Below are 224,802 nucleotides of genomic sequence, written 5' to 3'. Positions count from 1 at the left end.
GTATCTATTTGGTGCTGCATTAATAATTGGAGCTCCTACTGTTTTCTTACTACTTGCCTTCGTAAGCGCTTTAATGAAAACAAATGGGAAAATGGGTGGATATAGAGAATATGAAACTTATGGTGAATCATCTTTAAATGATGCCCCTCCTTTCTTATTACCAGATCCAACAAATCCTAAATTAAGCAAATAATTAAGTTTATCGAAAAATAAATTGAACTTTGACAATAGTAATTTTAAACCTTTTTCTTACACAATTTTTATCAAATAATAATGAGAGGTACAGGTCAAAGTGAAAAAAAATTATCAGATTCGATGACTTTTAGTGATCATTTAGAGGAACTTCGTCAAAGAATACTCAACTCAATTTACTCAATACTTATTTCAATATTCTTTAGTTTTCTCATCATTAAGCCATTAATATCTTTTTTAGAAATTCCAGCTGGTGATATTCATTTACTACAACTTGCTCCAGGAGAGTTTTTATTTGTCGCTATTAAAGTTGCAGGTTACAGCGGATTGATAGTTTCTATGCCTTATATTTTTTATCAAGTAATATTATTCATTTCTCCTGGTTTAACAAAACAAGAAAAAAGCCTTATATTGCCTGCAGTTTTTGGTTCAGGTCTTCTATTTTTTTTAGGATTAATTTTTTCATGGTGGATATTAGTCCCTGCAGCAATAAATTTCTTCATTAGTTTCGGTGCTGATATTGTTGAACCAACTTGGTCTATAGAAAGATATTTTGATTTTGTTCTCTTATTAATGTCTAGCACTGCAATAGCTTTTCAATTGCCAGTATTACAATTTATTCTTGGTTCTCTTGGAATAATCACAACAGAGAAAATGATTTCAAATTGGAAGATAGTTGTAATTTCCTCTGCAATATTATCTGCAGTGATTACCCCTTCAACTGACCCATTGACTATGTCATTGCTATCTATATCGATTGTGTTTTTATTTTTTGTGGGTACTGGATTAACTTACTTATCAGAAAATCTTAAGTCAAAAACTCTTTCATCTTCTCATTAAGATCTAATTGCAAGCTAACAGCTCTACCTAACCTTGGCTTAGCATTGACTTGCTTTAGCCATTGCCTTACTTCTTCTGAATATCCACATCTATTTAAAATCTCGATTTTATCAGCTATCGATTTTTTATATTCATCTTCACTTAAAGGGAATGATTCCTGTCCAAGAAATCCCCACATCATTTGAAAATACACGAATTTTCCTCTTCTAAAGAGTCTAAAGTCATATTTTTTTCCCCAGCGATGAATCAAATAATGTATAACTTCATCAACTAGCAATGGGTTCATTTAAATCAATTAATTAAGACTTCCTAAACTTTTACTTTAAATTATTAAAAGTCCTATCTATTTGCAACAGAAATTGAACAATCTGTTCCATAATAACTAATAAATAACAGAACCAAGTAGCGAATGACTCAATTAAGTTCCAATGATGTCCCTTCTATGGGTCGAAGGCAATTTATGAATCTTCTTACATTTGGTACTGCAACTGGTGTAGCTTTAGGAGCCCTTTACCCTGTAGCGAATTATTTCATGCCTCTAAGAGCAGGCGGTGGTGGAGGTGGAACTTCTGCTAAAGATGAATTAGGGAATCCAATAACTAAGACAGGTTGGTTAGCTACCCATCAAGCAGGAGACAGAAGTCTAGTTCAGGGTCTAAAGGGAGATCCAACTTATTTAATAGTTAATGAGGGTGGGGAGATAGGAGAATTTGGTTTAAATGCAATTTGTACTCATTTAGGTTGTGTTGTCCCATGGGACAGTGGTGCTAATAAATTTATATGTCCTTGTCATGGCAGTCAGTACGATACTAACGGGAAGGTAGTAAGAGGGCCTGCGCCTTTATCTTTAGCTCTAGCTCATGTCGATATTGAAGATGATGCTGTACTCGTTAAACAATGGTCAGAAACTGACTTTAGAACCAATGAAAATCCATGGTGGGCATAAAAACAATGAAAGGTCTTAAAAATCAAATCATGAAAAAAACAAGTTTATTTATCTGTACTCTGCTTTTCATTTCAAGCATTGTATTTTATCCAAAGATCAGTTTTGCTTATCCATTTTGGGCTCAGCAAAACTACGAATCCCCAAGAGAAGCCACAGGTAAGATAGTCTGTGCAAATTGTCATCTAGCTCAGATGCCCACAATTGCAGAGGTTCCACAATCTGTTGGAGCAGACAGTGTTTTCAAAGCTGTAGTCAAAATACCCTACAAAAATGATTTAAAAGAGATAGGGGCTGATGGTTCGGAAGTCCCATTACAAGTTGGTGCTGTTGTAATGCTGCCTGATGGATTTAAACTTGCTCCACAAGAAAGATGGACCGAAGAAATAAAGGAGGAGACAGAAGGGGTTTATTTCACAAATTACAGTGAAGAGCAAGATAATATCATTATTGTCGGACCTTTACCTGGCGATACCAATAAAGAAATAGTTTTCCCTGTACTTTCCCCTGACCCATCCACTAATAAAGAATATCACTATGGGAAATACTCGTTACATATTGGAGGCAATAGAGGTAGAGGTCAGGTATATCCAACTGGAGATAAGAGCAATAATGTAGTATTCACCTCTTCCACCGCAGGAACTATAAATTCAATAGAAACAATTGAAGATGGTAGCTATCAAGTCAATATAGAAAACGATAATGGTGAAATAACTACTGAAGCAGTCCCTGTTGGTCCTCAACTTATCGTAAAAGCGCAAGACAAAATTAATGTAGGTGACCCTCTTACTAATGATCCCAACGTTGGTGGCTTTGGGCAATTGGATGCTGAGGTTGTACTTCAGAGCCCTTATAGAGTTATTGGATTGATTGCATTCTTCATTGGTGTAGGGTTAACACAAATACTTTTAGTATTAAAGAAAAAACAAGTAGAAAAAGTGCAAGCAGCAGAGGGTATCTAACTTTCTCTAAATGCTCATACTTCAGGCTTTTATACAATCTCCAGGAGAAACTTTTTTAAATTTAGGATATATAACTATTAGATGGTACGGACTTCTTATTTCGGTTTCAGTTTTAATAGGCCTATTTGTCTCTAAAAAACTTGCAAAGGCAAGAAATATTAACCCAGAGTACATTAGTGAAATACTTCCATCATTAATAATCTCTTCAATAATTGGAGCTAGAGCTTATTACGTAATTTTTGAGTGGAGGCTATATAGCGGAGAGAACTTTTTTACTTCTTTTGAACTATTCAATAACATAATTCAAATACCCTCTTTTCTTGCAGTTTGGGAAGGAGGCATAGCAATCCATGGAGGTCTAATTGGAGGATTAATATCTATTATCTATTTCTGTAAGTCGAAAAAAATTAATTTAAAAACTTTTATAGATATATTAATACCCTCGATTATTCTTGGACAATCAATAGGAAGGTGGGGAAATTTTTTCAATAATGAAGCCTTTGGAGTGCCTACAAATTTGCCTTGGAAATTATTTATTCCTATCCAAAATAGGCCTTTAGAATTTATTAATTATGAATTTTTTCATCCTACATTTCTCTATGAGTCATTGTGGAATCTTTTAATTTTCATCGTCCTTATTATTACCTTTAATAAACAAAATAAAAAAGATTTTTTCAGGCCTGGCTTTATTAGCTGTCTTTATTTAATAAGTTATAGCTTTGGAAGATTCTGGATTGAAGGTTTAAGAACTGACCCACTATGCATTGGTGGACTTCCACCCTTCTGTGATGGCGGTATAAGAATGGCTCAATTTATAAGTATTTTTCTATTTTCTTCTGGTTTAATTGGAATATTTTTTTTAAGATTGAGAACATATATTGGGAAAAATAGAAAGAATGGATAACAAAATATCCTTTATTGGTGTTGGTCCAGGCGATCCAGAATTATTAACTTTAAAAGCATTAAAAAAGATAAAAATTGCAGATGTCATTATTTGGACTGATTCTCTAATTCCTGAAAAGATTTTAGATTCTGCTAAAGAAGGTTCTGAAAAAATAAAAACGAGTTCACTTAACTTAGAGCAAATCACCTCAATTATGATAAAAAAATTTCAGGCAGGGAAAACTGTTGTAAGGTTGCATGATGGAGACCCTTGCCTTTTTGGAGCAATTAGAGAACAAATCGAAATTTTAAAAAACGAAAAAATTGAAATCGAGGTTGTTCCTGGAGTAAGTGCTTTTCAAGTTGCTGCAGCATATCATGAAGCTGAGTTAACCATCCCTGAAGTAACGCAAACAATAATTTTAACTAGAGCAGGAGGGCGAACAGGGATGCCCGAAAAAGAATCTCTGAAAGATCTTGCGAAACACAATTCCTCTATATGTCTATATCTAAGTGCTAGGCATGTGAAAAGGTCTCAAGAAACATTACTAGAGTTTTACCCTCCTGAGACTAAAGTGATTGTTGGATTTAGAGTATCTTGGGATGACGGTTGGACATCATTAATAGAATTAAAAGATATGGAAAAATTTTCTATTGAGAAAAAACTAATTAGAACAACCATTTACATAATTAGCCCAGCAATTAGTAATTCTCAAAAAAGATCTAATCTTTATAATCCATCTTATAAGCATCTCTTTAGGAATAAATAATCTTAAAGTTGATAGAAAAATATTAATTACTATAATTAGTAAAAATTAATTTGCTTTGAAAGAAATAAAATCTGTTTCGGGAATCAACAATAAAGGAGGAGATTCCTCTTTAAAGAGAATCGGAAATTTCATAAAAGAGGCTAGGTTAAGTAAAAATCAATCAATTGAAGAACTGGCTTCAGATTTAAAAATTGGAGCTCATCAACTTGAAGCCATAGAGGAAGGTAATGAAGAAAAACTACCTGAAAAAGTATTTATCAAAGCAATGATTAGACGGATTTCACAGAAGCTAAAACTTGATACAGAATTTTTAATGGATGAATTCAAGACAGAGAGGAAAGAAGTGAAAATTGAAGAAATAGTTGAAGAAGTTTCCAAAAAAAATTATAAATCTAAGCAATCTAAGAATTTTAATCCACTAGGATTCCTAATATTTATTTTAATTTCAGGCTTTCTCGGACTAATCGCCTCGTCCTTAATTTTCAATTTATTTTCAGATTCTTCTCAGAATCAAACTCCAAAACAAGAACTTATTAAAAAAAACTAAATAACTTTTAATTCCAAATTCTTTAGTTCTTTTATTACATTACGGCATAATCCTAAGTTCCATTTTTCAAGAAGAAGATCATGGTTTCTATCTAAAGGTAAAAGTTGAAATGTAAGATTATTTTCCTGCAATTTTATTTGAACTGAGGAGATCACCTTGTCAGGTCTTTGATCAAGAGCTGCCGCTAGTCTCAGGATTAATGACATTTCAAGAACTAATGTTTTATCTTCTTTGGAAATTAAATTTTGCCAAGACTCATGTCTTTTCTTGGGTAGAGTCTTTCTATGGTACCTAGCAATTGAAGCAATAATATTGGTTTCTGCTTCAGAATATCCCAACAACTCACAATTTTTTATTAGGTACCAAGAGTGTTTGTGATATGAACCAACATTCACATATTTCCCACAACTATAAAGATTAGAAGCTGCCCAAAGAAGTTCTTTAGCTTTGGGGTCATTATCGCTATAAAAGATATTTTTAGTCTGATCATAGATTTGAAAGGCAATATCAATAACTTTCTCAGCTCTTGTATCATCTACTCCAAACTTTCTCGCCTGATGAACTATAGTTGTTCTTCTAATATTGCCTTGAATATTTAACTCATTTTTAATTATCCCTTTACGAAGCATCCAATCTACAACCAAACCTTCTCGAAGCGCCCTCTCACTTATTATTAATTCATCAAAGTTCAACATCTCCATTGCTGTGTTTAATATCAATGCTCCTGGAATAATTATTTCTGCTCTTCTCTCACTTAATGACGGTATTTTCTTGATTTCAGAAACCGGCAATTTAAGTAGTTTTTCCAATACATTTTGTAAATTTTCCCTTTTAAATTTATAACCATGCAACTTTTGTTTAGATTCTCCCAAATCATCTGAAATCAAATTTCCTAGTGAGGTTGCAGTGCCACTGGTTGCAATCAAAGATAAAGGCTTATCTCCCTTAGATCTACTCTTTATTTTTCGAACAGAGGGTTCTAAAGATCCTTTAATAAAAGTTGTTAGAAAACTCGATCTTTCTGAATTTATAGACTCTTTATTTAAAAAATCATTTTTAAGTCTTACAGCACCAATTCTAGAACTGGTTAGAGCTATAGCATCTTTTTTATCTGCAAGTATTAATTCTGTAGATCCACCTCCAATATCTATTATGACAAAAGACTGATCTTTAAAAGCCATACCAGAGAGAACACCAAGGTAAATTAACCTAGCTTCCTCAGAACCACTTATCATTTCTATTTGAATATCAGTTTCATCAAGAACTCTTCTAATAAAATCTTGACCATTTGGAGCTTCCCTAACTGCACTTGTTGCTCCTGTTACTATTTGTTTTACTCCATTACTTTTACAATATTCTTTAAATCGCTTAAGAGTAACTAATGCTCTTTGGATTGATTCTTCAGTAAGATTTCCCTCCTCATCTCTTTCTCCAAGACGAGTGGTTGATTTATCAGTGAATTTTATTGAAAATGATTTTAATTCTAGATTAATTTCTGCTACCAAGAGATGTGTAGAGTTAGTTCCAATATCTATAGAAGCTACTAAAATTTGCTTTTCTTGAAAATATCTTAAATCTTGTTTCTGTATCATTTCTTTTTATAAGATGCAGATATATTTAATCCATTAATAAATATACCCAAGATTGATTATTAAATAATAGAAATCATTTAATCCTAGTAAGATTATTTAAAGTTATGAAATATACAATAGGGTTTATGCAGAATAAAAATCGACAAATTAGATTAAATACTTTTTTTGAATTATTAAGGTGGAATAAGCCGACTGGAAGAATGATCTTACTTATACCAGCTGGGTGGAGTTTATATTTAACTCCTGGTGCTAATCCAACATTTTTAATGTTGTTAAGAATAATCCTTGGAGGGCTATTAGTAAGTGGATTAGGCTGCGTAGTTAATGATATTTGGGATAAAAAAATTGATCAAAAAGTTATTAGGACAAAAAATAGACCTCTAGCTGCAAATAAAATCAGTCTTAAAACGGCTTATTCAATTCTTTTCTTTTTAATTTTATGCAGTTTCTTTTTAACTTTGTCACTACCTCAACCTGGCAGGATCCTTTCGATTTCACTCGCTTTTCTATCTTTGCCTATTATCTTAATTTATCCTTCTGCTAAAAGATGGTTTAAATATCCTCAATTAATCTTATCCATATGCTGGGGTTTTGCTGTCTTAATACCCTGGGCCGCAAATGAAGGCAATTTGAATAGTATTGTTTTATTGTTTTGCTGGCTAGCTACTATTTTTTGGACTTTTGGCTTCGACACGATTTATGCCTTAGCGGATAAAAAATATGATATCAAAATTGGAATAAATAGTTCCGCTGTTAACCTCCAGAACTATACAAAAGTAACTATTCAAATTTGTTATTTTTTAACTTCTATTTTTCTCGCATTTTGCGGATTTATTAATCAAATGGATTTTATTTTCTGGCCAATTTGGCTTACGACGGCAATCTTAATGCAGCGAGATATACTAAAAGTATTTCCTGAGGAAAAGCAATCAATAAAAAATATTGGGAATCACTTCAAAAATCAATCAATTTATGGTGGAGTCCTACTATTAGGAATTATTATTGCCACATAAATTCTAAATATGGTTTCCAGATTACAAAAAGGTGATCTAATAGATATTTTAGCTCCAGGCTCTTTTATTGATGAAGAGGAAAATTTTCAAAAAGGCATAGAAATCTTAAAAAACTGGGGGTTGGAAATTAATGAAAATAATTCCCTGTCAAAAAAATTTGGTTATTTTGCAGGTGATGATTCTACTAGATTTGAAGAACTGGAAAAAGCACAAAATAGTAAGCTAATCATTTTTGCAAAAGGAGGTTGGGGTTCAGCAAGAGTATTAGAAAAAGAACCTTCTTGGCAGAATGGTTTAATGCTTGGATTCTCAGATACATGTTCTTTATTACTATCTAAATATTCTCAAGGATTTTTAGGTTCTATTCATGGGCCTATGGTTACTGGCCTTTTTAAAGAGCCAGAGTGGAGTCTTGAGAGATTAAGAAATTTACTTTTTGAGGGATATGTTGAGGACATAAGAGGAATACCTTTAAGAGGTGGGAAAGCTAAAGGAGAAATTATCGTTTCTAACTTAACTATTGCCACTTTTTTAATTGGTACTCCTCACTTTCCAGATTGCAAAGGGAAAATAATAATTTTTGAAGATATTAATGAAGATATTTATAAAATAGATCGCATGTTGACTTACCTCAGGATGACTAAAACACTTACTGAAATTGCGGGTATTGGGTTCGGAAGTTTTTCTAATGTTTCCTACGACCTTGAATGGAAAGATTTACTAAAAAACTGCATTATTGAAAGACTCAAAGAATTTGATTTTCCTATTCTTTTTGACCTCCCAATAGGTCACATATCGGGAAATGCTTGCATTCCTTTAGGATACGAAGCCACTTTAAATGGTGATGATGGCATTCTTAGTATCTATACATCTTTTTAACTAGGGGTTCTTCACAAAAAGTTTTGCTATTTTCAAATCTATAGGGGATGTAATTTTTATATTTGAATAAGTTCCTTCAATAATCTTCACTTTCCAATTAAGTATTTCGAATAGTGAGGCATCATCTGTGACTTTCCATTTTTTATCAATTGCCATCTTATGAGCTTTTTTTAATCTATCTACTAAAAAGCCCTGAGGAGTTTGCGCTGCCCATAAATAATTTCTATCTGGTGTTTCTTTAATAAAACCTTCTTTATCAACAATCTTTATTGTGTCAGTTACCTTAGTAGCCAAAATTACAGCTTCATTTTCATCTAATTGCTTGGCACAAAGGTCTATCAATTCAGGATTAATTAGACATCTAGCACCATCATGTATTAAAACTTTTTTAGCATCTTTTGGTAACGCTTCTAAACCATTAAAAACTGACTGTTGTCTGGTGTCACCACCATTAATCCAATGAACTTTTTGGGCAAAATCCTTTGCTGAATTTAATAATAAATTTTTATCTTTCGGTTGCCCAATTATTCCAACCCAGTTTGTTGAGTTTGCAGAAAGTACGGATTTAAGCGTCCAATAAATCAAAGACTCTCCCTCTAAATCAATAAGTAATTTATTTTTTCCAGCTTTCATTCTGCTACCACTCCCTGCAGCTGGTATTAAAAAGTGCACAATAGAAGGATTTATATTTTCTAGACAATTATAAATAAAAGCAATATCTTTACACAAATAGTACTACGATTGAAAATTATTAAATTTCATAATGTCCAATACAGATTCATTATCAGGCAAAGTTGCTTTAATCACTGGAGCTAGCAGAGGAATTGGTAAAGAAATTGCTTTAGAACTAAGCCGCTTAGGAGCAGAAGTTTTTATTAATTACTCTTCTTCTGATGAAAAAGCTGAAGAAGTTGTAAATTCAATAAAAAATTCGGGAGGTAAAGCTCATAAATTAAAATTTGATGTATCAAGAGAGGATTCTGTAAGTTCAGCCTTTGAAGAAATCATAAAAATCAATGGCTCCATTGATATTCTTATTAACAATGCTGGTATTACTAGAGATGGACTGTTGATGAGAATGAAATCAGAACAATGGGATGATGTATTAAATACAAACTTAAAAGGAGTTTTTCTTTGTACAAAATATGCTTCAAAATTTATGATGAAAAAAAGAAGTGGTAGTATCGTTAATATTTCATCTGTTGTTGGAATAATTGGTAATCCCGGTCAAGCAAATTATTCTGCAGCTAAAGCTGGAGTTATTGGATTCACCAAAACTTGTGCTAAAGAATTTGCTTCAAGAGGTATAAACGTAAATGCAATAGCTCCAGGCTTTATAGAAACAGAAATGACTGAAAAACTTAATACTGAAGAGATACTTAAAGTTATCCCTTTAGGGAAATTAGGAAGTTGTACTCAAATTGCAAACTTAGTGTCATTCTTAGTTTCAAGTAATGCTGGAAGTTACATTACAGGGCAAACAATAAGTATAGACGGAGGTATGAGTATTTAATTATGTACTTTCGTAAGGTTGTCCCAATTCATCTCTTAACTTTCTAATTTTCTGTAAAAGTTTAAGTCTTCGACTTCTAGCAGTTAATGTCAAGAAAAATCTTAAAGGAAAGTATATTAATGTCATAGCAATCGCGAGGATTGCGGTAAGAGTAAAAATAAGATTATTTGTTTCTTCCATAACTTAAAGATACTCTTATTTGAGTTAATTTGTATGTCTCATGAAAAGAAATTCGGCTTTCCCCACTTAATTAAATATCCCTTAAAAATGATTCTATGGGAGATTAGAATAAGACTAAAGATTGAGTAAACATGGCTAAACAGTTAAATTTTTCTAATGAATCAAGAGAAGCGCTAGAAAAAGGTGTGAATTTTGTAGCTAATGCAGTAAAGGTTACTATTGGGCCAAAAGCAAAAAACGTTGTAATAGAAAAGAAATTTGGTTCGCCGGATATAGTAAGAGATGGATCTACAGTTGCTAAAGAGATCGAGATTGAAAACCCTATTGCTAATTTAGGTGCGAAATTAATAGAACAAGTCGCATCCAAGACAAAAGAGAGTGCTGGTGATGGGACAACAACAGCAACCATTTTGACTCAGAAGATGGTTCAGGAGGGATTAAAAAATATTGCTTCTGGTGCCAACCCTATGGAGTTAAAAAAAGGTATGGAAGCAGGCCTAGCTTTTGTCTTAGAAAAATTAAGTTCCAAAAGTATTTCATTAAGTGGTTCTGACATCCAAAAAGTTGCAACAGTTAGTGCTGGAGGTGATGAAGAAATTGGATCTATAATTTCGAAAGCAATGGATATTGTTACTTCAGATGGTGTAATAACTGTTGAAGAATCTCAATCATTAGAAACAGAATTAGATATAACTGAAGGAATGTCTTTTGATAGAGGTTATAGTTCTCCATATTTCGTAACAGACCAAGAAAGACAAGTTTGTGAACTTGAAAACCCTAAAATATTAATAACTGATCAAAAAATCTCAACTTTAGTTGATCTAGTTCCAATACTTGAAGAAATTCAAAAGGCGGGCTCACCTTTTCTAATTCTTGCTGAAGATATTGAAGGAGAGGCTTTAACTACTCTGGTTTTGAATAAGAATAGTGGGGTTTTAAATGTAGCTTCCGTGAGAGCTCCTTTATTTGGTGAGAGAAGAAAAGCTGCCCTTGAAGATATTGCAATTCTTACAGGGGCTAAGTTAATTAGCGAAGATAAATCGATGACACTTGATAAAGTATCTATTAATGATTTAGGCAAAGCAAAAAAAATAACTATCACAAAGGATAAAACTACAATTGTTGCCTTCGAAGACACTAAAGATTTAGTTGAAGCGCGAGTAGAGAAATTAAAGAGAGAAGTTAACATAACTGAATCTGAGTATGATCAGGACAAAATCAATGAAAGGATAGCCAAACTAGCCGGAGGAGTAGCTCTTATCAAAGTAGGAGCTGCTACAGAAACAGAGATGAAATATAAAAAGTTGAGAATTGAAGATTCCCTTAATGCTACGAAAGCTGCTATTGAAGAGGGTGTTGTTTCTGGAGGAGGACAAACTTTAATTGAAATATCAGATGACCTTTTAAATTTAAGTGAAACATCTTCAGATGATTTAAGAACAGGGATAAATATAGTTAAAGAAGCCCTTTTGGAACCTACCAAACAAATAGCAAAAAATGCTGGTTTTAATGGTGATGTAGTTGTCGCTGAAATTCAAAGGCTTAACAAAGGCTTTAATGCTAATTCAGGACAATATGAGGATTTAAAAGATTCAGGAATATTAGATCCAACCAAAGTAATAAGATTAGCTCTTCAAGATTCAGTATCTATTGCAGCTATGCTCCTCACAACAGAAGTTGCGATGGCAGACATTCCAGAGCCTGAAGCCGCGGCCCCTGGAGGACCAGGTGGAGATCCAATGGGAGGAATGGGTGGCATGGGAATGCCAGGAATGGGTGGCATGGGAATGCCGGGTATGGGTGGCATGGGAATGCCGGGTATGGGTGGCATGGGAATGCCAGGAATGGGTGGCATGGGAATGCCGGGTATGATGTAATAGCTAACTAGCTTTTTTATCGTTGTTAATCCACTTTCTTAAATTTTTAATATAAGGTAGGGGTAATTCTGGGGTTTCAGTAAATTGTTTTATTTTATTAGAATTTTGATTTTTGCAAGATATTTCATTGATGCTAGAAGTTCCCAGGCCATTTGACTCCCACTTTGTTTCTTCAATACTTTCAAAAGTTTTTGATAATTCAAGCTTAATTTGTTCTTGATTTTCTTCATGCACTTCATCAATTAAAGAGATCTGTTCTTGATTTTCTTCATGAACTTCATCAATTAAAGAGATCTGTTCTTGATTTTCTTCATGCACTTCATCAATTAAAGAGATCTGTTCTTGATTTTCTTCTTCACGTTGAGTTTCTTTTTGTAGTGAACTATGGATTAATAAATCATTTAAAGAATCAATTCCGAATCTGTGGACCCACTTAAAAACAATATTTTCTTTAAGCAAAATATTATTTTCTAAAGAGGCTTTTTTAAAAACTTCTATTAGATGATTTTTTAAAAGCATAAATTTATTAATTTAACTTTCTGTTTAACAGAGGCCTTATGATAATCAAGGAAAAAACTGTTAAAGAAAATAAAATTGATATACAACTCTTACAAGTTAAATCACCATATGGGGCATGTAAAGCCACTAATTCTAAATTCATAGTTTCTGTGTAAGCAGTCCTAATAGGTTCAATCGCAAAAGTTAATGGATTTAGTGATGCTAACCACCCAAGCCAATTTGGCATGAATGAGATTGGAGCTAAAGCAGTGCTCGCGAAAAGAAGAGGTAAGTTTATCACAAATATAAGTGCGATTAATTCAATATGTCCAGGCAAAACAAATGCTAAACATAAACTTATTGATGTCACAAAAAGAACTAATAGAATAAGTGTTGTAAAAACAATTCCTAGACCATATAAGTTGGGCCATCCATAACCCAAAATGTATGAAACAACCATTATTACAATACTCTGAACAAAGCTCAGGATTGTTATGTAAAAAAAAGAAGATAAAACTATGGATAATCTACTGGTCAAAGGAGCTACGAGTAATCTATTAAGAAATCCAAACTCTCTATCAAACATTAAAGGAAGGCCAGAGTTTAGGGCTCCGCTAAAAGCAGTAAAAACAATAAGTCCCGCTCCTAAAAAATTCCCATAAGAATCAACTCCTGGTAAAAAACCCTCAGGAGCTTTAGAGAATAATGCCCCAAATAAAAAAAGCCAAATTATGGGTTGTAATATTCCAGCTAAAAGAGTTGAAGGTCTTCTTTTTAATTGGATAAATAATCTTTTTGTTAAAGCAAATGTTTCTTGATATAAAAAAAATAAATTATATTCTTTTAATTCCATAATTAGCAGTAATTAATTTTCATTATAGTTATTTAACCAAAAGTTTTTTATCGCATTGATTGCTTTGATTCTTTTTTAAGGTCTCTTTTCCCTGCCATAGAAATTTCTGCATCCAACAATGTTTTCCCGGTTGCCTGCAGATACACATCATCCAAGCTTGGCTGACTTTGGGTAAGAGAAAAAATTTCAAACTTTGAAAAGGCCAATTCCACTTTTAGCTTCGTAAGTAAATCTTTTCCCTTTTCTGCTATAAAATTTACCGAGAAACCTTGAGCTTCGTTTATGATAATCTGACTAATTCCATCTATTGAAGATAAAATTTGACATATATTTTTTGCTTCTTCCTGATTACTAAATTCTCTTACTTTCAAAGTTACTCTATCTCCTCCTAATTTATTTTTGAGCTCTGCAGGAGTCCCTTTTGCTATTACTCTTCCATCATCAATTATCACTAATCTGTCTGCCAATTTATCTATTTCATCAAGATAATGACTACTTAAAATAATAGTCATTCCATTATTTCTCAAATCTTTCAAAAGTTGCCATATAATATTTCTACTTTCAATATCTAAACCAACTGTAGGTTCATCCAAAATTAATACTTGGGGCAAATGTAAAAGTCCAGCTGCCAGATCTATTCTTCTTTTCATTCCCCCTGAATAAGTTCCGCACTTACGATCAATCCAATCATTCATTTCTAATTGATCTATTAATTTATTTATCCTTTCAAATTTTTTATTTTTGTTGATGTGATATAAATCTGATTGAAAATCCAAAAGCTCTCGTCCGGTTAATATTTTATCAAGTGCAATGTCTTGGGCAACATAACCAATTAATTCTCTAATTTTCCTTGAATTTCTTATCAGATTAATATTATTTATAAAAACTTCTCCACTATCAGGCTCTATTAAAGTAGCGAGTATTTTTATTAGCGTTGATTTGCCAGCACCATTTGGACCTAGTATTCCGAATAACGTGCCAGCTTCAATTTCTATTGATAAATTTTTTAATGCATTGATATCTGAATAAGATTTTGAGAGCCCTTTAACTTTTATATAATTCATCAAACTTACTATTTACTTAAAATACATTTTACATCTAATTTAATTACTAAGCAGGGATACAATAGATAAAAATATTTGCATAGATTGCTGCTCAAATTCTACGGATAGTTGGGTTCTGGAAATTAATAACAAAAGACAAATGCCAAACATGTAGAGAATAGACCACCTAAAAAGAGACTTTGCTCTAGAAAGATCATCAGGAGATTTCTTTAATTCATTTATTAATTGCAAAAGTCTTCCATTAAATGGCAATAACATAATTCCGTATAAAAGACCCCCTTCAGGTAGAGCAAAGACTCCCATAATACTCATTAAAACTGTTGCCCATCCGTAACGGGAAATCGCTTTAGCAGTAAAAACAGATCCTTTAACAGAAGGGAGCATAGGAATACCAACAGATGCGTAATCATCCTTCAACAAAATTGCAAGTGCCCAAAAATGAGCTGGGGTCCATAACATTACTAAACCAAACAACCACCAACCACTAAGACCTACATGCCCTGTGGCAGCAGACGCTCCAACTAAGGGTGGTATCGCACCAGCAACTCCTCCGAAAACAATGTTTTTTGTTGTACGAGGTTTCAAAATAACTGTATATAAAATTACGTAGCTAAATAAACCAAGAAGAGTTAAACCCGCAGCCAAATAATTTACACCACTTACTAAAAGCATCGAAGCTGCCAAAGTACATGAAACGGCGGCTAAAAATACAGTCTCAGATGACAACTTTCCAGCTGGCAAGGCCCTTTTGCTTGTTCTTGTCATCCTTTTATCTAATTCCATTTCCCACAAGCAATTAAGAGCTCCTGCTGCTGCTGCTGCCAAAGCGCCTCCTCCTAGAGTGCAGATAAGTTTCGGGGAAGACAAAGGCCATTCTTCTGTTAAAGCCATTCCTCCTAAAGTTGTGGCCAGTAAAAGTGGTATTAATCTAGGTTTTGCTACTTCAAGCCAAGGCGGCAAAGTTAATTTTTTTCTTGAAGGTACAACTTCATCCCTAATTGAAGATTTATAGTTCAAGTTTTCTAAGTTACTACTGTTCATGAGTTGATACCGACCGTTTGGGGATTAAGGGAGTGGTTTAGACCTTTTTTGGTAAAAGGATTTCTAAAAATTAATGTTGTTAATATCGCAATAAATAATGAGGCATTAAGTTGGTGACCGATAATAAAAATAGGTTCATTCAAATTTGTTTTAAGACTTAAAACACCCAAAGTAATTTGGGAAAATAAGAGAAAAATAAGTGTTGTGAGATATTTCCAATTTTTATTAAGCAAACTTCTCTTATAAATTGCAATAGCAATAATCAATAAAATTGAGAAAGCAATTGGAAAAGCAAATAATTTATGAGTATCTAGAATTAAACATTGTTTATTAAAAGATAAGCAAATATGTGCTGACCAGGTTGATGAAAGCCTTACGCCTATAAAAGATTGAATCAGAGTAAGTAAAAGAGGAACAAAAAATAATAATCTCCACCAAATTAATGGCTCTTCAATGTCGTCATTTTCTAAATTTTGATTTATTGAAATTGTTGTAATGAGAAGTAGAAAAGCTATTAAAAGATGGCCAGTAACAGTATATGAATCAAGCAGGTTTATTACTGTTAAAGCACCAAAGGATCCTTGGACAATAACGAGAAAAAGTAATAATGAATAAGTTTTAGGTAACCAATTTGGAATTTCATTTTTCCAAATAATTGAAAGAGCAAATTTAAAAAAAATTAATATTCCAACCAGAAAAGCATCTAGACGATGAAACCACTCTAGAAATACTCTTAGGTTCATATGTTTAAAAGGCAAAAAAGATCCATAACATAATGGCCAATCTGGACAGGCAAGTCCTGCCTCCATAACTCTCGTAGCGCCTCCAATTACGATTAGTGCGATAAGTGCAAATACACTATGACTTCCCAACCTTTTAAAAATTGTCAGATATTTTGATTTATATAATTGGTTATTAATCAAATGGATAAAACCTATTATTTTGCATAATAAATTAGATTCAAAAACCAAACATTAATTAAAAATTAATATGTTTAATTTAAAAAATAATTTACTAATTTAATCTTTTTTCCCTGACAATTAACTCTAAAAAGTTATTAATAATACGCCTTTTATTTCATAAATCTTAAGAAGTTGTGAATTTAAATGTTTTTCTTTTAACAAAGAGTGCAGGATTAAAAAAATTGAATATCTTGAGAATATAAATCCAACTTTTTAGAGATCAATTGTTAAATAAAAACATTTATTTAATACTAATTATTTCATTCGTTTTTGCTATATCTTTTTGGATTGGTTTTAATGTAAATTTGCTTCCAGCTGAAGCAAGTATTAATGCACCAATTTACGATGAACTTTTTAAAATTCTTTTCATTATTGGATTAATTATTTTTATAGGTATGACTATAGCTGTTATTTATAGCTTATTTAAGTTCAGAAAAAGAAATAATCAGATAGGAGATGGTATAGCTTTAGAGGGGAATTTAAGCTTAGAAATTGTATGGACAATAATTCCTTCAATAATTGTTTTGTTAATAGGTCTATATAGCTACAACATCTACGATCGAATGGGAGGGATGAAAGAACTAAATCATAACCACGATATGATGAGTTCTAATTCTGAAAAAATATGGGCTGGAATAAGTCAAACTTCTGATAATGAAATAGCAATAAATAATTTATCAATTGAAGTTTCAGCTATGCAATTTGCATTTCTATTCAATTATCCCAAGGGCAATTTCATATCAGGAGAACTACACGTTCCTGTTGATCAAAAAGTATCAATGAAAATGGAATCCAAAGACGTCATTCATGCTTTTTGGGTGCCAGAGTTCAGAATTAAACAGGATATTATTCCTGGTCAGCCTACTATTCTAAATTTCACTCCTACAAAAGTAGGAAAATATCCGATAATTTGCGCAGAATTATGTGGCCCATATCATGGAGGGATGAGAGCCTCAATAATTGTTGAAGAAGAATCTGATTACAACGAATGGTTTAACAAAAATAAAAAACCAGAGGTAAATTTATGACAATATCAATTGATCCACAAAAAACTAATAATGAAAGCCTTCAACCTAAAGGCTGGCTTAGATACTTTAGTTTTAGCCTTGATCATAAAGTAATTGGGATACAATACTTGGTTTGTGGTTTTCTCTTCTACTTAATAGGAGGAACCTTAGCGAGCGCTATAAGAATTGAACTAGCTAGTCCAATGTCTGATTTCATGCCAAGAGATGTTTATAACCAAGTTTTAACTTTACACGGAACAATAATGATATTCCTGTGGATAGTTCCTGTAGTCAACGGGGCTTTTGGAAATTATTTGATTCCATTTTATGTAGGTGCGAGAGATATGGCATTCCCAAGATTAAATGCAGTAGCTTTTTGGTTAATTCCTCCTTCAGGTTTGATGCTGGTAGCAAGCTATTTTGTTGAGGGTGCTGCTCAGGCTGGATGGACGGCTTATCCTCCTTTGAGCATAACTACGCCTCAATCGGGACAAATTATTTGGATTCTTAGCGTTCTATTACTTGGAGGCAGCTCTATATTTGGTGGAATAAACTTTATAGCGACCATTATCAAATTAAGAAGACCAGGATTAAAACTTATGCAATTGCCAATGTATTGTTGGGCAATGCTTGGAACAAGTCTATTAGTTGTTTTGTCAACTCCTGTTTTAGCAGGCACTTTAATTCTACTTAGCTTCGATATCATTGCTAATACAGGTTTTTTCAATCCTGTTTTAGGTGGCAATGTCGTAGTTTATCAGCATTTATTTTGGTTTTATTCTCATCCAGCTGTGTACATAATGGTCCTTCCTGCCTTTGGATTAGTTAGTGAAATACTTCCTGTACATGCTAGAAAACCACTTTTTGGATATACAACAATGGTTTTTTCAATAATGGGGATAGTAGTTTTAGGTTTAGTTGTTTGGGCGCATCACATGTTTACCAGTGGAACGCCCCCTTGGATGAGATTATTCTTTACTATCGCAACAGCATTTATTGCTGTTCCAACAGGTATAAAATTTTTCAACTGGGTTGCAACATTATGGGGAGGTAAAATTTCCATCAATAGTGCAATACTATTCTCTTGCGGATTTATTATAAATTTTGTTTTTGGAGGTATTACAGGAGTTGCTTTGGCACAGGTACCTTTCGATATTCACGTACATGATACCTATTTCGTTGTAGCCCATTTTCATTACATAGTTTATGGAGGGACTGTTTTTATTATTTTCTCTTCAATTTATCATTGGTTCCCCAAAGTAACTGGAAAAATGCTCAATGAAAAATTAGGAATTTTACATTTTATCATTACCTTTATTGGATTTAACTTGTGCTTTGCTCCTCAACATTGGCTTGGTTTAAATGGAATGCCAAGAAGAGTTGCAGAATATGATCCTCAATTCCAGTTTGTAAATCAAATTAGTAGCCTTGGGGCTCTTTTGATGGCTATAAGTACAATTCCTTTTTTAATAAATGTAATCATTAGCGTGAGGAATGGGAAAGATGCTGGAGATAACCCTTGGAACGCTCTTACACCTGAATGGTTAACATCTTCTCCACCTCCAGTGGAAAATTGGGAAGGAGAAGCTCCATTAGTTGAAGAACCTTATGGTTATGGTAAAGAAATTTATGAACAAAAATAAATGACAACTCTAGATAGCTCAAAAGAAATTCAAAAAAATAATTCTGAAGTTAATGAAACACATGAAGACTTCAGAATGTTTGGTCTTGTAACTTTCCTAATTGCGGACGGAATGACTTTTGCTGGATTCTTTGCTGCTTATCTAACTTATAAAGCAGTAAATCCATTACCTGATGGTGCTATTTATGAATTAGAACTACCAATACCTACACTAAATACGATTTTGTTACTTGTTAGTAGTGCAACTTTCCATAAAGCAGGCAAAGCACTTTTAAAAGATAAAAACTCTGATTCCCAAAAATGGTTATTTATTACTGCTTCTCTTGGCATTATATTTTTAATATGTCAATTATTTGAATATTTTCATTTACCTTTTGGATTAACCGATAATTTATTTGCAAGTACTTTTTATGCTCTTACTGGTTTTCATGGATTACATGTCACTTTAGGAACTTTAATGATTTTAATTATTGCTTGGCAATCGAGAATCAATGGCGGAAGATTAACTAGTCAAAATATGTTCCCCTTAGAAGCTGTTGAATTGTACTGGCATTTTGTAGATGGAATATGGGTTATTTTATTTATTATCTTGTATCTTTTATAAAAACTAAATTTAAAAAATTAAATATATTTTTTATTAATTTATATTGCCACAATTCTCCTTTTTAGTAAGAATATATAATTAGAAATTTTTCAGATAATGCTAGAAGGAAAAGAACTTCTTGAAAAAGCAAAATTATTAAGTAAAAAATCTGAAGATGAGATAGCAAGAGGTTGTGGGTATATAGGTCCTAGTGGAAGAATCTTAAGAAAAAGTTTTTATAGGGCGCTTATTGAAGCTAAGGGTTACAAAATAGGAAATGGTCGTCAGGGGAAAAATGGTACTAGAGCTTCAAGAGGTAGACAGACAGAATTCAAAACTAAAGTTCATGGCAATGGGAACCTATTAATTGGTCATGCCTACACCAAAAAATTAGGTCTACAACCTGGTCAGGAATTTAAAATCGATCTTAAAAAAGAATCAAAAACAATTTATCTGATTCCACTAAATTAAAAGATATATTTTACCAACCGTTTTCTTTAAGCCACTCGGAAGAAATATTTTTTGAAGATAAATCTTGATTACTATTTTTATTAAATAAAAGTAATTTCTCTACATATTTAATTAGTGCATCTGCCTCAAGGTTAACACTGTCACCGATATTTAATTTATTCAGATTTGTGTTATGCCAAGTATGAGGAATTATCGCAATAGTAAATATTTCTCCTTCCTGCTCATATTTTGCAATCGTAAGACTAATACCATTTACACAAATACTTCCTTTATTAACTACATATTTTGAAAAATTTTTATTTTTCCACTTTATTGATAAGAGCCAAGATTTCTCTAATTTTTCTATATTTTCAACTGTTCCAAGGCCATCAACATGTCCGCTAACTATATGCCCTCCTAGACGGTCAGACACCCTAAGAGCGGGCTCCAAATTAACAATCTGATTCAGGTTCAACTTTACTCCTAAAGTTGTTTTTTTTAATGTCTCCTCACTAACATCAACAGTAAATTTATTTTGAAAAATCTCTTTAACTGTCAAACAAATTCCATCAACAGCTATGCTGTCACCGATTGCAATATCAAATAAATTATCTATAATTTCAATTTCTACAATATTTTTTTCTTGTCTTAGTTTTCCTACTGACTGAATTATTCCTGTAAACATAGATTTAAGAAAAATATTTTTGCAAAATTTTGTATTTACTTTAATTTACTTTAAATGATTTTCAACTATAAATAAATTAAAGAGTAAATAAAAAAGAAATTAATCATATTTAGATGATTATTAATTCACAAAAAAGATCATTTGGGAAAGGGGCGAAAGTGAGCCTATTCACTTTAGGGACAATGCGAGGAACTGAAAGTCTTGAAAAAATGTATAGCATAATAAAAAATGCATATTATGTAGGAATTAATCACATAGAAACAGCACCCTCTTATGGTGATGCTGAATCACTTATTGGAAATTCAATAAAAAAATTAGCAATAGAAGAGAATATAAAAGAAAAAAATTGGGTAATTACTTCCAAAGTTTTACCAAAGGGTGATTTTGACTTTTTAAAAAATAATTTTAAAAAGTCTCTTAAAAATTTAAATCGCGAGAAAATTAATAATCTTGCAATTCACGGACTCAACTTAAAACAACATCTAGATTGGGCTCTTGTTGGAGAGGGTAAGAAATTCATATCTTGGATACTTGAAAAGGAACTAGTTGATCAAGTTGGTTTTAGTTCTCACGGAAGTTATTCACTAATTAAAGATGCAATTAACTGTGAAGTTTTTAATTTTTGTAGTCTTCACTTACATTATTTAGATCAATCTAAGATTTCTTTAGCGGAGGAAGCTATAAAAAAAGGTATGGGAGTTTTAGCAATATCACCTGCTGATAAAGGTGGTAAATTGTATTCTCCAAGTGATATTTTAATAGAGGCCTCTAAGCCTTTTCATCCATTAGAATTAGCGTATCGATTTCTGCTCGCAAAAGGCGTTACAACTTTATCCTTGGGGGCGGCAAACAAAAAAGATTTTGAATTTGCATATAAACTTAGAAATTCATTCGATAAGCTTACAAAACTTGAAAAAAGCGCCCTTAATAAAATTGAGGAAGTTTCTAATGAAAGATTAAACTCAACCAAATGTGAACAATGTAGATCTTGTCTTCCATGTCCAAATGAAGTGCCTATTCCAGAAATACTTCGTTTAAGAAATATATCTATTGGTTATGGCCAAATAGAATTTTCAAAAGAAAGATACAATTTAATAGGAAAAGCTGGCCACTGGTGGGAAGAAAAAAATTCCTCATTTTGTCAAGAATGTAATGAATGTGTTCCTAAATGTCCTAGTAAATTAGACATACCAAATTTATTAACGGAAGCCCATAACTTATTAACTGAAAATCCTACAAAAAGATTATGGGGATAAGGACTCATTCCAGATATTTTTAAGATTAATTTTTTGTTCATTTGTTAAAAGAGGGAAAGACCAACTATTTTCCCAACATTTCTCAGAAGGTCCTGAGATGGGGAACATTTCAGATTTATATTTACTTTGTAAATACTCACTATTGAATGGAAGATACCAGCCTTGGCTTACTAATTTATCTACTATTGATTTATTTTCTAAAGATTTAATCCATTTAATTAATATTGCATTATTAACATTTAATCGACTTAGTATAAAATGCCACATCAAAGGTACGCCTTGGCTTGGGAAAACTAAAGAAAGCCTTGGATCCATTTTTAAATATTTTGAACAAAGACTATAAGGAACTATTGCGACAATAGCATCAGAATTAATCAACCAATTGAGCATATTTTTATCATCAAATAACATTGCTTGGCTTTTGAGTTTTTTTAAAGTATTAGATGAATTAATTTTTTGAGCAATTGACAATATTATTCTGGGGCTTTGTGGAAAAATAATTTTTCCAGTTAATTTTTTAGAAAGAAGAAAATCCCAAGAAGTTCTTGCTGAATTTATTAATTCTTTATCATTTTTTATGATAATTGCATAGGGTACTACGCCAATAGGAAATAGTTTACCCCTCTGATTTTGATTAAAACTTCCCAAAAAATCCATCGATCTCTTATCCAAATTTTCGAACAATGCATATTCATTTATTTTTTCAAATTCTGAAAAATCTATATTAGAAATCCATCCATCATTTATTAAAGTAAAGTCCGAATTGACAATTGTGTTTCTATTTTCTTGTAGCCGATTATTTTCAAAATTAATTTTTTCCTGCTTCCAATCTTTTGGAATCGTATCTTTAAAAGATTCTGGATAAAAAGAATTTTGTAATGCAATTTTTACTTTATTAGGTAGATTACTGCAAGAGTTTAAGAAAAATAAAAGCGAAAGCTTACCACAATTTAAAAATTCTCTTCTGGTTGCAAATTTTGAAAACATTCAGCAATCCTTCTCTAAAGAAATTTGACCTAGGTCCTTCATCATTTCCAGATTTAGTTGACACAATGAAACTATTTCTTCATTTTTAAATCCATCTAAGAAAGCAAGCAATGATATTCCACCAGCACCTACACCTTCTTTTACATGACCTAATTCATAATCCCTCAATTCTTTGTATTTTGAAGATTTGAAATTTAAAGGACTGGCTAAACCTAATAATTTGACATCATATTTTTCATTAATTAGATTTACTAAATCATTTAGAGAATTATCTTTCACAAGCCACCCAGTTGTCGCAATAAAAACATCTTCAATAAATTCATCTTTGTGTTTTTCATCTAAAAATTCTAAGACAAGCAAAATGATCGCTAACATCTGACTTCCTCCAGACAATATTACAGGTTGTTTTGCTAACCTGGCACCAATTAATAGACCCATTGAGAAAGCTTGGAAAGGATCACCTACAGCCGCGACAACATCAAAAGAGTCAAAATTAGCCTTGAAATTTGCATTGAAAAGTCCTCTTTTAACTACTTTTCTTCTTAATTCTCTTGGAGCTTTAAATAAACTACTCCCTACTAAATTAGATACCTGTAAACCAAAAGCTTCCATTACTGCCTGAGCAGTTGTGGTGCCCCCCGGAACAGATTCAGAAATTAAAACTGGTTGTTGTAAGGATTTTCCTATGGCAAGACCTTTTTCATAGAGATTTAAAACTCTCTCTTTAGTCATCGATTTACCAGTAGTAAGACAATTTGATGGGCCCAAATTTCTATCTTCTACATCCAAATGATTAAAATAAGGCTTTGCTCCTATTCCCAAAGGGACAATAACTGGATAAATATTTATAAGCTTTGAACAAACATGACTGATTAGGGCCGGAGTTACTCCTGCATTGAGAAGAGGCAATTTATATTTATGATCTTTTGAAGCACCCTCAAGCAAAAATTCGGCATCTGCGAGCGCAGTTTTTCTCCTTGATTTTGCATTAATACCTGCTGCGGAAATTCCTGGAATTTGAGATGTATTAGTGCCAGCAATTATAAGAAATATTTTTAAATTTTTAATATTCTTTTTCAGTATTTCTATCTTATTAAGTTGTCTTTTTTTATTGGATTCATTACCAAAAAAATTTATCCCTAATTCTTTACTGTACATTCTTACTTTTTTTTAATTATTAAAATCAACTAAGCTATTTAATAATCTTGGAGGATCTGGGATGGTTAATTTAAATCTAGGAAAAAGACAATAGGCAACTACATGTACCGTTAAGACATAAACTATTTCTTGAAAAATTATTAATAAAATTGCACCAAATTGTATACTCAAAATTGAGGGATATAAAGGTAAATTAAATAATCCAATGAACTTTTCTATTAGACCATAACTCGCTCGAGTAATTAGGACCCAAAGATTATCTCCTACCAACGTAGATAATGCTATTACTCTTAGTAAGAAGCCAAGGGTTCCAATAACAACTCCCCCAGTTAAACTAAGTTTCCAACTCTTTTCTTTAAACCAACACCAACCTAACCAAAAAGCCAAGATACCATAAGGAAATAAAAATAAAGTTCCTCTAACAGGACCCATAATTATGAATAAAAGTAGAAATTGTATTAAAAGTCCTTCCAATGCAATTTTAGATCCTCTTCTCAAGTGCAACAAGATCATTGGGAGAGGCAAAATCAACCTTAATAAAGCTCCCCCAATTGGCAGATAATATAATGCAACCCATAATAAAGACGAAAGAGATGCTAAATAAGAGGTTTCGACAATATTTAATGCTTCAGTTTTTGATGTTATTTTCATTTTTTGTTGAATATTTTTAATTAATTTTTATTCATACTTTTATTTTTTGAATCTAAGATACGTTCAATCTTTTCTATTTCAAAATTTACCTCAGAATTACTCAATATGGAACTTAACTCTTCAGTTGGATCTTTTGGATCTACATCTTTTAAAATGAATATTATTTTGTAAGATTGAAGCTCAATTTTTCTTTTTTTTGAAAGATTCTTTATTTTTTTATTTTTTTTATCATCAAATTTTTTGTTTTCTTTTTCTAAATTTATATCATTTTTATTTTCTGGAACATTTTTTGGCTTTTCAACTTTTTTAATTTTTTTATTTTTTTTATCATCAAATTTTTTGTTTTCTTTTTCTAAATTTATATCATTTTTATTTTCTGGAACATTTTTTGGCTTTTCAACTTTTTTAATTTTTTTATTTTTTTTATCATCAAATTTTTTGTTTTCTTTTTCTAAATTTGTATCATTTTTATTTAATAATTTATTTTGTAAATCTTCATTTTTGCTTGTTTTTTCTAAATCATTAAAACTACTTTCAAGAAAATTTCCAATCCTCCCTCCAGAGCATGATTGCAAGAAAATTAAAAAAATTAATAAAAAAAGTTCTTTTTTTTTTAAAATCATATTTTTTCTAACTTTTCTTTTTCCTTGAAGTTTTTTTATTACTAATCTTTGTTTTCTTTAAAATTGCACCTTTTTTATCTTTTAGTTTTTCTTCTAAAAGAGATACTGCTTCATCTATGGTAAATTTTTCTATGTCAGTATCTTTGGCAATCGATACATTAGTTTTGCCACATTTTAAATAGACGCCATATCTTCCATTTAATATTTGAATTTTTTCTTTAAATTCTTTTGGTTTTCCAAAGTCTTTAAGTACCTCTTGACCACCTCTACCCATTTTTGGCATCGCAAGAATTTCTAATGCTCGTTTTATATCAACTCTAAAAACATCATCCTCTTTCTTTAAGGATCTGTTTTCAGATTCATTTTCATTTTTAATCCATTTGATATACGGGCCAAATCTTCCTCTATCAGCCTCAACAACTCCTCCTTCAGGATGAGCTCCTAACAATCTAGGCAAACTTAAAAGTACAAGAGCCTCATCTAGAGTTAGGTCATCAGTTTTCAACTCTTTGGGTAATGAGGCTCTCCTTGGTTTAGCTTTATCTTGATCATTATTTCCTAATTGAACGTAAGGTCCATAAGGACCAAATCTTAAAAAGACTTTTTCCCCGGTTTTTGGATCAGTTCCAAGATCCGATGGGCCACTTAAGATTTGATCAACTTGTTTAATGTCTAAATCACCAGGAGTAATATCCATTGGAAGATTACCTTTAGCCTGAATTTCATTTCCAGATTCATCAATTTTTGTACCCTCTAACCAAGGTCCGTTTGAGCCTATTCTGACTACGCAAGGAAGGTCTTCGAAATCAACTTGTCTATAAGCTTTACCATCAATATTACCCTCTGTTTTCTGAACCTTTATCTCCAAACCATTTTTACCTTTATAGAAAGTTTCGAGGTATGGTAGCCACTCAAGATTGCCTGAAGATATTTCATCCAATGAAGATTCCATTTTTGCAGTAAAAGTAGTATCAACCAGATCAGGAAAATGTTCTTCTAATAGAGCAGTAACAGCAAAAGCTGTAAACGTTGGAGCCAAAGTATTGGAAGATATATTCGCATAACCTCTATCAACTATGGTCCCAATAATGCTGGCATAGGTAGAGGGTCTTCCAATCCCTTCTTTTTCAAGAACTTTAACTAATGCAGCCTCTGTATATCTTGCAGGAGGCTTAGTTTCATGAAAAGTAGATTCCTTACTAGTAACTTCAAGACATGTTCCAGTTGTTAAGTTTGGGAGAATAATTTCTTGTTGTTCAAGGGATGAACTTGGATCATCACTTCCCTCGACATAAGCTCTGAAGAATCCTGGGAAATCAATACTTTTCCCGCTCGATTTAAATAATCCATACCCTACGCTAATTTCAGCATTAATCATTGTTAACCTAGCTTCCGCCATTTGACTAGCTACAGTTCTTTTCCAAATTAAATCGTAAAGTGATAAGTCTCTACCAGTTAAATTAGTTTCCTTTGGTGTTTTAAATACCTCACCTGCAGGCCTAATAGCTTCGTGTGCTTCTTGAGCATTTCTTGCAGTTGAATTAAATTGTCTTGGTGAGTTAGATAAATATTCTTTCCCATACATAGAACTGACACATTCTCTAGCAGCTCTTGTGGCTTGTTCGGAGAGATGAACTGAATCAGTTCTCATATATGTTATGAAACCTCTCTCATATAGCCCTTGTGCACATCTCATAGTTTCTCTTGAAGACAAACGAAGCTTCCTATTTGCTTCTTGTTGTAATGTGCTTGTTGTAAATGGAGGAACTGGCTTACGAGTGGATGGCTTTTTTTCGATTTTTGAGACTAACCAATCCTCAGAGGAAAAAGTATTCAATAAATCATTTACTTGTTCTTCTCCAATTATTAAAGATTTGTTTCCTTCTTTTAATTTACCGGTTTGTTCGTCGAAATCGGAACCGTTACAAATTCTTTGACCTTTTAAACTGAATAATTTAGTTTCGAAAGTAATATTATCTTTTACTAAGGAAGCTTTAATCCCCCAGTAACTAGCTTTTTTAAAGGATCTTCTTTCTCTCTCTCTCCTAACAAGAAGTCTTACAGAAACAGATTGAACACGACCAGCAGATAGTCGGGGGGCTACCTTCTTCCAAAGTAAAGGAGATAATTCATATCCAAAAAGCCTGTCTAGGATTCTTCTTGTTTCTTGAGCCTGAACAAGTTCCATATCAATTTCTCTTGTTTGATCTAAAGCTTTATTAATTGCCTTTTTTGTGATTTCATGAAAAACCATTCTCTTAGTTGGTATTTTAGGCTTAAGAATTTGCAGGAGATGCCAGCTAATACTCTCTCCCTCTCTATCTTCATCAGTTGCAAGTAATAGCTGGGTCGCACCTTTCAATGCATCTTTTAACTCTTTAACAACCTTTTTCTTATCTTTTGGAACTATATAAAGTGGTTCAAAATCTTCTGTTGTATTAACTCCTATCCTTGACCATTTTTCCTTTTTAACCGAAGCAGGTATTTCAGCAGCTCCTTTTGGAAGATCTCTTACATGTCCCATTGAAGCGAGAACTTCATAATTAGATGGCAAAAACTTTCTTATAGTTTTTGCTTTGGTGGGACTTTCAACAATAACAAGTGTGTGATCCAAGGTTTATTTTAAAAATTGGTGTTTTTGTTCAGTTAGGGCATATTATGATTATTTGAAGCTTTTTCAAGTAATTTCTTCTGAAAATTTCAAAAATCATACCCACAAATTATAATCAAGTTAAGATTAACTCCTAGACTCTTACAATCAAACTTCTAATTTAATCCAATTTAATAAAGTGCCCAACGAAATCTTTACAATTAATTTAAATGCTCAAGCCATTATTCCAGAGGCTTTTATTTTACTAGGTATTGTTGGAACACTTCTTGTAGATTTAGCTGGAGAAAAAACTGCATCGAAGTGGGCACCAATAATTTGCTATTTGTCAATCGGAAGCTCTCTTGTTAGCTTGGCATTGCAGTGGAGTAATCCGGTAGAAAACGCATTCCTTGGATCCTTTAATTCAGATAATTTGGCAATCGCATTTAGAGCAATAATTTCTTTATCAACCTTGATTTCTTTACTTATAAGTTGGCGGTATACAGAACAAAGTGGAAGCCCAATTGGAGAGTTTGCTGCGATAGTTCTTTCAGCCACACTTGGAGCAATGCTTTTATGTGGATCTACTGACCTTATTAGTGTATTTATTTCTCTTGAAACTTTATCTGTAGCAAGCTACTTACTTTCTGGCTACCTCAAGAGAGATCCAAGAAGTTCAGAAGCGGCCTTAAAATACCTCCTTGTCGGATCAGCTGCTGCTGCTGTCTATTTGTATGGATCCTCTTTTCTTTATGGATTAAGTGGTTCAACAAACTTAGCGACAATAGGTTTAGAGATTATCAATAAGCCATCCTTCATAACTTCACTAGCACTTGTATTTGTCTTATCAACAGTTGCATTTAAAATTGCTGCTGTTCCCTTTCATCAATGGACTCCTGACGTATATGAGGGTTCACCTACTCCTGTAGTAGCTTTTTTATCTGTTGGTTCAAAAACAGCGGGCTTTGCATTTGCGATAAGAATATTAAGCACAACTTTCTCTTCTTTTGACGAAGAATGGAAACTTTTATTTACCATTTTGGCAATATTGAGCATGGCTCTAGGAAATGTTGTAGCTCTAGCTCAAACCTCAATGAAAAGGATGCTAGCTTACAGTTCTATTGGACAAGCAGGATTTGTAATGATTGGAATAGTATCTGGCACACAAGATGGTTTATCAGCTGCTGTTTTATATTTGGCTGCATATTTATTTATGAATTTGGGTGCATTTTCTTGTGTAATACTTTTCTCACTAAGAACTGGTTCTGACAGAATTCTTGATTACTCAGGACTTTACCAAAAAGATCCTCTCATTACATTAGGCTTAAGCCTTTGTCTTCTATCACTTGGAGGTTTACCTCCAATGTTGGGATTTTTTGGAAAAATATACTTGTTCTTTGCAGGTTGGGCCAATCATCAATATCTACTAGTTATTGTTGGATTAGTAACTTCAGTTATATCTATTTATTACTACATTTCAGTGATAAAAATGATGGTAGTTAAAGAACCACAGGAAGCTTCTGAAATAGTCAAATCATATCCTGAAATTAATTGGGGAATTGAAGGATTACCTCCCTTGAGAATTGCACTTTACACTTGCGTAGCGGTAACTGCTCTTGGAGGAATCCTATCTAATCCTCTTTTTAAATTAGCCAATACAGCAGTTTCAGAAACTCCTTTTTTACAAGATATTATTGCTATAGCAAACAATATTTCCTAGAAAAATTCTTCAATAAATGTCTAAGAAAGTCGCTAGTTTAGAAAATATATCTAAAACATATGGTAAAGAGGATCTAACTGTCAAAGCCTTAGACAGCATAAATTTAGAAATTTATAAAGGTGATTATCTAGCGGTAATGGGAGCAAGTGGCTCAGGCAAAAGTACAGCTATGAATATTATTGGATGTCTAGATAGACCATCTGAAGGTATTTATAAATTAAATGGTTTTCCTGTTGAGAATTTATCTGATGATGAGCTCGCGGAAATACGTAACCAAAAATTAGGCTTCGTTTTTCAACAATTTCATCTTCTTTCAGACGCAACTGCGCTTGAAAACGTAATTTTGCCCATGATTTATGCTGGCATTGAGCCTGAGCAAAGATTAGTGCGAGGTAAGAATGCCCTAAAAAAAGTTGGCCTTTCAGAAAGAATGAATAATCGCCCAAACCAATTATCCGGAGGTCAACAACAACGAGTTGCTATTGCGAGGGCTATTATCAATAACCCAGCAATTTTGTTAGCAGACGAACCTACTGGAGCACTTGATTCAAAAACCACTGAAGATGTGTTAGATCTTTTTGACAAACTGCATGAATCTGGAATAACTATAGTTTTGGTTACGCATGAAGATGAAGTTGCAAATCGCGCAAAAAAAATAGCCAAATTTAAGGATGGAAGAATAGTCGAATTAAAAGTTAATTAAATTCAAAACCTTCTAATTACCTTCAGTTGAGTTTCATTTTCAATTCTTAAATTTCCATTCGAATCAATATCTTTAATTTTCCATGAATCAGGACAATAACCACTAGGTAAAAAACTTTTAGTAAGAAACTTATTTGCAGATTTAATCACATATTCTTTTTTCTTATTACATTCAATTGAGTCATAAAAGGCTTTAAGAACTTTGGCTGTCCAATAATATTGATTAATATTCTTAGTTTGAAGTACTTTTGATAATGAAATACCTTCTGATGGGGTGTAATTTAAAACATTCATGCCAAGTCCTAATCTTACATAGATAATTTTTTTGCCTCTTGTTATCACCCTTGGTAAAAATCCAATCAACTTTTTTGAACCAAAAAAAATATCATTTGGCCATTTCAAACAAACATTTATATTCTCTTGTCTAAGCATTTCACATAGCTTAATACCTAATGACAAATTAAATATTTGATATTCAAATTCTTTTAAAAATATTGGGTAAGCTGCACTTAACCAAATCCCGCCTTTTGGAGAAACCCAAGTTTTTGAATTTTGGCCAACTCCTGAGAATTGTTCTCTTGCGATTATCGCTACTGGGTGGTTTTTCTTGATTTCAGAATATTCAAGCAAGTTTGTTAGCTCATTTTCGGTACTTTTACATTTTATTTTGTAATGAAGTGTCCAGGTTGGATATTGACCCTGAATTTTTTTTAAATAAAAAACTGTTTTAGCTGCAGGTCCAATAACTTTCACAAATTCTTTATTAAAACAACGAGCATCTTTTTAAAGATTAGATTAACTTTAGTCTTAATAAGTAAATTTTACAAATTGGACAAAAAGTATTTGCCAATAGTGAATAGAAGGAATCCACATCCATTAAAAAATTGTCTTGATAATTTCAAAAAATCCTGCGGAGACTTAGATCAACTCACTAAAATCAATAAAAACTGGAAGAACTTAATCGGCTTAGAACTATTTCAAGAATGTAAACCATTAAATATTGAAAAAAAAATACTTACTATCGCAGTAAATCATCCACAGTGGCGCCAAGCTTTAATCTATTACAAGCATAAATTGAAAGAGAGAATAGAGAAAATTGGAATAACTTTGAATGAAATAAAAATAATACAAAATTATGAAATTAAAAATAAAAACATCAAAGCTACTAATGCAAAGATAGTCTGGGCAAAGCATCCAAGCAGAATCAATCAAAATAATATGTGCATTTGTCCTCTTTGTAATTCACCTACTCCTGACGGCGAAATCAAAAGATGGGGAAAGTGTTCTTTTTGTTGGAGAAAAATAAAAAACTAAATTCTTTATTTAGTTAAAATTAATATTCCCATTTGCCCTCCCAAAATAGTCCTATATTCAGCTTTTTTAAATCCAACTTCCTTAGCAATATTTATAAGTTCATTTTTCTTTGGAAAATTACTAATACTTTTTTCAATATATGCGTATTCTGGACCTAAATTAAAAAGCCGCGAAATGGTTACTACGATTAATCTCAAATAAATTTTCTGAAAAATATTGGATAAAGAATTTCTTGTTGAGTGATTAAAATCCAAAAATCCTGCTCTTCCCTTATCCTTCAAAAGATCAAAAACTTTTTTTATTCCTTCTTCAACATTATTCAAGTTTCTTAGTCCATATGACATACAAATCCCATCAAAATTTTTTGAATAATCATTAATTTCTAATACATCTTTAATTTCCCACTTAATAAATTTATTTTTTTTAAGCTCTGATTTTTTCTTCGCAATATTTAAAATATCTTCTGCACTGTCAATCCCAGTAATTGAACCACTTGGACTAACCCTCTCAGAAATTAAGAATGCTAAATCGCCAGTTCCACAGCATAAATCAGCCCAATTTTCACCATTTAAAGGTTCCAATAAATTAACCAATTTCCTTTTCCATAATCTGTGCAGCCCAAAACTTAATAGATTATTTAAAAAGTCATATTTATAGGAAATTTTATTAAATATATTTTTGACTTCGATAGTTTTTGTAAATTTCATTTTTAAATTTTTAACTTATTTTTTTGGGATTTAATTAAAATTTTTATTCATATGGTCTAATTGAGAGTTTTTTTTCGAGGAGGAAAGTTTTTATTTCTTTTAAAGTAAGTTTCTTATCATGAAGTAATGATGCTAAAAGTGCTGCTGATGCCCTGCCTTCTTTGAAAACATCAAAGATATCTTCTAGAGAGCCTGCTCCTCCAGAAGCAATTACTGGGATATCAACAATATTTGCAACAGATTCGGTCAGATTCAAATCATATCCATTCTGTGTTCCATCACCATCCATTGAAGTAAGCAATATTTCCCCCGCGCCTAACTCCTCAACTTTCTTTGCCCAACTTAATACATCTATACCAGTATTTTCTCGCCCTCCTTTTACATATACCTCCCACTCACCAAACTTATTAACTTTTCTTCGAGCATCAATTGCTATCACAATACATTGATTGCCAAATTCTCTAGAACTTTTAGAAATTAAATCTGGATTTCTAACTGCAGAAGAATTCAAACTTACTTTATCCGCTCCAGCTCTTAAAAGATCATTAATTGAAGAAACAGAATCTATTCCTCCACCTACTGTAAATGGGATTTTTACTGATTTTGCGGTCCTAGAGACAAGGTCAACTAATGTATTTCTATTTTCTACACTAGCTCTAATATCTAAGAATACTAATTCATCTGCTCCCTCATCAGAATACCTACAAGCCAATTCAACAGGATCGCCTGAGTCTCTCAAATTAACAAAATTTACACCTTTAACCACTCTGCCATGGGCGACATCTAAACAAGGAATTAAACGAAGAGCTACCATTTTAGTAAAAATTGTCCAAATGCTGTTAATCTTGCATAATAGCTTCCATTTTACCTCTTATGGCTGAAACAAAATTATTACCCAAAATCGGTAGTAAAATCAAAATTAACATTAACAAAGTAAAAGATAGACTACCAGCTAAATTAATCGATCAAATATCCTCGAGTCCTAAAGCCGTAATAACTGGCTATAAAATGACAGACGGCAGAAGTATTGGAATCACCGCAAAATTTCAGAATGGTGAGCAAAATTGGTTTTTCCCAGAAGAAATTGAGAAAGGTTAAAGAATAAAGTGAATGATCCAAAACAACTATTAGGAATTAAGGGTGCCTCTGAAACATCAAGTATATGGAAACTCCGTATACAGTTAATGAAACCCATAACGTGGATCCCTTTGATATGGGGAGTTATTTGTGGAGCAGCTGCAAGTGGGAATTTTGAATGGACATTTAGTAATGTACTAGCTTCATTAGCATGTATGTTGATGAGTGGACCGCTTCTGGCTGGTTATACCCAAACTATAAATGATTTTTTTGATAAAGAAATTGATGCAATTAATGAACCAAATAGACCAATTCCTTCTGGGAAAATATCAATTAAAGATGTAAAAATACAAATCTGGGTATTACTTATAGCGGGTTTAATAGTTGCTTTTCTATTAGATTTATATGCTAAGCACAGCTTCCCTTCCGTCTTACTTTTAGCATTAGGAGGTTCCTTTGTTAGTTATATATATTCTGCTCCACCACTCAAATTAAAACAGAATGGTTGGCTTGGAAATTATGCATTAGGAGCATCTTATATAGCTTTACCTTGGTGGGCAGGACAAGCCTTGTTTGGGAAATTAACAATCGTGACGGCGATACTAACACTTGCTTATAGCCTCTCAGGACTTGGAATTGCTGTTATTAATGATTTCAAAAGTGTTGAAGGAGACTCAAAGCTAGGCTTAAATTCTCTACCAGTAGTATTTGGAATTAAAAATGCAAGTAGAATAAGTGCAGGACTGATTGATATTTTTCAATTAGCAATGGTTGTAGTATTAGTCATTATTGGTCAACATTTAGCCTCTGTAATTTTGGTTTTATTGGTAATTCCACAAATTACATTTCAAGATATGTGGTTACTGAGAGATCCTCTAAAGTTTGATGTCAAATATCAAGCAAGTGCCCAACCGTTCCTTATAACTGGGATGTTAGTTACAGCTTTAGCGATAGGACATAGTTTTTTAGTTGCTTAAGGTGCAAAAGATTAAATTCAAATCTTTTGTTTTAATAATTCCAATATTAATTTTTTCTGGAATATCTTTTTATTTTTTTAGTCTAATATTTAATATCTTAAAATTTGACGTTTCTAAAAATAAAAAGTCTCAGGAAACCAAATATTCTTACGTAATATCATCTTCTGATAATAAGATACTAAGTAAATTAAGCCGCAAATTTGAAATAGATAATAGTTATGATAAAATTCCATTTTTTCTTAAACATTCTTTTATATCTTCCGAGGATAAAAGATTTTATAAACATAATGGAATAGATTTAAAAAGTATTTCACGTGCCCTTATTCAAAATTTTAGAAGTGGTTATGTTAAAGAGGGAGGAAGTACGATTACACAACAAGTTTCTAGATTACTTTTTCTAAATAATGATTTAAGTTTTCAAAGAAAAATCAAAGAAATATTGATATCACTCATACTTGAATTTAGATATAACAAAAATCAAATTTTAAAATTATATTTAAACAATATTTATCTAGGATCAGGAGCATACGGGGTAAACGAGGCTGCCCAAGTTTATTTTGGAAAATTTGTAGAAGAATTGACATTATCAGAGATCGCATTAATTGCAGGATTAGCTCCAGCTCCATCAATTTATTCACCTTATCAAAATTTAGAACTAGCTATTAAAAATAGAAATAAAGTTCTTGAATCAATGTATGTTGATGGATATATTTCTCTTGCAAATAAGGATAAGGCTATTAAAGAAAAAATAGATTTAAATTATCAAAAAGCTGATAATTTTTTAGATGATAAATTACTAATAAAATTTATTCTTCAGGAAACAGATAAAAAAATTGGAAGTAAAAATGATTATAAGTTTTTAAGAATTAAATCTTCTATCAACAAAGATTGGCAAGAAAAAGGTCAAAAAATATCAACATACGCAGGGCCTAAAGAACTTGAATTTGGTCTGTTATCTATCGAATCAAACACAGGACTAATCAGGACAATGATAACCAGCAAAAATCCATCAATTAATGAATACAATAGAGTGATTTCATCTGTAAGACCTTTAGGTTCTACTTTTAAAATAATCCCTTATGCTGCTGCATTAATAGAAGGAACAAAATTAAGCGATAAATTTGAAGACTTACCAATATGCTGGGAAAGTTATTGCCCAAAAAATTTTTCAGAAGACTATAGAGGTTCAATATCTTTGATTGAATCATTTAAAAGTTCATCAAATATCGTTCCAATATCAATAACAAAAACAATCGGCTTAAAAAATATAATTAATTTAGCGAATTCATTTGGACTTGGTTACGAGCAAGAGTTTGAGGAATTCCCATCATTAGCTATTGGCGCCTACGGAGATAATCTTTTAAACATCACAAATGCATATTCTGCAATAAACAATAATGGGAAAATTCAAAGCACTGAAATCATAGAAAAAATAGAATCATTTAAAAAACAACCTATTTGGGAAAATAAATCTATTTCCAAGAAAATATTAGATTTAAAAATAAACAAGAAAATAAATAAACTTCTTGAAAAATCTGTAAAAGAAGGCACTTCAAAAGCAGCCTCTATAAAAGGAAATAAAATTTATGGGAAAACAGGAACATCTGATGGGAATAAAGATCTCTGGTTTATTGGTTCCATTGATAACCTTACAACAGGGATCTGGATAGGTTATGACGATAACAAGGAAACTGAATTATCTAGTGGGAATGCAGCTTATTTATGGAAGAAGTTCATATCTGAAATTTATAAAATTCAAATTAAAAAATAAATTATATTTTTAAGATTTATAAGAAATTATTGCAGAATAAAATCCATCACCAGGATAATCCAAGCTAGGTAAAATTTGCTTTTGGCTAACCAATTTTAAAGTTTTGTTTTTTTCAATAAATCGTTCAATTAATAGATTATTTTCATCGGGACAAATAGTACAAGTTGAATAAACTAAAGTGCCATCTTTTTTCAAAAGAGGTAAAATACTCTCCAAAAGTTTTCCCTGTAATAAAGTTAAAGATTTTATTTTTTCTTTACTTAAAGACCATCTAGAATCTGGATTCCTGGAAAGAGTTCCAATGCCTGAACATGGAGCATCTAATAAAATCTTATCAAAATAAGAAATAAACTTAGGATTTAATTCAATCAACCTCGTAGCATCAGCCTTAAGGGTATTAACAGATTTCAAATTTAACCTTTCTAAATTTGATTGCAGTATTTTTAATCTTTTTGCTGATCTATCTACGGCAATTATTTCAGCACTATCATTTGTTAATTCTGCAAGGTGGGTAGACTTACTTCCTGGAGCTGCACAAGCATCTAAAATCTTTTCACCTTCTTTTGGATTTAAGAGAGGTGCTATCCATTGAGAAGATCTATCTTGAATTGTCCAAAGCCCATCACTATATCCTGGTAAATTTTTTATAGATCTTGGATTAGATTTTAAAGTAATTCCATTATTTAAATCATTAATAATTTCAGCATCAATTTTATTTTCATGAAGTACTTTCAAAAAGTTATCTAAATTAGTTTTTAATTGGTTAATTCTCAAATCAATTGATGGTTTTTTATTAAATGCCCTAATGATATTTTCACCCTCACTATTACCGACCCATTTATAAAGATCCTTCACAAGCCATAATGGGAATGATTCAAGATATGAAATTCTTTCTTTTCTATCAGATGATAATTCCGGAAATATTTTTTGTTCTAATTTTCTTGATGCATTTCTCAATATCGCATTTACAGTTCCCGCTAAACCATTTAAATCTGTTTTTTTAGCTACTTCTACAGTCGTAGTAATAGCAGCAGGAAATGGAATTTTATCCATTTTCAATAGTTGATATAAACCTATATGTAGAAGCCATCTTAACTTTGGAGGCTGCTTTTTATGAGTAATTTTTGATGTATGATCCGTCCAAAGATCAAGAAATTTTCTATACCTTATGCATCCAAAAGATAATTCCGTAATAAAAGCTATATCAAGAGGATTAAATTGATAATTTTTTAAAACCTTTTCAAGAGCATGATCAGAAAAATCACCCGAACTAACTTTTAATAAAATTTCCCAAGCTGCCTTTCTTTGTAAATATCCTATGCTCAAAATGTAATTAATTTTTTAAAGATAACTTTAATATACAAAAAATTCAAAAATTTAAACTACTTTTTCAATTGCAGAATTAAACCAAATAAAACCTAAGATAGAAATAAGTGAAAGATTAAATCCTAAAAAAAGAAAGATATTTAAAGAATGGATTCTTTCCCGAAAAAATATTTTTTTCTCTTTTTGAGACTTCATTATTAAAATAAAAACTTATTCAGGATTTCAAACGGCAACCAATATTGATACATCCTGCATCAAGCATTCTGCCTAATTTAATTGCTACGGATTCCTCCAACCTAGTGAAATTAGATTGATGGGTAGTTATCCAATCTAATTCAGAAAAAGTAATAATTCCAGTCGAATTACTTTTTAAAAAAAGTGTTCCAATTTCCATTAGATAAATCTAATTTTTTCTAAGTTAACATCCGTACTTAATATTTATTCATAACATAATATTCTTTTAATTTTTCAAAGACAACTGTAGATTATTACTCTTAATTTATTGAATATCTCTTAAAAATTTATCGGCCTTTTTTAAGTGATTATTTAATTTTTCCGCTGACATTTTATCGAGATTTCTCGTTAACATTGCCAGACGATATTGCTTTCTAAAAAAGCTTTCATTATCTTTAATAAATTTCCAAAATAAGCCATCCCATATTTCGCACCATAGACCACTTTTAAAATTAGACATTTTTTTTACATAATTAGAGCTTGATATATATGGCTTTGTTGAAAAGATACCACCATCACTAAACTGACTCATTCCGTAAACATTTGGGACCATAACCCAATCATAGGAATCAATAAACATTTCCATAAACCATTTATAAACTTGGTTGGGGTGAATTCTACATAGAAGCATAAAGTTGCCAACAATCATTAGCCGCTCAATATGATGACAATAACCAAATTTAATAATATTTTTTATAACAACGTCTACTGGTTCAATTCCTGTATTTCCTTGATAAAAAGATTTTGGAATTGGCTTATCTTCAAAATTCCAAAAATTACTATTTCGCATCTTTGTTCCGTACTTTTTATAGACGAGGCAAATAAATTCTCTCCATCCAATAATTTGACGAATAAAACCCTCTAAAGAGTTAATAGGAACATTATTATTTTTTGCAAAAAGTAATGCTTTATTTACTACTACATCTGGGGTTAATAAGCCGCTATTTAAAAGAGGAGAAAGTAAACTGTGCCATAAAAAAGAATTTTCTTTAGAAATAGCATCCTCATAATCTCCAAATAAGAAAAATTTATGTTTAAAAAAATCATTTAACCATTCATCTGCCTCTTCAAAATTAGTTGGATATAAAAAGTTATTACTTTCTCCAATAAACTCAATATCAAAATTAGCTAATGACCTTTCTGCATTAACTACAAATTTATTTTTTTGTAATTTTGGTGTGTCGGGTATATTTATTTTTTTTGGTAATTTTTTTCTGTTCATTTCATCAAAACTCCATTTACCACCTTCAGGTGTATCATCAGAATTAACTAATATCTTTTGGCTCTTTCTTTGATTCTCATAAAATCTCCCCATAAGAGGTTTTTTTGCATTTGATACAAATAAATTTTTTAAATCTTCACTGCTCATAAACATAGGAGAAGGCAAAATATTTAAAGTTAAATTATTACTTTCAACAAAATTATTAATCCTCTTCATTATTAAAAAATCATGAGGGTCAATGAGATTTATTTTCTGATATTTATTTTTAATAAATTCCGATAAGTAATCAACTGTAGAAACATTATTCTTGTTTTCGATATACAAAACTTTAAAGCCAGATATTTCTAAATAATTTTTATAAGCGAGCATAGATGCTCTATGAAAAACTAACTTATTTTTATGGTTAATTAATTTATGAAATTTATCATTTCCAAAAAATAATGAGTCTTCCAAAATCAAAACTTCACAATTTATTTTTAAGATTGGGCTTTCTCTAAAAAGTTGATTCGGGAAAATAATTGATACTTGTTTCATCTTTGCGACTTCCTGTTACTGCATCTTTTTGAACAGTAGATAACTTCATCCCAACAGTTTTTCCATTTTTTACGCCACTCAAATGGCCTATTGCAAACAGGACAAGTTTTAGTAGAAAGATTTTTCAAAATTTATAATTTTCTTTTATGAGTAGATTTAAATCTAGTTGAATCTTTAAGGGCCATATGTTTTGTATTTCTCCCTGAAACTCTCTTTCTCCAGACTTTGAAAGATTTGGGTTTAAGATTTCGCCGCATAATTTTTATCGCATCTTCCTCTTTTAAACCAAATTGATACTCGATAGCTTCAAAGGGTGTTCTATCTTCCCAACACATTTCTATTATTCTGTCTATGTCGATACTTTCCATATTTATTGTTCACATTGTGAGGTACAAAGTTTTTCAATATCGGATCTACCTGTAATTTGAAGTCTATATTTTGCCCAATATCTGTAAACCAATCTCAATAATGGAGATAAGAGCTTAATCTTCAAAGGATAATAAACCCAACCTAAACCAACTAATTCATAAGAATATGCAAGTACATCTAGTCCCTTAATAGTTTCACCATTTTCAATAATCCCATGCAGGTTTGACATGGCTTCTGAATATGAGATGTCATTAAAAAGTCTTTGATCATAATCCTTACTATTAATATCTATAAATACAATTTTATTTAAGGTATCTCTTTTTTTAAGAAAATTTGTTTCTCTCAAACAAAGTGGACAACCACCATCGAATAAAAATGTTAATTTATTTTTCATATTTTTATTCAAATATAGAAATTAAATAACTTTTTTGTGGAATAAAAATTTTTTTTTAGACTACAAACTTTATAAAGCCTTAATAATTGCCAGTTCTAATTAAGTGAAATTATATTATCTTATTAATTAATAAGCCATTGATTAAGGGATACATCAATGGTTTAAAACTTTATGATCAGTCATCTAGAAGATGAACTCCTTCTCCTACGTCAGGAGTAAATTTACAATATTTTTCAAAAATAAGTCCAACACCTCTCATTTTTTCTCCTAATTCATCGTTAAATTTATTCCATTCTTCCGATTCACGATCAGGTAAATCCCACCCTTGTTTTTCTACCATACTTGTTATTACTGTATAGTCCCATTCTATGTATGCCATTGAGTTAATTTAAACTACCAAAATATTATAAACCAAGAGATTTAATAGGTAATCAATATTTTTTGAATATACTTTAAAAGTGTGAAAAAATTATAAATGTCAATTTTGCCAAGAAGATTTGAACGAATCAAAAGTGTTTTAGATTGCAGAATGAAAAACTTGACTGTTTTAGTTGAGGATGTCAATAAACCACATAATTTATCTGCGATATTAAGGACATGTGATGCAGCAGGAGTTTTCGAAGCAAATTTTATTAGCAAAACGAATGCCGTTAAGACTTTTAATAGTACTGCGCAAGGAAGTCAAAAATGGGTAAAACTGAATAATCATGAAAACACTATCACAGCAATATCTGATTTAAAGAATAAGGGTTTTAAATTATATGGAACGACTCTTAATAGTGAATCAGTAGATTATAGAAATTTTGATTATTCTCAAAATACATGTTTTGTTCTAGGAGCAGAAAAATGGGGACTAAGTAATGAACTTATATCAATGGTTGATCAATCAATTTTTATACCTATGAGAGGTATGGTTCAATCTCTGAATGTTTCAGTTGCTGCTTCTATATTATTATTTGAAGCTGTTCGCCAAAGAAAAAATAAAGGTATATTGCCCGCTAATGGAGAAGGGTTAAATATGGATGAATATCAAAAAACACTTTTTGAATGGTGTTACCCAGAATTAGCTGAGGTGTATAAAAAATCAGCTATAGAATATCCAAAGTTGAATGATCAAGGAGAACTTGATCCTATTACAGATAACTAAATTTATACAGAATTTTGACTATCAAAAATTTCTTCAAGGTCCTCTCCTATAAAAGAAAGACCTAAAACTAAAAAAAACATTGCCAAACCTGGGAACAAAGCCGTCCACCATATACCTGTAGGTAAAGCGGCAAGAGCCAGATTTAAATCACTTCCCCACTCTGGGACATCTGCAGGAACGCCAAGGCCTAAAAATCCTAAACTTCCTAATACCAAAACTGCATCTGCAGCATTTAGGGTAAGCAGAATAGGCAATGGTGTTATTACATTTGGAAGAATATATTTAAAAATAATTTTTTTAACATCAGCTCCTGCAACTTGAGCGGCCTCCACATAAGTTTCGGATTTAACCAATATTGTCTGATTTCTGATTAATCTAAAATATTGAGGAGAGTAAACAATACACAATGCCAAAGCAGCGTTAAGGATACCCTTACCCAATACAAAAGCCACAACAACTGAAAGCAAAATTACAGGTATTGAAAAAATGGTATCCATTATTAGTGATAAGCATTTATCAAAAAAACCACCAAAATATCCACTTAATAATCCCAATGGCAAACCCAAAATTAATGAAAAAAGAATAGCTAAGAATACAACTTCTATCGCTAATGATGATCCTTGCAAAGTTCTTAAGCAAACATCTCTTCCTAATCTATCTGTACCACAAAAATGATTAAGAGAAGGAGGGGCAAAGATATCATTGCTTAACGTTGAAAATGAATAGCCAAAAAAATTATTGGCCTCTAAAAATTTCATTATTAAAACAACAAGAAGATAAAAAAGTACAATTAAAAACCCAGCTTTTCTGATATTTGCGCCGACACGATTAAATGAGTTAATATTCAAAATCTTTTTTTACAGATATAAATGAAATATACCCAATTCTTTTAAAAATAAATAGCTGTAAATTTTAAATTAAAAGATATTACTGGTTTAATTTCAAGACTGCCATAAAAGCTTCTTGAGGGACTTCAACTTTACCCATTGCCTTCATCCTCTTTTTACCTTTGGCTTGTTTCTTTAAAAGTTTCTTTTTCCTAGAAATATCCCCTCCATAACATTTAGATAAAACATCTTTTCGTAAAGCACTTATGCTTTCACTTGCAATAATCCTGCTACCTATTGATGCTTGAATAGGTATTTTAAATTGTTGTTTTGGAATAAGTTCTTTTAATTTCTCAACTAAACTTCTGCCAATTCCATAAGCCTTATCTTTATGAACAATAGAAGTTAATGGATCGGCTCTTTCTGAATTTATTAGAACATCTAATCTAACAAGGTCATTTTTTCTATAGCCAATCAAATGATATTCCATTGATGCATAACCTTGGGTTCTACTTTTCATTTGATCAAAGAAATCTGTAACAACTTCTGCTAATGGAATTTCATAAATCAAGGTAACTCGATCTGTTGTTATGTATTTCATATCTATAAATACACCCCTTCTTTCCTGACATAAACCCATTAATGTTCCATTAAATTCATTGGGAGCATAAATTTCCATTTTCACATAAGGCTCTTCTATTGATTCCCTAAGTTGTGGATCAGGAATTGTAGAAGGATTATCAATAAAGATATGTTCCTGCTGATTTAAATTAACTTTATAAATAACTGATGGTGCCGTTACGATTAAATCCAAGTCATATTCTCTTTCTAATCTTTCTTGAACAATCTCCATATGAAGAAGTCCTAGGAATCCGCACCTAAATCCGAAGCCCATTGCGCTACTGGTTTCGGGCTCATATTTTAAAGCTGCATCAGATAATTGTAATTTTTCGAGTGATACTCTTAAATCTGGGAATTGATCAGCATCTGTCGGGAATAAGCCACAAAAAACCATAGGATTTGCTGTCTTATATCCAGGCAAAGGATCATTGGCAGGTGAATTTAAAAGAGTAATCGTATCTCCCACTCTCGCATCAGCAACTGATTTTATAGAAGCAGCTAAATAACCAACTTCTCCTGCATGTAATTCATCAACTTGCTGCTGATCAGGCGCCATTATTCCTATTTCATCTAGTTCATAATTTTTCTTACTTGCCATTAATAATATTTTTTCTCTCTTATTTAAAGACCCAGATATCACTCTGAAATAAACAATAACTCCCCTGTACGGATCATAATAAGAATCGAAAATGAGTGCCTTTGTAGGTAGTTTAATTTCATCTTGAGGAGGAGGTACTCTTCTTACGATTGCTTCCAAAATATCTTTAATACCAACTCCAGTTTTTGCTGAACAATTTATTGCATTAGATGTATCAAGTCCAATAATTTCCTCTATTTCTTGTTTTATTTTTTCAGCATCAGCACCTGGCAAATCAACTTTATTTAAGACCGGAATAATTTCAAGATTATTTTCTAAGGCAAGATAAACATTAGCTAAGGTTTGAGCTTCTACTCCTTGACTTGCATCAACAACGAGTAAAGCGCCTTCACAAGCTTGAAGAGATCTACTAACCTCATAAGAGAAATCAACATGCCCTGGAGTATCTATTAAGTTCAAAACATATTCTTGGGAATCGTCAGCTTTATATTTCATCCTAGCGGCCTGTAACTTGATAGTAATTCCTCTCTCTCTTTCAAGATCCATACTGTCCAAAAATTGTTCTTGCATATCCCTTTGCTGCACAGTACCAGTATCTTGAAGCAACCTATCTGCAAGGGTAGATTTACCATGGTCAATATGAGCGATTATGCAGAAATTTCTAATTTTTGAAACCGATATATCAGTCATATAGAAAGAAAAATTCTCCTCTTATTACATCTTGATTAATACTAGCTAATTAGAATTATGGATGGAAACCAAAAATGGAATTATTTCTTTTTTTAATTTCTTTTATGAAGGTACTGTAATTTTCAGAGACTGATAGTTCTGGATAAATTAAGTCATTTATTTTTTTCTGAAGATTATGCTTATCGTTTAAAAATAAAACAGATTTTTCTAAAACCTCAACCATAATTGAAACCGCAGTACTTGCTCCCGGAGAGGCTCCCAACAAAGCAGATAATGATCCATCAGAAGAATTTACAATCTCAGTTCCAAATTTCAAAGAACCGCCACCTTCAGTTTTTTTAATTATTTGGACTCTTTGACCAGCATTCTTTAAATACCAATCAGAAGGATTAGCTGATGGCATCATATTCTTTAAATTCTCAACTCTTGAGTTATGGTTCTTTAATGATTGTGATATTAGGTAATTAATTAAATCGTTGTTCTTGAAACCAACGTCTAACATAGAAAAAATATTATTCTTTTTAATTGAACTAAATAAGTCAAAGTATGAACTTTGTTTTAGAAATTTCGTTGTAAATCCAGCAAAAGGTCCATATAAAAGAAGTTTTTTATTATCAATCCATCTGGTGTCTAAATGAGGCACAGACATTGGTGGCGATCCAATATCAGCTTTACCATAAACTTTTGAGTTATGTTTTTCTGTTAGATCTTTTTTCTCGCAAATAAGCCATTTCCCACTAACAGGAAATCCACCATAACTTTTTGCTTCTGGAATTTTTGATTTTTGTAAATAATTAATTGTTTTTCCACCAGCACCAAGAAACACGTAGCCAGATCTAATTGAAGTTTTTCTACCTTCAGAACTGATTTCTAGTTCCCATTGTTTTTTATCAATTTTCTTTAAATCTACTAATTCTGTTTTGTATCTAATTTCAACATTTTTGTTTAAGGAAACTAATGACAAATACTCTTTAGTTAAAGCCTCAAAATTAATATCAGTTCCTCTATCTATTCTGGTAGCGGCAATTTGAGTAGATGGATTTCTATCTTTTGTTATTAGAGGAGCCCATGATGAAATTTCATCAAAAGATGTAGAAAATTCCATATCGATAAATTCAGGATTTTCGGTCATTTTCTGAAATCTTTTTTTTAAAAAAGAAATATTATCCTGACCAGAAACAAAGCTAATATGAGGAATAAATTTTAGAAACTTCTTAATATCAATTTTTCCAGCTTCATACAATGAGGCCCATAAAGACATGGATGTTTCAAAAGAACGATTTATTGAGAGCGCTTTATCTATTATTAGATTTCCTTTTTCATCTAAAGGGGTATAGTTTAATTCGCAATTAGCGGCATGTCCTGTACCTGCATTATTAAAAGCGCCAGTACTTTCACTTCCTGGAGCATTTAATTTTTCTAAAATAAGAAATTTTATATCTGGTAAAACTTCTGAAATTAGGAGGGCTAAAGTACTACTCATTATCCCTGCTCCTACTAAGACTGCATCAAAGTAGCTATTGTCATTAGTGGGATTTTTAGATGAAGTCACAACAGAAAATTATCTTTTTTGCAATTAATCAGATTTCTTTCTAGGCTTATTATAAAGTTAATCCAAAATTATGAGTACTGAAACACTCTCGCTGACAAACGAAAATGTAGAAAAAGTCCTTGACGAGCTAAGACCTTTTTTAATTTCTGATGGAGGTAATGTAGAGATTGCAGAAATAGATGGTCCAATTGTCAAAGTCAGACTTCAAGGAGCATGTGGTAGTTGCCCAAGTAGCACTATGACTCTCAAAATGGGTATTGAAAGAAAGTTAAAAGAAATGATTCCTGAAATAAGCGAAGTTGTCCAAGTTTTATAAAAATTTTTAACTGAAATATATATTATTTAGTTTTTAATTCCTTCAACAAAGATGATTCCATATCAAGGCAATCAATTGGAAGTCCTTGACCAATAGCGATTAAAAGGGGTGCAAGAATTCCTAAAGTAAAAACTAAATTTGATTGACTTACATCATATTTACTCAAAGTAAAAGTTATCAAATAAATAATTGAAAAATAAGCATGTAGTGAAAAAAATTCTTTTGGCTTTAACACTGGCCACCTTAAAGTATTTCCCAAGAAATATAAAAAACCTGTCATAAATAAATAGTTACATGAAGATTAAACCAAATATAAACATAAACCTTTTTAGAGACTATTTATAAAAAAATTTACCTAAGATAATAATTAAAAAAACATTAAATCTTCGTTTCTATTTGTAAAAGCTAGACACGCAGTCAAAAATACGCTTATAATTATTTGGTAGCATTTGCTACTTTTTCGTTCACCCTCATTTGGAGGGCGCAGTTCGAGTCATACCATGGAACGGGGGATGGCCGTGTTGTCACATCGAAACATGACTACTTTAACTTACAGAGGTAAAAACTACGTTCAAAACAAAGAAGCTGCTAAAAAGCAACTTGTTGAACTTACCTACAGAAGAAACGTATACACCAACAGAATGGATGACGCTTCTTCAAGTAATGAAAAAGCAGAATTAAATTACAGAGGTGTTAATTACACTAAATAATTTAATTAAACAAATTAAAAGCCCCTTTTTCAGGGGCTTTTTTTTTGGCTATATTTATCAAGAGTACTTTAAAAAATATGTCTGAAAGTTGCTGTAATACAAACACATCGAATAAAGCACCTAATCAATTCGATCATAAAGATGCGATTCAAGAAAGATATGGCTCAGCCGCACAAGAAAAAGAAAGTTGTCTTTGTACACCAGTTGGGTTTGATCCCGTTTTACTAGAAGTAATTCCTCAAGAGGTGATAGAAAGAGACTATGGGTGTGGTGATCCAACAAAATATGTTCAAAAAAATGATATAGTCTTAGATCTTGGAAGTGGTAGCGGCAAAAATGCTTTCATTTGTGCCCAAATTGTTGGGAAAGAAGGGAAAGTTATTGGAGTTGATCAGAATCCTGACATGCTTTCTTTATCAAGATCAGCATCTAAAGAAGTTACAAAAAATATAGGTTTCAACAATACAGAATTTCTAGAAGGTTCGATTGAAAAACTTGATGAATTAGATAAAGATTTAAATCCATTAATCGCAGATAAATCAGTTGATATTATTTTAAGTAATTGCGTTTTAAACTTGGTAAGTCCAGAATCTAGAAATAACCTTCTAAATAACATAAAAAGAGTTTTAAACGATAATGGAAGAATTGCAATTAGCGATATCGTCTCTAACAAAAAAGTTCCTTTAAGATTGCAAAATGATCATGATTTATGGACAGGATGTATTAGTGGAGCATGGTATGAGCCAGAGTTTATAAGTGATTTTAAAGAACTAGGATTTAAAAATTTAAAATTTGTAGAAAGGAGTGCTGAACCTTGGAAAGTAATAGAGGATATTGAATTTAGAACAGTAACTTTAGTGGGCAATATTTAAAAAAATTCAAGAGTTGAAAATATAATATAAATTTCTATGAGAAATAATCTAAGAGATCAAATACCCGCATTAAAAAATAAGTATTATTTCAACTATGGCGGTCAAGGACCATTACCAAAATCTTCTCTAGAAGCAATAGTTAAAACTTGGGAGATTATCCAAGATTTAGGACCATTTACCAATGATATGTGGCCTTTTATTTACAAAGAAATATTGACCACAAAAAGAATCATTGCGCAAAAATTAGGTGTCAATTCAAAGAATGTAGCTTTTACCGAAAATATCTCTTCCGGTATGATTTTGCCCTTTTGGGGAATAAAAGTAAAAGAGGGAGAAGAGTTGTTAATAAGTGACTGTGAACATCCTGGAGTAGTGGCTGCAAGTCGAGAATTTTGCAGAAGAAATAAATTAATATTCAAAATTTTGCCAATCCAAAAAATTAAAAATCTAAACGACGAAAATATAATTTTAGAGATTTTGAAAAATCTAAATAGTAAGACTAAGATCCTAATTATTTCTCATATCTTATGGAACTTTGGATATAAAATTCCTTTAAAAGAAATTTCTATCGAATTAAAAAATAATCGAGAAAACTCTTATTTACTTGTTGATGGTGCTCAAACCTTTGGGCATATAAATATTGAAAAAGAAGTTTTTTATTCTGATTTATATTCAATAACTTCTCACAAATGGGCATGTGGACCAGAAGGACTTGGAGCCATTTATGTCTCAGATAGATTTATTCGTGAAACAGATCCAACAATAATTGGTTGGAAATCATTAAAAAAAGAACAAGGCATTTATGAGCCTTCAGATAATCTTTTTCATGATGATGCAAGGAAATTTGAAATAGCTACCTCTTGTATTCCTTTACTTGCTGGGCTACGGAATTCTTTAGATCTTTTGGATAAAGACTGCCATGAAAAAGAAAAAAACAAAAATATCAAAAAATTAAGTGGAAAACTTTGGGATGAATTAAATCAATCAAAGGGTGTTGAATTAGTTTTAGAAAAAAAATATTTAAATGGGATTGTTAGTTTTAATATCGAAAATATTAAAGATAAGGATAAATATGTAAAGAAACTTGGAGAAAAGAAAATTTGGATTAGAGTTTTAGAAGATCCAAAATGGTTTAGAGCATGCGTACATCAAATGACTACAGAAGCTGAGATTGATTTACTTGCTAGAGAAATAAAAAAAATATTGACTTAAAGATCTATTGATACAAAAAAATTTAGTTTACCAAGGTATCTCCGAGTTGTCCCATGCAATAAATTTTCCTGTAGATTCTGGTGATTGATTTTTAATAATATTGATCAAGAATTGGGAGGATTTTTCTTTACTAAATAATTTATGTTCTGGAACAAATTTATGAAAAGGTCTAGATAAATCAGTATCTACTGTTCCTGGATGAAGCAATGTGATAGCAGCCTTTGGGAAACGTCTAGCCCATTCAATACTTAAAGATTTAAAAAACTGATTTTGCGCAGATTTTGCAGCTCTATATGAATACCAACCTCCAGTTTGATTATCTCCAATGCTACCAACTCTTGCACTTATACTTGCAAAATTAAAATCAAAATCTTTTGGTATAAATTCTTCAATCGCTTTAGCTAATAAAATAGGAGAAAAGGCATTTATTGAAAAACTTTCAATCATATTTTTTTTATCAAGATGTTGTAATCTTTTTTCTGGTTGAAGAGAATCACTATGAAGTCTACCCGTAGCATTAACAACTAGCCTTAATTTTGAAGGATGATTTGATATTTTATTTTTCAACTGCAAAAGGGATTGAGAATCCTCTATATCTAATTCCCAAAAAGGGTTAAATTCACTTTTTCTTCCACACAAAACAACATCTAAATCTTTTTCACTTTCATTCAGATCTTTAGCTAGTTGTGTTCCAATTCCACCTGCGCCTACAACTAAGGCTAAGCCTTTCATTTTATTAAAAATAACTACATTGATTCTAAGAAACTTTTCTTGTGATTTGCGTAAAAATCTTTCTTATTTAATTAGTAAATTTTATTGAGATTTATTTTTTTCTTTTAATAATTTATAAGCTATTTTTCTATCATCAAAATTAATAACTTTATCATTGAGAATTTGGTAGTCTTCATGTCCTTTGCCTGCAATTAAAACAATATCTTTTTTATTGGCAAATTGAATAGATTCATTTATTGCTTTAAATCTATCAATTTCAATTATTATTTTTTCTCTTTTTTTTATACCCATCAAAATATCATTTACTATCTTTTGGGGTTCTTCTGTTCTTGGATTATCTGAGGTTATAAAAAGTTGATCAGACAACTCTTCAGCTATTGATCCCATCAAAGGCCTTTTACTACGATCACGATCTCCGCCACAGCCAAAAACAGTTATTAGTTTCCCTTCACAAAGTTTTTTAATTGATTGCAAAACTTTTTTTAATCCATCAGGAGTGTGGGCATAATCAACAATTACTGTTGGAAGAGATCTTGAAACGTCATTATCATCAATTTGTATTTTCTCCATTCTCCCAGGAGCACCAGGGAAAGATTGTATTATCTTTGATAAATCTTTTAAAGAAAAATTCAGTTTATACAAAATTGTTATTGCTTGAATCGTATTCATTAAATTAAATTCACCAACAAGTGGAACAAAAAGTTGAATTTTTTCCCTAGGGGTATGAAAAATACAAGTGGAACCACTTTCAGTAAATTTTTTATCTGTTACGAAAAAAAAATCATCATTTTCAAATTCACTTTCAGTAATCTTTGTAGAGACTAATAAAGATCTTTTTTTAAGATCAGATGATAATTTAGATATCCAATGGTCATCATGATTTAATACACAAATCCCATCTTTTTCTTTTAAGTAAGGTGGGAAAAATAATTTTCTTTTTGTTTGAAAATATGATTCCATATCTGGGTGATAATCAAGATGATCTTGAGTTAAATTAGTAAAAATAGCCGCCTCAAATTCGCATCCTGATATCCTGTTTTGAGCAATAGAATGAGAACTTACCTCTAATATCGCGAATTCAGATTCTGCCTCAAGAGCAGCATTTAATTTATTTTGAAGTTTATCAGCGAAATCAGTTGTATGAGAAGCTACTTCAGAGAAACCGGGCCATCTATTGAATAAAGTCCCAAACAATGCAGTTTTTTTTCCTAATTTTTTTAAAAGATATTCCAATAAAAAAGTAATCGTCGTTTTTCCATTTGTACCAGTAACACCAATAAGTTTAAGTTTTCTTGAAGGCCTATTCCAAAACTCAGCGACTATTTGACCAAAAATATAATCTAAATTATCCTCTATAACCAAAATCCTTTTTCGATCAATAGATCCAATTTTCTGTTTTGCAGCAGGGCCAATAATGGCGGCCTCTGCGCCATTTTCAATTGCCTCAATACAAAATTTTCCTCCATCAACATTTAAACCAGGCATTCCTAAAAATAAAGTTCCTTTTTGTACTTCTTTAGAGTTAAAAGAAATATTATTGATTTCTTGATCGATAAGATTTGATGAAGGAATAATTCCTACCAAATCTAAAAGTTTATGTAATTTTATAGATCTCATATAAAAAAATTATTTCTCCAGAATGGTACTAATATTTTTTTGAAACCAATTCTTTAATTGATCATCTTTTAATCTTGGAGAAATGCGAGGCAATTCTATAATCTCCTCGGACCTAATTCTTTCAACAGCAATAACAGGTACTTCATAATCATATTTTTTATATTTATCTTTATATAAATCGACCCTATCAATATCAATTTCTTTAAGCTCCTCTAGATTAGGGAATAACTCATTAAGATTTATTTTTGCCAGTTTGTTTTTTAATGAATCACAAAGGCAACATCCCTGCCTAACAAAAATAAATATTTTCATTCATTTAGTCAGGCACAGGGTCACATCCACAGGGAGTTAAAGGATGACATCTACTTAATCTTTTTAAAGTTAACCACCCTCCCTTCCAAGGACCATGTCTAGTAATTGCCTCATATCCATAAGAGCTGCAACTTGGAATAAATCTGCATCTTGGTCCAAAAAAAGGAGAAAACCACTTTTGATAAAACGAAATCATAAAAAGAAGTATAGAAGTAATTGATTTATTAATAGTTTTCAACACTTTAATGATGTAAAATAATATTTCCAGTAGTAATTAGTTTAATTGAATTTAATCAATTATCCAATTTATTGCAATTTTCTATTTAATTTAAAATTATGTCAAGATACCGCGGCCCCAGATTAAGGGTTACGCGTCGCTTGGGAGAACTACCAGGTCTCACCAGGAAAGCTTCAAAGAAGTCTAATCCTCCAGGTCAGCACGGCCAAGCCCGTCGCAAGCGATCAGAATATGCAATTCGTCTAGAAGAAAAGCAGAAACTTAGGTTTAATTATGGAGTTTCTGAAAAACAACTAGTACGTTATGTGAAAAAAGCTAGAGCTCAAGAAGGATCTACAGGTACTAACCTACTAAGACTTTTAGAAAACAGACTTGATAATGTTTGTTTTAGATTGGGTTTTGGAGGTACCATTCCAGGCTCAAGACAATTAGTAAATCATGGCCATGTAACCGTTAATGGAAAGGTTCTTGATATTGCTGGTTATCAATGCAAATCAGGCGATGTAATCGGAATTAAAGAAAACAAAGCAAGCAAAAAACTTGTAGAAGGTAATATAGAATTCCCTGGCTTAGCAAATGTCCCACCTCATCTTGATTTAGACAAGCCTAAATTAACGGGAAAAATAAATGGGAAATGCGATAGAGAGTGGGTGGCTCTTGAAATAAACGAACTACTAGTTGTTGAATATTATTCAAGAAAAGTTTAATACTACTTTTCTTTGGATTATTAAATCTCTCATTTTTTAAAAGAGAGATTTAATTTAATTCTTATTTTTAAAAATAATGGGAAATAAGGAAAATAATATAAAAAAGCCAGGTTTTAAGACCTTATCTATTCACCATGGGGAAACATTTGCTGAAGAAACTGGATGCGTTATGCCTCCTATTTTTTCTACATCTACTTTCAAACATGGAAATAAAGATAATTTCGACTACACCAGATCAGGCAATCCAAACTTTAAAATTCTAGAAAACATCCTTAAATCAATAGAAGATTCTAAATACTGTACAGTTTTTGGATCTGGAATTAGCGCGGTAACTGCAATTTCATCAACACTGAAATCAGGTGACAAGATACTCTGCGAGTCAAATCTCTATGGTTGTACAGTGAGGATGTTCGAAAAAGTTTTCAAGAAATTTGGACTAGAAATTTTATACACAGATTTTACAAACGAAAATAATGTCAAAAAGATTTCAAACTTCGAGCCAACCTTGATATGGCTAGAAAGTCCAACTAATCCACTTTTAAAGGTACTCGATATTAAGGCGATTTGTGATGAAGCGAATAAACTAGAAATACCAGTAGTTGTAGACAACACATTTTCTACAGCGCTTATTCAAAAACCATTGGACCTTGGTGCAACACTATCGGTTGTAAGCACCACAAAATTCATTAATGGACATAGTGACGCACTTGGCGGAGCAGTACTTACAAATAATGAAGAATGGAATAGTAAGATGCTTTTCTCTCAAAAAGCTCTCGGGCTTCAACCATCTCCTTTTGATAGTTGGCTCATTACGAGAGGAGTAAAAACTCTTCCTTTAAGAATCGAACAACAAACTAAAAGTGCAGAATTTATTTCTGAAGAATTAGGTAATCATAAAATTATTAGTAAATTAATTTACCCTTTTAATCAAGAACATCCGCAATTTAATTTAGCAAAATCGCAAATGAAATCTGGAGGTTCAATGATCAGCCTAAAATTAAATTTAAATAAAGAGGATACTTTTAAATTTTGCAAATCTCTCAAATATTTCTCTCTAGCAGAAAGTCTTGGAGGAGTTGAAAGTTTAATTTGTCACCCTGCAACGATGACTCATGCTTCTGTTGATGACAAAACAAAAAATCTACTAGGGATAGATGATGCTCTTGTCAGATTATCAATTGGATGTGAAGATACAAACGATTTAATCTCGGACATTTTATTTGCTTTAAATAAATTCTAAAAATTGAGAGATTTACTTAAAAAACCTATATGGAAAAATTTAGAGTTGGGATATGCAATTCCTGATAGTATTCATGCTGTTTCTGTAGCATTACCAACTTGGAATGATGTAATAAATTACGAGGAAAAAGATCAAGAATGCATGAATTTATTGAAGTCCATTTACCCACGATTCGGGCTAAACCCCATAGTGAAAAGATTATGCGAAAAAGTAAAAAAACAAAATTACTACAACAATAAAAGTATCTGGCCATATCCGAATGAAAGAATAGCTTTTAAAGCTAAAAAATACATTGATAGAAATACTTCTGAACAATTCTCGTTAATAGAAAAAAGAAATAATTTAGCTTTCTTAATAACTGAAAAAGAAGGAAGTATTTATGCAAAATATTTTTGGCAACATACTGGTCTTGGTCTATCTTCAAGAGCTGCCGCTATAGAACTAGGTCTTGAAGATTGCCCTCCAAAATCTTACGTAAATGAATGTTCTCAAAGAATAAAAAATAGAATTTCTAAATCTACAAAAATTGACTCTAATGATATTCACTTAACTTCATCTGGAATGTCTGCATTGCATACATCATTAGAAATCATATATAAATTATTTCCAGCTAAACCAACACTCCAAGTTGGTTTTCCATATGTAGATGTACTTAAATTACCAATGAAAATCTTTCACGGAGCAAAGTTAATTACAGAAGAAAATTGCGCGGATATTGAATTAGAAATCAAAAGAATAAATCCATCAGCATTAATTATTGAACTTCCAAGTAATCCAATGCTCAAATGTGTAAACATTAAAAAAATTTCAAAAATTGCAAAAAAGCTAAATATTCCCTTAATTGTTGACGATACAATTGGTTCTAATTTAAATATAAATTCCATAGAACATGCAGATATAGTTTTTACTTCACTTACAAAAATTTTTTCAGGTAGTGGTGATATTCTTGCCGGATCATTAATACTAAATCCAAAAAGCAAATGGATTGATCAGTTAAGAAATGCATTGAACGAGATTAATATTCCAATACTTTCCGATGGAGATATAGTTTATCTTGAGAAAGTTAGTAGAGATGTAAAACAAAGAGTTTTTGAACAAAATAAAGCATGTTTAGAATTAAAAAAAAGATTAGAGACTCATAGCGAGATTAAAAATATTTTCCATCCTGAAAATTGTCCAAATTTTAATTCTTTACTTACTTCTAATGGGGGATACGGCTGCTTATTATCGTTTGAATTAAATGGAGGATTGAACAAAGCTAAAAAATTTTATGATTCTCTAAAAGTATCTAAAGGACCTAGTTTAGGTACAAAATTTACTCTAGTTTGTCCTTATGTTTTACTAGCTCATTATGACGAGTTGGATTGGGCTGAAAGTTTTGGTATACCCTCGCACCTTATTAGAGTATCAGTTGGATTAGAAGACCAAGATCAATTATGGAAAACCTTTTCTGAAGCACTAAATAATTTCTAAATTCCTAGTATTTACCGTATAGAAACTTATATACTCTTTTTCTGAATAATAGTTAGTATTAATATATATTTTCTCAATATATAAATGGCAAAAATTTATGAGGACAACAGTTTTGCTATTGGAAACACTCCATTAGTAAAATTAAAATCAGTTACTAAAAACGCGAAAGCTACAGTACTTGCAAAAATTGAAGGTAGAAACCCCGCTTATAGTGTCAAATGTAGGATCGGCGCAAACATGATCTGGGATGCCGAGAAAAGCGGGAAACTTACAAAAGACAAAACTATTGTTGAGCCAACTTCTGGAAATACAGGAATTGCTCTAGCTTTTACTGCTTCAGCAAGAGGCTATAAGCTGATCCTTACAATGCCAGAATCCATGTCAATTGAAAGAAGAAGGGTTATGGCAGTGTTGGGTGCTGAAATTGTTTTAACAGAGGCATCTAAAGGTATGCCTGGAGCAATAGCTAAGGCTAAAGAAATTGCAGAAAGTAATCCTTCTCAATATTTCATGCCAGGTCAATTTGATAATCCAGCAAACCCTGAAATTCATTTCAAAACTACTGGACCAGAAATCTGGGATGATTGCGATGGTGAAATTGATGTTTTAGTTGCAGGTGTTGGAACTGGCGGCACAATTACAGGAGTTTCAAGATACATTAAGCAAGAGAAGGGAAAGAATATTACTTCTGTCGCTGTAGAACCATCACATAGTCCTGTTATTACACAGACGATGAATGGTGAAGAGGTTAAATCTGGACCTCATAAAATTCAAGGAATTGGAGCAGGATTTATTCCTAAGAACCTTGACTTATCAATTGTTGATAAGGTTGAACAAGTAACAAATGAAGAGTCAATCGAGATGGCTCTTAGATTAGCAAAAGAAGAAGGTCTATTAGTGGGAATATCTTGTGGAGCTGCTGCTGCTGCTGCTGTTAGATTAGCTGAACAAGATGAATATGCTGGGAAGACAATTGTAGTTGTTCTTCCTGATTTGGCAGAGAGGTATTTATCATCAATTATGTTTACTGAAGTTCCAAGCGGAATCATTCAAGAACCAGTCAAAGCCTAAATCTATTTTTTCTCCAGTAGTGAATCTGGTGAAATATACATCGCATCGCCATAAGAGAAGAATCTAAATTTTTCTTTTATGGCTTTCTTATACAATTCTAATAATCTTTCTCTACCAATCATTGCACTTACTAAAAGTAATAATGAACTTTTAGGGAGATGAAAATTAGTTAATAATCCATCAACTACCTTAAATTTATAACCTGGCTTAATTACTAAATTTACATATTTAGCTATTGGAATAAAGTCATTTATTTCGTGAGAATAACAACTTTCAAGAGCTCTTACGCTAGTTGTGCCAATAGCAATTATTTTTCTATCTGTTTTCTTTATTCTTTTTATTTCATTCACTACTTCCTTATTAACACTTACCCATTCTTTATGAAGTTTTAAGTTACTTAAATCTTCTTGATCAATTGGTTTGAATGTTCCATAACCCACGTGCAAAGTTATCGGTAAGATTATTACTCCTTTTTTTTTTAGATTGGAAATAAGACTTTTGCTTAAGTGTAAACCAGCTGTTGGTGCAGCAACTGCCCCAGGATTAGTTGCATACTCAGTTTGATAACTTTTCTCATGAAAAGAATCTTCTTCGGAATTTTTTATATAAGGAGGGAGAGGAATTTCCCCGTATTTATCGAGAAGTTCATTCATTGAATTGAGACAAGTAATATTTTCCGGAAATTTAATAAATCTCCCTCCAGTTTCTTCATCAACTCCATCAACAATCAAATTAATCTCTTGTTCTAAAGGAGATTTTAATTTTAATTTTCTATTTATTTTTAACTTTTTCGCTGGCTTTGCCAAACATAACCAAACACATTCATGGGATCTTTCTAAAACTAATAATTCGACTAATTTCTTATTTTCTAATTCAACTTTTAACCTAGCTTTCATAACTTTAGTATTATTTACAACTACAAGATCCCCTTCTCTAAATTCATCTAAAAGATTATTGGTAAATTTATTAGTTAAGCAGTCTTCTTCTAAAAAACTATTTCTCACTATCATCAATCTTGATGCATGCCTAATTGCAGAAGGTTTACTAGCAATTAATGATGGATCAAGTAAATAATCATAAGCTTCAAGCTTATAATCTCTTTCTTCATTATTAATTTGAGAAATCAATTAAATTTAGGAGACAAGAGTCTCTGGCTCATCTTGAATTAGGGAAGCCAAGTCTTTTAAGAATGAAGCTCCATCAGCTCCATAGATCACTCTATGATCAGCCGTTAGATTTACTTGCATTATTTTTTTAACAGATATTGAACCATCACTATTAGCAACAACGGTTGGTTTCGATGATGCTATGGCTAAAATAGCACCGGTACCTGGAGGAAGAATTGCGTCAAATCTATCAACTCCAAACATCCCAAGGTTAGATAAAGTGAAGGTTCCCGTTGAGTATTCATCGGGTTCTAATTGTTTTGATCTTGATCTTTTTACGAGATCTTTCCATTCCCTAGACAATTCAAATAAATCAGTATTGCATGGTTCTTTTAAAACTGGAGTTATTAGTCCACCATCTTCCATCGCTACAGCAACAGCAATATTTATATTTTCTGGATAAGAAATTCCATTTTCTGAAAAACTTGAGTTAACTTGAGGGTGTTTCTTTAGTGTCTTAGCAACTGCTTTAACTAGTAAAGCAGTCATAGTCACTCCATTCTGTTTTACTTTTTTATAAAAATTATCTAATTTATCTGTGTTGATGGAGTAACCCACTCTAAAACATGGCACATCTAAACTAGATTCCATATTTTTATTTACCGCTTTTTGAAGAGTATTAAATTGAACTGTTTCTCCGGGATTACCAAAACTATTTCCTGAAGCTTCTGGTTTACTTTCAACCCCCAAATTTACACCAGGGATACTTGCAGGAGAACCACCTTCGCCTATCCATGGTATAGAGACTGGTTGGCCATTAGCTTTTAAAATATCATCGGCTTGAATCCTTCCATGAGGTCCTGATCCATGAACCTTTGCTAAATCAACACCCATTTGAGAGGCAAGTTTTTTAGCTCTTGGAGATGCAATCACCCTCGAAGAAACATTACTCGTAGCAGCATTTATTTGATCACTATTAGAAGATGGGGCTGCCTTTTCACTCATTAATACAACTTCTTTTTCTTGTTTTTCAACAATTTCAGTTTGAACCAAAGGTTTTTCTTCAGTTTTATTGCTTACCAATTCAAGTTGATCCGAACTAGAAACTTCGGGTTGATTTCCTTTATTTTGTTCTTGAACAGAAGCTATCTCATCCTCATTTTCTACAATTAAACCGATAGTCTCTCCTACTGGTGCAGTGCTGCCAGCAGGCATTAAAACAGCTGCAAGGTATCCATCTTGAAAAGATTCAACATCCATATCTGCCTTGTCAGATTCAACAACCAAGACAGATTCACCTCTTGCAACTTTATCTCCTGGATTTTTCAACCATTCCACAATCTTGCCCTCCGTCATGGTAGAACTCAAGGCAGGCATGAATATTTCGTGAGACATAAGAAAATTGTTATTGCATAAGTTTCAAGGGATTTCTAACAAACTTCCTAAAGTTTTTATGATTAAGAACCCTTTAAACTCTTGTTTTAATTATACGAAATCATGTTCACAGTGGGAACTCTTAAAACTTAAGAAAGTAATAATTTAGATCGATTAGAATTTAAAACTTTTCGAAATTAAGATTTACTTACGTTTATCAAAAATACTAAATCTTCTCTTTAATTATTATCTATAGATTGAATAACTCCATCTTTAACCGTAATCGAGACTTGCATTTTTTGAATAAGATTGTCTCCCACAGTGACATCACAGAAACTATCCACTTGCCCTTGATCAACAATTTCGTCCATTTTTAATTCGCGAACTTGACTCTGTTGTTGAAGTAGATTTCTTTTTTGTTCTTCAATTTCATTTCGTTTTGCTGCGACTTGTTGTTGCACCTGACTAACCTGTTCTTGAACCCTTGGATCAAGAGGATTAACCGATTGGGATCTAATATTATTTACTATTTGCTGCCCCTCCTGCTCAAGTTGCGATAATTGCTGATCAATGTTTGAAATTGCCTTACTTAATTCTTTTTCAGCATCTTCCTTCCAAGTTGGTGTAACTACAGCTTTAATAGCTATTGAGCGCTTTATAGATATTGAGTTTTTTGTTTCCATAAAAAATTAAATTACCTTTTTAATATAGATATAACAAATCAAATTTTCTTACTAAATTTGTTTTCATACATATTTTCTATTTGTAATGAATACTTTTTTTCTATTTCTTTTCTTTTTTGTTTAAGAGTTTGTGTTAACAACCCATTTTCTAAAGTAAAGGCATCAACAAAATAACAATCTAATATTTGTTCTTCTGATCTTGCTCCTAATCTACTTTTAAGCAAATTATTAATTTGTGATTTAAAAAATGTACCAATATTCTTATTCAGGTTTAATTTTGAAATGTCTTCCTCCAAAAACTTGCTTTTAACCAATTCGACATTAGGAACTACAAGGGCTGTTAAACATTTCTTATCTTGTCCTACTAGTTGAATCTGATTAATAAATTCAGAACTAAGGATTTCAGTCTCTAAGGGATTCGGTTCTATATTTTCACCACTTGATAGCACTATTGTATCCTTGGCTCTTCCTGTTATAAAGAGAGAACCATTTGGTATTAGAAAACCTAAATCACCAGTATCAAACCAACCATCCTTGGATAAAACTTCATTTGTAGCTATTTCATTATTAAGATAACCTTTCATTACTTGCGGCCCCCTAACAAGAATTTTCCCGACTTCTCTGAACTTCAGAATATTTTTTTTATCATCATTCACTATTTTGATTTCAGTAAATGCTAGAGGCTGACCAGATGATCCTCTAACATTTAATTCTCTTCTTCTACAAGTTAATACTGGACTAGTTTCTGTGAGTCCATATCCCACCAAAACATCTACTCCTAAAGATTCAAAAAAAAGATCCACATGTTCTGGCAATGCACCTCCGCCGTTAATGGGAAATTTTAGTTTTTCTCCGCATAGTTGTCTAAGAATATTCGGCCATAAAAAAATTGTCGACAATTTATGTAAAGGATATCTGCTAATCACAGAACCCAGTAAGGGGATTTTTGATTTAAAAGTTATTTTATTGATATCAAAATTTCTTATCTTTCTTAAACTTCTTTTAAAAACTGAACTATTACTTATCAAAAACTTAATAAGTTTTTGCTTCTTGGAAGGCATTTTTTTCAACGCCTGAAAAAAACCATCATGTATTGCCTCCCAAAGTCTTGGTACAGTAGCCATTACAACAGGTTTTATTTGTGTAATATCATCTTTCAGAAATTTTGGAATTGTATAGTACTGAGAACAACCACATGAAAAAAAGAAGTATTCAGCACTCCTCTCATAAGAATGCCAGATAGGTAATACGCTTAATACACAGGTCCCTGGTTCTGGATCAGCGATATAGGCTAAATTGATTATTTGATGTAAAAAATTTGCATGTGTCAAGGGAACACCTTTAGGTTTACCTGTTGTCCCAGAAGTGTAAAGTATAGTAGCTACGTCATCAATTTCTGGATTAAATTTTTCAAGATTATTATTTTGCGAATTTTCTTTTTCTACTGAACTTATAAATTTACTCCAACTTATTAAACTTTCAAATTGTTCATCTTCTAAATTGATTATAAATTTAAGTCTTTTTTTTAATTCTTCTTTGTTGTTTAACTTTAGCCAAATCTCCTTAGACTGAACTATTAGACCTACTGAATTAGAATGCTTAATAATATAGTCTAATTCTACTGAAGGAGAATTAATACCTCTCACTGCATTTATAGCTCCCAAACGCATTAAGCCTTGATCTACTGCTAGCCATCTTGGAGAATTTTCAGATATTACAGTAACTACATCCCCCTTTTTTAAACCATATTTTTCGAAAGAAAAAGAGACTTTTGTTATTAAATCAGCCAGCTCAGAATAAGAAAATTTTTCTTTGTATTTTCCTCTTAAATCGCAAACAGCTAAAGTATCACCACATTTAAATTTTAATTCTTCCCAAATTTGATCTATATGATCAAGGTTCTTAATAAAATCTCTTTTTTTGGCAAATTTATCTTTTTTGGAAAGAGGCTTGGCTGAAGGCCAGTATGCTAAATCACCCATATTAAATTGATTTTGAAATTTTAATTTCTATTGTGATATAAAATCAAAATTAAATTCTTCCTGAATTATTTTTTTAACAATTCTCTTGACTTCTTGAATATTTAAATTTTTATTGTAATCAATCATATTTGCCATAAGACAATTTTCTATTCCGCAAGGAACAATCTTATTAAAGTTTTCTAATTCGCAGTCAATATTGATTGAAAATCCATTTATCGTAATCCATCTTTTACAACCAATTCCAATTGATGCGATTTTCTTATTTCCTATCCAAACACCAGTAAACCCTTCTCTAGAATGACAATTTATATTAAAAGCTCCAAGGATTTTTATAATAATTTCTTCAATTTTTCTTAAGTACCAATTTAAATCTTTATTAAAATTTTTCAAATCTAAAACCAAATACGTTACTAATTGTCCTGGCATATGACAAGTTACCTCACCACCTCTATCAATCTTAAAAACATCATATTTAGCATCATTCAGAGAAAATAGTAAATTATCATAATTAGATCCTCTCCCCAATGTATAACAGAGTTGATGCTCCCCTATCCAAATAAAATCAGGGTTAGAGTTATCTAAAATCAATGCGTCTTGATATTCTTTTTGTAATTTATAAACATCATTAAAAAAAGAAATATTATCAGGTTGTTTAATTATTGCTGTTCTATTATCCATATTTAAGTAGATTTAGAAAGTAAGTAAATATTTTTAGATTTGTTATGAAAATTTTAATCCATGGAAAGAATCTTGAGCTCACTGGAGCATTAAAAGAATATACTGAGGCAAAGATAGAAAAAGCAACACATCACTATAAGGATATCGTTAAAGAAGCTGACATACACCTTTCAATCGAAAAGAATCCAAGAGTCTCGTTCCAAACAGCAGAAGTTACTATTTTTGCGAATGGTACCGTAATTAGAGCTGAAGAAAAAACTGAGAATCTATACTCAAGCATTGATTTAGTTTCAAATAAACTTTGTAGAAAATTACGCAAATATAAAGAAAGAAACAATAAAACAATTCATAATAAACAATTTAAAAATAAAGATTCTTTACCAATTGAAAGTATGGAATCAAATTTTTTAGATAAAGCTTTATTTAAAGAAGGAACTGAAGCAAGTCTGCCTGAGCCATCTATAAAAAATAAATACTTTGAAATGACTCCAATTTCATCAGACGAAGCAAGAAAACAATTAGATCTAATTGATCATGATTTTTATGTTTTTCGAAACAAGAAAAATAATGAACTTCAAGTTATATATAAAAGGAATCATGGAGGTTATGGACTGATTCAATCTAAATAAGTTTTAAATGCCCAATATTGAATATGAATTAAACGAGAAAATTCATGCGATTATTATTAACCCTTATTTATCATGGGAAGATTTCTGTGTGAATTGCGATTTAATAAGAAAATACAATATCAAAAATATTTCTACTTCACTAAATTATTTAACTGACCTTAAAAACTGTTTGGGTAATTACAGTGCGGACATAAACGCACTTATTTCTTACCCTTTAGCAGATTTACCAGTTTCATTTATTGAAGAATTAGTTTGTTTTGCTAAAGATAAGGGGGCAAAAGGAATTGAATATATCCCAAACTTTATCAATTTATCCAAAAGAAATTTAGAAACTTTCGCTGCTGAAATTGAGCAAGTTAAATTATCTGGATTACCAGTTTCAATAATCATAAATAAATCAAAACTACAAGAAGAAGTTTTAATTAACGCGATAGAAATATGTTTAGAATTAGGTATTAAAAATTTTCAATTCGGGGACGGGTTTGGATCTCCTCTTACATTTAATGATGTCGCCGAAATACTAAAAATAACAGGCTCTCAAAATCAAATCAAAGTTGTAGGTGGCATAAAAAAACTGAAGCAAGTAATTGATTTGTTTGATATTGGAATTAATTGCGTGGGAACTTCCAATTTTTGTGAAATTTTTGAAGAAGTTAACGTAATTTAAATGTCTGGTTCTGGTGAGTGCAGACTAAAAGGTCTCTGTATTAAAGCTTCTCCATTAGGCGAGAATGATAGATTAATAACTATCCTTACCGATGAGCAAGGGATTGTTAGATTAGCGGTACCTGGTGCTAGGCGTCCTAAAAGTAGTCTTGCCGCAGCTACTCCTTTAACATATTTAAGTCTGCAAATTTTTGGGAAAAGAAATCTTAAATCTGTACGTCAAATTAAAATATTAAAAAGCTATTCTGGCCTAGGTAAAAATATTGAATGTCTTGCAGCCGCGCAAGCAATAACTGAATTAACATTTTTATTAGTAGGTAATAATGACAAGCAACATGACTATTTATCTTGCGTTCTTGCACATCTTGATAGGATTTATTTATTTAAAGAGTCTCAAGAAGAAGATATTAAAATGCTCTCAATGAGTCTTCAATCTTTAATCCATCTATTAGCCATCGGGGGTATTAATTTACCAATTCATCATTGTTGTAAAACTGGAGAACCTATTGTTCCACCTATAGGAAATTGGGAATGGAGTTGTTATTTTTTACCAAGTGAAGGGTTTTCATCCATAGAAGATCCTCAAAGTAATCTAAAAATAAATGCATCTGAAGTTGCTCTATTACAGAGACTTCTTTTCCCAGAATTACCAATAAAATCTAATGGAGAGTTGTTGGGTCCCAAAAAAGTCTGGCTTAAAATATTGTTCATTATTGAGACATGGATCTCTACTCAATTAGAGAAGGAGCTATCTTCACTAAAAATGTTGAGAGAAATATATAGTTAGCATTTTCATGAAGCATTAAAAAATTTAAAAAATATGATCATGGCGCCTTTGCCTGTTAACTTAATAAATAGTTAATTCAATTAATTTGGTTCATATTGCCTGGTTGGGAAAAAAATCCCCTTTTTGTGGAAATGTAACTTACGGTAATTCAACTACTCAGGAATTAAAGGCCAGAGGGCATAAAATTAGTTTTATTCATTTCGATAATCCCTCTACTTCAAATTCATCAAAACCATTATTTCTTGCGAATGATCCTGATGTAAGTCTCCCATATTTAATTAAATCTCAAGTTTATACAATACCCTCGCCAAGGGCAGAAAAAGAGCTAAGGCTATCATTGGAAAGACTAAAGCCTGACATAGTACACGCAAGCCTAACTTTGTCTCCTTTAGACTTTAGACTGCCAGAGCTTTGTACTAAAATTAATGTTCCCCTTATAGGAACATTTCATCCACCATTTGATGCAAAAAATAGAAATCTAACTGCAAGCACGCAACAATTAACGTATCAACTTTATGCTCCATCCTTAGCAAAGTTCCATAAAATAATTATTTTTTCTGAACCTCAAAAAAATGTTCTTGAGAAATTAGGAGTACCTAAAGAAAAACAAATAATTATTCCAAACGGAGTTGATGAAAATATTTGGAAACCTTTTTGCGAAAAAAGTAAAAAATATAATCAGGTTAAAAACAAACTTGGCAATGAAAGAATCTTTTTATACATGGGAAGGATTGCAAATGAAAAAAATATCGAGGCACTTTTACGTTCTTGGCGCCAAACAAGAACTCAAAATTGCAAATTAGTTATTGTTGGGGATGGACCAATGAAGCCAACACTTGAAAATAGTTTTTCTAACCTTGGTAATGAGAAATTAATTTGGTGGGGTGCCGAATTAGATTTAGAAACTAGGGTAGCAATAATGCAAATAGCAGAAGTATTTTTCTTGCCAAGCTTAGTAGAAGGTTTATCATTATCACTTTTAGAGGCAATGTCGGCTGGTACTGCATGCGTAGCTACAGATGCCGGAGCGGATGGTGAAGTTTTAGATAACGGAGCAGGAATAGTAATTTCAACTGATAATGTGGCTGCACAATTAAAAACTATAATCCCAATTCTTGTAGAACACCCTTCATTTACAAAAGATCTTGGCGAAAAAGCTAGAGAACGTGTACTTGAGAGATACACAATTACTAAAAATATAAATTCACTTGAAAAAGTTTATATGAACTTAAAAGATAATTGAAAAAACTAACGAAACTCTTTACTTCGATTACTAGCTGAAACTATTGATTCAATTAATGCTGACCTTACACTCTTTTTTTCTAAAACCCTTAAAGCAGAGATAGTTGTTCCACCTGGAGAGGTTACTAAATTTTTGAGCTCAGAAGTAGTAAGTTTATTTTCCTTTATTAAACAAATAGTCCCTAGTATCATTTCCATAACAAGTTCCTCTGAAATTATTTTTGGTAATCCCCCACTTAATCCTCCATCACTTAATGCTTCTATAATCAAAGCAATAATTGCAGGACCAGATGAGGTTAAAGCTAAAAATATATCAAGGTAATCTTCAGTAAATTCATAAATCTTACTAGTATTTTCAAATAATTTTTTTGTAAATTGTTTCTGATCTTCTGTAATTTCTTCACCCCAAGAAATTCCTGTTAAACCTTTTCCAATAGTTATTGGAATATTTGTAACCACTCTCACACATTTATGATTAGGAAACTTTTGAGTGAGTTTATTTATTGAAACCCCCGCAAGAATTGAAACTATTAAATTGCCCTTATTTTTTATCTGATGGGCCTCACTTATATCTTTTAATTGTTGGGGTTTTATCGAAAGAAGTTTATATTGACAATCCCAAATTATTTTTGACTCTTTAGAACCTGATTTATAAACGTTTATTTTATATTTATAATTTTTTTTTATGTTTTCTAAACTTTTTTCTGAATTAACAACACAAAAAACATTCTCTGGCTGAATTAATTTGTTATCTAATAAAGGGGTAACTATAGCGCTTGCAATATTTCCAAAACCAATAATCGCAATTTTATCTGTCACAGATTAATCATGAATAAGCACTTAATTTAGAATTACCCCATGCTGGTTCAGGAGTAGTATTTTTGCCCAAACTATATTGTGGTGTGTTTTCTGTAGACACAGAAGAAGGAGAAGCTTCTTCTGGGGAAGAACTAGTTACATTTACACAACTTGGAGCAAAAAGAAAAATACTTTCACCGACTCTCTCTTGATGTCCATCAATTGCATATGTTCCCCCAGCAATAAAATCAACAGCTCTTTGAGCCTGATCAGGATCCATCATAGTTAAATTGAGAATTACAGTTTTTCTCTCTCTTAATGCTTGTATAGCTTGAGGCATCTCATCAAAACTTCTTGGTTCCATTAAGCTAACTTCTGAGGATGAATTTGAGATTCCTGGCATACCAACTACTTTTGATGATCTGTTGTTATTCATAAAATCGAATGGATTTGAATTTGCAAGGGCATTTGAATTCTTTGGATTTTGTTTGAAATTATTAATATCATTTAATTCATCCTCTGAAGGATAATCCAACTCATCAAAATCATCATCGAGATACTCATCCCCTGCAACAACTGCCTTTAATCTAGAAATAAGTGACACCTTTTAAATCCTCTTGAAATTAATTACTAAGGTTTAAGAACCTTAAGTATTAGATTCATTTTTTAAATGAATAAACTACCTATACTTAAATAACGTTAGTTGAACTTTACTGCAAGTTTATAGATAAGATTTTTATAAAAAAATAACTAATTAGGATCTGCCTCCAAAAATCAATGCTCCTAATCTTAACCAAGTTGATCCAGCGTCAATAGCTTCCTCCCAATCACCTGACATCCCCATGGAACAATCTGGTAGTTGCAGGTAATCAGCGAGAGCGCGACATTTTTTGAACAATCCTAAATTTTCTTTAGGGCTAAGTCCTTTAGGATTGATAGTCATCAAACCGGTTAATGAAATATTTTTCAACTCTTGAATTTCTGTCCATTTCAAAATTAAAGATTCAGGATTAAAGCCTCCTTTAGTAGGGTCATCACTCAACTTAACCTGCAACATAATGAATGGTTTTTTCTTCTCTTCACGTGAAATATTAGAAATCTTTTGCAACTTTTCAAATGAATCTACTGAATGAATATATTTAAAATTTTGAACTATTTTTCTTATTTTATTACTTTGTATTCTTCCAATAAAGTGCCAATTTATTTGTTTAAGCTCTTTTAATGTTAATTGTTTTTCAAACGCCTCTTGAACCTTACTTTCACCAAAATCGTTCTGACCTATATTTTGAATAGTCTTGATTTCTTGACTTTTAAATCCTTTACTCACCGCAAGAATATTTATATTTGATGGTATTTTATTTTTTATTTTTAAATAATTTGCAGAGTTCACATTTTATAAGAAAGTTTGCGTAAATAAATTCTCCCATTTAGATAGTTCTTCAGATCCTTTTCTTTTAGCTTTTTGAAGGTTTAATTCGGCCTGATTACGGGCATCTAAATAAGGTATAACCTCAAAAAAACTTCTCTCTGTCGAACTTCTACTAAGAAAAACATTTTTTGAGCATATAGAGTCGCATAAATATCTCTCCCATCATTTCCAGGGGAAACTTGGTATAGCATGCCAAATGTTGGATGGTTTAAATAACGCTCAGAACTCAAACCTAAAATATTGTGTTATTTATAATGCACCATACAGTTTTCTAAGAAAAATTGCTATGCAAATAAAACAAATCGATAATGTATTAACAATTACATTGAGAGATTTTGAGGGATAAAGAGTCCTAAATCTGTTGGTTTTTATAATAATTTTTTTCTTTGAGAGTAGTGATTCTGCTCCATGATCAATTCTCAGAAATATATTTTGAAATAACCTTTCCACTAACATTAATAAAACATTAAAGGATTTCTTTAATCCTAAATTTCGAAAATTTATTGATCTAACTGACACTGATTTAATGATATTTTGAAGTTCTTCCTGCACTAGAGGAATAAAACGTAATGCAATTAACAACTGAAAAAGCCACTTACTAGTTGGCAATCCAATCTTTCTTAATGGGTACATGAACCAACTTAATCCCCATACAATGTCTTCCTGCAATGTGGTTAAAAGCATCAAATTCACACTATGAATAACGGTAAATATCAAAGTAGAGGTTTTTATTCCTAGTTCAAAGGCTTTTCTTGATAAGTTATAGGGACCAAAATTAATAAACCATATCTTCTGTGAAGGAATTTGCAAAATATTCCATTCTTTTTGGCTTTCCAGTACTACTTGCAACTCATTGGGATTTCTCAAGTAGCCATCAAGAGATTGAATATCAGAAGAGGCAATTATTGATATAAATCCAATTAAAAGTGACAAACATGAGAGGAAAACTAATGATCGCCACCATACTCTAGATGGTAATAAACTTAAAAAAGTAATTAATAGTAAAATACCGACTAAACTCAATCTCCATATTGGACCTGCCCAGATTGGAGTGATTAAAAATATCATTACGATAATTATTTTTAATCTACTATCTATAATTCTTAGCCAACTTCTATTACCATGAACGTATTGACCAACAGAAAATTTGGTTAGCAAATTCATTAATCTTTTTGAATTAACTCAATATTTTCTCTTTCGACTTCTTTATTTAAAGCTCTTTGCTGTTTTCCTCTCCAAAGTAAAATTAGAGGTGTGCCTTCAAAGCCTAAATTTACTCTAATTTGTTTTTCAATATATCTTCTATAAGTTATTCCGAATAATTTAGGGTCATTTACAAAAAGAGTAAAAGTGGGAGGTTTGTTCTTTACTTGAGTACCGTAATAAAGCCTACCTTGCTTGCCGCTTCTCTTCGTTGGAGGACTTTTCCAACTGATTGATTCTTTTAGTACTTCATTAACTACAGATGTTGTAACTCTTCTTCTATGTTGATTTACAGCATTAAGAGCATGCTCAAAAATATTATCAACCCTTTGACCAGTTAGGGCAGATATAAAAATCATTTTTGACCAGTGTAAAAAATATAGTTTAGATCTTAGTTCTTTTTCTACTTGATAAATTGTTGAACTATTTTTTTCTATAAGATCCCATTTATTAACAACAATTATACAAGCTCTACCTTGTTCTTCTATGCGCCCAGCCAGCTTCTGGTCTTGATCAGTTACTCCATCTACAGCATCTATAACTAAAACACAAACATCACTTCTATCTATAGATTTAAAAGCCCTATTAATACCAAAGAATTCAGTGCCATATTTAACATTTTTCTTTCTTCTAATCCCTGCAGTATCAATAATTTTCCAATTATTATCACCTTTTTTAATAAGCGTATCTATTGAATCAGTTGTCGTGCCACTAATATCACTAACTATTGCTCTTTTTTCTCCACAGATTGAATTTAACAAACTAGATTTACCAACATTAGGCCTACCAATAATTGACATCATTATCTTTTCTTCATCATCCTGGATATTATTTTCAGGAAGTTCGCCAATAACGAGATCTAAAAGATCTCCAGTACCTGAACCATGAATAGCTGAAACAGGGTTAGGTTCGCCCAATCCTAATTTCCAGAACTCTGAAGCTAGGGATATTCCTAAAGTAGTCGATTCGCATTTATTAACAGCAACAATTGTTTTGCAGCTTGAGTTTCTTAACCATTTTGCTATTGATAAATCACCATCAGTAACGCCTTGATTTCCATCTACCACCAGTAACGCAAGTGAAGCCTCTTCTAGAGCCAAGAAGACTTGTGTCCTTATCTCTGGGAGAAATTCACTTTCGTCATCAAAAACTAAACCTCCAGTATCGACTATTTGAAATTCCTTACCTCCCCATGAAGCATTTTGATAAGTTCTATCTCTTGTAACACCAGGCTTATCAAATACTATTGCATCATTACTTTGGCAAAGACGATTAACTAAGGTAGATTTCCCAACGTTCGGTCTTCCGATAATTGCTATTGTAGGAAGAATCAATTCTTCTCTCCAAAGAAAATAGTATCCATTACAACTATACCTTTAATAGAATCATTTACCTTATTCAAAAAAACTTATTTAATTTCTGGATCGCCAAAATGTCCTTTAACTGGATTAGCAGGGGGAGAACTAGGACTTGGCATTAATCCATTATCTTCTGAAAAACAATCATTTTCAATCGCCCAATAAATTAACCAATTGACTGCCGTCGCTCTTCTAGTTCTTCTTGGATAGAGTTCATGAATCTTGTAACCTTTAAAATTAAGAAAATTTTTCAATCCCTGTTTATAGTCTTTTGGAATTGATCGAGTCAAATGTACTGAGGCTGGCCGCTCTGAAATGATTTGAGGAGCTTTTTCAAATTTTTCTGACCAATAAGAAGGAGTTAATGCACTAGAAACCCAAATATTTGAAGTTTTTTCTCTAGTATAAAAAAGTCTTTCCCAAACCAATTCACAAACAAAAACATCACTAACCTTATCTTCGAGAACAAGAAATAATAGATGCTTACATATTGGCCATGTAAATTTATTTTCAACTAATTTTTCTTTTTTTTGCATTAATCGAACCTTATCAAAATCAAAGAAAAATAAGGCATAAATTCCTTTTTATATTGTGATGCATATTGAATAATTTGATCAGGCATCCCAACACTTAAAGCTATTAATGTTGTATCGATAATATCCTCTTTTTTTAAAATTTCCCTGACTAAATGCCATCTTTTGCCAACTTTCATAATTGCTAATACCGTTTTATTTCCCTTACTTTCGCTAATTAGGGTTGTTAATTCAAATTCTGAAGAAGGGCATTCTTTGATGATCAATGTCTCGCCTTTTTTTACCAAATCAAAATCATTCAAAGCTGCTGCTGCTGAAATAGAGGAAATACCAGGTATTGTTTTGGTAATAATTTCAGCATGATTATTTTTTATTAACCTCAAAATATTAGAAGAACTTGCAAATAGTGAAGTATCTCCAAGACAGAGTAAAACAACTGATTCGCCATTTTGTATAAATTTCACAATTTTTTCTACAGCATTAGACCATATTTCATCTGGATCAAAATCCTTCCTAGCCATTGGGAAGAGGATAGGAATATTTTTTTTAAATTTAGTGTATTTCTTGACTATTTCCGCAGCGAAACTCTTTTTATTATCATCTGATATTGGGAAAACTATAACTTTCGCTTTTTTTATTGCATCCACAGCAGCAATTGTTAAAAGCGATGGATCTCCAGGGCCTACACCAACGATGGTGAATGTTGGTAAATCAGTTTTATATCGATTAAGTAAGCTTAAGAACTTGTTTATAATCATTTTTATTTTATTAACTTTAGCTATGTACCCTTGGCAATAAGTAAGTTTCAGCTAGTATTGATGCCTCAATTTCAGACAATTCCTCTAACCTTTTGAAAGTTTGATTTTTAGAGAATTTAGTTTGCGCTAGTTTCCAGTAAACTCCAAAATGTCTTGCCTCACTCTCAAGCAGAGACTCATAAAGGGATTTAAACGATTTATCTTCAGAATTCAGCGCAAGCAAACTTAATCTTTCATGACTTCTTGCTTCAATAAGTCCTGCTATTAAGAAACTATCAAGCATTCTATTGGGCTCTTCCTTTCTTATATTCTTGGACAATTCAGCTCCATATGGAGGCGGTTTTAAGGACTCAAGAGAATATCCAAGATCCTTTAAAAAATAAAGTATTTTTTCAAAATGCTCTAATTCCTCTCTCGCTATTGGACTAAGAACTTCTGCCAGATTTGGTTCTGATGGATATCTAAACATCAATTGAATAGCTACTCCTGCTGCTTTTCTTTCACAATGAGCATGATCAATAAGAACTTCTATTGGATTAGATAATGCGAGTTTGATCCATTCATCCGAGGTAAATGACTTTAAATATTTAATATGAGAAATAGGCCTTTTAAAATCGACTAGCATTTAATCTTTACTACTTAAATATCCAATGATTCCTTCAAGAGCTAAGGAATAACTTGATATCCCAAATCCACTAATAATTCCTATAGCTTTATCTGTAAGAAAAGATTCTTTACGAAAATCTTCTCTACTAAAAATATTTGAAATATGTAACTCCACAAACGGAATTTTTGATCCAACTAAAGCATCACGAATAGAAATCGAAGTATGAGTAAAAGCACCAGCATTTATAAGAATACCTTGGATACTTTTTACAGACTCCTGAATTTTATCTACTATTTCTCCTTCATAATTACTTTGAAAACATTCAAGATTAATACTTTTTTCTTTAGCAACTTTAGTTAAATCTTTTTCTATATCACTCAATGTTTTATTACCATATATTTCAGGTTCTCTAGTTCCCAAAAGATTTAGATTTGGTCCATTTATCAATAAAATATTCATCATCAATAAAGTCTTTTCTTTACAAATGCTATCTAGAAAGAAACAAAAAAACCAAAACAATTTCACACAAAGTGTCCATTAACTGATAAGTTCAAATAGTGGGGGTCGGTGCCCGAGTGGTTAAAGGGGGCGGACTGTAAATCCGCTGGCTCTGCCTACGTTGGTTCAAATCCAACCCGGCCCACTTTAAAATTGCCCTTGTAGCTCAGCGGTAGAGCACTCCCTTGGTAAGGGAGAGGTCTCGGGTTCAAGTCCCGACGAGGGCACTCGCGGGATAGCTTGGTATCAGTGAGATTACCACTATCGCACAAAAAAATTATTCAGAAGTGGACGTCCGTTTTCGGGTCCACTTTTCTGTTTTAAAGGCGGATATCTGGAGGTGCATCACACAAACGATGGCACCGAAATGGCAACAATCAGAAGAAGCGGCAGCGGCTGGCAGGTCCTTATCAGAAGGAAGAATTATGTAGGCCCGAGGTCCAGAAATTTTCTTTCCAGAGATCTGGCTGAATCCTGGGCAGATGCAGTCGAAGAGAGAACAAAAAAGGTTTTAAATGACACTCCCGTCACCCTGGGAGAGGCAATCAATGACTATATAAATGGTCCATTACTTCTGCACCGCAGTGCGGAGAATGAAAAATATCCTCTCAGGGTTACTGCAGAAAGCTGGCTGGGAGATATTCCACTAAGTGATCTGCAGATTAAGCATTTTGCAGTCTGGAGAGATGAACGATTACTGAAGGTGAAACCGAATACAGTTATGCGGGAACTGAGGATATTAAGAGTATTGATTGACTGGGCAAGAGATGAAAGAGGAGCGGAAATAAAAGATAACCCCGCAAGGCAACTGAGAGTGAGAGGGACAGGAGATGCAAGAGCTCCTTTTTTAACGAATGAAGATGAAAAAAGACTCCTGTTTGAACTGTCGCAGATGTCCAACCAAAATCATCTGAGACTCACAAAGCTTGCACTGACAACTGGCTTCCGCCGCTCCGAACTTTTGAGCCTGACCTGGAGAAATATAGATCTGAAGAAAAAATTACTCTATATATATAGAAAGAATTGTGCCGCAATAGATAATTCATCCGGAATGAGGCTTGTTCCTTTCCCTGAAAAGGCGCAGAAGATCCTTGAGGAATTACAGGGAAGAGATGGGAAAGTTATAGAACTTTCAAAAGGTGCTGCAAGAAATGGATTTGATAAAGCCCGAAAAAAAGCAGGACTTGAAACTCTCAGATTTCATGATCTAAGACATATAGCCATAAGCAGAATGTGGCGTTCGGGAATGAGTGCCCTGGAGATAAGTGCATGCAGCGGCCACAGAGATATAAAAATGTTGATGCGCTACAGCCATTTTCAACTTTCCATATAAATCAACAGTCAGTCCCCCATAGGGGGGTTATTGCAGGTGATGGAGCGTATAAAACCTGTAAAGAAATTTATGATTAATTTTTAGAATATGGCTTCTAAATGTTGCAATTCTCTGGCCTTGAGATGACAATCTGATCGTGGCATCTATCATTTATTAACGCTTTATATAGTGTCTGAAGGGGAATTGAAAACAGCAAAGACACAACTGAAATGGATTGGTACTCCATCACTTGGACAGGGTAGATCCAGTGGTGGTAATGCCGCAAGTGAAATTTTTGAAGCAGGTGGATCTCAGAGAAAACGATCACTGCTGGAAACACTTGTCAGAGAAATCTGTCAGAACAGTCTCGATCAGAGAAAGGATAAAAAAGTGAAAATATTTTTTGATCTGATTGTGCTGAAGGGAGAGAAAAAAGAGAAATTTCTTAAATCAATCAACAGTGAAACTCTTATCCCTCATCTTTCATCAGTGAAAGGTTCAAGTGGAACTGCCCTCACCCTGAAGGCCGGACTTGAATCAATGAAATCATCTGATCTTGTCTGTCTGAAAATCAGTGATTACGGAACTGATGGGCTGACAGGTGATGACTGGGACGAGAAAGGAAATTTCCGTAAGCTCTGTGTGCAGAATTTTTCAACCGGAAAAGAGTCTGGATTAGGAGGAAGCTTTGGGCTGGGGAAGGCAGTCAGCTGGATGCATTCAAGAATATTCACTGTTCTTTTCTCATCAAGAATTGAAGGCAGAAAGAAATTAAGAATTTTTGGAAGAAGCGAAATTCCCGCTCATGAAATGGACGGGAAATCATGGCTTGATGGTGCCTACATGGGATCTGAAAGTGAAAAAGATGGAATTCCTATTGCAGAATCCACCTGGATGAAAGAAAGAGATGCAGAAAAAATTCTTCTCAATCGTGACAATAATACTGAGTGCGGAACAACTATCCTCATCCCAACTTTTCATGAACCTGATCGCGATGATACCGGTTCGTCAGGGATAAGAGATCCCGAGGAGCTCTGCAGAGATTTCACAAAAGCCGCATCAAAATGGTTCTGGCCTGCAATCAGCTGGGAAAGACTTGATTTTAAAGCAAGAGTATTTCGTGAAGAGGGCAAATCAGCAGAATATATATCTGAAGCCCGTGCTGATGAAATATGGTCTCCATTCGTTGAGTGCGGAAGAGTAGAACCTTTCGAAGGTGCAAAATCATTATTCCCAGGCGACAGTTCCTCAATTGATGTTGAGTTTCCCATACCTAGACGAGTGGAACCCTCAGACAATCCTGAACTTCTTCATGATGAGCTCAAAAGTACTGTCAGACTTGGAGTTACAAGAGTCTCTTCCAAAGAGGAATGTCTGCCATGCCGTTCAACTATTGCACTTATAAGGGGTTCTGGAATGGTTATTGATTATGCCGAAGGTACAAAGTTAAGTGATGGAGGTTCCTATTGTGCAGCTGCATTTGTAGGTACATCATTGAATGAGATTGCCGAATCTGACAAGACAGAGTTGAGCAGGGAAAATAACGCATTCGCTGAAGAATATTTCCGTGCAGGTGAACCAGTGACTCATGATGACTGGCTGCCTACAACAAGAAGACTGAGAGAAAGTTATACCTGGAGAGGTCATGCCAACAGACTTAGAGGAATCAGATATGAACTAAGGCAGATCCTCATTCAGAACTTACTGACTTCATTTATTGCTCCGCCGGATGAAGGACCAGAAATGCTTAAAAGAATGATTAATCTTGGCAGAGGAATTAAAGAAAAGAAAAGTCTATCCAAGACAAAAAGTTCCGCACTTGAAGTTGTTATAGATAGAGATCAATGCTCCTTCATTAAAAAAGCCAATGGATGGAGAATAGCCGGCAAATTAGTACGATCAGGTGAATCAATCAAAACTGCAAAAGTACATTTATCTTTCCAGAGCATTGCAGACAGTGGCCAGGGAGAAATGTGGGGAATAAGTGATATGAGAATTATGGGGAGTGAACAATATATTTCATATGACGACTCTGATTCAAGGAGATTTGTATTCTCTGCCGAAAACCAATTTTCATCAGTTCCTTTTGAGTGCATAGTCAAACCTCCATCCGGAGTAAACCCTGAAATTGCAGGCTTCAGGAAGGTAGGTTAATCATGCATTTTGTCCCCTGGAAAACAATAGATCTTGATGGAGCATTTCGAATAACAGCTCCAGACAGCATTTCTGAAGAGGTAATTCAGGAAGTAAGCAATGGAATTACTTTCAAGTTCAATGGCAAACTTGAAAAGACAAAACTTGAGATACTGCTAACTGCACCATTTGAATGGGAAGAAACTCTTCATCCCACAGAAAGGGAAAATCCTCCTGTTAAATTCATATGCCGTCTTATAAGCAGATCAACAGGTAGAAGAGAAATAATTGATTTAGAGGATGGTGGTGGTGGATTCTTTTTTTCAGAGACTTCCTATATACCTTTTTTAAATGGAGAAGAAGTCAGGGCAGAAGCACTTCTTGTAAGAACAGAACAATTTGCCGGAGAAAAATCAAGGAGCGGCTATGCCACAGAAATGGGTCAGATAATTGGAAGAAGTCTGATTCATACCATTCGTTTTGCTACCGCCGAAGCTAATAATGACTCCATCTTCAACATAAAGTGGCAATCCTTTCCCCCTGAAAGCAAAGATCAGTTATGGAGATTAATCCCAAGTGAACCTCCAGTAATTGAAATGAATGCAGATGTGACTGCATCATTGAAAAAACTTCTGATGAGTAAGGCATTGAGGAAAGATATCAATTCCCTTCAGAGAGATATCATCTTCACCTCAATTTGTTCCACTGTTTGGACCATGCTTATTTCTATTTCGATGAACTCCATCCAGAATATGTTGAATACAAACAGTGACCTGAGCAGTGAAGAAATTGTTGAGCAATTGCCGCCATCACAACTTCAGACTCTATCTCTATTTTCCAAGAATCTTCTTGAAACAAATATTTCTTCACATGAGGCGGTTGTCGCTCTTGCTAATGAACTTAGATCACCCGAATCTTTTCAGAAGTTCATTATAAAAATGAGTTCAATAATCCAGCAGGAAACAAAGATTCTGGAATTGGCCGAAATAATGGCAAGAGGGTGCAGTTTTGAATCAGATATTCCCGCAGACCTAGAAAAAGAGGAGGTTGCATGAGCGAAAAACTCTTCAGATTGAAATCACCTCTAATAAGTAATGGACTTATCTCTGCTTTAAGAAATCCAGATTCTGTAAGTGTAGAGGCAGTCAACTGCACGGTTGATCTTACGAATCTCTCAACACTTATAGATCAACTTATTCTCGAAAAAGTAATTGGTGCAAACCTGGATGCAAGATTAGTTGAGTGTGTTCATACAACATTCAAATCTCTGCCTTCTCATATTCTTACTGATATGAGGATATGGCACTGGTTATGCGTAATAAGATATCCAAATATTCCGTGGCTTAGATGGAGAGGTAATATTCCGGTTGATCCGGAAGATGGATTTACTGTTGGAACAGGAAAGAAACATGTTCCATCACTTAGATTTCTTGGGACATCATCAATAAATGGACATGGCAGAAATACTTTTTCGAGACTTTTTTTTGCTGCCGACAGGATGATGGAGAATGATCATTCTGACTATTCCCTGGTCAAAAAATTATTTACCAGTCAGGAACTTCATCTTGGTTTGAGTGATCGAGAATTTGGCCTGATCCCAAAAATCAATAGAATACTTACTGAAAAACTAGTTGAATTACCAGACAGCAAAGTAAGAATTGCGATAAGAAAACTAAATTCCCTTGGAGGTTCAATATGTCTTGATCTTTTAAGTGAAGAACAACTCCAGCAGTTAATTGATACTCAGAGTGAAGAGGTCGCATGATTCATAAAAATGCAGTAGGGAAAAGTGATCCACACAGATTAAGTCCTGTAAGAGGGCCTTCATCAGAACTTGAGGCACATGTAGATTCATGCAGTTTTGATGAACTTCCTGAATATGCAGCAAAAGTTCGATCTATAAAAAAAGAACCTTATTTTGCTGTTGACCTTTTTTCAGGTGCCGGTGGTTTAAGCCTTGGACTGCATCGTGCAAATTTTGATGTAATCCTGGCCTGCGATATCAGAAACGATTCAATAATGACTCACAGACATCACTTTGGTGGATGTTCATATGAATGTGATTTAAGCAAAAGAAAAGTTATTAATGAAATTTCAGAACAACTTAATAAGTGTGGAGAAATATCACTTATTGCAGGTGGACCACCATGTCAGCCTTTCTCCCGAAATATCAAATGGAGAAAACACAACGAAGAAGTTTCTGCTCAACATCAGGAACTAAATGAAGATAGAAGAGAATTATGGGAATCATTTATTTCGATAGTGGAACAGGTTAAACCAAAAGCTTTTCTCATGGAGAATGTTACTGATATTGCGCAGACAGGTGAGCAGGAAATATATAGATCAATCATTAATAGAGCTGAGAAAGCTGGCTATCGCATAAATCCTAAATTGATTTATGCATGGCAATATGGAGTACCCCAACTAAGGCCAAGATTATTTATTTCCGGAACAAAAATAAATGAATGCGCTCCTATGAAATGGCCAAAGCCAAAATATGATTCTCTCGAAGAGGCAGTCACCTTAGACGAAGCGATTTCAGATCTCCCTCCACTTAAAGGAGGATGGGATGAAAAGTGGGATGAAAAATACAGCTATGAAGGACCGAAAAACGATTATCAGAAATTAATGAGGAATTGGTTGGATATTGATGACGAGATGATTCATGATCATCTGATAAGAAAAGTAAGGGAAGATGATCTTGAGACATTTAAATTAATGCGATCAACCGGGATCAAATATTCCCAATTATCAGAAGAGCAAAGAAGATATTCAGTTACGAGCAAAGCTTTCAGAGAAGGTAAGCAAGTAAAACAAAATCAGAAAATGAGTTTTGGTGATAAATATAATATCCTCAAACCTAATGAACCATGTCTGACAATAACTGCGCATATGTCAAAAGATGGTTATTGGTATATTCACCCTCACCAGAATAGAACCCTATCAGTTAGAGAAGCGGCAAGAGTTCAGTCTTTCCCAGATGGTTTCAATTTTTATGGAGGGCCTTCAAATAGATTCCACCAGATTGGAGAAGCCGTTGCACCAATTGTTGCTTTTGAACTCGGCAAATCTTTCATGAAATCAATTAAAAATGAGAAAGAATTTACTCAACCTGATGTAGTGCCCAAACTTAGAGAAAATCTTATTAACTGGTATGAATCAAATAAAAAAGAAGTTGAACTTATATGGACAAAAAAAAGGGAAGGAAGAAAAATAATTCCAAGTAATATAAGGGCATGGAATGCATGTCTTGGAAATTTACTACCAGAGACTTTCAAAAAAAATACTAAAGAAAAAAATAAACCTGCAATCTTAGGAGATAAAGATCTTGAAAACAGGAAGAAAGAAACCTATCAAAGATTAAAAAACTTTTGGCCTACCCCTGAGATTTTTCTGCAAGATAAAGCTAGAAAAATGAAAATAAAAAGTTTTAGCCTTGAAAAATATATCCCTTCATTAGAACTGTTTGCTGAAGAACTTATAAAAGATGAAATCGATTGGAGTGAAATCGCAAGAAAAGAATATGATTTGTTTTCCAGGAATTCGGTAAGAGGTGCATTAGCTACTGTTGGATTAACCACAGAGATAAAACAATCAATATTTATTAGCAGAATTATTTCTCAGATCATGGATATTGATCATGAAATTTTAAAATTCAGCAATATGAATAGAGATATACATATAGGTCATTTATTAGAAATGGATAAAGATGGTATAGGCTATTGCGCTCTTTTAGCTTTATCAAAAAAAGATAATAAAGAAAAAATAATTGAGAAAATAAATACAGAAGATCTAGAAATAAATAATATTGAAAAAATATCTCAAGTTTATTCAAAAGAATTTAGAGATGTCTCATAAATAGGAAATTTAAAAATCTATAAATTTTTTAATTCTAAAATTTCACTTTCTTTTAATTCAAAAACTTTTGCAATTAATTCTTTCAATTCTATATCTTCCAATAAATCAAATGATTGAACTTTGCCATAGGCAGTTAAATCTATTATTGAATTTCGATAAATATCTTGTTTAACTTTATCAGTTTGCATATTTAATTTTTTTCTAGAAATAATTTCCTCTGCCAACAAGATGGAAAGTTTAGAGCATGAGCTTACACTTGTTCTCTCAATAATGGCTTGAAACTCGTCCTCATTTAAACCTTTTATCAGATTTAATCTTTCATGAAGTTGATATTCTTTACCTTTATCAAAACTAATTAATCTTCTAAAAATCCTTTGAAAAGTATTTCTTGTACCACCACCTTTCATCCGAACCTCCCATGATTTTTTAGAAGCATTTTCAGAAGGTATAGGCCACCTCCAAACGGCGATATCAGGCATTAAAATTATAGTTATATAAGACCAAAAATTATTTCTTAATGCCTCCCCATTTGGCTCTTTATTATTTTGATCAATCCATAAATAAGGCCAATTAAAAAAAATTTCTGCCACTTCATATTCGAAATCAAGAAAAGACTTTTGCTTGTTAGGAAAATTATATTTGTTTGCACAATTTAAAATAGATCGACGCAAATCTAACAAATAATCAATAGGGATTCTTTGTCCACCTGTAGCAGTATAAAATCTTTCTTTATATTCAGGATTAAATTTTCCAACTGAACTTTTTTCTATAAATAAATCAAGTAATTTATTTGCAGTAAAATCTTGAATTTGAGGAAGTAAATAGATCATCTAATCACAAAAAATGCTTTGACATTCACAGTTAAAATCATTAGGACTTGACTTGATCTTTTTTATCAAATTTTGCAAATCACTTGGACCTTCAATAAAGTTTTTTAACCAATTTTTTAGTACGAATCCTAATGAAAACTCTGGATAATCTTCTTGATAATCAAAATTCAAATCATCATCTAATAAAGATGATCTAATAATGGTTGCTATAGTATCAGCCTTGATCGATTGTACTAGGAATTTATTATTTTTTAATTGAAAATCAATATCTAAATTTTTAGAATTTAGATATAGATGATAAGTATTTGTGAAAGTTTCATAAAAATCCTCGGCCCTAAAAGATACATACCATATTGCATCCTTGTATCTAAAATTTATTTGACTTAAATCTTCTTTTGAAACTGGTAATCTTGCTAAATTACCCTCTAATTCTAAGTTTGCAGATTCATCATAAAGTATACTTCCATTTCTATAATGAAAACCATTTATCTCAACCTCATTAGTACAAATTATTAGCCTCAGCTTTACTATATTTGAAATTTGATTCGATTTTAAATTAAATATGAAGGTATTAAGCAATTCAATATCTTCATTAAGTTGATATTCAAAAACTTTTTTTCTTGCGATACCATATTGTCCTGATCCTGTTGTCAAAAGAAATACAACTTTGGAATTATTTAAAATAGGATATAGATTTGCATTTATAAAAGCTTCCTTAATATCCCAAATCAATTTACATTTAATTTCTATTGATGAATAATAGTCCCAATTATCAACTCCATTTTTAAAATCAAAAAAGTCTCCTTTATTTAGGGAATATTCCCATAATGAATTTCCTCTAACCCAAGGCATCAAATTTGGATATGGATAAGCAATATTCGACAAAATCAAAACCCTTTATCTTTGATTTCAGCAGAAAGAGAAACTGCTACATTATCGGGAACTTCAACTGAAACAAATATTTTTACTGAATCTGAATTTAATTTTAGTTGGGGCTTGGTAAGTTCTTCATTATACAAATCATTTTTATCGTATTTTTTCATTAACTTTGACGTCAAGTTTTCATTTTCAGAATTAAGTTGATCTAAAACAAAATGTTTTTCTGCTTCGAATTTTACAATTTTTAGTTCTTTTCCATTAGGGGCTTTGCTTGATTTTTCTTTCCCATCAGAAATAACCAAAGGACAAAATTCAAGTTCGATATTTTTACCTTTACTACTAGATATTTCCATAGAAAAATCTGCAACTACTTTCCCATCAATAAATTTTGTTCCGCAGTAATTTGGTCTGCTTAATATGGTCTTATTTCTTTTTTTAGTACCTGTATTTTTATTTGTTGAATCTCTGCTCCCATCTGAGCCACCAAAACCTTTACCAATCATTGACTGACCCAACTCTCCTGCAAACCACGCTAAAGAACTTTGATCATTATTCTTCGTATCAAATATTAATTCTGAGGTATCTCCAGATAATTTTCTCATTTCTGACTTTATCTCTCTCAAAGCTGTCTTCACAAAGGTTTTTTGATCAGCAGAAATAAAAGGAGATCCTTCCGGCTTCCAATCATCATGAGCGGGAGGTTCAGATTTTCTAAAAGCCTCCTCCACTAATTTTTTTTCACTAGAAATAAAAACTGCTCCCCACTGAGGCTGTCGATCATCTAATTCTTTAAAAGGTTTCAAATATTTAACTACTAATTCAGCTGGTCTTAACAAGGCAAAATGGGAAAGCTTATCAGGAATTTTAGAATTTTCGCCTAATAAATTTTTATATTTTGATTCTCTTCCTAGCAATCCTGACTGTTGACTTCCAGAATAACCCAAAATAATTTTATGTTTTTTTGAATAAATATTATTCTTTTTCTCTCTAGCATCTTTAAGAGCCTCAGCTAATAAACTGTAGGGATAAATATTTTGTGGATCGGGAATAGAATCTGCTTTTTCAAAAACAGAAACATTACATTTCATTGGAGTTTCACCATTATTATTAGGTGTGAACTTTGGCCAAGCATGCCAAAGTATTAAATCTTGTATACGAGTATTTAAATAATTACTTTTATCTTCTTGATTTTGAAATTCAATACCATCTAATAGCTCACTTAAATCAGGATCTAAAATCATAAGGGTTGTGCCTTTTGTAAGGTCGTTATTTCTTTTTGGCATCCCCATATCTTCAGCAAGTTTCTCAGCATATTCATCTAAAAAAGGATCGACATAATTCATATTCTCAGATTGCTTTATACAACCCCACCAATGTCTTCCTGTATATCTTTGTTTGTCAAAGTTAAAAGCTGAACCTAAAGAATATCCGATTAAACGATTTTCAAGTTTTCCTTCATAATTAGTTAGTGAATTAATAATTATTGTTCTGCAACTACTAATATTAAAAAAAGAGGACTTGCCATATCCATATTCACCACCTTGATTTTCCTTATGTTTATGGCTACCAAAATTTTTAACAAAATTCACAAAATCATAATCTTTATCATCTTCATGAGACTCAGAAGCTGAAAGAGGTCCACCAAGACCTTTGGTACCAAAGTCAGAAATTTCTAAAACAACTTTATTTTCTTTTGCTAAAAATTGATCCAATCTTTTTCTATCAATTGTCCCAATGGGGGGCAGTTCACTTAAAAAATTATTGATACAATTTTCTTCACTTTCTCTTAAAGATCTCACTTTTATATTAAATACTGGTTGAGTGAATTGGCCTAAAGATGCATCCCAACTATTTTGAAGGGTTTCTCTCAAAACAATCTCGATTGGACTTAAAGAAGTTGCCCCCATAAGATTGCTTGCGCCATCTGCTGATATACCTCCATTGATCGAATTTGGTTCGCTATATAAACTTGACTGGAAATCTATTTGGTTCATTATTTTTTAAAATTATTAAAAAATTGATCTTTTTCTACTCTGAAATCATTGATAGTATTTAAGGCTAAATCATATTTAATATTAGTAATTCCATCAGGAATTTTATTATCTTTGAATGAATCAGAGTTTATCCTAGGAAAATTTTCATCCACCTTAAAAACAATTGTTTCTAGATGAGAATATCTTTTTTCAAGCCATAAAGATTTATCTCCCATTTTATATTTTGTGCAAGATAACTTATCTCTAAAACCATCTTTATCATCAATTTGAGAAAGGATGTTATCTACTAAATCTGGAACAGATAATTCACCATCAGGATTAATAATAAAACTAGAATAGTATAAATATCTTGATCTATTTTTAATATATTGAAGCTGATTCAACCTATTTATTGTTATTTTATCTTCCCCAGAATAGGAAGAAGATTTTATTTCGACATCAATTTCAGAATATGTATAGTCTATAGTTTTTTCAGGTTTAAGCCAGCCTTTCCAATAATCGTTTTTTATTTTTAAAATTTGATCTACAAAAAATAATTCACCTAAAAGGCCAACTATTTGATTCTCTGAAGGTAATTTACCAAAACTCTTAAATAATTTTTGAAATTTCTCTATTGCCTCTTTTGTTGCAAGAGTTGGAGATAAACCATAGTCGATATTCTTAATAATTAAACTTATAAGGTATGTGAAAGGTTCATGTAAAGAAGTTTCTTTGGAAAAAATAGTTATAAAAAATGATTTCTTCTCTTCTATAAAAGATCTTTCAATTTGAAATGATGAACTTAATTTCGGCAAAGCATTTCTACCACTTTCGTCTCTGATCATTATTCCTTTAGATGAATCTTTATTTATACCTATTAAGATCAGATCTTTTTTTGAACCCGAATAAAAATTTTTATAAGCAAACTCTTTTAAGAATTTATCTCTTTCTAGCTCAACTTCTTGCCAAATTTTTTTTAATTTTTCTTCAGACATAACTTAATTGTTTAAATCAAGCCCCAAACTGTTTCTATTAGAAATAAAATTTGGAGGAGTGGGTATAGCTAATACTATTCCAAAAATATCATGAGGTTCATAATCTAAATCCCCTAAATCCTCTTTTTGGGTTTTAGAAAAAAGTTTGAATCTAGTAGTTGACTCTTCATCAGGTTTTGAATCTTTACTAATTGGATAAATAATTAATAAAGGTCGAGGACCTAAATATTTTTCTCTACATTTTTTGGCCGCAGACCGCAGTTGTTTCCCAAATTTTTTCTTTTCCTCAGATTCATCCCATTCATTTATATCTTTTTGATCTATATCCACAAGTAGATCATCAGGACTAGTAAGAGATTTAATATCTATTATCTTTAAATCATCTTCGCTAGTTCCATTTTGTATTTTTGTCCTATTCATTGTTTTCACATTTAGAACTGTTCCAATATCTCTCTTTAAATAAGAACCTCCCTTTATAGCTATATTCCAAGTTTTAAATATGGAATCAATATTTTCTAAATCTGTATTTATAAAGTTTTTGACATTATTGAAAAGATCCTCGTGAAAATGAAAATTATAGTTATCAAGGAATTTGAGTAAAACTTTAAAACCTATATCTTTAATTATGTGGGCATTCCTCCTTTTTTTATATACAAAATGGGATTGAGTACTACTTTCACACTCATCGATTAAATTGATGATTGCTTTTTCATTATCTTTATGAATTTGTTGATCTAATTTAAACCTTAAAGTCCATAATTCTCTCCCAAAAAATGTCCAAGATGATTTTTTGACTTTTTTGGATATTTTTCCTTTACTTGTGGGATTTCTTTGTTCAAACATTTGAACTAAAACAGGAAAATCAGAAGGCGTTAGATTTTGGCTATTCATCCAATTAATTTGTTCTCTATAAAAGTTTTCTCCACTAACAAAATTAGTAAAATCCAACTCAACTTTGTATGTCATCCATATTCTTGGCAAATCTTCATAACCATATCTAAAACCAAACCATCTTCCCATTTGCATAAGCGTATCATCCTGTTTAGTCTCTCTTAAGAAAAAACTGCTAACTAAGCCATCAATTGTTAAACCTCTTGAAAGTACGTCTCCTCCAATAACAATTGAATGAATAGTTTTATAGTCTTTATCTCTTTTATCTTTAAATTCTAATCTTTCATCAAAATTAGACTCATCTGAATTTTCAACATTTATAGAAAGATCATTTAATTCATTTAATAAATTCTTTTCTATTTTCTGAAAAGACTCAATTTTGAGAGGACAATTTAAATTTGATCTAACAGATGAATTAATTGCTTTTGACTCAATTTTCCATAAATTCTCTAATCTATCAATTATTTCTTTATCTTTATTTTCAAGACCTATTTTTATTGGGATGAACCATTCTTCAAAAATTAAGTTTCTATATAATTCATGCATCTTTAGACTTCTTGAAACATGGATCATCATGCAACAATGATCTTCTTTAAGATTTCTCAATGACCTGGCAGAAAGAACTAACAAAAAATAGTCGCATGCATCTCTTAAACTATTAGTTAAAGAAGGTTTAAAAATAGGTAGATCTTTTCTTTTACAAGTTAAAGATTCAAGTTCAGAATCAGGTATTCTTTTAATAAAGGGTAAACTAAGATCTTCTCCACTTTCATTAGTTATATTATTAGCAAATAGCTTATTTACTCCAAAATAATCAGCTGGTTCTTCTAAGGGGGTTATGAAATCGCTGGGGTAAAGACTTTGCAGACCATCAGGTGCTTTTGGATGTGTTAAAAAAGGAGCGTTCGGCGTTGCGGTATAACCAACATAAGTAACATTTTTAAAATCAATTAATAGCTGTTTTAATAACTTATTTGTACTTGATATTTCATTAGCTTTATCCTTATATTCTTTTGTATTAAGACTTGCCTGATCACATTCATCATCAATAATCAATGTTGATGCCTGCATCTCTAATTTAGGCATCCTTTTCATCTTGGAAATAAGTTTTATAATTATTTGAACATTTTTTTTAATAATACAAATAGTAGTTTTCTTAGTAAATATTGGAATAGCATCTAGGCCCTCTTCAATATCATTTTCATTATCAGTTAAAGGATGCCAAAGAATATCATTATGCTGAAGAATATCATTTTGAATTCTGGCTTGTGTCTGGGCTCTTAAAGCTTTTGTTAATCCTGCCAGCACTATTATTAACTTGTAGCCAGAGTCTGCTGCCTTTGCTATTACACCAGCCATATTTGCAGTTTTTCCTGACTGCACATACCCCAAAACTAATCCTTTAATTTTTTTCCCTGAAGGCGCGTAAGGATTCAAAATTTGATTAACTACTTCAGTTGTTTCATTATTCAAAATTTCGACAGATTCCTTAGTTCTATTTTTGACATTTAAAAGATAGCTTTTATATGAATTCCAATTTTTATGATTTTCTTTTGGTCCAAAATACCAACTTTCTTGCTTCCTTGAAGAAAGTGTTTTTGAATAATCAAGTGCTTTTATTTCATCTTCCTCTAAAAATTTTTTAGCAGCTTCAAGCTCAATGATAAATTTACTATCAAAAAATTTTATATAATCATTTTTATATTTTAAAAATGCATCATCTAAGGAAACATTATTTAGGGTTTTATAGTTTTTTAAATCTTCTATAGAACTTTCATATTTATCGTTATTAAATTTATATTCTTCAATCTTTTCCATTCCAAATAATTTAAATTTTTTTAATTAGTCTTGGAATAAGTATAAGTAAATTTTGGTATTATTCATCATAAAAAATTTGAAATTAATTTATTCAGAAATTGCTCATCTTTTATCTGGCATTCCCAAATAACGACAGATTGCCAGCCAATATTTTTTATTTTTTTCTGAATTTCTTTATCTCTTTTTACGTTTGCTTTAAATTTACTTTCCCAAAATTCTTTTCTTGTTTTTGGAGTAGAAGCATACTTACAATTTTCATGCCTATGCCAGAAACATCCATGTACAAAAATTACTGTTTTATATTTTGGCAGAACAATATCAGGAGAACCTGGTAAATCTTTTCTATGTAATCTGAATCTATATCCCATTGAATGTAGAAGTTTTCTTACAGCAATTTCAGGCTTTGTATTCTTCGATTTAATTGCAGACATATTTCTTGATCTCTGCTCACTAACCTTATGCATTACTTCACTACTCATCTAACCAATCAGTTTTAAACAATATACTCACCATCACCCTATAGGTACCTATATACAGTACGTGCATTATGTGTTCACACACATACCCACGTACCTTATATAGTTTTATTAGAGGTTGATTATGGTTTTTTGCTCCTACTTACAATGATGATGTATACACATCCAGTAAGTAGTAGCGTCTAAATTTCTTGTCTTTTACCCCTTCCCCCCTTGTATTATGAGGGGGTTGCGCAATTGACTGGTATGACAGAGATATCAGAGGTCAGCATTTTACCTGAAATTCGGATATATTTAACAGAGATTGTCTCCAGTAATGTCACTATCGTCATACCGCATGCATAAAATTTATCTTGCAGCGATCATGAATTATGGTCTTGGTTCTGATGATCCAGAGGAGTTGGCCTATTACAACAAGCTAAGAAAAGAAATGAATGAGATAGAGAAAGATGCCGTTAAAAAAGGAATACCTCTTACTTGGGATATTCCCGATGGAATGGATTAATGAATCTGAATACTTTTTTATTAATTGATGGGAGTCTGATGCTTATTGGTCTACCTTTGCTGATGATTCTGAAAGGCAAAAAACAGACTCCCTAAGTATCTACTTAACTGCGAAAGTCACCCCCATAACGGCAGTTATGTCTTTCTTGATAGTAGTTGTATCATAAGATCCCCAGCTGCTGACCCTGGTGGAATTTGGAACTGTGATCTGGAAAACACCAGTATTCACTTTCTTCAGACCACCCACTTCAGATCCAGCCTGAAGCGCTATAGCCTCGGCTCTTATCCGTGCATCCTTTGCTGCCTTTGCGAGCATATCAACTCTTTTATCAGCAAGCTTTGAATATGTGAATTCCGGAGAGCTTGGTTTTACGAAAACCCCATCTCCAAGAAGTTCAGTTATCTTGCTGTGGGTCTTTTGAATTCGATAAACATCATTACTCTGGATTTCAATATTCTGATAGGTAATCCATTCGGTTCTTATAATTTCATTAGTTTTGGGATGCTTGGTTTCATATTCTTTAATGCTGGCTGGTCCAAGATAAACTTCCTGTTTAATACCATCCTCGATTCCATTGGCTTTAAGGAAATTCATAGTCTTTTTCATTGACTCTTTATGTTTGTTGAATGAGTCGATTTGAGTCTTTCCCGTAGCCCTTACCTGAACGGACCATTTAGCAATATCACTTTCGAAACTTTCGGTACTTGCACCTGTAACAGTGATGGAATTTTCAACCATTCTGAACCCTCTCACAAGGACCGTGGAGGCACCTATGAATCCTCCGAGAGATAAGACAGCCATTGCAAAAACAAGGGGCGGAGTGCGGCGTATAACGCCCAGAGAATCGCCCGGCAGCGACCTGAGTCTCTTAATAATTTTCATTGTTTATCAGTATGTGTGTAGGAGCTTTTTAACAGCTGAACCGAAAGAAAAATTATTAGAAAATCCCTGACTTTTATTCTTTCGTTTCTATCTGGCCATTAATGGAAACATCTAAGTTAGATGTGCCAATTTAAGAGTCGGTTACTAATATTGCCAGATGAAAAAATTGTTCGCAAGAAGTATATTTGTATTATGAGAAAAGTGATTTAGTACTAAACACAACAATCAAAAATAGACAATCTTGATCAGAAAAAATATGGAACTATTTACTAGAGAAACTATTGGAAACTACACCAGTGATCCTTATGCAAAGAATGATTATAAATACTCCAAAGAAATGCAAGAGATAAGAAAAGAATTACGAAAGCTAGATCAAGAAACAAAAAAAGATGGTGGAGTAGTTGACTGGAATCGTATGTTGAACGATTTTATGTGATGGGGAAAAGAGGCAGACCAGCAAGAATAATTAGATGTGCTAAACCCGCTAAATGCCCAAAGTGCGGTAATAGGCATTTTCTAATTGTTGTTTATGGTTATCCAAGTAATGAGGTTATTGATGAAATAGATAAATACGATATTAGGGGCTGTTGTTTGCCACCCTATAAAAAAGTAAGAGACAAAAGTGGCAATTATTATCATTGTCCAGAACCAAAATATGTATGCTCCAACCAAGATTGCAGATTAGAAGTTTTTATGAGGAAAGAGTGCGAGATAATGCCACCCATAGATGACTCATATCATTTTTATGGCAGAGAGTGGATACAGCAAGATATGGCTTTGCAGAGTCGAATGTTGCCAAGATTAAGAAGATTAGTACATGACAAATTAGGAGCTGATAAGGCCAAAGAAGTTTTTGAAAAAGGACTTAAAACAACAAACGTCCAACAATTACATGAACTACAAAGAGAATATTTGGGGAATAAAAATAAGGATTGATAAAAATTAAATTGAATTAAAGAACTTATTAAACTTTCATCCCGCCTTCACATATTCGAAATTGAATAAATACTTTTCACCATCATCATCACTGTCATCGTCATCATCGTTGAAGGAGGCAATTAAGACATAAACGCCTCCCAGCCCAAGGATCATTGATAAGTAGAGAATAGGATCTGTCATTCTCTAATTTTGATCAATCAAAAACAAATCCGAGGAAGCTTTTTCATATCTCCATGATCTTTTAATTATTAGCTTCAACTTTAAAAATAAATTACTAACTGTTACGGATCTGTATCAATATTGCCTTAAAAGTACTGAATTACACATATTTTTAACCTTTTTCTTTACATTAGTTAATAAGAATGTTACGTTTGTTAACAATTAAACTATTTAACTAATGGCTAATTCTTCATACATAACTACAGAATCAGGCGGAAGGCAAAATATTTTCCCTACTGAGCCTCGTCCTTATGTTGATCAATCTGTTTCTTATGATGGATATCCTCAAAACGCAGAAAAAGTTAATGGTCGTTGGGCAATGATCGGTTTAGTTGCACTTTTGGGAGCTTATGTAACTACAGGTCAAATAATTCCAGGTATCTTTTAATGTCTCCTCTTTCAGGCTTTTTAGTTGTAATCGTATCCTTAACAGCTGTCCTCGTTGCTTATCTAACCAAGCAATTTCAAAACGAAAATTTAAACTATCTAACTTCAAATCCAATGACAAATTCAAACCCTAAAGTAAAAACAATCGAAAAAGAAAAAGTTGTTGCAGAAACTCTTAATGGCAGATTCGCAATGCTTGGATTAATTGCTGCTGTTGGAGCTTACTTAACAACAGGCCAAATAATTCCAGGTTTCGTTTAAATGCTTTTACTCTCTGTACCATTTTACGATTTTCCATCTTCACCCATACTAATAATTGGCGCGATTGGGATTGTTGTAGCATTGGCTGTATTTTTTCTAGCTTACAAAAAGTACTTTAATTCTCCATTTAACAGAGAACTTCAATTAAAGAAAAAAGCTCTATTGAAGGAGAAAACAGAACTAACCAAAAAACTTGAAAAAATAGAGCAAGATTTAAAAAATTTGTAGTGAAATCAATGAACATAGACATTTTCCTAATCTCATTCTTCACCTATCTTTTAGTACCAGTAGTAATGATCGCTAAGGGGAAAAAAGCAACTATCTAAAAAAGATTTAGACTGCGATCTCTTTAAACATGGCCTTTTGTTTAGGAGCCTTCACATTAGCCTCATATTTTTCAAAAGTATTGCTTAATTTGAAATCTAAAAAAGTTTCAATTGACATAAAAAAAGGAGCTTATTGCCCCTTGTTGTTTGATTGACTGTCAATCGAATTACTTTGTTTTTAGTTCAGGTTCGTACACTGCACCATTGCAAACTGCTACTGAAATACTTTCTTTTGATGCTTTATCCCAATTTTTTAGTTCCATCTCGTATTTATCAATCCATTTAAAAGTTTTTTTAAAGCATTGATTCCAATAAAATGCCTTTTTTGAAATAGGTATCAAAGAGATAAAAATTAGTACTATTGCAGTTGTAGATGTAATTACACAGTATTTGATGACCTTTGGGCCTTTATTAGGTGACATAAAAAAGAGGGTATTATCCCTCTTAGTTTAGATCGACTGTCAATCAATAAAATTATCCCATACCAGCAAAAGCATAGACAAAAAGTTGACTAAAAAAGATTCCCCTGAATCTCTTTATTATCTTTTACAGGATTACAAACCAACTTTGCATATTGCTCTGAATAAGCACAATTTTTACAGGATAAATTTGGTTCCGGGATCTGGTGATTATTCATCAAAGAAACCATTGAATCTATTTCTTCTTCAATCCAATCAATATTCCAATCATAAGGAACTAAATATTCGTCAAAATTCATTCTTTTATTAAATTCCTCGTCGTCTCTTTTTGCATTACAAACTAAAAAATAAGATGTTTTATGAACATCAAATCCCATTCCTTTTAGAAGATAGGCATAGAAATCCATCTGGATTTTATAGCCTTCATGATATGGATCATCAAGATAATCTTGTTTATCTACTCTCCCAAGTTTTGCCTGAGATTTGTAATCAACAACTATTAATTGCTTTGTAATCTTATGCTGCCAAATATCATCAACTCCTCCAGTCAAGATGATGTTTGTATTCTTATGACGAAGCATCAATCCTTTATGCAGAGAGTTACGCCAATCGTCGATTTCGGGATGATCAAAAGGAACTAGGTGACTCAAATCATTATCGATAAATAATCTATGAGGAATTTGTCTTTCTCGACAATAATCAAATTCTTTTTTTAAGAGCAAATCAGTTGTCTCATTTAAAGTCCATCCTGGCGTTCCTGGAGGGTCAAGTCCTTTTACTCTGTCCAAGTAAAAACATCTCTTGCAGGTTAAAAAATTGGAAAACCTCCCTCTACTTATTTTGAAATCATCTTTCTGATTAGGAGAGTAAGACGAAGATGCTCTAGTCCTTAATCCAGTAGCTTTTACGGGTTCTTTTTTATTGTTTCTCTTAAGATCTATCATGCCTTTTTAATTCAAAAAGAATCTTTCTTATCCATAGATTATCTAGATTAAGAACTATTATCAAAATTTAAAAAGCAAGTATAAATAAAAGTGAGATGTAAAAAATTTTATATTTAATATTTTTATTTTCCTCTAGAATCAAATATTAATTAAAAGCAGTTTAGAAACTGACCAAAGCATTATGAACTTACAAATAGAAAAACAGACCGTTTTAGTAACAGGTGCAGGGAGAGGATTAGGTTCCGAAATCGCAAGATCATTTCATAGAGAGGGTGCAAAAGTAATTATCAACTATAGAAATTCATATGAAAGTGCAAAAAATTTATCTGATTCTTTAGGAGAGAATGCAATTTTAGTAAAAGGGGATATCAGAGAAAAAGATCAAGTCTCTAAAATGCACGAAGAATTGGCAAGTCAAAATATCAGAGTGGATACGATAATCCACAACGCAATAAATGACTTTATTTTCAATGGTGATCAAAGAAAAAAAATAGACACTATAGAGTGGCAAGATTTCCAAAATCAGATTGAAACTACTCAAAAAGGATTTCTAAATCTGCTGAATATTTTTACACCAAAGATGAAAAATAATTCTTTTGGAAGAGTTATATCTATTGGAACTAATTTATTTCAAAATCCAGTAATTCCTTACCATGATTACACTGCAGCCAAAGGCGGATTATTATCACTTACAAGAACTGCAGCAATAGATCTAGGGCAATTTAATATCACAGTAAATATGGTTTCAGGAGGCTTATTAAAGGTAACTGATGCTAGCAAAGGCACTCCAGATAGTGTTTTTGAATATATTTCCAGCATTACACCCTTAAGAAAAGTTACCACTACAGAGGACTTTTCGGATGCTGTATTATTTTTTGCTTCCCCTTGGTCGAGGGCAGTCACTGGTCAAAATTTAGTAGTTGATGGTGGCTTAGTTCTAAACTAATTAGCTTTAATAAAATTTATTTTTTTCTAAATTATTTTTTCTTTATAGAGAATAATTAATTGATAATTCTAAAGTTTTAATTAATTGAGATTTAGGATTATTAATGATTTGATTTTTAAATATTAATTATCTTTTATCAATTAGATAAAGGGAATTACTTTCAAAAATCCCCTCAGTTATCCATTCTCTATACTCCTCTATTAATGCTAATTTATTTTTTAAATTTTCTTCTTCCCCAAGTAACTTTTGTCTATAAATCATAGAATCCAATACATATTTGCAGATTGATAATGCTTTATTATTGTGCTTATTCATACTCACTCATAAATGAAAAATTTTTAAAATCTTAAATTAATTAAAACTTTATTGATGTAACAAAATATCCTTATTAAGATAAAAATTTACTCCTTTAAAAAGAATCAAATAAATTCATTTCTCTTTTTGATGCATCTGAACTTCAAGAATTAAAATAAGGTATAAGATTATTTTTAAATATGTTTACGGAAAGGACAAATAAGGAAAAAATGGTTAGCTGGACAATAAGCCAAGCTAACATTTTATAGTTCGGATTTTTTGTGAAAAGTGAGATATTTTTTGTGATAAGAGAATTCAAGTGAAAACTCTCCTTATTTTTGACTACATTGATCAAATCTTTTTTCTCATTTTTATTTTTATCTTTTAAATCTTGATCCATAAATGTCTCAATTGTTTTTTTTGATTTGTTTATTTCAGGCGTTTTATTTTGTAGTTTCTTAACTAATAGGATGTTTCCATATATCCAAAATGAAAAACCAATAACTAGCGGAAATAATGATTTGAAATTTATCAAAATTTATTCCCTTAAGCTTATCCCTAGTCTTAGTGCTAATGTTCCTGCGAAGATTGCAATAAGCATTCCTAAAGCAATAAAAATAATTTCATCAGAGGATTCCATTTTTAATTTTCTCTTTGAAAATATTGTTTTTTCCCAATCAATAGGTAAACAAGAGCTTCAAACATTTTTTTATCTAAAAATTTAAAATAACTAATAAGATTTATTTTCAAGATAGGAAGAAAATATGAACTTCTAAAAGATAAATTTTATATCCTTCAAAGTAATCAATGAATTTGTTTCAATAAAAATTCCAAAAGTTGTGAAAAGCTAAACTTTATTTATCCTTCCTCCATAACACCCACTCCCAATTCTGAAAAAACCAGAGGCAGCCTTCAGTAAATCTGCGTTATTAGTAATTCTTGATAATTTTGAGGATAAACCTGAAAATAAAACCTCGTTCACTTCATGTGATTTAATTTTTGTTTGATATGGGTGCCATATTTTTCCATCTTTAAGAAGTATCGCTTCACCATTTAATTTGGTTTCGCCGTTTTCAAAGCTCCAGCTTGTAGGCTTATCTTTAATTGGTCTATGAGTATAAAAATTACCCTTAAAATTGTTCTTCGAAATAATGGATCCTTTTAATGAATTTGATCTCCGTTCTTTTAAAACAATCGAAATACTTGGCACTTCTTCTGAAATTAAAAAGCATTGTATAGGATGGCTTATCTCAGCTAAAAAGGGATACAAAATTATGATGAAATTATAAAATTCTATTTTAAAACAATTTTCAAAAACAATAGATTCCTGTTTTTAAAAGGTTTGACTGGGAGTAAGTCGACATTGATTCATTTAGTGATGCCAAACCAACCAAAATAAACCGCAGCCATAAATAATTCCTATTGAAACTATTAATGGAATAAATAAGGATTTCATTTAACTAGAAATCTGCCCATATCATTCATTAAAAACCAAATTGCAATTGAAAGATTTAAGAGCACTGTAAGAGAAATGGAGATTATTAAAAACTTTTTTCCCACGCCTGATTGATTAGCATCTTTGCCCGCAACTGAAATCGATTCAAGTTTCATAAAAGAGATGATTTGATTGCCTTCTATTTTAGATCTTTTGTCAATCTTCAAGATTTGATATCTGCTTTTCTGCCTTTATATCTCTTTCAGGACTTTCTATATATTTAGTCATATCTATCTGCCATTGCCTTATTTGATCGATATTAAATAAAACATTGCTTCTGGGTTTACCAGTAACGTATATCCAATGCTTACCAGCTTCTAATACTTTTGTGCTTTTTAATTCCCAAAGTGATGATGATGAAATTCCTAGTAACTTTGATGCTTCTGAACTTTTTAAATATCTATCCATAAAAAAAAGGATTGTTACTTTCCTCTTAACCTAAAAAGACTATCAATCAAGCCGATTGTATATCAGGAGTTCAGGAGATGTAGTAAAGAAATAGCTTTAGAGTTTCTGATGTTACGGACTTGTCCAAAAAATGAAAAAACATGAAACAATTTTATTTTTACGAAGTTTAATGGCATTAATCCCTTTTAAATCAACAGAAAAACAAGGTAAAGCTAATAGTAAAAGTATTCTTAGCCTTGCAATATTGATGTTCTCATTGGTAGCTTGGATGTGCTTATTCAGGTAAAAAATTATGACTAAAAAAGAAGGAAAAGAATTAGCTACTGTAAAGGTTTACCTCAATACTGGAATCATTGCAGCATTAATTGGGGTAGGATTTGTTGCCTCTACTTTAGTTTTTGGAGTATTACTTCTGGTTTTAAAATAATTGTCTAAAAAATATTGAAATTCTTTTTCATTAGATTTAGAAATATCATATGAACAAATTGATTTAACGTCAGATTTGAAAATTTCTAAAAATTTATTATTGTCTTTTATGTAGTCATCAGGAATAGATGAAAAAAAATATTCATATTTCAAGATTGATTCTTTATCAAGACCTTTAAAAAGATTTTTTTCTAGAGAATCACAATATTTTTTAGCCAATTGATTATTGTTTATTTTTTCTTCGGGATATGTTTCTCCAAATGAAGGCGGAATATCTATTAAATTAATTTTTACTATTAAGACAATTAAAAATAATGAGAAAAGATTAAATTTCACTGCTCGACTTTTGGATTTTAAAAAGGTTTTATTTGATTTTTCAGTTCACCGAGTGGCGCAGACCTTAACAGCATGAACAATCACTTTCAGATTCAGGATGAGAAGATTCCAGGGCATCTGCGATATCTCTGAGCATATCCGCCACATATCCCGGAGGACATTGAAACTTGGCTATGTAATCGACACTCTTCTTAGCCATTTCTGTATATGCAGGAAGGATCAAATCATCAATCTGATTCTGAGTCGGTTTCCATCTCGCTTCGCAACTGTCAGTCATTTCTAAACTTGGAATCTCTACAATATAGTTTGAACTCAAGCTGATATCAACATCAAAAGATACAGCTGTGTAAGAACAAGATATAAGTGGACTGAAGATAAGTTACAGCACTCCCTAGCAATAATTTGACAGCAACTGATGGGCCGTCTAAATTTATCTTGCACACTTCAGAATCATTGTGCTGCAGGCAGTCTTGATTGGTCCAACCCGGCCCACTTTAAAATTGCCCTTGTAGCTCAGCGGTAGAGCACTCCCTTGGTAAGGGAGAGGTCTCGGGTTCAAGTCCCGACGAGGGCACTTGAGCAATTGATAAATATAACTGAGATATCATAGATAACATTTTAACTAGAATTCAAATAAATTTAAAATAGTTTCCCTTTAGTAATGCCACTATCGTCATACCGGATGCACAGAATATATATTGCAGCAACCATGAATTATGGTCTTGGTTCTGATGATCCAGAGGAGTTGGCCTACTACAACAAAATCAGAAAAGAGATTGATGATATGAAAAAACAACCAATTAAAAAAGGAATTTTTCTCAATTGGGATACCACCGTAGGAATGGATAAATGAACCTGAATACTTTTTTATTAATTGATGGGAGTTTGATGCTTATTGGTCTTCCTTTATTGATGATTCTTAAAGGCAAAAATTGATCAAAATTTCTATACATTTTACCCATATTTAAATTCAATTGTTGATCCTTTATCCGTATATGGGAGTACCTCAAACCGTACATATTTATTAGTCGAATGGCCGCTCTAACTAGTTAGAAATAGATGTAGTCGTCATGAGCAAATGTCTACGAAATCCACACTGAAAGAAGATTATAAATCTGAGATTGAAGAAAGATCAGAAGAACTTCTTGAGGAAGAAATCAGGAATCAGCAAACATTGGAAAGCTTTGTTGAATCTGATAAAAACTGGAGCTGATTAAATTTTATTTATTTAGGAGAAAGTTATGAACTTAAAAAGATCACCATTCTCAATTCTGGCCAAAGACAAAAGAGAAATGGACTACATCAAAGGAGTTTACAAGAGAAAAATTCAATCTGAAATTGAATCTTATAAAGATCCCGAAGACGAAGATAAGAGAGATACAATCCAAGCTCAAGATGTATTGATGCTTGAAAGGATCTCAATTTAGTTATTTTTTTTCTTCTTCTTATCTTTCTTTTTCTTCTTTACCTTTTCATAAACCTCATCAGCCTTCTGTTCAATACTGTCAAGCTTATTTGAGATTTCTTTAATAGCTTCTGCTTTTCCTTCTTTAACTAAAGTATCACTTACCTCAATAATTTTAACTGGCTCTACTTTAACTACATTATCTTTTATCTCTTCAGTTTTAATTCCAAACTTACCTTTAATAAAATTGGCTATAAAAATAAGAACAGGCACATGAGCTAAACCGCCTATTAATATTCTTGTTTCTGAATAAGCCATTTAATAGTTAGGATAACTGAGATATTTAAGCATAAATTTAATTTTTAAATTCGTTTTATTAATCTAATAAACATTAATAATCATTTCTTGATTCATAGATCAATAATCTTGCTATTAATTGATTAGAGACTTTTTTTATTAAATGCCATTAGACGTATTTCTAATGAACATGTGTGTTGTAGTTATTGCTTTGCTAATCAGAAGAGAAATCAAACTTAAGAAGGCGAGATAAATCATGAAAACACAAATTTTTAAAGAGCAATACATTCCAAATATCCATGCCATTACTCTTTTAATAATGCTTCTTCTATGTCTATGGTTACCTCTAGCACTCAGATTCTTATTAATAATTTAGTCAAATTAATTAGTTAATACTCTTATCCTTAAACTCTGCTATATCCTAATTTTGTTTTAAAGATCTTATATGGAACTCCTGTTCGCATCAAACTTGTATATGTTTGTATAGTTAGTTTTTCGACTAATCAGAAACCCAACTTGTGATTTTCGTTGTGCTATAAATATGTCCTCCCGATTCTATATTCTTAATGGTTTCAGGATCTGAAAAAACATGCTTAGCTACACCTTCTTCAGCTTGATGAATAACAATAACTTCTTTTGGATCAATTAAACTTTTGCCACGATATAAAGGAGTAAGTCCTACCGTTTTATGAAATGCATCTATCTCTGGACTATCAAACATTTTTACCCATTCCTCAAATGTATTTGAAAGTTTAAAGGTGAAAACAGTAGTTTCAATAGTCATAAAAATAAGCTAATTGCTATTTATTTTAAATCGACTGTCAAGAATCAAGAAAAACTGCTGGATAAAGTGTTTGTCCATTCATTAATGATTTGTCAAATGGCTTCCAGATATTTCTCCTATCTTTTTAGCAACTAATCTTGATGAAAAAGTTAAATATAGATTATCTAAAAATTAAGAATTTTAATTTGGTATCACATGTACCGTTTATACGTTTTTTGGAAGCTATTAATTGGATATGAGTTATTTTGCTGAACCAAACCATATTGAATATGATGCATGGTTCGATGAAAACATCGACCCAGTGGATCTTGTGAATTACTCAGATGAAAAGGAGTTCAGTGATTCCGTACACTTTAAGTTCCATAAGATGTCCACAAGAAATTTAACGATTGGTTCTTCTGATAATTTTCACTGGTAAATAAAAGATTTTTCACTCCAAAGATATTTATGAAACTTACGCAGAATATGTTCCATCACTTTCTCTTCTTGCCTTAGCTAATACAATTTCATCTACAACTTTTTCAATCATGTAAGCACTTTTTTTACCAAAACATTTTTCTTTTTTAATACTCTCAAAATCATTTGGGATTAATCCATTATATTCACAACAGTCGCATTTAATATCAATTTTCTTACCTCTGAAAACCTCTAAAGCTTTAGAAAAAATCCATTGCTGAACTGAAATACTTTCCCAACTATCAAAATTCGACCATTCATCAAAATCCCTACTAAGGATGCCTTTTAATCCATCAGCCTGATTTACATATACTAAGTATGAATCTTTTCTTGGTTCATCATTAATACCAATTGTTTTGACAGAATTGTGATTCATTAAATATAGATTGATTGATTAGCCTTATAAATCTAGAGGATAATTTCAAAAATATAAACAAAAAAATCTCTCACATAAGATCATTAATCGCTTTATCCAATCTAGAAGTATTATTTGTATTTCTGAGTAATTCAAAATCCTTAAAATCAAAGCCGGGGCCAACGCAACAACTCACTAAAGTAAATTCGCCTGTACTTTTTGCAGCTTGCCAATATCCAGATGGGATCATTTCTACTGGATTATTGGAATCTAAAATTAAATTTCTTATTAACTTATTATGATTATCTAGGCACCATAAATTCAGAGGATCGCCCCTTAAAAAAATCCAAATTTCATCAGCATTTTTTACTCTGTGCCAAGCACTTTTTGCATCTTTCTCCAAAAGATAATAAATTCCCGTAATAAAGTTTCTACTTTGGCCGTCTTCCCTTATTAGAGAATTCTCACTCCTTACTATCTCTCTAAACCATCCACCCTCAGGATGAGGAGATAAATTGAATTGTTTAATTATTTCTATTTTTTTTTTATTAGGATTCACATCACAAATATCTTTAAAGTTTCTCTTATACTTAAAATCTTATGAAAAAAAATCAAAATAAACTATATTTTCTAAAAAATTAAGCACAAATAATTGACAAATCTACAAAATTTTTATTTTCATCTGCCAGTTCAGTAATAATTCTATTGAGCCATTCAGAGGTAGTTTCACAATAGCCTACATTTAAAATAGTTTTTTGCTTTAATGTTTCTTCTTTATTCATAGTTGTACTATTTTTATATAAATTAGTCTTTAATTAAATCTATGTGAATAAGTCTTAATTACTATCTATTTTAAAAAGTTGTATTTAATACATATTTAGGAACTGCTAGTAAACAAATAAAATTAAATCGTTGACAAGAAAATGTATACAAGTAAGAGTAGAAAAAATTTATTATTTAACCTATGAATAACATCAAGATTGAGGAATTGATGAAAGTAAGGTTCGATGGTATTGCTAATAGAATTGGGCAATTAAGCAAAAGGGAAAGCGAGTCTTTATTACTTGAGCATCTTGAGTGGTTGGAGGGAGGATGGGAGACTGAAGAAATCTTATTTTTAAAAAAGCCCTACAGAAAATGGTGGTTCTAACGCCACTTCTATAAATAATTAATGATGTCCTAAGGGTCCAGGGCCAGATCCTATTTTATAAGAATTGTCTAAAGATTTCTCAACAAATAATTTCGCTTTTTGTATGGAATCAAATAGATCAAAACCTAAAGCCTTGTAACCACAAATAGCAGCACTCAAAGTACAGCCGCTACCGTGGGTATTTTTTGTATTTATAAAATTATTAAAAATCCACTCTTTTCTACCATTTAAGTCAAGAAAAAAATCCTTCCCTTTCATATCTTTTAAACCGCCACCTTTTATAAGTACCGCTTTAGCACCAAGACCAATAATTTTTCTTGCGGAATTTTCGATATCTTCTTTACTCCTTATTTCTAAACCAGAAAGTAGATTTGCTTCATAAATATTTGGAGTTAGCAAATCAGCAATTGGCAATAAGAGTTTTTTATAAGCATTAATAGCAGAATCTTCCAGTAATTTAGAACCAGTTCTTGTAACCATCACTGGGTCAATAATTTTGGTTATTTTGTACGAATTTAATTTTGAAGCAGTATCATTAATTATCCTTTCATTTAATAACATTCCAGTTTTTAAGGCATCAATACCAAAATCAGCGAATAAAGCATCTAACTGATTTAATAAAGTTTTCTTCTCTACTGGTTGAACGCATGTAACCTCTATACTATTTTGTGCGGTAATACGTGTAATAACAGAACATCCATGTACTTTAAGGGCCATAAAAGTTCTCAAGTCAGCCTGTATGCCTGCTCCACCCCCGGAGTCACTACCGCCTATTGAAAGTGCAATTTTAGAATACATAATTTATTAACTTGTTTTTGAAAGTACTATAAATAAATTCTAATTTAAATCAGAAATCTGAATATGCATTAAAAAAATCTAACTCCAATTCCATAGCTCTCCTGTATAAATATTTGGCCTGATTAATATCATATGTTTCTTTATTAGTCTCAATAAGATTTTCAAGTGAATCTGCTAGCTTTTCAAAGCTCTCAGCAGAATAAGTAATTATCCATTCTTTATATTTAATATCAAAATCCTCCTTATACAAACTTTTTCCTATCCAAGAATAAAGTCGCATACATGGAGTCATTGCAAACATTATTTCAACGGAACTAAGTCTTTTGGAAGTATCATCAAGAAAATCTGTATAATTTTTAGTGGCTTTTTTTATATAGTTATTAGACAAATCAATATCCCATTCTTTTGCGTACGTTTCATGAAGTATTAACTCCTCTGAAACGCCCATTAACAGTTCACTTAACTTCCTTATTGAGTATTTATCTTTTGATTTGGAAACAGCAAGACCATAAGCCTTAGCAAAAGTCTCTAAAAAGAAATAATCTTGAGCTAAATATTCTTGAAATATATTTTTAGGGAGACTTCCATTTTTTAAACCTTGAACAAATTTTGTATTTAAACTTAGTAAAGCAATCTCATAATTATCATCCCAAAGTTTTTTTGTTATTTTCATTTTTTTGATTTTTAGTTATTCTAAAATTTTTTTATATTTTTCACCTACAAACTTAATCATATTTTTCTAGTATTAAAAGAAAAAATTATGAAAGAAATAAATATCTTATGGTTTAAGAAAGATTTAAGAATTTTTGATAACGAAGCTCTCTGTGAGGCTATAAAAGATAATGATATTTTACCTATTTATATTATTGAGTTAGATATTTGGAGCCAAAATACTCATTCAGATAGACAATGGCAATTTTGCAAAGAAAGTTTAATAGATTTAAGAAATGCACTTGCTGAGATTGGACAACCATTAATTATTAGGACTGGTAATGTTATTAATATATTTGATGCAATTAGTTCAAAATTTAAAATCAAAGGTATATATAGCCATCAAGAAACCGGAGATTGGCTTACTTATAAAAGAGATCAAAAAGTAAAAGAATGGGCTTTCAGCAAAAATATTATTTGGAAGGAATTTCTACAATTTTCAGTTTTCAGAGGAAATTTAGATAGGAATAATTGGTCTAAAAAGTGGCAAAAAAATTCCGAAAAAAACTTACTTAAAGCTCCATTAAGAATTAATTCTATTAACTTTAATACTGGAGAAATACCCTCAGACGAAATTTTTTCCTTTAAAAAAGAAACTTGTCCAGGAAGAATGCAAGGTGGAAGAAAGAAAGGTTTAGAGAGAATGCAATACTTCTTTAGTAATAAATTAGATTCTTATTCAAAAGATATATCTAGCCCAGAAAAATCATTTGATAGTTGTACAAGACTATCCCCATATATTTGTTGGGGATGCATTTCATTAAAAGAAATTTTTCAAAAGGCAAATATATCAAAAAACAATAATTCTAGGATGTTAAAAAGCAGATTAACTTGGCATTGTCATTTTATTCAGAAACTTGAAAGTGAACCAGAACTAGAGTTTAGGGAATACCATCCTTTTTTTAAAAATATTAGAGAAAAAAATAATGAATTACTTTATTCATGGAGTTCAGGTAATACGGGCTTTCCTTTTATAGATGCATGTATGCGCTCATTAAATTTCCATGGATGGATTAACTTCAGGATGCGGGCTATGTTAATGTCTTTTGCTAGCTATAATTTATGGCTACCGTGGCAAGACTCAGGTTCTGAATTAGCAAATAAATTTGTAGATTATGAGCCTGGAATACATTGGAACCAATGCCAAATGCAATCTGGAACTACATCTATAAATACCAATAGAATTTATAATCCTATTAAGCAGGGAAAAGATCATGATCCACAAGGAAAATTTATAAAAAAATGGTTACCAGAATTAAAGGATTTATCACTTAATTTCATTCATGAACCATGGTTATTATCTAGATTTAATAAAGAAGAATATGAACAAATTAATTACATAAGACCAATAATTGATATCCCAAATAGCACTAAAAATGCAAAGAAGAAAATTCAGGAAATAACTAAAAAGGATGGATATTGGGATATCTCAAAAGAAATTTATTTAAAACATGGCTCCAGAAAAAGGCTTAGAAAAAATATAAATAATAAAAAAATTATTTCTAGGGAAAAGGAAATACAATACGAATTGAAATTAGATTTCTAAACTTTATTTTAAGAAATTTATAGATTCCTTTTAATGTATAGGAAAGTTTTGTAAATTTTGAAATTCAATATATAAATCCACGATGAAGTAATGCAAGCTTTAGTGTATTTGTTAGATTTTATTAATTATGTCTGAAAGATTTGAATGGGACGATACCAATAGTTCAGGTATATGGTGGAGTACTAATGTAAGTATTAGAGACGAGTGCATTTTTCTTAAAGAAGATACTCAATGCGAAGATTCTGATATCGTCGAACTTCTGAGGAGTATTGCACAAAATATTGAAGATAATGGCCTTTAATTTTTGAAGAAATATTCCCTCTTTTAGAGATTTTGAATTCCTTTTACAGCTTTTATTAATTCGATACTAATGCCTTCCTCACTCATTGAATGACCTGCATCATTAACAATAATTAATTCAGAATTCTTTAATTTCTTATTTAGATCCCATGCACTCCTAACAGGACATACAACGTCATACCTACCTTGAATTATTTTTGTTGGAATCGATTCTATTGTTTTCAAATTTTTCAAAATAAAATCATCTTCTAAGAAAATATTATTAATAAAATAATGACATTCTATCCTCGCAAAGGCATCTGAAAAAGAATTAACTTGGGACTTATCAAAATCGAATTTTTTATTTATTAAATGACTAGTTGAGAGTTCCCATTTTGTCCAAGCTGCTGCAGCTTTTGATCTAAGATTCGAATCTGTAGATGTTAGATATTTGTAAAAAGAACTTATCAAATCATTTCTTTCTTCTTTTGGTATTACAGAAATATATTCTTCAAATACATCAGGGAATATCTCACTTGCACCATATTGATAGAACCATAATAATTCAAACTTTCTACATAAAAATATTCCTCGCAAAGTTAAGCTTATAACTCTTGAGGGATTTTTAATTGCATATATTAGTGAAAGTGTTGAGCCCCAAGATCCACCAAACAAATGCCAAGTATCTATTTTAAAAAGAATCCTTAATTTCTCAATATCATCTACTAAATGATTAGTCGTATTTTCTTTTAATTCGGAGAAAGGAGTTGAAGAACCGCAACCTCTTTGGTCAAATTGAATAATATCGAATTTATCTGGGTCAAAGTATCTTCTATATCTTGGTTGACTTCCTCCTCCTGGGCCTCCATGAATAACAAGTATTTTTTTGCCATTTGGATTGCCAGATCTTTCCCAATAAATAGTATGAATATCACTAACTTGTAAAAAACCCTTTTCACGTACTTCAATTTTCGGGAACAAGACTTGATCTTTCATTTTGAAATATTTTTAATCACTTTATTTATCTATATTATCCAAAAAGAAGTCTAGTTTAGAAGTAATTTGTCAAACAAAAAAAGGACTGTATAAACAGTCCTTTTTAATATTTGATTTCCTTCTTACAGGATATAAAATTACATATTTTAAAGTCTATTTACTCATAAACCTAGAATACGTGAATTCGGGGATTTTTCTCGATAATTTCAGTCCCTATTGTCGCTAGTAATTATAAAGCGAAGTCTTATCAGACTAATTGATTGAACTTAAATTTTCGAATAATCCCATTCTCAGGAATACGCTTCCTATATTTTGGAATTTGCTAAATTTCAGGCGGACTATCAATCATTTAGATTGCCTCCGAACTCAACATTTATAAATTACTCCTTTTTATATTTTCAGTAAATCCGTAAATATGCTGATTTACTTTTTTTTTAATTTGTAAGAGGATTATAATGATCGTTTGTTTTTTTTAGATAAATATAAAAAATAAAGTCTATAATACGTAGTTATTCAATTTCATAAAGCAAAAAAGATTCAATTATTCTTTTATCACTTCAGAAAGTTTATAATCTTCCAATTTCCAGGTTACAAATTTTACACTCAAATCAATAGAAGGATTTTTATCCCGGCACTTCCGTCACTCTCTAATCCAATATACCAAGGCAAAAGTTATTTTTGTAGTATGAATATCTACCTCTTATGAGAGTTATTAAAAACTCTAACAAGAGGTTCTTAATAAAATTAACCTTCTTTTATACCTTTATCATATTTTTCCATACCCTTTTTTATAAGATGCCATTGAGGGAACTAAATCTCCAAGGCATATAGGTTCCATTAGAATTGTTATAATATTTTGAATTATTTATTTTATGTAAGAATTTAATAAATAGATTATTAATATGGATTATGGATTTCATCAAAAAGAACAAGATATTAACTCTAATGGCAGTTATTGCAGTTTTATCTTTTGCATTAGAAAAAGTAGGCATAATACACCCTTAATTAAGATTATTTAATAAATACTTCCTAATCTAATAAGTAAACCGATGCTATAACGGCAAAAATAAGGAATGGAGATAATAATGTAAAAATTAAAGTTGAAAGATTAATAGCCATAAATTTTATAAATATATAAATTCAATAAACACAACTTTTAGGCATTTTCAATAGTTAGAATTTTAAGTATTACGAAAAAAAAACATTTAAATAATGAGAAATAAAAATAGGTATCAGATTAATATGAACTAGTGCAAAAGAAGATAAGATATCAAAAGAAATTTCAAATAAAATCTTTCTTACGATATTTTCCTTTTTTTCTTATTTCTTTTGCAGTCAATATTTGTTGTTTTCTTCTTATTTTATGATCACTGATGGGGTTCTCATCGTTATAGACATATAAAACTTCCTTAACAAACTCTTGACGTGAAGCGGCCATTTCTAACATCGGGAACATTATTGCTAGATCCCAAGCGACAGAATAATATTTTCTATTTTTATCTAATAAATCATGCTTATTTACAGATAACCACAGATCATGTCTAAAAGTTCTTAAATGGGAGGCATACCAAAAATATTCCCTAAATAAGTTAAATTTTCTTATTAGGCTTGGATATTTTTTACCTCGAACACCTTTTGAGCATAAATGAGAACCATATGTTATTAAACAATCTGTTTCTGAATACTTTTCGTGAAGAATATTTAGAACATCACCACTATATAAGTAATCATCTCCATCAATTAAAATATCAATAGTCCGAGATGGTTCTTTTATTTTTTTATTAAGCAAATTAATAATATTATTTAATGCTCCTAATCTCCTAGGATTTTTAATTATCTCAAAATTCTTATGCTTATTACATATTGAAGAAGCGATATCATAAGAACTGTCAGTAGAACAATCATCAACTATTTGGACATGAAATTTTTTATAGGATTGTTTAATAATTGAATTAAGGCACTTTTCTATATATTTCTCCGCATTGAATAGAGGGACTACTATATTAAATAAGTAAGATGCTTTTTCTTTAGAAATAGGATATTTTTCCAATTAAAATTTAAATATTATTAAGTTAAGATTATATACTTAATACAAAATCAGAACTATCTAAAGAATCTTTTTCTTAACTTTATATTTTTTAAAAAAATGCTTTTTTCTAGAATGGTTGGGGGATTAGGTAATCAATTATTTCAAACCGCAGCATTTTTGAAATATCGGCGTATCAAAGAAAAAGTAATAATTTCCTTTCTAGGAGATATTCACATCCCAAAAAGAGAAAATTGTCTGGATTATATTTTTGAAACTCCTGATTGGCTTTATTATGATAATTCTAGAAAAATAAATTTATTTACAAGATTTTTAGCCAGAAGTTCTGCAGGACTAAGGTTTGGTAGTTATGTGCCATATATAGGTGTAAATGATAGGAACTTTTATTTAAAAAATTCTTATTTTTTTAATAAAAAAATATTATTTTTCGATGGTTATTTCATCCATAACTGGAAGTATGAACAAATAAATGAATTATTTAGTCAATTAAAATTAAGACCTATTTACTTGAATAGAGAGAATATTAAAATTTGTAATGAAAATGTAATTATTCATGTTAGGGGAGGTGACTTCCTCAAAATAAAACACCTAAATATTTGCGATAATTACTATTATAAAAAAGCAATTGAATATTCACTTAGAAAGGGATTTAATACTTTCAAGGTGATTTCTGAAGATCGACAATATGCTAAAGAAATTATAAAAGAAATGAAAAAATATTTTATAGATTTAAAAATTTCAATTCTTAAATCAAATTCTATAAAAAATGATTTTAATATTATTAGATCTTCCAATTTAGCAATATTGAGCAATAGTACTTTTTCTTGGTGGGCATCTTTTTTATCAAATTCCAAAAAAGAATTCTTAGTTCCCTCTAATTTCTCTTTAAAAGAAAAAAGAATTATTCTTCCAAATGAAAATGTAATTGTTTAATCAATATATGTAAGTACATATTCAAACAATCAAATTTTGCATAAAATTAAGCTATATGATTTTTTTAATAAATTAACAAAGACTCGATTTTCATAATGAATATATTTTTTCAGAGAATTAAATACTTATATCTTAAGACTTTTATTTTAAGGCCTAAAATAATCTCAACGATTATATTCATTCCTTTTTTATATTTGCTGGGTTGGATTTTAGCAATTCCTCTTATTTTTCTAAGTATTGAAAAAGAAAATATTTCTTTAATCGGGACGATTATAACGTTTTTAATTTTTGTTATTTCATTACCTAAATGGTTTGAAGTTCGATGGAAAATAAATAATGTTTGGAAATTAGTTGGAATAAAGAAAACAAATAGAAATAGGAAATCAAGTTTTTACTTTTTAAAAGGTTTATTAGGGGCAATTATTTTATTATCAGCAATTTTAATTCCTATAGTTCTCTTTAATGACGTTATTTGGTTAGGCGAAATATCAATAGATATTTTGATAAATAGCTTACTCTTGATCTTTGGAGTGGGATTTGCAGAAGAACTTATCTTTAGAGGCTGGCTTATAGAAGAACTAAAAAATCAATTTGGTCTAAAAAAAGCCTTAATTTTTCAGGCATCAATATTTAGCATAGTACATATCGGTTTTAATTTGCCTCTTTGGCAAATGATAAGCATACTATCTGGATTATTTTTGCTCGGTATATTTTTAGCATTTGTGAGATTAAATAATAATAACTCGTTGTGGGGTTGTATAGGATTACATGGGGGGCTTGTAGGAGGTTGGTTTTTAGTAAATAATGGTTTATTTGAAATATCAAAAGATGTCCCAATTTGGTTAGTAGGACCAGGGAATATAAATACAAATCCATTAGGTGGTTTTTGGGGTATTTCAATGTTAATTTTTTTATGTTTTTTATATTTTTTTATTTTGAAAAAAAATCAAAAGTTTAATTAAATAAGATATAAGTTTCTTAAGATTAGAGATAAATAGCGATTGATTTTTGATTAGTAATTGTCAGATTAAAATAAAACTTAATCCTCCTATGAATTTTGAGGCAGGAATAAGATTGATTATCTTTTTAGTAATTTTTGGATTTACAAACTATCTTAATGATGTTGAGAAGATATGAAAACGACATCAAAAAAGTAATTATTAAAACATAAAAAAATTTCCAGGCTATATCCTAAAATTTCATTTATTTTCTGAAATCAAAAAAATTTATTTTTGAATTTACTCACCATTTTTTACTAGTTTTTTGCCAACCTTCATTTACCAATTTTTGCCATAATGATCTTGCTTCTTCAATAACAATTTTTTTTCTAGTTTTCATTAATGGAGGATTTTCCCCATGAATTCCCATAATGATCCCTTCTTCAATAAACATATAAGCAATAGATTTATCAGAATCCTCTTTATCTTTATAAAAACGCATCACCCCTACAAAATTGGAGTCAATCAACCAAAAATCATTATTTGAATTCAATAAACCAAAATTAAATTAATCATATGCTTTCATTAGGATTTGCGAGGGAAATATCTATTTTTCTAATAATTGATATATTTTTTCTTTTTGCCTACTTTTTTTCAATACGCCTTGTTTTCTCTTAAACTCAACTCTTTTCTTTTGCGATGTTTTAGTAGGTTTTGTAAATTTTCTAATTTTAAATGGTTTATTTAAGCCATCTTTTATGATTGAACTAAATTTGATTAAGGCTAGCTGCCTATTTAGTAATTGATTTCTGTGTTCTTGAACCGATAAACATAAACAATTTTTCACTAATTTTTTTTTCAAATTAATCTTGAGAATTGCTTTCTGATAATCATTTAGTACTTTTGAATCTTCTAAATTAAAAATAATCTCTACTCTGCTTTCAATTTTATTTACATTCTGTCCTCCAGGACCTGAAGATCTGGAAAATCGCCATTTAATTTCGTTGGATGGTATTACTAATGTTTTAGTAATTTGCAAATCCATTTTTAGTTCTTCTTAATTTAGATTTTTAGAATTATCTCTAATACTTTAAGATATATCTTGAAATTTGATCGGTAAATACTGTGCGGTTATGTTAGGTAAACCGAAATTCGGTGTATTTGCCGTATCAATATCTTCGGTAATTATCCTTTCATATTTCAAAGAATTATCAGATATTGAATTTGTACTAATTCAAGGGTCACTTATGTATTCAATGTTTGATCTAATTTTTGAAACACCTTCATATCGCCAAGTATATGTTATTTCCGATAGTGAAATGAAGGAGTTAAAGAAAAACCAACATCAAGAAGAACTTGATGAAATTACAACACAAAAAGTAAGACTTGAAGATGCTTTTAAAGCTCAACTAAAACATCTTGAAGAGAGAGAAAAAGAAGTAAAGAAAGAACTTAAAGTACTCTCAGTCTCAAAAAATAAATAATTTATTTTTTGAGAAATTACTTTTTTTCAAAGACGGTTTTTAACCGTCTTTTTTAATTCTTTTAGTTTTAAGGTATTCATTAAATCCACAGATTTTAAAAATATTTTCCATAATTAAAACATGAATAATAAAGAAAAAATAAGAATGTTCTTACCCTTTAGTTGGGTCATTTGCGCAGCAATTTCTTTCGCTTATATAAATTCACATTTAATCAATACCTAACATAAATGTCTTATCCCTCAAGAGACGAAATACTTGCATCTTCAAAAGGGTGGGTAGCTTCTTTTTTAAATTTTCTTCCTGGTTTAGGATCGGGTTACTTATATCAAAGAAGATGGAAACCCTATTTTTTTACAATCATTGCTAGTACTATATGGTTCGCTTTAGGTATTTTATTACAAGGAGATTCTGAACCTTCTCAAAATGAACAAATAATTGGAATTTCTGGTCTTTTTTTAATATCAATAGTGACAGTTATAGAAGCCAACTTGGCTTTCAAAAAAGCAAGTAATAAAACAAAAGCTGAAAAAGAGAAAAAAATATCCTCTGACAAAAAAGGATGGTTTAAATAATTCAAAAAATTAGATCTAAGAAAATATTTAATTAGTTCTCAGTTTTTTAATTTAAGTAAAAATTGCGATATGTATTTTATTTTATAAAAAATTTTTTTAGTTATAAAAAAATAAAATTTCCTTTTCTTTGAGACCTTCCCATCCTGATTCTATTAATAATTGATTCAATGTTTCTTTATCAAAATGCTTAGAACCAGTTTTGACGCATCTATTTCTCATTGATTTTTTAACACCGCTCCTTTGTCTTTTATTCTCCTCATCCATAATTCTGTTATAAAGATCTAGCATTTTTTGAGGTATTGGAGTACCGTCAAGATCCACTCCATTTTGAATAGCAAGATCAACAGCCTGCATTCCCATTTTCTTCATATTATTAAAAAAGCTGAAACTATGATAAAACAAAACTTATTAATCTAAAATTCCTTGAATAATAATTTATTGATTTTGAATTTCCTTAAGCACCCTAATAGCCTCTTTAATGTGTTCAGGACCATTCAATAAATCTCTAAAAATATGTCTAACTGTTCCTTTGCGATCGATAACGTAAGTTACCCTACCATCCATAAAGCCTAATACTTTAGGAACTTTAAAAGTTTGCCTAAGAGCGTCATTCGTATCACAAAGTAATGGATATTGTAATTTATTTTTATTGGCGAATGCTAAATGACTTGAGGTACTTCCATTACTTACTCCCCAAACTTCTGCACCTAGTACTTTAAATAAGTCATATTTATCTCTAAATCCGCAAACTTCTATAGTGCAACCTGGCGTATCATCTTTTGGATAAAAAAACAAAACAAGGGGATTTTTTAATCCCTTATTTGATCTTTTAACTCCATTTTGATCCAGTAAAGAAAATTCTGGAATTTTATCTCCAATCTGCACAACAGTTCTTATAAAATTCCATATTAGAGGTTAATATGTTTTTATTGTGGCCTTCAAAGGAAATAACTAATATTTAAGTCAGTTTTTATGTTTAATTTGATACTAAAAAATTATGGAAATAAACTAATGTAAATTTATTAATTCAATATTATGGAATTAATAGTCTATATTTTTCTATTTTTTATTCTTTTTTTGGGAGTTATTTTTAATTTAAAAATAACTAATTTTAAAAAAGTTAAAGAAATACGAACTAAAGCTAAAGATTATTCAAAAAAAGAATAATTAAATATATTACTAAAATTAAAATTCAATTTTTTCATTTGGAGTAAATACTGAGCAATATTTTTTTACTAGGTCATTTGGCTGATTGGTCGAAGAGTTCGTTAATTTTAATTTTAGTTTTTCTATAGCCTCATTAGCATTAATCTCACCAAGTCTATATCTTGCACACGTATCCAATACTTTAAACATTTTTGTGGTAACTCCTTCAGCTGGATAAATTGGAAAAAATAAGTAAAAAACAAAAAATAGGTATTTCATTTTTTTTTAAGATATTAAATATCTAGTGAATAGTTTCAATAATTTTGAAAAATTTAATTTCAATAAAAGATTAAAATTTTATAGAATATTCTAATTTGAGTTGAATTTAGAATTTATCTAAAATAATAATAAAAGAAATTAAGATAAAATAAGAGTTAGTAAAAAATAATTTCGGTATAAATGAAAAAATTAATAACTAAACATAAAACTCTTATAAAGTGGTACCAAAAAAAATTCAAATTGAGTGATTATCAATTACTTTGGTTAGTTTTTTTTAAAGGAGTATTAATAACAATGATATTTTTCAAAATTTTTTAATATTAATAAAGCTTTTCCAAGAATGAAATTTTTACATGACTTGACTATATTTAATAATAGATTTCCTAATTAGTTAAATAGTTATCCGCTATGAATATTTTTGGTGTAGGTTTACCTGAAGTTACAGTAATACTTATCTTAGCTCTCTTAATTTTTGGTCCCAAAAAGCTTCCAGAACTAGGAAAACAGCTTGGCAAAACTTTGAAAAGTCTTAAAAAAGCATCGAATGAATTTCAAAATGAAATCGACCAAGTTATGAACGAACAAGATAAAGATGAATCTCCTATATCTATAGAAAGCAATCAAACCAATGAAATTAATCAAGAAAAAATAGATTCAGAAAACAGCAAAAAATAATATCTTGGATAGGCCCATAACCCCCATAGACGAATTTGAAAGAGCACTAGATAAAGCAGCTCTTACTAAAGAAGAATATGAATTGATAGACTATATACGCTATACAAGTGTTTTTACACAACCTAGCCTTATTAAAGATTTAAAAAGGCCATCAAAACCTCCTCTTTTGTCAGTTCTATGTCAAATTTGCAGAAAAATTGGTTCAGAGATGCCAGATCATTTCAAAAAAGTAATTGAGTGGTCAATTGAAATAAGTGATCACAATACAAAATGGGATGCTCATTTAATTTGCGCAGAAGCATTGAATATAGACAAAATTCCATTAAGTCCTATTCATGGAACAACTTTATTTGATGTTCTTGTTGTGCACAAAGAATTATTTCTTGGATTCGATTAAATTAATCATCTAAAGGCACAGAATCAGTATCTATAACTTCCGAATCATCATAATTATTTATTTTATTTTCAATCCAGTTATTTATATAACTAACTAAAGGCAATGAACCTCTAAAAATAAAAATAGAAGTAGGCAAAGCGCTTAATAAACCGACTAAAGGACTTTTAAAAAGTAATCTTCCGGCTTTTATGTTAAATAAAATAATAAGCGCTGAGGGAACTATAACTTTAACTATTGTTTTGAGCGCCTCAAGCCAACCGAGACGATATATACACCATATTGAAATTATGCCAACTATATAGAGGAATAAGTAAGTCATAAAAATAGTATAATGATTATCTATTTATCTTGTTCTTGCTAAGAAAAAGATTTTATAAATTTCTTTAACATCAATCAATCAAATTCTAGTAATGAGTTTTTCTGAAATAAGAAAATTTTTAATTAAAATGCAATCTGATGAAGAATTAAAAAAGCAGGTTACGACATCCTCTACAGCAGATGATGTAGCCCTAATAGGTCAACGCTTAGGTTATGACTTTTCAGGAGATGATCTCTTAAGATTTAATGGACAAAAAGTTGATAAAGTTACCGTAAGAAAGGTAGATCATCCCGGAGAATACCACTAAATTAAGACTTAACCCATATTGCAAGCCCTCCGCCCCTGCCTCGAGCACATAACCAATTATCTTTAGTGCTAATTCCTACTAGTGAGAAAAAAGGCATTTTTTTTTCTTCTGGTTTTTTTAAATCCTTAATAAATATAGGAAAACTACTAATACTAATTTTCAATTCTTCAAAATAGAAAGCCAATAAAGGTCTAATCCCTTTTAATTCTGCGATGCCTATAAAAGTAATATTTAATAATCCGAAATTAATTGAATTTTTTATTTCATAATTTATTTGATCCTCTTTATTTTTACTTTTCAATTCGAGTCTTGCCGACAATACTTGGAGAATCGAACTGGGTATATTTTTGATTTCATCTGACTCCTTTCCCCATACATACTTAAACTTCCATATTCCTAACAGTTCCTCATATACAATTCCGCTACCATTTTTTTGGGAATTTTTTTCCAATAGTTTTATCTCATTAATATCAGGAAAGTTTTTCATAGTAGATTTTAATCTAAGAATCTAAGAATCAAATACTAAGATAACTTCATAAAAAATGTTCTTAGTTAAAAAATCTCTCCAAAAAGATTTCTTTGTTTCAATATATTTCCAAAAAAATAATTTTTTGGCACACATAAGGAACAAGATCTCGTTAATATATTTACATAAAGTAACCTAATCAATGGATTTCATCTCTAAAAGCCAGGGGTACATACCTTTAAAAGCTGTCCCTTACATATTTTTCCTTGCTGTTGTTCTAAGTATTACAACTTCAACTAATACAATTGTCTAAAACGCATTAGTTTTAAGAGAAAAGTAAAGTAAATATTTAATGAAAAAGTACGATGTTGTAATAATAGGTAGTGGAATAGGTGGTTTATGTTGTGGTTCAATTCTTGCTTTAAAAGGTAAAAAAGTACTTATATGTGAAGCACATAACCAGCCAGGAGGTGTTGCTCACAGTTTCAAAAGAAAAGGTTACACTTTTGAATCAGGTCCCTCATTATGGAGTGGAATAGGTAAATGGCCGACAACCAATCCCCTAGGTCAAATTCTTAAATTACTTGATGAAGAAGTTGAACTATTTCAATACAAAGGTTGGCAAGTAATTGTCCCAGAAGGCAATTTTAATCTTGATGTAGGGGAAGAACCTTTTAAACAGACAATTAAAACTTTAAGAGGTGAGAAATCTGTTAAAGAATGGGAATCATTTATTTCCGGGATAAAACCTCTTAGCCAAATAATAAATGAAATACCTCTACTCTCATTTTCTCCCGAATCAATAAATTTCTTAGATCTAATAAATTTAACCTCAAAATTTTTACCTAATATCAATCAATTACCAAAAATTAATAAAGGCTTTGGGAATTTAGTTAATAATCACCTAGAGGATCCTTTTCTCAGAAATTGGGTTGATTTATTGAGCTTTTTGATAAGTGGTATGTCAATGCATGATACAAATACAGCTGCGATGGCTACTTTATTTAACGAATGGTTTGAACCAAATTCATACCTTGAATACCCCAAAGGAGGTAGTGAATCAATCGTAAAAGCCTTAATTAATGGATTTAAAAAAAATGGAGGAGAATTAATTCTTTCTTCGAGAGTAAAGACAATTAACTTCAATAAAAATTTAGCCACAGGTATAACTCTTAATAATGGTTGTAGTTATAGTTGTGAATCTGTTGTCACGAATACTGATGTTTGGAATTTAAAAAAGTTAATTCCAAATGAAATTTCAAAAAAATGGAATACAAAAGTTTTGAACCCTAATAAATGTGATTCTTTCCTTCATATACATCTAGGTTTTGATGCTGATGGTCTTGAAAATTTGCCAATACATGCGATACATGTTGATGAGTGGGAAAAAGGTATAACCGCAGAAAGAAATATAGCTGTATTTTCAATCCCATCTGTTTTAGATAAAAATATGGCCCCTGAAGGAAAACATGTTCTTCATGGATATACTCCCGCAAATGAACCTTGGGAAATTTGGGAAAACCTAAATCCAAAGGAACTAGAATATAGAAATTTGAAAGAAGAAAGATGTTCAATATTCCTTAATGCAGTGCGAAAATTCATCCCGGATATAGATGAAAGGATTGATTTAAAGATGCTAGGAACCCCCATCACTCATAAAAAATTCACCAATACTTATTGCGGTAGTTACGGCCCTGCATTATCTGCAGCAAAAGGTCTTTTCCCAGGCTGCAAAACTCCAGTGAAAAATTTATTTACTTGCGGTGCAAGTACATTTCCAGGTATTGGAATTCCTGCTGTTTCAGCAAGTGGCGCTTACGCAGCTGAAAAAATTATTGGAAAAAAAGAATTTAAAACTCTTCTTAAGAAAATAAATTTATGAATCAAGTTCTTTTTTATAACTCTAATACTACTTAGTTAAGAAATAAGAATAAAGAAAGCAAAAACGTTCAATAATGATAATCTTTATCTGAACATAAACTTAACTTATAGCTCTTATATGTTTTTCTTATCAATTCCTCAAGCCTGGCATTTAGTTGGCACTTGGTCAGAACAACTGCCAAACGAGTCAAATCTTATAGGAATGGGCCAAACCGAATTAATGATGACTTTACACTCAATATTCGTTCCTCTCTTACTTGTAATTTCATATTACCTATTCAATAGACTTAACAAAAACAAATCAAAGAAAATTAAAGGATGATAGTTTAAGGTTTATTTAGCTGAACTTCTTCTAACTACTTTTCTGCCTGTAGAAGTATCAACTCCGCTTGAATCTTTAGTTTGTGAATTAGTTTCAACATTATCAACATCACTTTTATCCATTTCTGCGCAAACACCTACAACCATGGCAGCTTGCATTTGATCTGGTAAATCTCCAATAGTTAATAAGGCCTTTAAAACTAATTGAAGTCGAGTTTGCCGATCTATTTCAGGTCTTAGTTTTTTTACGGTATTCCAAAGTTCTTGGGTAACTTCTTTTAAAAGTTCTCGATCAACAGCCAAATTAAATCCTTCTTGTATTTCTACTAATCTAACAAAAAATTGGATATCGTAAAATAATATTCAATAAAAAGATTGTTAGTTAATATTTTTCTATCCGAATACAAGTTGCATTTGTTGGTGCAATTCATTCTTATCTTGCATAAGTTTATCTTTTTCAATCTTTTTTAGAGTAAAAGTTCTATCAAATTTTTTTTGAATCTTTATTGGAGTATTTTCAAACTTTACATTTTTGCTTATTAGAGAATTCCACTCTTTTGAATTAAAAGGGGCATAAGGTGAAGATGAAATAACTTTCATGTCTTAACAATACATCTGTACTAATACTAGTACAGATTTACTATTGCGCAACAACTGGTTTGGTTTTCTTAATTTTGTAGTGTCTTTAAGAATGGATTGATTTTTTTTATCTAATTTGCAGGAATAATAAGTTTGATAAATGAATAAAAGTATCATGGGTTACTTATTGATCCCTTTTTTTAGTGTCTTAAGACTTTTCTTGCTTAAGAACCTCCTAAAATAGTTAATTTGTTGAAATTAACATTGACAGGATATATTTACTAATCCTTCCTATAAAAAGATTAATGAATTGATCAAAAATGCTTCTTAGTAATTCAAAAAGACTAAAAATCCAAGGAATAATTAAAAGAATTGCTCAAGATAAATCAATTACATTAGAAGAAAGGATATATGTTGAGAAATTTGCACACCATAATTCGACAATTTCTCTTTGGCTGAAAAAAGCTAACAGCTTTAGAAGGAATGGTACAAAAAATGATGGGGGGATTGATAACCTCTTACAATCATTTGGGATAGATGGACTAGATAAAGAAAATCATTTCAACCCAGGTGAAGATGATATATCGGATTGGTTTGGCGGTGCTCCTGGTTGGCTAAGGAGAAGCTAGATACATTATTATTCAATTTACCCAGGCTATCTTACACAAATATATACTCATAAAAGATATAAAAGCCCAAAAAACCCATGGTATAAATTTAATCGGCACTAAATATTTTTTTGAAAAGGTTTTCATATTGATTTTTCTTTTAGATTATTTCTTCCTTACCGTTTTTGAGAATAGGTTTAATTGCTCTATTTATAAATTAAACAATATTCAAAACTTCAAAGATATAAAATCACTTAAAAGATAAAGTTAATCCACCCTAATCATCACAATCTAAGCAACTTTATTTTCAATATTCCTTGAAAAATTTACTATTTTTGCCTCATCATGGTCTGAATCATTCCAATATTTTATAAGCCTTTCTAATTCATCAATCCTCTTTTTGGCATTTGCAATTTTTTCAGTAGTTGTCATATAAAATTTTTATCTATCCAATTAATGCATGAAAAAAAAATATTTCAATGGAAGTAACAATTTTTAGACTACAAAGATTAATTTTTGGTTAATTAATTCAATACATTTTAGCCCTCGAGAGACTAAGTAATTATACTTAAAGAAAAACTAAATTTATGAAGAAAATAAATTCTTTAATTTTGAATATTACAGTTAACTTCTTAGACTTCATATACTCTGGTAGATCTTTACAAAGATTTTGGGTTTTAGAAGTTATAGCTAGATCACCTTATTTTGCATTTCTTTCAGTTCTTCATTTTAAAGAATCCCTAGGAATTAAAAATGAGAAAACAATGATTTTAATGAAAGAACATTTTTATCAAGCTATTAACGAAACTGAGCATCTTAAAGAAATGGAGAAAAGAGGAGGAGATAGGTTCTGGATTGATAGATTTTTTGCTAGACACCTTGTGCTTGTCTATTACTGGATCATGGTTTTTTATTATTTCCTCTCTCCAGCTAATGCTTATGATGTCAACATAAAAATCGAAGAGCATGCATTTGAAACTTATTCCAAATACTTAATAGATAATCCAAATGATCAAAAAATAAAAGAAATTGCTCAAGATGAATTAAATCATGTCCAAGAACTTAACCAAGCTTTGTCAATACTTACAACAGTTTAGATTAGTGCTGAGAAATCTATTAGCAATATTGAGAGCATCACCGAAGAAGAAATTAATCCTAGGCTAATCATTAATGAGACGTAACCTTTTTTTCTAGGCAATTTATAAAAAGATATTCCAATAATTAATATCATTATTAATGAGAAAAAAATTATAATTTTTTCATTTACTAAATTGAGATGTATAACTAAATTTTTTTCTTCAAAAAATTTGAGAAATTCAGATAAAACTAATTCTTCTTCTATTTTCTTAAAATAGTCAAATAAGCTTATCAAAGCAGAACTTAATAAAGATAATGCAACCAGTGCAGTAACTGGTTTTGTTAACCTGTTAAGTGTTCTGTTAAAACTTGCCAATAAAATAAGAACAAATAAAGAGGTTGCTAAAGGTATTAAAGGTATAAGAGTTGTTGAATTTATGAAATTTCCCACGGAAATAATATGTATCTAACTTAAAATTTTATATTATTTCGACGCGTTATTTTATTAAATAAGATTTTTTAAAATCTAAAATGTAATTAGTACCTATTGCATTCTGTGTAAATTGATACCAAAATTAAATTAGTATTGAAAAATAAAATGTTAGCCATTTCTGAAATTATTATTGCAAGTGCTATCTTCCTAGGAATTGTATATTGGGAAGTTAAATTCCTATATACCAAAACTACTGTAGCGAAATAAATTCACTCAAAAAAGGAAAATTAAAAACGTAGAAAATTTAAATAAAATTTAAGAATTTAAGTTGACAAAAAAAGCTCTAAATATGAGAGAATAAACACAAATATTAAGTCCCTCTAATGAGCGAAGTCCAAAATCCTAATACTAACTCAACTCAGCAGCAACAACAGCAACAGCAACAATCCTATTCAGACAGCAAAATTAATTCTGCTGAGAGCGAGAGACTTTATCTTGAGATGAAAAAAGCTTGGCTTTAAATTTAATTCGTGTTTGAAATAATATTTCTATAAATTTTTTTATTTTTGAAGTAATTAATACTTTTTTATTTCCTATACCCTTTAAATTTTAATTAACCGCAAGGGTAATTTTTGAGAAAACTAAAGCAGTTAGAAAAAATTAACGGAAGGCTCGCAATGGGAGGGTTGATATATTTAGTTTTTACAAAATTAGTTTCTAACCGTGCCGACATATTAGACCAGCTTAAATCTTATTTAATTTAAAAAATGAACTGGGAATATTATCCAGGAATATTTCTTTCTATATAAGCGTCAGTTAAAGCTAGGATTAACCCCAATAATGTTGAAAATATAGCAATTTCAGTTGATTCCATTTTATTTTTGAATTACCCCTAGTTTGCTAAATAATTCAAAGTTCAGCAACAAGTCAAATAACTTGCTATAGTACATATATACTATTATTTATTTATTTATTGTGAGCTCAGCAACTCCTGAGTTTCTTTTCGTTAGGCCTGGTGATTATGTCGCAATTAAAAAAGAAAATTGCGAAGATACTAAGGAAAAGGATAAAAATTACTGGGTCGGTCAAGTTATCGACTGTATTGGAGGAGCTAGAAATCCAAATTCATGGACCTTGTTTCAAGTTGCCAATATTGACAATGGAGAGATCACTATAATCAACGCCGATATTGTAAAAAAAATTTTGAAACCTTCTGGAAGTTAATCTTAATCAAACAAACTTCTTTCAGTAGTACAGAAACAAAAAGGGGAATGAACGCTTTAAAGGAAATCAATCACCCAAGTTCCAAGCAGGCAAGTCCATATACTTGATTCATAGGGCAGGAAGGTTGAATGCCTTTATACATTCTGTAAGTTTTTGATATTTCCTCAAATCCCAAACTTGATAAAAGATAATTTGCATAAGGGTTCAGATTAGAGCAATCCAATAAGATTTGAGCATCTAACTCACCAACTAACTCCCTTATTAATAATTCAGCAAGTGGTGGAGTATCTGCTAAAAGTGGGCCAATTCTCCAGCCTTGCTCATTATCTTCCAATACACAAGGTCTTATCCTGCCAAATCCATGGCACATCCCATTATTATCGACAATTGCACTGACATTACCATGAGAATTCTTCAACCAGTCATTTAGAAAATGTGGTCTGGGACTAGGTTCTCTTTGATCATCATAAATTAAGACTGCTTCAGAAGAGATTTTATTACCCGGGACAACTTTAAAAGAATGAAATTGATCTTTATAGAAATTTCTCAATGGCAAATTTTGAGAACCATTTAATTTCCATCGATTTGTAATGGAAGATTTTCTAAACCCCCACTTTGCGTAATCATTTAATCTATCTGGGGCTGCCTCAAGACCAATACAATCAACATTTTTCAAATATTCGAGGGCATGTTTCCATAATCTCACTCCATATCCATTATTCCGGAATTCTTTTTTAACGATAAATAAACCTATAAAACCATACGAGGAATTATATTTTATACACGCAATAGAGCCTATAGGATTATTGTCTAAACAAGCTACCCATACCCCTTGTTTATCTGTATTTCTATAAATTGATAAATCATCCATTCCAGGAGAAAATCCTTCTAACCTTGCCCAGTTTGTGACTTCTGGTATTTCGTTTATAGATATCAATCTAATTGAAAAATTTTCCCTCATAGAAATATACTAACCAAGAAAAATTTGAATTTTTAAAAGCAATATTAATAAATTTGATTATTTCTCATAAATCATTCGCTTTGATTTAACTGCCTAAAAACCTTAGTTATTTACAATTTATCCTCTGATATATTTAATACTATTCAAAGGTAAAAAATGAAAATTTCTGATAAATTTCATTTAGAAGACATCTATAAATTAAAAAATACAGTTCTCACTGGTAAAACTGAAGATATAAAATGGCGGATCCATCATATCAATATAGTTTCTAAACTTTTAGATGAAAATAAAAAAGAGATAATTAAATCACTTTTTGTTGATCTCGGCAAATCTGAAATTGAAGGGCTTTCAGAAATCCTTTTAGTGAAAGAAGAAATTTCACTTATAAAAAAGAAACTCAATTCTTGGATGCGACCAAAAAAGATTGATACCCCTTTTTATCTTTTTCCATCATCCTCCAAAGTTATTTATGAACCTCTTGGGTGTGTCTTAATTCTTGGTCCTTATAATTATCCATTACTTTATATTTTAAAGCCATTGGTAAATATTTTCTCAGCAGGAAATACAGCAGTTATAAAACCATCAGAGAAATGTCCTGCGACCTCAAAACTTATTAAAAAGCTTACTTCCAAATATTTCAGTAAAGATGTCCTAATGACAGTAGAGGGTGATAATAAACAATCCATAAAATTAATTGAACAAAATTTTGACCACATTTTTTTTACAGGAAGTACTAAAACTGGAAAATCTATAATGAAATTAGCTGCAAAAAACTTAACTCCATTAACTCTTGAGTTAAGCGGAACAAATCCTGTAATTGTTTTCAAGAATGCAAATTTAGAAGTGGCTGCAAAAAGAATTGTTTGGGGTAAATTTTTTAATTCTGGTCAATCGTGCATGGCTCCGAATCATATCTTTGTAGATAAAGAAATTGAAAATATTTTTATAGAAAAATTAAAGAAATACATAATAAGTTTTTACGGAGATAATCCAATTATTTCCGAAAACCTATCAAAATTGGAGAAAAAACAATTTACATCAACTGTAGAAATTCTCAAACAATATGAAAAAGAAAAAAGAATTTTATTTGGGGGGACTTTTAGTAAAAAAAAGTTGAAAATATCTCCTACAATTTTGAGAACTAAATTAAATGAAAAAGATATTTTGCAGAAAGAATTATTCAGTTCACTACTTCCTGTAGTTGGAATTAATGGTATGGAATCAGCTTTAACACAGATTAGTCTAACATCAAAACCCTTAGCAATCTACTTATTTGGAGGCAATAAAAAAATCCATAATCATATTTCAAAAGTAACCAGCTCTGGAACAATTTGTATAAATGATGTGATGTTACCAGTCCTTATTCCAAATTTACCTTTTGGAGGCGTTGGGCAAAGTGGTATTGGCAAATTTCATGGAGAAGAAGGCTTTCGAAATTTTTCAAATCAAAAATCTATTACTTTTAAAGGTTTTTTATTTGATTCAAATCTGCGATATCCCCCCTATGAAAGAGTAAAGAAATTTTTAAAGTTTATTTTTCAGATTTAAATTACTTAAATTGTTTTCAAAAACCTAGCGATTTTGAATTTAAAGATTATCTTTAAATAAATAGTGAGTTTTATGAAATTTACATTTTTAGTAATTGCCATATTTATTAATTTTTTTAATCACTCATTGATAAAATCAGAAGAAAACATATTTTCATCAAAAAATAAAATTGAGAATATTGCTAGAAAAGAATCAATTACTGAAGAAAAAACTGAAATAAAAAAAATTCATATTGTAAAAAGTGGAGATACACTATCAAGTATTTCAAAATCCTATTCAATTAATAAAGATTTAATTATTAAGTTGAATAACTTAAAAGATGAAAATTATATCTTTGTTGGCCAAAATCTTATTATCTCCGAATCTTCTGAAAATCTCACAAAACAATCTGATTTAATAAATAATTATCATATTATTCAAACTGGTGAAAATCTTACTGAGATATCAAACAAATATAATTTAACAGTAATCGATCTTATAGAGATTAATAATCTCAATAATCCTGATTCAATAAAAGTCGGTCAAAAACTCATTATTAGAAAAAAGAACACAATTAATTCAGGAAATTATGAAACAACTGAAAATAAAAAAAATAAGGACTTACTTGTGTTAGATAAAAAAATTTATGGTCCTATAATAATCCAAAGTAAATCATATAAAGATATTAAAGGTAGAAAAGTTTTAAATGTATTAAATCAAGAAAATAAAAAACTGATTCTTTCAATAAATTGTGAAAAAAATGAATTAGATGTAAGAATACCTGGTAGGAAATGGATGGGAAGTAAGCCTGCTAAAGAAGAATTCGAAAATAATTTAATAAATGATTTTTGTTAAAACTTTTAATTAATATGTGTGAATAATTTGTCTAAGAATATTAATGATGGGTTATTCTACAAAAAGTTAAATTAATTGTAATGGCTATTTCAAGAGGAGATCTCGTAAGAGTAAAAAGACCAGAGTCATATTGGTACAATGAAATAGGTAAAGTTGCTTCAGTTGATACCTCAGGTATTAAATATAACTGTGTAGTCAGATTCGATAAAGTAAATTACGCTGGGATTAGCGGAACTGATGGTGGAGCAAATACAAATAATTTCGCTGAAAGTGAATTAGAAAAAGCTTAAATAATTGCCTGAATTACCTGAAGTAGAAACAGTTCGAAGAGGTTTAGAGCAAAAACTTAATAACTTTATTATTAAAAAAGTAGAAATCTGTAGGTATTCAACTGTTGCATTCCCAACAAACAAAGAAGAATTCATTAAAGGACTTCGGAACTCACTTATTTATAAATGGGATAGAAGAGGAAAATATTTAATAGCCCAATTAAAAGAAGTTCAAAATGAGCATACTCAACTTCCTCTAGAAAATTCACAAAATAACGGATTTCTTGTAGTTCATCTAAGAATGACTGGATATTTTAAATTTATTGAAAACTCAAGTAATCCCTGTAAACATACAAGAGTAAGATTTTTCGATAAAAATAATAATGAGCTTAGGTACATCGACGTAAGAAGTTTTGGTCAAATGTGGTGGATTAATAATGACCTATCGCTTAACAAAATAATTAAAGGATTAGGTTCATTAGGACCAGAGCCATTTTCTAAAGACTTTAATGCAAATTACCTTAAGAAAGTTATTTCAAAAAGAACAAAATCTATTAAAGCCATTTTATTAGATCAAACAATAGTGGCGGGAATAGGTAATATTTATGCTGATGAAAGTTTATACTCTGCTGGCATTTCCCCTTTTAGGGAAGCTCGAACAATAAAAAAAAATGAGTTAATCAAACTCAAAGAATCAATTGTAACTGTATTAAAAAAAAGTATAGGTTCTGGGGGTACCACATTTAGCGATTTTAGAGACCTGGAAGGAGAGAATGGGAATTTTGGTTTGCAGACAAATGTCTATAGGAGAACTGGAAAAGAATGTCGTAAATGTGGAAATTTAATTGAAAGACAAAAAATTACTGGAAGAAGTACCCATTGGTGTCCTAAATGCCAAAAATAAAAAAGGGCTTACTCAAGAAGAGTAAGCCCTTTTAAATATTTTTACCTGGCATTGAGCTATTTTCTCAAGGGGCTACCCCCTAAATATTTTCGCCGCTGATGCGTTTCACAACCGAGTTCGAGATGGATCGGAGTGGTTCCACATCGCCATGAACACCAGGATAGTATGAACCTTGAGAACTGCATAGAAAATTATATAGGTTAAAAACAATAAATTAAGTTTATTTGGTCAAGCCCTCGGTCTATTAGTACTCCTCCGCTGCACTTGTTACCAAGCTTCCACGTAGAGCCTATCAACGGGTGTTCTTCCCGTGACCTTACTGGCTTAAGCCATGGCAATACTCATCTTGAGGTGGGCTTCCCACTTAGATGCTTTCAGCGGTTATCCACTCCGCACATGGCTACCCAGCGTTTACCGTTGGCACGATAACTGGCACACCAGAGGTGCGTTCCTCCCGGTCCTCTCGTACTAGGGAGAAATCCTCTCAATATTCCTGCGCATACACCGGATATGGACCGAACTGTCTCACGACGTTCTGAACCCAGCTCGCGTACCGCTTTAATGGGCGAACAGCCCAACCCTTGGGACCGACTTCAGCCCCAGGTTGCGATGAGCCGACATCGAGGTGCCAAACCTCCCCGTCGATGTGAACTCTTGGGGGAGATCAGCCTGTTATCCCTAGAGTAACTTTTATCCGTTGAGCGACGGCCCTTCCACGCAGAACCGTCGGATCACTAAAACCGACTTTCGTCCCTGTTCGACTTGTAGGTCTCACAGTCAAGCTCCCTTCTGCTTTTGCACTCAACGACTGATTTCCAACCAGCCTGAGGGAACCTTTGTGCGCCTCCGTTACCTTTTAGGAGGCGACCGCCCCAGTCAAACTGCCCATCAGATACTGTCCGCTTCCCGGATAACGGGTAAGCGTTAGAACTCTAGCTCTAAAAGAGTGGTATCTCACCGATGACTCAATAGTACCCACAAGCACTATTTCAACGTCTCCCACCTATTCTGCGCATTCAGAGCCCGAGCACAATATCAAACTACAGTAAAGCTTCATAGGGTCTTTCTGTCCGGGTGTATGTAGTCCGCATCTTCACAGACAATTCTATTTCGCCGAGCCTCTCTCCGAGACAGCGCGCAAATCGTTACACCTTTCGTGCGGGTCGGAACTTACCCGACAAGGAATTTCGCTACCTTAGGACCGTTATAGTTACGGCCGCCGTTCACCGGGGCTTCAGTCGCCAGCTTCACTAAAAGCTAACCAGCTTCCTTAACCTTCCGGCACTGGGCAGGTGTCAGCCCCCATACATCGTCTTGCGACTTAGCGGAGACCTGTGTTTTTGGTAAACAGTCGCTTGCGCCTCTTCACTGCGACCAGCTCTCGCTGGCACCCCTTCTCCCGAAGTTACGGGGCCATTTTGCCGAGTTCCTTAGAGAGAGTTATCTCGCGCCCCTCGGTATTCTCTACCACCCCACCTGTGTCGGTTTCGGGTACTGGCATTTGTGTCTTAACGAGTATAGGGCTTTTCTTGGAAGCATGACATCACCAACTTCGCTGCCGTAGCAGCTCGTACTCACGCCTTAGCTCAAGATGTTTTCTCCATCTCTCAAAGCCTCGAACGCTTGAACCAGTAACCAACATCTGGCCTGGTTAGCCTTCTCCGTCCCCCTTCTCAAAACACATCTGGTACAGGAATATTGACCTGTTATCCATCGACTACGCCTTTCGGCCTCGCCTTAGGTCCAGACTAACCCTCCGCGGACGAGCCTGCCGGAGGAACCCTTAGGGTTTCGGGGCATGGGATTCTCACCCATGTTTTCGCTACTCAAGCCGACATTCTCACTTCTATGCTGTCCACGTCCGCTTACGCTAACGCTTCACCCTACATAGAACGCTCCCCTACCATAAATAAATTTATCCGCAGCTTCGGTATAACGCTTAGCCCCGTTCATTTTCGGCGCAGGATCGCTCGACCAGTGAGCTATTACGCACTCCTTTGAGGATGGCTGCTTCTAGGCAAACCTCCTGGTTGTCTGGGCAATCCCACCTCCTTTATCACTTAGCGTTAATTTTGGGACCTTAGCTGGCGGTCTGGGCTGTTTCCCTCTTGACTATGGAGCTTATCCCCCACAGTCTGACTGCCTAGTTACACACAGGGTATTCAGAGTTCATATCGATTTGGTACCGCTTTCGCAGCCCGCACCGAAATGGTTGCTTTACCCCCCTGCTGGAGCACTAGACGCTACGCCTCAACGTATTTCGGGGAGAACCAGCTAGCTCCTGGTTCGATTGGCATTTCACCCCTAACCACAGCTCATCCGCTGAATTTTCAACTTCAGTCGGTTCGGACCTCCACTTGGTATCACCCAAGCTTCATCCTGGCCATGGTTAGATCACCAGGGTTCGGGTCTATAAACACTGACAAACGCCCTATTAAGACTCGCTTTCGCTGTGGCTCCACCATTTCCGGTTTAACCCGCCAGTGCCTATAAGTCGCCGGCTCATTCTTCAACAGGCACACGGTCACCCGATTAGTCGGGCTCCCATTGCTTGTAAGCTCACGGTTTCATGTTCTATTTCACTCCCCTCCCGGGGTTCTTTTCACCTTTCCCTCGCGGTACTGTTTCACTATCGGTCACACAGTAGTACTTAGCCTTACGAGGTGGTCCTCGCAGATTCACACGGAATTCCACGTGCTCCGTGCTACTCGGGATGCAGCTAGGTCAACTTATCTTTCGATTACGGGGCTTTCACCCTCTGTGGCACGCCATTCAAACGTTTCTTCTAGACTTATTGATCCATATTGCTGTCCCACAACCCCGATAGTCAAGACTATCGGTTTGGGCTGTTCCCCGTTCGCTCGCCGCTACTGAGGGAGTCGTTATTTACTTTCTCTTCCTCCAGCTACTAAGATGTTTCAGTTCGCTGGGTTAGCTCGCACCAACCTATATATTCAGTTGGCCGTACATGGGGTTGCCCCATTCGGAAATTCCCGGATCAAAGTGTGCTTCCAACTCCCCGAGACTTATCGCAGGTAACCACGTCCTTCATCGCCTCTGTGTGCCTAGGTATCCTCCGTGAGCCCTTTGTAGCTTGACCAATAACTTCATAATTGAAGCATCAGCTTAATAGAATTGTTATTAATGCATTTGCACAAATAATAAATCTGCATCATTAAAGATGCTTATTGTCTTTAAAAATAATCTATGCAGTTGTCAAGGTTCTCTGAAAACAATGAAATTAATTCAATGAGTCCAGCATCTTAATGGTTTCATTAGGAAGCTAGATTCGTTCAGAAATTTGATCACAACTCAAAATTTTTCCTTTCTATAGATTATGGAAGAGGTGGTAATCAGTGGAGGTAAGCGGACTCGAACCGCTGACATCCTGCTTGCAAAGCAGGCGCTCTACCAACTGAGCTATACCCCCAACATAGAGATATGGGCCATCCTGGACTTGAACCAGGGACCTCACCCTTATCAGGGGTGCGCTCTAACCACCTGAGCTAATGGCCCAGGAAAATAATGGGTGTGACCTAGAAAAACTTAGGAAATGAAATTCTTAATAAATTAAGAACGTGAGATACCGATCGACCTAAGGTGACAAAATAATAATATTAAACATTTTGTTGTCTCCCTGTTAGGAGGTGATCCAGCCGCACCTTCCGGTACGGCTACCTTGTTACGACTTCACCCCAGTCATTAGCCCCACCTTCGGCGTCCTCCTCCACAAGGGTTGGAGTAACGACTTCGGGCATGGCCAACTTCCATGGTGTGACGGGCGGTGTGTACAAGGCCCGGGAACGTATTCACCGCAGTATGCTGACCTGCGATTACTAGCGATTCCTACTTCACGTAGGCGAGTTGCAGCCTACGATCTGAACTGAGCCACGGTTTATGGGATTTGCTAGCTCTCGCGAGTTTGCTGCCCTTTGTCCGTAGCATTGTAGTACGTGTGTAGCCCAGGGTGTAAGGGGCATGATGACTTGACGTCATCCACACCTTCCTCCGGTTTATCACCGGCGGTCTTTCTAGAGTGCCCAACTAAATGCTGGCAACTAAAAACGTGGGTTGCGCTCGTTGCGGGACTTAACCCAACATCTCACGACACGAGCTGACGACAGCCATGCACCACCTGTCACTGCATTCCCGAAGGCACCCTCAAATTTCTAAGAGGTTCGCAGGATGTCAAACCCTGGTAAGGTTCTTCGCGTTGCATCGAATTAAACCACATACTCCACCGCTTGTGCGGGCCCCCGTCAATTCCTTTGAGTTTCACACTTGCGTGCGTACTCCCCAGGCGGAACACTTAACGCGTTAGCTACGACACCGAAGGGGTCGATTCCCCCGACACCTAGTGTTCATCGTTTACGGCCAGGACTACAGGGGTATCTAATCCCTTTCGCTCCCCTGGCTTTCGTCCATGAGCGTCAGTAATGGCCCAGCAGAGCGCCTTCGCCACTGGTGTTCTTCCCGATATCTACGCATTTCACCGCTACACCGGGAATTCCCTCTGCCCCTACCATACTCAAGCCTTTCAGTTTCCACTGCCATGATGGAGTTAAGCTCCACGCTTTAACAGCAGACTTGAAAAGCCGCCTGCGGACGCTTTACGCCCAATAATTCCGGATAACGCTTGCCACTCCCGTATTACCGCGGCTGCTGGCACGGAATTAGCCGTGGCTTATTCCTCAAGTACCGTCATATCTTCTTCCTTGAGAAAAGAGGTTTACAGCCCAGAGGCCTTCGTCCCTCACGCGGCGTTGCTCCGTCAGGCTTTCGCCCATTGCGGAAAATTCCCCACTGCTGCCTCCCGTAGGAGTCTGGGCCGTGTCTCAGTCCCAGTGTGGCTGATCATCCTCTCAGACCAGCTACTGATCGAAGCCTTGGTGAGCCATTACCTCACCAACAAGCTAATCAGACGCGAGCTCATCCTCAGGCGAAATTCGTTTCACCAGTAGGCATATGGGGTATTAGCGGTCGTTTCCAACCGTTATCCCCCTCCTGAGGGCAGATTCTCACGCGTTACTCACCCGTCCGCCACTAACCCGAAGGTTCGTTCGACTTGCATGTGTTAAGCACGCCGCCAGCGTTCATCCTGAGCCAGGATCAAACTCTCCGTTGTGTTCAATTCCTTTTATAGATAAATCTACTCAAATTGAATTGCTTTAACCAAATAAAAACTTCAGTTGTTGAATTTAGTTTCAGCCTCCTTAGATTTTAAGGATTACATTGAGTGCACATTAAAAGTATTTCTAAAGTGACTTTCCAAGATCTCAGATCCGTTCGCATCAAAGCTAAAAGTTAGCAATTGATGACATTTTTATATATTCTTGACGGGACCTCACACCTTTATTGCATATACATCTTGAAGTGACTAAAAAAAATTTAGTTGTTCTTGACGCAACAAAAGCATCAGTTCCTAAGTTTTTAAATTTTCTAGGTGCAGAGTTAAACAACAAGTGATTAACTCATTTTGAAGGTAAAAACCTTCTTCTGGCTGAAAATAATGATCGAAATCAAGTCTCCAAATAATTCATTCATTTACCAAAAATTAGATTTAAGATAATTTGATGAATAATGCAAAAAGTATATTTTTGCCCAGAAGAAAATACTAAACCATCCCACTGTAATTGTGCAACCTTTTATACAAAAATTTTTTATTAATTTTTTATTTGATCAAAGTCTCATTAAACAACTAGGCTTAAATAAAGGGATATAAATGAAATGGCAGAAAGATTTAGTCAAAAAAATTTAAGAGTAAGACCAAGTTCTGATGAGGAAAAAATTGTAACAAATGCAAAAAAACACTTCGAGAAGACTTTGGTTGAGATATCAGGCGAGTTAGTGGGAAGCGTCGCTGCACTAGAACATCCAACAAAAAATAAAAAATTAAATTATGGAGAAATATTTTTAAGAGACAATGTTCCTGTAATGATTTATCTCATTACCCAAAAACGTTACGAAATTGTCAAAAAGTTCCTAAGTGTATGCCTTGAGTTACAAAGCTCTAACTACCAAACACGTGGCGTATTTCCTACTAGTTTCGTTGAAGAAAATGGACAGCTCATTGGAGACTATGGTCAGAGATCAATAGGGAGGATTACTTCAGCTGATGCAAGTTTATGGTGGCCCATTTTATGTTGGTATTATGTCAATAAAAGCGGTGATTATGCCTTTGGAAAAAGTCAAAGCGTTCAAAGAGGTATTCAACTTCTACTAGATCTAGTTCTACATCCAACATTTGAGGGTACTCCAGTACTTTTTGTGCCAGATTGCGCATTTATGATTGATAGACCTATGGATGTATGGGGAGCACCACTAGAAGTTGAAGTTTTACTTCATGGATGTTTAAAAAGTTGCATTAACTTAATGGAATTAAGTAGAGCAGATCATGTTAGTAGACTTTTAGATCAAAGACTTATTCTTACAAATCAATGGGTTAAGGATTTAGGAAGTTTTCTTTTAAAGCATTATTGGGTTACAAGCCAAACAATGCAAATTTTAAGAAGAAGGCCAACTGAGCAGTATGGTGATGATCAGCACTTCAATGAATTTAATGTTCAACCTCAAGTGGTTCCCTCATGGCTACAAGATTGGTTAGAGAATAGAGGCGGTTACTTAATAGGAAATATTAGGACAGGAAGGCCTGACTTTCGATTTTACAGTTTAGGCAATTCTTTAGCATGTATGTTCGGAGTTCTTCCTCCTGAAGAACAAAGAGCTTTATTTAGATTAGTTTTACATAACAGACAGCATTTGATGGCTCAAATGCCTATGAGAATTTGTCATCCTCATATGGATGTAGAGGAATGGCAAAATAAAACTGGATCCGATCCAAAGAATTGGCCTTGGAGTTACCATAACGGTGGTCATTGGCCAAGCTTACTTTGGTTTTTTGGTACAGCTGTCCTATTACATCAAAAACATTATGGTTCAGACGATGTGATCCTCATGGAAGAAATGAAATCTTTAATAGAGGAATCATATTGGTGTCAACTTAATCAATTGCCTAAGCAAGAATGGGCAGAATATTTTGATGGTCCTACAGGAACTTGGGTTGGACAACAATCAAGAACATATCAGACTTGGACAATTGTTGGATTTTTATTAATGAATCACTTTCTAAGGAATGAGTATAACGATTTAGATATGTTTAAGATTTGAGTTTAAAATAGTCCTAAGGTTAGTGATTTATCAATTGGCAAGCATGCCCCAATACCAAGGTATATTGTTAGAAAAGTTCCGAATAAGAAAACAGACATTGCTATTGGTCTTCTAAATGGATTAGAAAATTTATTAACGTTTTCGATAAAAGGTAAAATCATTAATCCAAGTGGGATTAATGTTTGAAGTGCAATACCCAAAAGTTTATTAGGAACAACTCTAAGTATTTGAAAAACTGGGTAAAGGTACCATTCAGGAAGTATTTCAAGGGGTGTTGCGAAGGGATTAGCTTTGTCTCCTAACATTGCAGGATCAAGAACTGCTAATCCAACTACACAGGCAATAGTTCCCAAGATGACTACCGGGAATATATATAGTAAATCATTTGGCCAAGCTGGTTCACCATAATAATTATGGCCCATACCTTTAGCTAACTTTGCTCTCAATTTTGGATCAGATAGATCTGGTTTTTTTAAAGTAGACATATGGAGAACTAGTGATGGTTTAAGTATAAGAGTTTATAAAGGACCTGAAATACCCTGTTTACGAATCATTAAAAAGTGCATCAACATGAAGACTGCTAATGACCATGGCAATACAAAAGTGTGAAGACTATAAAATCTGGTTAAAGTGGATTGACCAACACTTTCTCCGCCTCTTAGTAGTTCAACCATAAAGTCACCTATTACTGGTATTGCAGCAGGAACACCTGAAACAATCTTAACTGCCCAGTAACCCACCTGATCCCAAGGTAAGGAGTATCCAGTCACTCCAAAAGCGACGGTTATAACTGCCATTACAACACCTGTAACCCAAGTTAATTCTCTTGGCCTCTTAAAACCTCCGGTAAGATAAACCCTAAAGACATGAAGGATTAACATCAATACCATCATTGATGCACTCCATCTATGCACAGATCTTATTAACCATCCAAAACTTACATCTGTCATTAAATAACTGACTGAACTGTAAGCCTGTGTAACAGTTGGCTTATAGTAAAAAGTCATTGCAAAACCTGTTGCAAATTGAATTAGGAAGCATACTAAAGTTATGCCTCCTAAACAATAAAAAATATTTACGTGAGGGGGTACGTACTTGGAAGTTACGTCGTCAGTTATGTCTTGGATTTCAAGTCTTTCTTGAAACCAGTCATAAACAGATGAAGAATTCGCCATCCAAAAAAAAATTAGCTTTGATATAAAGAGCTTACTTAAAATTCTTATACTTGGTGTTAAGACTTAACCCAATGAATTCATCTTTTAACAAACTTTTAACATTCAAAAATTTGATCACTGCATCAATGATCATCGTTTTTTCTATCAATCTTTTGTTGATGGAAAGAGTGGATGCTCTCAGTGATAGCAGGCAATTAGTACTTGATGCTTGGACCTTGGTAAACGAAGGTTTTTATGATCCAGAAAAGTTTGATGAAATCCAATGGAAAAGAATTAGACAAAAAACATTACAGAAACAAATTGAAACAAGTGAAGAGGCTTATTCCGCAATTGAAGACATGTTAAGACCTCTAGACGATCCCTACACGAGAGTTTTACGCCCCAAAGATTATGAGCTACTGAAATCAAGTAATTTTGGGAGTGAAATTAATGGTGTTGGGCTTCAATTAGGTGAAGATGACAACAATAAAGTTAAAGTTATTTCTACTCTTGGGGGGTCGCCAGCTGAAGAAGCTGGAATAGTAAGCGGGGACATTATCGAGACAGTTGATGGAATCTCATCAGAAAAATTAGGGCTTGCAAGTACTGCCTCTAAGTTAAGAGGTGAGTCAGGGACAAAAGTTTTAGTTGAATTATCTACGGAATCAGGAGAAATTAGGGAAGTCGATTTAGAGAGGAGATCAGTAGATCTCAGACCAGTTAGAACAAAAAGATTAAGAGACGATTCTCACACAATAGGATATTTAAGAATAACTCAATTTAGCGAAAGCGTACCCAAAAAAGTTGAAGAGGCTCTTCAAGAGTTAAAAGAGAAAGAGGTTGAGGGCTTAATCTTGGATCTTAGAAATAATTCAGGGGGACTAGTAAGCTCAGGTATTGCAGTTGCAGACACATTATTGAGTGAGAAACCCGTAGTCGAGACAAAAGATAGAAATGGAATCAAAGATGCAATTATTTCTCAAAAAGAGACATCTTTTGATGGACCAATGGTGACTTTAGTAAATAAAGGCACTGCAAGTGCCAGTGAAATACTTGCTGGTTCTTTAAAAGATAATGAGAGGTCAATTCTTATGGGAGAACAAACTTATGGTAAAGGTTTAATTCAATCCCTAAAAAGTTTGGGAGAAGATAGTGGTATTGCTATAACAGTGGCTAGTTACTTAACACCAGATGGTAATAATATACAAGGCCAGGGTATAACACCTGACAAATTACTTGAACTACCGGAAGCCAGTGATTTTGGAAGTACTGACGATAAATGGGTAAGGAATGCGGAATTATTATTAGGGTCGCTTCTAGAAAAAGAAGAAGTTCCAGTTCAAACAATTGATTTAAACAATGAAGAAATCAAATCTTTAAATGGCTAAAGATTGAAAATAAAAAATCTTAAAAATATGAGTATTAAAAGAATTTTTCATGACCCAATTCATAAAGAAATAGTATTTGATGCAGGAAAGCCAGAAGAATTAATGATTTTGGAATTAATTGATACAGTCGCTTTTCAAAGACTAAGAAGAATAAAACAACTTGGAGCGGCATCATTACTTTTTCATGGTGCAGAATCGAGTAGATTTACTCACTCAATTGGTGTTTTTTGTATAGCTAGAAAAATTTATAAGAGATTAATTGAAAATAAATCTTCTTTTAGTGAAAATAAATTTGTTCTTTATGGAGCAGCTCTGCTACATGATTTAGGTCATGGACCTTTAAGCCATACCAGTGAAACAATATTCATGCATGATCACGAACAATGGTCTGAAAACTTAGTGACAAATTATTCTCCAATAACTTCAATCCTCAAAAAGTATGACAACGAATTACCCAGAAAAATTGGTGAATTATTTCAATCAAAACAACTATTTTCAAAACCTTTAAGAACATTGATAAGTAGTGAGATAGATTGTGATCGTCTTGATTATCTTTTACGCGATAGTTACAACACAGGGACTAATTATGGCTTAGTAGATTTAGAAAGAATAATTTCAGCTCTTACCTTTTTACCTGATGGAAATATCGGAATCAAACCAAAAGGAGTGATTGCCATTGAGCATTTCCTTGTACTTAGAAACTTGATGTATAGAACAATCTACAATCACAAGATAAACGAAATATCAACATGGATTCTGGGGAAAATATTACACACAATAAAACATAATTATGAAAATAATATTTGGTTAGATAATTCTCTACATAAATGGATTTTTTCACCATCAAAAGTTGATTTTGATGATTTCATAAGAAATGATGATGTAACCTTTTATTATCATTTAATCAGATGGAAAGATGAATCTTTTGAACCACTTTCTACACTATGCAAAATGTTTATTGACAGGGATTTATTAAAGGCATCAGACATTAGTTTTTTAAGTAAGATCAATAGATTAAAAATCCTTGCATTTGCCACAAAATTATGTGAAAAGAATGGTTATGATTCAGAAATATTTTGTGGGATTAAGGAAAGGTCTTTCAAAGGTTTTGAATCTAATAATGCTCTAAAAATATGGGACGGCACTTATCAAAGCGCATTAGAAAATAGTTCCGCATTAATAAAAACTTTAATGAGATCCGATGAAAGCTCTTTTATTATTTATCCAGATATGATCAAAAATGAAATCAAAAATGAAATTTCATCGATAAAAAACAATTTCTAGATTTAATTCAATGGAAATAGTTCTAAAAAACAATAAAAGTAAATATTTAGAAATTTTTTCTTTGTTAGATTTAAATAATCTCCATGAAACTTTCAAAAGATTTTCATCCATCAAGGAACCTTTAGAAGCAAAAATTTTCGCAGTCAATGAGTCAATAAGTTCTCATCAATTATTAAAATTAAAAAATCATTTTGACAAAATTAATATTTGTTCCTTATGCATTTACTCAAATAATAGAGATACAATAATAAGTGGAAAGTTCTTAAAAATAGATTCAATTTATATAAAAGAGCAAGAGATTAAAAATAAGTTACTATCATTCAATTCAAAAAAGAAAGACGATATTCTTCACAAAGGAACAGTACGATCGGGAGAAAGAATATCTTCAAACGGAAACCTATGTATCATAGGAGATGTTAATCCAGGGGCAATAGTTTCCGCTAAGAAAAATATTTACGTTTGGGGCAAATTACTAGGGATCGCATTCGCAGGGAAAAGTGGAAATAAAAATGCCTCTATTTCATCACTTTATTTAAACCCTTTACAGTTAAGAATTGCAGATTTAATAGCAATTGGACCAAAAGAAAAGCCCAAAAATTGCTATCCAGAAATTGCAGTAATAGATCAACAAACAATAATTATCAAACCACACATAATCGAAAATAAAAATTAATCAATAATTTGCAATAAATAAATTCAAATTAGATAAATTTAAGAATTACTTAATCTTTAAAATATTTAACTTTCTGCATGTGGCTTTATTATTTGTAAAATGTTAAAAATCGTGGGGAAGAATACTCGCACAATATTAATCTGTTCTGGTAAGGGAGGGGTTGGTAAAACAACTTTAACTGCAAACCTAGGGATAGCACTTGCTAATAGCGGAGCAACAACTGCTGTATTAGATGCTGATTTTGGCTTAAGAAATTTAGATCTTCTTCTAGGATTAGAAAATCGCATCATTTATACAGCTCAAGATGTTCTAGACAAGAACTGTCGTCTCGACCAAGCATTGGTTAGACATAAAAAGGAGCCTAATCTTGCTCTTCTACCTGCTGGAGATCCAAGGATGTTGGATTGGATGAAGCCCGAAGATATGAAAAAAATTAGTGAGCTACTTAGTGAGAACTTTGATTTTGTCTTAGTAGATTGTCCTGCTGGTGTAGAAGATGGCTTTAAAAATGCTCTTGCAGCCTGTAAAGAAGCTATTGTTGTAACTAACCCAGAATTATCCGCAGTGAGGGATGCAGATAGAGTAATAGGAATTCTTAATACTTCAGATATTGAGCCTATTCAACTTGTAATCAATAGAGTTCGCCCTAACATGATGGCTAGTCAAGAAATGTTATCCATCGAAGATGTTCAAGGGATCCTTTCTTTGCCTTTATTAGGTATTGTTTTAGAAGATGAACAGGTAATAATAAGTACAAATAGAGGAGAGCCACTGACACTTTCAGATAGTAGATCTCCTGCAAAAAAATGTTATTTGAATGTTTCTCAAAGACTTACAAATAAAGATATACCAATTATCGATCCCAAAAAAGAAGGCAAAAGTCTTAAAGATAAATTCATGAGATTAATGCAAACAAAGGTTTTTTAAAATGATGACTCTCAGAGATCTTATAAATAAATTACTAGGCAGAGAAACGTCTAGTGCTAATACAGCAAGAGAAAGATTACAACTTGTACTGGCTCATGACAGAGTTGACATGAGTTCTTTGACAACTGATCTTTTAGATAAAATGAGGAAAGAGATTCTTGATGTTGTTGCTAAATATGTTGAAATTGATTTTGATGAGGTGGCAGTAAGTTTAGAGACTGAGGATAGAATGACTGCATTAGTTGCCAATTTACCAATCAAAAGAACTATTTCAGGAGAAATAAAATTCAAAAAAGCTGATAAAGCTAATAAAGATATCAAAAAGTAATAAATTTAAAAAAAGCTAAAAAATACTGATAATTGAACCTTCCTGATTGTAAGATGAAAAGATCGCCGGCTTAGCTCAGTGGTAGAGCAGCGCTTTTGTAAAGCGAAGGTCATCAGTTCAAATCTGTTAGCCGGCATTTTGATTTATTTAATTCTGTTCAATATTCTTCGCTGAAAATATAAAGACTAAACCTATCAGAGCAATAATAGGAATCAATCTTATTTCGAGAACATACTCTAAAAAAGATACAAGGGGTTCAAATATCCAATAAGTAAAAAATTGAATCAATAAAACAAAAAATAATAATAAAAACATTAATGCAATTCCCTTACTAATACTTCTCCTTCTCTAATCAGTCTCCAATCTCCACTTTTCTTCCAAAATATTATAGTACTTGCTTTTCCACTTCTTTTTTCCCATGGGATAGGACCCAAAATTTTTACAGAAGGGAAGTCTAGAGCAATACCTTCGACTGTAATAGATCCTTTAAAACCTGAAATATTTGCACTTGAAGTTAACAATGGTCCTGTTTCTCTCATGAGAGATTTAGCCATATATGAATTTGGAATCCTCAACCCAAGGGTAAGATCATTGCTTGTAAGGATTGTAGTCTGCTTCTCTGACGCAGGAACAACCATTGTCAGAGCTCCAGGCCAATATTTTGAAGCTATATTTTCGTAATCTTCTTTAGCTGATTCGTGAACATAATCAATTAATTGTTTGTGTTCTGACCCCATAAGAATTAAGGGTTTGCCTCTATCCCTTTTTTTAAACTCGTAAATAATATTTGAAAATTTTGGCAAGCATCCAATCGCAGGTAATGTGTCAGTTGGGAAGATTATAGGTAAACCACTTTTAAGAGTCTTCAAAGCGGATTTGCAGTCTACTAAATCCATTTAGATTATGAACTTGAAATAATTTATTTATATCTTCCAATGGTAAACCTACCAATACCTGAAAGATCTTTCACAATTTCTATTGATGTAAATTTATTTTTAATAAAAAGTTGTTTTACTTTTTCGCCTTGATCAAAATGATTCTCTAAAATTAGCCAGCCCTTCTCTTTTAAAAATATTGGTGCTTTTTGTATTATTTCCCTAATGTGTTTTAAACCATCTTCACCGCCTAATAAAGCAACTTTAGGTTCGAAATTTTTAACTTCTTTGGGTAATTTTTCATAAGTATCTTTAGGAATATATGGCGGGTTTGAAATAGCAAGGTCTAATTTTCCTTTAAAATTTTCAAGAGGTGACCACCAATTTCCACAATAAAATTTCAAATTTGATTGTTTGGAAGAATTTATATAATTTTTTGTAGCTATTTCTAATGCGTCTTGATCTACATCAGTTGCCACTCCTTTGCTAAATGGATAAGCCAATGCTAACGCAATACTTATAGCGCCTGATCCAGTCCCTAATTCAGCAAAAAATAATTTCTCTGACTTCCTTCTAAATATATTGAAGACAATATCTACTATGAGCTCTGTCTCTGGTCTGGGAATAAGTACTTTATTTGTAACTTTTAATTTTAAGTCTCTCCAATAAGTTAATCCGCAAAGGTATTGAATTGGGCAAGATCTTATTAAATGATCTTCCCAAACAGACTCCAAAAATTCTAAGTTTTTTTTTAAATGTAAGTTTCCCTTAGGATTTAAAATTTTCAAATTTAGATCTCTAGTCGAAATATCGCCTAAACAATCAAGTAAAACTTCAAAAGATTGTTGATCACCACCTTTTGAAAGTTGCTTTTTTTTCCACAATAAAAATTCCTTTACAGAAATGCAAAGCATTTATTAAAGCATCAGCGTTTTGGTCCAAGTCTACCTTTACTAGAGTCAGAGTAGAAGCTTGACTTTTCTCCATCTTGAGTAGAGATAAATAAACCAATGAGGAATATAGTTGGCACCCCTACAAATAAAAGACTAGCTACGAATCCAAAGTTAGTTGTTTCCATTTAGTTGGTAGTTCTATAATTAGGTATTAAGACTATAGACATATAACTAGAAATAAAGTGGAAAAATAAACAAATTTTATAAACTGATTAACAGTCTTAAACAATTTAGCGTGATAATTTTTTATTTTCACTTATTTTTTTTAGTTCTTCCAAATTTGAGGGAGGGGATTGTGGTTTTGTTAAGATTACTGCAGATGACTTTATCAATGTTTGGCATGCTAGTCGCCAATTTTCTGGTCTATTTTTGAGTTTTTCTTCTTCAACTGATGTAAGAGGGCTTAAAGAATTTTTGTTTCCACCTTCAACTGAAATAAAGCAAGTACTGCATTGTCCAGCTCCTCCACAATTTCCCAAAATACCTTTTAGTCCATAAAGCTGCAAATTCTCTTTCATTACGAGTTCTCTTAAATTTTCACCAGGATTACATTGAACCTCTAAGTCCTCACGGATAAATCTGATAGTTGCCATTTTTTTAGTTATTTTTCTTATTTTGGCGTTTTACTTTGAGAATTGTGACCAAAATATTAACAGTTTTTAGCTAAAAATTTCTTGTAAACTATGTTCTGCTAATGGATTTGCCCAATTTTTGCAAGAAAATAAATTTATTTACAAAAATCCCTCAAAGACTAAAAAACCCTTACTATCGTGATGTTTAGCTGTTTATGCAGCATAGTTACTAGAAATTAACCGATGGGATTGCCTTGGTATCGAGTTCACACAGTAGTTATTAATGACCCAGGTCGACTACTTGCTGTGCATCTTATGCATACTGCATTATTAGCCGGCTGGGCCGGTTCAATGGCTCTTTATGAATTAGCCATTTTTGATCCTTCTGATGCTGTTCTCAATCCAATGTGGAGACAGGGGATGTACGTTATGCCTTTCATGGCAAGACTAGGTATCACAAGTAGTTGGAATGGATGGGATATTACTGGTGCTACTGGAGTTGATCCTGGATTCTGGAGTTTCGAAGGGGTTGCGGCAGCACACATAGTATTTAGTGGCCTATTGATGTTGGCATCTATTTGGCACTGGACATATTGGGACCTAGATTTATGGGAAGATTCAAGAACTGGTGAGCCTGCTCTTGATTTACCAAGAATTTTTGGAATTCACCTTCTTTTAGCAGGCCTTACATGTTTTGGTTTTGGAGCTTTTCATTGCGCAAACGTTGGGATTTGGGTTTCTGATCCATATGGTTTAAGTGGTCATGTAGAACCTGTAGCACCTTCCTGGGGAGTTGAAGGATTTAATCCTTTTAATCCAGGAGGTATTGTGGCTAATCATATTGCAGCTGGACTTATGGGTATTATTGGAGGTATTTTTCACATTACCAACAGGCCTGGAGAAAGACTTTACAGAGCATTAAAACTTGGAAGTCTCGAAGGAGTTCTTGCTAGTGCTTTAGCTGCTGTATTGTTTGTTTCTTTCGTTGTTTCCGGAACAATGTGGTACGGTTCAGCAACCACCCCAATAGAGCTTTTTGGTCCTACTAGATATCAATGGGATTCAGGCTATTTCAAAACTGAAATTAACAGAAGAGTGCAAGCTGCTATTGATGATGGTGCAACTAAATCAGAGGCATATGCATCTATACCAGAAAAATTAGCCTTCTACGATTATGTCGGTAATAGTCCAGCTAAAGGGGGACTATTCAGAGTTGGAGCTCTTGTTAATGGTGATGGCTTACCAACTGGTTGGCAAGGTCACATTGCTTTCCAAGATAAGGAAGGTAACGAATTAGAAGTTAGAAGAATTCCTAACTTCTTTGAAAACTTCCCTGTCATTCTTGAAGATAAAGAAGGTAATGTAAGGGCAGATATCCCATTTAGAAGAGCTGAAGCAAAGTACTCATTTGAGCAAACTGGTATTACTGCAACAATTTATGGAGGAGACCTAGATGGACAAACATTTACAGATCCTGCAGTAGTGAAAAGATTAGCAAGAAAGGCTCAACTTGGAGAAGCATTCAAGTTTGACAGAGAGACATATAAATCTGACGGTGTATTCCGAAGTTCTCCAAGAGCATGGTTTACATATGCACATTTATGTTTCGGATTGCTATTCTTGTTTGGGCACTGGTGGCACGCTTCAAGAACTCTTTACAGAAATTCCTTTGCTGGTATTGATGCTGAAATTGGCGACCAAGTTGAATTTGGTTTATTCAAAAAGCTTGGAGACGAAACCACAAGAAGAATCCCTGGAAGGGTTTAAACTAAACTTTATTACTTAATCTTATGGAAGCTTTCGCTTACGTTCTTATTCTAACTCTCGCAGTTGTAACCTTGTTCTTTGCTGTCGCCTTTAGAGATCCGCCTAAATTTGATAGGAAATGAACTAAGTAAAAACCTCTTTAACAAGAGGTTTTTTACTTTTCATAATTAGAAAATTACCCTACTATTAGAGTTAAAGTACACTTTTTCACCACATGCAGTGTCCAACCTGTCAAAACACAGATAGCAGAGTTTTGGAATCAAGATCTGCTGATAGTGGTAAAAGTGTTCGAAGAAGAAGAGAGTGCTTAAATTGCAGCTTTAGATTCACAACTTATGAAAGAGTGGAAACAATGCCAGTTTCAGTTTTAAAGAAAGACGGTGGCAGAGAATTATTTGATAAGCAAAAATTATTTACTGGCATATCAAGGGCATGCGAAAAGACTAACTTCAGTAGTGAAGAAATTATTAATTTCGTAGATGGAATTGAATCACAAATCGTTCAAGACTCTAATAAAGATATTAAATCTTCACATATCGGGGAATTAATACTTAAAAATCTTAGAAAAGAAAACGAAGTCGCCTATATAAGATACGCCTCAGTTTACAGAAAATTTAACGGGGTAAAAGATTTTATTTCTACTCTTGAATCTCTAAAAGGAAGTTCAAAAAACCAATTAGCTTCAATTTCATAAAATTCAGCATCTTAAAGTGTAGAATACATATCACAAATATATTTTGCTTTTAGTGTGCAGGCTAATAGCATTCCTTTCTAACTACCTTAGGTAGTCTGCGATACAACAAATGAACGAAAATTCTTCCCAAACCATTAAAGAAATTTCTGAGGATCAAGAAATTAAAAATTCGTCTGAGTTAGATAATAATTCAGCATCTCAAAATGAGGAAGATTTATCATTCGAGAAGAGCGATATACCTCAAGCAGATTCTTCCTCTAGCAGAACCAATACGGATTTTGACAACGCAGGATTCACTCAAGAAGAATTTGCATCACTTTTGGGTAAGTATGACTATAACTTTAAGCCTGGCGATCTAGTTAAAGGTACCGTTTTTGCTCTAGAGCCCAAAGGGGCCATGATAGATATAGGGGCAAAAACAGCTGCTTTTATGCCTGTTCAGGAGGTTTCAATAAATAGAGTTGAAGGACTTAATGATGTTTTACAACCTTCAGAAAGTAGAGAATTTTTCATAATGAGCGAAGAAAATGAAGATGGCCAGTTAGCCCTCTCCATTAGAAGAATTGAATATCAAAGAGCATGGGAAAGGGTTAGACAACTCCAAAAAGAAGATGCCACTATATATTCTGAAGTTTTTGCAACAAACAGAGGTGGGGCTCTTGTGAGAGTGGAGGGCTTGAGAGGCTTTATCCCAGGCTCACACATAAGTGCACGAAGAATTAAAGATGACTTAGAAGGTGAATATTTACCTTTAAAATTTCTTGAAGTCGATGAAGAGAGAAACAGATTAGTACTAAGCCATAGAAGAGCTTTGGTTGAGAAAAAAATGAACCGACTCGAGGTAGGCGAAGTTGTTGTTGGTTCTGTAAAAGGTATTAAACCTTATGGGGCCTTTATTGATATTGGTGGAGTTAGTGGTCTATTGCATATTTCTGAGATTAGTCATGAACATATTGAAACTCCGCATAATGTTTTAAATGTGAGTGACCAAATGAAAGTGATGATAATTGACCTTGATTCAGAAAGAGGACGAATTTCATTATCTACTAAAGCACTTGAACCTGAACCAGGAGATATGCTAACTGACCCTCAAAAAGTTTTTAGTAAAGCTGAAGAAATGGCTGCTAAATATAAACAAATGTTATTCGAACAGACTGACGAGAACGAAGAGATCGCCACAGCTTCAGCTGAAACACTATAACTTCACTTATATATTTTGTGCACGAATATCAGAACTTAAGCCTCATTAATTCTTATACAATTATTTTTAATTAACAATAATTGATTTGTAACGATAATCTAATTTAGGATATTTCATAATTCCAAAATTATTTGTAAATGAGTGATTTCATTTTCACTTCAGAATCAGTAACTGAAGGTCATCCTGACAAAATATGTGATCAAATTAGTGACGCTGTTTTAGACGCTTTATTGACAGAAGATCCAGAAAGCAGAGTTGCATGCGAAACTGTTGTAAATACGGGTCTTTGTTTACTTACTGGAGAAATAACTTCAAAAGCAAAAGTCGATTATATCAAACTTGTTAGAAATGTAATTAAAGAAATTGGATATGAGGGCTATAGAGCAGGTGGTTTTGACGCAAATAGTTGTGCAGTTTTAGTAGCACTTGACGAGCAATCACCAGATATTTCTCAAGGAGTAAACGAAGCAGATGATGTTAACGATGATTTGGAAGATAATACCGGTGCTGGCGACCAAGGCATAATGTTCGGCTATGCATGCGATGAGACGCCTGAATTAATGCCCTTACCAATTAGCTTGGCTCATAGATTAGCCATTCAACTTTCTAAGGTAAGGCACGAAAACATGCTTAATTATCTACTCCCTGATGGTAAAACTCAAGTAAGTATTGATTATAAAAATGGAGTGCCACTATCGATTAATACCATTTTAATTTCAACTCAACATAATCCTGAGATAGATGGTATTACAAATGAAGAAGAAATTCGTCAAAGAATAAAAGAAGATTTATGGAAGAATGTTGTACTCCCTGCTACTGAGGATTTAGAAATCAAACCAAACATTCAGACAACAAGATTTCTAGTCAATCCCACGGGCAAATTTGTCGTAGGGGGGCCTCAAGGTGATGCGGGACTTACTGGAAGAAAAATTATAGTAGATACTTATGGGGGTTACGCAAGACACGGAGGAGGGGCATTTTCGGGTAAAGATCCCACAAAAGTGGATAGATCAGCTGCTTATGCAGCACGTTACGTAGCAAAAAGTATAGTTAAGGCAAAATTAGCAAAAAAGGCAGAAGTACAATTAAGTTATGCAATTGGAGTTGCAAAACCGATTTCCATTCTTGTTGAAACTTTTGATACTGGCGTTATTTCACAAGCTAATTTGACTGAGCTCATTAATAAGTACTTTGATTTAAGACCAGCAGCAATTATAAAAGAATTTGATCTAAGAAATCTACCCCAAAAAATGGGTGGTACATTTTTCAGAAAGACTGCATCCTATGGACATTTTGGCAGAAGAGATTTAGATCTTCCTTGGGAAAAGGTAGAAGAAAAAGCAGCCCAATTAGCAGAGGCTTCCAAAGTATTTTTATAAAAATATTTATTCTATGCCTGATAATTTTTATGGAGGGTTAGATTTTGGAACCAGTGGTGCAAGAATATCAATAATTAATCTTCATAAAAAATTAATATATTCCAATTCAGTCCCTTATTCATGCAGCTTTAAAAGTCCAAATTCTTGGATCAAGTCTTGTGAAAAACTCTTAGGGTGTTTACCTATTGAGTTAAAAAGTAACCTTCAAAAATTGGCTATATCTGGCACATCAGGAACTTTAACAGCATCAAATTTACGAGGAGAGCCAATAGGAGAAGCAATATCTTATGACCAAGCATGTAATGAACATAAGGTCCTTCTTGATTCATTAACTTCTGAAGAGGATCATCTGCGAACTCCATACAGTAGTCTTGCTAAAGCATTAAAACTAATAGATAAATATGGGACAAATATACTTTTAAGACATCAATCTGATTGGATCACTGGTTGGTTTTTAAAAGATTGGACTTATGGAGAAGAAGGTAATAATCTAAAACTTGGTTGGGATCTGAAAAAAGAATCATGGCCAAAAAGCTATCTCAATACTTCATGGAGAAAATGCCTGCCTCAAATAATAAAAAGTGGGAAAATTATTGGACAAGTGAATTTTGATTTAGCAGAGAGATTTAACTTGAATAAGAAATTAATATTAATCTCAGGCACTACTGACTCTAATGCAAGTGTAATAGCTGCAGGTTTAGACAAAGAAAATGGTCTCACAGTTTTAGGAACAACTATTGTAGTTAAGAAAATTATTGATAATCCTATAAAAAAACAAGGAATTACAAACCATAGAGTAAACGGCAATTGGATATGTGGAGGAGCATCAAACGCAGGCTGTGGTATATTGTCTCAGTTTTTCTCTGATTTAGAAATAAAAGAGCTCAGTAGACAAATAAATCCATCAAAAAACACCTCTTTAAATCTTTTACCTCTTAATAGTAAAGGAGAAAGATTTCCTGTTAATGATTCTAATTTAAAGCCGATACTTGATCCAAGGCCAGTAAGCGACTCTCTTTATTTACATGCATTATTCGAGGGTCTAGCAAAGATCGAATTGAAAGGTTGGGAAAAGCTAGGCGAACTAACAGGTTCACTACCAAAAAAAATTATTACTATTGGTGGAGGTTCAAAAAACCCTCAGTGGAGAAAAATAAGAGAAAATATTGTCAATATACCAATAGTTTCATGTAAAAAAACTACTTCATTTGGTACAGCCTTGTTAGCGATGAACTCAAAATAAAAGTTTTTTTTAGATATTTGATGAAGATATAAAATTTTTAATTAAAAGGGTTTCACAAACTACACATCTTAATTTAAAGTATATAGGTTAGAGCCGGGATAGCTCAGTTGGTAGAGCAGGCGACTGAAAATCGCCGTGTCCCCAGTTCAAATCTGGGTCCTGGCACCTTTAAAACCTCTTCTATGAAGGGGTTTTATATTTTCTAAAAAGTAGAATCTTACTTTTTATTTTGTTTCTAGAATTTAAGATTTGTTAGTTTTCTACTCTGCAGACTTGACCAATAACACCCAAAATCAATTCATCTCCATTAGGATCTTGCCAATCAGCTAAATCATTAAAATTACTATTTACTTCATCTATAGAGACATCAACGTCTCTAAATGATTTTTCAAAACAATTTATATCCATTGTATAGAGAATATCCTTAGTAATTTCACTTTTTGTTTTGGGAATATATTTACTCAATACTCTCACAGAACCATCCTCATTCCTTTTAATACTTTGCCTATCCCACAACTGTTCTCCATATTCACTTTTAGGGACTCCAACCCATTCATGAGGCAAAGCATTTGCTTGTTTTATAAAAATACAAATAGAAACGATTATTGACAGAACTAAACCAATGCTATTTCTAATAAATATTGAACTAACTTTATTCTTAGAATCAACCATGAATACTTGTTAAATACAAAAATCTTTATTCTAGAGTAAATATAAGATTAAAAATTTGTAAAAATTTTTATTGATTAGTATTTCTATTATAGATACAATCAAATATTAAATTCAAAATTTACTTCCAATAAGTTAATTAGAAAGATAATGAATAAAATACAAAAATTTCTCTCAGTAGTTTTTTTTATAGCAATATTCGTTGTTTTAATTTACTTAATCCAAAATTATGGAATTGAACCTCTTAGAAACAAAATAGAAAGTATGGGAATTTGGGCACCTTTTGGAATATTCATACTTAGAGGAGTAAGTATTATTTTGCCCGCTCTTCCAAGTTCAGCTTATTCTCTGCTAGCTGGTTCATTACTAGGATTTCAAAGAGGTTACATGACAATAATCTTCTCTGATATTGTTTTTTGCCAAGCTGCTTTCTTTATTGCAAGAAATTATGGTCGGGTTCCTGTACGTAATTTAGTAGGCCAGAAAGCAATGAAAAAGATTGAAAGTTTTAATCAAAACCAGCTAGAAGAAAATTTCTTTCTTATGACAGGTCTTCTAATGACTGGCCTTTTTGATTTTCTAAGCTACGCAATTGGTATTGGAGGAACTCGCTGGAAAATATTTACTCCTGCATTATTAATAAGTCTCCTAATCAGTGACTCTATACTTGTCGCAGTAGGAGCTGGAGTTAGTCAGGGAGCAGGATTATTTCTTGGAATTGCTCTATTGGGAATGTTTGCTTTAGCGACTATTTCAGGATTGGCAAAAAATAAAATGCCTAAATAACAAAACAGTTGATAATTCTGTAAGCAAAGAAGAAAGATATGACATTTTCGCAAACAATAAATATATAAATAATGATTCATGCAAGAATAGAGTTCGATTAATTTTAAAGTTATTAGATGACTCCATTTAGACCAACTTCATATGATCGCCCTGGAGAACAAATATCAACTACTCCTTCTGGATTAAAAGTAACTTCTGCAAAGAGATTAATGGTGGATTCAATGGTAAGAATGATACAAAAAGCAGAAAATCATTCCGTAGAAGATAAACTTGACGAAGAATCTAACAATAATTAATCAATTCATTGATAAAAGTATAGGAGAGTGGAAATCTATTAGAAGTACGCACACTTTAGCTTTTCAGGAATTTGAAAACTCAACTAGTAAAATATATATAAAACATATCAACAAAAAAAATAAAAAAGTCGTTGAAATTTTTAAAAATTATAAATTTAGTTTAAACCTAGAGAGCATAGCCATTTCTATAAACTGGCAAGCTATTAGCGATTGGGACAATCATGATATCCGTGAGGGAGATGAAACTATTCTGATTTTTTTACCCAAAGATGAAAATTCAGGAATTGTTTTAAGAAATAAAGGTTATACAGAATCCTTTATTTCATCATCCAATTATTTTGTTGATGAACAAAATAATTTACACATTAAAACTATTTATAAATCAACAGTTTCCGAAGAAAGAATTTCCTTTTTGTCCACTCATGTAAGATCCAGATTTTCTACCATTCGAAATCTAGAAAATAACTCAGTAATACAAACGTCACATACTTCAGAGATAAGGAATTTAACTAGTTTAAAAGATTAATTATCCTTTCAAATTGAAACTCTGTTTCAGATATTAATTTAGGAAGAAAGCCTTTGTCTCCATGCATTTTTTTAACTGTTGAATTCAAATCAGAGATAGTTGCATCTCGCATTAATTCAAAAACCCTTCTTGCATTTCTTAAAGGTACACCAAGAGCAAGATAAGTATTTTTAAGATCCATCAAACAACTTTTTTCTAAAACTGATTCGTCATTAGAAATCAAAAGATAAGCAACAATCCTTAGGATTATTTCTCCATCTCTTAAACAAACGGACATCTTGTTAGTTGTATTTAAAGATATTTTTGAATTAAGTGAATCTTGATTTTCGCAAATCATTGCTGTTACAGCGTCTGCTGCGATTGCATGTGAATTATTGGTTATTGAGGTTATTGCATCTAATCTTGAGTTTGCACTATTAATAAATTCTTTTATATTGCTTAAATCATTTAATTTCTTATCGGCTGACAATAGTTGTTTATCCTTTGAAACTGACATTCCTGAAGTAAAAATTTAAAGATCGATCTTAAGAATAATACAAAGCTAGTAAAAACAATATAATTTCAAACTTAACGCAACGCTTCTTAATTAATAACTTTATTCCAAAGTGATAGTTGAAATAATTCAAATAAAAATTTTTTTTTCGCTAATATAAGACTACATTTTTAATAAAGTTTTGGATCAACAGGATTTAAAATTATCAAAGAAACTTATTTCTACATATAAAAAAAGATTGGAAAAAGAAATTCTAGACAGAAGTATGAGATTAAAGATGCCACAAAATAAATTTGAAGAAATAATTAATAACAATAATGAACTTATAAATTTAAAAAAAGCTTTAGAAGATCTAGAAACGGATTCTGAATCTCGTAGTAAAGTCTGATTTTTGAAAAACCCTTCCAAAAGTGCCTCAAAACAACAATTTCCTTTTTAAGTCCCTAAACAATCAACAACTTCAAGCAGTAAAACATGTTTATGGACCACTATTAGTTGTAGCAGGTGCAGGTAGCGGAAAAACTAAGGCACTTACTCACAGAATTGCAAACCTTATTGAAGGTAACTCTATAGATCCCTATAACATTCTCGCAGTAACTTTCACTAACAAAGCTGCTAAAGAAATGAAAGCTAGATTAGAGGTTCTTCTGGCCCAAGAACTAGCTTTTAATCAATTTGGCCAGCCTTGGACAACTCTCAAAGAAATTGATCAAAATCAATTAAGAACAAACGTTCACAAAGACAGGCTTCAGAACCTTTGGATCGGTACCTTCCATTCTTTATTTTCAAGACTTCTGAGATACGATATTGAAAAATATACTGATCCAGAAGGCCTAAAATGGACAAGGCAATTTTCAATTTACGATGAAACAGATTCTCAAACATTAGTAAAAGAAATTATCAGTCAAGATATGAATCTTGATCCAAAAAGATATGATCCCAAAAAGATTAAAAGATTAATAAGTAATGCTAAAAATCAATGCTTAACTTCTAATGATCTTTTAGAAAAAGCAGATAATAATTTTGATAAAACAGTTGCAGAAGCCTACAAGAGATATAGAATATCGCTCTCAAAAAATAATTCTTTAGATTTTGATGATCTTTTACTTTTGCCTGTTTTCTTATTGAGGCAAAATGATATAGTCAGAGATTACTGGCACAAAAGATTTAAACATATTTTAGTTGACGAATATCAAGACACAAATAGAACACAATATGAACTTATAAAATTAATTACGGCTGGAAATACTGAACCAAAAAAATTCTTCAATTGGGAAGATCGGTCAATTTTTGTAGTTGGAGATGCTGATCAAAGTATTTATAGTTTCAGAGCAGCTGACTTCAGAATTTTAATTGGTTTTCAAGAAGATTTTAAGACTTCTATCAATGACGATACAAAATCATCTTTAATTAAATTGGAAGAAAATTATAGGTCATCTTCCAATATACTTGATGCTGCAAACTCACTAATTGAAAACAACTCTGAAAGAATTGACAAAGTTTTAAAGGCTACTAAAGAAAAGGGGGAACTTTTAACGTTACTCAGCTGTGATGATGAAATTTCCGAGGCAGAAGCAATTACCAATAAAATAAAATCACTCAATAACTATAATCAAAACCCAATTTGGAAAAATTTTGCAATTTTATATCGAACCAGAGCTCAGTCGAGAGTATTAGAAGAATCTCTTGTAAGGTGGCGCATTCCTTATACAATTTTTGGAGGATTACGTTTTTATGATCGAAGAGAAATTAAAGATGCAATAGCATATTTGAAAGTTCTGGTTAATTCTTCAGATAACGTTAGTCTTTTACGAATCATTAATGTTCCTAGAAGAGGGATTGGTAAGACTACTATTCAAAAACTTAATGAACTATCTAATAGGTTAAATATCCCATTATGGGAGGTTCTTAATGATAAGCAAAGTCTTGAAGAAACAATAGGCCGATCATCAAAAGGAATTAATAAATTTACTGCAGTTATGAATGATCTACTGTGTTACCTTGAAAATTCTGGTCCAGCTCAACTACTACAACTTATATTAGAAAAAAGTGGTTATTTAAGTGACTTGCTCTCTAATGGGTCTGAAGAATCTGAAGATAGAAGAAATAACTTACAAGAACTAATTAATGCAGCTACTCAATATGAAGAAGAAACAGAAAGTGGAGATGTAGAGGGATTTCTTTCTACAGCAGCCTTAACAACTGATAATGATACGAAGAAAAATAATCCTAACTCTGTAACTCTCATGACTCTGCATAATAGTAAAGGTTTAGAATTTCAAAATGTTTTTATCACTGGGCTAGAACAAGGTCTCTTCCCTAGCCATAGATCAATAGATACTCCCTCACTTCTTGAAGAGGAAAGAAGATTATGCTATGTAGGTATTACTAGAGCTAAAGAAAGAGTTTTCTTAAGTCATGCCAGAGAAAGAAGATTATGGGGTGGAATGCGTGAAGCAACAATACCTTCAATATTTCTTTCGGAGATACCCGAAGATTTAATGGATGGCGAATTACCACAAACTGGTGGTGCTTCAATTAGAAGAGATTTGCATCTTGATCGCTTAACAAGAGTTGATCGGAACAATCCAAATGAATTTGTTAACAAACCAATAAATGCAGTAAGGAAATTATATTCAGGGCCAAGTAAAGGGAAAAGCTGGATAGTTGGAGATAAGCTAATTCACACAAAATTTGGGAAAGGTGAAATAATACATATTTTTGGGAGTGGGGAAAAAATATCTTTAGCAGTAAAATTTGGTGATAAAGGAAGTAAAATTCTAGATCCCAGATTAGCTCCAATTCGTTATGTAAGTTAAAAATCATGAACGATATCTCTGATTACATCCAAGGAGAATTAATCAAAACTCCATTTAATCTATATAACCTTATTACTAAATACATAGAATCTAATAACAATACTAAAGTGGCTTTTGTTGGCGGTTATTTAAGAGATTTGTTAATTAGTAAATTCCACAAAAAATCGTTTTCTGAACCTGTAGATATTGATCTTGTTATTGAAGGATCCTCTATTGCTCTTGCAAAATTTATAAAAAAAAACATTGTAAATGTAGATTTATGTTTGATCAAAGAATTTAATTTATACAACACTGTAGAAATAAATATTAATGACTATAAAATTGATATTGCTTCTGCAAGAAAAGAAATTTATTCTGCTCCAGGCTTAAATCCCACAGTAAATAAAAGTACTATCGAGGAGGATCTTAAGAGGAGAGATTTCTCTATAAATTCAATAGCCTTCGAGGTCTCGAAAAGGGAAATCTATGATCTTTATGGAGGAATTTCTGATATAAAAAGTAAAACATTGAACTTACTTCACAGTAATAGTATTTCAGATGATCCAAGTAGATTAATTAGATGTGCAAAATATGCCTCAAGGTTAGATTTCAATATTTCAAATGATACCCTGAAACAATCTCAAGAAACAGTTAGACAATGGCCATGGAAAAGTTCAGAAACTCATCAGAAAATGATTTACCCTCCTGCAATAGGCATGCGAATAAGGATGGAACTAGCTGAAATATGCAAACACGATAATTTGACTAATGTAATTTCGATAATTAATAAATGGGAAGTTATCTCAATCTTAAATGAAAATATTAAAGTCGATAAACGGTTTTTAAGAGGACTAAATTGGATTAAGAAGTTAAAGGGAAATCATATGCTTTACTTATTAAAAGATTCAGAAGATTTAGAAAAAGGATGTCAAAGATTTTTAGTGAATAATAGTGAGATAAAAATATTAGAAGATTATTTAAATATCAAAAAGATATTAAATAAAAACCAAAAAGATTTCAATCATTTTTCTCCATCAAGTTGGACAGAATTTATTGAGGACAGAAACCTTAATGATGAGACAGTCAAATTATTAATTTGTGATGGAGGACCATACTGGCGTAAATTGTTTAAGTGGTTATTTATTTACAAATTCATAAAATCAAAAAAAGATGGAGAAACATTAAAAAAAGAGGGATGGGAACCAGGGAAGGAGATGGGAAAGGAAATCAAAAGATTAAGATATTTAGAAATTGACAAATTAAATAGAAATTAATTACATTTTTACAACCTCTCCAACCTTGTACCATTTATCCTTTAGAACATTTTCATATTTACGGTTGCAACTAATCAACAAGGGGCCACATGTTTGAGGATCTAATAATAGTGATATTCTCTCGTTAAAAGTCTTTTTATCTAATGACTTTTCGTTTAAAAAATTAATTATTCTTTTTTGATTATTTACTTTATAAATTTTGTCAAATATTTCTCTATTAGATTCAAAGAAAGTACTTTTAACATCTTTTCTTATTAGATCAAATACTCCAGGATAAGCTTTAAATGCAAATAAATCTAATAAAACTTTTATTGGCTCAAGATTATTACTTTGCCGATATAAATTAGATGATTCAACCATTTCTTTAAGATGTCCAATAAATCCATATCCAGTAATGTCAGTGGCAGCATTTACTAATGATTCTTTAAATTCATTTTGAAAAAGATAAATTTCATCAATCAAATATTGCTGACTCTTTACTAAATTATTAATTACTTCAGAAGAACTACCTAGCATATTAATATTTTGCATTTGACCGGCAAAGTAGATCCCAACGCCTAGAGGTCTAGACATCATGAGAATATCTCCAATATTCATTCCAGATTTAAGCCATGGTTTTGCTCCATTTTTTAAAATACCTTGAACTGTTAAAGAAATATCTATTCCTAATGAATAAGGTTTATTTACAAAACTTCTTGCCTCGAAAGTATGGCCTCCAAGTAGTTCGCCTCCATGATCTTCAACTGTTGATTTAATACCTTGAAGTGATTGAGTAAAGAGGTAACTCTGAAATTCCCTTTCAACTTTTGGTAATGAAATTAAAGCCTGCGCTGATGAAAGTTTTGCTCCACATGCCCACAAATCTGAGCAAGCATGCAAAGTAGTAATTTTTGCATTAAGCCAAGGATCACTTACCAAAGCAGGAAATCCATCTACACTTTGCAATATAATATCTTGACCATTTTTATATATCTCAACTGAATCTTCAGGTGATGAGGCAAAAGAATTTAAATTAGAATTTATTAATGATTTGTTCAAAACAAATTGAGGAATTTTAGCTGCACATCCTCTGCAATCATTAATTGAGATACTTTTTTCACTACTTTTCATAATTAGCCTTTTTGATCTGAACTTTTTAATAAAGTTGATATCAATTTTTTGCTTTAAAATCCAAAAAATAAAAGAAGGGCCGAAAACAAAATTGTGATAAATTGCAAAAGCCTTTGGATGATGGCTTGGAAATATATTTAGTATTTGCAATCCGATCTTTTGAGGAAACCACTTTTTTAATGATCTACCTTCTACATCTTTTTTTAGATTTTGTACTAATGTATTTACAACTTTTACTGCAAAAACTCCCGATGCTGGTCTTTTTGCTGAACCTACAACTGCACAATCACCGACAGCAAAGATTCCAGAGAAACTTTTTATCTGCAAATTCTGATTTGTAATTATTCTGCTATGAGAATCCGAATCTAATAATTTTTTTTGTACCCATAACGGAGACGTATTTCCAGTGCATAAAAGAAGCTTACCATAATCAAAATGAAGTTTTTCAACTAATTCAATATTGGAATTCCGTAAACTTTTTAGGATTTTATTATTAATTTTTCTTGAATCACATAATAGTTTTAAAGGTCTATCTCCCCATCTTTTTCTCAAAGCATATGATACTTCAATTGCAGCGAGTCCACTCCCAACAATTACAAATGGAAGTTCATTAACTGAATCAAAAATGTCCTCTTTAAGTATTGAGTCATAAGCACTTAAAAAAGGTTTAATTGAAAAAGCATTTCGATTTTTAACTTGTGATTCAAATTCTTTTGGAATTATTGTTTGACTTCCATAATTAAGCACCAACTTCGAATAATTAACTGAAGGTCTATTACTTAAAACAATTTTCTTTAAATTGAAATCAATATCCTTTACTTCTTCTTCTATAAAAGATACTTTTGCATTTTTTGCTAAAGATTTTATATCAATTAAACTCTCTTCTAATGTGATTGATTTTGAAATTACCGATGGGAATAAAGCCGAGTAAACTAAATGAGAATCTCTAGATATAATTGAAACAGGAATTTCTGGCATTAATTTCGGAAACATTAACCATTTCTTCAATAAAGAAACATTTGAGTGCCCTCCTCCAATTAGTACCAGATGATTAAAAGTCATTTACATCACTATGAATAAAGAACATTTATTACCAATTGAAAAATCAAGATTAGGAGTGATTGGTGGAAGTGGATTTTATTCAATGGATCAAATAGAGTACTCAAGAGAACTAGAAATCAATACTCCCTATGGTAAACCTTCTGATTCAATAAAAGTATATAATCTTGGAAACTTAGAGATAGCTTTTATTCCTAGACATGGCAGAACGCATAGTTTAAATCCTTCTGAAATCCCTTACAAAGCAAATATTTGGGCTCTAAGATCAATAGGAGTAAGGTGGATTATTGCTCCATCAGCAGTTGGTTCATTACAAGAACAGATAAGGCCACTCGATATAGTGGTTCCAGATCAATTTATAGACCGGACAAAAAATAGACCTGCAACCTTCTTTAACGAGGGAGCTGTTGCTCACGTAACTATGGGAGATCCCTTCTGCACAAATTTATCACGTATTTTAAGTGAAATCGGAGAAAAAAATATTCCTGGCGGTAGACAATTGCATAGAGGGGGTACCTATCTAGCAATGGAAGGTCCCGCTTTCTCAACTAGAGCAGAATCTAATTTATATAGGAGTTGGGGATGTTCAATAATTGGAATGACGAACCACACAGAAGCAAGATTAGCTAAAGAAGCTGAAATAGCTTACTCCTCTTTATCTATGGTTACCGATTATGATTGCTGGCATCAAACTCATCAAGAAGTTTCTGTAGAGATGGTTTTGGATAATCTTAGATCAAATACTGAAGTAGCTAATAAAATAATATTTGAAGTAGCCAAATTAATTGAAAAAGAAAGGCCAAAAAGTAAGTCTCATTTTTCATTAAAAGATGGATTAATCACCAAAAAAGAAAATATCCCAAGCTCCACAGAAGAGAAACTAAGGATATTTACTGATTCTTATTAGGCTTATTTGATATAAGTGATTATCAGGTCAAAGTAAGGAATTGTTAGCCTCCAGCCCCAACTCCTTGGTATGAACCATAGAAGAATATTCCTAAAACGAAGATAACTGCAATTCCACCTGCTGTAGCAACAAGCCATAAAGGAAGAGTTCCTTCAGTCCATCTTCTTTCCCATGCAACTGCTGGTCTACCGTCGGGAAGTCTATCTGGAATTCTTCCATCAGGTCCTTTTAATTTACTCATGATTTTAATTTAATTGAAAAAGTAACTGGAAAATAAAATTCCCAATACAAAGACTGATAATAAGCCTAAATAAAGGCTTGTACGATTAAGTTCAACTGGAACTTTGTTAGGATTTTCGTTTACTTGCATGATAGTTAAATTTATCGGGCTACGAATTGCATAGCAGCAATAGAACCTAAAAAGAATACTGATGGAATAGCTAGAGCGTGAACTGCTAGCCAACGGACAGTAAATATAGGATAAACGCGGACTTCAGCAGCCTGCATTGGAGCTTGAGAATTAGTCATTGTTATTTTGTTCTTAAATCTAGTTGAGATTTAGCTTCATATCTTTGTGTTACGACAGGTGCTTTAGATTCAGATGATTGGAAATAACTGTCTGGACGAGGAGTTCCGAAAGCATCGTAAGCTAAGCCTGTATATACAAATAAGAAGCCTGCTATAAAGATAGCTGGTAATGTTACTGCATGAATAATCCAGTATCTAATACTGGTGATTATTTCAAAAAATGGGCGTTCACCCGTTGAACCTGCGGCCATAATCACAAATGTTTACCCTATGATCTTACAGTGTAAAATCATAAGTTCGCGAAGAAATTAACAGGTTGGTTACAGACAGTTGCTAAATCTTTCAAAAATTAATTTTTTTTTTACTATTAAATCGATTTATTTAAAGTTAGCTATTCCATTTAAGGATATAACCACGCTCACCAAGTACAAATCCTTTTTGATTGTCTAAAGCCTCCTTATCAAGAAAAACTATTTTAATGTAGTTTGTTGGCAATTCAGAAGCAATAGGATCTTTATTCCAAGTTTTACCTTGATCTTTACTTACTATTAAAGTTCCATTACCCCCGCCAGCCCATATATCACCATTTGGATCCCATCCCATGTCTAGATAATTGTATCCATTCAGAATTGGGATAATAGGCTTTGACCAATTTTCTAAGTCATTAGTATCTTCATTAAATCTAATTTCTGCTCCTCTAGAAAGCATCCATAAACTTCCTTCTGGATTAAAACCAATACTTTGAACTCTTTTGCTACTTGCTCTTTGATGAGCTATCCATGCGTCACTATCCTTTTCCAAAGTAGAAAAGAAATTGCCTAGACTACTTACACTGACATAATCTCCCTTATTAGTCCTTCTTAAATCTCTTACACCTCCAGAACCAGATGCATCAACAACTTTTGCATTCCATGATTCACCACTATCTGATGTTTCATATATAGCACCTGCAGTGGTAGCCAATTCTGCAACACCTGCATCAACTGTTGTTATTAGAAATGGTTGGCCTGGTAATTTGTTACCTAGAGATAAACGTGTCCAATTCTTTCCTGCATCAAGTGTATGCATAACTAATGAAGGCTGACCTATTAACCATCCCTCTTCCCCTTTAAAATCTATATCTAGAAGACGAAAGTTCTCTTCACTTGGTAAATCTAAATTTCTTTTTTCCCAAGTTTCCCCTCCATCATTAGATTCCATAATAAGTCTATTAGAACCTACTAAAAATCCATTTTTATTATCTATAAAATCAACATCTAAAGCATTAGCCTGGTCCTCAAACTGAATTGTTTTCCAAGGGCTGCTATCACTCATCTTTACTCCTGTAGATGAACAACTGCTCAATACAAAACAAAGGAGAACTGATAAAAGAAGATTGGGAATACTAGTAATAATTTTTTTCATTTGTATATATTAATGCAAAGAGTACAAAGAAAGGAACATAGCGGCAGCAAACGCCAGACCTCCAAAAATCAATATGTTTTTTTGTCCAGGAGGTAAACTGTTAAAACCAAACCCATAAACTAAATTTTCTTCAAAACCACTAGGTTTAGATTTAGGACCTATATCCTTATAAAAATTTTTACCCGCTCGACAAACAGGGCAAGCGAAGGTATTTCCATCTAACTCTGAAAAAGGAGTGTTTTTAGGTATGTTTAATTTTTTATTTCCTTCAGACGGATCATAAATATATCCACAACTTCTACATTCGAATCTATTTTGTTCTAAATTAAGGACAGGTTGTTCAACATTTACTCCTGAGGAGTTTTCAGAAAGTTTTTCTTTCTCAAGGGCTTCAACTATTTTGTTTTCCTCAGAGGCTGGTTGAATGTTTTCACTCACGGCTTATTATTGTTCTTTAAGAACTTTAAAAGATTTTGCTTAATTAAGCGACTTTTATTCAAAATTAATTTTTAAGATGTTTTTATTAACTGGCTATGAATACTTTTTAGGTTTCCTTCTAATTGCCGCAGCTGTACCAGTATTAGCTCTAGTTACTAATCTCATCGTTGCACCAAAAGGCAGAACAGGGGAAAGAAAACTTACATATGAATCCGGAATGGAGCCTATAGGAGGAGCATGGATTCAATTTAATATTCGTTATTACATGTTTGCCTTGGTTTTCGTTATATTTGATGTTGAGACAGTATTCCTTTATCCTTGGGCTGTTGCTTTCAATAGATTAGGCTTATTAGCTTTTATTGAGGCTTTGATTTTCATTGCAATACTTGTTATTGCCTTAGCATATGCATGGAGAAAAGGTGCTTTAGAATGGAGTTAAAAAATTGAAACCACAATTATCCCCAAAAGCAATAAGAGAAATTCGAGAAGGGACTTGCAATCCTCTTGGTGCACCCCAAGTTACTACAGATTTGAGCGAAAATATTATATTGACAAGCTTAGACGATCTTCATAATTGGGCTAGACTAAGCAGTTTATGGCCTCTCTTGTACGGAACAGCTTGTTGTTTTATAGAATTTGCTGCATTAATTGGATCTAGATTTGATTTTGATAGATTTGGATTAGTACCTAGAAGCTCGCCAAGGCAAGCAGATTTGCTAATAGTTGCAGGAACAGTAACTATGAAGATGGCTCCAGCCCTTGTTAGGCTTTATGAACAAATGCCTGAACCAAAGTATGTTATCGCTATGGGTGCTTGCACAATCACAGGTGGTATGTTCAGTGCAGATTCTACAACTGCTGTAAGAGGCGTTGATAAATTGATACCAGTTGATTTATACCTTCCAGGATGTCCACCAAGACCAGAAGCAATTTTTGATGCTGTAATTAAATTAAGAAAAAAAGTTGGTAATGAATCAATTTTAGAGCGCACAAAAACAGAACAAACTCACAGATACATAACATCTGATCACGAAATGAATCTCGTTTTCTCAGAAAATACAGGTGAATATCTAAACAAAACTTCAGCTAACGTAATACCCCCTTCCAAAAAAGAAAAAATAACAGAATTACCTGAAAATACTGAAAAAACTGAAATTATTAATTCTGTAGAAGATTAATGGAAAAAGACAGCCAAGCTACATCCTCAGATACTTCAATAGAAAAAGAAGGGGTTATAAGTCAATCTTTGTCTAAAGATGGGATACCAAATCAATCTTTATCTGATGATCATATAGGAATTGAAAACATTTCTGTGCAACCTAGCAAATTATATGAAGCGGTATCTGCCTTGAGAAATTACGGTTTCAACTATCTCCAATGTCAAGGAGGATATGATGAGGGACCAGGCAAAAATCTTGTAAGTTTCTACCATTTTATAACTGTTGATGATTTTCAAAAAATTGAAAAAATTAAAGAAGTCAGATTAAAAGTTTTCTTAAAAAGAGATTCTGATTTATCAATCCCTAGTTTGTACGAAATTTTTAAAGGAAGTGATTGGCAAGAAAGAGAAACTTTTGATATGTATGGAATAAATTTTATTGATCATCCCAATCCAAAAAGATTATTAATGCCTGAAGATTGGAGAGGATGGCCATTGAGAAAAGATTATATTCAGCCAGATTTCTATGAACTTCAGGATGCTTATTAGTTTATTTTTTTTAATTTGCGGTAAATAAACATAACTGCTCTTGCTAGTCTCCTTGGATCATGTCTTAGTGTTGGAGTTATTCTTTTTGCATATAGTGGTGCTTGCAAAACATAATAACCCTCAGATAATAGTTTTTCTTTATTACATTGGACAGGCTCTGCCCCTCTACTTTCGTAATAATCTACTAATGGAGACTTTTCAAATTGAGTCTGAGATAATATTGAGTCAAAAATTCGAGTATTAACTCCAAAATTTAATAATTGTTTTTCTATTGCTTTGATATGTTGATAGACATCAAGTCCATCTGTTTCTCCAGGCTGAGTCATCAAATTACTTATATAGATTTTGGGAGCATTACTTTGCAATAAAGCATCTACTATCTCTGGTACTAACAGATTAGGCAATAAAGAAGTGTAAAGACTACCTGGGCCAAGAATAATTAAATCAGCTTCTTTTATAGATTCAAGAGCACTTGGAAGAGCTGAAGGGTTTTCAGGTAGGTAACCAATCCTCGAAATTAATTTTTTAGATTTACTGATCTTGCTTTCACCAAAAATTTTTTCACCATCTTCTAATTCGGCCCATAACATAACATCAATATTTGTCGCCGGTAAAACTTGACCTTGTACCGCCAAAACCTTACTAGAGGCTTGAACTGCTTTTTCTAAATTGCCTGTAATTGTTGTTAAAGCTGACAAGAATAGATTTCCAAAACTATGGCCCTCCAGACCAGTTCCCTCTGAAAATCTGTACTGAAATAATCTAGTTAAAGTTGGTTCTTCGTTAGATAAGGCTGCCAAACAATTTCTAATATCTCCAGGAGGTTGCACACCTAATTGTTTTCTGAGAATTCCACTACTTCCACCATCATCGGATACAGTTACGATTGCTGTAATATTACTACTATAGTTTTTTAAGCCTTTCAATAAAGTAGATAAGCCTGTACCTCCCCCAATTGCAACAATATTTGGGCCTCTGTTTAATTTACTTTTAACTCTTAATGCATCAACTAAAAATGTATCTTTTTCTGGAACAAGCGCTTTTTGAATAGAATTAATACTTCTATTTTGTCCAATCCCTATTAATAATATTCCAATAACAAAAATCAATGGTCCCATAAATGAAACAGGCAAAATACTAGTTAAACCTGTCATTACTGAAAAAAAGATTTCAATAAGCCAATAGAGCGGTCTTAAATTTGTCCAAATTACCAAGCCTAATAATGTAGTCAAAAATCCTACCGCAGATGTAAGCATCCATCTTTTTATTACCAATCCTGGCAAAAGCCAACTCAAAATTCTTAAGATTTTGTTAAACAAGGCAAAATTAGACTTTTTAAAGTTTTTATAGTACCTTCTTACCCTTTTTTTACGCTTATACATTAAAAAACCTCTTGAATTATTTTTCTCAAATTTAAAGACTATATAAAATCATTATAAATCAAATTCATACATCCTTTTTTTATTTCTAAAAATAGGCAAAATGAAATATATAGATGTTTTTTATATAAGTTTTGAAAAAATCAAAGCATGCAGTTGAAACAAAAAACCTCTCAATAAACTGGGGGGAAGTTAATGTGCTTAATCAAATAAATTTTGAACTTAATGATGGAGAAAAATTAGCTATTGTTGGCCCCTCAGGTTCTGGCAAATCAACCATATTAAAAATTTTAGCAGGACTAATTTTACCTACCAAAGGAGAATTAAGAATATTTGGTGAGAAGCAAACATATTTGAGATTAGATCAAAATAATCCTCCTGATGTAAGACTAGTTTTTCAGAACCCGGCTTTATTAGGATCTCTAACTATTGAAGAAAATGTAGGTTTTCTCCTCAAGAGAAATAAAAATCTATCAAAAAAATCAATTCATGAAATAGTACGTGAATGCTTAGCTGAGGTAGGATTATTTAATGTTGAGAATAAACTTCCAAATGAATTAAGTGGAGGCATGCAAAAAAGAGTAAGTTTTGCTAGGGCATTAATTACTGATCAAACTCTTAATGCAAAGTCTAAACCTTTATTACTTTTTGATGAACCAACTGCCGGTCTTGATCCCATTGCCTCATCAAGAATTGAAGATTTGATTAATAAGACAAATCATAAAGCTAGCGGATCATCTATTGTGGTTAGCCATGTTCTTAGTACTATAGAAAGAACTTCAGATAAAGTTTTAATGCTTTATGGAGGCAAATTCAGATGGGCAGGCTCTATTGATGAATTTAAAAAGAGTAAAGATCCCTATGTATTTCAATTTAGGAATGGGAAACTTGATGGTCCAATGCAACCGAAAGACATTTAGAAATTATGCGTAGAAGCTTACGAGATTCAATAGTTGGGTTTTCCTTATTAGGAGGAATTTTAACATTCACATTTTTTTCTTTTTGGCTAAGAGGAGTGAGATTATCTACAAAAAATTGGTACCTCTTTGCTGAATTCAATAACGCAAGCGGTTTATCAAAAAAATCTCCAGTTACTTACAGAGGAATCTTAGTTGGATCGATAGAAGATATCTTGTTCACAAATGAATCAATTAAAGCAAAAATAGTTTTAAATAATCCTGAAATTATTCTGCCAAGGCCAGCATTTGCAAGGGTAGTTACAAATTCTTTCCTTGGAGGAGATGTACAAGTTGCTTTAGAAACTAGTGACAAGACAATTCCTAAAAACATTGCAAAACCTATTTCCGAAAAATGCAATACCAAATTAATTATTTGTCAAGGAGACACTATCACAGGTAAACAACTATCAAGTCTCTCAAATATAACTAATAAAATAAGCCAACTTTTAAAAGACACAAATCAAGAAAACTTAATTGAAAACATCGTTAACTCAATTGACCAATTTGATAGGACACAAGAAAATCTTGATGAATTAATTTATTTATCAAAAAAAGAACTAGAAAGAGTTGAGCCTCTAATAAAAGAAATTACAATCGCTGCTAATCATTTAAATAACATTTTGTCTACTATTGATGATAAAGAAACCCTTAATGACATTAAATTGACAATTAATGCTGCTAGGTCTATCTCAACCAAAATAGATGGTATGAGCGATGATTTTGAAAAATTAACACAAGATAAAGAATTAACTAAATCTATAAGAGATTTAACGATTGGACTTTCAAAATTTCTTAACGAAATTTATCCATAAGAAATACTTAGAATTCATTGATAGCATTTAAAGCCATAGCTGCGATTGCTTTATCTGTAGCTTTTGGCAACTGGACGTATTTCCCTTGAGCAGCCTCTGCTAACTCTTTACCAAATCCACTTGCTATAAATTTTCTCTCGGTATCAATTACTAAGAGTTTTATCCCGAGCATGGGATATTTTGAAGCGATATCTAGAACCTCCTGTTTTAAATTGACATTTTCATTTTCGTTACCTTTTCCCTCAACCTCATTTTGTCCTAGAGATAATCCTAATGGTACATTTCCTCGGCCATCAGTGATCCCTACAACAATAACTTGACCTATATCTCCTGTTGAAAGAGCATTTTTTGCTACTTTTGCTGATTGCGTTAGTCCATGAGCTAAAGGTGATCCACCTCCGCAAGGCATTGTTTCTAGCCTTCTTTTCGCTGCAGTTATTGATCTCGTTGGAGGCAAAAGCACTTCGGCCTGGTTACCTCTAAAAGGAATAAGAGCTACTTCATCTCTATTCTCATATGCCTCTGTTAAAAGTCTTATTACAGCGCCTTTGGCACTTTGCATTCTATTTAAAGCCATAGAGCCACTTGCATCAACGAGAAAAATTACTAAAGCCCCCGCCTTTTTTTGAAGAAGCTTTGCCCTAAAATCATTTTCTTCAATAACTATTGATTTATTAGGGTTCCTTAATCTTCTGGATTTTTGATAGGGCGCAGCAGCTCGAAGAGTAGCATCTACAGCAATTCTTTTTACTTTACCTCTTGGAATAATAGGTTTTACATATCTTCCTCTACTGTCACTAAATATGACTGATCTACTACCGCTATTTCCAGCTTTAGCTTTAGCTGATGAAAAAAGCAATAAATCAGGATCAACCATACATGCCTCAGGATCTAATATAAATTCTTCAGGAATTTCTGGAGTAGATTCTTCTTCTCCATCAGAATTATCTTCCTCTTGTTCTTGCTCTTGATTATCATCATTTTCATTAGCTTCAGGTTCAGACTCTTCATTATTTGATTGAGGTGGAGGTGGGGGACTCTGATCCTCCGGAGGGGGTGGCTGTATATCATCATCGTCTGGAGGTACTTGCATTGCTCGTGGAAGAATAACTAACCTTACTGCGACTTTTAGATCCTCAGAATTTACATTCTCATCGCCTCGAAGAGCTGCATTAGCCTTTGCTACTTTTACTGCAAATAATTCTGACCTATGCCCTTCTACACCTCCCCTAAGAGCTTCATTCACTAAATAGGTTATTTGCTCTTTTGTTATCTTGACATCCTTTAACCATTGCCTTGCCAAAATTAATTGAGTAGATAAATTATCGGATTCTTCCGACCATTTTTCCGAAAATTTAATATTATTTTCTGCGTGTGATAAAACAGATTTTGTAATCTCAACTCTTTGAGCATTATCAATAGATTGATCTGCTGAAAGCACAATAGCAAAACGATCTAAAACATGATCTCTTAAAGCACCTTCTTCAGGATTATAAGTTGCTATTAAAAGTGACTTACAAGGATGAGAAAGACTTAAACCATCTCTTTCAATATTATTTTTCTCTCTACCTGTAGCTTCAAGAATCAAATTTACAATACCATCATCTAATAAATTTATATCGTCTACATAAAGAACACCCCTATGAGCCTCTGCTAAAATACCGGGTTGAAATACTTGTTCCCCCGTACTTAATGATGCAGCGACATCAATTGATCCAACAAGCCTATCCTCAGTTATACCAATGGGTACTTGAATAAATGGAGCCTCTCTTACTTTTTTCGGAATTTCTTCAATTTGATTCAAATAATCACTTCCAATTACCTCCTCCAACAATTTATTAGTACTAATATCCCATTCCTCTGGCTTATCTGGATCTAGGTTCCTACCAATAGGTTTTAATGAAGTACCACTATTTTTCTCAGTTAGCTTTTCCAGTATTAATTCATTATTTAATACCTCTATGGGAGGAAGTAAAGTATGTAAACCCCTCGCTAATACTGATTTGCCAGTACCTCTTCCGCCAGCAATAATCACTCCCCCTAAACTGGGATCAACTGCAGCTAAAAGTAAAGATAATTTCAATAAGCTATGACCTGTAATTGCGGCCAAAGGGAAAGCTCTAAAAGAATCCTTTGACTTCATTAAATCTTTTATTTCTCCTTTTTCTTGTAACTCGGGTTTCAAAATCACTTTAAAAATGCCTGATATAGAATTTATCCAATAACTTTGTTTTTTGTAGTGGAATTATCAAATCTTAATATCAAAAATGGCCTATGTATATCCCTCGGAGCAAATATTGATAGTAAATTCGGAAGCCCTCTTGAGTCACTATTAATTTGCAAACCAAAAATAGAGGAAATAATAAATGAGTGGGGAGATAGTTCCAACGAAAAAAAAGAAGAGAAAAGCGAATTTCATGCAAACTTTTTTTGGTCTTCAATTTATGAGACATTACCTCATGGTGTTGAAAATGAGCAGCCAAATTATTTAAATACTCTATTACTTATAAAAAGTAATTCTTTCCCTAAACCATCAAATAAAAACGCGAAGTTACTTTTAAAAGAGCTAAAAAAGTTAGAGAAATTTTTCGGACGAGAAAAGACGCCAAAGGGTAAGAAATGGTTATCAAGATGTCTCGATTTAGATATTCTTTGGTGGGAAGATTTTCATACGATTGACGAGGAACTAACATTACCTCACCCTAGATTCATGAATCGGAATTTCGTTATTACACCTCTATCTGAAATCCTAAGTAGAAGCCAAAAAATAACAAAGTTTGATGATCCAAAATGGTCTATTAATTGATTTACAAAACCAAAAAATAACTGTTAGGCTATTTTCATTTACAATTCATGGGCAACAAAAATCTTCTAAAGAGATCCATTTTTAAAGAAAAAATATCTGAGTTAAAGTCTAAAAAATTTAGTTTCGAAATAAATAGAATTCAGCTTCCAAATGGACACGAAGGTGAATATGGATACATTAAGCATCCTGGGGCAGCATTAGCCGTACCTATTACAAAAGACAATAAAGTTATCATTCTTCGGCAATATAGATTTGCTGTTTCAAGGTATTTATTAGAATTTCCAGCAGGTACATTAGAAATAGGTGAAACACCTATTAATTCAATTCAAAGAGAAATCCAAGAAGAGACTGGTTTCAGTGCAAACAAATGGGATGAACTAGGAACTCTTGTCCCTGCTCCTGGTTATGCAGATGAAGAAATATATTTATTTTTAGCTCGTGATTTAAACAAACTCAATTACAAAGTTGAAGGAGATTTAGATGAAGACATAGAAGTATTAATTTTAGATCCCGACGAACTAGATAATCTTATTTCTAGTGGGGATGAAATTCTTGACGCAAAAACCGTGACGGCTTGGTTTAGAGCTAAACAATTTTTAGATAAATTATGAATAAACCTAGAATACTTTTCTGGCATAGAAAGGATTTAAGAATATTTGATAATCAAGCTTTAATCAAAGCATTTTCATTATCAAATGCTATTACTTCAACCTATATATTTGATAAAAATTACTCACACGATTTCAATGCAAGTTCAAGAGCTTGGTTTCTAGGAAATTCACTTCAAGAATTAGGAAATAATTGGAAAAAAATGGGTAGTAGATTAGTTATGGAAGAAGGAGATCCGGTATTAATAATTCCCAAATTAGCAAAGAAAATAAATGCTAAATTTGTTTTTTGGAATAGATCAATTGAACCTTATGAGATTAATCGCGATTTACAAATAAAAAAAAATTTAAAAGAACAAAACATTCAAGTTATTGAAACTTGGGATCACTTATTAGTAGAACCTTTAAAAATATTTTCAGGGAATAATAATCCTTATTCAGTTTATGGACCTTTTTATAAAAACCTTAAATCAAAAATGAATTTATTAGGTTTATATGAACAAGATAAAGTTGGTTTCCAGTTTAAAGATATTGATAATAAACTCAAAGATAAGACAATAAATTCATCTGATTCGGTTTTAGAGAAATTTATCAAAAATATCAAATTTCCTGGTTCGAATATTTGTCCATGTAAACCTGGAGAGAATGCTGCAGAAACATTATTAGAAAACTTCATTAACGAAAAAAAAATATATTCTTATAATTCTGCACGAGATTTTCCTTCCCATAATGGGACATCTTTTCTAAGTGCATCTCTCAGATTCGGTACCATCAGCATTAGAAAAGTTTGGAACGCCACTTTAAATTTAAATTCAGATTTGGAAAATCAAGGAAATTATCTATCAATTGAAACTTGGCAAAAAGAACTTGTTTGGCGTGAATTTTATCAACATTGCTTATTCCATTTCCCAGAGCTAGAGAAAGGTCCCTATAGAAAAAAATGGGATCACTTTCGATGGCAAAACAATAATGAATGGTTTCAGCATTGGAGCAACGGAGAGACCGGAGTACCTATAGTTGATGCTGCAATGCGTCAACTAAATAGTACTGGCTGGATGCATAACAGATGTAGGATGATAGTCGCTTCATTTCTGGTAAAAGATCTTATATGCAATTGGCAAATGGGCGAGAAAAAATTTATGGAGACTTTGGTTGATGGAGACTTAGCTGCAAATAATGGGGGATGGCAGTGGAGCGCAAGTAGCGGTATGGATCCAAAACCTCTTAGAATTTTTAATCCATATACCCAAGCAAAAAAATTTGATCCTATTTGCGAATATATAAAATATTGGATTCCTGAATTATCTAAAGTGTCAAATTCAGAATTATTAAATGGGGATATATCTAATTTAGAAAAAAATGATTATTCAAGCCCTATTGTCAATCACAAGATACAACAAAGATTATTTAAATCACTTTATGCTGAAATTTGAATTTCCTCTATACAATTCTTTAAAACTTTATTTAGATTTTCTGCTACATAAACTTGCTCTTCATAAGAAATTTCAGGAAACATTGGCAGACTAAGAACTTCAGTACAAATTCTCTCTGTATTAATGAGTTTTGTTCTAGAAAAATTTTTATTTTTGTAAGCTATTTGTGCGTGTATTGGAATTGGATAATAAATAATTGAATTAATACCTTTTTCGAAAAGTTGTTGTTTTACCAAATTCCTTAAGGAATAGTATTTTTTGCAATCAGTATCAAATAAATTTGAAAAATCTTCATTTAAAGAATATTCATCGTTTCTTAATTTGATTACAAATTGATTCCAAGAATGGGAAATTGAATCAGAACTAATTTTTGGAAAACTTATAAATGGATTTTTTTCTAATAAATCAAGATAATTATTAGCAATTTTTTGGCGATAATTAATCCACTTAGAAATATATTTAATTTTAATGTTTAATATGGCAGCTTGAATGGTATCAAGTCTGCTGTTATATCCAATTTGGGTATGGTGATATCTTATTGGGCTGCCATGAACAGCCAGTTCTCTAATTTTTTTTGCAATCTCCTTATCTGAAGTTGTTACTGCTCCACCATCTCCAGCAGCTCCTAAATTTTTAGTAGGGAAAAAGCTAAAACAGCCTATATCACCGATACTACCAACTTTGGAAGTTTCCCACATTGTGCATGTTGCCTGAGCACAATCTTCAATTACTTTTAAGTCATATTTCTTTGCCAAAGATTTTATTAAGGTCATATTCACTGCATTACCAAATAGATGAACTGGCATAATTGCCTTTGTATTAGGATTTATTTCTTGTTCTATTAGTTCAGTATTAATGAGATAAGTTTCTGGATCTATATCCACCAAAACAGGATTAGCGCCAACTGCACTAATAGCCTCTGCAGTTGCAAAAAAGCTAAAAGATGAAGTAATAACTTCATCACCCACACCAATATTTAAGGCGCGCAGAGCTAATACTAAAGCATCAGTTCCACTATTACATCCAATAGTATTTTCAACACCAATCAGATTTGAAAAACTCTCCTCAAATTTGGCAATTACTTGTCCTCCAATATACTGGCCCCCTTTTAAAACTTTAGAAACCTCACTCTCAATTTCAGAGCCAATTTCTTGGAACTGCCTTTCTAAAGTAAATGGAGGTATCTGCATAGTAAATATATTAACCCTAAACCATATTTCTATGGGTAAAAAAATTTTTTATTTCATTTAAACCAACTTGGTTCTTTACCAGGAGTCCATTTTATATTGCAACCTAAAGAAGGCATCTGATTTGAAGGATAAGAATTATCTTGATTTAAATCTTTTACAGCAGAGCGCAAATCTTTTCCAGATAGAGGGATATTATTACCTGGTCTACTATCGTCTAATTGGCCATGATAATACAATAAAAAATCACCATCTCCTTCATTTGAAAAAAGATAAAAATCTGGAGTACAAGCCGCTTTTAATTTCTTAGCAAAATTTTGATTTTCATCATATAGATAAGGAAAACTCCATCCTTGTGTTTGTGCTTGTAATTTCAAATTTTTAGGAGAATCTGAAGGATGAGTGACAATATCATTACTAGAAATTGCAACTGTTTGAACTTTATTTTCAATTTCTTTACTTAAGATGAAAATTTGATTCTCAATATATTTAACAAATGGGCAATGGGCACAAATAAACATTAAAAGTAAATGCCTATTATCTAGATTATGAGAATTAAAATATTCATTTTTTAAGGAATTAGCATTTAACATTTCAAAATGCGGTAATTGAAAACCTAATTCCAAATCCATAGAATTTGTTCTTACCATGTTCAAGTTAAAAATTCTTTGATATTTGAAAATTATTGTATATTTTGCAGTAATCCGTAAAGATAGGTACTTCTATATAGGAGAATAATAGAAATAATAAACAAAATGCTTCTAAATCTAACTGGCAAAAAAATTCTTGTTACGGGAATTGCCAACAATCGTTCAATAGCATGGGGTATCGCTCAACAACTTTCAAAAGCTGGCGCAGAACTTGGAATCACATATTTGCCTGATGATAAGGGAAGATTCGAGTCTAAAGTTAGAGAACTAACTGAACCTTTAAACCCATCGTTATTTTTGCCTCTTGACGTTCAAAATCCAGCTCAAATTGAAGAAATATTTAAAAATATAGAAGACAATTGGGGGCAAATTGACGGATTAGTTCACTGCCTAGCATTTGCAGGACGCGATGAATTGATTGGAGATTACAGTGCTACCACTTCAGATGGTTTTGATAGGGCTCTTAATATAAGTGCGTATTCGTTAGCACCTTTATGTAAAGCAGCAAAACCACTTTTTAGTGATGGTGCAGGAGTTGTCTCATTAACTTATTTAGGTTCAGAAAGGGCGATTCCTAACTATAACGTGATGGGAGTTGCCAAAGCAGCTTTAGAAGCTTCAGTAAGATATCTTTCTGCAGAACTTGGTCCCGAAAAACAAGTCAGAGTTAACGCAATCAGTGCTGGGCCTATAAGAACACTTGCGAGTTCTGCTATAGGTGGCATTTTAGATATGATTCACAATGTTGAAGAAAAGGCTCCTTTACGCAGAACAGTCACTCAAAAAGAAGTAGGTAATACAGCTGCTTTTTTATTAAGTGATCTCTCTAGCGGCATTTCAGGCCAAACAATTTATGTTGATGCGGGTTACTGCATTAATGGAATGTAAACTAAGTTTTTTGCATAAAAATGTCATCTCTAAGGCAATCTGAAATAAAAAGAAAAACGAATGAAACAGATATTTCTGTATTTATAAACTTAGATGGAAGTGGAATTTCTGAGATAGATACCGGGATACCATTCTTAGATCATATGCTTCATCAAATATCCAGTCATGGTTTGTTCGATTTACAAATTAAAGCAATTGGAGATACCCATATTGATGATCATCATACAAATGAAGATGTAGGAATCGCATTAGGCAAAGCATTTTCAAAAGCCTTGGGAGAAAGAAAAGGAATAAGCAGATTTGGACATTTCTTTGCCCCATTAGATGAAGCATTAGTTCAAGTCACTTTAGACTGCTCTGGTAGACCGCATCTATCTTATGATCTTCAATTAAAAGCCCCTAGAATAGGAAATTATGATACTGAACTAGTAAGAGAGTTTTTTATTGCCTTTGTAAATAACAGCGGTATTACTCTGCATATTAATCAAATACGAGGAAGTAATTCACATCACATAGTTGAGGCGTGCTTTAAAGCTTTTTCAAGAGCAATGAGAATGGCAACCGAGATAGATCCAAGAAGATCTGATTCAATTCCAAGCAGTAAAGGAATGTTAGAAAAACAATAAAATAGGAATTATTTTCGAATCAGCCACAATTCAGTTGATTTTTGGCGAAGATAGTTAAAGAGATTATTTTGTTGTGACTAATTTACAAGAGAAAAAAATTGATAAATTTAATATTTTTAAAAAAGAAGATTGGTCAAGTGCTTACAAAAATGTAGAAAAGGAGTTAACTAAAGTGCCTCTAAAAGTTAGCAAAGGTAATAATATTAAAAATTTAAATGGAACATTATTAAGAAATGGACCAGGAATATTAGAGAGAGGTGGACAATGGGTTCATCATCCATTTGATGGTGATGGGATGATAACATCCATAAAATTCAAAGATGGTCAGCCATTCTTAACAAATAGATTTGTTAAGACTAAAGGCTATTTGGAAGAAGAAAAAATAAATAAATTTATTTATAGAGGTGTTTTTGGAACACAAAAAAATGGAGGAATTTTAAATAATGCATTAGATCTAAAATTCAAGAATATCGCTAATACACATGTTATTAAATTAGGAGATGAAATTCTCGCGTTATGGGAAGCAGCAGGTCCACATGCAATGAATCCTGATAATCTTGACACTATTGGTTTAACAACATTAAAAGGGGTACTCAAACCTAACGAAGCATTCAGTGCTCATCCCAAAACAGACCTAAACTCAAATGCATCTTCAGAACTTTTAGTCACTTTTGGAGTACAAACCGGGCCCAAAAGTACCATTAGATTAATGGAATTTGATAATGCTGGTACAAATTCTGGAGAGCTCATTTTTGACAGAAAAGATACTTTTAATGGCTTTGCATTTCTTCATGATTTTGCAATTACAACTAATTGGGCAATATTTTTACAGAATGCTATTGATTTCAATCCTCTTCCATTTGTAATGGGTCAAAGAGGAGCAGCACAATGTCTAAAGTCAAACCCAAATAAAAAGGCAAAGTTTTTTATCATCCCAAGAGAAAGTGGATTATTTAGAGGACAGCCTCCTTTAACAATAGATGCTCCAGAAGGATTCGTTTTTCATCATGTAAACGCATTTGAAAAAGATTCCAAAATCGTATTAGATAGTATTTTTTATGATGATTTCCCATCAGTTGGTCCAGATGAGAATTTTAGGGATATTGACTTTGATAAATATCCAGAAGGAAAACTGAAAAGATCAATTATCGATCTGAAAACAAAAACTTGTGAACTTGAAACTTTCAGTGAGCAATGTTGTGAATTTGCTGTTGTTAATCCTAAAAACTTAGGATTAAAAGCAACTTTTAGTTGGATGGCAAGCACATCTCAAAAGCTGGGGAACGCTCCACTTCAAGCAATAAAAAAAATAAATTTAACTTCTAAGGAAGAGATTTCTTGGTCAGCCGGTCCAAGTGGATTTGTTAGTGAACCAATTATGGTCCCATCAGAAAACTCTTCAAAAGAAGATGAGGGATTTTTATTTATACTTCTATGGAACGGAGAAAGAAGAGGAAGCGATTTAGTGATATTAGACGCAAAAGACTTAAAAGAATTAGCTGTTTATGAATTACCCATTTCAATTCCTCATGGCCTTCATGGATCTTGGGTCAATTGAATTTAAGAAAAAATTTCAATTAAATCTGGAATAATTTTTTTTAATGCTTTACCTCTATGACTACAAGAGTCTTTAATATCATTATTCATTTCTGCGAAAGTTAATCCGGTAGAACTCTCCTCAAAAATTGGGTCATACCCAAAACCACTTTTCCCTCTGGGGTTTAAAATAATATTTCCATGACATTTGGCCTCAGATTCAATTATCACTTCACCATTTGGGGAACAGACACAAATATTAGCAATAAAGAAAGCACTTCTATTTTGAACTCCATCAAGTTCTCTTAAAACTCGTTCAATTCTCTTCTGATCATTTTCTGCATATCTAGATGAGTAAATGCCAGGCTTACCACCTAGTGCTTCAATACAAATTCCTGAATCATCTGCAATCGAAAAATTATTCGTTTTTCTCGAAACTTCTCTCGCTTTTTTAATTGCATTATCTCTAAATGTCAGTCCATCCTCTTCAACTTCTAATGATTCTGGCTGGAGTAACAATTTACAATTAACTCCAGCGAGCAATTTCTTATATTCTTCAATTTTACCTTTATTCTTACTCGCTAAATATAAATTTTTCATCCTTATTTTCTTGCCAAATTTATAAATTCTTGCCCCCACTCTAATACCTCAATTAGATAAGATTCTTTTGGTGCTTCACAATATAACCTTAAAAGAGGTTCCGTTCCTGAAAACCTAAAAAGAAGCCAAAAATTTTTATCAATTCTCAATTTTATTCCATCGATCTTTGAGATACTTTTTAACTTGTGATTATTAATATTCTCAGGAATATTATCTATGATAAATTCTTTTACGTTATTTTTTTCTGACTGATTTGGAAATTTAATATCAATTCTTTTATAAAAACTTGGCCCAAAGTCTTCTTGAATTTCATCTAAAGTTTCATATAAATATTGAGATTTTTCAGCAATTCCATTTAGTAAAACCATTGCTGCATATAGAGCATCTCTTTCAGGCATAAAGTCACCAAAACCAACTCCCCCAGATTCCTCTCCTCCAATAAATATTTTTCCTTTAATCATTTTTTCAGCAATATATTTAAAGCCAACCGGAAGTTCAAAAACATCTCTATTTTGACTCTCTGAAATATTTTTAATAATATCTGAACCACTAACTGTCTTTAAAACTGGATAAGAATTATTTTTAATTTCGCCCAAATATTTAATAAAGTATGGGAGTAAATCTTGAGTACTAGAGTATCTTCCTTTTTCATCAATTGCCGCAATTCTATCACCATCACCATCAAATATAATTCCTAAAGTTTTCACTTCATTTGTTGAATTTTTCATTAGTGTTTGTTTTAGATCATCTGCATAATTCAGAAGAGGTTCAGGAGGTTTTCCTCCAAAAAAAGGATCAGCATCTTTCCTGATTTCTGAAATAACCTCTAAATCATTAGAAGCAAAAATCTCAGCCATACAATTTGCAGCTGAACCATGCATAGAATCTACAAAAATTTTCAATTTCATTTTTTTTAATCTCTTGGAAATATAGTTAATATCAAAAAGGGATTTAATTCTATCTAAATGAAATTTCTTAATATCTACCAACTGAGTAATACCATCTATTTTTTCAATTGAATTTCCAAGCATTAATCTTTTTTCAACTTCTCTTGTAAAAGATTCGTCAACAGAACATCCATTTAAGCTCTTTATTTTCAGACCTAGCCAATTATATGGATTATGACTTGCTGTAATTACTAACGCTCCAAGACAACCGACTTCTTTGGCATAGAAGCTACAAGAGGGCGTTGTAACAAAGCCATCAGATAAGATCGGTTCGAAACCACATCCTCTTACAAAGGGCACTATTTGCTTGGCGAATTCACAAGCCATAAATCTACGATCATATCCAATAATAATTTTCTTTGAATTAACTTCTTTATAGTATTGATAATGTAACTCCTGACATGCAGCTACAACAACTCTTGAAAGATTGGACAGGTTAAAGTCAAAACCAATAATTCCTCTCCAACCATCAGTTCCAAATTTTATCTTATCTAATTTATCAGCTCTCAAATTTCAAATTTCCTTGATTTCTTCTAATTATCTATACTAATTTATATGAGTAAATTTTAAAACCGCCCTTAAAAAATAATTTGAATTCTCTTCATTTAAAAAGTTTTACAAGATGCAAAAGAAAAGCATGGCTCGATTTTAAGGGTAAAAAATCTTATGAAGTTTGGTCTCCCCATAAAGCTATAGATAAAATTAATCAGTTTCAAATTTTCTCTGAATTTTGTAATGGTGAAATATATTCAGGATTAAAAGCATGTGAAAATGGTTATCAAGGGGTAATTGGATTAAAAATCAAAGGGAATCTTTTCCAAAATATAAACGCAGAGATACTTCCACAATTACTTTTAAAGACTAAAGGTAAAAGTAAATGGGGAGAATATAAATATTTACCTGCTGTTTATAAGTTAGGCCACAAAACAACTAAAGAACATTTATTCGACTTAGCTTTTTGTTCTATGCTTTTGGAATCTTTTCAAGAATCTAAAATTGAGAAAGGATTAGTAATTTCAACTTTTTATAAAAAAGTTAAAGTTGAAGAGATTTATTTAAATAAAAAATTAAGAAAAAAAGTTTTAAATGTGTTATTAAATTTGAATGAATGCTTGGAGGGATCTATACCAGAAATAACTCAAGATAGAAAAAAATGTACCATCTGTTCATGGCAAAAATTTTGTGACAAAGAAGCAAAAGAAAATGGATATCTAACAGATATAGATGGAATAGGGTCCAAAACGGCCTCTTTACTCAACGCAAACGGAATAACTAATACCCAAACATTAGCTTCGTGTAGCGAAAAACAACTTGTAGAGAAATTATCAACATTCAAAGATCAGAAGTATGAAAAAGCATCCATATTTGTAAAGCAAGCACAAGCATATATCTCTGGAGAACCATATTTCATTTCTAATAAAAATAATACGGAAGATTTATTAGAAAAAATATGTTCGGGATTTTATATCTTTGATATTGAGTCAAATCCAGATGAAAAGCATGATTTTTTATATGGATTTTTAAAAGTAAATAATTTGTCTATAAAAAAAGAAGATCTTACTTATGAACCAATCTTAAATCTTAAAAACAATGAAGGAGAATCTTACAGTCAAATTATTGAAAAACTTTTTTCACACAAGGAATTGCCAGTTTTGCATTACGGAGAAACTGAAAAAATATCAATAATTAATATTGCTAAAGAACTAAATTTTAGTTTTGAAGAAATTGATTCACTTACCTCAAGATTTATTGACTTACATACCTTAATAAGAAAGTCTTGGATATTACCACTAAAAAACTATGGCTTAAAAACTGTTTCTAATTGGCTTGGATTTGAATGGGCACAGAAAAATGTAAGTGGCTCGAAAGCACTTTATTGGTGGATTCAATATCAAATTACAGAAAACCAAATATTTTTAAAGAAAATTATCCAATATAACAAAGATGATTGTTTTGCTACTCTACAAATTGCAGAATATTTAATCAAAAATCGATTAAAGAAAAATTGACCCTACAGATTTATTTATAATAATTTTTCCAAAAATTTCTGAAAAAAAATAACTTTCTTCCTTTAAATATTTTCTTTTTATCATAGCTAAACCTTTTGTTTCACAATCTGATTTAAAAAAACTAGTGATTTTACCTACAGAAATATCCTTGGCAGAATTTATATATAAATTTTTATCTTTTAAGTCTAAATTCAAATTAGATTCAATTGATTTCCAAATTCTTATTTCCTGTTTTAGAGAAGAAACATTTTTTATTTTTGACATTGTTTCTTGTCCTAAATAACAACCTTTATTAAAATCTATAAGATCTTGTAATCCAAGCTCAAGAGGATTATTTTTTCCGTTTATTTCCATTTCTAATGAGGGTATTGCCTGATTAATCTTCCAAAGTTTTAAATCATTGGGATTTAGTAAATTTAGTTTATTTTTATATATTTCAAATTCTTTATCTTCTATTTTGAAGAAAATAGGCTGGTAAGTTCTCCATGAACTAGATTCATCAATTTCCTGAATTCTATTTATCAAGGAAGGTTCACCCAGAAGTACATCGTCCGCTGGAAAAATAATTTGATTAAAGTAATCAATTATTTCATTTGTGTTACCCACCAAGATAATTACTTCTAAGCCTCTTTCTAAAAAAACAATTTCAATTAATGACCTTAGTACTCCATTTGGAGTTAACCAACAAGTTTTGATAACTTTATTTTCTGTATTAAGAATATTACCAGTTGTTATTCCATTCAAAAATTTCCTGGCATCTTTTCCAGTAATTGAAAAACAATCAAATTTTTCAAGCCAAAACTTTTTTTTTATATCTTGCATTTTGAAATAATTATAAAAAGTCTTTTATTGTAAAAAGACTCTTTAATTTAACATTTTCATCTTCAAGGGCTTCTAATCCCCCTTCTTGCCTATCAACTATAGACAAAACTTCCTCAACAACATAATTATTTTCTCGTAATTTTTTTATAGCTTTTATTACTGAACCAGCAGTTGTAACCACATCCTCTAAGACAGTTACCAAAGTTCCTTCTTCTAATTTAGGGCCCTCTATTCCAGCTTTGGTACCGTATTTTTTGATTTCTTTCCGAATTATTAAACCATCAAGGTCTAGGCCATGCAAAGCTGCTTTGACAATTAATCCGCTTACTATAGGGTCTGCACCTAATGTCAATCCTGCTACAGCTTTTGACCTTGAGTCCTTTAACTCTAAAAATAAATCACTGATTAAGTTTAAGCCTTCGCCATTTAATGACACTGGTTTACAGTTCAAGTAATGATTACTTTTTTTCCCTGAAGATAAAGTGAAATTCCCTTTTTTGTAAGATTTTTCAATTAACTGTTTTAATAATTTTGCTTTATTTAGATCATATTTATTAGAAAATTTGCCCATTAGTAAAAGTTAAACTGATATTTAAAGATTAGAAGAAAAAAAGAAATCTCACAAAAACTTCCTAATGAGGTGTTTTTTGAAATATTATTTTTATATTGTATATTGAAAATCAATGTAATTAAAATTACATAAATTTCCTTGGGGGTGTAGCAATCTGGTGAATGCACCAAACTCATAATTTGGCTAAGGCGAGTTCGATCCTCGCCACCCCCATTATTCATTTGTCATAGAATGAAAATAACTCTACTTTTTTTTCTTTTATTTTTACCAGCTTTTTTCGCAGCGAGTGAACTCTCTTTTTTATTAATAAGGCCAAGTAAAGTTTTAAGGTTAATAGAAGAAAAAAAGAAAGGAGCTTTTTCAATTTTAAAAATTCAAAAACGCTTTAGATCTTCACTAATTGCTTCTCAATTTGGAGTAACAATTTCATTAGTTGCGATTGGATGGCTCAGCAATAACCTGGCTAATGACTATTGGAAAAGCAATAATTTATCAGATAGATTTTATGATCTTCTATTATTTTTATTTGTTGTTTTAGTTGTTACTCTTATTTCTGGACTAATTCCAAAAGCTTTAGTAATTAATAATCCAGAATCTGCTGCATTAAGGTTAACCACAATATTCGACGCCGTGAGAAAATCTATGAATCCTATAGTGAAAACAATAGGATTCTTCGCTAGTGCCTGTTTAGGCTTGTTCAATTTAAATAACAAATGGGATTCTTTAAACTCGGGTTTATCTGCTGGAGAATTAGAAACTCTTATAGAAACAGATAACGTAACAGGTTTAAAACCAGATGAGAAGAATATTCTTGAAGGAGTTTTTGCTTTAAAAGATACACAAGTTAAAGAAGTGATGATTCCAAGATCCGAAATGGTAACTTTGCCAAAAAATATAACCTTTTCAGAACTTATGAAACAAGTAGATAAAACTCGACATGCTCGCTTCTTTGTAATTGGTGAGTCTTTAGATGATGTATTAGGTGTATTAGATTTGCGTTATCTAGCTAAGCCAATATCAAAAGGTGAAATGGAAGCCGATACATCATTAGAGCCATTCCTTTTACCCGTCACAAAAATAATAGAAACATGTTCACTAGCAGAAATATTTCCAATAGTAAGAGACTACAATCCATTCTTACTGGTAGTTGATGAACACGGCGGGACAGAGGGACTAATAACTGCAGCTGATCTAAATGGCGAAATAGTTGGAGAGGAAATGCTTAATAATAGAATTTATTCAGACATGAGAATGTTAGATAATTTATCTAAAAAATGGTCAATAGCTGGAAAATCAGAAATTATTGAAATCAATAAAAAGATAGGATGTTCTATTCCAGAAGGTATTGATTATCATACCCTTGCTGGATTTATGTTAGAAAAATTTCAAATGGTCCCAAAAATTGGCGACGTTTTAGATTTTAATAATATTAAATTTGAAGTTATTTCTATGTCAGGTCCAAAAATTGATCGTGTTAAAATAATTCTTCCCAAAAGCTAAATGTGACTCCCCATGGAGGATAATGATAATGAATATATGGATTTAAAATTATGCAACCAACCTCATCACCCGTAAAGGTTGGAGTCATAGGTATAGGAAATATGGGATGGCATCATGCTCGAGTACTAAGTTTACTCAAAGATGCAAATCTCATTGGAGTCGCAGATCCAAATGAAGAGAGAGGCAAATTAGCTATTGAACAATTTCAATGTGAATGGTTCAAAGATTATAAGGACCTAATTCCAAAAGTTGATGCTATCTGTATCGCCGTCCCAACACTACTTCATCAAAAAGTAGGACTAGATTGTCTTAAGAGAGGAGCTAACGTTCTCATTGAAAAACCAATTGCAGCTAACGAGTTGGAAGCAAAATCTTTGATAGAGGCCGCTAATGAGAGTAACTGTCTATTACAAGTTGGGCATATTGAAAGATTTAATCCTGCTTTCAGAGAATTAAATAAAATAGTAAATAATGAAGAAATTGTTGTTTTAGAAGCAAGGAGGCACAGTCCTCATGCAGACAGAGCAAATGATGTATCTGTCGTAATGGATTTAATGATTCATGACATTGATCTTATTTTGGAGCTTGTAAACTCAAAAATACAAAAATTAGCAGCAGTTGGAGGAAGAAATAGCGAAGGATTAATAGATTATGTCAATGCTACTTTAGTTTTTAAAAATAATGTTATTGCAAGCCTAACTGCAAGCAAAATGAGTCACAAAAAAATTAGAAATTTAAGTGCTCACTGCCAAAATAGCCTAGTAGAAACTGATTTTTTAAATCACTCTTTACAAATCCATCGAAAGTCTCATGAATCATACACAGCTGAGCATGGAGAATTAGTTTATAGAAATGATGGATATGTCGAAGAAGTTAGCACAACCTCCATTGAACCTCTTTATGCAGAACTGGAGCATTTTCTTAAGTGCGTTCAAGGTAAAGAGACACCTGAGGTAGATGGTGAGCAAGCCTCAAGAGCTTTGAAAATTGCTGATTTTATAGAGCGTGCTGTAGAAAATTCTGGAGATGCAATTTTACTTGAAAATCCTTTCTAATACTAACAATCTAAACTAAAAGAATTTTATTTAAATCCAACAGCAGCTTGCCAAACAAACACTAATAAAAAGAAAAATAAAGGAATCAGTGGAAGAACATCAACAGTTGGAGCAAAGGCTTTATAAGCCTCGGGCAATTCAGCGAATGTATTAAATAGAATGAGCACCTTTTTGGTAATTTAATTAATTATGATAAGACGTTACCACGTATGGTGAGCAATAGAGGATGTTTTCCAAGGAGCGAAATCATTTGTAAAACAATTATCTCTAATTGCAGTAGAAATTGCATTGGTAAATCTTATTAAGTGAGCAATATTATGCAAACTGATGAGAGTTAGTCCTAATATTTCGTCATTTCTAATTAGATGATGCAAATATGCTCGAGAATAGGATTTACAGGTTTCACATTTACAAGTTTTATCAATCGGAGAAAAGTCATTTTTAAATCGAGCATTTCGCAAATTCAGTCTTTCATCATTAAAAAATGCAGTCCCATGTCTTCCTAGTCTTGTAGGCAAAACACAGTCAAATATATCGAATCCATTAGCAACAGCAAGAGAAATTTCTTTTAAGGAGCCAATTCCCATTAAATATCTTGGTTTTTTTATTGGTAAGAATTTCGGGACGTAATTAATTACACTATGTATTTCTTCGACTGTCTCGCCAACACTTACACCTCCCACTGCTATTCCAGGAAGATCAAAAGAACTTGTATATTTTGCACTGTATTCTCTCAATTTAGGATACTTTCCACCTTGAACTATACCGAATAATGCTTGATTAGATTTCTGATGAGTCTCAACACTTTTTTGTAACCATGAATGAGTTCTTTGTAAAGAGTCCTCAATATCATTTTCGTTAGCTGTATGCGGAGGACAATGATCAAAAGCCATCGCGACATCCGATCCAAGATCCATTTGAATCTGTATTACTTTTTCAGGTGATAAAAATACATAACTACCATCTCTTGGATTTTTAAATTCCACGCCTTTATCAGAAATATTATTTAATTTGGCCAAACTAAAAACTTGATATCCTCCTGAATCAGTAAGAATAGGCTTAGGCCAATTCATGAACTTATGTATTCCGCCAGATTCTTTAACTAGTTTTTCTCCAGGTTGTAAATGCAGATGAAAGGTATTTGAAAGAATCATTTCTGATCCTGTGGAGGTTAACTGCTTAGATGAAATTCCTTTAACCGTTGCCAAAGTACCCACAGGCATAAATTTTGGTGTGTTTACCTGACCATTTGGTGTATGAAATATACCAGTTCTTGCTGCTGTATTACTGCAATTCGATGTAATTTCAAATTCAAACACGATAATTTATAAAATTTTTTGATCCTTTTTCATTAATCTACCCTATTATTTAATATTGAATCTATTTTTATATCATCAAAAAATATTTAATAAAAAATTTGGCAGGATCTTGGATTTTCTATACAACATTTCCAAAGATACCTTTAATTAATCCCGAATTTAAAAATATTGCACAATTTGCCCCGCCTTTAGGATTTTTGATTGGAACAATACAGAGTTATATTTTTCTTTTTTTTGCAACAAACTCTTGGTCAATTTATGCATCTGCATTAATTTGTTTAGCTTCAGGATATTTAATTACTGGTGGTCTACACATTGATGGTTTGATGGATACTTTCGATGGTATTTTTGCGGGTAAAAAGAAACGCTTAAAAGCCATGAAAGACAGTAAAGTTGGTTCCTTTGGCGTACAAGCTTTAATTTTTATAACTCTAATTCAAATTGCTTGCATACTGAAAATTCAAAGCCTAATAATTTTTGTTTTACCTATATGCTTATTTTGGGGAAGATTTTCAAATTTATTTTTTATAGAAAAGTTTAAATATATGAGTTATAAGAAAAAATCTATTAGTCACAAAAAGTTTTGGAATGGATTTAAAAAAGAATCTTTGATCTCAATTATTTTTCTTTTAATTTTCATTTCATACCAATTAGTTTCAATTACATCCCAAACAATATTAATTAAATTTTTAATTCTTATTTTGATTGGTATCTTTCTAAGCTATTCTATCCCAAACATACTGGGTAATAAAATTGGAGGCTTCAACGGAGATGCCTGCGGCGCAAGTGTTGTACTAGTTGAAACTGCAATGTTGTTTATGCATGCAATTCTTTTATAGGTAGTTCTAAATAGAAAATATTTTTCTTCTTAAGATTTTTTGATTTCGCAGTATTATCAACCGAGTTATTTTCCAGCAATCTCAAATCTCCTCCAATTTGTTTTGCTAGTTTCCTCGCCAAAAAAAGTCCCACACCAGTACCATCCTTCTTTTTAGCGGCAGATCCTCTAAATCCTTTTTCAAAAATTTTCTCGTTTTCATTCTTAGTTATTTTTTTACCATCATCAAAGATACAAAGTCCATTACTCGTGATGGCGATTCCAATTTCAGCATCTTGTTGGGCATATTTAAACGCATTTTCTAATAGATTTGCCACAATTTCAGCAATTACAGCATATTTTGCCTTTAGTGGCGACAAAGTCCAATCTGGCCAAAGATAAGGTTCAGTCCAATCTCTATTCTCTAAGTCCGCATTAGCTTTACCCCTTTCTAATATTGGCCTCAATAAACTCTGAACAGTTATTACCTTTTTATTATCTAAATTTGGCGGTAGTAACAATCTTTCCTCTCCAATTTCTAAGGGAAGTTGAATAGGTGAATTTAATTGCGCAAAAGAATCCATATATTGATTAATTTGTTTTTGCTCTATTATCATGCGTTCGACTATTTCAATAGAGTCATCATCTGAACCAAGTCTTTTTATTAGTAATTTCGCATATGTCCTAATAGCAGCCAATGGATTTCTTATTTGATGGACTATGACATTGACCTGATTTTTTAAATAATTGACTTCTTCATTTTTATTTTGACATTCTAATTCGATAGAGACGCATTTAGCTAAAGATATTGAAAGCGCTTTTAATCTAGAATCAAGAGATACCGGCCAATTACCCTCTTTCAAATCAGTTTCGACTCTAAGGACACCAAGTAGAATATCGTTTTCTTGAAGTGGGTACCATCTTCTATTAGGCGATGACACTTTTAGTGAAGGATCATCTTCTATTGATTTAAGTAGCTTATCAATTTTTGGCCATTGACCAATCATTTCAAAAGATGCTTTAGTCCCTTGCTTGGCTGCAGCGAGATACATAACTAAATTAGTTACGCCCATTGAGCAACCAAAACTCTCTAGTTGTTTTTGAATAAGTTCTTCAAATTTTTTTGAAAGATTCATAATTAATGAAATTTTGAGAAATTTTTAAAAAAAACTTGAAAAAGGGCTTGTAAAATATGAAAAAAGTATTAAGATATATAAAGAGGTCTGACTTTAGCCAGCCTTAAATATGAATATTTAATCATATTTTAAGCTACATCAGGGGTTGATGGGTCCTCTATGTAATTTGAAGTGAATTTAAAATCACATATATAAGATTAGTAAAAATAAATAAGACTAATCTCATTAATAATTTCAGGAGTACCAATCAATGTCAAAAAAAAGAAAAAGAATCAGTAGAAGAAGATTGGCTGGCCAAAGAGTAATGGCACATGTACCTATTTATCATATCGAAACTGGCAAACATAAACCAGTTACAGCAGCAAGAAGATTCATAGCTGAAAATGGTCTCTCTGCGCCCTCAGTTTTCAATGTCAGAAGAAATGAACACACCACCGATAGATTTTTTTGGGGTGAAAAAGGTTTATTTAGCGCCCAATATGCTGAAGAAAATCATTTTCTATTTCCATCACTAAAAGTTGTAGTTGAAGGAATTGGTGAAGAAAAAATATTTGAGGGTCTTGAACTTACTGCAGATGATTGGGAAGAGATTGAAGAATATGAATATGCTTTTGTTTAAAAAATATTACTTATATTTGAACTTATAAAATTAATTAAATTTGAATCAATTTGATGAAATCCATCGAATTCTAATAATTCACAAAATTTAGAAGACTTACTCTTTACCTTTTCATAAATAGTCCTAGAAGCATCTATAGGCACAACATCATCGAATAAACCATGACTAATAATTAATGGCGAGAATTTTTCTCCTGGGGCCCAGTTAGGGTGAGGATAACCACTACAAGCAACAATTAATCCAAAATTCAACTTAAATCCCACATCAATTGCCATTGCCGCCCCCTGAGAGAACCCCAACAAAATCGTTTTTCTAAGTGGAATCTGATCAGTATCAAATTTTTTTAATGTTACTAAAAGTTTATTTACTTCAACCTCAGCTCCATTCCAATCATGTGGGTATAATCCATACCACTGCCTTCCCTGACCGCTTGGGTGTATTCCAGGAGCTCTCAAAGAAATTACCTCAAAATCAAGATTTATTTTTTCATTCATCTCCTTTCCAAATATTAAAAGGTCATCTGAGTCAGCTCCCCAACCATGCATCAAAATAATTCTATGAGTTGCAGTTTGAGAGCTAATCGAGACAAATTCATGATTGATGGCATATTTCATGTTTATATTCTTAAGTAAGTAAACTTTCCCATAATGTCTCCATTAGCTTTAGTAAGTGTCTCTGATAAAAAAAATATAATCCCATTTTGCAAGGAATTGGTAGAGCATTTCAATTATAAAATTCTATCAAGTGGAGGAACTGCCAAACATCTTATAGAGGCAAAAATTCCAGTTATTAAAGTTGCTGATTTTACTAATTCTCCGGAAATTCTTGGAGGAAGAGTTAAAACTTTACATCCAAAAATACACGGGGGAATATTAGCTATAAGAACTGATGAGGAACACAAAAAAGATATAGAAGCTAACAATCTTGAGTTAATTGATTTGGTAGTTGTCAATTTATATCCTTTTAAAAAAACTGTAGATGGGGGAGCTAAATGGGAAGATGCTATTGAAAATATCGATATCGGAGGGCCATCTATGATTCGTTCTGCAGCTAAAAATCATAAAGATGTTTCCGTTTTAGTAGATTCTAGTCAGTATCAAAGTTTTCTTGAAGAAAGTAAAAAAGGTGAATTGAAAGACTCATATAAAGCAAAATTAGCCCTTGAAGCTTTTCAACATACAGCAGATTATGACACTGCAATATCTAATTGGATAAGAAAAGAAAGAGATTTACAATCTTCTAAATATATTGAATCTTATCCACTAATCAAAACCTTAAGATATGGAGAGAATCCACATCAAAAAGCTTTTTGGTATGGTTTAAGTAACATTGGATGGAACTCAGCAGAGCAATTACAAGGAAAAGACTTAAGTTATAACAATCTATTAGATCTAGAGTCGGCACTTTCAACAGTTTTAGAATTTGGCTACACAGAAAAAGATGAACTTGCAACCGATATGGTTGCCTCTGTTATTTTAAAACACAATAATCCTTGTGGTGCCTCTATGAGTAATTCAGCTTCTAAAGCATTTTTGAATGCTTTAGAATGCGACTCTGTAAGTGCATTTGGAGGAATAGTTGCTTTTAATTCAAATGTTGATAGTGAGACAGCAATTCACCTCAAAGATATTTTCTTAGAGTGTGTCGTCGCTCCATCTTTTGATGAAGAAGCTTTAGAAATTTTAAAAGTTAAAAAGAATTTAAGAATCTTAAAGATTTCAAAAGATCAACTTCCACAAAAGAATCAAAATTCTACTAAATCAATAATGGGAGGATTACTAGTTCAAGATACTGACGATAGTGAAGAAAAAACTGAAAATTGGATTTCAGTAACTAATAAAAATCCAAGTAATCAAATTAACTTAGATCTAAATTTTGCATGGAAAATTTGTAAACATGTTAAATCTAATGCAATTGTTATTGCAAAAGACCAAAAAACTATTGGTATTGGAGCTGGGCAAATGAACAGAGTTGGAGCAGCAAAAATTGCATTAAAAGCAGCTGGAAGGTTATGTTCTGATGCTGTCTTGGCTAGCGATGGGTTTTTCCCATTTGCAGATACTGTAGAAATAGCAAATGAATATGGAATAAAAGCTATTATTCAACCTGGAGGAAGTCTAAGAGACCAAGAAAGTATTGATATGTGTAATTCAAAAGGAATCTCAATGGTATTTACGCAAAAAAGACATTTTTTACATTAAATTATGTTGATTTTGGATAATATGTAATCTTGTTAGTTTTTCTAAATAAAGATAGCCTGCCTGGACCTGCACATAGAAAGTAGAGGGAAATAGCCCCGTATATAAAAGATAATTCGAAAGCATAATTATGACCTTCAACCACTGCCAAAGGAAAACCTTCTAGTCCAGTATCTAGGAGATGAAAATAAACAGCAAATGCCATAGTGGAGAGTAGACCAAGTGAAGAAAGCCTAGCAAAAATTCCTAAAGCTAATCCTATTGGACATACTAATTGAGTAATTGCTGCTCCAAAAGTCCAAATAACAGGATCTCCTGGCAAAAATGGGAAGTACTTACCAACTACAAACTCAGCAAATCCTTGTGGATCCTGAAGTTTTTCTAGGCCATGATGAATCATCAAAGCACAAAAACCTATTCTTAAAACAAAAATCGATAGTTCTCCAAGGATATTTACTTCTGACCCTGAAGATGAATTTGCAACTACAACTTCAACTTTTTGCGGCGCTTTAGCTCTATTTATACTTGCAGCTTGAACCTGATTAGTTTGTGCTTTGTCTTCCATACTTCATTAAGTTTTCATTATTCTAGTTAATAAAGTTGATCTTTTGGAATTATCTGACTAATAAATTTAAAAAACTAAGCAAATTTATAAATGAATAACAAATTCAGGAAGCAATATCAATTAACTTTTCAATAACATCTGCCACGACCTTATCAGGAGTGGAAGCACCTGAGGTAATTCCAACATTAATTTTTCCACTAGGTAGAAAATTTTTTTTAAGTTCTAATTCTGATCCTAATGGCTTGTGAAATATTGAGTTTTCTTTAACTGATATTCTCTCAGGCGTATCAATATGAAAAGAAGAAATATTTTTAGTAATTGCTATTTCCTGTAAGTGAGTAGTATTGGAAGAATTGAAGCCTCCAATAACTACTAAAATATCAAGGTCTTCATCAACCAAAGAGAACATTGCATCTTGTCTTTCTTCAGTTGCATCACAAATAGTATTAAAAGCTAAGAAGTGACTATTTAAGTTTTCTGGCCCAAATTTTTTTAACATCGTCCTTTCAAAGACCTTACCAATTTCCTCAGTCTCGCTCTTAAGCATAGTTGTCTGATTTGCAACACCCACTCTATCTAAATCTTTATCAGGATCAAATCCATTAGAAAAAGCTTTAGAGAATTTATTCATAAACTCATTTCTATTTCCTTTCCCCAGAATGTATTCAGATACGTAGTTTGCTTCTTCTAGATCAAGTACAACTAAATATTTACCTGCAAATGAACTTGTAGCAAGAGTCTCTTCATGCTTAAATTTTCCATGAATTATAGATGTGAAAACATGTTTTTTATGTTTTTCAACCGTATGCCAAACCTTAGAAACCCATGGACATGTTGTATCAATAATATGACAACCTTTCTCATGTAAGAGTTTCATTTCTTGAACAGTCGCTCCAAAAGCAGGAAGTATAACAACATCTCCATTAGAAACTAAAGAAAAATCTTTGATTCCATTTTTAGCTGAAATGAATTTCACATTCATTTTTCTTAAATGATCATTAACCGAGGGATTATGAATTATTTCGTTTGTTATCCAAATATTCTCATTAGGGTAATGTCTTCTGGTTTCATAAGCCATTGCTACAGCTCTTTCAACTCCCCAACAGAAACCGAAGGCTTGGGCCAACTTTATATTTAGTCTGCCTTTAGTATAAGTAAAACCATTATCTCTGATAGAACTTATCAAATCACTTTGGTAAGCTTCTTCTAACGCTTGAGCTCTTTTTGTTGGAGAATCGAAACCCCTTCTATTGTATCTATCAGAATGATGAAGAGATCTTCTAAAAGCTTGAGTATCCATTTTCCTATATTACAACGTTTTAAATAATTTTTCGTAAAAAAAAGAAACCTGACATAAGTCAGGTTTCTTAAATTAATTTTTAGTTAGATTATTTAGCAGATGCAAAGTCTGGATATGCTTCCATTCCATGCTCTCCTATATCTAAACCTTGAGTCTCTTCCTCTTCAGATACACGGATTCCTCCGAATAATCCTCCAATTACAGACCAGGCAATCCAGCAAGTAACTAGTGTCCAAATAGCATAAGCTGCGGCACCAAGAGCTTGAACTAGAAGAAGGGTAATACCTCCGCCATTGAACAATCCCATACCTGCTCCGTCACCTTGTACAGCTGTACCCCAAAGACCGATAACAACAGTACCCCATACACCACAAACTCCGTGAACAGAGAATGCGCCTACAGGATCATCAATCTCAGCGGCATCAAGTGCTGCAACAGAAAATACAACGATTATTCCTCCCACTAGTCCTGCGAACCAGGCTCCAGCAAGAGTCATATCACCACAACCAGCAGTGATACTAACCAAACCAGCAAGGATTCCGTTAATTATCATTGTAAGATCAGGCTTACCAGAAGTTAATGTTGAAACAATAGTTGCACCAATAGCACCAGCTGCTGCTGCCAAAGTAGTTGTTACAGCAACATATGGAACCCATTGATCCATAGCAAGTTGAGAACCGGGGTTAAAACCATACCAACCTATCCATAGAACTAATGCACCTAGAGTAGCTATAGCCATATTGTGTCCTGGCATAGCCTGTGGTTTTCCATCAGAGTATTTGCCAATTCTTGGTCCAAGAAGCATAGCTCCTACAAGACCAGCCCATGCTCCAACTGAGTGAACAATTGAAGAACCGGCAAAGTCTACAAAACCCAAAGAATCAAGCCAACCACCATTCCATTTCCAGCTACCAGCAATTGGATATATAAATGCAGTTAATACAACAGCAAAAACAACAAATTCTCCAAATTTAACTCTTTCAGCAACAAGACCGGATACGATAGTTGCCGCAGTTCCTGCGAATGCAGACTGGAACAAGAAATCAACTGTTGGGACTAATCCAGCATCAGTTACCATATCTGCAGTAACTGTTGGATCAAAAAATAAGCCACCAAAATAAAGCCATCCGTCAGCAACACTACCTCCGTACATTAATGAGTAGCCGATAAACCAATAAGAGGTTACAGCTAGAGCAAATACGAATAGGTTTTTAGCAAGGATGTTTACTGCGTTCTTAGAACGACACATACCTGCCTCAACCATAGCGAAACCAGCGTTCATGAAGATCACTAAAATAGTAGCGATCAAAAGCCATAAATTGTTAGCAAGAAAAGCTGCATTCAACTCAGGTAAATCAGCTGCGTGAGCTGAGAGATTAAAAATACCTAAACCAAACAAAGCTAAAGGAACTGTCGCAAGCCACAACATTGAGCGGTTTGAACTAAATCCTCGAATACTCCTCAAAAGGAGCATAGGTCCATTAACAAGACTTGCATCTTGTAATCTGGACCTAGAGCGCCTTTGAGGCGTTTGCAAAGCAGTGGTCATAAAAAAAAATTAGATCTGCAAAAAAACAGTTTGTGCTGTTTCCTTTCATATTTAATTTTGCTCAAAAAACTTATTAGTGTCTAGTAGTCGTTGTTACCAATTTTATAGTTGCACCATAAAACTATATCTGTTAAATTTAAAAATCTTTTTTTTAAGAGTTTCAAATTATCAAGATTTAATTTATTTCAAAGGTTTAATTCCTCTCCATGATACGTGGTCTTTATGAAATTCAAAAGAACATGGGATAGTTATCATTCCTGCACTTAAAGATTCTCTAAAGAGACTGCCGTATAAGGGATCTGCATCATCTCCAGGGGCAAAAAAACAAGCGTCTTTTCTCGTTATGCAAAGTGCCAACACACTTTTACTTTCAGGAATTAATTCCTTTAATTCCATAAGATGTTTTTGGCCTCTTTTCGTGACTGTATCTGGGAATAGAGCTACATTTTCTTTAATCCAAGTCGTATTTTTAACCTCAATGAAAATGTTACGTTTATCAGGATTTGAAGATTTTGGGGTTAAAAAAAAGTCAATTCTGCTTTTTTTATCTTTTCCATAAGGAACTTCAGATTTAATTGTCTCTATTTCACCTATTTTTTCTATTAGCAGATTTTTCTCAATAACCTTTTTGATTAACTTATTTGCAAATAGAGTATTAATACCTACCCAAACCTCCTCATTTTTTGCATTAAAAACACATATCTGTTCCCAAGTAAAAGGTAATTTTCTTTTTGGAGAAGGGGAAAAACTTATTCTCACTTTTGCCCCCTCACTCAAAAGTCCCTTCATTGGGCCAGTGTTAGCACAATGAGCAGTTACTACCTCTCCACTTTCTAATTCAATATCTGCAAGAAACCTTTTATACCTCTTAATTAAAACCCCTTCTATTAATGGATCAAAATCAATTATCCGATCATTCATAAATATGTCGTTAGTTTGAAATCAAATATAATTGAAACTTAAACTGATTGAAAAAATTAGACGAATCCAAATGCATTCATTTTTAAAAAATAATGTTTTTTCAATTTCGTTTGGTACCAGTCTAAGTAAATTAGCTGGATGCATAAGACAAATATTTATAGCTGCTGCTTTTGGGGTTGGCGTAACATACGACGCCTTTAATTATGCTTATATAATTCCTGGTTTTTTGCTAATAATCATTGGGGGTATTAATGGTCCATTGCATAACGCAGTAGTTGCAGTTTTAACTCCGCTTAACAAAAAAAATGGAGGGATTGTTTTAACTCAAGTAAGCATAAAACTTTCAATATTATTATTAATCTTAGCGATATTTATTTATTCGAATTCCAGTTTATTAATTGATTTATTGGCCCCGAATTTAAGTTACGAAACTAAATCTATTGCCACTTACCAATTACAAATACTTACACCTTGCATCCCTTTGTCCGGCTTCATAGGTTTAAGCTTTGGCGCCTTAAATTCCCAAAGAAAATTCTTTTTATCAAGCATAAGTCCAGCAATAACAAGCGTAACTATTATTTTTTTTATTTTATTTAATTGGATTTTCAACCAAGAAAATACATCTTCTAATTTTTTTGCTTATTCGGGATTACTCGCATTTGCAACTTTGACAGGAACTTTAATTCAGTTTGTTGTTCAAATTTGGGAAATAAATAAAATTGGTCTATTGAGATTAGAGTCAACCTTCAATTTATTTAAAGATGAAGAGAGGAGAATTTTCAAACTAATTATTCCAGCCTCTATCTCATCAGGTCTAAGTCAAATTAATGTTTTTATCGATATGTTTTTCGCTTCAAGTTTTCAAGGCGCAGCATCTGGACTAGCTTACGGAAACTTTCTTATACAAGCCCCCTTAGGGATATTATCTAACTCCTTGATTCTGCCATTACTTCCAAAATTTTCTAAATTGAGAAGTGAAAAAGACGAAAGAAGTCTCCAAAAAAAATTGATAACTGGGGTAGAGTACTGTTTCTTGACAGCTATTTTTTTAACCGGGTTTTTTATAACATTCAATAATCAAATCGTACAATTAGTTTTTCAAAGAGGATCTTTTGATTATTCAGCAACTTTAAAAGTAAAGAATATATTAATTGCTTATGCAGTTGGCATACCTTTTTATCTTTATAGAGATTTATTAGTAAGAACTTACTATTCAATTGAAAAAACCAACTTCCCTTTTAAGTCTTCATTTGCAGGGATAATATTTAATATTATTTTTGATTGGTTTTTAATTGGTGCCCCAATTAAGAATTTTGGGAATCTTTCTCCTTATAATTTTGGAGTCGTGGGAATAATTTTATCTTCAGTAATAGTAAATCTTATAGTTTGTATTTTTCTTTCTTTCAATTTGCGCAAAGAAAATATCATTTTGCCTAACCTGGAATTATTGAGGAAAATTAGCCTCATGTCATTAGCAACATTTATAGACAGCACAATTTGTTTTACTATTCTCCAAACTACCAATAACTTCAATTCAAATCTCGCGGAATTTTTAATATTAATATTTGGAACTCTAACTTTTTTTGTGATTTATTTTTTACTTACAAAATGCTTGAAAGTAAATAAATTTAAAGTTTCAAAAAAAATGATTTAATTTTTAAAAAAACTTTCCAAAATCTCCTCTAATTCTAGAATTTGTGAGTGAGTGATTAAATTAATGAGTGGAATACTATTAACACCATCACCTACTTTTACATTTATTGCTTTCAAACTTAATTTTGCTGCCTCCAAGGGGCCTTGATCTTTATTGCTGATACATTCAATAGCAAGATGCCTAGCTAGGCCAGCGTCTCCAAGGTACAAATTCCACTTTTCTATTTTAATAAAAACCTTTTCGGAAATAACATTTTCTAAATCACTTATACTTATCTGAGAGTCCATAAATGTATTGATTTAAGTTGATTGTTTTGAAGTATCTTTAGGTTTTTTTATAATTACGAAAAGTAAATGAGATGCCAAAATAACTGACCAAACAATTGCAAAATTATTAAAGTAGCCGATTTCATATTTAATCTCTTTTAAAAGCCACGTTCCACTTACAATCGCAGTAAATATCATGCAGTGAATAACAAAATTTACTATTCGAGAAAAATGTTTATAGATAGGATCTTCTAAATCCCCATTTCCGTACCACTTTATAGGCATATTAATAATTAGATTGTTAATAATAGACATTTTACCCGAAATCTAGTTGACTAAGAGACCCTGAAACAGAGATATTACATAATTATGCGCCTGTAGCTCAGTGGATTAGAGCACCTGACTACGGATCAGGGTGTCGGGAGTTCGAATCTCTCCAGGCGCGTTTAAAATTCTGAAATATTCTTTTTATATTTTTCTAAAAAATATCGTCTATATTATGGGTATTACTTATCAAATTCAATGAATATCCTTCAAAATCTTAAAGAAAGTGATCCAGTAATATCAAATTTTATCAACTCTGAAAAAAATAGGCAGGAAACTCATCTTGAGTTAATCGCAAGCGAAAATTTCGCATCAATTGCTGTTATGCAGGCTCAAGGTTCAGTCCTTACAAATAAATACGCCGAGGGGTTACCTCAAAAAAGATATTACGGGGGATGTGAATTTGTTGATGAAATCGAAGAATTAGCTATTCAGAGAGCGAAAAAATTATTTAATGCAAATTGGGCTAATGTTCAACCCCATAGTGGAGCACAGGCAAATGCTGCTGTTTTCCTAAGTCTACTTAAACCTGGCGACACAATCATGGGGATGGATTTATCTCATGGTGGACACTTAACACATGGGTCTCCAGTAAATATGAGTGGTAAGTGGTTCAATGCAGTTCACTATGGTGTAAATAAAGAAACTAGTGAATTAAATTTTGATGAAATAAGAGAGATAGCACTTGAAAAAAAACCAAAATTGATCATATGCGGATATTCTGCTTATCCAAGAACAATCGATTTTGAATCGTTTAGAAATATTGCAGATGAAGTTGGGGCTTTTTTAATGGCTGATATTGCACATATTGCCGGTCTTGTAGCAAGTAAACTTCATCCAAATCCAATACCTCATTGTGATGTAGTAACTACAACTACTCATAAAACATTAAGAGGGCCTAGAGGGGGACTTATCTTATGTAAAGATGCAGAATTTGGAAAGAAATTTGATAAATCTGTTTTTCCTGGCACTCAGGGCGGGCCCCTCGAACATATAATAGCCGCTAAAGCAGTCGCATTTAGAGAAGCCTTACAGCCAGATTTCGTTAATTATTCCCAACAAGTAATAAAAAATGCAAAAGTTCTAGCTTCAACTTTAATAAATAGAGGTATCAATATCGTTAGTGGAGGCACTGATAATCATATTGTTTTACTCGATTTAAGGAGTATCAATATGACTGGTAAAATTGCTGACTTGCTTGTAAGTGAAGTTAATATCACTGCAAATAAAAATACTGTTCCATTTGATCCTGAATCACCTTTTGTAACCAGCGGACTAAGGTTAGGAACTGCTGCTTTAACTACTAGAGGCTTTAATGAGAATGCTTTTGCTGAAGTTGGCGAAATTATTGCTGATAGATTACTTAACCCAGACAATTCACTGATTGAAAGTCAATGTAAAGAAAGAGTATTAACCTTATGTAATCGTTTTCCTCTTTATGAAGGCAAACTTGAAGCATCAATTAAATGAGTCCTAACTCCAAGGGAGTTGAGATTCTTTCAATTGGAACAGAGCTACTCTTAGGAAATATTATAAATACAAATGCTCAATGGATTTCTGAACAGTTGTCCCAATTAGGCTTAAATCACTTTAGGCAATCAACTGTTGGTGATAATTGTGATCGAATTGTAAAAGTAATTCAAGAAATTTCGAAAAGAAGTAATCTTCTAATTACAACTGGTGGTTTGGGGCCCACCCCAGATGACTTAACTACTGAAGCAATAGCAAAATCTTTTAATGTAAATCTTTTTGAAAGACCGCACTTATGGGATGAAATTAAACAAAAACTGCCAAACTCAAAACTCCAGGACGATTCATCTAGCTTAAGGAAACAATGTCTCTTCCCAAAAAATGCTCAAATAATTAATAACCCTAGGGGCACTGCCCCGGGAATGATATGGGAACCAATAGAAGGATTTACTATTCTTACTTTCCCTGGAGTACCAAGTGAAATGAAAACTATGTGGGAAGAGACGGCGTGTGATTTTATTAAAACCAAATTCTCAGATAATTATTCCTTTTTTTCAAATACTCTTAAATTTGCAGGTATTGGAGAATCTAGTGTTGCAGAAAAAATTAATGATCTATTAAATCTTAAAAACCCGACTGTTGCTCCATATGCAAACTTAGGAGAGGTTAAACTAAGAATCACAGCTCGAGCAAAGAATCATTTAGAAGCAAAAAATATTATTCAACCTGTAAAAGAAAAATTAAAAAAAGATTTTTCGAAATTTATTTTTGGAGAGAATGATGATACTCTTCCTAGCGTCTTAATAAGAGAATTAACCGAGAGGAACCAAACTATTGTTTTTGCTGAATCATGCACCGGAGGCCTTCTATCTTCATCACTAACATCAATATCAGGCTCATCTAAAGTTTTTAAAGGTAGTGTAGTTTCCTACAGTAATGAGCTAAAAAATTCATTATTAAATATTTCTGAAGAGAAGCTTACAAAATATGGAGCTGTTTCTGAAGAAGTTTGTGAGTCCATGGCAATTAATGCAAAAGAAAAATTAGGAGCAGATTGGGCAATAGCAATTAGTGGAATAGCTGGTCCTAAAGGAGGCAGTCAAGATAAACCGGTTGGACTTGTCTATATATCAATTTCTGGACCGAATAATCATATAACTAATATAAAAAAACTATTTAACTCAACCCGAAATAGAGTAGAAATTCAAACACTAAGTGTAAATGTGTGTTTGAACAGCCTCAGATTAATCCTATTATCTAATAGTAAGTAACTATTTTTACAAATTGAGTCAAGATACCTTATTTGATAAAGTTTGGGATTTACACAAAGTTTCAAGACTTCCAGGTGGATCCGATCAAATATTAATTGGTCTTCACCTTATCCATGAAGTTACAAGTCCTCAAGCATTTGGCGCTTTAAAAGACAAAAACTTAAAAGTTAAATTCCCTGATAGAACTGTTGCTACCGTTGATCATATTGTGCCCACAGACAATCAGAGCAGGCCTTTCAAAGATAATCTCGCTGAACAGATGATTGAAACACTTGAGAAGAACTGCTTAGAGCATAAAATAAGATTTTTTAATATTGGTAGTGGTAATCAAGGAATAGTTCATGTAGTAGCACCAGAATTAGGGCTTACTCAGCCAGGGATGACAATCGCTTGCGGAGATTCTCATACTTCAACTCATGGAGCTTTTGGGTCAATTGCTTTTGGGATAGGTACAAGTCAAGTAAGAGACGTTCTTGCTACCCAAACCATAGCCATGAACAAATTGAAAGTAAGGCAGATTTGGTGTGATAATAAATTATCAAAGGGTGTTTTTGCTAAGGATTTAGTACTTCATATCATTAATGAACTTGGTGTAAAAGCAGGAGTAGGTTTCGCATATGAATTCGCAGGACCTGCTATAGATGAATTATCAATGGAAGAAAGGATGACGATATGCAATATGTCTATTGAAGGAGGAGCAAGATGCGGTTACATCAATCCTGATGAAAAAACATTTAGTTATATTAAAGATAAATTATGTGCTCCTAAAAATGAGTATTGGGATAAAGCACTAACATGGTGGAAATCATTAAAAAGCGATGAAAATTCAATTTATGATGATGTAATTAAATTAGATGCTTCTAAAGTGGAGCCAACCGTAACCTGGGGGATTACTCCTGGCCAAAGTATAAGCATTAATCAACAAATCCCTCTTTTAGATGACTTGTCCCCAAATGATAAATTAGTTGCAAAAGAGGCTTATGAATATATGAGTTTCAAGCCAGGGCAATATATCAAAGATACTCCTGTTGATGTTTGTTTCATAGGTAGCTGCACAAATGGAAGAATCAGTGACTTAAGAGTTGCAGCTAGAGTATTAAAAAACAAAAAAGTATCTAAGAATGTTAAAGCATTTGTAGTACCAGGTTCAGAAAAAGTGGCAACTGAAGCAAAACAAGAAGGTCTTGATGAGATATTTAAGGATTCTGGATTTCAATGGAGAGAGCCTGGCTGCTCAATGTGTTTAGCAATGAATTCAGATAAGCTAATAGGTAATCAAGTTAGTGCTAGTTCTAGTAATAGAAATTTCAAGGGTAGGCAAGGATCTCCCAGTGGGAGAACACTGCTCATGAGTCCAGCAATGGTTGCTGCTGCTGCAATTAATGGCAAAGTTAGTGACGTTAGAGAATTTATCAACTGATGAAATCAGAGTTTACCCCTCCAATTGGAAAAATTTCAAATATTAACGGGCAATGTATCCCATTGATTGGTAATGATATTGATACAGACCGAATAATTCCAGCTCGTTTTTTGAAGTGTGTTAACTTTGATTTATTGGGTGAATCTGTTTTTGCAGATGATAGAAAAAATTTAAAGGGAAGGCACCCTTTTGATCTAGAGGAAAACAAAAATGCCTCAATACTAGTTGTTAATAGCAATTTCGGATGTGGTTCCAGTAGAGAACATGCTCCCCAAGCACTTCTGAGATGGGGCATAAAAGCAATTATAGGCGAGAGTTTCGCTGATATTTTTTATAGTAATTGTATAGCAATTGGAATTCCATGTTTTACGCTTACGAAAGAGTTAATACAAAAAATTCAAAAACATAAAGATGATAAATTTTTATTTTTAGAAATTGATCTGAAAAAGTCCTTAGCAAAATCAAAAGATTTAAATTTCAATCTTGAGATTAAGGAAAGCTCAAGAAAAATGTTTTTGTCAGGGGAATGGGATGCTACTTCAACACTGCTTGAGAATGAAAATTTAATAGAAAATAAATTTACCCAATTACCTTATATAAAATTTAATACTAATTTGTTATGACTATTTAAATCCAGAGAGACTAAAAGAAATACCTCCAGCTTGATTATGAGGTTGATAAAAAATACCAACTTCATAGGATCTTTTTTTCCAATTTAAAGAAATTTTAGAGTCAATAAATTCACCATAATCATTTGAATCGTTTGTTAAGTTTAAAATTCCAAAACTTTTAAGAATAATTGGTCCATATAATTGCTGATCATAAGTAATATTTAAGGTAAAGTTCTCATAATTCTGATCAAACTTAAAAACGCTTTCGCCACTATTAAATTTATAGAAAGGTAAAAGACTTATACGAGTATAGTCAAAAGTTTTGTTTTTAAAATTACCAAATATTAATTCTGGGCCTATACCTAGCCCTAAATATTCTTGATGATCTCCAGTTTCATAGAAAGAATATGATGCTTCTAATCTTGTATTAAGACTTAATCCTTTTGTGATTGGTTCAGGAATGTACTTATATGAAATATCAATAGATTTCTTTTTTGGATTTACAATACTAATTGGAAAATTCTGATCAAGAGAATAAAACAAATTACCTTTTAGGTTAGTTACCAGATTTTTACTATTTAAAGCCTCAGCTGTTATGTTGGCTAGATCGAAAGATAAAAATTCTGACTTTTTAATGCCATCAGTAATCCAATTATTTTCTTTTTGCAATTTTGAACCATAACCTGAGTAGATTTCTGCTTCACCCAATGAACCATTCCAGAACCTCTCTCTATAAACTCCATAAAAACTTTTTTCCCATTTTGAATCTAATAGATCAATTTCTTTACTCAATTCAGTTTTAAATCTAAATGCATCTGAAAATTTATCAAAATCAAGAGAATTTAAATTCTTGTCTATTTCTATATACCAATTTTTTATCGTGCCTTTTATCTGAGATCTTAGAGCTAAATAGTCTTCAAAACTTGTATTTCTCCTGACCTTCTCTGAAGTTATTGATTCATCCTTTTTAACAAAACTTTTTGTATATCCTTTTAATGAGCGTTGAATTAAGAATTGCGGCTCTAGATCGAGGATAAAATTATTGTTTATTGCTATAGAGTTTAATTTTCTGCCAATAAAATAACCATCTTTATCTAAATTTTCATATCCTAAATTCCATCTGTTATTAATCTTAGAATTATTAAAGTCAAAAGCTCTATCACCTAACCAAAAAGGAATTGATACTTTCTCGTCAAGTATTAAATAATTTAATGAAGACTTAAATCGTAATTTTTCATCTCGAGGATAAACCTCTAATGAATTAACTGCTAATTTTAATTGATTTGAATCTAGTAAATCATTACTAAAAAAAGCCTTCTTACTTTTCCATGTCCCCCCATCTATAGTCATCTTATCTGTGTTAAACAACCAATTCTCAACCTTATTGGGGGTATACAAAACTTCATTTTTTTTTATTTTTAGTAAACGGTCTACCTTCTTAATATCTGAAACACTGAAATTTGAGGATAAGTCATCCATCAAAGTATTAGTATTAATAGATCCCTTGACATCTAATAAATAACCCTTTTTAGTTATAAAGCTGTATTCTAGTTGGGCAACATTGAAGAATTGATCCCCTAATTCCAAAGATATATTTCCTTTAGCACTAAATTTTTTATTTAACTTATCGTAAATCAAAGTATCTGCCTTAAGCAGTTTGCCTCTATAAGAGACGTATACATTTCCCTCTGCATAAATAACATCATTTATTTCAGACTGTTTATCAGATTGTATTATTAACTCTTCTTGCTTTTCGGCTTTAGCCATTAAAAATAAATCAAGATTTTCTTTTGATAAATTTACATAGGACGTATTTTCAACAGAAATTTCGGATGAACTTGATAAAGTCTCTTCAAAAGTATTTATCCAAATAAATTTGCTATTTTGATTATTGATATTTTTATTAATTTTCACAAACTCAGCTGATTTCGATAGCTGTAGGAAATTAATAAAAAGAAAAGAGAAAAATATTACCTTTTTTGAAATTCCAGAAATCAATTTGAAAATTTAATAAAGAGATTAATTAGTAAAGAGATTAATCTTGAGGACTTTCTAAGTCTTTTCTGTTTGGCGTTCTTGTTGGGTCACTTGCTAAAAATCCGAAAAGAAAAATTCCAACAAAGAAGAAAACAATGGTGTAAACAGAAATTTTTAAGGCGAGCATAGAATTACTTGTGCTGACAGGTTTATATCTTATTAAATTTATAGTTAAACTATGAGTAAATGTTTACTTTTTGTATTTTTGGAAAATTTTGAAATACTTTAATGGAGATTAATCATCATGATCATCCCAAGGATCGGTAAGCTTTGCGGCTTTGGGTCCAAAAGCAGTCCAAAGACCAAAACCGGTTAAAGCCAGAAGTAATGCCAGAATTGTTACTGCTATGGAAACTGCAGGATCTGGAGCAGATGATAAAGTTTGCATCAATTTTGCTAAGTTTGTAAACAATTTATGTATAAGTTCTTATACAATAGCGAAATAATATTCGATTTTGTGAATTCAAATGGGTCAAAAAACAGCATTAGGCAGTCTTCTAAAAGCAATTGGCAATTCAGGTCAAGGAAAAGTAGTACCTGGTTGGGGAGCAGTTCCTGTTATGACTGTAATAGGACTACTGCTTCTTGTTTTTTTAGTTATCCTTCTACAAATTTATAACCAATCCTTATTACTACAAGGCTTCTCAGTAGATTGGAACGGAAACTAAATTTCACAAATTTTTCTCAAAAAGTTATTTGGCTTATGTGAAGTTTGCTAAATAACTTTTAAAAATTTTTGTCTTTATTGATTAGTTATAGTTTATATATACTCATAATTTTCCATTAATAGAGATTTAGAAATAAATCATGAATGAAATATATTTAATTGGACTAGGGAATCCTGGTAAAAAATATTTCAACAGTAGACATAATATAGGTTTCTTACTACTTGAAAGTTTTTCGAAAAAATATAATTCAAATTTTCTATTAAAAGATAAGCTTAAAAGTTCCTGCTCAGAATTTCAAATCAATAATTCTACTTTCAAGTTATTTTTACCAAATACATTTATGAATAACAGTGGAGATGCTGTCCGAGCAATAGTTGATTGGTACAAAATAAATTTAGATCAGATTTTGATAATAGTCGATGATAAAGATCTTCCCCTTGGGAAAATAAGATTTAGAAGAAAAGGTAGCTCAGGTGGACATAACGGGCTTAAAAGCATCATTGAACAATTGCAAACACAAAATTTTAAGAGAATAAGAATTGGTATAGGTTCACCTCCTATTACAAATGGAAAAAATCATTTCAATACCATTTCTCATGTATTAGGAAATATTTCTTTAGATGAAAAATCAATATTAGATAAAGTGTATAGCAGAGTAATAGAATCCCTGGAACAAATAAATACTAAAAAAGAAGAATATATAATTAATGAACTAAATTCTTTTGATAAAGACCAACCTTAAGAAATGCATTCAAAACCTGAAACTATTGCCAGTGTAAATGTTAAGGAATATTGCTTCACAAAAAAGCAAATTCAGGGGGTTGTGGAAGCTAGTCAATTTAAATGGACTTTTACATGGTCCTTTAATAAAGGTTTATTAAAGGTAAATCCACCTTTGGGAAGAGCATTAATTGAGGATGCCTTACTAAGATTTTTATTGAAAAAAGATTATGAACTAGAAGCAGGGAATGAATATAAGTTTACTATTTCAGCCAAGTTTTAAAATCCATATTTTTATTCAAAGTAAACTTTATTTTGCAATAATCTTCTAAAATTATCAAAGCTGATATCGCATCAAGATTTTTATTAAGAATAAAAATCTCTCTAGGAATTAAAAACTTAATACCACTAATTGGAAAAAGTTCGAAATATCTTGCTTTAGCCCTGAAGGTAGTATTTTTTTCCTCAAAAGTTATTATTTCTTTTTTAAAAAAATATAGTTTTTCTTTGATATCTTTACTGGAAGTGCCATTGCCAATAATAATTTGGAATATGTCTTCGGCATTAGTTAAATTTCTGACATAATTCTCAAGAAATTCACTTTTAAGAATGATCGCTTCATAAACCTTTTTTTGACTTATTTCAGCTAAGACTAAGCCGCATTTATTCCGCCCTGGATCAATAGTTATAACTTTAGGCATTTAGGATACAATTTTTAAAATATTAATCTCAACAACTATGGGTTCTACAGTTTTACTATCTCTCAAAGATACTACTTCTAACTTAAATTTGATATTTTGATTTTCTTGAAGAAAGTCTCTAATTCTTTTTACAAAATTTCCATTTGTCTTGATTTCACTAACTTGTGATCCTTTTGACTTAATTACATCCCTTGTTTCTCTAAGTAATGATTTAATTTTTAAATTTATTGATTTAATATTTAAATCACTTTCTAACAATATTGAACTTGTAATCACTTCTCCTTTTTTGACTATAAATTTATTCTCTAATAAATCAGGAGATACAAAAACATAATTATCCCCTTTTAAAACATTTGTTGCTGATTTAATTAATAAAATCCAGTTGCCATTTCTAGCAGCTATTGTCTCAATTTTTGTGATATCACTTGGTCTCCACAAAAGAATATTTTTTGCTTCTTTATTAGTTGGGATAACAATTTTCCTGACAAATTTATCAGCTTCATTATAGATTTTTGTTAAGTCTAGTTTTACATTTGAGTTGGAATTAAGCTCTGCAATAAATAAAGTTTGTCCTCTCCTAATAACAATATTTCCTCTCCTAAATTCTTTAATATTATTTTTTAATTGATTTAAATCTTTTTCTTTTTGAATAATTTTACCTTCAAGTTCTTTTCGTTCTTCCTGTAAAGGGATTAAAGCCTTTTTACTTTCATCTAGAGTTTTTTGCAAAAAAGGTATATCAACAAAAAGCCTTTGCCTGAATTCTTCACTAACTAAAATCAATAACCCTATCGATATTGAACTAATAAAACCACCGGTAATAATGGTTATTATAGTCGCTGTTTTTTTAGGTCTTAACTTTAAGATGCTAAATCTTGCTTTACCAATCTTTGTTCCAAGAATATCCCCAAATGGTGCAATTAATCCCCCGAGTAATATTAAAAAAACAATTAAAATCCAAGCCACACTTTTGCATAAACTCAGTACATCATAATTTATGATGAATCAATTAAATCTTTTTGCAAGAGCAATTGGATCGAAAACTGTGATCTTTTTTCTTTCAATATTAAGAAGCCCTGAATCCTTTAAATCTCCCAATAATCTTGTAATGGTTACCCTTGTCGAACCAATAGCTTCAGCAATTGCCTGATGTGAAAGCCTTAAGTCTATTGTAATCCCTTTTTCACCTGCAACTCCAAAGTCTCTACAAAGAACCATTAAAAAACTTACTAAACGAGAAGACATATCTCTATGTGTAAGAGTTTCTATCATTGTTTCAGTTTGCAGTATCCTACTTGATAGCCCCTGTAAAAGTAATAGTCCGACTGATGCATCTTCCTCTATAGCTCTTAAAACCGAATTTGCCGGTGCCGTTATCATTTCTACTCTTGTGAATGCTATTGCATGATAGAAACGATCAGATCTATGGCCTGTTAGAAGAGATAAAACACCAAAGAGACTATTCTCTCTTAAAAGAGCAACAGTTATTTCTTCACCTGACTCATAAACTCTTGACAGTCTTACTGCTCCTCTTCTTATTAGATAAACCCTTTCAGCAGGGTCACCAGGGAAGAATATTGTTTTCGATCTCTCAATCATTTCTGTGCTTGCACCATCTAGACCTTTAATAACTTCCATTAAAGTTCTATTAATTGGAAAACGTTCTCCAACAGAATTTATTTTACTTTGTCCTGACTGTTGCGAACTAAAGCGATTGAATCCTCGTGAAGCAGGTATCATAAATATCTTGACTATTAAAAAATTTAAGAAGACACTCTAAAATATCTTGTATCAACAGTAACAGTTTTCAATTCTTATTAGATTATCAATAAGCCTCTTTCAGTTATTTTTCACTTGCTTAACTCTTTTTTTAAGTAAAATTACACTATATGCAGCGTCAATAGAAACTAATTATACTGCATGTAGAAAGAATCTAAATAATGGTAATTAGTTCATCTCATATTTATTCAAAAAATAATCTTGATGTTGTAAATATAAATACTTCTAAAAAAATTAATGATAAAAGATTGACACAAAACGGGCAAATTCAAATCTATCAATCCTCATATCGAGGAAGCTATACATCTATCATTAGAGACTCTCTAAGAAATGCGGCTCTAGGCAGGAGAGTGCTCCTAATACAATTTATGAAAGGAGGGGTAAAGCAGGGAGTTGATAATCCAGAAACGTTATGCGGCAATTTAACTTGGGTAAGATCATCACATTCCTTTGATCAATATAATTCTGAAGCAATTAAAAATAATAAAAATTTAAAAAAATCTATTCATGAATCAACTATTGAATTATGGAATTTTTGTAAAAAAGAACTACAGTCCGGCAAGAACGACCAAATCATACTTGATGAAATTTTTTTAGCTCTTGACATGAAAATAATCGATAAAGATGATTTGATTTCAACACTTGAAAACCGATTTATATCAGGAGATGTAATCCTTACTGGTACAGATATTCCTAAAGATTTATTATTAATGGCCAACCAAATTACAGAACTTCGCTCATAAAAAAATGCTAAAAAATGATCTCTGGATAAATCAAAAAGCCTCGGAAGGAATGATAAAGCCCTTTCAATCAAATTTAGTGAGGCACCTTGAGCCTGACAATAAACAAAAGCCCGTTTTGAGTTACGGATGTTCTTCCTATGGCTATGATTTAAGACTTTCATCAAAAGAATTCCTAATTTTCAGACATGTTCCTGGTACTGTCATGAATCCCAAAAATTTTAATCCTAACAATTTAGAAAAAACTGTCCTTCACCATGATAATGATGGAGACTTTTTTATTCTTCCTGCTCACTCCTATGGCTTAGGAGTGGCTTTAGAGAAGATGAAAGTACCGGAAAATATAACTGTAATCTGTATAGGGAAAAGTACTTACGCAAGGCTAGGAATTATTGTTAATACAACTCCCGCAGAAGCAGGATGGGAAGGTCATCTAACTTTAGAGTTCAGTAATAGTTCAGGAGCAGATTGCAGAATTTATGCTGAAGAGGGCATTTGCCAACTACTCTTTTTTGAAGGTGATCCTTGCTCTACGACCTACGAAGATAGAAGAGGTAAATATCAAAACCAACCAGAAAAAGTGACTTTAGCAAAGATCTAAAATGAGTAAAGTTGAACTAATTTCGCTAACACCTGATGCAGAAAAAACAATGGCTTACATTGCAAGAGTTAGTAACCCAAAAAATCAGGAAAATGAGGACTATTCGAAATTATTGAGTTATTGCATTAAAAATGAACATTGGAGTGTTTTTGAACAGTCATTTATGACATTACAAATAGAAACTAACAGGGGAATAGCTGCCCAAATTTTAAGACATAGATCATTTACTTTCCAGGAATTTTCGCAGAGATATGCAGATAGTTCTCAATTGGGAAATATTCCCTTACCAGAGTTGAGACGTCAAGATTTTAAAAATAGGCAAAATTCAATCCCTGATCTCCCTGATGAGTTAAAACAAAGATTCAATGAAAAAATTGGTTTGCATTTTCAGGCAGCTTCAGAATTATATGAAGATTTACTTGCTGAAGGTGTAGCGAAAGAATGTGCGAGATTTGTTTTACCATTAGCTACTCCGACAAGAATATATATGACTGGATCATGCAGATCGTGGATACATTACATTCATTTAAGATCAGCTCACGGCACCCAAAAAGAACATAAGTCTATAGCCCAAAATTGCAAGTCTATTTTTAAACAAAGTTTTCCGATTGTATCAAAATCTTTAGCATGGTAAAAATTATCCATGACTACGAGGACTAACCTCATTATTTTTATTTTCTTGAATGATTGAAAATTCAGAATTAATAATCTCCTCAAAGGGTTTCTCTCCTTTTTTTAAATTATTAATAGATTCTCTTATTTTTATTTCGTCTTGTTTACCAATAAAAGTAGAAATTAGATTACCCTTTTTATCAAAAAGATTAACTTGAGGAATCCCGTTGACGGCAAACTTCTGAATGTAATTACCCCATTTTTGATTATCAACATTTAAAAAAACAAAATTAATATCTTTTTCATATTCATCTTTAAAAGCAGAAACTTGTGGAGCCGTTTCTTTGCAAACTTCACACCACTCAGCATAAAATTCCAGAAATGTAGGCTTATTATTTACAAAAGCTATTTCAGGGTCAACGGATAATTCTCCAAAACTCTTTAAAAGATAAGTTGATCTAAAAAAGAAATTTTTAAACAAAAGCAATGAAATCATAACAATAGATATAATCAAAATAAATATTATTTTTAAATTTGACTTTAAAATTTGGTCTTGACTCTCAGATTGCACTATTCAAGTATTACTAACTAAGAACATCTTAAATAAGTTCAACAAATAAAGAGAATTGAAATCTACCAGCTTTTAATCTACTGATAAAATAAGAACTGAATAATTATCAAAATTTCTTTGATTCCTGAAATCTAATTATGCAATCAATCTTTGGAACAGATGGAATAAGAGGCAGATTTAATGAAGAGTTAACTTATTCTCTAGCTTACAAAGTAGGGTATGCTCTAGGTTCGACTTTAAAGAAGAAAAGTCCAATATTAATAGGGAGAGATACGCGAATTAGTGGAGATATTCTTCTTCAGGCAATAACACAAGGAATAAATGAAAGTGGCAAAAAATTTATAAATCTAGGAATCTGCCCTACCCCAGCAATACCTTTTTTGATCAAAAAAGAGAATCTAAGTAGCGGGATCATGATATCTGCAAGTCATAATCCGCCAGAATATAATGGCATAAAAATTTTTGATCATAATGGTCAAAAAATTACCAGATATTTTGAAAATAAAATTCAAAAATTAATTGAAGAAACAAATCAAAATATATCAGTTCCTACAAAAGTGATCCCCCTAAATACAAATAAAAATCTTATGGATATTTATATTAAAAGTTTAGTCCAAGCAATGGATGGGGAAAACCTTAGTGGCTTAAAAATAATATTAGACACATGCTATGGATCAGCAACAACCTGCGCAAAAGAAATTTTTCAGTCTCTTGGTGCTGATGTAAGAGTTATCAATAATTCAAAAAATGGGTCTAAAATTAATATGAATTGTGGTTCTACTAACCTAGCACCATTAAAAAAAGCATTAAAAGAGAGTCCTGCAGATATGGGTTTTAGCTTCGACGAAGATGCCGATAGAGTAATTGGAATAGATTCAAAAGGCAATGTATTGGATGGAGATCACATTCTCTTTCTTTGGGGGAGAGAACTTATGGAACAAAAAATTCTCACAAATAATTTACTAATATCAACGCAAATGGCAAACTTAGGTTTTGAAAAGGCATGGAAGAAAATTGGAGGAGTTTTATATAGAACTGATGTAGGAGATAAATATGTGCATGAGGCAATTAAAGAAAAAAGAGCTGTTTTAGGAGGTGAGCAGTCAGGTCATATACTTTCGAAAATTAATAATTTTTCTGGAGATGGGATATTGACTGCACTTCAAATTTCTAAATATTGTAAAAAGAAAAATATTAATTTAAATGATTGGCTTAAAAGTAGTTTCGAACCTTTTCCTCAGAAACTAACCAATATCAAATTAAATTTTAATATTAATAAATTAAGTCTAAAAGCCAAAATCTTAATTGATAAAACAATAGAAAATTTTCAAGCATTATATTCCCATAATTGTAGAGTTTATATAAGGCCTAGTGGCACAGAACCCTTAATTAGAGTTCTTGTTGAGGCCAAAAGTCATAAGAAAGTTAATTCTTTATCAAGCGAAATAACAAACAAACTCAGTTTAGAAATTAATAAAATAATAAATTAAAAATGAATCAAATTTTTATATAAATCCTTTCAAAAATATCAAGTTGATTATTAATCACATACTTTTCCCGATTAGTTTTCACTTTATTTGGATTAAAACTTTCAGAATAATTAAAATCTTTTTTATCTATCGTTTTAAAATAAAAATTATTAGAAATAGTGTAATCCATATAATCAAATAAATCCTTTACATCTGTTTTTATAAAAATTAAGGTACCTTTTTGCAATAAATTAGAGAGAATATTAATAAATTCTGGCTGAATGACACGCCTTTTATAATGTCTCTTTTTAAACCATGGATCAGGAAAATAAAAAGAAATACTTTTTAAATTTTTAATAATCAATTCACTTTGGACATCATTCAAAATATTATTAGCATTACCAAATAAAAAATATAAATTTTTGATTTCACTTTCAAGTACTTTTAATTTAGCATTTTTGACTAATTTCTCACGGATTTCGATTCCTAAATAATTCCAACTAGTATTTACTAAAGCTAAATCGAATAAAAACTCTCCAGCAGCACAGCCTATATCCAAATGAAGATTTAATTTAGAATCACCAAACATTTCACCCAAAGATGGTATTCTCTCAATTTGATTGAAATTAATACTAAGCGGATTAACATGCTGTCTCATACGATTATTAATATATTTTTAGGCAATAATATAAGGATGCATAATATTCATAACTATGACAATAGTGAGTTCAAAAGTAACAGTTTGATGTTTAATTATTATGTATTTAAAAAAAAAGTTTTGAACGTTTTTAATCAACTTTCTATTTGGCTATCCTTTCAACTTTCAATAGTTTTCCTTATTGGTATACCTACAACTCTATCCCTCTGGTCAATTAAAAAAAGAAATAAAGCAGTTATTAAACTTCTATCAATGTATTGGAAAATATCCCTTTTATTTTTTATAAGCCTTCTACTTTTAATTGGTAAGTATAATAATGCTCTTGTGATAACAAATATTTCAACATTATTAATCACAGTTTCAGTTTGGTTTTGGAAGGATATTAATGATGAATTAAGAGAATATGATTTTTCTTACTCTCTTACAACAACGACAAAAATATGGAGATGGACGGTAACTTTTATATCTCTCAATTTTCTAATTCAGAGCTTACTAAACTTTAACTGCTTTTCTTTTATTAATTCAGATGCATGTGCAATATGGCTTCAGCCTTCTTCAAATTTATATATTTTTATAAAAAATTTATTCAACTTTTTCTTCGGAGCCAACTTTACTCAGCCGATAGCGAAATTTTTAGGATTAATTTCATTATTAATTTATGCTTTAGGCCTTATTCAATGGTCAATAATCAAATTACCTAAAAATGGAAGAAACTCTTGCTTCTCTCAAAATGGCAGAAATTGATTTAATAAATAATCTTGAAAAAATAAGTTCCGAGATACCTAATAGGATAATTAAACTAGAAGGTTTTATTCTAAAAGAAAATCACAAAGAACAATTAGAAATAATAATTTTCAAAGGTTTTAGCAGCTCTACAACTCATCCAATTGAAATAGATTTAGAAAAGAAAGTTATAGAATCTCAATATGTAATCACCAAATTTAAACTTTATAAAGCACCCTTATTAGAAACCGAAGATAATTTTATAAGAGAAAATCAAAACTCAGTTTTCTTTCTAAATAAAAAAAACTGGATTTAAGTAAATTCAAGATTAATAATATTTGAACATCTTTTACATAATTTTGTATTTTGAATTCCATTAAAAGTTTCTTTTTGATAATGCCAACATCTATCACATTTTTGTCCCTGTGCTTTTATTATCTGAATCTTACCAAGTGCATTATTATCTATAATTAGAGAATTCTCTACCAAATCGGATACCACTTGAAAGTTTGACACTATAAGCCAATCCCTAAATAAATCTACATCTTGACTGCCAAATTCCTGTAGCCAAATTAGTGAATCTTTTACAACTTTATCTTCAGGCAAATAATTAACTTCAGTTTCTAAAGCTGCTCCAATTATTTGTTTGTTCCTACATCCTTCTATAGCTTTATTAATTTCAACTCTCAAATTTCTTAAATTTGCAATATGCTCATTAAGAATTTGATTTTTCCATGACTGTGCAAATATTGGCCATCCCCTTTGAAATACTGATTTTTCTTTAGTTAAATATGGAATATTTTGCCAAATATCCTCAGCCATATGACAAAGCACTGGAGAAATAAGTACGGCTAAATTTTCAACAACTTTTGACATAACAAACTGGCATGATCTTCTTCTAAATTGTGATTTAGAACTTACATATAACCTATCCTTCGCAATATCCAAATAAAAATTTGATAGATCAACAACACAAAAACTTTGTAAGATTTGAAAAAATTTTGAAAATTCATAATTTTCATAAGCATTTGATATTTGATCTGTAACCTCAACTAACCTGCCTAACATCCATTGATCTAGGAGAGGTAACTGATCAATTTCATAACTATCAATATTTGGATCATAATCATGAATATTACCTAGAAGATATCTTGCAGTATTTCGAACTTTTCTATAAACGTCTGCAAGTTGCTTGAGTATATTTGAACCAATTGGAACATCAACTGAATAATCTACAGAGCTTACCCATAGCCTTAAAACATCAGCGCCGTAAGCAGGTTCAGTTTTTTTATTGTTACCTCCATTAATAATTATATTTGGATCAACAACATTCCCTAAAGATTTACTCATTTTTCTTCCGTTTTCATCAAGTGCAAAACCGTGCGTTAAAACTTTTTTATATGGAGGTTTATTATTGACTGCTACAGATGTTAGCAAAGAAGACTGAAACCATCCTCGATGTTGATCTGATCCCTCTAAATAAAGATCGGCTGGATACTTTAATTCACTTCTTAGTTCACATACTGCGGCCCAGCTAGATCCTGAATCGAACCAGACATCCATTGTATCTGTTCCTTTTTTCCATAGATCCGATTCTCTTGCATATTTTTCTGGCAATAGATTCTTAACATCCCAATCCCACCAAATATCTGCTCCATGTTCGCTAAAAAGTTCTTGAATATGATTAATTATCTCGCTGTTAAGAAGAATATCATTACCATTTTTTTTATAAAAAACTGGAATTGGGACTCCCCATGACCTTTGTCTTGAAATACACCAATCTCCTCTACCAACAACCATAGAATAAATTCTTTTCTTTCCAGTTGCTGGCATCCATTCAACATCTTCGATTGCCTGTAATGCGGATGATCTAAAGCCATTTACAGATGCAAACCATTGTTCTGTTGCCCTAAAAATAGTTGGTTTTTTAGTTCTCCAATCATACGGATATCTATGCTTATAATTTTCTTGTAATAGAAGCAAATTATTACCCTTTAGATATTCAATAATTAAATCATTTGCATCTTTAAGAACATTTGATCCTTGGAATTGACCAGAATATTCATTTAAATTACCTTTTTCATCAACAACACATGTTATGGGTAAATCATATTTTTGACCCACATTAAAATCATCTACTCCATGACCAGGGGCGGTATGAACAATTCCAGTACCTGATTCTGTAGTAATATAATCTCCACCAATTACAATTCTGCAATTTTTATTTTTAGAAGGATGTTGATATTCAATATTTTCTAATTGAGAGCCCTTAACCTCTAAAAGCACCTTTAAATCTTTATTAAATTTATTACTTATTTCAGTAGATAAATCTTTTGCAAAAAGGTAAATTCGTTTCTCTTCATCGATAGCAAAAACATACTTTATTTTTGGATTTACTGCAACTGCTTCATTTGCAGGTATAGTCCAAGGAGTAGTAGTCCAAATAGTTATGAAAGAATTATTTTCAAAAAATTCTCTTTTAATATTAAGATTTTCTTGGACAAAATTTAATAAAATTTCCTCAGATATTTTTGTTATTTTTAAAGAAATATAAATACTTTTTGAATAATGTTCATCAGGATATTCTAATTCTGCTTCTGCAAGTGCAGTCCTCGAACTTGGGCTCCAATGCACAGGTTTAAGACCTCGATATATATAGCCATTTAAAAACATCTTCCCAAATACTCCAATCTGAGCAGATTCATAACTTTTCTTGAGGGTTAAGTAAGGGTTATCCCAATCTCCCCATATGCCCCACCTTTTGAAACCCTCCATTTGATTATTAATTTGGATATGAGCATAATCTGTTGCTTTTTTTCTTAGATTTAAAGTGTCAAGATTTTTTCTTTCATCAGATTTTAAATTCTGAAGAACTTTTAATTCAATAGGTAATCCATGACAGTCCCAACCAGGTACGTAATGCACCCTAAATCCTCTTAAAGTTTTATACTTATTTATTATGTCTTTTAACACTTTATTAAGGGCATGACCCATATGAAGAGCTCCATTTGCATAAGGGGGGCCATCATGTAATGTAAATATTTCTCCTGAATTATTTGACCCTAATTTGAAATCAATATTATTTTTAGCCCAAAAATTCTGAATCTCAGGTTCTCTTACAACTGAGTTTGCTCGCATTGAGAAGTCAGTTTTAAGTAAATTTAAAGTTTCTTTATAAGAAAAGTCTGATTTTTGTTCTTTGCTATTTTGAGATTTCATACGACGATATGGAAATATTGGTGATCAAAAGAATTATTTAAATAAATTTAATTCATTATATTCTTTCTTAATTGACCTTTAGTTTTTTCGAGAAGTTTCAAGTAACCAGTGTATATGATTTCAGACTTTTATATTATCATTTTTATCATTTCTTACCCACTTTTTTTGAGTTGTATTTTTATTTTTACTGCCAAAATTAAAAAAATTTGAAAGTTTCGTAAAACTACCAAATCCCAGATTAATAGCTTCTAAGATTTTCGAAAAGTTATTTTTAAATTCCAAAAATGTAGTTAATTTTTTCTTTTCGATTTCCGTCAATTGGAACCATCTAGATAAAAAAATCTCTACTAGATAAAAAATAACAAGTACTGTTAATAAGAGGAAAATTGCAAAAAAGGATTCTTCTATTATTTTATTTTTAATTATTAATATAAAACCTACTAATAAATTTAAAAAAGCTTTTATTAGGTCTCTCGGTTTGCTGAGCTCAAGATAAAGTATCGGTACAGTTAAAAAAATGGTTCCAATTACTATATAAAAAATTCCTAAATAAAATATCAAACTATTCATTAAATTAACTTCTTGATTAAATTATAAGAGTTGATATCAATAAACAAACTATCTATCAGAATTTCCTTAAGTGCGGTCGGGGAGACTTGAACTCCCACACCCGAAGATACGAGTACCTAAAACTCGCGCGTCTACCAATTCCGCCACGACCGCTCAAATAAAATAATAATTGAAAGAAGTTTATTTTAAAAATTTTTTTTCTTAAGATGATTAATTTGACACATTAAAATTAAATTAAAAATCTCCTAAAAGAAATTTTTTATGTTTGAGCATGCAATCATCTTAAAATATTAGTTATATTATTTAAAGAATAAAAGAAACGATTTCAAACTTAACCAGTAAAAATACAACGAAAAATACTAATTCTTCAAAAACATTTAATTGGCAAAAAGAGATTAAAAATTACGTAGATCCGCCAAGTTTTTGGAATCCAACATTAGGTTTATTTTTTGGCGGTTATTTTCTCGCTTTTCTTAGCATATGGCAATGGTATAGAGGTGTTTGGCCTTTGCCTTTACTTGTAGCCACTGCTTTTTTAGCTTTACATATTGAGGGTACTGTAATTCATGATGCCTGTCATAAAGCTGCTCATCCAGTTCCTTGGATAAATCAAGCAATGGGGCATGGCTCAGCTATTCTGTTAGGGTTTAGCTTCCCAGTTTTTACTAGAGTTCATTTACAACATCATATTCACGTAAATCACCCCAAAAATGATCCAGATCATATTGTCAGTACTTTTGGTCCAATTTGGCTAATTGCTCCAAGATTTTTTTATCATGAGGTATTTTTCTTTCAAAGAAAACTCTGGCGAAGATATGAATTACTACAATGGGGAATTGAAAGATCAATATTCATAACAATCATATTAGCAGGTTTGAAATTTGACTTTATGAATTTAATTTATAATTTATGGTTCGGCCCAGCATTAATGGTAGGGGTCACTTTAGGAATATTTTTTGATTATTTACCCCATAGACCATTTAGATCAAGAAATAAATGGATAAATTCTCGAGTTTATCCAAGCAAATTTATGAATTTATTAATAATGGGACAAAATTATCATCTCATTCATCATCTTTGGCCATCGATTCCTTGGTTTGAATACAAAATAGCTTATGAAAAAACTAAGCCTTTATTGGATAAAAAAGGCTCCCCTCAAAGGGTTGGGATATTCGAAAGCAAAGATGACATTTTTAATTTTATTTATGATTTATTAATTGGTGTAAGGAGTCATAGCAAAAAGAGAGGGAAAATTAGAAAAATCATAAATTTATATCCAAGCTTTAAAATAAAAAAATTTTTATTAAAGATAGTAAACAAAACATTTATTGGAAGCAACTAACTTACTCATTCATTAAGGATTTTTGGTACTTTAAAATATTTATCTTCTCTCGATGGACCCAATTCTAAAAGTTCTTCATTGCAATCAGAATTTTTCTTTTCGTCTTTTCTAAATACATTTACAACCTCTATAGCTCTAGTTGTACAGGGCACATCATCAGTATCAATTTTTTCAAGTTGTCTTATATAATCCAATATCTTTTCTAATTGTTCTGCATGATTATTAATTTCATTCTCGTTAAGTTCTAATCTCGCTAAATGAGCAACTTTATTTACTTCCTCTTTAGTTATTTTTGTCATACTTTTAATATCTTTCTTACTAAATAATAGGTTATTAAGAGCAACTTATTTACATATCCTTTGAATTTCAAATAATTTAAAAAATCACTTTTTTTTAAAAATCAATATCAACTATTAGCCTTAATTATTTTTCTCAGCTAAATATGTTATTAGATAGATATTGAACAATAGAAGAATTATTTCCAAAAAATTTTTTTTATCGGCACTCTAAACTTGTTGCTCCTGATTTAATAGGCTGTTACCTCATAAAAAAAAATAATGAGATAGATCAAGTTAAAGGGATAATTGTTGAAACTGAAGCTTATTCACAGGAAGAAGAGGCCTGTCATGGCTACCGCAAAATGACTGAATCAAACAAATCATTATTTGGTAAACCTGGCACATTTTATATTTACAAATCTTATGGCATTCATCATTGTTTAAATATAGTTACTGATAGAGAAAATTTTGCAAGTGGTGTTTTGATAAGATCAGTTTTTATATCTAACAAGAATGAAAGATTAGCTTCTGGACCTGGCCTAGTAACTAAAACATTCAGTGTAGACATTTCATTTAACTCACTTGAAGTTCTTGATAACAAATCTTTATGGATTTCTCCACGAGACTCCACTCTAGAAGAAAAAGATCTTATTCAAACAACGAGAATTGGCATATCAAAGGCAAAAAATATAAAATGGCGTTGGTATCTCAAAAATAGTAGGAGTGTAAGTAAAAGATTAAAAGGTGACAGAACACCTAAATTTCTATAATCATTTATCTTTTTAAACGTAATGCAAATTTGGCCTCATAAACATATACACACACTAGCTAATTTTTCAATTAAAGATTATGAGTCAGTATTTGAATTAGCTAATAGATTTGATGCACTAAAGAATGCAGGAACAAAAAAGATACCGGCTTTACAAGGGACTTTGGTAACTTCTTTATTTTTTGAAGCAAGTACAAGAACAAAAAATAGTTTTGAGCTTGCAGCAAAAAGACTTTCTGCTGATGTCCAAACGTTTGCGCCATCCTCCAGCTCTTTAACAAAAGGCGAAACAATAATTGATACCGCTATAACTTATTCAGCTATGGGGGCGGATACATTAGTTATCAGACATTCATCAAGTTACATAACCTTTGAAATCGCAAAAAAACTTGATGCAATAAATTCCAAGACATCGGTTCTTAATGCGGGAGATGGATTACATAGTCACCCCAGCCAAGGATTGCTTGACATCTATACATTGATAAAATTCTTTTCCCCACAAACATTGAATCCAGAGGTTTTAAATTCCAAAAAAATTTTAATAATTGGAGACGTAAATCATTCAAGGGTTGCGAGGTCAAATCTTTGGGCTTTAAGTGCATTCGGCGCGGATATAATCTTATGTGGTCCTAAGGCATTAATACCTGATGAATTTATCAATTTTTTAAAAACCCCCGCGCCAAATCAAACAGAAGATCCTGTTAAATCAAGAGGTTCCATAACAATTTCTAGATCATTGGAAGAATCAATAAAAACTGCAGATGCGATTATTGTTTTAAGACTCCAGAAAGAGAGAATGATGGAAAATTTACTAAGTAGCATTGATTCATATAGTTTGGATTATGGCTTAACCCCAGAGAAATTATCTTTAAATAATAAAGAAATTCCAATTCTACATCCTGGTCCCATTAACAGAGATATTGAAATAAGCAGCAAAGTGGTAGATCGATATCCTAATTGCTTAATAAATAATCAAGTTGCAAATGGAATCCCCATAAGAATGGCTTTGCTTTATCTATTACAAAAACACAACAAGTAAATTTATAGCAACTTAAGACTTTCAGTAAAGAAACCATAAAATAATCCCAATCTTAAAGAATCTAATAAAAGTACTAAAAATTTCTTTTTCTTTTCAAATCTAAAATTTCTTCTTAGAACTATTAAAAACTCAATAAAAACTACTGATAAAAAAGCTGCTACAGGATCCATGAGTTCCACAACGGCACTTACCATACCAAGAGAACTTCCAAAAAAGTAGCCTATTAAAAGTGTAATCAATGAAATTGAATATCTTCTCCATGGATTACTAGCCCAAATACTTAATGTCTGAATATTTTCCACAATGTTTAGCTGAAATTTTGTCTTTTGAGGTTTAACAACCATTTTGCATTAAACTAAGCCACTTTAGAGTTTGATTGAATTTTAGTATTTCCTTCTATTAATTCAAGTAATGCTTCCAACTGAGCCATTAATCCTCTTAATTCGCCTGGGTCAGGGAAGAGGTCATCTTCTTTTATTCCTAAATGTATTTCTCTGAGCTCTTGCCTTAAATAGCGTATGTGACTAATAATTTGCTCTTTTTTGGTTTGCGACATGATATAAATTTTTACACAAACATTTTAAGAAAGAATATTTTTGAAAAGAAGATTTTGCATATTTATGACTGAGAATGAAGATAAATGACCGAACAAAAATTTGATAAAGATTATGAAAATTGAAATTATCATATCCTTGTAATATGTACTTAATTCTTATATCAATTTTAAATAATTACTTGAGGCTTTATTATTAAAGTATATTGACTTTACTCAATATGAAATTCATTTCTGAAAATAAAATAAGTGAGGAACTAGTAAATTCTTTTGATGAAGAAATGACCCTTGAGCTCGCTAAAAGGCTAGAGGAAGATGATTATAATACTCCATTTGATGGTTTAAAAGACTGGCACTTACTAAGAGCTCTTGCAATCAATAGGCCTGAATTAACGACTAATTATACCCATCTCCTCGATCAGGAACCTTTCGATGAAAACTAAAAGTAAGGACTCAAAAATAAAGGTTCTTTTATTAATAACTGGAAGTATTGCAGCTGTAAGAATTCCATTATTAGTTAGCCAATTAGCGAAAGAAAATTATGAAATAAAATGCGTTTTATCAAAAAATGCAGAAAAATTAATAAAGCCGCTTTCTCTTTCTATTTTAAGTAGAAACCCGTGCATTTTAGAAAATGATCAATGGTCTGATTGTCAATCAACACCTCTTCACATAGAACTAAGTAATTGGGCTGATATTTTAATCATCGCCCCTTTAACAGCCACAACATTAGCAAAATGGGTAACTGGAAATGCAGAGGGATTGATCCCAAGCATATTAATAGCAAATATTAAGCCCATTATTGTTGCACCAGCAATGAATACACAAATGTGGCTAAATAAAGCTGTCCAAAAAAATTATGAGAATTTACAGAATTATGAAAATGTTTTGTCTTTGCAACCAAGTGAAGGCCTCTTGGCATGTGATGCTCTTGGCATCGGTAAGATACCTCCAAATGATCTAATCCAATTAGCTCTTGAATTTATAGCTTCACATAAGCAAAATGAATATCGCAAAGATTTACTTAATAAAGAAATTTTAATAACTGGAGGGTGTACCTCAGAGAAAATTGACGCGGCAAGACATATTACTAACAAAAGTTCTGGAGCTATGGGCCTACTTCTCTCTCAAGTAGCGAGGTTCAGGGGAGCACAAGTAAAATATGTTCATGGTCCTCTTAAAATCGATAAGAATCTTACTGATGGAATAAAAAGATATGAAATTGAAACTAGTGTTGATTTAATTAGGACACTTAATAATGAAATATCAAATTGCGATTATTTTTTCATGAATGCAGCAGTATCTGATTTCAAAATAACCTCTGATACTTCAGCTAAAATTCCAAAAAATCAAATTAATGCTCATTTGAATAAAAACTTTGAACTAGTCCCAGATATTTTAAAAACAATTAGTAAATCAAAAAAAGATAACCAAGTTTTTGTAGGCTTTTGTGCTTTTACAGGATCTATAGAAGAAGCACGAATGACAATTAAAAAAAAGATTATCCAAAAGGGTTGTGATTATCTATTCGCAAATCCAATTGATCTTGAAGGCCAAGGATTTGGCTTTTTAGCACAAAATGAAGGTTGGTTATTCGATACTAATAATATGGAGCACTACATTAACAAAACATCAAAAATTGATTTAGCAAATAAATTAATAACCCAAATTATTTCATTAAAAAAATAAAAAAAAATTTTTTAATTTGTATTTTTTTGTAATCTTAATCATTAAAAATAATGTGATAGCTTAAAATAATTCCAGTTTTTTAAAATCTAAAAAGCTACGGGTTGTTTCGAGGATTTAATAGTCCTATCTTTTATGGTCCTTTCCCTTGTAATATCCGTACTGAACTTATTAGATGACCTTTAATCTATCGTCACAGAACTTTACTGCAACTTTAATTATGAGAATTCGTTCTTTCTTAGCTTTTGTTATTTCACTTTGTATAACTTTTGCTTTCGTACCTGTTAAAACATTTGCTTTTTCTGAAAGAGGAAATGCACAATTCACAGATGTTGTTAACACGGGAAAAGCTAATGATTGTCCTACATTAGACTCATCTCTTGTCGGATCAATATCTCTAGGAAATGGAGATAGCCTTAAAGGAATATGCATGCATCCAACAGAAGTTTATGTAAAAGTGCCAGGAACAAAACGAAAAGCTGCAGAATTTGTTTCTACAAAAATTATTAGTCCTAGAAATAACACCACAGTGACAGAAGTTTATGGAGATATAGATTCAGGAACTTTCACTGAAAAAGGTGGTATTGATTTTCAACTTATTACTGTATTAACTCCTGGTGGTTTAGAGGTGCCATTTGCATTCTCAGCAAAAGATCTTACAGCTGATTTACCTTCATCAATTGAGCCTGGCACTGAGGTTAGTGGTTCAACGTTTACACCTAACTATAGAACTGGTGACTTTCTAGATCCTAAGGCAAGAGCAAAAAACACTGGTGTTGAATATGCTCAAGGTTTAGTTGCATTAGGAGGCGATGACGAAGAACTTGCAAAAGAAAATATTAAAGTTGATGTAAACGGTACTGGCGTTATTACTCTTTCAATCAACAATGTAGATTCAGACACAGACGAATTTGCTGGTACTTTTGAAGCAATTCAACCTTCAGATACAGATATGGGTTCAAAGGATCCACTGGATGTAAAAATAATTGGGGAGCTTTACGGAAGAAAAGCATAAATCCTACTCGAGAGAAAAAGGGGGTTAAACCCCTCTTTTTTTTTCAAAATTTTTCTTTAATCAATTTTAAAAATGGAATTACAACAAAAAACTAAAACAGATAATAATGGACTAATACCGCCTTATGGAGGGGAACTAAAAAATTTAATTATCAAAGATAAAAGCCTTAAAAATGAACTTATTTCTAAAGCTACTTATGAGTTTGAATGTAGCGAGAGAAATGCATGCGATGTAGAACTTTTAATGGTTGGAGCTTTTTCTCCATTGGAAGGTTTTATGGATGCAAATAACTACAATTCGGTGATTAAGAATAATAGAAATACAAGCGGGTTGCTTTTTGGCTTGCCTATTGTATTTGATTCCAATAATGAAAAAGTAAAAACTGGAGAGACAATATTACTTACCTATAAAAAACAAAAAATAGCAGTTTTAGAAGTTAGCTCTAAATGGGAGCCTGACAAATCCTTAGAAGCTGAACTTTGTTATGGTACTAATTCTTTAGATCATCCTGCTGTTAAGATGATTTTTAACGAGAGAGGTAGATTTTATATAGGAGGAAGAGTTTATGGTTTCGAACTGCCAACTAGAGAATTCCCCTGCAAAACTCCAGAAGAAGTTAGATCTACACTGCCACCAAATCATGATGTAGTTGCATTTCAATGCAGAAATCCAATTCATAGAGCACATTATGAATTATTTACTAATGCCTTACTTTCAGAAAATGTCTCCTCTAAATCAGTTGTTTTAGTTCATCCAACTTGTGGACCAACTCAACAAGATGATATCCCGGGGAAAGTTAGATATTTGACATATAAAGAATTAGAAGAGGAAATATCTGATGAAAGAATAAAATGGGCTTTTTTACCTTATTCAATGCATATGGCGGGGCCAAGAGAAGCTTTGCAACATATGATAATCAGAAGAAATTATGGCTGCACCCACTTTATTATTGGTAGAGATATGGCTGGTTGTAAGTCTTCATCAACTGGTGAGGATTTTTATGGTCCATATGACGCCCAGAATTTTGCAAATAAGTGCGCAGATGAATTGATGATGCAAACTGTTCCTTCAAAAAATTTAGTTTATACGAAGGAAAAAGGATATATAACAGCTGAAGAAGCCAAAGAATTAAATTATGAAATTATGAAACTTAGTGGTACTGAATTTAGAAAGAAATTAAGGAATGGCGAACCAATTCCTGAATGGTTTGCATTCAAAAGTGTAGTAGATGTTCTAAGACGCTCTTAATAATGTTTTATTATTAGTATTATAGATTTATTAAAGATTTTTTATTGTGAACAAACGTTGGAGAAACGTAGGACTTTACGTTCTAGCTGTTATTACTGTAATTTTCATTGGTACCTCAGTTTTTGATAAACCTAATACTGAAAGTTCTACAAAGACCTTGAGATATAGTGATTTTATAGAGGCAGTTCAAGATAAAGAAATCAGTAGAGTCCTAATATCTCCAGATAATGCCACAGCTCAAGTTGTTGAAAATGATGGGAGCAGGTCTGAGGTCAATTTAGCCCCTGACAAAGATTTATTAAAAATACTGACTGAGAATAATGTAGATATAGCTGTAACTCCTACAAAATTAGCCAATCCATGGCAACAAGCTATAAGTAGCTTAATTTTTCCAGTACTTTTGATCGGAGGCCTATTTTTTCTTTTCAGAAGATCCCAAAGCGGTAATGCTGGAGGTGGTAACCCTGCCATGAGTTTTGGTAAAAGCAAAGCTAGATTGCAAATGGAACCATCTACACAAGTAACCTTTTCAGATGTTGCAGGTGTTGAAGGGGCAAAATTAGAACTTACAGAAGTTGTAGATTTTCTTAAGAGCCCAGATAGATTTACTGCAGTAGGAGCAAAAATTCCAAAAGGAGTTCTTCTTGTTGGCCCTCCTGGGACAGGAAAAACATTATTAGCAAAAGCAGTAGCTGGAGAAGCAGGTGTACCTTTTTTCTCAATATCTGGTTCAGAATTTGTAGAGATGTTTGTAGGAGTTGGAGCTAGCAGAGTTAGAGATCTTTTTGAACAAGCTAAAAAGAATGCTCCTTGTATTGTTTTTATTGACGAAATAGATGCAGTTGGAAGACAAAGGGGTGCTGGTATGGGCGGAGGAAATGATGAAAGAGAGCAAACATTAAATCAACTCCTAACTGAAATGGATGGTTTCGAAGGTAATTCAGGAATAATAATAGTTGCTGCCACCAACAGACCAGATGTCTTAGATTCAGCTTTAATGCGTCCTGGAAGATTCGATAGACAGGTAACAGTAGATAGACCAGATTATGCTGGAAGATTGCAGATATTAAATGTTCATGCGAAAGATAAAACTCTTTCAAAAGACGTAGATTTAGATAAAGTTGCTAGAAGAACACCAGGATTTACTGGTGCAGATTTAGCTAACCTCTTAAATGAAGCAGCAATATTAGCAGCTAGAAAAGATTTAGATAAAGTAAGTAACGATGAAGTCGGTGATGCCATTGAAAGAGTTATGGCTGGCCCAGAAAAGAAAGATAGAGTCATCAGTGATAAGAAAAAAGAATTAGTTGCTTATCACGAAGCTGGTCATGCACTCGTTGGAGCATTAATGCCTGATTATGATCCAGTAGCAAAAGTTTCAATTATTCCAAGAGGTCAAGCTGGAGGTCTAACCTTCTTTACTCCAAGTGAAGAAAGAATGGAATCTGGTCTTTACTCACGTTCTTACCTTCAAAATCAAATGGCTGTAGCTCTTGGTGGAAGAGTTGCTGAAGAAATTGTTTATGGAGAAGAAGAAGTAACAACTGGAGCTTCAAATGATTTACAACAAGTTGCTAATGTAGCAAGACAAATGATCACTAAATTCGGCATGAGTGACAAAATAGGTCCTGTCGCTCTAGGTCAATCTCAAGGTGGAATGTTTCTAGGAAGAGATATGAGCTCTACAAGAGATTTCTCTGAAGACACGGCCGCAACAATTGATGTAGAGGTTTCAGAACTTGTTGATGTTGCCTATAAGAGAGCTACAAAAGTTTTATCAGATAACAGAACAGTTCTAGACGAAATGGCTCAAATGCTAATTGAAAGAGAAACTATAGATACTGAAGATATCCAAGATTTGCTTAACCGCTCAGAAGTAAAAGTCGCAAACTATATTTAATCGCGAAAGTTTAAATTTTTAATGAATAATAAAGAAGATTCTTTTTCGGAGTTCCTGAAAACTGAGTCTTTTTTTTTACTTATAAAACCTGAAGATAATATTTACTCAAATACCTCTATAAGAAATTCATTTTTTGAAGAATTAGAATACTTAGTAAAATTAGGATTAAAGAATATTGAAATAAGTTGGTCTAACAACGAAAATTGGTTCGATTTTGTATCCGATATTAAAATTAAATATCCAAGAATTAATTTAGGCTCCGCCTCCATAGTTAATAAGCAATCAATAGAAGATTCTTTAAAAATTGGATTAAATTTTTCGATGATGAAATTTTGGGATAAAGATCTTTTCAATTATGCGCAGTCAAAAAGTTATTTATTAATTCCTGGAATTAATAATTTAAAAGATCTTAAGGAAGCGATAGATTTAAATTGCAAAATTATCAAAATTTACCCAATAAACAGTAAAGATAGTTCGATAGATATACTCAACTATACAAATATTGATTTCATTGCTGCTGGAGGACTATCAATCAATGATTTAAAAACTTATAAATCTTTAGGGTATAAAGCAGTCGTAATTGGAGATAAAGCTATCAAAAATAAAAAATTTGATCCAAAAATATTTGAATGGCTCAAAAATAATTAAATCAAAGATAAATATAATTTATTCAAGAAAAATACTACTTATT

General features: G+C 32.0%; 261 protein-coding genes, 10 tRNA genes, 3 rRNA genes and 1 pseudogene (2 of these 275 cut by a window edge). 136 read left to right on the top strand and 139 right to left on the bottom strand.

Annotation, left to right across the window (positions count from 1 at the left end; translation table 11 throughout):
- Nucleotides 1-193 carry the 3' portion of a hypothetical protein gene (locus A9601_RS11625; RefSeq protein ID WP_011376025.1) on the top strand. 68 nt of this gene lie to the left of the window's left edge, so only the last 193 of its 261 coding nucleotides appear in the window; its start codon lies beyond the left edge, outside the window; its stop codon occupies nt 191-193.
- 80 nt (nt 194-273) lie between these two features.
- Complete coding sequence (tatC, locus tag A9601_RS11620; protein ID WP_011817976.1) at nt 274-1,032, top strand: twin-arginine translocase subunit TatC; 759 nt, start codon at nt 274-276, stop codon at nt 1,030-1,032.
- Here the strand turns inward: tatC and A9601_RS11615 are convergent.
- Nucleotides 1,001-1,318, bottom strand: coding sequence for a DUF3067 family protein (locus A9601_RS11615; protein WP_011817975.1), 318 nt, complete (start codon nt 1,316-1,318; stop codon nt 1,001-1,003). The genes tatC and A9601_RS11615 overlap by 32 nt on opposite strands.
- Before the next feature lie 123 nt (nt 1,319-1,441).
- Here A9601_RS11615 and petC point away from each other — a divergent pair, with 123 nt between their 5' ends.
- Genes petC through A9601_RS11590 form a run of 5 tightly spaced genes read left to right on the top strand, consistent with a single transcriptional unit; the run spans nt 1,442 to nt 5,136 of the window.
- The gene (petC, locus tag A9601_RS11610; protein WP_011817974.1) at nt 1,442-1,978 is read left to right on the top strand and encodes a cytochrome b6-f complex iron-sulfur subunit; all 537 of its coding nucleotides are present in this window, start codon (nt 1,442-1,444) and stop codon (nt 1,976-1,978) included.
- 29 nt (nt 1,979-2,007) lie between these two features.
- Nucleotides 2,008-2,937 (top strand): cytochrome f, encoded by a 930-nt coding sequence (gene petA, locus A9601_RS11605; RefSeq protein WP_225866272.1) that lies wholly within the window; start codon nt 2,008-2,010, stop codon nt 2,935-2,937.
- 10 nt (nt 2,938-2,947) lie between these two features.
- Entirely contained in the window at nt 2,948-3,841 is an 894-nt protein-coding gene (gene lgt, locus A9601_RS11600; RefSeq protein ID WP_011817972.1) for a prolipoprotein diacylglyceryl transferase, read from the top strand.
- A complete protein-coding gene (cobM, locus tag A9601_RS11595; protein ID WP_011817971.1) occupies nt 3,834-4,589 on the top strand; it encodes a precorrin-4 C(11)-methyltransferase in 756 nt (251 codons plus the stop codon). Before lgt ends, cobM begins: the two co-directional genes overlap by 8 nt.
- Before the next feature lie 55 nt (nt 4,590-4,644).
- Nucleotides 4,645-5,136 (top strand): helix-turn-helix domain-containing protein, encoded by a 492-nt coding sequence (locus tag A9601_RS11590; protein WP_011817970.1) that lies wholly within the window; start codon nt 4,645-4,647, stop codon nt 5,134-5,136.
- On the opposite strand, the gene A9601_RS11585 is transcribed toward A9601_RS11590, so the two are convergent.
- On the bottom strand, nt 5,133-6,728 hold the full coding sequence (locus A9601_RS11585; protein WP_011817969.1) for a Ppx/GppA phosphatase family protein: 1,596 nt from the start codon (nt 6,726-6,728) through the stop codon (nt 5,133-5,135). The two genes, A9601_RS11590 and A9601_RS11585, sit on opposite strands and share 4 nt — an antisense overlap.
- Nucleotides 6,729-6,853: 125 nt before the next feature.
- Between A9601_RS11585 and A9601_RS11580 the strand changes: the two genes are divergently transcribed.
- Both A9601_RS11580 and A9601_RS11575 read left to right on the top strand, forming a co-directional pair.
- A complete protein-coding gene (locus A9601_RS11580) occupies nt 6,854-7,741 on the top strand; it encodes a 4-hydroxybenzoate polyprenyltransferase (RefSeq protein WP_167315820.1) in 888 nt (295 codons plus the stop codon).
- A 9-nt stretch (nt 7,742-7,750) separates the two neighbouring features.
- A complete protein-coding gene (locus A9601_RS11575; protein WP_011817967.1) occupies nt 7,751-8,620 on the top strand; it encodes an LD-carboxypeptidase in 870 nt (289 codons plus the stop codon).
- On the opposite strand, the gene ispD is transcribed toward A9601_RS11575, so the two are convergent.
- A complete protein-coding gene (gene ispD, locus A9601_RS11570) occupies nt 8,621-9,292 on the bottom strand; it encodes a 2-C-methyl-D-erythritol 4-phosphate cytidylyltransferase (protein WP_011817966.1) in 672 nt (223 codons plus the stop codon). It abuts the gene before it with no gap.
- 91 nt (nt 9,293-9,383) lie between these two features.
- Between ispD and fabG the strand changes: the two genes are divergently transcribed.
- Nucleotides 9,384-10,133 carry a 3-oxoacyl-[acyl-carrier-protein] reductase gene (gene fabG, locus A9601_RS11565; protein ID WP_011817965.1) on the top strand — a complete coding sequence of 250 codons (750 nt, stop codon included), beginning with the start codon at nt 9,384-9,386 and terminating at the stop codon, nt 10,131-10,133.
- Here fabG and A9601_RS11560 read toward each other — a convergent pair whose 3' ends face one another.
- On the bottom strand, nt 10,134-10,313 hold the full coding sequence (locus A9601_RS11560; RefSeq protein WP_011817964.1) for a hypothetical protein: 180 nt from the start codon (nt 10,311-10,313) through the stop codon (nt 10,134-10,136).
- A 131-nt stretch (nt 10,314-10,444) separates the two neighbouring features.
- Between A9601_RS11560 and groL the strand changes: the two genes are divergently transcribed.
- Entirely contained in the window at nt 10,445-12,190 is a 1,746-nt protein-coding gene (gene groL / locus A9601_RS11555; RefSeq protein ID WP_011817963.1) for a chaperonin GroEL, read from the top strand.
- A 3-nt stretch (nt 12,191-12,193) separates the two neighbouring features.
- Here groL and A9601_RS11550 read toward each other — a convergent pair whose 3' ends face one another.
- The 5 genes from A9601_RS11550 to A9601_RS11530 are packed head-to-tail and all read right to left on the bottom strand — an operon-like array spanning nt 12,194 to nt 16,569.
- Entirely contained in the window at nt 12,194-12,709 is a 516-nt protein-coding gene (locus A9601_RS11550; RefSeq protein WP_011817962.1) for a hypothetical protein, read from the bottom strand.
- 7 nt (nt 12,710-12,716) lie between these two features.
- Nucleotides 12,717-13,541, bottom strand: coding sequence for an ABC transporter permease (locus tag A9601_RS11545; protein ID WP_011817961.1), 825 nt, complete (start codon nt 13,539-13,541; stop codon nt 12,717-12,719).
- A 47-nt stretch (nt 13,542-13,588) separates the two neighbouring features.
- Nucleotides 13,589-14,605: an ABC transporter ATP-binding protein gene (locus A9601_RS11540; RefSeq protein WP_011817960.1), complete on the bottom strand. Its 1,017-nt coding sequence runs from the start codon at nt 14,603-14,605 to the stop codon at nt 13,589-13,591.
- Between the two features lie 39 nt (nt 14,606-14,644).
- Complete coding sequence (locus tag A9601_RS11535) at nt 14,645-15,646, bottom strand: heme o synthase (RefSeq protein ID WP_011817959.1); 1,002 nt, start codon at nt 15,644-15,646, stop codon at nt 14,645-14,647.
- Nucleotides 15,643-16,569, bottom strand: coding sequence for a COX15/CtaA family protein (locus A9601_RS11530; protein WP_011817958.1), 927 nt, complete (start codon nt 16,567-16,569; stop codon nt 15,643-15,645). Before A9601_RS11530 ends, A9601_RS11535 begins: the two co-directional genes overlap by 4 nt.
- Nucleotides 16,570-16,832: 263 nt before the next feature.
- On the opposite strand from A9601_RS11530, the gene coxB reads away from it, so the two are divergent.
- The 4 genes from coxB to A9601_RS11510 all read left to right on the top strand — a co-directional run bounded on the left by coxB (nt 16,833) and on the right by A9601_RS11510 (nt 20,311).
- On the top strand, nt 16,833-17,636 hold the full coding sequence (gene coxB / locus A9601_RS11525; protein ID WP_011817957.1) for a cytochrome c oxidase subunit II: 804 nt from the start codon (nt 16,833-16,835) through the stop codon (nt 17,634-17,636).
- Nucleotides 17,633-19,258, top strand: a complete 1,626-nt coding sequence (ctaD, locus tag A9601_RS11520) for a cytochrome c oxidase subunit I (protein WP_011817956.1) — start codon at nt 17,633-17,635, stop codon at nt 19,256-19,258. The genes coxB and ctaD overlap by 4 nt, the downstream gene beginning before the upstream one ends.
- Nucleotides 19,259-19,861 (top strand): cytochrome c oxidase subunit 3, encoded by a 603-nt coding sequence (locus A9601_RS11515; protein WP_011817955.1) that lies wholly within the window; start codon nt 19,259-19,261, stop codon nt 19,859-19,861. It abuts the gene before it with no gap.
- Nucleotides 19,862-19,957: 96 nt separating this feature from the next.
- Complete coding sequence (locus A9601_RS11510) at nt 19,958-20,311, top strand: AbrB family transcriptional regulator (protein ID WP_011817954.1); 354 nt, start codon at nt 19,958-19,960, stop codon at nt 20,309-20,311.
- A gap of 10 nt (nt 20,312-20,321) precedes the next feature.
- On the opposite strand, the gene A9601_RS11505 is transcribed toward A9601_RS11510, so the two are convergent.
- Complete coding sequence (locus A9601_RS11505) at nt 20,322-20,975, bottom strand: riboflavin synthase (protein WP_011817953.1); 654 nt, start codon at nt 20,973-20,975, stop codon at nt 20,322-20,324.
- A gap of 113 nt (nt 20,976-21,088) precedes the next feature.
- Between A9601_RS11505 and A9601_RS11500 the strand changes: the two genes are divergently transcribed.
- The gene (locus A9601_RS11500) at nt 21,089-22,231 is read left to right on the top strand and encodes an aldo/keto reductase (RefSeq protein WP_041484517.1); all 1,143 of its coding nucleotides are present in this window, start codon (nt 21,089-21,091) and stop codon (nt 22,229-22,231) included.
- Here the strand turns inward: A9601_RS11500 and A9601_RS11495 are convergent.
- Genes A9601_RS11495 through topA form a run of 5 tightly spaced genes read right to left on the bottom strand, consistent with a single transcriptional unit; the run spans nt 22,220 to nt 28,264 of the window.
- Complete coding sequence (locus tag A9601_RS11495) at nt 22,220-23,218, bottom strand: hypothetical protein (protein ID WP_011817951.1); 999 nt, start codon at nt 23,216-23,218, stop codon at nt 22,220-22,222. The two genes, A9601_RS11500 and A9601_RS11495, sit on opposite strands and share 12 nt — an antisense overlap.
- Nucleotides 23,219-24,376: a nicotinate mononucleotide-dependent phosphoribosyltransferase CobT gene (gene cobT / locus A9601_RS11490; protein ID WP_011817950.1), complete on the bottom strand. Its 1,158-nt coding sequence runs from the start codon at nt 24,374-24,376 to the stop codon at nt 23,219-23,221. It lies immediately after the preceding gene.
- Between the two features lie 12 nt (nt 24,377-24,388).
- Nucleotides 24,389-25,027, bottom strand: coding sequence for a DUF2232 domain-containing protein (locus A9601_RS11485; protein ID WP_011817949.1), 639 nt, complete (start codon nt 25,025-25,027; stop codon nt 24,389-24,391).
- Between the two features lie 20 nt (nt 25,028-25,047).
- Nucleotides 25,048-25,650, bottom strand: coding sequence for a hypothetical protein (locus tag A9601_RS11480; protein WP_011817948.1), 603 nt, complete (start codon nt 25,648-25,650; stop codon nt 25,048-25,050).
- Nucleotides 25,651-25,657: 7 nt separating this feature from the next.
- Nucleotides 25,658-28,264 carry a type I DNA topoisomerase gene (gene topA, locus A9601_RS11475; RefSeq protein WP_011817947.1) on the bottom strand — a complete coding sequence of 869 codons (2,607 nt, stop codon included), beginning with the start codon at nt 28,262-28,264 and terminating at the stop codon, nt 25,658-25,660.
- A gap of 175 nt (nt 28,265-28,439) precedes the next feature.
- Here topA and A9601_RS11470 point away from each other — a divergent pair, with 175 nt between their 5' ends.
- The gene (locus A9601_RS11470; RefSeq protein ID WP_011817946.1) at nt 28,440-29,960 is read left to right on the top strand and encodes an NAD(P)H-quinone oxidoreductase subunit N; all 1,521 of its coding nucleotides are present in this window, start codon (nt 28,440-28,442) and stop codon (nt 29,958-29,960) included.
- A 16-nt stretch (nt 29,961-29,976) separates the two neighbouring features.
- Complete coding sequence (locus A9601_RS11465) at nt 29,977-30,663, top strand: ABC transporter ATP-binding protein (RefSeq protein ID WP_011817945.1); 687 nt, start codon at nt 29,977-29,979, stop codon at nt 30,661-30,663.
- Nucleotides 30,664-30,665: 2 nt separating this feature from the next.
- Here the strand turns inward: A9601_RS11465 and A9601_RS11460 are convergent, their stop codons facing one another.
- Nucleotides 30,666-31,415, bottom strand: coding sequence for a biotin--[acetyl-CoA-carboxylase] ligase (locus A9601_RS11460; protein WP_011817944.1), 750 nt, complete (start codon nt 31,413-31,415; stop codon nt 30,666-30,668).
- Nucleotides 31,416-31,490: 75 nt separating this feature from the next.
- Here A9601_RS11460 and A9601_RS11455 point away from each other — a divergent pair, with 75 nt between their 5' ends.
- Nucleotides 31,491-31,976 carry a DUF721 domain-containing protein gene (locus A9601_RS11455; protein WP_011817943.1) on the top strand — a complete coding sequence of 162 codons (486 nt, stop codon included), beginning with the start codon at nt 31,491-31,493 and terminating at the stop codon, nt 31,974-31,976.
- Nucleotides 31,977-31,981: 5 nt separating this feature from the next.
- On the opposite strand, the gene ubiE is transcribed toward A9601_RS11455, so the two are convergent.
- Both ubiE and hisF read right to left on the bottom strand, forming a co-directional pair.
- Nucleotides 31,982-32,683: a bifunctional demethylmenaquinone methyltransferase/2-methoxy-6-polyprenyl-1,4-benzoquinol methylase UbiE gene (gene ubiE / locus A9601_RS11450; protein WP_011817942.1), complete on the bottom strand. Its 702-nt coding sequence runs from the start codon at nt 32,681-32,683 to the stop codon at nt 31,982-31,984.
- Nucleotides 32,684-32,726: 43 nt separating this feature from the next.
- Entirely contained in the window at nt 32,727-33,497 is a 771-nt protein-coding gene (hisF, locus tag A9601_RS11445; protein ID WP_011817941.1) for an imidazole glycerol phosphate synthase subunit HisF, read from the bottom strand.
- Nucleotides 33,498-33,556: 59 nt separating this feature from the next.
- Between hisF and petP the strand changes: the two genes are divergently transcribed.
- Genes petP through A9601_RS11430 form a run of 3 tightly spaced genes read left to right on the top strand, consistent with a single transcriptional unit; the run spans nt 33,557 to nt 36,508 of the window.
- Nucleotides 33,557-33,781: a cytochrome b6f subunit PetP gene (gene petP / locus A9601_RS11440; protein WP_011817940.1), complete on the top strand. Its 225-nt coding sequence runs from the start codon at nt 33,557-33,559 to the stop codon at nt 33,779-33,781.
- An 8-nt stretch (nt 33,782-33,789) separates the two neighbouring features.
- On the top strand, nt 33,790-34,737 hold the full coding sequence (gene chlG / locus A9601_RS11435; protein WP_011817939.1) for a chlorophyll synthase ChlG: 948 nt from the start codon (nt 33,790-33,792) through the stop codon (nt 34,735-34,737).
- Between the two features lies 1 nt (nt 34,738).
- On the top strand, nt 34,739-36,508 hold the full coding sequence (locus A9601_RS11430; protein WP_011817938.1) for a transglycosylase domain-containing protein: 1,770 nt from the start codon (nt 34,739-34,741) through the stop codon (nt 36,506-36,508).
- 9 nt (nt 36,509-36,517) lie between these two features.
- On the opposite strand, the gene A9601_RS11425 is transcribed toward A9601_RS11430, so the two are convergent.
- From A9601_RS11425 to A9601_RS11400, 7 genes are all read right to left on the bottom strand, one after another.
- Nucleotides 36,518-37,834, bottom strand: a complete 1,317-nt coding sequence (locus A9601_RS11425; protein ID WP_011817937.1) for a 16S rRNA (cytosine(967)-C(5))-methyltransferase — start codon at nt 37,832-37,834, stop codon at nt 36,518-36,520.
- A 214-nt stretch (nt 37,835-38,048) separates the two neighbouring features.
- Complete coding sequence (locus A9601_RS11420; RefSeq protein WP_011817935.1) at nt 38,049-38,228, bottom strand: hypothetical protein; 180 nt, start codon at nt 38,226-38,228, stop codon at nt 38,049-38,051.
- A 105-nt stretch (nt 38,229-38,333) separates the two neighbouring features.
- Nucleotides 38,334-39,824 (bottom strand): cryptochrome/photolyase family protein, encoded by a 1,491-nt coding sequence (locus A9601_RS11415; protein WP_011817934.1) that lies wholly within the window; start codon nt 39,822-39,824, stop codon nt 38,334-38,336.
- Entirely contained in the window at nt 39,821-39,952 is a 132-nt protein-coding gene (locus A9601_RS18295) for a DUF2256 domain-containing protein (RefSeq protein ID WP_071813220.1), read from the bottom strand. Before A9601_RS18295 ends, A9601_RS11415 begins: the two co-directional genes overlap by 4 nt.
- Nucleotides 39,953-39,955: 3 nt before the next feature.
- Nucleotides 39,956-40,192 (bottom strand): TIGR03643 family protein, encoded by a 237-nt coding sequence (locus A9601_RS11410; RefSeq protein WP_011817932.1) that lies wholly within the window; start codon nt 40,190-40,192, stop codon nt 39,956-39,958.
- 2 nt (nt 40,193-40,194) lie between these two features.
- Complete coding sequence (locus A9601_RS11405) at nt 40,195-40,587, bottom strand: thiol-disulfide oxidoreductase DCC family protein (RefSeq protein ID WP_011817931.1); 393 nt, start codon at nt 40,585-40,587, stop codon at nt 40,195-40,197.
- 175 nt (nt 40,588-40,762) lie between these two features.
- On the bottom strand, nt 40,763-40,966 hold the full coding sequence (locus A9601_RS11400) for a hypothetical protein (RefSeq protein ID WP_011817930.1): 204 nt from the start codon (nt 40,964-40,966) through the stop codon (nt 40,763-40,765).
- A 96-nt stretch (nt 40,967-41,062) separates the two neighbouring features.
- Between A9601_RS11400 and trmH the strand changes: the two genes are divergently transcribed.
- Nucleotides 41,063-41,734 (top strand): tRNA (guanosine(18)-2'-O)-methyltransferase TrmH, encoded by a 672-nt coding sequence (gene trmH / locus A9601_RS11395; RefSeq protein WP_011817929.1) that lies wholly within the window; start codon nt 41,063-41,065, stop codon nt 41,732-41,734.
- A gap of 2 nt (nt 41,735-41,736) precedes the next feature.
- On the opposite strand, the gene A9601_RS11390 is transcribed toward trmH, so the two are convergent.
- From A9601_RS11390 to A9601_RS11380, 3 genes are all read right to left on the bottom strand, one after another.
- Complete coding sequence (locus A9601_RS11390) at nt 41,737-42,492, bottom strand: ABC transporter permease (protein WP_011817928.1); 756 nt, start codon at nt 42,490-42,492, stop codon at nt 41,737-41,739.
- 169 nt (nt 42,493-42,661) lie between these two features.
- Entirely contained in the window at nt 42,662-44,470 is a 1,809-nt protein-coding gene (lepA, locus tag A9601_RS11385; RefSeq protein ID WP_011817927.1) for a translation elongation factor 4, read from the bottom strand.
- Nucleotides 44,471-44,525: 55 nt separating this feature from the next.
- Nucleotides 44,526-46,022: a malate:quinone oxidoreductase gene (locus tag A9601_RS11380; RefSeq protein ID WP_011817926.1), complete on the bottom strand. Its 1,497-nt coding sequence runs from the start codon at nt 46,020-46,022 to the stop codon at nt 44,526-44,528.
- Nucleotides 46,023-46,092: 70 nt separating this feature from the next.
- Between A9601_RS11380 and A9601_RS11375 the strand changes: the two genes are divergently transcribed.
- On the top strand, nt 46,093-46,338 hold the full coding sequence (locus A9601_RS11375) for a NifU family protein (protein WP_002805305.1): 246 nt from the start codon (nt 46,093-46,095) through the stop codon (nt 46,336-46,338).
- Nucleotides 46,339-46,360: 22 nt separating this feature from the next.
- Here A9601_RS11375 and A9601_RS11370 read toward each other — a convergent pair whose 3' ends face one another.
- Nucleotides 46,361-46,618 (bottom strand): hypothetical protein, encoded by a 258-nt coding sequence (locus A9601_RS11370; protein ID WP_011375974.1) that lies wholly within the window; start codon nt 46,616-46,618, stop codon nt 46,361-46,363.
- Between the two features lie 256 nt (nt 46,619-46,874).
- Here A9601_RS11370 and A9601_RS18290 point away from each other — a divergent pair, with 256 nt between their 5' ends.
- The 3 genes from A9601_RS18290 (at nt 46,875) to A9601_RS11360 (ending at nt 49,132) form a co-directional block, all read left to right on the top strand.
- Complete coding sequence (locus tag A9601_RS18290; protein WP_071813219.1) at nt 46,875-47,048, top strand: DUF4278 domain-containing protein; 174 nt, start codon at nt 46,875-46,877, stop codon at nt 47,046-47,048.
- A gap of 77 nt (nt 47,049-47,125) precedes the next feature.
- A complete protein-coding gene (locus A9601_RS11365; RefSeq protein WP_011817925.1) occupies nt 47,126-47,920 on the top strand; it encodes a methyltransferase domain-containing protein in 795 nt (264 codons plus the stop codon).
- Between the two features lie 36 nt (nt 47,921-47,956).
- Nucleotides 47,957-49,132 carry an aminotransferase class V-fold PLP-dependent enzyme gene (locus A9601_RS11360; protein ID WP_011817924.1) on the top strand — a complete coding sequence of 392 codons (1,176 nt, stop codon included), beginning with the start codon at nt 47,957-47,959 and terminating at the stop codon, nt 49,130-49,132.
- Nucleotides 49,133-49,159: 27 nt separating this feature from the next.
- On the opposite strand, the gene A9601_RS11355 is transcribed toward A9601_RS11360, so the two are convergent.
- The 4 genes from A9601_RS11355 to yidD form a co-directional block, all read right to left on the bottom strand.
- Nucleotides 49,160-49,864 (bottom strand): SDR family NAD(P)-dependent oxidoreductase, encoded by a 705-nt coding sequence (locus tag A9601_RS11355; RefSeq protein WP_011817923.1) that lies wholly within the window; start codon nt 49,862-49,864, stop codon nt 49,160-49,162.
- Nucleotides 49,865-49,945: 81 nt separating this feature from the next.
- On the bottom strand, nt 49,946-51,481 hold the full coding sequence (locus A9601_RS11350) for a UDP-N-acetylmuramoyl-L-alanyl-D-glutamate--2,6-diaminopimelate ligase (protein WP_011817922.1): 1,536 nt from the start codon (nt 51,479-51,481) through the stop codon (nt 49,946-49,948).
- A gap of 9 nt (nt 51,482-51,490) precedes the next feature.
- The gene (locus A9601_RS11345; RefSeq protein ID WP_011375968.1) at nt 51,491-51,793 is read right to left on the bottom strand and encodes a glutaredoxin family protein; all 303 of its coding nucleotides are present in this window, start codon (nt 51,791-51,793) and stop codon (nt 51,491-51,493) included.
- Nucleotides 51,794-51,797: 4 nt separating this feature from the next.
- Nucleotides 51,798-52,034 (bottom strand): membrane protein insertion efficiency factor YidD, encoded by a 237-nt coding sequence (gene yidD, locus A9601_RS11340; RefSeq protein ID WP_041484516.1) that lies wholly within the window; start codon nt 52,032-52,034, stop codon nt 51,798-51,800.
- 95 nt (nt 52,035-52,129) lie between these two features.
- Here yidD and rpsD point away from each other — a divergent pair, with 95 nt between their 5' ends.
- The 4 genes from rpsD to cysK all read left to right on the top strand — a co-directional run bounded on the left by rpsD (nt 52,130) and on the right by cysK (nt 56,522).
- A complete protein-coding gene (gene rpsD, locus A9601_RS11335) occupies nt 52,130-52,738 on the top strand; it encodes a 30S ribosomal protein S4 (protein ID WP_011817920.1) in 609 nt (202 codons plus the stop codon).
- A gap of 76 nt (nt 52,739-52,814) precedes the next feature.
- Complete coding sequence (locus A9601_RS11330) at nt 52,815-53,978, top strand: trans-sulfuration enzyme family protein (protein WP_011817919.1); 1,164 nt, start codon at nt 52,815-52,817, stop codon at nt 53,976-53,978.
- A gap of 3 nt (nt 53,979-53,981) precedes the next feature.
- Nucleotides 53,982-55,451: a PLP-dependent transferase gene (locus A9601_RS11325; RefSeq protein ID WP_011817918.1), complete on the top strand. Its 1,470-nt coding sequence runs from the start codon at nt 53,982-53,984 to the stop codon at nt 55,449-55,451.
- 84 nt (nt 55,452-55,535) lie between these two features.
- Nucleotides 55,536-56,522, top strand: a complete 987-nt coding sequence (cysK, locus tag A9601_RS11320; protein WP_011817917.1) for a cysteine synthase A — start codon at nt 55,536-55,538, stop codon at nt 56,520-56,522.
- A 2-nt stretch (nt 56,523-56,524) separates the two neighbouring features.
- Here cysK and queA read toward each other — a convergent pair whose 3' ends face one another.
- The 5 genes from queA to lipB form a co-directional block, all read right to left on the bottom strand.
- A complete protein-coding gene (gene queA, locus A9601_RS11315; RefSeq protein WP_011817916.1) occupies nt 56,525-57,649 on the bottom strand; it encodes a tRNA preQ1(34) S-adenosylmethionine ribosyltransferase-isomerase QueA in 1,125 nt (374 codons plus the stop codon).
- A gap of 6 nt (nt 57,650-57,655) precedes the next feature.
- Nucleotides 57,656-59,023 (bottom strand): dihydrolipoamide acetyltransferase family protein, encoded by a 1,368-nt coding sequence (locus A9601_RS11310; protein ID WP_011817915.1) that lies wholly within the window; start codon nt 59,021-59,023, stop codon nt 57,656-57,658.
- Between the two features lie 218 nt (nt 59,024-59,241).
- Nucleotides 59,242-59,685: a YlqD family protein gene (locus A9601_RS11305; RefSeq protein WP_011817914.1), complete on the bottom strand. Its 444-nt coding sequence runs from the start codon at nt 59,683-59,685 to the stop codon at nt 59,242-59,244.
- A 38-nt stretch (nt 59,686-59,723) separates the two neighbouring features.
- Nucleotides 59,724-61,667, bottom strand: a complete 1,944-nt coding sequence (locus A9601_RS11300) for an AMP-binding protein (protein WP_011817913.1) — start codon at nt 61,665-61,667, stop codon at nt 59,724-59,726.
- A 27-nt stretch (nt 61,668-61,694) separates the two neighbouring features.
- A complete protein-coding gene (lipB, locus tag A9601_RS11295; protein ID WP_011817912.1) occupies nt 61,695-62,345 on the bottom strand; it encodes a lipoyl(octanoyl) transferase LipB in 651 nt (216 codons plus the stop codon).
- Nucleotides 62,346-62,389: 44 nt separating this feature from the next.
- Between lipB and hpf the strand changes: the two genes are divergently transcribed.
- The 4 genes from hpf (at nt 62,390) to A9601_RS11275 (ending at nt 65,670) form a co-directional block, all read left to right on the top strand.
- Nucleotides 62,390-62,974 (top strand): ribosome hibernation-promoting factor, HPF/YfiA family, encoded by a 585-nt coding sequence (gene hpf, locus A9601_RS11290; protein ID WP_011817911.1) that lies wholly within the window; start codon nt 62,390-62,392, stop codon nt 62,972-62,974.
- A 7-nt stretch (nt 62,975-62,981) separates the two neighbouring features.
- The gene (locus A9601_RS11285; protein ID WP_011817910.1) at nt 62,982-63,641 is read left to right on the top strand and encodes a deoxyribose-phosphate aldolase; all 660 of its coding nucleotides are present in this window, start codon (nt 62,982-62,984) and stop codon (nt 63,639-63,641) included.
- On the top strand, nt 63,642-64,427 hold the full coding sequence (gene recO / locus A9601_RS11280; RefSeq protein ID WP_011817909.1) for a DNA repair protein RecO: 786 nt from the start codon (nt 63,642-63,644) through the stop codon (nt 64,425-64,427). It abuts the gene before it with no gap.
- An 85-nt stretch (nt 64,428-64,512) separates the two neighbouring features.
- The gene (locus A9601_RS11275) at nt 64,513-65,670 is read left to right on the top strand and encodes a glycosyltransferase family 4 protein (protein ID WP_011817908.1); all 1,158 of its coding nucleotides are present in this window, start codon (nt 64,513-64,515) and stop codon (nt 65,668-65,670) included.
- 5 nt (nt 65,671-65,675) lie between these two features.
- On the opposite strand, the gene proC is transcribed toward A9601_RS11275, so the two are convergent.
- From proC to aroQ, 10 genes and pseudogenes are all read right to left on the bottom strand, one after another.
- Nucleotides 65,676-66,488: a pyrroline-5-carboxylate reductase gene (proC, locus tag A9601_RS11270; protein WP_011817907.1), complete on the bottom strand. Its 813-nt coding sequence runs from the start codon at nt 66,486-66,488 to the stop codon at nt 65,676-65,678.
- 7 nt (nt 66,489-66,495) lie between these two features.
- On the bottom strand, nt 66,496-67,071 hold the full coding sequence (locus tag A9601_RS11265) for a cell division protein SepF (RefSeq protein ID WP_011817906.1): 576 nt from the start codon (nt 67,069-67,071) through the stop codon (nt 66,496-66,498).
- Nucleotides 67,072-67,221: 150 nt separating this feature from the next.
- A complete protein-coding gene (locus A9601_RS11260; RefSeq protein ID WP_041484515.1) occupies nt 67,222-67,857 on the bottom strand; it encodes a YggS family pyridoxal phosphate-dependent enzyme in 636 nt (211 codons plus the stop codon).
- A 21-nt stretch (nt 67,858-67,878) separates the two neighbouring features.
- A pseudogene (locus A9601_RS18285) lies at nt 67,879-68,126 on the bottom strand (PII-interacting protein PipX family protein); the annotation flags it as partial.
- 19 nt (nt 68,127-68,145) lie between these two features.
- The gene (locus A9601_RS11255) at nt 68,146-69,060 is read right to left on the bottom strand and encodes an energy-coupling factor transporter transmembrane component T family protein (RefSeq protein ID WP_011817903.1); all 915 of its coding nucleotides are present in this window, start codon (nt 69,058-69,060) and stop codon (nt 68,146-68,148) included.
- Entirely contained in the window at nt 69,060-70,433 is a 1,374-nt protein-coding gene (gene der, locus A9601_RS11250) for a ribosome biogenesis GTPase Der (RefSeq protein ID WP_011817902.1), read from the bottom strand. Before der ends, A9601_RS11255 begins: the two co-directional genes overlap by 1 nt.
- 74 nt (nt 70,434-70,507) lie before the next feature.
- Nucleotides 70,508-70,993 (bottom strand): DUF1823 family protein, encoded by a 486-nt coding sequence (locus A9601_RS11245; protein WP_011817901.1) that lies wholly within the window; start codon nt 70,991-70,993, stop codon nt 70,508-70,510.
- Nucleotides 70,993-71,748, bottom strand: coding sequence for a precorrin-2 C(20)-methyltransferase (gene cobI, locus A9601_RS11240; protein ID WP_011817900.1), 756 nt, complete (start codon nt 71,746-71,748; stop codon nt 70,993-70,995). Before cobI ends, A9601_RS11245 begins: the two co-directional genes overlap by 1 nt.
- A gap of 16 nt (nt 71,749-71,764) precedes the next feature.
- Nucleotides 71,765-72,373 (bottom strand): tRNA-(ms[2]io[6]A)-hydroxylase, encoded by a 609-nt coding sequence (locus tag A9601_RS11235; protein WP_011817899.1) that lies wholly within the window; start codon nt 72,371-72,373, stop codon nt 71,765-71,767.
- Nucleotides 72,374-72,814 carry a type II 3-dehydroquinate dehydratase gene (gene aroQ / locus A9601_RS11230; protein ID WP_041484514.1) on the bottom strand — a complete coding sequence of 147 codons (441 nt, stop codon included), beginning with the start codon at nt 72,812-72,814 and terminating at the stop codon, nt 72,374-72,376. It abuts the gene before it with no gap.
- 102 nt (nt 72,815-72,916) lie between these two features.
- Here aroQ and A9601_RS11225 point away from each other — a divergent pair.
- From A9601_RS11225 to A9601_RS11195, 7 genes are all read left to right on the top strand, one after another.
- Nucleotides 72,917-72,998: transfer RNA gene (locus A9601_RS11225), tRNA-Tyr, on the top strand.
- Between the two features lie 10 nt (nt 72,999-73,008).
- Nucleotides 73,009-73,080, top strand: a tRNA-Thr gene (locus A9601_RS11220).
- 140 nt (nt 73,081-73,220) lie between these two features.
- Nucleotides 73,221-74,186, top strand: coding sequence for a tyrosine-type recombinase/integrase (locus A9601_RS11215; protein WP_011817897.1), 966 nt, complete (start codon nt 73,221-73,223; stop codon nt 74,184-74,186).
- 183 nt (nt 74,187-74,369) lie between these two features.
- A complete protein-coding gene (locus tag A9601_RS11210) occupies nt 74,370-76,319 on the top strand; it encodes a hypothetical protein (RefSeq protein ID WP_225866260.1) in 1,950 nt (649 codons plus the stop codon).
- 2 nt (nt 76,320-76,321) lie between these two features.
- On the top strand, nt 76,322-77,353 hold the full coding sequence (locus A9601_RS11205) for a hypothetical protein (protein WP_011817895.1): 1,032 nt from the start codon (nt 76,322-76,324) through the stop codon (nt 77,351-77,353).
- Nucleotides 77,350-78,063: a DUF6339 family protein gene (locus A9601_RS11200; protein ID WP_011817894.1), complete on the top strand. Its 714-nt coding sequence runs from the start codon at nt 77,350-77,352 to the stop codon at nt 78,061-78,063. The genes A9601_RS11205 and A9601_RS11200 overlap by 4 nt, the downstream gene beginning before the upstream one ends.
- Complete coding sequence (locus A9601_RS11195) at nt 78,060-80,156, top strand: DNA cytosine methyltransferase (protein WP_011817893.1); 2,097 nt, start codon at nt 78,060-78,062, stop codon at nt 80,154-80,156. The genes A9601_RS11200 and A9601_RS11195 overlap by 4 nt, the downstream gene beginning before the upstream one ends.
- Before the next feature lie 17 nt (nt 80,157-80,173).
- Here A9601_RS11195 and A9601_RS11190 read toward each other — a convergent pair whose 3' ends face one another.
- The 6 genes from A9601_RS11190 to A9601_RS11165 all read right to left on the bottom strand — a co-directional run bounded on the left by A9601_RS11190 (nt 80,174) and on the right by A9601_RS11165 (nt 88,021).
- Complete coding sequence (locus tag A9601_RS11190; RefSeq protein ID WP_011817892.1) at nt 80,174-80,986, bottom strand: hypothetical protein; 813 nt, start codon at nt 80,984-80,986, stop codon at nt 80,174-80,176.
- A complete protein-coding gene (locus tag A9601_RS11185; protein ID WP_011817891.1) occupies nt 80,987-81,871 on the bottom strand; it encodes a hypothetical protein in 885 nt (294 codons plus the stop codon).
- A gap of 2 nt (nt 81,872-81,873) precedes the next feature.
- Nucleotides 81,874-83,859 (bottom strand): hypothetical protein, encoded by a 1,986-nt coding sequence (locus tag A9601_RS11180; RefSeq protein ID WP_011817890.1) that lies wholly within the window; start codon nt 83,857-83,859, stop codon nt 81,874-81,876.
- Nucleotides 83,859-84,833, bottom strand: a complete 975-nt coding sequence (locus A9601_RS11175; protein WP_011817889.1) for a PD-(D/E)XK motif protein — start codon at nt 84,831-84,833, stop codon at nt 83,859-83,861. The genes A9601_RS11180 and A9601_RS11175 overlap by 1 nt, the downstream gene beginning before the upstream one ends.
- A gap of 3 nt (nt 84,834-84,836) precedes the next feature.
- On the bottom strand, nt 84,837-87,542 hold the full coding sequence (locus A9601_RS11170; protein ID WP_011817888.1) for a Z1 domain-containing protein: 2,706 nt from the start codon (nt 87,540-87,542) through the stop codon (nt 84,837-84,839).
- Nucleotides 87,543-87,607: 65 nt separating this feature from the next.
- Nucleotides 87,608-88,021, bottom strand: coding sequence for a very short patch repair endonuclease (locus tag A9601_RS11165; RefSeq protein ID WP_011817887.1), 414 nt, complete (start codon nt 88,019-88,021; stop codon nt 87,608-87,610).
- A 313-nt stretch (nt 88,022-88,334) separates the two neighbouring features.
- Here A9601_RS11165 and A9601_RS11160 point away from each other — a divergent pair, with 313 nt between their 5' ends.
- Nucleotides 88,335-88,523 carry a hypothetical protein gene (locus A9601_RS11160; RefSeq protein WP_011817886.1) on the top strand — a complete coding sequence of 63 codons (189 nt, stop codon included), beginning with the start codon at nt 88,335-88,337 and terminating at the stop codon, nt 88,521-88,523.
- A 99-nt stretch (nt 88,524-88,622) separates the two neighbouring features.
- Here A9601_RS11160 and A9601_RS11155 read toward each other — a convergent pair whose 3' ends face one another.
- Entirely contained in the window at nt 88,623-89,405 is a 783-nt protein-coding gene (locus A9601_RS11155) for an SIMPL domain-containing protein (protein ID WP_011817885.1), read from the bottom strand.
- A 256-nt stretch (nt 89,406-89,661) separates the two neighbouring features.
- Here A9601_RS11155 and A9601_RS11150 point away from each other — a divergent pair, with 256 nt between their 5' ends.
- The 5 genes from A9601_RS11150 to A9601_RS11130 all read left to right on the top strand — a co-directional run bounded on the left by A9601_RS11150 (nt 89,662) and on the right by A9601_RS11130 (nt 91,439).
- Nucleotides 89,662-89,841 carry a hypothetical protein gene (locus A9601_RS11150; protein WP_041484513.1) on the top strand — a complete coding sequence of 60 codons (180 nt, stop codon included), beginning with the start codon at nt 89,662-89,664 and terminating at the stop codon, nt 89,839-89,841.
- The gene (locus tag A9601_RS11145; RefSeq protein ID WP_011817883.1) at nt 89,841-90,341 is read left to right on the top strand and encodes a hypothetical protein; all 501 of its coding nucleotides are present in this window, start codon (nt 89,841-89,843) and stop codon (nt 90,339-90,341) included. The genes A9601_RS11150 and A9601_RS11145 overlap by 1 nt, the downstream gene beginning before the upstream one ends.
- Before the next feature lie 400 nt (nt 90,342-90,741).
- Nucleotides 90,742-90,951 (top strand): high light inducible protein, encoded by a 210-nt coding sequence (locus tag A9601_RS11140; protein WP_011817881.1) that lies wholly within the window; start codon nt 90,742-90,744, stop codon nt 90,949-90,951.
- Complete coding sequence (locus A9601_RS11135) at nt 90,951-91,211, top strand: high light inducible protein (RefSeq protein WP_011817880.1); 261 nt, start codon at nt 90,951-90,953, stop codon at nt 91,209-91,211. The genes A9601_RS11140 and A9601_RS11135 overlap by 1 nt, the downstream gene beginning before the upstream one ends.
- Nucleotides 91,212-91,439 carry a hypothetical protein gene (locus tag A9601_RS11130; RefSeq protein WP_011817879.1) on the top strand — a complete coding sequence of 76 codons (228 nt, stop codon included), beginning with the start codon at nt 91,212-91,214 and terminating at the stop codon, nt 91,437-91,439. It abuts the gene before it with no gap.
- 105 nt (nt 91,440-91,544) lie between these two features.
- Here A9601_RS11130 and A9601_RS18485 read toward each other — a convergent pair whose 3' ends face one another.
- The 3 genes from A9601_RS18485 to A9601_RS11120 all read right to left on the bottom strand — a co-directional run bounded on the left by A9601_RS18485 (nt 91,545) and on the right by A9601_RS11120 (nt 92,900).
- Nucleotides 91,545-91,655: a DUF3764 family protein gene (locus tag A9601_RS18485; protein WP_144039671.1), complete on the bottom strand. Its 111-nt coding sequence runs from the start codon at nt 91,653-91,655 to the stop codon at nt 91,545-91,547.
- Nucleotides 91,656-91,704: 49 nt separating this feature from the next.
- Nucleotides 91,705-91,959, bottom strand: a complete 255-nt coding sequence (locus A9601_RS11125) for a hypothetical protein (protein ID WP_011817878.1) — start codon at nt 91,957-91,959, stop codon at nt 91,705-91,707.
- Between the two features lie 89 nt (nt 91,960-92,048).
- The gene (locus tag A9601_RS11120) at nt 92,049-92,900 is read right to left on the bottom strand and encodes a PD-(D/E)XK nuclease family protein (RefSeq protein WP_011817877.1); all 852 of its coding nucleotides are present in this window, start codon (nt 92,898-92,900) and stop codon (nt 92,049-92,051) included.
- 181 nt (nt 92,901-93,081) lie between these two features.
- Here A9601_RS11120 and A9601_RS11115 point away from each other — a divergent pair, with 181 nt between their 5' ends.
- Nucleotides 93,082-93,846: a 3-oxoacyl-ACP reductase gene (locus A9601_RS11115; RefSeq protein WP_011817876.1), complete on the top strand. Its 765-nt coding sequence runs from the start codon at nt 93,082-93,084 to the stop codon at nt 93,844-93,846.
- 126 nt (nt 93,847-93,972) lie between these two features.
- On the opposite strand, the gene A9601_RS11110 is transcribed toward A9601_RS11115, so the two are convergent.
- From A9601_RS11110 to A9601_RS11075, 7 genes are all read right to left on the bottom strand, one after another.
- Nucleotides 93,973-94,161: a hypothetical protein gene (locus A9601_RS11110; protein ID WP_041484512.1), complete on the bottom strand. Its 189-nt coding sequence runs from the start codon at nt 94,159-94,161 to the stop codon at nt 93,973-93,975.
- A gap of 517 nt (nt 94,162-94,678) precedes the next feature.
- Nucleotides 94,679-94,780, bottom strand: coding sequence for a photosystem I reaction center subunit XII (locus A9601_RS18475; RefSeq protein ID WP_144039670.1), 102 nt, complete (start codon nt 94,778-94,780; stop codon nt 94,679-94,681).
- A 207-nt stretch (nt 94,781-94,987) separates the two neighbouring features.
- Complete coding sequence (locus A9601_RS11095; protein WP_011817872.1) at nt 94,988-95,350, bottom strand: hypothetical protein; 363 nt, start codon at nt 95,348-95,350, stop codon at nt 94,988-94,990.
- Between the two features lie 242 nt (nt 95,351-95,592).
- Nucleotides 95,593-95,802 (bottom strand): hypothetical protein, encoded by a 210-nt coding sequence (locus tag A9601_RS11090; protein ID WP_011817871.1) that lies wholly within the window; start codon nt 95,800-95,802, stop codon nt 95,593-95,595.
- A complete protein-coding gene (locus A9601_RS11085) occupies nt 95,792-96,043 on the bottom strand; it encodes a hypothetical protein (RefSeq protein ID WP_011817870.1) in 252 nt (83 codons plus the stop codon). The genes A9601_RS11090 and A9601_RS11085 overlap by 11 nt, the downstream gene beginning before the upstream one ends.
- A 333-nt stretch (nt 96,044-96,376) precedes the next feature.
- Nucleotides 96,377-96,805, bottom strand: a complete 429-nt coding sequence (locus tag A9601_RS11080; RefSeq protein WP_011817867.1) for a hypothetical protein — start codon at nt 96,803-96,805, stop codon at nt 96,377-96,379.
- A 64-nt stretch (nt 96,806-96,869) separates the two neighbouring features.
- Nucleotides 96,870-97,082 carry a hypothetical protein gene (locus tag A9601_RS11075; RefSeq protein WP_041484509.1) on the bottom strand — a complete coding sequence of 71 codons (213 nt, stop codon included), beginning with the start codon at nt 97,080-97,082 and terminating at the stop codon, nt 96,870-96,872.
- A 225-nt stretch (nt 97,083-97,307) separates the two neighbouring features.
- On the opposite strand from A9601_RS11075, the gene A9601_RS11070 reads away from it, so the two are divergent.
- The 4 genes from A9601_RS11070 to A9601_RS11060 all read left to right on the top strand — a co-directional run bounded on the left by A9601_RS11070 (nt 97,308) and on the right by A9601_RS11060 (nt 98,232).
- Nucleotides 97,308-97,379, top strand: a tRNA-Thr gene (locus A9601_RS11070).
- A gap of 87 nt (nt 97,380-97,466) precedes the next feature.
- Nucleotides 97,467-97,658: a hypothetical protein gene (locus A9601_RS11065; RefSeq protein ID WP_011817865.1), complete on the top strand. Its 192-nt coding sequence runs from the start codon at nt 97,467-97,469 to the stop codon at nt 97,656-97,658.
- A 225-nt stretch (nt 97,659-97,883) separates the two neighbouring features.
- A complete protein-coding gene (locus A9601_RS18925) occupies nt 97,884-98,018 on the top strand; it encodes a hypothetical protein (protein WP_011817864.1) in 135 nt (44 codons plus the stop codon).
- A 28-nt stretch (nt 98,019-98,046) separates the two neighbouring features.
- The gene (locus tag A9601_RS11060; protein WP_011817863.1) at nt 98,047-98,232 is read left to right on the top strand and encodes a hypothetical protein; all 186 of its coding nucleotides are present in this window, start codon (nt 98,047-98,049) and stop codon (nt 98,230-98,232) included.
- Here A9601_RS11060 and A9601_RS11055 read toward each other — a convergent pair.
- The 5 genes from A9601_RS11055 to A9601_RS18560 form a co-directional block, all read right to left on the bottom strand.
- Nucleotides 98,229-98,528: a hypothetical protein gene (locus A9601_RS11055; RefSeq protein ID WP_011817862.1), complete on the bottom strand. Its 300-nt coding sequence runs from the start codon at nt 98,526-98,528 to the stop codon at nt 98,229-98,231. The two genes, A9601_RS11060 and A9601_RS11055, sit on opposite strands and share 4 nt — an antisense overlap.
- A gap of 478 nt (nt 98,529-99,006) precedes the next feature.
- The gene (locus A9601_RS11050) at nt 99,007-99,291 is read right to left on the bottom strand and encodes a DUF3764 family protein (protein ID WP_011817861.1); all 285 of its coding nucleotides are present in this window, start codon (nt 99,289-99,291) and stop codon (nt 99,007-99,009) included.
- A gap of 454 nt (nt 99,292-99,745) precedes the next feature.
- Nucleotides 99,746-100,123, bottom strand: a complete 378-nt coding sequence (locus tag A9601_RS11040; protein ID WP_011817859.1) for a hypothetical protein — start codon at nt 100,121-100,123, stop codon at nt 99,746-99,748.
- A 70-nt stretch (nt 100,124-100,193) separates the two neighbouring features.
- On the bottom strand, nt 100,194-100,661 hold the full coding sequence (locus A9601_RS11035) for a cupin domain-containing protein (protein WP_011817858.1): 468 nt from the start codon (nt 100,659-100,661) through the stop codon (nt 100,194-100,196).
- A gap of 79 nt (nt 100,662-100,740) precedes the next feature.
- Nucleotides 100,741-100,884, bottom strand: a complete 144-nt coding sequence (locus A9601_RS18560; protein ID WP_011817857.1) for a hypothetical protein — start codon at nt 100,882-100,884, stop codon at nt 100,741-100,743.
- A gap of 182 nt (nt 100,885-101,066) precedes the next feature.
- Here A9601_RS18560 and A9601_RS18470 point away from each other — a divergent pair, with 182 nt between their 5' ends.
- Complete coding sequence (locus A9601_RS18470) at nt 101,067-101,252, top strand: hypothetical protein (protein ID WP_032515599.1); 186 nt, start codon at nt 101,067-101,069, stop codon at nt 101,250-101,252.
- Between the two features lie 18 nt (nt 101,253-101,270).
- Here the strand turns inward: A9601_RS18470 and thiD are convergent, their stop codons facing one another.
- Both thiD and A9601_RS11025 read right to left on the bottom strand, forming a co-directional pair.
- A complete protein-coding gene (gene thiD, locus A9601_RS11030; protein WP_011817856.1) occupies nt 101,271-102,050 on the bottom strand; it encodes a bifunctional hydroxymethylpyrimidine kinase/phosphomethylpyrimidine kinase in 780 nt (259 codons plus the stop codon).
- Nucleotides 102,051-102,099: 49 nt separating this feature from the next.
- Nucleotides 102,100-102,723 carry a TenA family protein gene (locus A9601_RS11025; protein WP_011817855.1) on the bottom strand — a complete coding sequence of 208 codons (624 nt, stop codon included), beginning with the start codon at nt 102,721-102,723 and terminating at the stop codon, nt 102,100-102,102.
- 87 nt (nt 102,724-102,810) lie between these two features.
- On the opposite strand from A9601_RS11025, the gene A9601_RS11020 reads away from it, so the two are divergent.
- On the top strand, nt 102,811-104,307 hold the full coding sequence (locus A9601_RS11020) for an FAD-binding domain-containing protein (RefSeq protein ID WP_011817854.1): 1,497 nt from the start codon (nt 102,811-102,813) through the stop codon (nt 104,305-104,307).
- 127 nt (nt 104,308-104,434) lie between these two features.
- A complete protein-coding gene (locus A9601_RS18555; protein WP_011817853.1) occupies nt 104,435-104,608 on the top strand; it encodes a hypothetical protein in 174 nt (57 codons plus the stop codon).
- A 23-nt stretch (nt 104,609-104,631) separates the two neighbouring features.
- On the opposite strand, the gene pip is transcribed toward A9601_RS18555, so the two are convergent.
- Together pip and A9601_RS11010 are read right to left on the bottom strand one after the other, a co-directional pair.
- Nucleotides 104,632-105,582 (bottom strand): prolyl aminopeptidase, encoded by a 951-nt coding sequence (gene pip, locus A9601_RS11015; RefSeq protein WP_011817852.1) that lies wholly within the window; start codon nt 105,580-105,582, stop codon nt 104,632-104,634.
- A gap of 1,282 nt (nt 105,583-106,864) precedes the next feature.
- Entirely contained in the window at nt 106,865-107,632 is a 768-nt protein-coding gene (locus A9601_RS11010) for a glycosyltransferase family 2 protein (protein ID WP_011817851.1), read from the bottom strand.
- Between the two features lie 96 nt (nt 107,633-107,728).
- On the opposite strand from A9601_RS11010, the gene A9601_RS11005 reads away from it, so the two are divergent.
- Together A9601_RS11005 and A9601_RS11000 are read left to right on the top strand one after the other, a co-directional pair.
- The gene (locus A9601_RS11005; protein ID WP_011817850.1) at nt 107,729-108,562 is read left to right on the top strand and encodes an alpha-1,2-fucosyltransferase; all 834 of its coding nucleotides are present in this window, start codon (nt 107,729-107,731) and stop codon (nt 108,560-108,562) included.
- Between the two features lie 194 nt (nt 108,563-108,756).
- Nucleotides 108,757-109,524, top strand: coding sequence for a CPBP family intramembrane glutamic endopeptidase (locus tag A9601_RS11000; protein WP_225866259.1), 768 nt, complete (start codon nt 108,757-108,759; stop codon nt 109,522-109,524).
- 280 nt (nt 109,525-109,804) lie between these two features.
- Here A9601_RS11000 and A9601_RS10995 read toward each other — a convergent pair whose 3' ends face one another.
- Together A9601_RS10995 and arfB are read right to left on the bottom strand one after the other, a co-directional pair.
- Nucleotides 109,805-110,053 carry a DUF1651 domain-containing protein gene (locus tag A9601_RS10995; protein WP_011817847.1) on the bottom strand — a complete coding sequence of 83 codons (249 nt, stop codon included), beginning with the start codon at nt 110,051-110,053 and terminating at the stop codon, nt 109,805-109,807.
- Between the two features lie 54 nt (nt 110,054-110,107).
- Entirely contained in the window at nt 110,108-110,545 is a 438-nt protein-coding gene (gene arfB, locus A9601_RS10990) for an alternative ribosome rescue aminoacyl-tRNA hydrolase ArfB (RefSeq protein WP_011817846.1), read from the bottom strand.
- An 88-nt stretch (nt 110,546-110,633) separates the two neighbouring features.
- On the opposite strand from arfB, the gene A9601_RS10985 reads away from it, so the two are divergent.
- Nucleotides 110,634-110,984: a hypothetical protein gene (locus tag A9601_RS10985; protein ID WP_225866258.1), complete on the top strand. Its 351-nt coding sequence runs from the start codon at nt 110,634-110,636 to the stop codon at nt 110,982-110,984.
- A 227-nt stretch (nt 110,985-111,211) separates the two neighbouring features.
- Nucleotides 111,212-111,556, top strand: coding sequence for a hypothetical protein (locus A9601_RS10980; RefSeq protein ID WP_011817844.1), 345 nt, complete (start codon nt 111,212-111,214; stop codon nt 111,554-111,556).
- A gap of 96 nt (nt 111,557-111,652) precedes the next feature.
- On the opposite strand, the gene A9601_RS10975 is transcribed toward A9601_RS10980, so the two are convergent.
- From A9601_RS10975 to A9601_RS18550, 3 genes are all read right to left on the bottom strand, one after another.
- Nucleotides 111,653-111,925 carry a small RNA NsiR4-regulated ssr1528 family protein gene (locus A9601_RS10975; protein WP_011817843.1) on the bottom strand — a complete coding sequence of 91 codons (273 nt, stop codon included), beginning with the start codon at nt 111,923-111,925 and terminating at the stop codon, nt 111,653-111,655.
- 66 nt (nt 111,926-111,991) lie between these two features.
- Entirely contained in the window at nt 111,992-112,441 is a 450-nt protein-coding gene (locus A9601_RS10970; RefSeq protein WP_011817842.1) for a peroxiredoxin, read from the bottom strand.
- Nucleotides 112,442-112,741: 300 nt separating this feature from the next.
- Nucleotides 112,742-112,912, bottom strand: coding sequence for a hypothetical protein (locus A9601_RS18550; RefSeq protein WP_193328899.1), 171 nt, complete (start codon nt 112,910-112,912; stop codon nt 112,742-112,744).
- Between the two features lie 477 nt (nt 112,913-113,389).
- On the opposite strand from A9601_RS18550, the gene A9601_RS10960 reads away from it, so the two are divergent.
- On the top strand, nt 113,390-113,656 hold the full coding sequence (locus A9601_RS10960) for a TatA/E family twin arginine-targeting protein translocase (protein WP_011817838.1): 267 nt from the start codon (nt 113,390-113,392) through the stop codon (nt 113,654-113,656).
- Nucleotides 113,657-113,660: 4 nt separating this feature from the next.
- Entirely contained in the window at nt 113,661-114,053 is a 393-nt protein-coding gene (locus tag A9601_RS10955; RefSeq protein ID WP_002806001.1) for a hypothetical protein, read from the top strand.
- A 1-nt stretch (nt 114,054) separates the two neighbouring features.
- Here A9601_RS10955 and A9601_RS10950 read toward each other — a convergent pair whose 3' ends face one another.
- Nucleotides 114,055-114,372, bottom strand: coding sequence for a hypothetical protein (locus A9601_RS10950; RefSeq protein WP_011817837.1), 318 nt, complete (start codon nt 114,370-114,372; stop codon nt 114,055-114,057).
- 91 nt (nt 114,373-114,463) lie between these two features.
- On the opposite strand from A9601_RS10950, the gene A9601_RS10945 reads away from it, so the two are divergent.
- Nucleotides 114,464-114,679, top strand: coding sequence for a Nif11-like leader peptide family natural product precursor (locus A9601_RS10945; RefSeq protein WP_011817836.1), 216 nt, complete (start codon nt 114,464-114,466; stop codon nt 114,677-114,679).
- A gap of 1 nt (nt 114,680) precedes the next feature.
- On the opposite strand, the gene A9601_RS10940 is transcribed toward A9601_RS10945, so the two are convergent.
- Nucleotides 114,681-115,166 carry a hypothetical protein gene (locus tag A9601_RS10940; RefSeq protein WP_011817835.1) on the bottom strand — a complete coding sequence of 162 codons (486 nt, stop codon included), beginning with the start codon at nt 115,164-115,166 and terminating at the stop codon, nt 114,681-114,683.
- Nucleotides 115,167-115,497: 331 nt separating this feature from the next.
- Between A9601_RS10940 and A9601_RS10935 the strand changes: the two genes are divergently transcribed.
- Together A9601_RS10935 and A9601_RS10930 are read left to right on the top strand one after the other, a co-directional pair.
- A complete protein-coding gene (locus A9601_RS10935; RefSeq protein ID WP_011817833.1) occupies nt 115,498-117,027 on the top strand; it encodes a phytoene desaturase family protein in 1,530 nt (509 codons plus the stop codon).
- A gap of 117 nt (nt 117,028-117,144) precedes the next feature.
- Nucleotides 117,145-117,348: a hypothetical protein gene (locus A9601_RS10930; protein ID WP_011817832.1), complete on the top strand. Its 204-nt coding sequence runs from the start codon at nt 117,145-117,147 to the stop codon at nt 117,346-117,348.
- Nucleotides 117,349-117,359: 11 nt separating this feature from the next.
- On the opposite strand, the gene A9601_RS10925 is transcribed toward A9601_RS10930, so the two are convergent.
- Together A9601_RS10925 and A9601_RS10920 are read right to left on the bottom strand one after the other, a co-directional pair.
- Nucleotides 117,360-117,650: a TIGR03894 family protein gene (locus A9601_RS10925; RefSeq protein WP_011817831.1), complete on the bottom strand. Its 291-nt coding sequence runs from the start codon at nt 117,648-117,650 to the stop codon at nt 117,360-117,362.
- 90 nt (nt 117,651-117,740) lie between these two features.
- Entirely contained in the window at nt 117,741-117,947 is a 207-nt protein-coding gene (locus A9601_RS10920; protein WP_011817830.1) for a hypothetical protein, read from the bottom strand.
- Between the two features lie 299 nt (nt 117,948-118,246).
- Between A9601_RS10920 and A9601_RS10915 the strand changes: the two genes are divergently transcribed.
- Nucleotides 118,247-118,555: a hypothetical protein gene (locus tag A9601_RS10915; protein WP_011817829.1), complete on the top strand. Its 309-nt coding sequence runs from the start codon at nt 118,247-118,249 to the stop codon at nt 118,553-118,555.
- 270 nt (nt 118,556-118,825) lie between these two features.
- Here A9601_RS10915 and A9601_RS18545 read toward each other — a convergent pair whose 3' ends face one another.
- Nucleotides 118,826-118,966 carry a hypothetical protein gene (locus A9601_RS18545; protein ID WP_011817828.1) on the bottom strand — a complete coding sequence of 47 codons (141 nt, stop codon included), beginning with the start codon at nt 118,964-118,966 and terminating at the stop codon, nt 118,826-118,828.
- 155 nt (nt 118,967-119,121) lie between these two features.
- On the opposite strand from A9601_RS18545, the gene A9601_RS10910 reads away from it, so the two are divergent.
- On the top strand, nt 119,122-119,631 hold the full coding sequence (locus A9601_RS10910) for an alternative oxidase (RefSeq protein WP_011817827.1): 510 nt from the start codon (nt 119,122-119,124) through the stop codon (nt 119,629-119,631).
- On the opposite strand, the gene A9601_RS10905 is transcribed toward A9601_RS10910, so the two are convergent.
- Nucleotides 119,628-120,062, bottom strand: a complete 435-nt coding sequence (locus A9601_RS10905; RefSeq protein ID WP_011817826.1) for a hypothetical protein — start codon at nt 120,060-120,062, stop codon at nt 119,628-119,630. The genes A9601_RS10910 and A9601_RS10905 overlap by 4 nt on opposite strands.
- A gap of 365 nt (nt 120,063-120,427) precedes the next feature.
- Here A9601_RS10905 and A9601_RS18540 point away from each other — a divergent pair, with 365 nt between their 5' ends.
- Nucleotides 120,428-120,565 carry a hypothetical protein gene (locus A9601_RS18540; protein WP_011817824.1) on the top strand — a complete coding sequence of 46 codons (138 nt, stop codon included), beginning with the start codon at nt 120,428-120,430 and terminating at the stop codon, nt 120,563-120,565.
- Between the two features lie 454 nt (nt 120,566-121,019).
- Complete coding sequence (locus A9601_RS10900) at nt 121,020-121,268, top strand: DUF3104 domain-containing protein (protein ID WP_011817821.1); 249 nt, start codon at nt 121,020-121,022, stop codon at nt 121,266-121,268.
- Between the two features lie 70 nt (nt 121,269-121,338).
- Here the strand turns inward: A9601_RS10900 and A9601_RS10895 are convergent, their stop codons facing one another.
- The gene (locus A9601_RS10895) at nt 121,339-122,229 is read right to left on the bottom strand and encodes a GNAT family N-acetyltransferase (RefSeq protein WP_011817820.1); all 891 of its coding nucleotides are present in this window, start codon (nt 122,227-122,229) and stop codon (nt 121,339-121,341) included.
- A gap of 156 nt (nt 122,230-122,385) precedes the next feature.
- Here A9601_RS10895 and A9601_RS10890 point away from each other — a divergent pair, with 156 nt between their 5' ends.
- The 4 genes from A9601_RS10890 (at nt 122,386) to A9601_RS10875 (ending at nt 125,784) form a co-directional block, all read left to right on the top strand.
- Nucleotides 122,386-123,777 carry an aldehyde dehydrogenase family protein gene (locus A9601_RS10890; RefSeq protein WP_011817819.1) on the top strand — a complete coding sequence of 464 codons (1,392 nt, stop codon included), beginning with the start codon at nt 122,386-122,388 and terminating at the stop codon, nt 123,775-123,777.
- A gap of 72 nt (nt 123,778-123,849) precedes the next feature.
- Entirely contained in the window at nt 123,850-124,611 is a 762-nt protein-coding gene (locus A9601_RS10885) for a LysM peptidoglycan-binding domain-containing protein (RefSeq protein ID WP_011817818.1), read from the top strand.
- Between the two features lie 80 nt (nt 124,612-124,691).
- Nucleotides 124,692-124,901, top strand: a complete 210-nt coding sequence (locus A9601_RS10880; protein ID WP_011817817.1) for a photosystem I reaction center subunit IV — start codon at nt 124,692-124,694, stop codon at nt 124,899-124,901.
- A 4-nt stretch (nt 124,902-124,905) separates the two neighbouring features.
- Nucleotides 124,906-125,784 carry a DNA-formamidopyrimidine glycosylase gene (locus A9601_RS10875; RefSeq protein WP_011817816.1) on the top strand — a complete coding sequence of 293 codons (879 nt, stop codon included), beginning with the start codon at nt 124,906-124,908 and terminating at the stop codon, nt 125,782-125,784.
- Between the two features lie 43 nt (nt 125,785-125,827).
- Here the strand turns inward: A9601_RS10875 and rrf are convergent.
- The 5 genes from rrf to A9601_RS10850 all read right to left on the bottom strand — a co-directional run bounded on the left by rrf (nt 125,828) and on the right by A9601_RS10850 (nt 130,909).
- Nucleotides 125,828-125,944: ribosomal RNA gene (gene rrf / locus A9601_RS10870) — 5S ribosomal RNA — on the bottom strand.
- A 64-nt stretch (nt 125,945-126,008) separates the two neighbouring features.
- A 23S ribosomal RNA gene (locus tag A9601_RS10865) occupies nt 126,009-128,884 on the bottom strand.
- 257 nt (nt 128,885-129,141) lie between these two features.
- Nucleotides 129,142-129,214, bottom strand: a tRNA-Ala gene (locus A9601_RS10860).
- 12 nt (nt 129,215-129,226) lie between these two features.
- A tRNA-Ile gene (locus tag A9601_RS10855) sits at nt 129,227-129,300 on the bottom strand.
- 124 nt (nt 129,301-129,424) lie between these two features.
- Nucleotides 129,425-130,909, bottom strand: a 16S ribosomal RNA gene (locus A9601_RS10850).
- Together the 16S, 23S and 5S rRNA genes with 2 tRNA genes alongside form the textbook arrangement of a ribosomal RNA operon.
- A gap of 602 nt (nt 130,910-131,511) precedes the next feature.
- On the opposite strand from A9601_RS10850, the gene A9601_RS10845 reads away from it, so the two are divergent.
- Nucleotides 131,512-132,951, top strand: a complete 1,440-nt coding sequence (locus A9601_RS10845) for a glycoside hydrolase 100 family protein (RefSeq protein ID WP_011817813.1) — start codon at nt 131,512-131,514, stop codon at nt 132,949-132,951.
- 2 nt (nt 132,952-132,953) lie between these two features.
- Here A9601_RS10845 and petD read toward each other — a convergent pair whose 3' ends face one another.
- Together petD and petB are read right to left on the bottom strand one after the other, a co-directional pair.
- Nucleotides 132,954-133,436, bottom strand: a complete 483-nt coding sequence (gene petD / locus A9601_RS10840; protein WP_002808353.1) for a cytochrome b6-f complex subunit IV — start codon at nt 133,434-133,436, stop codon at nt 132,954-132,956.
- 33 nt (nt 133,437-133,469) lie between these two features.
- Complete coding sequence (gene petB, locus A9601_RS10835) at nt 133,470-134,126, bottom strand: cytochrome b6 (protein ID WP_011817812.1); 657 nt, start codon at nt 134,124-134,126, stop codon at nt 133,470-133,472.
- 71 nt (nt 134,127-134,197) lie between these two features.
- Between petB and ctpZ the strand changes: the two genes are divergently transcribed.
- The 6 genes from ctpZ to A9601_RS10805 all read left to right on the top strand — a co-directional run bounded on the left by ctpZ (nt 134,198) and on the right by A9601_RS10805 (nt 138,841).
- The gene (gene ctpZ / locus A9601_RS10830) at nt 134,198-135,493 is read left to right on the top strand and encodes a carboxyl-terminal processing protease CtpZ (protein WP_011817811.1); all 1,296 of its coding nucleotides are present in this window, start codon (nt 134,198-134,200) and stop codon (nt 135,491-135,493) included.
- A gap of 27 nt (nt 135,494-135,520) precedes the next feature.
- Nucleotides 135,521-136,777 carry an HD domain-containing protein gene (locus A9601_RS10825; RefSeq protein WP_011817810.1) on the top strand — a complete coding sequence of 419 codons (1,257 nt, stop codon included), beginning with the start codon at nt 135,521-135,523 and terminating at the stop codon, nt 136,775-136,777.
- 10 nt (nt 136,778-136,787) lie between these two features.
- Nucleotides 136,788-137,450: a septum site-determining protein MinC gene (locus tag A9601_RS10820; RefSeq protein WP_011817809.1), complete on the top strand. Its 663-nt coding sequence runs from the start codon at nt 136,788-136,790 to the stop codon at nt 137,448-137,450.
- Between the two features lie 111 nt (nt 137,451-137,561).
- Complete coding sequence (minD, locus tag A9601_RS10815) at nt 137,562-138,377, top strand: septum site-determining protein MinD (RefSeq protein WP_080512707.1); 816 nt, start codon at nt 137,562-137,564, stop codon at nt 138,375-138,377.
- 1 nt (nt 138,378) lies between these two features.
- Complete coding sequence (gene minE, locus A9601_RS10810) at nt 138,379-138,705, top strand: cell division topological specificity factor MinE (protein WP_011817807.1); 327 nt, start codon at nt 138,379-138,381, stop codon at nt 138,703-138,705.
- A 64-nt stretch (nt 138,706-138,769) separates the two neighbouring features.
- Nucleotides 138,770-138,841 (top strand) — tRNA-Thr (locus A9601_RS10805).
- Nucleotides 138,842-139,019: 178 nt separating this feature from the next.
- On the opposite strand, the gene A9601_RS10800 is transcribed toward A9601_RS10805, so the two are convergent.
- The 4 genes from A9601_RS10800 to A9601_RS10785 form a co-directional block, all read right to left on the bottom strand.
- Entirely contained in the window at nt 139,020-139,601 is a 582-nt protein-coding gene (locus tag A9601_RS10800; RefSeq protein ID WP_011817806.1) for an L-threonylcarbamoyladenylate synthase, read from the bottom strand.
- 23 nt (nt 139,602-139,624) lie between these two features.
- Complete coding sequence (prmC, locus tag A9601_RS10795; protein WP_011817805.1) at nt 139,625-140,494, bottom strand: peptide chain release factor N(5)-glutamine methyltransferase; 870 nt, start codon at nt 140,492-140,494, stop codon at nt 139,625-139,627.
- Nucleotides 140,495-140,505: 11 nt separating this feature from the next.
- On the bottom strand, nt 140,506-140,658 hold the full coding sequence (gene psbM / locus A9601_RS10790; RefSeq protein WP_011817804.1) for a photosystem II reaction center protein PsbM: 153 nt from the start codon (nt 140,656-140,658) through the stop codon (nt 140,506-140,508).
- Nucleotides 140,659-140,763: 105 nt separating this feature from the next.
- Nucleotides 140,764-141,126, bottom strand: coding sequence for a 2Fe-2S iron-sulfur cluster-binding protein (locus A9601_RS10785; protein WP_011817803.1), 363 nt, complete (start codon nt 141,124-141,126; stop codon nt 140,764-140,766).
- Nucleotides 141,127-141,348: 222 nt separating this feature from the next.
- Here A9601_RS10785 and psbB point away from each other — a divergent pair, with 222 nt between their 5' ends.
- The 7 genes from psbB to A9601_RS10755 all read left to right on the top strand — a co-directional run bounded on the left by psbB (nt 141,349) and on the right by A9601_RS10755 (nt 147,554).
- Nucleotides 141,349-142,872 carry a photosystem II chlorophyll-binding protein CP47 gene (psbB, locus tag A9601_RS10780; RefSeq protein ID WP_011817802.1) on the top strand — a complete coding sequence of 508 codons (1,524 nt, stop codon included), beginning with the start codon at nt 141,349-141,351 and terminating at the stop codon, nt 142,870-142,872.
- A 23-nt stretch (nt 142,873-142,895) separates the two neighbouring features.
- The gene (locus A9601_RS18275; RefSeq protein WP_011131951.1) at nt 142,896-142,994 is read left to right on the top strand and encodes a photosystem II reaction center protein T; all 99 of its coding nucleotides are present in this window, start codon (nt 142,896-142,898) and stop codon (nt 142,992-142,994) included.
- Between the two features lie 92 nt (nt 142,995-143,086).
- Complete coding sequence (gene nrdR, locus A9601_RS10775; protein WP_011817801.1) at nt 143,087-143,566, top strand: transcriptional regulator NrdR; 480 nt, start codon at nt 143,087-143,089, stop codon at nt 143,564-143,566.
- A 109-nt stretch (nt 143,567-143,675) separates the two neighbouring features.
- Nucleotides 143,676-144,767 carry a 30S ribosomal protein S1 gene (locus A9601_RS10770; RefSeq protein WP_011817800.1) on the top strand — a complete coding sequence of 364 codons (1,092 nt, stop codon included), beginning with the start codon at nt 143,676-143,678 and terminating at the stop codon, nt 144,765-144,767.
- A 137-nt stretch (nt 144,768-144,904) separates the two neighbouring features.
- Nucleotides 144,905-146,146 (top strand): methionine adenosyltransferase, encoded by a 1,242-nt coding sequence (gene metK / locus A9601_RS10765; RefSeq protein ID WP_011817799.1) that lies wholly within the window; start codon nt 144,905-144,907, stop codon nt 146,144-146,146.
- 13 nt (nt 146,147-146,159) lie between these two features.
- Entirely contained in the window at nt 146,160-147,389 is a 1,230-nt protein-coding gene (locus A9601_RS10760) for an FGGY-family carbohydrate kinase (RefSeq protein WP_011817798.1), read from the top strand.
- A gap of 92 nt (nt 147,390-147,481) precedes the next feature.
- Nucleotides 147,482-147,554, top strand: a tRNA-Phe gene (locus tag A9601_RS10755).
- 87 nt (nt 147,555-147,641) lie between these two features.
- Here A9601_RS10755 and A9601_RS10750 read toward each other — a convergent pair.
- Nucleotides 147,642-148,061 carry a hypothetical protein gene (locus A9601_RS10750; protein ID WP_011817797.1) on the bottom strand — a complete coding sequence of 140 codons (420 nt, stop codon included), beginning with the start codon at nt 148,059-148,061 and terminating at the stop codon, nt 147,642-147,644.
- A 147-nt stretch (nt 148,062-148,208) separates the two neighbouring features.
- Here A9601_RS10750 and A9601_RS10745 point away from each other — a divergent pair, with 147 nt between their 5' ends.
- From A9601_RS10745 to A9601_RS10735, 3 genes are all read left to right on the top strand, one after another.
- The gene (locus A9601_RS10745) at nt 148,209-148,844 is read left to right on the top strand and encodes a TVP38/TMEM64 family protein (RefSeq protein ID WP_011817796.1); all 636 of its coding nucleotides are present in this window, start codon (nt 148,209-148,211) and stop codon (nt 148,842-148,844) included.
- 116 nt (nt 148,845-148,960) lie between these two features.
- A complete protein-coding gene (locus A9601_RS10740) occupies nt 148,961-149,140 on the top strand; it encodes a hypothetical protein (RefSeq protein WP_011375871.1) in 180 nt (59 codons plus the stop codon).
- Nucleotides 149,115-149,666, top strand: coding sequence for a phycobiliprotein lyase (locus A9601_RS10735; protein ID WP_011817795.1), 552 nt, complete (start codon nt 149,115-149,117; stop codon nt 149,664-149,666). Before A9601_RS10740 ends, A9601_RS10735 begins: the two co-directional genes overlap by 26 nt.
- Here A9601_RS10735 and A9601_RS10730 read toward each other — a convergent pair.
- Nucleotides 149,650-150,162, bottom strand: coding sequence for a phycobilisome protein (locus tag A9601_RS10730; RefSeq protein ID WP_011817794.1), 513 nt, complete (start codon nt 150,160-150,162; stop codon nt 149,650-149,652). The genes A9601_RS10735 and A9601_RS10730 overlap by 17 nt on opposite strands.
- A 178-nt stretch (nt 150,163-150,340) precedes the next feature.
- Between A9601_RS10730 and A9601_RS10725 the strand changes: the two genes are divergently transcribed.
- The 3 genes from A9601_RS10725 to A9601_RS10715 are packed head-to-tail and all read left to right on the top strand — an operon-like array spanning nt 150,341 to nt 154,231.
- The gene (locus tag A9601_RS10725; protein ID WP_011817793.1) at nt 150,341-150,547 is read left to right on the top strand and encodes a hypothetical protein; all 207 of its coding nucleotides are present in this window, start codon (nt 150,341-150,343) and stop codon (nt 150,545-150,547) included.
- 22 nt (nt 150,548-150,569) lie between these two features.
- Complete coding sequence (locus A9601_RS10720) at nt 150,570-152,978, top strand: UvrD-helicase domain-containing protein (RefSeq protein ID WP_011817792.1); 2,409 nt, start codon at nt 150,570-150,572, stop codon at nt 152,976-152,978.
- A gap of 5 nt (nt 152,979-152,983) precedes the next feature.
- Complete coding sequence (locus A9601_RS10715) at nt 152,984-154,231, top strand: CCA tRNA nucleotidyltransferase (RefSeq protein WP_011817791.1); 1,248 nt, start codon at nt 152,984-152,986, stop codon at nt 154,229-154,231.
- Here A9601_RS10715 and selD read toward each other — a convergent pair whose 3' ends face one another.
- Nucleotides 154,232-156,403, bottom strand: coding sequence for a selenide, water dikinase SelD (gene selD, locus A9601_RS10710; protein WP_011817790.1), 2,172 nt, complete (start codon nt 156,401-156,403; stop codon nt 154,232-154,234). It lies immediately after the preceding gene.
- A 10-nt stretch (nt 156,404-156,413) separates the two neighbouring features.
- On the opposite strand from selD, the gene mtnP reads away from it, so the two are divergent.
- The gene (mtnP, locus tag A9601_RS10705) at nt 156,414-157,307 is read left to right on the top strand and encodes an S-methyl-5'-thioadenosine phosphorylase (RefSeq protein WP_011817789.1); all 894 of its coding nucleotides are present in this window, start codon (nt 156,414-156,416) and stop codon (nt 157,305-157,307) included.
- Between the two features lie 43 nt (nt 157,308-157,350).
- On the opposite strand, the gene A9601_RS10700 is transcribed toward mtnP, so the two are convergent.
- The 6 genes from A9601_RS10700 to A9601_RS10680 form a co-directional block, all read right to left on the bottom strand.
- Nucleotides 157,351-157,548 (bottom strand): photosystem II reaction center protein J, encoded by a 198-nt coding sequence (locus tag A9601_RS10700; RefSeq protein WP_011375864.1) that lies wholly within the window; start codon nt 157,546-157,548, stop codon nt 157,351-157,353.
- Between the two features lie 9 nt (nt 157,549-157,557).
- On the bottom strand, nt 157,558-157,677 hold the full coding sequence (locus A9601_RS18270) for a photosystem II reaction center protein L (RefSeq protein ID WP_002806119.1): 120 nt from the start codon (nt 157,675-157,677) through the stop codon (nt 157,558-157,560).
- Between the two features lie 11 nt (nt 157,678-157,688).
- Nucleotides 157,689-157,835 (bottom strand): cytochrome b559 subunit beta, encoded by a 147-nt coding sequence (gene psbF / locus A9601_RS10695; protein WP_011375863.1) that lies wholly within the window; start codon nt 157,833-157,835, stop codon nt 157,689-157,691.
- A 2-nt stretch (nt 157,836-157,837) separates the two neighbouring features.
- Nucleotides 157,838-158,086 carry a cytochrome b559 subunit alpha gene (psbE, locus tag A9601_RS10690; RefSeq protein ID WP_002806020.1) on the bottom strand — a complete coding sequence of 83 codons (249 nt, stop codon included), beginning with the start codon at nt 158,084-158,086 and terminating at the stop codon, nt 157,838-157,840.
- Nucleotides 158,087-158,222: 136 nt separating this feature from the next.
- Nucleotides 158,223-159,239 carry a photosynthesis system II assembly factor Ycf48 gene (locus A9601_RS10685; protein ID WP_011817788.1) on the bottom strand — a complete coding sequence of 339 codons (1,017 nt, stop codon included), beginning with the start codon at nt 159,237-159,239 and terminating at the stop codon, nt 158,223-158,225.
- Nucleotides 159,240-159,248: 9 nt separating this feature from the next.
- Nucleotides 159,249-159,677: a rubredoxin gene (locus A9601_RS10680; RefSeq protein WP_011817787.1), complete on the bottom strand. Its 429-nt coding sequence runs from the start codon at nt 159,675-159,677 to the stop codon at nt 159,249-159,251.
- 76 nt (nt 159,678-159,753) lie between these two features.
- Here A9601_RS10680 and A9601_RS10675 point away from each other — a divergent pair, with 76 nt between their 5' ends.
- From A9601_RS10675 to A9601_RS10665, 3 genes are read left to right on the top strand one after another with little or no spacing between them, the layout of a single operon-like run.
- On the top strand, nt 159,754-160,116 hold the full coding sequence (locus A9601_RS10675; protein ID WP_011817786.1) for an NAD(P)H-quinone oxidoreductase subunit 3: 363 nt from the start codon (nt 159,754-159,756) through the stop codon (nt 160,114-160,116).
- Between the two features lie 4 nt (nt 160,117-160,120).
- Nucleotides 160,121-160,855 carry an NADH dehydrogenase subunit K gene (locus A9601_RS10670; RefSeq protein WP_011817785.1) on the top strand — a complete coding sequence of 245 codons (735 nt, stop codon included), beginning with the start codon at nt 160,121-160,123 and terminating at the stop codon, nt 160,853-160,855.
- Nucleotides 160,855-161,385, top strand: a complete 531-nt coding sequence (locus A9601_RS10665; protein ID WP_011817784.1) for an NAD(P)H-quinone oxidoreductase subunit J — start codon at nt 160,855-160,857, stop codon at nt 161,383-161,385. Before A9601_RS10670 ends, A9601_RS10665 begins: the two co-directional genes overlap by 1 nt.
- Here A9601_RS10665 and A9601_RS10660 read toward each other — a convergent pair.
- Complete coding sequence (locus A9601_RS10660) at nt 161,382-162,767, bottom strand: gluconeogenesis factor YvcK family protein (RefSeq protein ID WP_011817783.1); 1,386 nt, start codon at nt 162,765-162,767, stop codon at nt 161,382-161,384. The two genes, A9601_RS10665 and A9601_RS10660, sit on opposite strands and share 4 nt — an antisense overlap.
- A gap of 131 nt (nt 162,768-162,898) precedes the next feature.
- Here A9601_RS10660 and A9601_RS10655 point away from each other — a divergent pair, with 131 nt between their 5' ends.
- Nucleotides 162,899-163,684 carry an ABC transporter ATP-binding protein gene (locus tag A9601_RS10655; protein WP_071813218.1) on the top strand — a complete coding sequence of 262 codons (786 nt, stop codon included), beginning with the start codon at nt 162,899-162,901 and terminating at the stop codon, nt 163,682-163,684.
- A gap of 5 nt (nt 163,685-163,689) precedes the next feature.
- Entirely contained in the window at nt 163,690-164,535 is an 846-nt protein-coding gene (locus A9601_RS10650) for an MlaD family protein (RefSeq protein ID WP_011817781.1), read from the top strand.
- A 7-nt stretch (nt 164,536-164,542) separates the two neighbouring features.
- Here A9601_RS10650 and bchD read toward each other — a convergent pair whose 3' ends face one another.
- Nucleotides 164,543-166,678, bottom strand: coding sequence for a magnesium chelatase ATPase subunit D (gene bchD / locus A9601_RS10645; RefSeq protein ID WP_225866257.1), 2,136 nt, complete (start codon nt 166,676-166,678; stop codon nt 164,543-164,545).
- Between the two features lie 96 nt (nt 166,679-166,774).
- Between bchD and folK the strand changes: the two genes are divergently transcribed.
- The 3 genes from folK to A9601_RS10630 are packed head-to-tail and all read left to right on the top strand — an operon-like array spanning nt 166,775 to nt 169,382.
- Nucleotides 166,775-167,341 carry a 2-amino-4-hydroxy-6-hydroxymethyldihydropteridine diphosphokinase gene (gene folK / locus A9601_RS10640; RefSeq protein WP_011817779.1) on the top strand — a complete coding sequence of 189 codons (567 nt, stop codon included), beginning with the start codon at nt 166,775-166,777 and terminating at the stop codon, nt 167,339-167,341.
- A 47-nt stretch (nt 167,342-167,388) separates the two neighbouring features.
- Entirely contained in the window at nt 167,389-167,952 is a 564-nt protein-coding gene (locus A9601_RS10635; RefSeq protein ID WP_011817778.1) for an NUDIX hydrolase, read from the top strand.
- Nucleotides 167,949-169,382 (top strand): cryptochrome/photolyase family protein, encoded by a 1,434-nt coding sequence (locus A9601_RS10630; RefSeq protein WP_011817777.1) that lies wholly within the window; start codon nt 167,949-167,951, stop codon nt 169,380-169,382. Before A9601_RS10635 ends, A9601_RS10630 begins: the two co-directional genes overlap by 4 nt.
- Here the strand turns inward: A9601_RS10630 and A9601_RS10625 are convergent.
- Both A9601_RS10625 and A9601_RS10620 read right to left on the bottom strand, forming a co-directional pair.
- Nucleotides 169,367-170,572: a DegT/DnrJ/EryC1/StrS family aminotransferase gene (locus tag A9601_RS10625; RefSeq protein WP_011817776.1), complete on the bottom strand. Its 1,206-nt coding sequence runs from the start codon at nt 170,570-170,572 to the stop codon at nt 169,367-169,369. The genes A9601_RS10630 and A9601_RS10625 overlap by 16 nt on opposite strands.
- 53 nt (nt 170,573-170,625) lie before the next feature.
- Nucleotides 170,626-171,219 carry a thioredoxin family protein gene (locus tag A9601_RS10620; protein WP_011817775.1) on the bottom strand — a complete coding sequence of 198 codons (594 nt, stop codon included), beginning with the start codon at nt 171,217-171,219 and terminating at the stop codon, nt 170,626-170,628.
- Nucleotides 171,220-171,324: 105 nt separating this feature from the next.
- On the opposite strand from A9601_RS10620, the gene fabI reads away from it, so the two are divergent.
- The 3 genes from fabI (at nt 171,325) to A9601_RS10605 (ending at nt 174,291) form a co-directional block, all read left to right on the top strand.
- Complete coding sequence (gene fabI / locus A9601_RS10615; RefSeq protein ID WP_011817774.1) at nt 171,325-172,107, top strand: enoyl-ACP reductase FabI; 783 nt, start codon at nt 171,325-171,327, stop codon at nt 172,105-172,107.
- A gap of 20 nt (nt 172,108-172,127) precedes the next feature.
- Complete coding sequence (hisB, locus tag A9601_RS10610; RefSeq protein WP_011817773.1) at nt 172,128-172,733, top strand: imidazoleglycerol-phosphate dehydratase HisB; 606 nt, start codon at nt 172,128-172,130, stop codon at nt 172,731-172,733.
- A 73-nt stretch (nt 172,734-172,806) separates the two neighbouring features.
- The gene (locus A9601_RS10605) at nt 172,807-174,291 is read left to right on the top strand and encodes a carotenoid oxygenase family protein (protein ID WP_011817772.1); all 1,485 of its coding nucleotides are present in this window, start codon (nt 172,807-172,809) and stop codon (nt 174,289-174,291) included.
- A gap of 2 nt (nt 174,292-174,293) precedes the next feature.
- Here the strand turns inward: A9601_RS10605 and rdgB are convergent, their stop codons facing one another.
- Together rdgB and A9601_RS10595 are read right to left on the bottom strand one after the other, a co-directional pair.
- A complete protein-coding gene (rdgB, locus tag A9601_RS10600; protein ID WP_041484588.1) occupies nt 174,294-174,869 on the bottom strand; it encodes an RdgB/HAM1 family non-canonical purine NTP pyrophosphatase in 576 nt (191 codons plus the stop codon).
- Nucleotides 174,870-174,871: 2 nt separating this feature from the next.
- Nucleotides 174,872-176,326: a phosphoglucomutase/phosphomannomutase family protein gene (locus A9601_RS10595; protein ID WP_011817770.1), complete on the bottom strand. Its 1,455-nt coding sequence runs from the start codon at nt 176,324-176,326 to the stop codon at nt 174,872-174,874.
- An 80-nt stretch (nt 176,327-176,406) separates the two neighbouring features.
- Here A9601_RS10595 and A9601_RS10590 point away from each other — a divergent pair, with 80 nt between their 5' ends.
- Complete coding sequence (locus tag A9601_RS10590; protein WP_011817769.1) at nt 176,407-177,825, top strand: TM0106 family RecB-like putative nuclease; 1,419 nt, start codon at nt 176,407-176,409, stop codon at nt 177,823-177,825.
- Here A9601_RS10590 and A9601_RS10585 read toward each other — a convergent pair.
- The gene (locus tag A9601_RS10585; RefSeq protein WP_011817768.1) at nt 177,811-178,647 is read right to left on the bottom strand and encodes a folate-binding protein YgfZ; all 837 of its coding nucleotides are present in this window, start codon (nt 178,645-178,647) and stop codon (nt 177,811-177,813) included. The two genes, A9601_RS10590 and A9601_RS10585, sit on opposite strands and share 15 nt — an antisense overlap.
- A 10-nt stretch (nt 178,648-178,657) precedes the next feature.
- Nucleotides 178,658-179,218: an orotate phosphoribosyltransferase gene (pyrE, locus tag A9601_RS10580; protein ID WP_011817767.1), complete on the bottom strand. Its 561-nt coding sequence runs from the start codon at nt 179,216-179,218 to the stop codon at nt 178,658-178,660.
- A gap of 140 nt (nt 179,219-179,358) precedes the next feature.
- Here pyrE and A9601_RS10575 point away from each other — a divergent pair.
- The 3 genes from A9601_RS10575 to A9601_RS10565 all read left to right on the top strand — a co-directional run bounded on the left by A9601_RS10575 (nt 179,359) and on the right by A9601_RS10565 (nt 181,773).
- Nucleotides 179,359-179,431 (top strand) — tRNA-Ile (locus A9601_RS10575).
- An 18-nt stretch (nt 179,432-179,449) separates the two neighbouring features.
- Nucleotides 179,450-180,718 carry a hemolysin family protein gene (locus A9601_RS10570; protein WP_011817766.1) on the top strand — a complete coding sequence of 423 codons (1,269 nt, stop codon included), beginning with the start codon at nt 179,450-179,452 and terminating at the stop codon, nt 180,716-180,718.
- A 50-nt stretch (nt 180,719-180,768) separates the two neighbouring features.
- Entirely contained in the window at nt 180,769-181,773 is a 1,005-nt protein-coding gene (locus tag A9601_RS10565; protein WP_011817764.1) for a Gfo/Idh/MocA family protein, read from the top strand.
- A 26-nt stretch (nt 181,774-181,799) separates the two neighbouring features.
- Here the strand turns inward: A9601_RS10565 and A9601_RS10560 are convergent, their stop codons facing one another.
- On the bottom strand, nt 181,800-181,940 hold the full coding sequence (locus A9601_RS10560) for a photosystem II reaction center protein K (RefSeq protein ID WP_011375837.1): 141 nt from the start codon (nt 181,938-181,940) through the stop codon (nt 181,800-181,802).
- Between the two features lie 33 nt (nt 181,941-181,973).
- Nucleotides 181,974-183,092, bottom strand: a complete 1,119-nt coding sequence (gene tgt, locus A9601_RS10555; RefSeq protein WP_011817763.1) for a tRNA guanosine(34) transglycosylase Tgt — start codon at nt 183,090-183,092, stop codon at nt 181,974-181,976.
- A gap of 98 nt (nt 183,093-183,190) precedes the next feature.
- Here tgt and A9601_RS10550 point away from each other — a divergent pair, with 98 nt between their 5' ends.
- A complete protein-coding gene (locus A9601_RS10550) occupies nt 183,191-183,931 on the top strand; it encodes an adenosylcobinamide-GDP ribazoletransferase (protein WP_011817762.1) in 741 nt (246 codons plus the stop codon).
- Here A9601_RS10550 and A9601_RS10545 read toward each other — a convergent pair.
- Complete coding sequence (locus A9601_RS10545; protein WP_011817761.1) at nt 183,909-185,045, bottom strand: sensor histidine kinase; 1,137 nt, start codon at nt 185,043-185,045, stop codon at nt 183,909-183,911. The two genes, A9601_RS10550 and A9601_RS10545, sit on opposite strands and share 23 nt — an antisense overlap.
- Before the next feature lie 250 nt (nt 185,046-185,295).
- Here A9601_RS10545 and A9601_RS10540 point away from each other — a divergent pair, with 250 nt between their 5' ends.
- Nucleotides 185,296-185,664, top strand: coding sequence for a DUF3155 domain-containing protein (locus A9601_RS10540; RefSeq protein ID WP_011817760.1), 369 nt, complete (start codon nt 185,296-185,298; stop codon nt 185,662-185,664).
- On the opposite strand, the gene A9601_RS10535 is transcribed toward A9601_RS10540, so the two are convergent.
- Nucleotides 185,661-186,278 (bottom strand): alpha/beta hydrolase, encoded by a 618-nt coding sequence (locus A9601_RS10535; protein ID WP_011817759.1) that lies wholly within the window; start codon nt 186,276-186,278, stop codon nt 185,661-185,663. The two genes, A9601_RS10540 and A9601_RS10535, sit on opposite strands and share 4 nt — an antisense overlap.
- Before the next feature lie 33 nt (nt 186,279-186,311).
- Here A9601_RS10535 and purH point away from each other — a divergent pair, with 33 nt between their 5' ends.
- Nucleotides 186,312-187,865 carry a bifunctional phosphoribosylaminoimidazolecarboxamide formyltransferase/IMP cyclohydrolase gene (gene purH, locus A9601_RS10530; RefSeq protein ID WP_011817758.1) on the top strand — a complete coding sequence of 518 codons (1,554 nt, stop codon included), beginning with the start codon at nt 186,312-186,314 and terminating at the stop codon, nt 187,863-187,865.
- A gap of 1 nt (nt 187,866) precedes the next feature.
- Here the strand turns inward: purH and A9601_RS10525 are convergent, their stop codons facing one another.
- From A9601_RS10525 to sfsA, 4 genes are all read right to left on the bottom strand, one after another.
- Nucleotides 187,867-188,427 (bottom strand): DoxX family protein, encoded by a 561-nt coding sequence (locus A9601_RS10525; RefSeq protein WP_011817757.1) that lies wholly within the window; start codon nt 188,425-188,427, stop codon nt 187,867-187,869.
- Between the two features lie 103 nt (nt 188,428-188,530).
- The gene (locus A9601_RS10520; RefSeq protein ID WP_011817756.1) at nt 188,531-189,727 is read right to left on the bottom strand and encodes a 4-hydroxy-3-methylbut-2-enyl diphosphate reductase; all 1,197 of its coding nucleotides are present in this window, start codon (nt 189,725-189,727) and stop codon (nt 188,531-188,533) included.
- An 88-nt stretch (nt 189,728-189,815) separates the two neighbouring features.
- Nucleotides 189,816-191,276, bottom strand: coding sequence for an ammonium transporter (locus tag A9601_RS10515; RefSeq protein WP_011817755.1), 1,461 nt, complete (start codon nt 191,274-191,276; stop codon nt 189,816-189,818).
- A gap of 180 nt (nt 191,277-191,456) precedes the next feature.
- Nucleotides 191,457-192,197: a DNA/RNA nuclease SfsA gene (gene sfsA, locus A9601_RS10510; protein WP_011817754.1), complete on the bottom strand. Its 741-nt coding sequence runs from the start codon at nt 192,195-192,197 to the stop codon at nt 191,457-191,459.
- 70 nt (nt 192,198-192,267) lie between these two features.
- Between sfsA and murJ the strand changes: the two genes are divergently transcribed.
- Nucleotides 192,268-193,851 carry a murein biosynthesis integral membrane protein MurJ gene (murJ, locus tag A9601_RS10505; protein ID WP_011817753.1) on the top strand — a complete coding sequence of 528 codons (1,584 nt, stop codon included), beginning with the start codon at nt 192,268-192,270 and terminating at the stop codon, nt 193,849-193,851.
- On the opposite strand, the gene A9601_RS10500 is transcribed toward murJ, so the two are convergent.
- Nucleotides 193,848-194,138 (bottom strand): DUF3181 family protein, encoded by a 291-nt coding sequence (locus tag A9601_RS10500; protein ID WP_011817752.1) that lies wholly within the window; start codon nt 194,136-194,138, stop codon nt 193,848-193,850. The genes murJ and A9601_RS10500 overlap by 4 nt on opposite strands.
- 12 nt (nt 194,139-194,150) lie before the next feature.
- Entirely contained in the window at nt 194,151-194,402 is a 252-nt protein-coding gene (locus A9601_RS10495) for a hypothetical protein (RefSeq protein WP_041484587.1), read from the bottom strand.
- A gap of 86 nt (nt 194,403-194,488) precedes the next feature.
- Here A9601_RS10495 and A9601_RS10490 point away from each other — a divergent pair.
- From A9601_RS10490 to A9601_RS10470, 5 genes are all read left to right on the top strand, one after another.
- Nucleotides 194,489-194,562, top strand: a tRNA-Arg gene (locus A9601_RS10490).
- A gap of 77 nt (nt 194,563-194,639) precedes the next feature.
- Nucleotides 194,640-195,911: a serine hydroxymethyltransferase gene (gene glyA / locus A9601_RS10485; protein ID WP_011817750.1), complete on the top strand. Its 1,272-nt coding sequence runs from the start codon at nt 194,640-194,642 to the stop codon at nt 195,909-195,911.
- Nucleotides 195,908-197,182: a competence/damage-inducible protein A gene (locus A9601_RS10480; protein ID WP_011817749.1), complete on the top strand. Its 1,275-nt coding sequence runs from the start codon at nt 195,908-195,910 to the stop codon at nt 197,180-197,182. Before glyA ends, A9601_RS10480 begins: the two co-directional genes overlap by 4 nt.
- A 13-nt stretch (nt 197,183-197,195) precedes the next feature.
- Entirely contained in the window at nt 197,196-198,602 is a 1,407-nt protein-coding gene (leuC, locus tag A9601_RS10475; protein WP_011817748.1) for a 3-isopropylmalate dehydratase large subunit, read from the top strand.
- Nucleotides 198,602-199,225 (top strand): 3-isopropylmalate dehydratase small subunit, encoded by a 624-nt coding sequence (locus tag A9601_RS10470; RefSeq protein ID WP_011817747.1) that lies wholly within the window; start codon nt 198,602-198,604, stop codon nt 199,223-199,225. Before leuC ends, A9601_RS10470 begins: the two co-directional genes overlap by 1 nt.
- Here the strand turns inward: A9601_RS10470 and A9601_RS10465 are convergent, their stop codons facing one another.
- The 3 genes from A9601_RS10465 to psbN all read right to left on the bottom strand — a co-directional run bounded on the left by A9601_RS10465 (nt 199,226) and on the right by psbN (nt 201,638).
- Nucleotides 199,226-201,127: a DUF3769 domain-containing protein gene (locus A9601_RS10465; protein ID WP_011817746.1), complete on the bottom strand. Its 1,902-nt coding sequence runs from the start codon at nt 201,125-201,127 to the stop codon at nt 199,226-199,228.
- Between the two features lie 121 nt (nt 201,128-201,248).
- Nucleotides 201,249-201,377 carry a photosystem II reaction center protein I gene (locus A9601_RS10460; RefSeq protein WP_002805124.1) on the bottom strand — a complete coding sequence of 43 codons (129 nt, stop codon included), beginning with the start codon at nt 201,375-201,377 and terminating at the stop codon, nt 201,249-201,251.
- Nucleotides 201,378-201,485: 108 nt separating this feature from the next.
- Entirely contained in the window at nt 201,486-201,638 is a 153-nt protein-coding gene (gene psbN / locus A9601_RS10455) for a photosystem II reaction center protein PsbN (protein ID WP_011817745.1), read from the bottom strand.
- A 79-nt stretch (nt 201,639-201,717) separates the two neighbouring features.
- Here psbN and psbH point away from each other — a divergent pair, with 79 nt between their 5' ends.
- From psbH to A9601_RS10440, 3 genes are all read left to right on the top strand, one after another.
- A complete protein-coding gene (gene psbH / locus A9601_RS10450) occupies nt 201,718-201,918 on the top strand; it encodes a photosystem II reaction center phosphoprotein PsbH (protein WP_002805661.1) in 201 nt (66 codons plus the stop codon).
- Nucleotides 201,919-202,057: 139 nt separating this feature from the next.
- A complete protein-coding gene (gene pth / locus A9601_RS10445; RefSeq protein ID WP_011817744.1) occupies nt 202,058-202,660 on the top strand; it encodes an aminoacyl-tRNA hydrolase in 603 nt (200 codons plus the stop codon).
- Between the two features lie 3 nt (nt 202,661-202,663).
- Nucleotides 202,664-202,921, top strand: a complete 258-nt coding sequence (locus A9601_RS10440; protein ID WP_011817743.1) for a DUF3146 family protein — start codon at nt 202,664-202,666, stop codon at nt 202,919-202,921.
- Here the strand turns inward: A9601_RS10440 and A9601_RS10435 are convergent.
- The 3 genes from A9601_RS10435 to ntcA are packed head-to-tail and all read right to left on the bottom strand — an operon-like array spanning nt 202,902 to nt 205,079.
- Complete coding sequence (locus A9601_RS10435; RefSeq protein WP_011817742.1) at nt 202,902-203,339, bottom strand: hypothetical protein; 438 nt, start codon at nt 203,337-203,339, stop codon at nt 202,902-202,904. The genes A9601_RS10440 and A9601_RS10435 overlap by 20 nt on opposite strands.
- Nucleotides 203,340-204,305, bottom strand: a complete 966-nt coding sequence (locus A9601_RS10430) for a DUF3084 domain-containing protein (protein WP_011817741.1) — start codon at nt 204,303-204,305, stop codon at nt 203,340-203,342.
- A 39-nt stretch (nt 204,306-204,344) separates the two neighbouring features.
- Entirely contained in the window at nt 204,345-205,079 is a 735-nt protein-coding gene (gene ntcA / locus A9601_RS10425) for a global nitrogen regulator NtcA (protein ID WP_011817740.1), read from the bottom strand.
- 200 nt (nt 205,080-205,279) lie between these two features.
- Here ntcA and A9601_RS10420 point away from each other — a divergent pair, with 200 nt between their 5' ends.
- Genes A9601_RS10420 through thyX form a run of 3 tightly spaced genes read left to right on the top strand, consistent with a single transcriptional unit; the run spans nt 205,280 to nt 207,093 of the window.
- Entirely contained in the window at nt 205,280-205,861 is a 582-nt protein-coding gene (locus A9601_RS10420) for a cob(I)yrinic acid a,c-diamide adenosyltransferase (RefSeq protein WP_011817739.1), read from the top strand.
- 4 nt (nt 205,862-205,865) lie between these two features.
- Nucleotides 205,866-206,459, top strand: coding sequence for a dCTP deaminase (dcd, locus tag A9601_RS10415; protein ID WP_011817738.1), 594 nt, complete (start codon nt 205,866-205,868; stop codon nt 206,457-206,459).
- A gap of 1 nt (nt 206,460) precedes the next feature.
- Complete coding sequence (thyX, locus tag A9601_RS10410; RefSeq protein ID WP_011817737.1) at nt 206,461-207,093, top strand: FAD-dependent thymidylate synthase; 633 nt, start codon at nt 206,461-206,463, stop codon at nt 207,091-207,093.
- Between the two features lie 3 nt (nt 207,094-207,096).
- Here thyX and A9601_RS10405 read toward each other — a convergent pair whose 3' ends face one another.
- On the bottom strand, nt 207,097-207,642 hold the full coding sequence (locus A9601_RS10405; RefSeq protein ID WP_041484505.1) for a thioredoxin domain-containing protein: 546 nt from the start codon (nt 207,640-207,642) through the stop codon (nt 207,097-207,099).
- Nucleotides 207,643-207,779: 137 nt separating this feature from the next.
- Between A9601_RS10405 and A9601_RS10400 the strand changes: the two genes are divergently transcribed.
- Nucleotides 207,780-209,132 (top strand): phosphoglucosamine mutase, encoded by a 1,353-nt coding sequence (locus A9601_RS10400; protein ID WP_011817735.1) that lies wholly within the window; start codon nt 207,780-207,782, stop codon nt 209,130-209,132.
- A 7-nt stretch (nt 209,133-209,139) separates the two neighbouring features.
- Here A9601_RS10400 and trmB read toward each other — a convergent pair whose 3' ends face one another.
- Entirely contained in the window at nt 209,140-209,769 is a 630-nt protein-coding gene (trmB, locus tag A9601_RS10395; protein ID WP_011817734.1) for a tRNA (guanosine(46)-N7)-methyltransferase TrmB, read from the bottom strand.
- Between the two features lie 120 nt (nt 209,770-209,889).
- Between trmB and A9601_RS10390 the strand changes: the two genes are divergently transcribed.
- Together A9601_RS10390 and A9601_RS10385 are read left to right on the top strand one after the other, a co-directional pair.
- On the top strand, nt 209,890-210,513 hold the full coding sequence (locus tag A9601_RS10390) for a DUF3177 family protein (RefSeq protein ID WP_041484586.1): 624 nt from the start codon (nt 209,890-209,892) through the stop codon (nt 210,511-210,513).
- The gene (locus tag A9601_RS10385; protein WP_011817732.1) at nt 210,473-210,808 is read left to right on the top strand and encodes a hypothetical protein; all 336 of its coding nucleotides are present in this window, start codon (nt 210,473-210,475) and stop codon (nt 210,806-210,808) included. The genes A9601_RS10390 and A9601_RS10385 overlap by 41 nt, the downstream gene beginning before the upstream one ends.
- On the opposite strand, the gene ileS is transcribed toward A9601_RS10385, so the two are convergent.
- The 3 genes from ileS to A9601_RS10370 all read right to left on the bottom strand — a co-directional run bounded on the left by ileS (nt 210,805) and on the right by A9601_RS10370 (nt 214,434).
- Entirely contained in the window at nt 210,805-213,711 is a 2,907-nt protein-coding gene (ileS, locus tag A9601_RS10380; protein WP_011817731.1) for an isoleucine--tRNA ligase, read from the bottom strand. The genes A9601_RS10385 and ileS overlap by 4 nt on opposite strands.
- A gap of 120 nt (nt 213,712-213,831) precedes the next feature.
- Nucleotides 213,832-214,281 carry a hypothetical protein gene (locus A9601_RS10375; RefSeq protein ID WP_011817730.1) on the bottom strand — a complete coding sequence of 150 codons (450 nt, stop codon included), beginning with the start codon at nt 214,279-214,281 and terminating at the stop codon, nt 213,832-213,834.
- Nucleotides 214,282-214,352: 71 nt separating this feature from the next.
- Nucleotides 214,353-214,434: transfer RNA gene (locus A9601_RS10370), tRNA-Leu, on the bottom strand.
- A 241-nt stretch (nt 214,435-214,675) separates the two neighbouring features.
- Between A9601_RS10370 and A9601_RS10365 the strand changes: the two genes are divergently transcribed.
- Nucleotides 214,676-215,623 carry a fatty acid desaturase gene (locus A9601_RS10365; RefSeq protein ID WP_193328902.1) on the top strand — a complete coding sequence of 316 codons (948 nt, stop codon included), beginning with the start codon at nt 214,676-214,678 and terminating at the stop codon, nt 215,621-215,623.
- Nucleotides 215,624-215,628: 5 nt separating this feature from the next.
- Here the strand turns inward: A9601_RS10365 and gatC are convergent, their stop codons facing one another.
- Nucleotides 215,629-215,922, bottom strand: a complete 294-nt coding sequence (gene gatC, locus A9601_RS10360) for an Asp-tRNA(Asn)/Glu-tRNA(Gln) amidotransferase subunit GatC (protein ID WP_011817728.1) — start codon at nt 215,920-215,922, stop codon at nt 215,629-215,631.
- A gap of 167 nt (nt 215,923-216,089) precedes the next feature.
- Between gatC and A9601_RS10355 the strand changes: the two genes are divergently transcribed.
- Nucleotides 216,090-216,671 carry a DNA-3-methyladenine glycosylase gene (locus A9601_RS10355; protein ID WP_071813216.1) on the top strand — a complete coding sequence of 194 codons (582 nt, stop codon included), beginning with the start codon at nt 216,090-216,092 and terminating at the stop codon, nt 216,669-216,671.
- Between the two features lie 21 nt (nt 216,672-216,692).
- On the top strand, nt 216,693-217,709 hold the full coding sequence (locus A9601_RS10350) for an aspartate carbamoyltransferase catalytic subunit (protein WP_011817726.1): 1,017 nt from the start codon (nt 216,693-216,695) through the stop codon (nt 217,707-217,709).
- Between the two features lie 2 nt (nt 217,710-217,711).
- Here the strand turns inward: A9601_RS10350 and A9601_RS10345 are convergent, their stop codons facing one another.
- Nucleotides 217,712-218,053 carry a DUF565 domain-containing protein gene (locus tag A9601_RS10345; RefSeq protein WP_011817725.1) on the bottom strand — a complete coding sequence of 114 codons (342 nt, stop codon included), beginning with the start codon at nt 218,051-218,053 and terminating at the stop codon, nt 217,712-217,714.
- Nucleotides 218,054-218,064: 11 nt separating this feature from the next.
- Complete coding sequence (locus A9601_RS10340; protein ID WP_011817724.1) at nt 218,065-218,265, bottom strand: hypothetical protein; 201 nt, start codon at nt 218,263-218,265, stop codon at nt 218,065-218,067.
- Nucleotides 218,266-218,483: 218 nt separating this feature from the next.
- Between A9601_RS10340 and isiD the strand changes: the two genes are divergently transcribed.
- The 6 genes from isiD (at nt 218,484) to A9601_RS10310 (ending at nt 224,759) form a co-directional block, all read left to right on the top strand.
- On the top strand, nt 218,484-218,705 hold the full coding sequence (gene isiD / locus A9601_RS10335) for a protein IsiD (RefSeq protein WP_011817723.1): 222 nt from the start codon (nt 218,484-218,486) through the stop codon (nt 218,703-218,705).
- Complete coding sequence (gene coaBC / locus A9601_RS10330; RefSeq protein WP_011817722.1) at nt 218,695-219,951, top strand: bifunctional phosphopantothenoylcysteine decarboxylase/phosphopantothenate--cysteine ligase CoaBC; 1,257 nt, start codon at nt 218,695-218,697, stop codon at nt 219,949-219,951. Before isiD ends, coaBC begins: the two co-directional genes overlap by 11 nt.
- Before the next feature lie 217 nt (nt 219,952-220,168).
- Entirely contained in the window at nt 220,169-220,963 is a 795-nt protein-coding gene (locus tag A9601_RS10325; protein WP_025979193.1) for a photosystem II manganese-stabilizing polypeptide, read from the top strand.
- A gap of 72 nt (nt 220,964-221,035) precedes the next feature.
- Entirely contained in the window at nt 221,036-222,211 is a 1,176-nt protein-coding gene (gene sat, locus A9601_RS10320; RefSeq protein WP_011817720.1) for a sulfate adenylyltransferase, read from the top strand.
- Between the two features lie 46 nt (nt 222,212-222,257).
- Nucleotides 222,258-224,111, top strand: coding sequence for an ATP-dependent zinc metalloprotease FtsH (gene ftsH / locus A9601_RS10315; RefSeq protein ID WP_011817719.1), 1,854 nt, complete (start codon nt 222,258-222,260; stop codon nt 224,109-224,111).
- A gap of 21 nt (nt 224,112-224,132) precedes the next feature.
- A complete protein-coding gene (locus A9601_RS10310) occupies nt 224,133-224,759 on the top strand; it encodes a bifunctional 4-hydroxy-2-oxoglutarate aldolase/2-dehydro-3-deoxy-phosphogluconate aldolase (RefSeq protein ID WP_011817718.1) in 627 nt (208 codons plus the stop codon).
- 34 nt (nt 224,760-224,793) lie between these two features.
- Here the strand turns inward: A9601_RS10310 and aroC are convergent, their stop codons facing one another.
- A protein-coding gene (aroC, locus tag A9601_RS10305; RefSeq protein WP_011817717.1) for a chorismate synthase crosses the window boundary here: on the bottom strand, nt 224,794-224,802 show its final stretch. The gene runs 1,089 nt beyond the window's last position; 9 of the gene's 1,098 nt are visible here — the last part of the coding sequence; its start codon lies beyond the right edge, outside the window — the gene reads right to left on this strand; its stop codon occupies nt 224,794-224,796.

Source organism: Prochlorococcus marinus str. AS9601, from assembly GCF_000015645.1.
Taxonomy (GTDB): domain Bacteria; phylum Cyanobacteriota; class Cyanobacteriia; order PCC-6307; family Cyanobiaceae; genus Prochlorococcus_A; species Prochlorococcus_A marinus_O.
Note: the sequence above shows the minus strand (reverse complement) of the source record. Positions and strands in the feature narration are given on the sequence as shown.

What these genes read in the sequence shown, in the direction of transcription:
- A9601_RS10350 (WP_011817726.1), top strand. Translation starts at nt 216,693, where the DNA reads ATGCAAATTTGGCCTCATAAACATATACACACACTAGCTAATTTTTCA.
- petA (WP_225866272.1), top strand. Translation starts at nt 2,008, where the DNA reads ATGAAAAAAACAAGTTTATTTATCTGTACTCTGCTTTTCATTTCAAGC.
- A9601_RS10800 (WP_011817806.1), bottom strand. Translation starts at nt 139,601, where the DNA reads ATGGATTTAGTAGACTGCAAATCCGCTTTGAAGACTCTTAAAAGTGGT.
- A9601_RS10920 (WP_011817830.1), bottom strand. Translation starts at nt 117,947, where the DNA reads ATGAAAGTTATTTCATCTTCACCTTATGCCCCTTTTAATTCAAAAGAG.
- A9601_RS11075 (WP_041484509.1), bottom strand. Translation starts at nt 97,082, where the DNA reads ATGACTGACAGTTGCGAAGCGAGATGGAAACCGACTCAGAATCAGATT.
- A9601_RS11575 (WP_011817967.1), top strand. Translation starts at nt 7,751, where the DNA reads ATGGTTTCCAGATTACAAAAAGGTGATCTAATAGATATTTTAGCTCCA.
- A9601_RS11550 (WP_011817962.1), bottom strand. Translation starts at nt 12,709, where the DNA reads ATGCTTTTAAAAAATCATCTAATAGAAGTTTTTAAAAAAGCCTCTTTA.
- A9601_RS10715 (WP_011817791.1), top strand. Translation starts at nt 152,984, where the DNA reads ATGAACGATATCTCTGATTACATCCAAGGAGAATTAATCAAAACTCCA.
- psbF (WP_011375863.1), bottom strand. Translation starts at nt 157,835, where the DNA reads ATGACTAATTCTCAAGCTCCAATGCAGGCTGCTGAAGTCCGCGTTTAT.
- A9601_RS11050 (WP_011817861.1), bottom strand. Translation starts at nt 99,291, where the DNA reads ATGACTATTGAAACTACTGTTTTCACCTTTAAACTTTCAAATACATTT.
- A9601_RS11130 (WP_011817879.1), top strand. Translation starts at nt 91,212, where the DNA reads ATGCTTTTACTCTCTGTACCATTTTACGATTTTCCATCTTCACCCATA.
- A9601_RS11025 (WP_011817855.1), bottom strand. Translation starts at nt 102,723, where the DNA reads ATGAAAATAACAAAAAAACTTTGGGATGATAATTATGAGATTGCTTTA.
- A9601_RS11060 (WP_011817863.1), top strand. Translation starts at nt 98,047, where the DNA reads ATGAACTTAAAAAGATCACCATTCTCAATTCTGGCCAAAGACAAAAGA.
- A9601_RS11285 (WP_011817910.1), top strand. Translation starts at nt 62,982, where the DNA reads ATGCCCAATATTGAATATGAATTAAACGAGAAAATTCATGCGATTATT.
- A9601_RS11400 (WP_011817930.1), bottom strand. Translation starts at nt 40,966, where the DNA reads ATGGCATACATAGAATGGGACTATACAGTAATAACAAGTATGGTAGAA.
- A9601_RS11255 (WP_011817903.1), bottom strand. Translation starts at nt 69,060, where the DNA reads ATGAATTTGCTAACCAAATTTTCTGTTGGTCAATACGTTCATGGTAAT.
- A9601_RS10460 (WP_002805124.1), bottom strand. Translation starts at nt 201,377, where the DNA reads ATGCTCGCCTTAAAAATTTCTGTTTACACCATTGTTTTCTTCTTTGTT.
- A9601_RS11205 (WP_011817895.1), top strand. Translation starts at nt 76,322, where the DNA reads ATGCATTTTGTCCCCTGGAAAACAATAGATCTTGATGGAGCATTTCGA.
- A9601_RS11540 (WP_011817960.1), bottom strand. Translation starts at nt 14,605, where the DNA reads ATGAATTATATAAAAGTTAAAGGGCTCTCAAAATCTTATTCAGATATC.
- rdgB (WP_041484588.1), bottom strand. Translation starts at nt 174,869, where the DNA reads ATGAAAAATTTATATTTAGCGAGTAAGAATAAAGGTAAAATTGAAGAA.
- A9601_RS10635 (WP_011817778.1), top strand. Translation starts at nt 167,389, where the DNA reads ATGGGCAACAAAAATCTTCTAAAGAGATCCATTTTTAAAGAAAAAATA.
- ctpZ (WP_011817811.1), top strand. Translation starts at nt 134,198, where the DNA reads ATGAATTCATCTTTTAACAAACTTTTAACATTCAAAAATTTGATCACT.
- A9601_RS10545 (WP_011817761.1), bottom strand. Translation starts at nt 185,045, where the DNA reads ATGAATCTTTCAAAAAAATTTGAAGAACTTATTCAAAAACAACTAGAG.
- tatC (WP_011817976.1), top strand. Translation starts at nt 274, where the DNA reads ATGAGAGGTACAGGTCAAAGTGAAAAAAAATTATCAGATTCGATGACT.
- A9601_RS10565 (WP_011817764.1), top strand. Translation starts at nt 180,769, where the DNA reads ATGCAACCAACCTCATCACCCGTAAAGGTTGGAGTCATAGGTATAGGA.
- thyX (WP_011817737.1), top strand. Translation starts at nt 206,461, where the DNA reads ATGAGTAAAGTTGAACTAATTTCGCTAACACCTGATGCAGAAAAAACA.
- pth (WP_011817744.1), top strand. Translation starts at nt 202,058, where the DNA reads ATGAATGAAATATATTTAATTGGACTAGGGAATCCTGGTAAAAAATAT.
- A9601_RS10650 (WP_011817781.1), top strand. Translation starts at nt 163,690, where the DNA reads ATGCGTAGAAGCTTACGAGATTCAATAGTTGGGTTTTCCTTATTAGGA.
- purH (WP_011817758.1), top strand. Translation starts at nt 186,312, where the DNA reads ATGTCTCCATTAGCTTTAGTAAGTGTCTCTGATAAAAAAAATATAATC.
- hpf (WP_011817911.1), top strand. Translation starts at nt 62,390, where the DNA reads ATGAAAATTTTAATCCATGGAAAGAATCTTGAGCTCACTGGAGCATTA.
- murJ (WP_011817753.1), top strand. Translation starts at nt 192,268, where the DNA reads ATGCATTCATTTTTAAAAAATAATGTTTTTTCAATTTCGTTTGGTACC.
- A9601_RS11145 (WP_011817883.1), top strand. Translation starts at nt 89,841, where the DNA reads ATGGGGAAAAGAGGCAGACCAGCAAGAATAATTAGATGTGCTAAACCC.
- A9601_RS18540 (WP_011817824.1), top strand. Translation starts at nt 120,428, where the DNA reads ATGAGCGAAGTCCAAAATCCTAATACTAACTCAACTCAGCAGCAACAA.
- A9601_RS18275 (WP_011131951.1), top strand. Translation starts at nt 142,896, where the DNA reads ATGGAAGCTTTCGCTTACGTTCTTATTCTAACTCTCGCAGTTGTAACC.
- A9601_RS10435 (WP_011817742.1), bottom strand. Translation starts at nt 203,339, where the DNA reads ATGCCTAAAGTTATAACTATTGATCCAGGGCGGAATAAATGCGGCTTA.
- A9601_RS10740 (WP_011375871.1), top strand. Translation starts at nt 148,961, where the DNA reads ATGACTCCATTTAGACCAACTTCATATGATCGCCCTGGAGAACAAATA.
- glyA (WP_011817750.1), top strand. Translation starts at nt 194,640, where the DNA reads ATGAATATCCTTCAAAATCTTAAAGAAAGTGATCCAGTAATATCAAAT.
- A9601_RS11375 (WP_002805305.1), top strand. Translation starts at nt 46,093, where the DNA reads ATGAGTACTGAAACACTCTCGCTGACAAACGAAAATGTAGAAAAAGTC.
- A9601_RS11495 (WP_011817951.1), bottom strand. Translation starts at nt 23,218, where the DNA reads ATGTTTTCAAAATTTGCAACCAGAAGAGAATTTTTAAATTGTGGTAAG.
- A9601_RS10630 (WP_011817777.1), top strand. Translation starts at nt 167,949, where the DNA reads ATGAATAAACCTAGAATACTTTTCTGGCATAGAAAGGATTTAAGAATA.
- A9601_RS11390 (WP_011817928.1), bottom strand. Translation starts at nt 42,492, where the DNA reads ATGAAATTTTTAGAGGCCAATAATTTTTTTGGCTATTCATTTTCAACG.
- A9601_RS11300 (WP_011817913.1), bottom strand. Translation starts at nt 61,667, where the DNA reads ATGGGTGATTTAGCATACTGGCCTTCAGCCAAGCCTCTTTCCAAAAAA.
- A9601_RS11355 (WP_011817923.1), bottom strand. Translation starts at nt 49,864, where the DNA reads ATGAAAGGCTTAGCCTTAGTTGTAGGCGCAGGTGGAATTGGAACACAA.
- A9601_RS11155 (WP_011817885.1), bottom strand. Translation starts at nt 89,405, where the DNA reads ATGAAAATTATTAAGAGACTCAGGTCGCTGCCGGGCGATTCTCTGGGC.
- ileS (WP_011817731.1), bottom strand. Translation starts at nt 213,711, where the DNA reads ATGAAATCTCAAAATAGCAAAGAACAAAAATCAGACTTTTCTTATAAA.
- lipB (WP_011817912.1), bottom strand. Translation starts at nt 62,345, where the DNA reads ATGGATAATAGAACAGCAATAATTAAACAACCTGATAATATTTCTTTT.
- A9601_RS10540 (WP_011817760.1), top strand. Translation starts at nt 185,296, where the DNA reads ATGTCAAAAAAAAGAAAAAGAATCAGTAGAAGAAGATTGGCTGGCCAA.
- lepA (WP_011817927.1), bottom strand. Translation starts at nt 44,470, where the DNA reads ATGACTGATATATCGGTTTCAAAAATTAGAAATTTCTGCATAATCGCT.
- A9601_RS10440 (WP_011817743.1), top strand. Translation starts at nt 202,664, where the DNA reads ATGCATTCAAAACCTGAAACTATTGCCAGTGTAAATGTTAAGGAATAT.
- A9601_RS10375 (WP_011817730.1), bottom strand. Translation starts at nt 214,281, where the DNA reads ATGAATAGTTTGATATTTTATTTAGGAATTTTTTATATAGTAATTGGA.
- A9601_RS10960 (WP_011817838.1), top strand. Translation starts at nt 113,390, where the DNA reads ATGAATATTTTTGGTGTAGGTTTACCTGAAGTTACAGTAATACTTATC.
- A9601_RS11085 (WP_011817870.1), bottom strand. Translation starts at nt 96,043, where the DNA reads ATGGATAGATATTTAAAAAGTTCAGAAGCATCAAAGTTACTAGGAATT.
- A9601_RS10760 (WP_011817798.1), top strand. Translation starts at nt 146,160, where the DNA reads ATGCCTGATAATTTTTATGGAGGGTTAGATTTTGGAACCAGTGGTGCA.
- A9601_RS10825 (WP_011817810.1), top strand. Translation starts at nt 135,521, where the DNA reads ATGAGTATTAAAAGAATTTTTCATGACCCAATTCATAAAGAAATAGTA.
- A9601_RS10750 (WP_011817797.1), bottom strand. Translation starts at nt 148,061, where the DNA reads ATGGTTGATTCTAAGAATAAAGTTAGTTCAATATTTATTAGAAATAGC.
- A9601_RS11535 (WP_011817959.1), bottom strand. Translation starts at nt 15,646, where the DNA reads ATGAACAGTAGTAACTTAGAAAACTTGAACTATAAATCTTCAATTAGG.
- fabG (WP_011817965.1), top strand. Translation starts at nt 9,384, where the DNA reads ATGTCCAATACAGATTCATTATCAGGCAAAGTTGCTTTAATCACTGGA.
- A9601_RS18550 (WP_193328899.1), bottom strand. Translation starts at nt 112,912, where the DNA reads ATGTTTAAAGTATTGGATACGTGTGCAAGATATAGACTTGGTGAGATT.
- A9601_RS11115 (WP_011817876.1), top strand. Translation starts at nt 93,082, where the DNA reads ATGAACTTACAAATAGAAAAACAGACCGTTTTAGTAACAGGTGCAGGG.
- A9601_RS11365 (WP_011817925.1), top strand. Translation starts at nt 47,126, where the DNA reads ATGTCTGAAAGTTGCTGTAATACAAACACATCGAATAAAGCACCTAAT.
- A9601_RS10950 (WP_011817837.1), bottom strand. Translation starts at nt 114,372, where the DNA reads ATGACTTACTTATTCCTCTATATAGTTGGCATAATTTCAATATGGTGT.
- pyrE (WP_011817767.1), bottom strand. Translation starts at nt 179,218, where the DNA reads ATGGGCAAATTTTCTAATAAATATGATCTAAATAAAGCAAAATTATTA.
- A9601_RS10345 (WP_011817725.1), bottom strand. Translation starts at nt 218,053, where the DNA reads ATGGTTGTTAAACCTCAAAAGACAAAATTTCAGCTAAACATTGTGGAA.
- A9601_RS10515 (WP_011817755.1), bottom strand. Translation starts at nt 191,276, where the DNA reads ATGACCACTGCTTTGCAAACGCCTCAAAGGCGCTCTAGGTCCAGATTA.
- thiD (WP_011817856.1), bottom strand. Translation starts at nt 102,050, where the DNA reads ATGTATTCTAAAATTGCACTTTCAATAGGCGGTAGTGACTCCGGGGGT.
- A9601_RS10470 (WP_011817747.1), top strand. Translation starts at nt 198,602, where the DNA reads ATGAAATCAGAGTTTACCCCTCCAATTGGAAAAATTTCAAATATTAAC.
- psbB (WP_011817802.1), top strand. Translation starts at nt 141,349, where the DNA reads ATGGGATTGCCTTGGTATCGAGTTCACACAGTAGTTATTAATGACCCA.
- A9601_RS10975 (WP_011817843.1), bottom strand. Translation starts at nt 111,925, where the DNA reads ATGAAGAAAATGGGAATGCAGGCTGTTGATCTTGCTATTCAAAATGGA.
- psbH (WP_002805661.1), top strand. Translation starts at nt 201,718, where the DNA reads ATGGGTCAAAAAACAGCATTAGGCAGTCTTCTAAAAGCAATTGGCAAT.
- psbE (WP_002806020.1), bottom strand. Translation starts at nt 158,086, where the DNA reads ATGGCCGCAGGTTCAACGGGTGAACGCCCATTTTTTGAAATAATCACC.
- A9601_RS11170 (WP_011817888.1), bottom strand. Translation starts at nt 87,542, where the DNA reads ATGGAAAAGATTGAAGAATATAAATTTAATAACGATAAATATGAAAGT.
- A9601_RS10885 (WP_011817818.1), top strand. Translation starts at nt 123,850, where the DNA reads ATGAAATTTACATTTTTAGTAATTGCCATATTTATTAATTTTTTTAAT.
- fabI (WP_011817774.1), top strand. Translation starts at nt 171,325, where the DNA reads ATGCTTCTAAATCTAACTGGCAAAAAAATTCTTGTTACGGGAATTGCC.
- A9601_RS10495 (WP_041484587.1), bottom strand. Translation starts at nt 194,402, where the DNA reads ATGCCTATAAAGTGGTACGGAAATGGGGATTTAGAAGATCCTATCTAT.
- isiD (WP_011817723.1), top strand. Translation starts at nt 218,484, where the DNA reads ATGAAATTCATTTCTGAAAATAAAATAAGTGAGGAACTAGTAAATTCT.
- A9601_RS10930 (WP_011817832.1), top strand. Translation starts at nt 117,145, where the DNA reads ATGTTTTTCTTATCAATTCCTCAAGCCTGGCATTTAGTTGGCACTTGG.
- A9601_RS11310 (WP_011817915.1), bottom strand. Translation starts at nt 59,023, where the DNA reads ATGTCTCACGAAATATTCATGCCTGCCTTGAGTTCTACCATGACGGAG.
- A9601_RS10785 (WP_011817803.1), bottom strand. Translation starts at nt 141,126, where the DNA reads ATGGCAACTATCAGATTTATCCGTGAGGACTTAGAGGTTCAATGTAAT.
- dcd (WP_011817738.1), top strand. Translation starts at nt 205,866, where the DNA reads ATGCTAAAAAATGATCTCTGGATAAATCAAAAAGCCTCGGAAGGAATG.
- A9601_RS11465 (WP_011817945.1), top strand. Translation starts at nt 29,977, where the DNA reads ATGTCTAAGAAAGTCGCTAGTTTAGAAAATATATCTAAAACATATGGT.
- A9601_RS11515 (WP_011817955.1), top strand. Translation starts at nt 19,259, where the DNA reads ATGACAACTCTAGATAGCTCAAAAGAAATTCAAAAAAATAATTCTGAA.
- A9601_RS10700 (WP_011375864.1), bottom strand. Translation starts at nt 157,548, where the DNA reads ATGAGTAAATTAAAAGGACCTGATGGAAGAATTCCAGATAGACTTCCC.
- A9601_RS11215 (WP_011817897.1), top strand. Translation starts at nt 73,221, where the DNA reads ATGGCAACAATCAGAAGAAGCGGCAGCGGCTGGCAGGTCCTTATCAGA.
- A9601_RS11545 (WP_011817961.1), bottom strand. Translation starts at nt 13,541, where the DNA reads ATGGAATTAAAAGAATATAATTTATTTTTTTTATATCAAGAAACATTT.
- A9601_RS18290 (WP_071813219.1), top strand. Translation starts at nt 46,875, where the DNA reads ATGACTACTTTAACTTACAGAGGTAAAAACTACGTTCAAAACAAAGAA.
- A9601_RS11175 (WP_011817889.1), bottom strand. Translation starts at nt 84,833, where the DNA reads ATGTCTGAAGAAAAATTAAAAAAAATTTGGCAAGAAGTTGAGCTAGAA.
- trmH (WP_011817929.1), top strand. Translation starts at nt 41,063, where the DNA reads ATGTCAATTTTGCCAAGAAGATTTGAACGAATCAAAAGTGTTTTAGAT.
- gatC (WP_011817728.1), bottom strand. Translation starts at nt 215,922, where the DNA reads ATGACAAAAATAACTAAAGAGGAAGTAAATAAAGTTGCTCATTTAGCG.
- A9601_RS18925 (WP_011817864.1), top strand. Translation starts at nt 97,884, where the DNA reads ATGTCTACGAAATCCACACTGAAAGAAGATTATAAATCTGAGATTGAA.
- A9601_RS18560 (WP_011817857.1), bottom strand. Translation starts at nt 100,884, where the DNA reads ATGAATAAAGAAGAAACATTAAAGCAAAAAACTATTTTAAATGTAGGC.
- A9601_RS11345 (WP_011375968.1), bottom strand. Translation starts at nt 51,793, where the DNA reads ATGAAAATATTTATTTTTGTTAGGCAGGGATGTTGCCTTTGTGATTCA.
- A9601_RS11585 (WP_011817969.1), bottom strand. Translation starts at nt 6,728, where the DNA reads ATGATACAGAAACAAGATTTAAGATATTTTCAAGAAAAGCAAATTTTA.
- A9601_RS10910 (WP_011817827.1), top strand. Translation starts at nt 119,122, where the DNA reads ATGAAGAAAATAAATTCTTTAATTTTGAATATTACAGTTAACTTCTTA.
- A9601_RS10385 (WP_011817732.1), top strand. Translation starts at nt 210,473, where the DNA reads ATGGAAGAAACTCTTGCTTCTCTCAAAATGGCAGAAATTGATTTAATA.
- A9601_RS10980 (WP_011817844.1), top strand. Translation starts at nt 111,212, where the DNA reads ATGTCTTATCCCTCAAGAGACGAAATACTTGCATCTTCAAAAGGGTGG.
- A9601_RS11405 (WP_011817931.1), bottom strand. Translation starts at nt 40,587, where the DNA reads ATGAAAAATAAATTAACATTTTTATTCGATGGTGGTTGTCCACTTTGT.
- A9601_RS10915 (WP_011817829.1), top strand. Translation starts at nt 118,247, where the DNA reads ATGCTTCTTAGTAATTCAAAAAGACTAAAAATCCAAGGAATAATTAAA.
- A9601_RS11370 (WP_011375974.1), bottom strand. Translation starts at nt 46,618, where the DNA reads ATGACAGGTTTTTTATATTTCTTGGGAAATACTTTAAGGTGGCCAGTG.
- A9601_RS11500 (WP_041484517.1), top strand. Translation starts at nt 21,089, where the DNA reads ATGATTATTAATTCACAAAAAAGATCATTTGGGAAAGGGGCGAAAGTG.
- A9601_RS10500 (WP_011817752.1), bottom strand. Translation starts at nt 194,138, where the DNA reads ATGGACTCTCAGATAAGTATAAGTGATTTAGAAAATGTTATTTCCGAA.
- sat (WP_011817720.1), top strand. Translation starts at nt 221,036, where the DNA reads ATGGAATTACAACAAAAAACTAAAACAGATAATAATGGACTAATACCG.
- A9601_RS11140 (WP_011817881.1), top strand. Translation starts at nt 90,742, where the DNA reads ATGGCTAATTCTTCATACATAACTACAGAATCAGGCGGAAGGCAAAAT.
- A9601_RS10535 (WP_011817759.1), bottom strand. Translation starts at nt 186,278, where the DNA reads ATGAAATATGCCATCAATCATGAATTTGTCTCGATTAGCTCTCAAACT.
- A9601_RS11480 (WP_011817948.1), bottom strand. Translation starts at nt 25,650, where the DNA reads ATGATTTTAAAAAAAAAAGAACTTTTTTTATTAATTTTTTTAATTTTC.
- A9601_RS10585 (WP_011817768.1), bottom strand. Translation starts at nt 178,647, where the DNA reads ATGCAAGATATAAAAAAAAAGTTTTGGCTTGAAAAATTTGATTGTTTT.
- A9601_RS10880 (WP_011817817.1), top strand. Translation starts at nt 124,692, where the DNA reads ATGGCTATTTCAAGAGGAGATCTCGTAAGAGTAAAAAGACCAGAGTCA.
- A9601_RS11190 (WP_011817892.1), bottom strand. Translation starts at nt 80,986, where the DNA reads ATGATCTATTTACTTCCTCAAATTCAAGATTTTACTGCAAATAAATTA.
- A9601_RS10820 (WP_011817809.1), top strand. Translation starts at nt 136,788, where the DNA reads ATGGAAATAGTTCTAAAAAACAATAAAAGTAAATATTTAGAAATTTTT.
- petB (WP_011817812.1), bottom strand. Translation starts at nt 134,126, where the DNA reads ATGGCGAATTCTTCATCTGTTTATGACTGGTTTCAAGAAAGACTTGAA.
- A9601_RS11020 (WP_011817854.1), top strand. Translation starts at nt 102,811, where the DNA reads ATGAAAGAAATAAATATCTTATGGTTTAAGAAAGATTTAAGAATTTTT.
- A9601_RS10520 (WP_011817756.1), bottom strand. Translation starts at nt 189,727, where the DNA reads ATGGATACTCAAGCTTTTAGAAGATCTCTTCATCATTCTGATAGATAC.
- cobM (WP_011817971.1), top strand. Translation starts at nt 3,834, where the DNA reads ATGGATAACAAAATATCCTTTATTGGTGTTGGTCCAGGCGATCCAGAA.
- A9601_RS11580 (WP_167315820.1), top strand. Translation starts at nt 6,854, where the DNA reads ATGCAGAATAAAAATCGACAAATTAGATTAAATACTTTTTTTGAATTA.
- cysK (WP_011817917.1), top strand. Translation starts at nt 55,536, where the DNA reads ATGGCAAAAATTTATGAGGACAACAGTTTTGCTATTGGAAACACTCCA.
- ntcA (WP_011817740.1), bottom strand. Translation starts at nt 205,079, where the DNA reads ATGATACCTGCTTCACGAGGATTCAATCGCTTTAGTTCGCAACAGTCA.
- A9601_RS10420 (WP_011817739.1), top strand. Translation starts at nt 205,280, where the DNA reads ATGGTAATTAGTTCATCTCATATTTATTCAAAAAATAATCTTGATGTT.
- A9601_RS10675 (WP_011817786.1), top strand. Translation starts at nt 159,754, where the DNA reads ATGTTTTTATTAACTGGCTATGAATACTTTTTAGGTTTCCTTCTAATT.
- lgt (WP_011817972.1), top strand. Translation starts at nt 2,948, where the DNA reads ATGCTCATACTTCAGGCTTTTATACAATCTCCAGGAGAAACTTTTTTA.
- A9601_RS10665 (WP_011817784.1), top strand. Translation starts at nt 160,855, where the DNA reads ATGGAAAAAGACAGCCAAGCTACATCCTCAGATACTTCAATAGAAAAA.
- A9601_RS11065 (WP_011817865.1), top strand. Translation starts at nt 97,467, where the DNA reads ATGCCACTATCGTCATACCGGATGCACAGAATATATATTGCAGCAACC.
- A9601_RS10480 (WP_011817749.1), top strand. Translation starts at nt 195,908, where the DNA reads ATGAGTCCTAACTCCAAGGGAGTTGAGATTCTTTCAATTGGAACAGAG.
- A9601_RS18470 (WP_032515599.1), top strand. Translation starts at nt 101,067, where the DNA reads ATGAATAACATCAAGATTGAGGAATTGATGAAAGTAAGGTTCGATGGT.
- A9601_RS11160 (WP_011817886.1), top strand. Translation starts at nt 88,335, where the DNA reads ATGTCACTATCGTCATACCGCATGCATAAAATTTATCTTGCAGCGATC.
- A9601_RS11150 (WP_041484513.1), top strand. Translation starts at nt 89,662, where the DNA reads ATGGAACTATTTACTAGAGAAACTATTGGAAACTACACCAGTGATCCT.
- A9601_RS11120 (WP_011817877.1), bottom strand. Translation starts at nt 92,900, where the DNA reads ATGATAGATCTTAAGAGAAACAATAAAAAAGAACCCGTAAAAGCTACT.
- cobT (WP_011817950.1), bottom strand. Translation starts at nt 24,376, where the DNA reads ATGTACAGTAAAGAATTAGGGATAAATTTTTTTGGTAATGAATCCAAT.
- A9601_RS18555 (WP_011817853.1), top strand. Translation starts at nt 104,435, where the DNA reads ATGTCTGAAAGATTTGAATGGGACGATACCAATAGTTCAGGTATATGG.
- petP (WP_011817940.1), top strand. Translation starts at nt 33,557, where the DNA reads ATGGCTGAAACAAAATTATTACCCAAAATCGGTAGTAAAATCAAAATT.
- A9601_RS10935 (WP_011817833.1), top strand. Translation starts at nt 115,498, where the DNA reads ATGAAAAAGTACGATGTTGTAATAATAGGTAGTGGAATAGGTGGTTTA.
- selD (WP_011817790.1), bottom strand. Translation starts at nt 156,403, where the DNA reads ATGACTTTTAATCATCTGGTACTAATTGGAGGAGGGCACTCAAATGTT.
- A9601_RS11420 (WP_011817935.1), bottom strand. Translation starts at nt 38,228, where the DNA reads ATGGAAATTGGAACACTTTTTTTAAAAAGTAATTCGACTGGAATTATT.
- A9601_RS18545 (WP_011817828.1), bottom strand. Translation starts at nt 118,966, where the DNA reads ATGACAACTACTGAAAAAATTGCAAATGCCAAAAAGAGGATTGATGAA.
- A9601_RS11305 (WP_011817914.1), bottom strand. Translation starts at nt 59,685, where the DNA reads ATGGAAACAAAAAACTCAATATCTATAAAGCGCTCAATAGCTATTAAA.
- cobI (WP_011817900.1), bottom strand. Translation starts at nt 71,748, where the DNA reads ATGATTATAAACAAGTTCTTAAGCTTACTTAATCGATATAAAACTGAT.
- A9601_RS10620 (WP_011817775.1), bottom strand. Translation starts at nt 171,219, where the DNA reads ATGGTAAGAACAAATTCTATGGATTTGGAATTAGGTTTTCAATTACCG.
- trmB (WP_011817734.1), bottom strand. Translation starts at nt 209,769, where the DNA reads ATGAGACAGCATGTTAATCCGCTTAGTATTAATTTCAATCAAATTGAG.
- A9601_RS10570 (WP_011817766.1), top strand. Translation starts at nt 179,450, where the DNA reads ATGAAAATAACTCTACTTTTTTTTCTTTTATTTTTACCAGCTTTTTTC.
- A9601_RS10745 (WP_011817796.1), top strand. Translation starts at nt 148,209, where the DNA reads ATGAATAAAATACAAAAATTTCTCTCAGTAGTTTTTTTTATAGCAATA.
- sfsA (WP_011817754.1), bottom strand. Translation starts at nt 192,197, where the DNA reads ATGAATGATCGGATAATTGATTTTGATCCATTAATAGAAGGGGTTTTA.
- A9601_RS11415 (WP_011817934.1), bottom strand. Translation starts at nt 39,824, where the DNA reads ATGAAACAAGTATCAATTATTTTCCCGAATCAACTTTTTAGAGAAAGC.
- bchD (WP_225866257.1), bottom strand. Translation starts at nt 166,678, where the DNA reads ATGAAGTCAAAGGATTCTTTTAGAGCTTTCCCTTTGGCCGCAATTACA.
- A9601_RS10625 (WP_011817776.1), bottom strand. Translation starts at nt 170,572, where the DNA reads ATGCAGATACCTCCATTTACTTTAGAAAGGCAGTTCCAAGAAATTGGC.
- A9601_RS10890 (WP_011817819.1), top strand. Translation starts at nt 122,386, where the DNA reads ATGAAAATTTCTGATAAATTTCATTTAGAAGACATCTATAAATTAAAA.
- pip (WP_011817852.1), bottom strand. Translation starts at nt 105,582, where the DNA reads ATGAAAGATCAAGTCTTGTTCCCGAAAATTGAAGTACGTGAAAAGGGT.
- ctaD (WP_011817956.1), top strand. Translation starts at nt 17,633, where the DNA reads ATGACAATATCAATTGATCCACAAAAAACTAATAATGAAAGCCTTCAA.
- petD (WP_002808353.1), bottom strand. Translation starts at nt 133,436, where the DNA reads ATGTCTACTTTAAAAAAACCAGATCTATCTGATCCAAAATTGAGAGCA.
- psbN (WP_011817745.1), bottom strand. Translation starts at nt 201,638, where the DNA reads ATGCAAACTTTATCATCTGCTCCAGATCCTGCAGTTTCCATAGCAGTA.
- A9601_RS18485 (WP_144039671.1), bottom strand. Translation starts at nt 91,655, where the DNA reads ATGTCAATTGAAACTTTTTTAGATTTCAAATTAAGCAATACTTTTGAA.
- A9601_RS10325 (WP_025979193.1), top strand. Translation starts at nt 220,169, where the DNA reads ATGAGAATTCGTTCTTTCTTAGCTTTTGTTATTTCACTTTGTATAACT.
- A9601_RS11110 (WP_041484512.1), bottom strand. Translation starts at nt 94,161, where the DNA reads ATGAATAAGCACAATAATAAAGCATTATCAATCTGCAAATATGTATTG.
- A9601_RS18270 (WP_002806119.1), bottom strand. Translation starts at nt 157,677, where the DNA reads ATGCAAGTAAACGAAAATCCTAACAAAGTTCCAGTTGAACTTAATCGT.
- A9601_RS11360 (WP_011817924.1), top strand. Translation starts at nt 47,957, where the DNA reads ATGAGAAATAATCTAAGAGATCAAATACCCGCATTAAAAAATAAGTAT.
- metK (WP_011817799.1), top strand. Translation starts at nt 144,905, where the DNA reads ATGAGTGATTTCATTTTCACTTCAGAATCAGTAACTGAAGGTCATCCT.
- A9601_RS10770 (WP_011817800.1), top strand. Translation starts at nt 143,676, where the DNA reads ATGAACGAAAATTCTTCCCAAACCATTAAAGAAATTTCTGAGGATCAA.
- A9601_RS11615 (WP_011817975.1), bottom strand. Translation starts at nt 1,318, where the DNA reads ATGAACCCATTGCTAGTTGATGAAGTTATACATTATTTGATTCATCGC.
- A9601_RS11485 (WP_011817949.1), bottom strand. Translation starts at nt 25,027, where the DNA reads ATGAAAATAACATCAAAAACTGAAGCATTAAATATTGTCGAAACCTCT.
- groL (WP_011817963.1), top strand. Translation starts at nt 10,445, where the DNA reads ATGGCTAAACAGTTAAATTTTTCTAATGAATCAAGAGAAGCGCTAGAA.
- petC (WP_011817974.1), top strand. Translation starts at nt 1,442, where the DNA reads ATGACTCAATTAAGTTCCAATGATGTCCCTTCTATGGGTCGAAGGCAA.
- A9601_RS10660 (WP_011817783.1), bottom strand. Translation starts at nt 162,767, where the DNA reads ATGTATAAGCGTAAAAAAAGGGTAAGAAGGTACTATAAAAACTTTAAA.
- A9601_RS10945 (WP_011817836.1), top strand. Translation starts at nt 114,464, where the DNA reads ATGAGTTTTTCTGAAATAAGAAAATTTTTAATTAAAATGCAATCTGAT.
- A9601_RS10685 (WP_011817788.1), bottom strand. Translation starts at nt 159,239, where the DNA reads ATGAAAAAAATTATTACTAGTATTCCCAATCTTCTTTTATCAGTTCTC.
- A9601_RS11195 (WP_011817893.1), top strand. Translation starts at nt 78,060, where the DNA reads ATGATTCATAAAAATGCAGTAGGGAAAAGTGATCCACACAGATTAAGT.
- nrdR (WP_011817801.1), top strand. Translation starts at nt 143,087, where the DNA reads ATGCAGTGTCCAACCTGTCAAAACACAGATAGCAGAGTTTTGGAATCA.
- hisB (WP_011817773.1), top strand. Translation starts at nt 172,128, where the DNA reads ATGTCATCTCTAAGGCAATCTGAAATAAAAAGAAAAACGAATGAAACA.
- A9601_RS11410 (WP_011817932.1), bottom strand. Translation starts at nt 40,192, where the DNA reads ATGGAAAGTATCGACATAGACAGAATAATAGAAATGTGTTGGGAAGAT.
- A9601_RS10895 (WP_011817820.1), bottom strand. Translation starts at nt 122,229, where the DNA reads ATGAGGGAAAATTTTTCAATTAGATTGATATCTATAAACGAAATACCA.
- A9601_RS11330 (WP_011817919.1), top strand. Translation starts at nt 52,815, where the DNA reads ATGGGAAATAAGGAAAATAATATAAAAAAGCCAGGTTTTAAGACCTTA.
- rpsD (WP_011817920.1), top strand. Translation starts at nt 52,130, where the DNA reads ATGTCAAGATACCGCGGCCCCAGATTAAGGGTTACGCGTCGCTTGGGA.
- prmC (WP_011817805.1), bottom strand. Translation starts at nt 140,494, where the DNA reads ATGCTTTGCATTTCTGTAAAGGAATTTTTATTGTGGAAAAAAAAGCAA.
- A9601_RS11180 (WP_011817890.1), bottom strand. Translation starts at nt 83,859, where the DNA reads ATGAACCAAATAGATTTCCAGTCAAGTTTATATAGCGAACCAAATTCG.
- A9601_RS10400 (WP_011817735.1), top strand. Translation starts at nt 207,780, where the DNA reads ATGCAATCAATCTTTGGAACAGATGGAATAAGAGGCAGATTTAATGAA.
- A9601_RS11135 (WP_011817880.1), top strand. Translation starts at nt 90,951, where the DNA reads ATGTCTCCTCTTTCAGGCTTTTTAGTTGTAATCGTATCCTTAACAGCT.
- recO (WP_011817909.1), top strand. Translation starts at nt 63,642, where the DNA reads ATGTCTGGTTCTGGTGAGTGCAGACTAAAAGGTCTCTGTATTAAAGCT.
- A9601_RS11165 (WP_011817887.1), bottom strand. Translation starts at nt 88,021, where the DNA reads ATGAGTAGTGAAGTAATGCATAAGGTTAGTGAGCAGAGATCAAGAAAT.
- hisF (WP_011817941.1), bottom strand. Translation starts at nt 33,497, where the DNA reads ATGGTAGCTCTTCGTTTAATTCCTTGTTTAGATGTCGCCCATGGCAGA.
- minE (WP_011817807.1), top strand. Translation starts at nt 138,379, where the DNA reads ATGATGACTCTCAGAGATCTTATAAATAAATTACTAGGCAGAGAAACG.
- coaBC (WP_011817722.1), top strand. Translation starts at nt 218,695, where the DNA reads ATGAAAACTAAAAGTAAGGACTCAAAAATAAAGGTTCTTTTATTAATA.
- A9601_RS11510 (WP_011817954.1), top strand. Translation starts at nt 19,958, where the DNA reads ATGCTAGAAGGAAAAGAACTTCTTGAAAAAGCAAAATTATTAAGTAAA.
- A9601_RS10985 (WP_225866258.1), top strand. Translation starts at nt 110,634, where the DNA reads ATGTTAGGTAAACCGAAATTCGGTGTATTTGCCGTATCAATATCTTCG.
- A9601_RS10940 (WP_011817835.1), bottom strand. Translation starts at nt 115,166, where the DNA reads ATGAAAAACTTTCCTGATATTAATGAGATAAAACTATTGGAAAAAAAT.
- A9601_RS11350 (WP_011817922.1), bottom strand. Translation starts at nt 51,481, where the DNA reads ATGAGATCTATAAAATTACATAAACTTTTAGATTTGGTAGGAATTATT.
- mtnP (WP_011817789.1), top strand. Translation starts at nt 156,414, where the DNA reads ATGAATAAAGAACATTTATTACCAATTGAAAAATCAAGATTAGGAGTG.
- A9601_RS11560 (WP_011817964.1), bottom strand. Translation starts at nt 10,313, where the DNA reads ATGGAAGAAACAAATAATCTTATTTTTACTCTTACCGCAATCCTCGCG.
- A9601_RS11200 (WP_011817894.1), top strand. Translation starts at nt 77,350, where the DNA reads ATGAGCGAAAAACTCTTCAGATTGAAATCACCTCTAATAAGTAATGGA.
- ubiE (WP_011817942.1), bottom strand. Translation starts at nt 32,683, where the DNA reads ATGAAATTTACAAAAACTATCGAAGTCAAAAATATATTTAATAAAATT.
- A9601_RS11505 (WP_011817953.1), bottom strand. Translation starts at nt 20,975, where the DNA reads ATGTTTACAGGAATAATTCAGTCAGTAGGAAAACTAAGACAAGAAAAA.
- arfB (WP_011817846.1), bottom strand. Translation starts at nt 110,545, where the DNA reads ATGGATTTGCAAATTACTAAAACATTAGTAATACCATCCAACGAAATT.
- A9601_RS11005 (WP_011817850.1), top strand. Translation starts at nt 107,729, where the DNA reads ATGCTTTTTTCTAGAATGGTTGGGGGATTAGGTAATCAATTATTTCAA.
- A9601_RS11245 (WP_011817901.1), bottom strand. Translation starts at nt 70,993, where the DNA reads ATGCAAAAAAAAGAAAAATTAGTTGAAAATAAATTTACATGGCCAATA.
- A9601_RS11055 (WP_011817862.1), bottom strand. Translation starts at nt 98,528, where the DNA reads ATGGCTTATTCAGAAACAAGAATATTAATAGGCGGTTTAGCTCATGTG.
- A9601_RS10845 (WP_011817813.1), top strand. Translation starts at nt 131,512, where the DNA reads ATGGCAGAAAGATTTAGTCAAAAAAATTTAAGAGTAAGACCAAGTTCT.
- A9601_RS18475 (WP_144039670.1), bottom strand. Translation starts at nt 94,780, where the DNA reads ATGGAATCCTCTGATGAAATTATTTTTATTGCTTTAGGAATGCTTATT.
- A9601_RS11235 (WP_011817899.1), bottom strand. Translation starts at nt 72,373, where the DNA reads ATGCTAGTCGATTTTAAAAGGCCTATTTCTCATATTAAATATTTAAAG.
- psbM (WP_011817804.1), bottom strand. Translation starts at nt 140,658, where the DNA reads ATGGAAACAACTAACTTTGGATTCGTAGCTAGTCTTTTATTTGTAGGG.
- A9601_RS10730 (WP_011817794.1), bottom strand. Translation starts at nt 150,162, where the DNA reads ATGTCAGTTTCAAAGGATAAACAACTATTGTCAGCCGATAAGAAATTA.
- A9601_RS11040 (WP_011817859.1), bottom strand. Translation starts at nt 100,123, where the DNA reads ATGAATCACAATTCTGTCAAAACAATTGGTATTAATGATGAACCAAGA.
- A9601_RS10310 (WP_011817718.1), top strand. Translation starts at nt 224,133, where the DNA reads ATGAATAATAAAGAAGATTCTTTTTCGGAGTTCCTGAAAACTGAGTCT.
- A9601_RS11125 (WP_011817878.1), bottom strand. Translation starts at nt 91,959, where the DNA reads ATGTCACCTAATAAAGGCCCAAAGGTCATCAAATACTGTGTAATTACA.
- aroQ (WP_041484514.1), bottom strand. Translation starts at nt 72,814, where the DNA reads ATGAATATTTTATTGATAAATGGACCAAATCTAAATCTTTTGGGAACT.
- A9601_RS10525 (WP_011817757.1), bottom strand. Translation starts at nt 188,427, where the DNA reads ATGGAAGACAAAGCACAAACTAATCAGGTTCAAGCTGCAAGTATAAAT.
- A9601_RS10340 (WP_011817724.1), bottom strand. Translation starts at nt 218,265, where the DNA reads ATGTCGCAAACCAAAAAAGAGCAAATTATTAGTCACATACGCTATTTA.